A 221,674-nucleotide genomic window follows, 5' to 3' on the forward strand; every position below is an offset into this window, starting at 1 on the left:
TTTGGAGATGGAGGTTGTTCACCTATCGGGCATAGCGGATTAATGCAGCACGACGATAAGCCACTTACGGGATTAGGAATGCCAAAACGCCCACTAAGGCTGTCGTGCCGGCTCGGCGCCCTGATCCGCCGGCGGAGCCCCCACGGAGGGCGGCAAGGTGGAGCCGGGATAGAACCTCGAGAGGAGTGACAGCCCGCGGTCGACGCCGAGCCAGCAGGCAAACGAGAGGGCGGGAATTACGACGACGGCGAAAGGCTGGGCGGCTCCCCCGAGATGGGGAACCAGAAACCAAAGCATGGCGCCCGCTGACAGCACGGCTAGAACGGTCCGGACCCGATCGGAGTCGCGCACCGGCTCCGTTGGCAGACCGATGTCGGGCAGTAGGGCGGATGTGTGCCCGGCGGCGTACCGATCGGCGATGGTCGCGAGCGTCCCTGCCAGTTCGCCGAGGGCAGCCATCGGCTCGCTTCCAAGTCGTGTCTCCGCCTGCCACAGCTTCTTGGACACCTCGGATCCGTGGCGGCCCTGGGTGGTCCGATGGCGCGATCCGAAGGGCATCGAGCCGGCGTGGTAGCCGATGACGAGCAGTTGCCGACGAATCTCCTGACAACGCTTCGCCACCTGGCGGATCCTGAGAGGCCTCTGGGTCACCTCTGCGCGGTGTGCATTTCCACAGGCTGAGATCGCCCGTGCCATGTCCCGGACGATCCCGAAGTGTCCGCCGCGCAACTCGAGGAGGAGGAGTCCGGCGATTTCGGGCGCCAGGCATAGCAAGGTGATCAGGACCGTTCGAGGTGTCGCCGGGTGCTGGTTCGCTACTGTGCCAAGGCCCCAGCCGTACTGATGGACGACGGGGAAGAGCAAGAAGGTGCAGAGCATGCCGACGGCGAGGGCGACTCGTCCCTGGGTCTTGGTGCGATAGTGCGCGCGCAGGTAGAGCCCGGCGTTGGCGGTCGTGATGGTCACGCCGAGGTCTGTGAGCGCCCGGGCCATCTCGTTGACCGCTCGCTCCCCGCGCTGCGCTCCCAGGCTGTGCCACAGCTGTCGAAGGCGCGATGGACTGAGTTGCATCCCATTCCTCTGGTAGTGCTGGCAGTTGGACAATATCCCGTACCGCCGACACCGGAGTCTGGCGGGAACCTGGCTTCGCCAAGCCTTGGGGCCCTATGCGGCCTGCCGGAAGTGCTCTTGGCCACCCCCACGCGACGTTCACCTTCTCCATCACCGCGAACAACTACCGCACCAGAGAGTGGACATACACCCTCGCTCCCGGGACGAGTACGGCCGACTACTTCAACCAGACCGAGTCGGTCTTCGCATCGAGTCACGCGGGGACGAGCCGGTCGCTACCGATGGCCCGATTCGACCGGATGCTGGTGAGCTGCCGGGTGGTGGCGTAGGGTCGGACGGTATGGGTCTCGATCAGGCGCGGGTGAACCGGATCTTCCTCCCCGAGGCCTATGCCGAGGGCGTGCCGTACGACCTGTTCCGTGAGCTGCGGGCGGAGGCGCCGGCCTGCTGGGCGGAGGAGCCGGCCGTGGGGGAGTGGCCTGGCGGGCCGGGCTACTGGGCGGTGCTGCGGCACGCGGACGTGAAGCACGTGCTGCGCAGCCCGGAGGACTTCTCCTCGTACCTGGGTGCGACCCAGATCCGCGACCCCGACTCGGCGGCCGATCTTGAGTTCGCCCGGGCGATGATGCTCAACCAGGACCCGCCCGACCACTCCCGGCTGCGCCGGGCCGTCGCGGCCGCGTTCACGCCACGTGCGCTGCACGAGCTGACCGCGGCCATCGAGGAGCGCGCAGCCGAACTCGTCCAGGCGATCCGGCACTTGGGTGAGGTCGACTTCGTGCCGCTCGCCGCTGACCTGCCCGTGTGGACGCTGGCGCGAATTCTCGGCGTGCCGGAGCAGGACCGGCAGCTGCTGGTCGACTGGTCGAACCGCGTCATCGGCTACCAGGACCCCGACCACGCCCACTCCAGCACCGCCGACCCGTCCCGGCTCACCGACCTGGGGCGTGCCGCGCTGGCCCACCGCCCGGAGGCGCGCACCACCCCCGACGGCCGGCCCGTCAACCCGCGCTCGCGGGCCGCACTTGCGGACATGTTCGCCTACGCGCACGCGCTGGCCGAGCAGCCGCCGCCCGGCAGCATCGTGGCCCGGATGCGGGAAGCCGGGCTGAGTGTCGCAGAATTCGAGACGATGTTCTTTCTGTTCGGAGTTGCCGGTAATGAGACTCTGCGTAACGGTCTGCCGGGTGGGCTTCATTCCTTGCTCACTCACGCTGACCAATATCGCCTGCTGTGTCGACGGCCGGGTCTCATCGCTTCAGCGGTGGATGAGCTACTTCGATTCTGGCCGCCTGTATTGGAGTTCCGGCGCACGGCCACGCGAGACGTCGAGCTTGGTGGGAAGCTGATCCGCGGCGGTGACAAGGTGGTTGTGTACCACGCTTCTGCCAACCGCGATGAATCGGTCTTCTCCGATTCGGATCGCCTGGACATCGCCCGTACGCCGAACGATCACGTCAGCTTCGGTTTCGGCCCGCACTTCTGCATTGGGGCGCAACTAGCCAGGATCCAGATGTCGGCCTTGCTCCGGCGAATCGTCGCTGAGCTGCCCGACCTGGAGCTCACTTCGGGCGTGCCGCCGACCCGGCTCGTCTCCAACTTCCAGAACGGGCTGAAGGGCCTGAGCATCCGCTGGCGATAGGGCGGGTGTTCTGCGGGACGTACGTCGGTTGGACCGGTCTATACCGCACGACTTCGGCGGGGCCAAATCGGTAACGGTCGGGACAGTGGATTCTTCGCCCGCGAGTCCTGGAGAACCGCCATGCTGACCTGTTCACACCGTGCTGCCGCTGGGCCCCAAGGTGCCGACTGCGAGTTCGCGGGGCATCTTCGTATGCGGCAGCCAGCTAATTACGCAGCCGCCCCGTCATGGGAGCTCACCGTCCATGATCGATCGACTGCCACGGCTGTTTGCAAGGCATTCGATGGTTCCCTGGAAGCGGCTGACTTCAGCTCCGGAGTTGATGTAGTGGTGACAGCAGCCAGCCTCGATATTGTTATCGACGGGATGGAGTCGGTGTCCCTGACTCTGAGGCGACAGGTGTCGGGGCGGGTCGTCCATCACTGCGATAGTCGCCACGTCGTGGGCTCGATGAAGCCAGGTGCCAGGTGCGGCTGCCCGCCTTCCTGGGACGAGCGGCGAATGCGAGCCAGGTCTGGTCGAGGGCCTCGGCCGCACGCCAGGGTGTTGTTTCGTTTCCCGAATCTTCCAAATGCCGGAGCATTTGAGTTTGCCACATCGTCCTGGGATTTCGCCGAGTCACTGAACGGAGTAATGAAAGATCTCGGTTCGCTGAACGAGCGCCGTGCGGGGGTAATGGAAATTGATGCCGTCGAGTTCACCACCCCCAACAGGCTGGGCGTCAGTTATTGCCGACCTTTGCTGAAAATTCTGACAAGGTAAGGCGTTTTTCGTTCTGCCGGTTTCCTGGATCCGCTTGTTGTGGTGGAACTTCATCGGCTGATCCGGTGAGGAGATCGTACAGGCACGAACGAATTGGGAGAAGGGTTCCCGATTCGGTGAGGTGTACGGCTACGACGGAGCCCGCCTGCCTGCCCCGGCGCTGCCTGACATCCCACTGAAATCGCGCGGACGGGTGCGTTGACCTGGGGAAACGTGCGATCGACGGGCTGCTCTCCTGCTGGCGGCCGCCGTGCCAGGGCAGCCGATCTGCTGCCCGTGCGGTGCCCGTGACCCGGAGGGCTTGGCGTGCTCGGGGAGGGCCGGGCCGCTCGAACCGGCCCGGACCACGGGGCAGGTCCGGGCGCTGCCGATGACGTTGGACACGGGCGGCATGTGAGTGCTCATAGGCCAGCTCTCTGCCGGACCCCCGCGACTGTGGACGTCCCCAGGTCCCGCTCGGGGGGTGCGCCGGCGGGCATGGTGCGTTGAGCGGGTAGGTGGACGGCGTCGGTCAGTCGCAGGGCGGTGCCGACCAGGGCGAGGTGGCTGAAGGCTTGCGGGAAGTTGCCGACCTGGCGCTTGAGACGGGGGTCCCATTCCTCGGCGAGCAGGCCCAGGTCGTTGCGAAGGGTGAGGAGGCGGTCGAAGAGTTCGCGGGCTTCCTGGACGCGGCCGATCATGGCGAGGTCGTCGGCCAGCCAGAACGAGCAGGCGAGGAAGGCGCCCTCGTGGCCGGAGAGGCCGTCGACGTTGTTGCCGGACTCGTCGTGGGTCGGGTAGCGCAGCACGAAGCCGTCCGCGGTGGACAGTTCGCGCTGGATCGCCTCGATGGTGCCGATCACCCGCTTGTCGTCCGGGGGCAGGAAGCCGACCTGGGGGATCAGCAGCAGTGAGGCGTCCAGCTCCTTGCCGCCGTAGTACTGGGTGAAGGTGTTGCGCTCCGGGTCGTAGCCGCGCTCGCAGACCTCGGTGTGGATCTCGTGGAGCAGTCGCTCCCAGTGGGCGAGTTCCTTGGGGGCGGTGTCCGGCCGGCGGCGCAGCAGGGTGATGGTGCGGTCGACGGCGACCCAGGCGAGGACCTTGGAGTGGACGAAGTGCCGGCGCGGGCCGCGGATCTCCCAGATGCCCTCGTCGGGCTCGCGCCAGTGGTCCTCGGTGAAGCGGGCGAGTGCGCGCAGCATCGCGTCGGCGTTGCGCGAGGGCGGAAGGCTGGCGTCCTCGGCGGCGAGCAGGAAGTCGGCGATCTCACCGGGGACGTCAAGCTGGAGCTGTCCGGCGGCGCCGTTGCCGACTCGGACCGGCCGGGATCCCTCGTAGCCGGGGAGGTGGTTCAGCGTCCGTTCGGCAAGGTCGGTTTCACCGCTGAGGCCGTACATGATCTGCATGTTTTCGACGTCGCGGCCCAGGACGCAGAGGAGCCAGTCGCGAAGGGCCTCTGGCTCCTCGGTGTGGCCGAGGCGGGCGAGTTCGGTGGCGGTCAGGCAGGCGTCGCGCAGCCAGGTGTAGCGGTAGTCCCAGTTGCGCTCGCCTCCTATCTGTTCGGGCAGTGAGGTGGTCGGCGCGGCGACGATCCCGCCGCCCGGGTTGCACAGCGACTTGAGGACGAGCGTCGAGCGCACCACGGCGTCGCGGTCGGGCCCCTGGTAGGTGCCGCGGGAGGCCCACTCGCGCCAGAATTCCTCGGTACGTGCCAGTGCTGTGCGGGCGCTGCGGATGGTCGGCGTGGTGGGCAGGTGTGAGGGCTGCCAGGTGAGAGTGAAGGTGGTGTACGCGCCGTACGTGATGGTGAAGTCGGCGCGGGCACCGTCTTCGGTGACGGTGTGGTGCTGGCCGTCCAGCCAGTAGGTGTCGGGGTAGGTGGTGGCGCACAGCCGCGGGGCTCCGGTACGCGCGGTGCGGGTGATGAGCGGGCTGTTGGCGCCGTAGCCGGGACGGGGGCGGAACAGCGAGGTCATCGCCACCGTGCCCTTGAGTCCCTCGACGATCCGCACGATTTGGGGGACCTGGGGGCTGCAGGGCATGAAGTCGGTCACCCGGACGATGCCGTTCGGGGTGACCCATTCCTGCTCCAGGATCATGGTGTCGCCGCGGTACCGGCGCCGGTCGGACGGTCGCGGGATGCCGTCCGTGGCCGGGGCGATGCGCCAGAAGCCGTGTTCTTCGGTGCCGAGCAACTCGGTGAAGACGGCAGGGGAGTCGAAGCGGGGCAGACACAGCCAGTTGACAGCCCCGTCGCGGTGCACGAGGGCGCCGGTGGCGGTGTTGCCGATCAGGGCGAGGTCTTCGATGCGGGGGTGAGGGCGGAGGGCGGGGGTGTGCATGGTGTTCCTACGGGTGGGTGGTGGTACTCAGGGCCGGGTGGTGGCCTGGGCGTTGAGGTGGTCGAGGGTGGCGTGCACGGTGGCGGCGAGGCCGGCGGCGACGGCCAACCGGGGCCTGGTGGCGAGAAGTTCGGCACGGACGAACCGCTGGGCGCGGTCGTCCAGGTCGCAGCCGACGACCAGCGCGGTGCGCGAACGGCGGAGGAATCGCTGCTGGAAGTCGCGGACCTGCTGCGCGCCCTGCGGGCGCCACAGGAGGACGGCGTTGAAGCGCCGCAGGTTGTGCTCCTGCCAGCCGAACGCCGTTCCCGTCCCGGTGCCGGGCTGGGGAGTGAGGACGGTGCCGGTGAAGCCGGCCGAGTCCAGGATGGTGATGACGTCGTTCTGCCAGCCCGGGCGGCCGGTGCCACAGCATGCCAGGTACAGCGACGGGTTGCCGTCGGAGGCGTAGTGCTCCGGGTACTTGACCAGCCTCATCGGGCACCGCTGGAGGCGGTGCCCGAGACGGGTCGGCCGAGAAGAAGGACCATGACAACGGCGTGGGTGCGGGTCTTCGCCCCGATGGCGTTGGTGGCCCGGGTGATGACGCCCCCGATGTTGTTCTGGTTGATGCCGGTCATCCGTGCGACGGTGTGCACATCGTGGGTGGCGAGCAGGGTGAGCACTTGGTGGTCGCTCGGGGCGAGTTCCGGGAGCTTGTCGGGCAGCGCTGCGCGAAGCTCGGCGGTGTCGAGCAGCTTCGAGAGGATGAGGTCGGCGATGGCACGGGTGCGGTCGGCGAAGCCTCGGCGGCGCATCACCTGCGACATGGTGTTGGAGGCATTGCCGGCGGAACAGCCGAGCTGCTCGGCGACGCCGTCGTAGCTGTGCCCGAGGGCGAGCTGCACAGCAACGTCGTGCTCGTGCCTGCTGAGTCCGTTGCTGTTCTTCGCGGCCACTTTCAGGGATCCGGAGTGGCTGAGCAGTACCCGGCGTGCGCTGCTGGCCCGGGCCTCGTGCATCGTCTGGCCGGTCGCGATGATGAGGCAGGTCTCGACCGGCTGCCCGAGAGCGAGGGCTGCGGCCCGATAAGGGTTGGTCCCTTGTTCGCGGTGCTCCACCGTGCTCACGGACGCCGACCACACGTTGGTGACGCGCTGCGCAGCGAGCATGTCGGTCACCTGGAGGCCGAGCCGCTGGACGACCAGGGCACAGGGGATGGTCAGGGAGCCGGCGCGCATCAGCAGCCGCAGCAGCGGGGCGGGGTTGGTGGCCGGCGCCGGGGCACCCATGGCCAGGAGCCTGGGATCGGCCCCGGACAGACGGGTGGCAGGCAGCTGGACGAGCGCGCTGGCGTCAACGAGGACGCCCGAGCGGTTGATGAGGTGGCGGTCCAGATCGCGGGCCGAGATACCGTCGGCAGGTCGTAAGGTGCTCATCTTCTCTCTGGGGTTGTCGGGGTGCGGCCCTGGCCCGAAACGGCCGCCATGGGGTGGTGCGGTGGAGCAGGTGTTCAGTCGCCCGGCCGGGGCGGGTCTTCTTAGGGGGAGCCACCATCGCGCTGTGGCCCGGAGCGCGAGGCGACCAGGCGGTCGGCGACGGCCAGCGTGCCGAAGGCGACGAGCGCGAAGATCGCCAAGTAGAGCGGTTGGGTGAGCTGCGCGCGGTGCTGGACGAGGTAGAGGACGGCGGCCCCGACCTGGAGTCCGACGAGAAAGCAGACGAGGCCGATCGCGGCCCTGCCCCCGGTGCGCTGGGGGTTCATGCGGCCGGCCTGCGGGGCACGGCGCGGTGAAGCGGTTCGGCGGGCCACGTGGGGTCGATGTCGCTGAGGTAGACCAGGCCGGCCAGGACGGCAGCGATGCTCGCCTGCACCTGGGTGTGCACGCCCAGGCGAACGCGCAGGTCCCGGCCATAGCCACGCACAGTGGCGGTCGTGACATCGAGGTCGACCGTGAGTTCCGGGGAGGTGCGCCCGCTGACCCAGCCCACGAGGATCCGGTACAGGTGCGGGGGGAGGCAGATCGGGATGGTGAGCGCCGTGCAGGGCTGCGCGGTGTCGGTGATGACGCGGTGAGCGGTGCCCCAGGCGACGAGTTGGCACGCGGTGCGGGTGCCAGTGGCCATCAGCAGGTTCTTGACGGCGGCGTCGACTTCGGCGGGCTCCCAGGGGAGTTCGGGGTCGGCCGCGATCATGCGGACGGTGGACTCGATGGCGATGTGGCTGAGAAGACGAACCTGCTGCTCGGTCAGGGTGTGGGCGGGAAGAGCGATGGTCATGGTGACGTCTCCGGTGGTCGACGGGCGGTTCACGGGCAGTCGGCGCCCGGGGCACCGGTCTGCGCGAGGCGGTCCAGCAGCAGGGCTCCGAGCCGCTCGGCCTGGCCGGTTCCGACGACCAGGACGAGGTCGCCCTCGGCCGTCATCTCGAAGAGCCGCTGCTCGGGGCCGGATTCGCGCGGGCCGCAGCGGACGCGGTGAACTGCATCCGGGCCGAGGACCCGAACGGCGGCCCGCTCGACGGCGTCCAGCGGGTCGGGCCCGTCGTGTGTGGCCAGCGGGGTGCTGACCGGCAGGAGCAGCGCGTGGTCGGCGTCGCCGAGGGCGGAGCAGAGGCCGCCGGCATGGGCGCTGGTGCGGGCGATGCCGTCCGGCTCCAGGGCGACGATCACGTTCCCCTCGGTGAGCGTCCGGGCGGCCGTGACGTCCTGGGCGACTTCGCGGGGGTGCCGGGCGCGGGAGTCCACCACGGTGATGCCGCACTGCGTGCCGAGCACGGTGAGCAAGCGTTCGACGCCCCGGAAAGCGGCAAGGCGCTCCGCCACCGCCCCCGGGCTCGCGCCGGCAACGAGGGCGGTGGCGATCGCGGCGCACGCCGCCAGGGCCTGGTGACGGCCCGCGACCCGGACGGTGAACTGGTACTGCACGTCCTGGTAGTGAAGGGTGAGGAGGTGCTCACCGCCAAGCCACCGGGGCGGGAGAACCCACACATCGGCGCGCTCGTCGAGGCCGACGGTCACCACCACGGTGGGGCCGTTCGGGCCGGGCCGGTCGGTGAGTCTCTCGCGAAGGATCTTGGCGCTCTTGTCCCACAGCGGCAGGACCACGGTGCCGGAGCGGTGGGCGAGGCCGGTGAGCCAGTTCAGGGCCTCGACCGTGTCCTCGAAGTGCGGCACGTTCCCCGCGGCGGCGGTGATCAGCGTCACCTCCGGTCGAGGCCGCCGGTACGGGGACGCGGTGTTGGGGCGGTAACTCCAGGACCCCTTGGGTGCGGGCTCGTGGGTGGCGGTGTCCGGGCAGAGGTCCACCACCAGGCGGCGGTCGCCGCTGTGCCCCGGCGGGCGGTTGACGGTGGGGGCGTTGAGGATCCAGCCGGTGCATTCGTCGTCCAGCGCGGTGGCGAGCACCGCCGCCGCCGTCGCGGTGCCGTGGCTACCGCCGACGGCCACCAGCTGCCGGCCGAAGTCTGCGGTCAGCGAGGCGAGCGCGTGCGCCCGGGCGAGAACCGGCAGTCGCAGGTCCTGGCCGCGGTCGAGTTCAGGGTGCGGAGCGGCCAGCACCCCCGACCACACCACGCAGCTCCGGTCCTCCCGGACGTGCCCGGCGTCGAAGCCGACCGTGACGTCGACCCCGGCCTCGCGCAACCGGGCGGCAGCGGCACTGTCACGGTCGACGGGATCGATGCTGCCGGTGACCGCCAGGCTGCGGGAGGCCAGCCACAGCGCCAGGCCCTCCATGCCGGGCTTCGCGACATCGACCAGGTGCGCCCTTGTCAGCACGTCGGGCAGACCGGTGGCGGGGGGCGCGCCTTCGTGTTCGTGCGTGTGGCGTTGGACGACGGTGTCCATGAAGGTCCTCCAGCAGGTGAGGGCAGGGTGGGAGGTGGAACCGGGTCGGCCGCGGGCTCCGGGGGTGTGGCGCCGCGGCCGACCCGGGGCTCATGCCTGGGTGAGACCGCGCTCCAGCTCGGCGTCGGTGACGCGGGCGGCGTGGTGGTCCAGGTCCAGGCGGGCGACGCGGGCCAGGTGCGCGGTGACCAACTCGTCGAACAGGTCACCGGCCAGCTCGCTGGTTTCGAAGACAGCCAGGGCCTCGACGAGGGACTGCGGAGCGGGTGGGGCGTCGAGGTTCTGGTAGGCGTCGCCGCTGGTGGCGGGCGGGGGCTTGAGTCCGGCCTCGATGCCGTGCCGGATCCCGGCCAGGACGGCTGCCAGCGCCAGGTAAGGGCTGGCGTCCGCACCGGGCAGCCGTACCTCCAGCCGCAGGCTGCGGCCGTGGCCGACCACCCGCACCGCGCACGACCTGTTGTCCCGCCCCCAGGTGAAGCGGGAGGGGGCGAAGGAGTGGTCGGCGAAGCGCTTGTAGCTGTTCACGTACGGCGCCCACAACGGGCCGAGGACCGGCAGTACAGCCAGGAGCCCGGCCACGGCCTGCTCGCCCAGCCCCGACAGGGCGGTCCCGTCCTCGGGGGCGGAGGTCAGCGCAGGCCGGCCGTCGACGTCGTGCAGCGAGACGTGCAGGTGCATCCCGCTGCCGACCCCGGTGGCCGGCGCCGCCATGAACGACGCCGTCAGGCCCTGCTCGTCGGCCACTGTCCTCGCGGCGTGCTTGAACAGCAGATGCTGCTCGCACGCCGCCGTCACCGGCCCGTAGGGGAAGGTGACCTCCAGCTGGCCGTGGGCGCCTTCGGCCTTCACCGCCTCGACGGGCAGGCCCGCCTCGGCGAGCACCTGCCGCAGTCGCCTGGTGAACTCCCGCACCGGCGCTGGCAGGTCGAGCGCATAGTCGCGGTTGTCCCAGGTGACGGGACGAAGGCCGCGCCAGCCGACTGCCGCTGCATCCCGGGCCGAGCCCTCGTAGAGGACGAACTCCGTCTCGACGCCCACCTTCGCGGTCAGGCCGAGGCCGGCGAGGCGCTGCTGTTGTTCGGCCAGTACGGTGACCGGGGCGAGCGGGTGCGGCCACGTCTTGCTGACCGGATCGGCGAGCACCAGGGCGGTGGACGGCAGCCATGGCAGGATGCGGGCGTGCTGGGTGTCGGGCAGCAGCCCGATGTCACCGAACCCGGACTCCCAGGAGAACGACCCGGTCGCGGGTGCGGTCATCCCGAGATCGGTGCCGATCACGTACCCGCACATCTCCGGGGCCAGCCGCCCGGACTCAAGCCGCTTCACCAGCCCGGCCGCGTCGAACTCCTTGCCCTTGAGCCGGCCCTGCGCGTCCACGGCTGCCAGCAGTACCGTCTCGACGCCGAAGTCGTTCACCAGTTGGCACAGCGGCCCGGTCGGCGAGGCCGTCGCCGGGGCGCCAGCGGTGCGGTATCGGGCGGCTCGCAGCTTCACCGTTCGGCTGGTGCGTCGGCGGCTGGTCACACGACCTCCTCGGTCAGCTCGACCAGCTCGGCCGACCGCTGGACCGGCGGGGCGTACGAGCGCCCCGCGCGGATCCACCACGCCCACGCCAGCAGCAGCACCGCCAGGAGGGCGATCGGGGCGTAGTTGAAGGTGTCGACGGTCACCGGGTAGCTCTGCGGCAGGCATACCAGCACGCTCACCACGGCCACCCAGCCCACCGCGATCCACCCGATCACGGGTCCCCGGCTGCCCAGGTTCCACGGCCCGGGCCGGAACTTCCGACCCCGACGCAGCCGCAGGTAGATCGGAACCGCGTACGCCGGCGTCATCCCCACCACGTTGACCGCGGTCACCGCGCCGTACGCGGTCGTGCTGTACAGGGACGGCAGCGCGAGCACCAGCGCCGCCCCCACCGACAGCCACACCCCGGCCACCGGCGTACCTGTACGTTCCGACACCCGGCTCCACAACGCCGAACCGGGCAGCGCCCCGTCCCTTGAGAACGCGAACACCATCCGCGCCGACGCCGCCGTCTCCGCGTTCCCGCAGAACAGCTGGGCCACGATCACCACGACCAGGAGCACTTTTCCCCCGGTCGTCCCGAGCGCGTCGATGAAGATCTGTGCGGGCGGCATGCCGGTGGTGGTGCCGAGGACCGCGTCGTAGTCCTGGACGGCGAACAGCATGCCGGCGAGCAGGGCGGCGCCGGCGATCCAGCTCACCCAGATCGAACGGACGATCCCGCGGGGTGCCGACACCGCCGCGCGGGTCGTCTCCTCGGACATGTGCGCGCTCGCGTCGTAGCCTGAGAACGTGTACTGCGCCAGCAGCAGGCCGATCGCGCTCACGTAGACGGGGTTGCTCCAGCCGGTGTTGTTGACGAAGTGCCCGACGACCCAGCCGGCGTCCTGGTGTCGACCAGGCACGATCGCGAGCGCACCGACAATAAGGACGACGCCGCCGATGTGCCACCACACCGAGATGCTATTGAGCACGGAAACCCGCCGGACCTCCGGCAGGTTCAGCAGCGCGTGGAGCAGTAGGACCGCCGCGAAGATCGCGAACAGGCTGCCCGCGGTGGGCTCGTAGCCGAACTGGAGGTTGAGGAAGGCCCCGATGAAGCTGGCGGTGCCGTAGTCGATGCCGCAGATGCCGCCGATCAGGCCCAGCAGGTTGAGCCAGCCGGTCACCCAGCCCCACCGCGGCCCACCGAGCTGGTGCGCCATGAAGTACAACCCACCGGAAGTCGGGTAGGCGGACGTCACTTCGGCCAGCGCCAGGCCGACGAAGAGGACCATCGCCCCGACGCCGATCCAGCCCCAGAACATCACCGCCGGCCCGCCGGTGTTCAGGCCGAAGGCGAACATCGTCATGCAGCCGGACAGGATGCTGACGACGCTGAAGGCGACGGCGAAGTTGCCGAACTCGCCCATCCTTCGGGACAGACGCGGTTCGTAGCCGAGTTGGCGAAGCCGTTCCTCGTCGGTCGGCGGCGCGGCGTGAGCGGGGGACATCGAGGTAGACCTCCGTATGGGGAGAAGGCGGGTAACGGGCAGGGAGGGCGATCAGGCCAGGGCGGTCGCCCGGCCGGCGAGGGCCTGCTGCCGTGCGGTCAGCAGCAGCGCCTCGGCCCGATCCGGCGACTCGGCGACCAGGCTCCACGGCGCCCTGGACGCGAACTGGCCCAGCGCCCCGAAGACGTCGGTAGCGGCGGCCATCTGGGCCGACGCCCACAACGCATGGGCGAGTTAGCTGAGATCGACAACCGGCCAAGACCCGGGCTCCGACACGGCCCAACTCTCGTACGCGCGCTGCGCACGGGAGAAGTGCGGATCCCGAAGCCACTGCCGGAGCACGACCGCGTTGTGGCTCGGCTCGTTGCGGTAGTAGTCGACGGACAGGTACAGCGGCAGGGCGGTGAGCGGCGACCCGAACACAACCGTCGACATCACCACGTTCACGAAATCGGCCGCCGCCGGCCGGGAGACCCGGTGCCAGTAGCGCAGCATCCGATGGTGGGCCTCCCGGTTGCCGGGATCGCGCCGCAACGCCTCGTCGAGCAGCCCCCACGGCCCGGGCGGAAGCATCGGGTCCGAAGAGCGACGCTGGTGTTCCGGCCGCTGCTTAGCGCGGTCCAGGACGGCCAAGGCGAGAAGGCACACCCACGGCACCGGGTCCAAGGGCACCGCCTGAGCGGCGGCCCAGCACGACTCGCGGGCCTCCCGCTCCAGGCCGGCGGCCTTCGGCGAGCCGGCCTCGGCCGCGGCCAGAGCATGCTCGACCAACACCCGGGTCCGCAAGACGGCCAGCCCCGGATCGTCCGGGTTCTCGTGGGCCCAGTCGCTGAGCACTGTCGACCGCGCCGCGACCAGCGCCAGCACCTGCGTCCGAGAAGTCCGCAGGCCCATCTGCTGCGCCGTGTTGGCCAGCAGCCGCTGTGTCGAAAGCCAGCGTCCGGCCCTCAGGTCGTCCACCGCGGTCCGGAGCCCATCGTCGAACCCGGCAGGGTGGTAGACCGGAGGCCGAGTCAACGGCGCGGCGATCATGAAACGTCCTCCAAGCGTGAGCGTGCGAGGTGCGCGCGGCGGAGTCGCCGATCGAGTGCTCCTGTCCAGGAACTACTGGGAGTTGAGCCGGTCCGGAGTCGAGTGCGGACGCGACTCGGCCGGCTCATAGGAACTCTCGTGCGCCCGGCACGCGATGTGATCGCTTCCCCTATGGGCAACCGGCCGCCGCAGTAAGGTGCCTGAGTGTGTCGAAGACGACCATTCGAGTAGTCATATTCGCGAAGAAATATGATCTTGACGGTCGCCTACGGGAGGCCGGGGCTCCCGTTGACGGGAGGGGTGGGATGGCAAGTCGATGCGAGCGATGCGGGTGCACGCTCAGCCAGTACAACGACAGCGGCAGTGTGTGCGGACCTTGCGCACGCACGATCGCCGAGTCATCAACCGAGGCCATCCCCATGCGGGTCTGGAGAGATGCGGCGGTGCGCAACAGCCTCGCCGGACTGGACTTCGGCGGGTTGAGCAAACGCCTGCGGGAGATCATCCCGCTCCGTCAAGAGGAGTTGGCCGGGATCACGGGGCTGACCCAGGGCTACCTGTCGCGGCTGGAGGCCGACCGGGTACGGCTGACACACATCGAGCGGATCGTCGAGTTCCTCGACGCGGTGGGCGCCCCAGCCGACTTGGTGAAGCTGCCGCTACGGTCTGCCGTGACCTCACCCGCCCCAGGAGAGCACGTCAGTTCACCTCCTGCTCATGACGACATCGTCGGGCCGTGGACGGCCGACCGTATGGTGGCGGCACTGCACGATGCGATGCGAGGGGAGCCCGCCGCCATGCGTCCGAGTCGCCGTCACTTCCTACTCCTTGCCGGGACCGCCCTCTCCGCCTTCATCCATCAATGGGGCATCGCCGACGCCGAGCCCCTCGAACGCGCGCTCGGCGGAGCGCAGGTCACCCCTGCACTCGCCGACAGCTTCCAGGGGACGATCGACAGCCTGCGCACCATGGACGCCAGCTCCGGCAGCGGCATGGTCGCCGGCCTCGCCCGCGCTCATCTTGAGGTCATCCGCGAGACGTTGAAGTCAGCCAGCTACACCGAGGAGATGGGGCAGCGCCTGGCCGGCATCGCCGCCGACACTGCCACCCAGCTCGGCTGGTTCCATTTCGACGCCGGACACCACGTCGCGGCCCAACGAGCCCTTCTGGCGGCGCTACGAGCCGCCCACGCCTCCGGAGACCCCCGCTACGGCGCCGGTGCCCTGTCCTACCTGGCCATCCAGAGCTACTCGGTCGGCAACCCCCGTGACGCCGTGACCGCGATGCAGGCCGCCAGGGCGAAGATCCGTCCCCTCGGCTCCTCGTACCTGGAAGCCATGCTCCTGACCCGCCAAGCACGCGGGCATGCCAAGCTCCAGGAGCAGCAGGCGTGCCTGCGCGCGCTCGGTCAGGCCGCAGAGCTGGCCGAGCGCGGCCCGGCCGAACAGGACCCGGGCTGGCTCTACTGGATGAACCGGGGAGAGATCCTGGGCCAGACGGGCAGCTGCCACCTCGAACTCGGTGATCACAAGACCGCGGCAGACCACTTCGAACAGGCCGCCTCCACCCTGAACCCCGCCGACCTCCGGACACGGGCGCTTTTCGCCTCGCGCGCGGCCTCCGCCCACTTCCTCGCCGGCGATCGGGATGGCGGCTTCGCGGCCGCTGACTCCGCTCTCAACCTCGCGGCGAACATCCAGTCGGTCAGGCTGAACGAACACCTGGAGCGGGCCGTGGAGCACCTCCAGACCATCTCCGGGCACCGGTCGAACGAGCTGATAGAACGATCACGACAAGTGATGGCGGCCAAGGAGTCGTGACTGTGACCAGCACCGTGCTCGTTCTGTGGGATATCGACCGCACCCTCGTGTACGTCGGCGAGACCGACCGCGCTGTTTACCGCGAGGCGTTCCGCCAGGTCGTCGGCCGTGAGGCGACGAAGCTTCCTGAACGGGGAACCGGCCGCACGATGCCACTGGCGGTGCGGGAGCTCCTGGCGGCGAACGACGTCGACCGCGGAGACGCCGAGCGCTTCGCAGAGCAGATCGTCGAGTTGCTGCCCCAACTCCTTGCCGCCAAGACCGGGCAGCTGCGTTCCGACGGCCTGCTCATGCCCGGCGCGACTGCCGCGCTCGCAGCAGTCGATGCCCATCCGGCCCTCGTACCCACCGTGGTCACCGGCAACTTGCAGCGCAGTGCGGAGATCAAGCTCCGCGCCTTCGCCCTGGACCAGTACGTCGATCTGGCCGCGGGTGGCTTCGCCTCCGACGACTCCCACCGGCCGGCGCTGGTAGGCATCGCCCAACGGCGGGCTGCTGCCCGGCACGGAACCGCTTTCGACCGCTCGAACACGGTGATCATCGGGGATTCACTCGAAGACGTGCGGACCGGAGCGGAAGGCGGAGCCGCCGTGATCGCCGTCGCCTCCGGCACCACCACGGCCGACCAACTCGCCGAAGCCGGGGCAGACCGCGTCCTCGACAGTCTGTGCGAGCCGCAGTCCGTGCTGCAAGCTATCGCGGAGCTCACGAGCCGTCGCCTGTAGGAGCCTGCCTCGTCCGAGGCCCGTACGCACCCAGTCGCAGAGCTGCCGCGGAGAGGGAGCGACGCTGTCGGCACTGCTCAGGGGGACTCGCTCCGTGGAACCGAGAACTTGGGCACGGACGCCAGCAGGCTGGCCCGGGACGAGTTGTCCCGGGCCAGCCTGCTGGCGTCGCAGATCGGTTCTACAGCTGCTCGGGCGTTCCGATTCCGAGGAGGTCCATGCCTTGGCGGAGGGTCTGGCCGGTGAGCCGGCAGAACAGCAGCCGGGTCTCCATGACCTCGCGACTGGGTGCCTTGAGGACGGGGCAGTGCTCGTAGAAGGTGGTGTAGGCCGACGCCAGGCTGTGCAGGTAGGCGCAGAGGCGGTGGGGCTCGAACGTCTCCGTGACCAGGTTGATGGTGGCGCCGAACTCGTCGAGGAGGAGGCCGAGGGCGCGCTCGGCGGGCTCCAGGGCGAGGTCCTGGTGGGCGGTCGGGGTGACGCCCTCGGGGGCCTTACGCAGGATGGACTGGATGCGGGCGTACGCGTACTGGAGGTAGGTGCCGGTATCGCCGTTGAGGGAGACCATGCGGTCGGTGTCGAAGACGTAGTCGCGGGTGCGTGAGGTCGACAGATCGGCGTACTTGACCGCGCCGATGCCGACCTGCTTGGCTCGGTCTCCGAGTTCCTCGGCGGCGAGTTGAGGGCTCTTCTCCGAGACGACGGTACGGGCTCGGTCGACGGCTTCGTCGAGAAGGCCCATGAGGCGGACGGTCTCGCCCGAGCGGGTCTTGAACGGCTTGCCGTCCTTGCCGAGGACGGTGCCGAAGCCGAGGTGCAGAGCGCGAACCTCGTCGGGGAGCCAGCCGGCGCGGCGGGCGGTCTCGAAGACCATCTGGAAGTGGAGGGCCTGGCGGGCGTCAACGATGTAGAGGAGCTGGTTGGCTCCGAGCATGCCGACGCGGTCACGGATGGCGGCGAGGTCGGTGGTGGCGTAGCCGTAGCCTCCATCGCTCTTCTGGACGATCAGCGGGGTCGGTTCGCCGTCGGGCCCCTTGATGTCGTCGAAGAAGACGCACAGGGCGCCGTCGGAGCGGACGGCGACGCCGGAGGCTTCGAGGTCCGCGCACACGTCGGCGAGCATGGGGTTGTAGTAGCTTTCGCCGACCGCGTCGGCGTCTTCGAGGAGGACGCCGAGGCGGGCGTAGACGGCTTCGAAGTAGACCTTCGACTCGTCGACCATGCCTTGCCAGGATGCGATGGTGTCGGCGTCGCCGGCCTGCAACTCGACGACGCGCCGGCGGGAGCGGTCGGCGAAGTCGGGGTCGCTGTCGAACTTGGCTCGTGATGCCTTGTAGAGGCGGTTGAGGCGGGACATCGACGGGCCGGTCTCGGCAGTCTCGGTGTCGTCGCCGAGCTCGTCGGGGTGCTCGATGAGGTACTGGATGAGCATGCCGAACTGGGTTCCCCAGTCGCCGAGATGGTTGCGCCGGATGACCTTCTCGCCGGTGAACTCCAGTGCGCGCACGAGCGCATCACCGATGATCGTGGATCGGAGGTGGCCGACGTGCATTTCCTTGGCGATGTTCGGCTGGCTGTAGTCGATCACTGTGACACCGGGCTCGGCGGCACTCTGGACACCTAGCCGGGTGTCCACAGCACGAGCAGCCAAGCGCTCCAGGATCGCGCTGTCGGTGACGGTGACGTTGATGAAGCCCGGGCCGGAGATCTCCAGCTTCGCGATGATCTTGTCAACGGGCGCGTGTTCGAGGACGCGGGTGGCCACCTCGCGGGGGTTGGCCCGTAGAGGCTTGGCGAGGCTCATGATGCCGTTGGCCTGGAAGTCGGCGCGGTCGCTTCGTCGGAGCTGGGGGTCGCCTTCCGCGGCGTCGGGGAACGCAGTGGAGATCGCCTGAGCAAGGCGCTGCTGCAGCGCGTCGGCGATGGAGGTGACCGTAGCCATAGAACGAAGGACCACTTCTGTGAGAGGGCGGATCCGCGAACGAGCCGCGGGCGTCGCACAGCAGCCGCACCAGGTGAATGGTCGGCGCCGTGCGCTGATTATCCCATGCTCCCCGTGGACGAAGGCCGATTAAGTCCAGCCGGCGACCGCGCTGGTCGCCGCCAACAGGAGGAACAAGCAATGGGCTTGAATGATCATCACCATTTGACACTCGCCCTTCCGCTATGTGCGGTCCGCGTGCAAGCGGAAGTCGGCGATCCAGTCTGCAAATTCGATCGAACACACAGTGACGGAGCGGCTACGGTGGCAAGCCTGTGTGCGGCGCTCGGGAGGGGAGTGCGGTGAGCAGGGTCGTGAGGGGTGCGCGTGAATCGGGGAAGCTTGCGGCGTCTATTCGGCAGCTGTTCGACGGGGGAGACGAAGGGGTTGCCTTCGACGGCCTCGATCTCGTAGACGTCGGTGGGCAGGTGCGTCGTTTCCGGCACCGCGGGCGTGATCTTGTGGCGAAACTCCGGCCGCTTGAGGCCGCGCGCTCCGAGCGGGCCCTCGCTGCCGAGGCCGCGCACCGTCTGGGCCGATTGGTGGTCGACGGGTTCGGAACCGTCAAGGTCTGCGTCCCTGAGCTGGTTCCATTGCCCGGGCGGAGGGCTGCGCTGGTCTCCCCGTACCTGGGCACGCGCTTGTCCGTCGAAGACGACGGGGCGAGCGCCCTCTCCGCACCCGTCATCGCCGGCCTGCTGATGGCCTTGCTCGATCGAGGAGTCGAGGCGTCGGGGTGCGTGCCACGGAACATGTTCCGCCGAGGTGGCGAGACGGTGCTGATCGACTGGGAGGACGCGCTTCTGGTGCCGGCCGGTGCCGCTCCGGACGGGCTGACCCTGATGAAGTGGGACATCGCCTGGTCCGACCTGCTCGGGCGCGATCTCAAGTTGCGGGAGCACATCCCTGTTTCGGCGCCGGACCGGGAGGTGGAGCTGGACGGCTTCGAGACCGTCCTTGCGGGATGGCTGACCCCGGCCATGACGCGGCGGGACGTCCGCGGTTACGGGATCAGGGTGACGCTTGCGAGTGAACTCCCCTTGGAGATAGACGGATCGGCGAGCGCTGCCTCGCTGGGACACCTTGCCGAGGATGTCCTTCCTACGGGGCTCGGCGTCTTCCACAGCGTGCTGACCGCACGCCTGCGCGAGCAACGCGGCGAGGATGCCTACGCGTTCCTGCTCGGGCGGTTGGACGCCCTGGTGTCCGGCCAAAAGTCGGCCACTCCTTCACTGGAGTTGGAGGGGCTGAGGCGGGCCTGGGTGCTGGCGTTGTTCTCGGCTGCCGAGACATATCTCATGCCCGTGACGGGGTCGCCGTTGGAGCAACTGGCCGCGCGATTGGCCCGGTTGGCGTTCACGGGCGGTTGGGCGGCGGCATGCGAGAGGGCCGCGGCGGCTGCGGAGCTCACCGGCCGGCTTGCTGTCGTCATCCTTGTCGTCCTGCGGCTCGACGAGGAGCTGGACCTGCTGCTGCGGGGATCGTGCGCCCAAGGCGTGGTGACCCGTGGCAGCGATGTCGACTTCGAGTTGAGCTCGGCCGAACACCCCGACGGCCACCGGCCGCTGGAGGACTTGCTGATCGAAGCGCTCGCCTGCCTCGGGCTGGCGGCCGAGGGATCCGCCGCGCGCCCGGCCGAGCGCGACCTCGTCAGCGCGGACAACCGCGCGAGCCGCGACCTGCACGAATGGTTGGAGCTCCGGCGGCCCGGCTCTGAGCTCCAAGACCCGGGCTGGGTAACGGACTTGCTGCACCAGCCGTCCGCAGGTACTGTCGCTCGCCCGAGCCAGTACGAACAGCAGGGCCGCGAAAGCACTGCCAAGTACCTGTGGTTCGAGTCCCGGGCCGCGTTGGCGCGTCTTGCCTTCACCGCCTCGGACGTCTATCGGATGCCTGTGACCCTTGAGGGGCAGCTCGCCGTCATCCCGCAGGTGCTCGACGCAGAGGACGCGACCGAGCTGCGCGATCTCGTCCATGCCACGTTCGCCCTGCGGGAGAGGTCTGGCCTGGCGCGCCCGGGCGAGGACCAGCTCATGGGCGAGATCGCCCGGCTCGCCGACCGGCTGGACCGATTCCGCCAGCGCGTTGGACTGCCCGGCCCAAGAGACCTGTGATTCCGGTACCGCCCCGATCCACACCATTCCCGACCGAGAGGTCTACCGTGATCAGTGACGCGATCCCACTCTCCACCAGCGACGCAGCGCACATCTCCTTCGCGGACGGCTATGTCTTCCACGTCCGCGGGGGCCAGATCACCGCCCCGGGCGAGCCGTGCCCGTGCGCCGGCCTGGAAGCGGTCCACCAGGTCACGGCCTACCGGGAGGCGTACCCGCAGGCCCAGTTGTCCCTGACCGACCAGTGCAACATGGCCTGCACGTACTGCTCGTTCCGCGACCGGGTCCACGCCGACGGCAAGCCCGTGACGATCCCCCTGGAGACGGTGGTGCAGGGTCTCGCGACCCACCGCAAGCGGCTCGGCGAGGAGAACGCGCGGTACAGCCGGATCGACTTCGGGCTCGCCGGCGAGACGATGCTGGTGCGCCACATGCACGAGGAGGTCCAGGCCCTGGTGGAGGAGGGCCTGGCCACGTCGCCGGTCAGCGTGGTGTGGGCCGGGCCGATGGTCACCAACGCGACGCTGTCGATGACGGCCGAACTCGCCGACCGGCTCGGCCCGCCCCAGGACATCAGCCTCGACGGTCCCAAGGACGTCCACGACCGGGTCCGCTTCTACACGGGCGACCGGGGCGGCACCTACGACCACGTGCGGCCCGTCCTGGACCGGGTACTGGCCCGCCACCCCGGCATGGGCGTCTCCGCGGTGCTGACCGCGTACTGCACCGACTTCGTCGCGATCTTCCGCCACCTCTTCGAGGACGTCGGCGCCCGCAACATCTACATGAAGCCGGTCAACGCGACCCACGACAAGGACTACGCCCTCAACGCCGCCACGCTGCCGGCCTTCCGCCGGGGCTACGCAGACCTCGTCGAGCACATCCTCGGCCAGCCGCCGGAGGGCATCCTCGCCCGACTGCTCGCCCTGAACTCCGAGGACTTCTTCATGCGGTACTTCTACCGGGTGAAGGACCGCGCGGCGCAGGTCTACCGGTGCGGAGCAGGCAAGAGCGGCACGTACCTGGACACCAACGGCAACCTCTACCCCTGCGCGCACTTCATCGGGAAGTCCGGCTGGCACATCGGACACGCTTCCACCGGCGTCGAGGACAGCGAACGCAGCCGCTACCTCAACCTGGTCGTCGACGACCGCGACGGGTGCTCCACCTGCCCGTCGCGGTACGTCTGCGGCGGCGGCTGCTACTACCAGGCCGTGCTGGCGAACGGGGACATCACCAAGCCCGACGACGTCAAGTGCGACCTGATCCGGTTCCTCACCGACTTGGCGGTCCGTCTCGTCATCACGCTGCGCGAGAAGCACCCCGAGGTGCTGGACGCCCTCCCGGCCCCGTACGGGCTCACCGACGAGGCCCTTACCGCACCCCCCGAGGCCGACTACGTGCCGGCGGCCCGCCTGCACGCGACCTCGGGCAACGAAGACGCGGTGATCCCGCTGGTTGGGCCGGGTCGTCTCCGGGGAGGGTTGGTGAACCCGGAAGGCCTGCGCGCTCGGCTCTCGCTCGACGACGGTCACCTCGCGGTCCGTCTGGACTTCGGGGGCACGCCCAGCATCGTGCGTGCCGTCCGAGTCCGGCTGCAGCCGCTGGGATCGGGCACCTTCACCCTGCACGACCTCGCCGCCCAACAGTGGCCGGGCGAGCAGCAGCTGAGTTGCAGCCGCGACGGCGCCCGGTGGCTCCAGGCCCCGACCGCCCGCTTCCGCCGCGTTCCGCACCCCGACCCCATCTGGGAGGACGCCGTCGACGTCGACCTGTCCTGGGCACCCCAGCAGGTGCGGCTCACGGTGCCCCTGCCCGCACAGGAGCTGGTGGCCGAGCTGGGGGTGAACGTGTTCGTCGACTTCGAGGACGGCGGCTGGACCGCCCTGACCCTGCACGAGCCGTTCGCGCTCCTCGACCGCTCCCGCGCCGGAGTCCTGCGGTTGTCGGGACCGGAAGCACCCGTGCACCCGGAAGCGGCCAGTGTGAACGGGCGGATGCCCGCCGGGCTCACCCCGATCGGCCGCTGGGCCGGTCTCCAGGGCAACACCTGCTGAGGGGTGGAACGGTGCGCATCCTCTTGACGACCCACCGATTCGCGGACGACGCCGCCGGCGGCACGGAGATCCTGGCCGATGACCTGACCCAGGCGCTGAAAGCCCGTGGCCTGCACGTCAGTTGGCTCGCAGCGGGCGAACCGCCACCGCCGCACCGCCGCACGGCCGATGAGTACCTGAGCGTGCCCGCGGCCTTTGCCGACGACTACCCCGTCGGCTGGCTTGCCCAGGAGACGAAGCAGGCCCAACGCATCGCGCAGGTGCTCGCGACGCGCCCGGCCATCGATGTCGTTCACGTGCTGCACTTCAGCCGCATCGGCCTGGAGTTCCTGAACACTCCGTCCCTGCGAGGGGTGCCCGTCGTCGCGACGCTGACCGACTACACCGCGGTCTGCCCAGACCACCAGCTCGTCATCCGGTCCACCAGCACACAGTGCACCGCGACCGCGGCATCCCGGAACTGCCTCGGATGCCTCGACGCCCCCAAGAACGCTCTCGACGACGTGGAGCGATGGCGGGTACGGAACATCGCCTGGCTGAACGACCGAGTACAAGCCGTGTGGACTCAGACACCGCACCAAGCCGTGGAATTGGCAACAGCGGGCGTCGACATGGGCAAGATCGTCCGCGACCGGGCCCGCTACGGGCTGCCCGCCGGCTGGGCGCCGCTCACCGCCAGCGGACCCACTGGAGGCTACCTGCTGTTTCTGGGCAGATGCTCACCCGAGAAGGGCCTTCATCTCCTGCTCGACGCCTACCGCAGCAGCCGCACCGAACTCCCGCTGGTGATCGCGACCGTGCCGGACGACGGCAGCTACGAGGAACAGATGCGCGCCGACGCTGCCGGGAACCCCCGGGTGCGCTGGCTTCCCCCGCACTCGCGCACCGAGGTCGGCCCGCTACTGGCCGACGCGCAGGCCCTGCTCGTGCCCTCGCAGTGGTGGGAGAACCACCCGCTCGTGGCGCACGAGGCACGGGCCCTGGGCGTTCCCGTGTGGTCCTCGGCGGTCCCGTCCATGCGCCACCTCGCCGACGACCCCGGCATCCACCTCGTCGAGGACTACCAGGACCCGGCTGCCTGGACGCGGGCGATCGAGACGGCATCCGAGCACCCGGCCCCCTGGGCGCCGTCGTTCGGCCGCCGGGCGCAGAAGTTCGAGCTGTTCGCCGACGAGACCGTCTCCGTGTACCGGAAGGTGGTAGCCAGATGATGCCCGAGGACACGCCGATCACGGTGCCCGAACGGTTCCAGAAGTTCCTCGTCACCGACGACTTCGACCGCTACGGCCTCACTCCCGGCCGGCCCACCCTCACTCCGCAGTACCTACAGGTGGAACTCACCGACCTGTGCAACCTCGCCTGCGCCGGCTGCCTGCGCGCCGTCCACGAGAGCAACGGTGGCCACCTGTCGCTGGAAGTGTTCGTCGCGCTCCTCGACCAACTCCCCGACCTGGACCACGTCTCCTTCGTCGGCGGGGGAGAGGCACTGATCGTCGGTGACTTCGCCGCCTACGTCCAGTTGTGCACCGACCGCTCCGTCTTCACCTCGACGAACACCAATGGCCTGCTCGTACGCCGTCGGCTCCGGCCGGTCCTCGACGCCGGGCTCAGGCTGCTCGCCATCAGTGTCGACGGCGCGGACGACGTCACGCTCGGTCGGATGCGCTCAGGGTTGCGCCTCACCCAACTGAGCACGGCCCTGCGAGAAGCGGTCAGGCTGACCGAGGACCGGGCGACGGGGCTTTCCGCCGCGGTGACGCTCTCGACCGTGAACCTGGATCAGTTCCCGGCGATTGTCAACTTCGTCGCCGACCACGGTGTGAAGCGCGTGAGCGTGGAGAGCCTGCACCACTGGGGCGAGGACAAGACCCTCAACGCCGAGTCCCTGTTCGCCCTCCCACCACGGGACGTCGTGCCACACCTGGAGGTCGGGCTCGCACGGGCCGACGAACTCGGCCTGCAATTGTCGATCTTCGACTACTCCCGCCTCGCCTCCCCGGCCGCCGCAGATGCCGTGTGCCCCTGGCCGTGGGACGCCAGCTACATCACCAAGGACGGCGATGTCACGCCGTGCTGTGTCCACATGGAGTCCTCGCAGGGCAACGTGCTCGGCAACATCCACCAGACGCCGATGACCGAGATCTGGACCTCGCCGCCGTACCGGTCCCTACGGGACTCCTTCCTCCAGGGCCCCGCCTGGTCCTCGTGCGACGGCTGCGTGTATCGAATGGAGTTCGGACGTGCTTGACCCCCAACCGCCCGCCCTGCTGAGCAGCCGGCCCGTCGGCGAAAGCCGGAAGATGCTGCACCGCGCGGTCGACCTCGGACTCGACTTCGCCACCGGCAAGCTGCGCGACCACCGCGTACTGCGGCACGCGACGGTCCAGCAACTCATCGACCAACTCTCCGAGTCGATCCCCGTCACCGGGAGCAGCGACGACCAGCTGATGAGCTCCCTGGGTGAGATCGCCCGCTGGTCGATCGCCCAGGCCGACCCGCGCTACCTCGCCTTCCCGGACACGGGCGACAGCCTCGCCGCTCTCGCGGCTGACATCGTCGCCACCTTCCTCAACCAGAACCTCATCGCCTTCGACCGCAGCGCGCCCGCCGCCAGCGTGATCGAAGCCCAGCTGATCACCTGGTTGCGGGAACTCATCGGCTACCAGGTCACGCCGTTGGCCGAGTACCAGGGACTCGCCTCGCTCGGCGGGATGTGGACCTCCGGCGGCAACATGAGCAACCACGTCGCCATCGCCGCCGCCCTCGCGCACACGTACCCCCAGGTCCGCCAAGGCGGCCTGCGCGCCCTTCCCGAACAGCCGGTGATCCTCCTCGCCGGCGGCGTCGAGCACTTCTCCTACCTCGCCGCCGCCCAAGCCCTCGGCCTCGGCACGGACGGCCTGCTGTGGGCCGATGCCACCCCGGACTTCACCAGCGACCCCCGCTCCATCGGACACCTGCTTGCCGCCCCACCGCCCGGCAAGCGGATCTTCATGGTCGTCGGAGTCGCCGGGAACTGCCGCACCACCGGCATCGACGACCTGCAGGCACTCGCCGACCTCTGTCAGCTGCACGGCGTGTGGTTCCACGTCGACGCCTGCCACGGCGGAAGCCTGCTCTTCTCCGAGAAACTCAAGATCCAGCTCGCAGGCATCGAACGCGCTGACTCCGTCGCCCTCGACCCCCACAAGGGCCTGTTCGTCTCCTACCCCTCCAGCTACGCGCTCTTCCGCGACCCGGCCGCGCTCGGCAGCTTCGCCCGCTACCCGGACCGCGCCGACGACCCCGACTGCCTCGACCTCGGGCTGATCACCCCTTTCTACGGCTCCCGCGGCTTCGAGTCGCTCAAGCTCTGGGCCCTCATGAAGCACCAGGGCACCGACGGTATCGGCCGGCTCGTCGAAGCCCGGCAAGCCACCTACCAGAGGATGGTCGACCTGCTGGATCGCACCAACAGCTTCCGCATGCTCGGCACGTCCGACTTCTACCGGTGCGCGTTCGTCTACCTGCCCGACCAGGTCGCCCACGTCCTCCAGGAGACCTACAGCCGACCGGAACTCCACCCGGCGGCGCGCGAACTCGTCTCCCGCTACACCGCGGCCTTCGCCGACCGCCTCTACCGCAGCGGCACCGTGGTCTTCGACCTCTTCGCCCTCCAGGACCTCGCCGATCGCATCGGACTCGGCACCGCCGCCAAGTACCAGGTCATGGGCATGTGCGTCGGCCATCCCCACATCGCCGACGAGGTCGAGCACGAGATCGAGCAGACCATCCTCGACCTCGCCCAGGAGTTCACCGCCGCCATGCTGACCGATGCCCGCACGATCCTCACCGCCCCGACGCCGTCCGACAGCGGTGCTGTGGCGGACGTGACCGGACCGGCGGGTTGGTGAGTGCCGTGACCTACCCGCCCGCGTTCACCATCGCCTACCTCGTCCACAGCGACGTCGAACTCCTGCGCCGCACCATCCCCACCACCCTGGACGCCCTGACCCGCGGCACCCGCCACCCGTACGACCTGGTCCTCGTCGTGGACGGCGCCGAAACCGCGCCGGTCGACGAGATCACCGAACTCGTCTACTCCACCTGGGGCTTCGACGAAGTCCGGCTACGCTGGCGCACCCGTCACCGGGCCTCCGGCGACCAGGCCAACAACATCCACACCCACTTCGTCACCGACAAGAGCCGCTTCCTGATCACCATCGAGGGTGACGTCGTCGCCTTCCGTGACCCGGGTGCGACGGACGTCCTCGCCGAGATCGCCGACACCTTCGACCGCTGCCCCCAACTCGCCCTCGCCCAGCGCATCGACGATCACGACTGCTGGCAGTGGCGACTCGAAGAAGCCGGTCCCGCCCTCAGCGCGGATACGCGCTCGGTCAACCGGGTCTCCTCCCACTTCCTGATCTACGACACCCAGCGGGCGCGACCCGTCATGGCCGCAGCCGGCGGCATCCCCGGCGACCGGTTCCACGACGACGGCCAGAACTGGATGAACTACGAGGACTGGCTCTCCCACACCTTCGCCCACCCCGCCGGGCCCGGCATCGGCTACCTGCACCAACTCTCGCTTCGGGTCTTCCACTGCGACGAGAAAACCGCTCCCGGCTCAGCCCACTACCGCCGAGACCTCGCGACCCGCCTGCGCGTCTTCGCCGAACGCGAGCAGCAGGCGAAGGAGGAGTTCCGTGCCTGACGACCGCCTCGTCCCCGCACCCGTCTTCATCCTCTCCCCGATCCGCTCCGGATCGACCCTGCTGCGCTGCCTGCTCGGCTCCCACCCGGACGTCCATGCCCCGCACGAGCTCCACCTCGGAGGCCTCACCGTCACGGTCGACGACGAGTTCACCGACCTCGCCATGCGCACCCTCAACCACGAGCGCCAGGACCTCGAACACCTGCTGTGGGATCGACTGCTGCACAGCCAACTCACCGAATCCGGCAAGACCGTGTTCGCCGAGAAGTCCCCCGGCAACGTCTTCATCTGGCAGCGGCTCGTCGACTGCTGGCCCGACGCCCGTTACATCATCCTGCGCCGCCACCCGGTGGCCATCGCCGACTCCATCCGCCGCGCCGGCGACGCCACCGACCTCGCCGAAGCCGCCGTCACCGTCGACAAGTTCGCCACCGCCCTCGACGAAGCCGCCGCCAACGTCCCCACCTCCATCAGCGTCACCTACGAACAGCTGACCGCGGAGCCGGAAGCGACCTGCAAGGTGCTGTGCAAGTACATCGGCATCTCCTGGCAGCCGACCATGCTCGACTACGGGCGCCACGACCACGGCCCGTTCATCTACGGCATCGGCGACTGGTCCCCCCAGATCATCTCCGGACGCATCCAGGACGCCACCCCGCCCCCCTCCGTTGCGACGACCCCACCGCTGCTCAAGCACTGGTGCGAGAAGTGGGGCTACTCGGCGTGAACCAGTCACGCTCCGCTGCGGTCTTCTGGTTCATGGGCCTGCCGGCCTCCGGCAAGACCACCCTCGCCCGCCGACTCCGCACCCACCTCCAACCCGAGCACCACGATTGCGGTCTCTACGACGCCGATGAGCAACGGACCATCGGTGTCCTGCGCAACCTCGGCTGGTCCACAGAAGACCGCATCGCCACCATCGAGGCGCTCTCGCACGCTGCCGGCCGGCACTCCATCGGCATCGTCACGCTCGTGACCTCCACGCCGGCGGAACGACGGCTCGCCGCCGACCTCATCGGCCAACGACTCCACCTCATCCACGTCCGCGCACCCGAAGAACTCCGGTACGCCCGCGACGCCCTCCGCCCCTCACCCGCCTACCGTGCGAACCCTGCACCTTATGCACCAGAGCTCTCCTGGACGGAACCCGAGCACCCGGCGCTCACCTTGGACACCACGGGTTCGGTCGATGCCTCAGTGAAGGCCCTCTGCACCTTCGCCGACCGCGTCCTACGGGGCGGTACTTAGTAGCGGACGACCATCACGCCGCAGCGGGACGGCCCGGTGCGCAGTCACTGTCAGGCCCGGGCGGAACACCGTCCCGCACCGACGGATCGACGTCGTTGGTCAACAGCTCTTCACGAGGACGCTCGGCGACCGCGATGAAGGCCAGCTCCGAGAAGAAGAATCCGCCCAGGTGGTCTGCCTCACACACCGCCGCGTACCACTCCTCGACATCGGCCGCACTGACCGAACCCCGACCATGCCTGGCGGCGGACAGCATGGCCTTCCGGATCTGGCCAATCCGGTCCTCCGCGTGCCCCGACAATTCGGTCGACCACGTCAACAGCGGTTCGACGCTCACCAGCTTCAGTGGACTCCGCGCGAGCAGCAGCCCGAGCTTCCGTCCGACACGTCCGTCCGCGTGATCCATCCAGCTCTGGGCATCGTCCGCAAAGGTGTGGCAGAGCCGTCGATCAAGGTCTGCATCCGCGCCGGCGATCACCAAGGAGTCGAAGTCGACGTGTGCGAGGATCGCCCGTCCGCCCGGCCGCAGGATCCGCGCGACCTCGACCAGCATCCGCTCCGGGCGAGGCAGGCACTCGATGGTGTTGTACGAAACGACGATGTCTGCGCTCTCGTCCCCGCATGGAAGCGGGGTACGCAGGTCCGCTGCAAGCGTCACCACTGGACCGCGGTGCGCCTGGAGCTCCTGCCGCGCCTGCCTCAGGAAGGTGACAGACCTGTCGATCCCGATCAGCGTGGCCTCGGGAGCCATCCGGCTCAGCGCGAGAAGCGTCGGCCCGGAACCGCAGCCGAGATCGACGACCTGGCTGTGGGCCGTCGGTGCGATCAGCTCGGCAAGTCGGGAATGGATCGCCTCGGCACTGTCGGACACGACACGACCCCATCCTCATCGTGGCCCGCCTGCGTTCCGCGCGGCGGCCCATCTAAGACATGTACACACAATATGTGACAAATAAGACCACGTCCTTCTGTCGGCAGTCGCATTGGCGCGGGGCTGCGTGGCACGATCCCGGCGGATCAGGCGGGCGGGGCTGCTGCGTGCTGCCGCCCGGTTGGTGTACGGGCGGCAGCACGCGACTGGTCCGGCTGCCGTGGGTCACATCGCGGCGGCGAGCGGGCTCGTGGTCAGCTCGCTGATGCTCTCGGCCGCCTTACGGGTGTGGTAGATCAACGGGCGGAGGTCGGCGGGCATTTCGGTGGTTCGCCGAAGCAGGAGGACGGCGCCCATGATGGAGTCGTGCCACAGGACCGGGGCCGCGACGGAGTCCCAGCCGGGCATGCATTCCTGGCGGCCGACGCCGAAGCCGAGCCGACGGATCTCGTCCAGGGACGCGGAGAGGGCATCGTTGTCGCGGATCACGCCGGGGCCGGCGGTGGGCGGGACTTCCTCGGCGAGGACCAGGTCGCAGATGCTCTGGGGGAGGTGGGCGAGGATGACGCGTCCGGAGGCTCCGGTGCGGAGGGAACGGGAGACGGAGACGACGTCCTCGGCGGACATGCCGACCTCGGCGGGGTCGAGGTCGCCGATGACGTAGTCGGTGCACAGCCGCTTCGCGCCGCCGAAGGGGGAGAGGACGTAGAGCAGGGCGAGGCCGCCGGTGGTGGCGTGGAGGCCTTCGAGGATCGTGTGGGTCGAGGCGGCGCTGGGGGAGTGGGTCATCGCCTGGACGCCGGCGCGGGCGGTGCCGGCGCCGAGGCGGTAGCGGCCCCGGCCGACCTGTTCGAAGGTGCCGTCGGTGACGCCGGTCTTCAGGATGCGGTGGGTGGTGGCGTCGTCGAGTCCGGCGGCGCCGGCGATGGCGCGCAGGGAGTGGACCTCGCCAGGGAGTTGGGTGAAGGCGGCCTGGACGGCGAAGGCGCGGGCTGCGAGCGAGGACGGCGGCTTGCTCGACGATGCGTCCTGGTGCTGAGCGGGCACGGCGTCGGACGTGGTGGTGCTGGTGAGGGTCATGGGTGGCTTCCGGAGGTCGTCGCGCCGTCCGGCGACGGCGCGATGGGGGCGTGCCGGGGTAACCCGTCGGGTGCGGGTGTACGGGCAGCTCGACGGGCCGAGTGGTCAGCGGTCGAGGTCAAGCACGACCTTGCCGCTGGTGAGACGGGCGGCGAGGTCGTGGTGGGCCTGGCGGGCCTGGCCGAGCTTGTAGACCGGGCCGTTGAGTGGCTTGAGCCAGCCGTCGGCGACCGCCGCGAACAGCGCGGACATCGAGTCGTTGAGGTGGGTGCGGGAGGGATAGAGATTCGGCAGCCAGAAGCCGCTGACGGCCTTGGAGCCGGCTAGCAGGCTGGTGATCGGCACGAGCCCCTCCGCGCCGGTGACGGCGCCGAACACCGCGAGGCGCCCGCGGGGGGTGAGGGCGGCGAGGGTGGCGTGGAAGACGTCGCCGCCGGTCATCTCCATGGCGGCCGACACGGGACCGCCGGCGGCCTCCAGGATCCGGGCGGTGAGGCCCTCGGGGCTGGAGGAGTCGACGACGGCGTCCGCGCCCAGAGCGGTGGCGGTGCGGCGCTTTTCCTCGCTGGAGGCCATGGCGATGACCTTCGCACCCGCGTGCTTCGCGAGCTGGACGGCGAGCGAGCCGACCCCGCCGGCCGCGGCCGGGACGAGCACGGTGTCGTCGGCGGTGACCCGCAGGTCGGTGAAGAGCAGGTGCCACGCGGTGTTGCCCTGAAGGGTGAGGGCGATGGCGTCGTGGTCGGCGATGCCGTCCGGGACCTCGAAGGCGAGCTTGCGGTGGACGACGGCGGTCTCGGCGTAGCCGCCGCCGCGGCTGAGCGCGATGTAGCGGCGCCCGTCCTCGGCTGTGCCGAGGACCTCGTTGCCCGGGATGAACGGGGTGGGCATGGGGGCGGGGTACGAGCCTTCGCGCAGGTGGATGTCGGCGTAGTTCACGCCGGCCAGCCGGGTGCGGAGACGAAGGTGGCCGGGGCGGAGCTCCGGCTCGGGCATCTCGGTCGGCTCCAGAACTTCCGGGCCGCCGAACTCCCGCACAGCTATTGCGCGCATGTTGTTCAAACCTAAATATTGCACGGTGGATTCTCGCTGAAGCGCCCATCGGTGGTGCGCTCGGACAGCGAATATACCTGGCGTAGAAATGCGGAATCCGCTGCGCATATAGGGGAGGCGCGCACGAGGACGTGGCGAGTGGTATTCGTCACGTGACGCTCCGTGGCCGAATCCGAGTGGTTGCTCACTGTGAGAATGCAAGGTGGAGGCCTTGCTGTCGCTCACTGCTCCGCTTGCGGAGCGTTGCCGGGACGCCTGGTGGAGATCATTTCTCAGTCTCCGAAAATACCCTGCTCCTACTCGCGTAGATCCCCTTGATTTCTTGACCGTATCCGGGTCGCTACTTAATGTCTTCCCTGCGGCAAGGGCTTGCCGCGCATTATTGATGGGGAATCATGTTATGAGGCTTCAGCTGAATCCGGGCTCGGTCGCCACCTGCGCAGCCCATCGTCCTGAGATCTCGCGAATCGGGCGGAATCACCGCGAGTGAGAATGCCTGCGGCCTGGCGGCCACAGATGGTGACCGCGAGCCGGGAGGCCTACGAGAACGACACCGGCCGGTGGCCACAGGCCGTGACACAGAACTGTGTACGCCGCCGACGAGGCCGCACGGACAACACGCTGGATCTGTCGGGCGCGCTGCCCCTATGGTGCTGCTCCCGCCGCAAGCAGGCCGGCGGACCGGGACGCGAGCAACCGGCTCAGCGCCCCCTGAAATGAGACCGGCGTCCTGGAGCTACCAACTCCTGGACGCCGGGCCCGACGCCCCAAGAGGCGCCGATTCACTACCACGTGCACGCGGGACTTCTTCGCACGAGACCGCCGCGCACGTTCCTACGAAGCACGGAGTATCGCATGCCCGCCATACCCAGCGGAACCCCGACCTGCCCGGCCCCGGACACCCGGCCACGCCTGGCGGCCAAGCTCACCGACATGATCCCGGGCGCCGCTAAGGTCGCCGTCGGCTCCACGGACCCGGTGACACGGTGGCCCCACGCCTACGCCCGCGCCGCCGACGCCGCAGGACGCCCGGTCCGGCTGAGCCCCGTCGCCCGACGGGTCGTCGCACGCTGGGTCGTCCGGGCCCACCCGGACGCCGACTGGACGAGGCCGCACATCCTGGACCTCATCACCGGGCAGCTCACCGCCGCCGACCACACACCGGTCTGGGGCCGCTGACATGGCGCGAATACGCTCCATCAAGCCGGAGACCTGGGTGAGCGAGACGCTCGCCGAGGTGTCCATCCCCGCGGTGCTCACCTTCCTCGGCATGACCAACCATGCCGACGACCACGGCAGACACCGTGACAACGCGGCGGTCGTCTACGGCCTCATCTGGCCGCTGCGTGACGAGGTGAGCCGCACGGACGTCGAGGACCACCTCCGGCAGCTTGCCGCCGCCGACGCCATCTGCCGGTACACCGGCTGCGACGGCCGCCGGTACTTCCACTACCCGACCTGGCGCAACCACCAGAAGATCGACAAGCCCAGCCTGTCCCGGCTGCCCGCGTGCCCGCACTGCGAGCCGGAGCGGTGCGGCGTCTGCAAGGGCCCCTGCATCCAGCGGGCCGCCCTCGCCGATGCCCCGGGAACAGCTGCCGAGGGTGTCGCGAACGCTCCCCGAGTGTTCGCCGAAACCTCGGCGAACACTCCGGCAGCCCTCCAGCAGTCGCAGGAGCCCTTCCCGGTGTCTCCCGCCCAAACGGCTCCTGACACAGCCGAAGCGGTGAACCCGAGGGTCGACGCCGAGCACGTGCCGGTCCCGACCCCCAGGAAAATCGCAGGTCAGGCGGCATTCGGCGAAGCCTCCCCGAAGGCTCGCCGAACCCTCCCGGAGTCCTCGGCGCCTGGATCTAGGATCTTGGATCCTGGATCTTCTTTCCCTACGGGGCGCCAGGCGCCCGACGCGGACACCGTCTCGGCCGGTCAGCTGATCGGCGAGTACGTCGCCGCCTGCGCCGAGCGCCCGCCGGGCAACGTGCTCGGCCACCTCGGCAAGGTCGTCAAGACCCTGCTGGACGAAGGCATCGCCGCTGACCACGTCCGCGCCGGGCTGCGGCGGTTCGCCGAGATCCAGGGCCACCCGTCCCGGCTGCCGAGCCTGGTCAATGACGCCATGAACGCATGAGGCGCCGGTTTGGCCCGGCCGGGATTCCGCCCTAACGTGCCCGCCCACCAGGCGTGGACCAACCCGGTCGACGCCGTCGCCGCCTACGCCGAGGAGCTGTGATGCGTACCCACCGCGACCCGCAGACCCTCGCCGACGCCCCCTCGGTGCTCGACCGGATGGCCCGGATCCTCGCCGCCCGGGGCATCGACTGGGCCACGGTCGACGCCCTCCCGGACGAGCCCGAGCCGTTCTCGACGGAGGACGCGTTGTCCGCCGGGATGCCACCGCGCTACCGCTCCGCCGTCGCCGACCACCCGCTGATCCTCGCCTGGACCCGGCAGGTCGCCGCCCAGGCCGCCGCCCCCAGCACCGGAGCACGCCGCCAGGTCACCACCGGCCCCAGCCTGCTGATGGCCGGGGTGACCGGTGCGGGCAAGACCCACCAGGCGTACGGCGCGGTCCGAGTGCTGGTGCAGGCCGGCGTCGGCGTGCGCTGGCGCGCCACCACCGCGGCCGACCTCTATGCCGAACTCCGTCCCAGCTCGGACACCGACGCCGAGCGGGTCCTCAGCGCCTACAGCCGGGTGCCGCTGCTGATCCTCGACGACCTCGGTGCGGCCAAGACGTCCGAGTTCGTCGAAGAGCAGACGTACCGGCTCGTCAATCGCCGGTACAACGCCATGCTCCCGACCCTGATCACCACCAACCTGCGGATCAGCGACCTCAAGGCGCACCTCGGCGACCGTGTCACCTCCCGGCTCGCCGAGATGACCACCCGGGTCGAGTTCGAACCGGTCGACCGCAGACGCCTCCAGCGCGCCGCCTGAGCCGCCGCTACGCCCGGCCGCCCCACGGCGAGCCGCCCGACTTCACCGACCCAGCGCACCTCTCCGCCGACGCCGACCCAGCGCGCGGAGAGCGATCGGAGCAACCCCGCATGACCACCACTACCAGCCCTGCCCGCCACCGCACCCTCGGCGACCACACCTGGCAGGACCAGGCCGCCTGCACCCCGACCGAGTACAACCCCGTCGACCCCGAGACCTTCTTCCCCGGGCCGGAAGACGCCGACAGGATCGCCACCGCCAAGGCCCTTTGCGCCCAGTGCCCCGTCGCCCGCGCCTGCCTGGACACCGCCCTCGAAACCGGCGACACCCACGGCATCCGCGGCGGCCTCACCGAGGAGGAACGCGAACCCCTGCACACCAGGATCAACGACCGCCTCGACTACAGCCGCGTCAACGACACCCTCGCCGGACGCGACATCCACCTCACCCGCGCCGAACGCCGCGCCGTCGTCCTCGCCGGATACCGCCAGGACGTCCCGGTCGAACGCCTCGCCTGGCTCCTCAAGATCACCGACGAGCACGCCCTCAAGCTCTACCGCGAAACCCGCCGAGCCATCCGCCACCGCCAGATCGCCGAAGAGGCCGCCCGCACGGCCACGACCGACCACAGCGCCACCAACACCGACCAGCTGACCCGCGACGCCTTCGGGACGGCCGCATGAGCACCACCACCGCGACCACCCCGACCAGCGCCCACATCACCGGCTGGGACCGCACGGTCGTCATCGCCCTCGGCGCCGCCGGCTGCGCGCTCTCCTACGACGCGCTCCAGCAGATGGCCATCGCCATCCACGTCCGAGGCCTCCTCACCTACCTCTTCCCGATCATCGTCGACGGCTTCATCGCCTACGGGGTACGCGCCCTGCTGGTCCTGCGCGACGCACCGCTGAGGGCCCGCGCCTACGTGTGGACGCTCTTCGGCGCGGCCACCGGGACGAGCCTGTGGGCCAACGCCCTGCACGCCGTGCGGCTCAACGATCTGCACACCGCAACCGGTGGACTGCGGCTGGGCGACACGGTGGTCGCAGTGTTGTCCACCATCGCCCCGCTCGCCCTGGCCGGCGCCGTCCACCTCTACATCCTCATCGCCCGCGGACCGGTCAACCCCGGTGACCGGAACGGTCACAGTGACCGACCGGCTGAGGCGGACCGGGGCCAGGTCGCCCCTGGCCTCGGGCAGGCCACCTCGGAACGGGCAGGGCTGACCGAGCGGCCGGTGGCACTGACCGCCGGTCAGGACAGCGCCGGTCACCCCGCCTCCGGTCGGCCGGTCAGCCGTCCGGTCACCGCACCGACGGCGCAGCCGCAGCTGACCCCGGTCAGCACGGTCAGCCTGACCAAGCCTGCTGACCGGGGCGGTCACCCGGACATCGACCGGCGGGTCACCGACCGACCGGCGGACAAGCCGCCGGTCACCTCCAGGCCGGTCGCCCGCACCGAGGGCACCGGTCAGCCGGTCACCACCCCGCCCGCCGACCCGCCGGTCACCAGCGCCGGGCCGCCACGGACCACCCCCGGGGGACTCGATGCCTTCGCTGGTGAGCGCACGGGCGAGGGAACGCGCCGGGACGCACTCCCTTTCGCCGCGGGTGGTGCCGCCGGCCAGGTCGGTCACGATGCGTTCGACGACCGGCCACTTGTCGCCGTGCCGCAGCTTGCGGTCCTTGCCGGCCACGAGACCGTACGGCGCTCGGCCGGACCATCGGCCCGTCTCGCGCTGCCGCGCCTTCGTGCTCTTGATGTTGTAGCTCAGCCGCTGGGAGAACTCGCGGGCCTGCTCGGCGCGGTCGATGATCCACCGGCGGTCGCGCTCGATCGAACTGTCCAGGCCCTCATAGTCAAAGATGACCCGGGCCTTGCCCAGGACCGGCCCGATCTCGTCGATCCCCTTGCGGGTGAAGCGGTCCATGGCGAAGTTCCAGAGGCAGGGCACCTCGCCGTTCATGACGGCAGCGAGGGCCTTGTCGAACTCCGGGCGGACGACGTCCGACCAGGCGGACAGGTTGTCCACCCAGACCTTCCGTACCCGCAGGCCCTCGCGGGCTGCCCACTTACGGCCGGCGGCTTCCTGCGCTTCGACGGACAGCAGGTCGCGCGGATCGGTGTTGCGGACGACCTGGGACTTCCGGAGATAGAGATCGACTTCCTGCACGGCAAACGGCCCTCCTCGAACCGGCCCCGTCTGGGGTTGGGGGGACATGTTTGCGTGTTTTTCCGGCCGTCGCCGGGAACGAGACCGTCCGCAACGGCCTGCCCGGCGGCCTGTACACCCTGCTCAGCCACCCGGAGCAGTACCAACTGCTGTGCGCGAACCCTGGCTTGGTGCCCTCCGCCGTCGAGGAGATGCTGCGCCACTGGGCGCCGGTGACGGATTTCCGCCGCACGGCGACGCGGGACGTGGAGCTGGGCGGCCGGACGATCCGGCGGGGCGACAAGGTGGTGGTCTACCACGCCTCCGCCAACCGGGACGCGGAGGTGTTCCCCGAGCCGGACCGCTTCGACATCACCCGCAGCCCGAACGACCACGTGAGCTTCGGCCACGGCCCGCACTTCTGCCTCGGTGCCCAACTCGCCCGGCTCCAGCTGCGATCGATGCTGCGCCGGCTGATCGAGCGGCTCCCCGGGCTCGCGCCGGTCCCGGGCCGGCCGCCGCGGCACCTGGTCTCCAACTTCCAGAACGGCCTCAAGTCGCTGCCGGTCCGGTGGACTTAGGAGGGATGTGCCTCGTCGGCCGTTCGTCTAGGCGCGCCCTCCGGCCTGGTCGCCGTTCCCGGTGCGGGCGGTGACCAGGCCGGACTCGTAGGCCGCGATGACCGCCTGGGCGCGGTCCCGGACGTCGAGCTTGCCGAAGATGCTGGTGATGTAGTTCTTCACCGTCGACACGCTGATGTCCAGGGCCAGTGAGATCGCGGTGTTGTCGAGGCCGGTGGCGATCAGCCGCCACACCTCGACCTCCCGGGGCGTGAGGTCGCCCGTGCCGGTGGCGGCCGCCGGCGGCGCGGCGGTGGCGCCCGGCGTCCGGACGTAGGCGGAGATCAGCCGGGTGAGCAGCCTCGGAGCGACCACCGCCTCCCCGGCGTGCACGGTCCGGATCGCCGTGGCCAGCTCCTCCGGGGAGACGTCCTTGGGCAGGAACCCGTGGGCACCGGCGCGCAGCGCGGCCACCACGTACTCGTCCATGTCGAAGGTGCTGAGGGCGAGCACCCGGCAGCCGGGCAGGACGCGGGCCAGTTCCCCGGTCGCGCCGACGCCGTCCAGGACGGGCATCCGGATGTCCATCACCACGACGTCGGGGCGCAGCCGGAGGGCGGCGGCGACGGCCCGCTCCCCGTCCTCGGCCTCGCCGACCACCTCGAAGGACGGGTCGGGGAAGAGGATCAGGGACAGGCCGCGGCGGACCAGCGGCTGGTCGTCGACGATGAGCACCTTGATCGCCGGGGCGGGTCCGGCGCCGTTGCCGTCGGCGGTGCCGGTGCCGGTGCCGGTGCCGGTGTCGGTGTCGTCGGCGTTGCCGTCGGCACGGCTGGTCGGGTCGGTCATCGGCCCGCCCCGCCGTGCTGGACGGCCGCCTCGGACGATTCGGCGGAGCTCAGCGGCAGCTCGGCCACCACGGCGAAGCCGCCGCCCGGCCGCGGGCCGGTCTCCAGGGTGCCGCCGTGCAGGGCGACGCGCTCGCGCATGCCGATCAGGCCGTACCCCGCCCGGCCCGCACCCGGGGCGCACTCCGGCGGGGGCGCGCCGCCGCCGTCGTCCCGCACCTCGACGGTGACCCGGTCCGGGTGGTACGCCAGGCGGACGGAGGCCCGGGCGGGGCCGGCGTACTTGCGGGCGTTGGTGAGGCCCTCCTGGACGATCCGGAACACGGTCAGGCCGACGGTGGGCGGCAGCGGGCGCCGGGGCCCGTCGACGGTGAACTCGGTCGACAGCCCGGCCAGGCAGGACTCGTCCACCAGCCGGTCGAGTTCGTCCGCCCCGGGCTGGGGCAACGGCGGGGCGGTGTCCGGTTCGTCGCCGGTCCGCAGGACGTTCAGCAGCTGGCGCATCTCGCGCAGGGCCAGCCGTCCCGAGGACTCCAGGGTGACCAGGGCGTCCCGGACGACCTCCGGCCTGCCGAGGTTGGCCCGGGCACCGCCGGCCATCAGCTGCATGGTGGTGATGTGGTGGGCCACGATGTCGTGCAGCTCCCGGGCGATGCGGCGGCGCTCCTCGGCGACCGCGCGGTCTGCCAGCAGTTGGCGGTTGGCGGCCACCTCCCGCTGCCAGCGCGAGACCGCCAGACCGGCGCCGCCCACCAGGGCGGCGGAGAAGGGCGCGGCGATGACCCCCTCCCAGGTCAGGGAGTGGAAGTGGCCCTGGCTCAGCGGCGTGACCACCGCCGTCGCCGCGCCGGCGGCCACCGTGACCGGGACGGTGCAGTTGCGGCCGACCGAGTACAGGGCGACGGTCAGGACGGCGCCGAAGCGGGTGCCGGCCGGGGCGGTGGAGAGCTCGACGGCCGTCTGGAGCACCAGGACGGCGGCGAGCGCCGGCACCGGGCGGCTGCGCCGGGCGAGCAGCGGCAGGCCCGAGAGGGCGACCAGGACGAAGACCGGAACGGTGATGCCCTGGCCCTCGGCGATCCGACCGAGGAGCAGGTACCCGACCAGGTCGACCGTGCCGGCGCCGACGGCCACCAGGGCGTCGCCCTGGGTCCACGGCAGCCCGTCCCTCCACCGCCCCGGCCGCCCGTCGACGCCGTTCGCCGTCCGTTCCCCCGGCGGGCCGTCCGTACCCGCGGCCGCCCCGGCGTGCTGACGCCCGTCCATCTGGTCCTCCCGGCTGATCACTGACGCAGCCATTCTGGCACCGGCCCGCCGGCCCGGACGTGGTCCCCGCGGCCGACGCCGGGAGGGCGGACCAGGACCACGGTCCTGGTTCCGTCCCAGGTGGAGGACCGCGGGCCCCGGCGCGGATCGTCCGCTGCCCGGACGCCCGGGACCCCCTCGCCCTGATGGTCTGGAGACAGGCCGGGAACCCCCGGCGCCGACACCGACGTTCGCGTCCATCAGCCGGAGGAATCGTGATCCGCGCACTGACCGGATTCTCCACCAGACACGCGTGGAAGGTCATCGCCGTCTGGGCGGTGCTGGGCATGGGGCTGAGCCTCCTGGCACCGATGCTGATGTCCCGGGTGACCGGGTCCCAGAGCGGGGACTTCCTGCCGCGCAGCTACGACTCGGCCGCCGCGCTGCGCATCGCCGAGGACAACTTCGGCGTGAAGCCGGACGCCACCACGGTCACGGTGCTGGTCGCCCGGACCGACGGCGGGGCGCTCACCGCCGCCGACCAGCAGAAGGTCGAGGCCGAGGCGGCGAAGCTCGCCGAGCGCCGGGTCGTCATGCCGAGGAAGGAGGACGAGCCGAAGTTCCTCGTGCCCGACCACTCCCAGACGCCCCGGATCGCGCCCGCCATGGTGGCGCCCGACCGGACCTTCGAACTGCTCTCGGTCGAGCTGACCGGCAACGCGACGGAGGAGGGGGTGCAGGGCGTCTACAAGGCCTTCCGGGACGACGCCCGCGCGCGTTTCGCCGACCTCGGGATGCGCACCGGGTTCACCGGCGGCCTGGCCCAGGCCGCCGACAGCGCCGACGCCAACCGGACCGCCGCGATGATCGGCAGCGCCCTCGTCACGGTGCTGATCGTCCTGCTCAACGTGCTGGTGTTCCGCAGCGTGCTCGCGGCCGTGCTGCCGCTGCTCGCGGTCGCCGTGATCGGCGGCGTGGCCGGCGGAGCCGTGGCGGGCGCGGCGGCGCTCGCCGGCCTGAAGCTGGACGCCTCCACCCCGGGCCTGATCTCCGTGGTCCTGCTCGGCATCGGCGTCGACTACCTGCTGTTCCTGCTCTTCCGGTTCCGCGAGCACCTGCGGGCGCGGCCCGACCAGCCCGCCCGGGAGGCGGCCGCCGAGGTGGCGGGCCGGGTGGGCACCGCGATCACCTCCGCGGCGCTGACCATCGTCGCCGCCTTCGCCACCCTGGGCGTGGCGACCTTCGGCCAGTTCCGTTCGCTCGGCCCGGCCATCGCCGTCGCGGTGCTGGTCATGCTGCTGGGCAGCCTCACCCTGATGCCCGCCCTGCTCGCCGCCTGCGGCCGCGGGATGTTCTGGCCCTCGCGCGGTCTGCGGCGGGTTCCGCGTGAGGGCGTCGCCGCCCGTTTCGGCGGCCTCGTCGCCCGCCGGCCGCTGGCGCTGCTGGCGGCCTCCGTCGCCCTGCTCGGCGCGCTGGCCGCCGGCACGGCCGGGCTGCGGATGGACTACAGCCTGGCGGACGGCTCCACGACGGCGGCGGCGGCCACCGCCGCGGAGATCTCCCGCGCCCTGCCGGCCGGCGTCTCCGACCCGACGACCGTCTACCTCGTCGCCCAGGACGGCGGCACCCTCGACGCCGGCCGGTTCGACGGCCTCTCCCGGGCCCTGACCGGGGTCGAGGGCGTCGGCCAGGTGGGCCGGACCGTCCTCGACGAGGCCCACCGCGCCGCCCGGATCGAGGTCTACCTGAACGCCGACCCGCAGAGCCAGCGGGCCCGCGACCTGGCCTCCGGCCCGGTCCGTGCCGCGGTCGCCGCGCACACCCCGCCCGGAACCAGCGCCCACGTCGGCGGCACGGCGGCGGTCTTCGCCGACATCTCCACCGCCGTCGACCACGACCTGACCGTGGTCTTCCCGGTCGCGGCCGCCCTGATCGCCCTGATCCTGCTGCTGCTCCTGCGCAGCCTGCTGGCCCCGGTGGTCCTGATGCTCGCCGTCGGCCTCGGGTTCGCCGCCACCCTGGGTGCCGCCACGCTGCTGTTCCAGCACGGCCTGGGCGAGCCGGGCGTCGCCTTCACCCTCCCGCTGGTGCTGTTCCTGTTCGTCGTCGCCCTGGGCACCGACTACAACATCCTCGTCACCGACCGCATCCGTGAGGAGATGCGGCGGCCCGGTGCGCCCCGCGACGCCGTGGCCCGCGCCGTCCGGCACACCGCGCCGGCCGTCGCCACGGCCGGTCTCGTCCTGGCCGGTTCCTTCGCCACCCTGGCGACCACCCCGGGCAGCGAGCAGATCGCCTTCTCGCTGACCCTCGGCATCCTGCTCTCCGCCCTGGTCCTCTCGCTCGGCGTGGTCCCGGCCCTGGCCGCCCTCCTCGGCCGCTCCCTCTGGTGGCCTCTGCGCCCCACCCCGGCCGCTCCGACCACGACGGCACCGACCACGACGGCACCGACCACGACGGGGCCGGACACCGCCGCGGCCCCGGTGGCCGCCCCGCGCCCGGCCCCGGACCGCCTCGGCACCCGCTGAGCGAACCGGTCGCACCGGTCGCACCGGTCGCACCGGTCTCCACCGAGGCGTTCCCTCCCGGGGACCCTTCGGGCCCGGCCCCGAGCCGGCCCGAAGGGTCCCCGGCGTCATGGCCGCCGTGGTGCCCGGCCCCTCACTCGAAGCGCGCCGGGTCGCCGGCCCCGCGCCGGACGATCTCCGGCTCGCCGCTGGAGTAGTCGACGACCGTCGTCGGCACCGTGCCGCAGTCGCCCGAATCCAGCACGGCGTCCAGCACGTGGTCGAGCCGCTCCTTGATCTCCCATCCCTGGGTCATCGGCTCGTCCTCGCCGGGGAGGAGCAGGGTGCTGGAGACCAGGGGCTCACCGAGTTCGGCGAGCAGGGCCCGGGTGACGACGTGATCGGGGATCCGCACCCCGACCGTCTTCTTCTTCGGGTGCATCAGGCGGCGCGGCACCTCCTTGGTGGCGGGGAGGATGAAGGTGTAGCTGCCCGGCGTCGAGGCCTTGACGGCGCGGAAGACGTCGTTGTCGATGTGGACGAACTGGCCCAGCTGGGCGAAGTCCATGCACATCAGCGTGAAGTGGTGGCGGTCGTCGAGACGCCGGATCGACCGGATCCGTTCGAGGCCGTCGCGGTTCTCCAGGCGACAGCCCAGGGCGAAACAGGAGTCGGTCGGGTACGCGATGAGGTTCCCGGACCGGAGGCCGGCGGCCACGGTGCCGATGGTGCGCGGCTGGGGGGACTCTGGATGCACGTCGAAGTACTTCGCCATTGGCCGACCCTACGGGATCCCGGTCGTCGCCCGGTGCAGCCGCCGCGTCCCGCCCCCGGTGCCCGGGGCCGCGCCGCCGCTGCCCGGGGCCGCGCCGCCGGGCACCGTCCCGCGTCCGGCCGGCCGCCGGGGCGATCAGCCCGCGCAGTCCGGGCACAGTCCCCGGTAGGTGACCTCCGCCTGCACCACGGCGAATCCGAAGCGCTGCTCGGCCGGAAGGTCGGCGAGCGGATTGCCCCGCGGGTGGACGTCGCGGATGGCGCCGCAGCCGGTGCAGACCAGGTGCTGGTGAGGGTGGTGGGCGTTCGGGTCGTAGCGCTTGGCGCGCCCGTCGGTGGCCACCTCGACGACCTCGCCCAGGGTGACCAGTTCACCGAGCGTGTTGTAGACCGTCGCCCGGGAGATCTCCGGGAGGCGCTCCGCCGCCCGGGCGTGCACCTCGTCGGCGGTCAGGTGCACGTGCTCGCCGTCCAGGACCTCGGCCACGACACGCCGCTGGGAGGTGAGGCGCCAGCCGCGCCCGCGCAGCCGCTCCAGCAGGTCACTCATATCGGTTCACCTATTCAGGTCAAGGGGAGGACCGGAGTTTACCAATTCACCTCCGGTGCCTTCCGGTTCCCGATCGGATATGGCTTTGGTGTCTTTCTTGACTTGGAATCCGTCCATCGTAGGATCGGCTCCGGCGCTAGCCTGGGTGGCAGCAGCATGTGACTCCCGTCACTGCCGTGCGCAACGGCGGGCAGTGACAGCAGTGGCAACACGCGGCGCGCCAGGACCAGACAGCAGCAGTAGGTGCCGTAGGTAGCAGATGAAGACACCGTGATCCGCCTTGTGAGGGAAGGATTCCCATGTCTGACAACCACGATGCAACCGGCGTAGAGGCGAACGCGGAGGGCTGCCCGGTGAACCACGGGCGGGCGCCGCACCCCACCCAGGGCGGCGGGAACCGCCAGTGGTGGCCGGAACGGCTCAACCTGAAGATCCTCGCGAAGAACCCGGCGGTGGCCAATCCGCTCGGTGGCGGATTCGACTACGCCGAGGCCTTCAAGACCCTCGACCTCCCGGCCGTCAAGCGGGACATCCAGGAGGCCCTCTCCACCTCGAAGGACTGGTGGCCGGCCGACTTCGGCTACTACGGCCCCTTCATCATCCGGATGGCCTGGCACAGCGCCGGCACCTACCGGATCAGCGACGGCCGCGGCGGCGCCGGCGGCGGCCAGCAGCGCTTCGCCCCGCTGAACAGCTGGCCCGACAACGCCAGCCTCGACAAGGCCCGCCGCCTGCTGTGGCCGGTGAAGAAGAAGTACGGGCGCGCCCTGTCCTGGGCCGACCTGATCATCCTGTCCGGCAACGTGGCCCTGGAGGGCATGGGCTTCGCCACCTTCGGCTTCGGCGGCGGCCGGGTCGACGAGTGGGAGCCGGACGAGGACGTCTACTGGGGCCCGGAGACCACCTGGCTCGGCGACGAGCGCTACACCGGCGACCGCGAGCTGGAGAGCCCGCTGGCCGCCGTCCAGATGGGCCTGATCTACGTCAACCCCGAGGGCCCCAACGGCAACCCGGACCCGATCGCCGCCGCCCGCGACATCCGCGAGACCTTCTATCGGATGGCGATGAACGACGAGGAGACCGTCGCGCTGATCGCCGGCGGCCACACCTTCGGCAAGACCCACGGCGCCGGCCCGGCCGACAGCGTCGGCCCGGCCCCCGAGGACGCCCCGATCGAGCAGCAGGGCCTCGGCTGGAAGAGCACCTTCGGCACCGGCGTCGGCGGCGACGCGATCACCAGCGGTCTGGAGGGCACCTGGACGCCCACCCCGATCACCTGGGACAACAGCTTCTTCGAGACGCTGTTCGGCTACGAGTGGGAGCTCACCAAGAGCCCGGCCGGCGCGCACCAGTGGAAGCCCAAGGACGGCGGCGGCGAGGGCACCGTCCCGGACGCCCACGACCCGGCCAAGCGGCACGTGCCGATCATGCTCACCACGGACCTGTCGCTGCGCTTCGACCCGGTCTACGAGCCGATCTCCCGGCGCTTCCTGGAGAACCCGGAGGAGTTCGCCGACGCCTTCGCCCGTGCCTGGTACAAGCTGACCCACCGCGACATGGGCCCGGTGGTCCGCTACCTCGGCCCCGAGGTCCCGGGCGAGCACCTGCTCTGGCAGGACCCGCTGCCGGGGGTCACGTACCGGCCGATCGGCGCGGCCGACGTCGCCGACCTCAAGCGGCGGATCAACGCCACCGGCCTGTCGGTGTCCGAACTGGTCTCCACCGCCTGGGCGGCGGCCTCCTCCTTCCGCTCCAGCGACAAGCGCGGCGGGGCCAACGGCGGCCGCATCCGGCTCCAGCCGCAGATCGGCTGGGAGGTCAACGAGCCCGACCGGCTGGCCACGGTGCTGCGCGCCCTGGAAGGCGTGCAGCAGGAGTTCGACGCGCAGGCCGGCGACAAGCGGGTCTCGCTCGCGGACCTGGTGGTGCTGGCCGGCGGCGTCGGCATCGAGCAGGCCGCCAGGGCGGCCGGGCTGGCCGTCGAGGTGCCGTTCGCGCCCGGCCGGGTGGACGCGCCGCAGGAGCTGACCGACACCGAGTCCTTCGCCGCGATGGAGCCCAAGGCGGACGGCTTCCGCAACTGGGTCGGCAAGGGCAACCGGCTGCCGGCCGAGTACCTGCTGCTCGACAAGGCCAACCTGCTGGGCGTCAGCGCGCCCGAGCTGACCGTCCTGGTCGGTGGCCTGCGCGTGCTGGGCGCCAACCACGGCGGGTCCACGCACGGTGTGCTCACCGGGACCCCCGGCGTGCTGACGAACGACTACTTCGTCAACCTGCTGGACCTGGACACCGCGTGGAAGGCCACCTCGGAGGACGCCCACACCTTCGAGGGCCGGGACGGTTCGGGCCGGGTGCGCTGGACCGGCACCCGCGCCGACCTGGTCTTCGGCTCGAACGCCGAACTGCGGGCCGTCGCCGAGGTGTACGCGGCCGACGACGCCAAGGAGAAGTTCGTCGAGGACTTCGTCGCGGCCTGGGTCAAGGTCATGAACGCGGACCGCTTCGACCTCCGCTGATCCGCGGCGCCTGACGACGGGAGCCCGGGGCGGCGAGGCCCCGGGCTCCCGTCGCGCGTCACCGGCCCCGAGCCGGATCGGCGACGGACCCCACGCTGACCAGCCCGGTCTCGTACGCCGCGACCACCACCTGGGCCCGGTCCCGCAGGCCCAGCTTGCCGAGGATCCGGGCCACGTGCGTCTTCACCGTCGCCTCGGACAGCCCCAGTCGGGCGGCGAGTTCGGCGTTGCTGAGGCCGCGGGCGAGCAGCCCCGTCACCTCCAGCTCGCGCGGGGTGAGCGTGCCCAGCTCCCGGTGCGGGGCGGCGGGGCCTGCCGGGCTCTCCGGGCGGGCGAAGCGCTCGACCAGACGGCGGGTGATCGCCGGGGCGAGCAGCGCGTCCCCGGTGCGGACCAGCCGGACGGCGGCCGCCAGGTGCTCCGGGGTGACGTCCTTCAGCAGGAAGCCGCTGGCCCCGGCGGCCATCGCCGCGTAGACGTAGTGGTCGAGGTCGAAGGTGGTCAGCATGATGATCCGCGGCGGCTCCTGCGCGCCGTCCGCCAGGATCCGGCGGGCGGCCTCCAGCCCGTCCAGGCCGGGCATCCGGATGTCCATCAGCACCACGTCCGGCCGGCAGCGGCGGACGGCGGCGACGGCCTGCTCGCCGTTCTCGGCCTCGGCCACCACCTCGATGCCCTCCGACTCCAGGATCAGCCGGAACCCGGTGCGGACCAGGGCCTGGTCATCGGCGACCACCACCCGCAGCGGCTGCTCGGTCATGAACTCTCCAGGGGAATCAGGGCCTTGACGCGGTAGCCGCCGCGCGGCCGGGGGTCGGTGTGCAGGGTGCCGCCGTAGACGGCGAGGCGTTCGCGCAGGCCGAGCAGGCCGCGTCCGTTGCCGGTGGCGGCGGCGCCGGTGGGGCGTCCTCCGGTGTCGGTGACCTCCACCAGCAGCCGGTCGGGGGCGTACTCGACGGTCACCGCGGCGTGGGCGCCGCCCGCGTGCTTGACGGTGTTGGTGAGCGCCTCCTGGACGACCCGGTAGGCGGCCAGCTCGACCCCGGGCGGGACGGCGCGGCGCTCGCCGCGGACGGTCAGCTCGACCGGCAGCCCGGCCTGCCGGACGCCGTGGACCAGCGTCTCCAGCCGGCCGAGGCCCGGCTGCGGGCTGAGGCCGGCCCCGGCGGCCGGGTTGTCGGCGCTCTCCGAGTCGATGGTCAACAGGCCCATCACGTGCCGGAGTTCGGTCATCGCCGCGCGGCCGCCGGACTCCACCGCGAGCATCGCCTCGCGGGCCCTCTCCGGCGCGGTGTCCAGGATCTTGCGGGCCGCCCCGGCCTGGATCGTCATCATGCTCACGTTGTGGGTGACGACATCGTGCAACTCCCGGGCGATCCTGGCCCGTTCGAGCTCCACCGCGCGCTGCAGCGCGGCCAGCTGCTCGCGCTCCAGGGCGGAGAGCCGCTCCCGCCCCTCCTCCACCCGGCGGCGCCACATCCGCAGTTCGTACGCGACCGCGAACACCGGCACCAGGAGCAGGACGGCGATCACCCCGTTGGGGAAGTGCGGCAGTTTGGCCGCGGAGAAGAGCACCACCAGGGCGGCGGTGGCGGCCGGCAGGCCGAGCAGCAGGGCCCGGGGGCGGCGCCCGTACGCGGCGGCGCTGTACGCGGCGACGACCACCGCCACGCCCGCCGAGTACGCGATGTCCTGCGACTGGTGCCGGACCAGCAGCGCGGCCGGCAGCACCGTCCACAGCACCGCCAGCGGGTAGCGGCGGCGCAGGACCAGCGGCAGCGGGACGAGCGGCACCAGCAGCAGCAGCCAGGACAGCGCCGTTCCGTGCGGGCCGCCCGCGATGGTCGCGTAGCGCCCGCCGGTGAAGGCGAGGAAGAGGGCCAGGGCCACGTCGAAGGCCTGGCCGCGCCGGGTCGGCCGGGGCGGCGGCGCGGTGCCCGGGCCGTCGGCCGGGCGGACCGCCGCGCGCAGCCGGCGCACCGTCGGATGGTTGATCACCGGGACATTGTGGGGGCCACGGGCCCCGCGGGACAGCCCCTCGGCCGGGGGGTGGCCGGTACTCCCCACGACTACATCGGAGGGATGACGCCGGCGCCCGTCCACCCGACGCGGTACGGAACCTGCGGCGGTCGGCGGACGCGGACCCGCGCCGCCCGTCCGTACCTTCGTCGCGGCACCAGACGGGAAGCGACGAGGAGCGGAGACATGAGCAGCGATCCGGTGATCGAACTGAGCGGCGTGAGCCGCCACTACGAGGGCGCCCGGGCGGCCCTGGACGACGTCACGCTGAGCGTGCGGGCGGGGGAGTCGGTGGCCGTGCTCGGCCCGTCCGGCAGCGGGAAGTCCACCCTGCTGAACCTGGTCGCCGGGCTGGACCGGCCCAGCGCCGGGACGGTCACCGTGGCCGGGGTGCGGGTGGACCGGCTGGGCGAGGCGGCCTCGGCCCGCTACCGGCGCGGCACGATCGGCATGGTGTTCCAGTTCTTCAACCTGCTGGACGACCTCACCGTGGCCGACAACGTGGTGCTGGCCGGCGAACTGGCCGGCGTCCCGCGCGCCGAGGCCCGGCGCCGGGCGGCCGAACTGCTGGAGGCGCTCGGCATCGACCGGCACACCCGCGCCCACCCGGGCCGGCTCTCCGGCGGCGAGCGCCAACGCGTGGCAGTAGCGCGGGCGCTGATGAACCGGCCGGCCCTGCTGCTGGCGGACGAGCCGACCGGCGCGCTGGACTCGGCCGCCGGCGAGGACGTCAAGGAGCTGTTCCGCGACCTGCACGAGGACGGGCAGACCGTCCTGCTCGTCACCCACGACCTGGCCCTGGCCGAGGACTGCGCCACCCGGACGGTCCGGATGCGGGACGGCCGGGTCGAGGCGGACTCGGCTTCGGCTCCGGCGGTGGCGTCATGACCGCGCTCGGCAGGGTCGTCCGGGCCGGTGTGCGCAGGCGCCGGACGCAGTCCGTCGCCGTCGGACTGGCCGCGCTGGTGGCCACCACCTGCTCCGTCCTCGGCGGCTCGCTGCTGGTCGCCTCCCGGGCCCCCTTCGAGCAGGCCTTCGACGGCCAGCACGGCGCCCACCTCACCGCACGCTTCGACGGCGCCCGGGCGAGCGCCGACCAGCTCGCCGCCACCGCGCACGCCCCCGGGGTGACGGCCGCCGCCGGGCCGTACCGCACCGTCACCGTCGACCCCGAGCCCGGCTCCGGCACGGACCTGCCGCCCGGGATCACGATGGCGCCGATGACCGTCACCGGCCGCGCCGCGGCCACCGCAGGGGTCGACGACGTCACTCTGCTCCAAGGGAGTTGGCCGCAGCAACCGGGCGAGGTGGTGATCGAGGCCGGGTACGGCGACAAGCCCCGGCAACCGGGCGGCACCCTGCGGCTGCCCGGCCTGCCGGGCGCGCCCACCCTCAAGGTCGTCGGCTTCGCCCGTTCCGTCAGCCGGACCTCGGACGCCTGGGTGACCCCGGACGGCATCGCCGCCCTCACCGCACCCGGCAGCACCCCCGGCTACGAGATGCTCTACCGCTTCACGGACACCGGCAGCGCCGACGCCATGGCCGCCGACCGGGCCGCCGTGGCCGCGGCCGCCCCCGGCGGGGCGCTCACCGGTGCGCAGTCCTGGCTCACCGCCAAGCAGGGCTCGGACCGCAACACCGCCCTGTTCCTGCCCTTCATGGTCGCCTTCGGCCTGCTCGGGATGGCCATGTCGGTCCTGGTCGCGGGCAATGTGGTGGCCGGCGCCGTCGGCACCGCCACCCGGCGGATCGGCGTGCTCAAGGCGCTCGGCTGCACCCCCGCCCAGGTGGTGCGCGCGTACGTCGCCCAGGCGCTGATCCCGGCCGGCGCCGGCACCCTGCTCGGGGTGGTCGCGGGCAACGCACTGACCGTCCCGGTGCTCGCCACCACCGGATCGCTCTACGGCACCACCGCCTCGGGCCTCTCCCCCCGGGTGGACGCCGCCGTCGCGGGCGGCACCCTGGCCGCCGTCACCCTGGTCGCCTGGGCCGCCGCCGCCCGGGCCGGACGGCTGCGCACGGTGGACGCGCTCGCCGTCGGCCGTACGGCGGGCGGCACCCGGCGGGACGCGTTCGCCACCCGGGCCGCCGCACTGGCCGCCCGGCTGCCGCTGCCCCGCCCGCTGACCCTCGGCCTCGCCCAGCCCTTCGCCCGCCCGGCCCGCGCGGCCGGGATGCTCGCGGCGGTGCTGTTCGGCACGGCGGCGGCCGTCTTCGCGGTGGGCATGGGCGGGACGATGGGCTGGGTGCAGCAGGCGAAGACACGGGACGCCGGGGACCTCGTGGTGCACCCGACGCGCCCGGACGGCCCGCCCGGGGCGGGTCCGGCGGGCAGGCCGGTCCCGGCCGACCGGGCCGTCGTCACCGCGGCGCTGGACGCCCGGCCGGGCACCGCCGCGTACTTCGGCAACGGCACCGAGGACGTCACCGTCCCCGGGGTGGCCGGCACCACCACGGTGACCGCCTTCGACGGCGACTCCTCCTGGGCGGGCTACCGGATGGTCACCGGGCGCTGGTACCGGGGCCCGGGCGAGGCCGTCGCCCCGGCCACCTTCCTGACCGAGGCCTCCGTCGGGCTCGGCGACCGGGTGACCTTCACGAGCCACGGCCGGCCGGTCACCGTCCGGATCGTCGGCGAGGTCTTCGACCCGCACGTGCAGACCAACGAGCTGTTCACCGACGCCGCCGGCTACCCGTCCGGCACGGCCCCCAGGCCGGACTTCTGGGTCGTCAAACTGAAGCCCGGCACCGACCGGACCGCCTACGCCACCGCCCTCGGCGCCGCGCTCGCCCCGGAGCACATGACCGCCGACACCGGCGGACCGCACGGCTCCAGCGGCTCGATCGCCGCACTGAACTCGCTCACCGCCACCCTGACCGCGCTGCTGCTCGTGGTCGCCGGGCTCGGAGTGTTCAACACCGTCGTCCTGGAGATCCGCGAGCGCACCCGGGACACGGGCGTCACCAAGGCGCTCGGCATGACCCCGGTGCAGACCGTGGGCGTCGTCCTCGCCTCGGTGGTGCCGGTCGGGGCCGTCGGCGGCGCGGTCGGACTGCCGGCGGGCCTGCTGCTGCACGGCCTGACGGTGCCCGCGATGGGCCGCAGCGCCGGGCTGACCTTCCCGGCCTCCGCGCTGGACGTGTTCGGCACCCCGGTGCTGGTCCTGCTCGCCCTCGGCGGCGTGCTGATCGCCCTGCTCGGCGCCCTGCTCCCGGCCGTACGGGCGGCGCGGGCGCGCACGGTGGACGCGCTGCGGGCGGAGTGAGGGCGGGCGGAGTGAGGGCGGGCGGAGTGAGGGCGGGGGAGTGACGGCGAGGCCGGACGGGACCGGATGTCCGGTCCCGTCCGGTCCCGTCCGGCCCCGGCTCACGAGGCCGGTGTGCTCAGGAGGCCCCCGCGCCGTCCGCCTTCTGCCCGTCGGCCTTCTGCTCGGCCGCCCGGACCTGCTCGGCGAACTCGCGCGCGTCGATCCGCTCGACCGAGGCCCCGTGCCGGTCGGCCAGCTCGTCCGCCGGGGCGGGCGAGGACTCCCGGACCTCCAGCGCGAGCAGCGCCCCGCCGTCCGGCACCCGGGGCGAGAGCAGGATCAGCCCGGCGCCGCCCTCGCTCGCCTGGTGCTCCTCGGCCGCGTTGCCGATCGCCGCGCCGGCCGCGAAGCCCAGCAGCACACCGACCGGCCCGCCGAGCAGCCCGATCAGGCCGCCCAGCACGCCCGAGCCGACGGTGGCCACCCCCGCGCCCCGGGTGAAGGTGTCCGCGACCTCCAGCAGCCCGTCGGCGCTGCGCTCCATCGCCGCCACCATCCGCAGGCCCGGCAGGTGCTGCGCCTCGTCGAAGGCCGGGCGCCAGGCGGCGACGTCGGGGAAGGTCAGTAGGACGACGTTGTGCTGGTCGCTCATCGCGCTCCGATCGGGCCGGGGCCGCAGGTGGCCGGGCTTTCATCGTGACCCCCGGTGCGGGGCGCTGCCACCCCGGCGGCCTCAGCGCGGCCCGTCCGCCGGGTGGTTGAACACCGGCCCGAGGTCCGGCGGGAGGTGTTCGACCAGCAGCGCGACGGCCTCCTCCGGGGTGGCGGGCGTGCCGAGCACCTCGGAGCCGCCCGGGCCGTGGATCTGGTAGCCGCCGCCGTCCTGCGGCACGGCGAACGGCACGCCCGCGGCTGCCCACGGGAACGAGGTCGACAGGCTGAAGTGCAGGTTGTAGTGGCTGGTCCAGGGGAAGAGCCGGCGCAGCCGGGGCTCCGCGCGGGCGGCCTTCAGCAGGCGGACCAGGCCGTCGTTGCAGCTTCCGGGGCCGTGCCCGATGTCCTGCTGGAGCCATTCCCACGACAGGACGAGCCCCTCCCAGCGGGCCTCCGTGGCGGCCTCGGGGCCGATCGCGCGGGCGGCGGCGAGGTCCGGCAGGACGGGCTTGGGCAGGGCGCCTCTCTGATCATCTGATCGCATGGTGGGCAGTCTGCCCCAGCGCCCTCCGCAAAAGGGAAACGGTCGTCGGGCCCGTCCGCACGGCGGGCCCGGACCCGGCCCGGACCCGGCCCGGCGACGTCCGGCCGCCGGGCCGGGCCGGGTCGAACCTCGGGCGGCCCGACCACGCCTGACTGACAGTCGGATCATCGAGGTGGATTCCTGCACCGGGCGGTCGCCGTCGCCGCCGTGGGCTACTCGGCGGCGCCGCGCAGCCGGCGCCAGGTGCGGTCGACGGAGGCGAGTCCGGTGCGTCCGTCGGCGGGTGCGCCGGACTCCCAGGTGCGGGCGGCCGCAGCGAGGGTCTCCACGGTCTCGGTCGGCGCCGCCGGCGCCTGGGTGGTGCCGGTCCGGGCGGCGCGGGCGGCGCGCAGGAGGTCCGCCGGCCCGAGCGCGTCGAGCCTCGCCCGGGCGTGGTCGAGCAGGGCGGCGCAGGCGTCGGTGATCGCGGCCTCGCCGAGCGGACGGGCAGGCAGGCCGAGGCCCTCGGCCAACTGCCCTTCCAGGGCGGTGCGCAGGTCCTGCACGGAGAGGTCGCGGACGGTCAGCGACAGGTGGGCGGACAGCCCCCCGGCGCCGACCGCCCGGTGCGCGAAGCCGCGCGGGATGTAGAGCACGCCGCCGGGTTCGAGCACGCCGTGCAGGCGCAGCGGGGAGCGCTCGTCCTCCGGGAGCTCGCCGAGCCGCCAGTCCGCCGCCGTCGGCGCGTCGTGGACGTACCAGGTCTTGCGCCCGGCGGCCTGGAGGACGAACACGTCGGCGTCGTCGCGGTGCACCGCGAGGCCCTGGCCGCCGGCCGGGGTGACGAAGAAGAAGGCCTCCACCCGCCGGTCGAGCTCCTCGGACAGCCGCGCCACCAGCTCGCCGGTCGGGCGGTGCCACTGGTCGACGCAGCGCAGCAGCAGCGTCGCCCCGCGGTGCAGCTGGGCGAGCACCTTCGCGCGGTCCGCGAAGCCGTGGTGCGTCGTGCCGTTGACGGTGCGCGAGGTGGTGAAGGCCTCGGGCGGGATGGTCACCTTGTCGGAGCGGACCATCTCCAGGTAGGGCGTGCGCAGCAGTCCGCCGTCGAAGGCGGCGTCCAGTTCGTCGAGGTCGAACGGCGCGGCCGGCGCCTCCGGGGCCTTCCGGGGGAAGAGCGCGGGCTCGCGCTGCCACTGGCGGGCGGTGAAGCCGTCGACGTCGCCGACCCAGTCGGCCAGTGTGGGCGATTCCATGGTGTGTCCCGTGGTGTCAGGGGTGTTCGGTGGCGCCGGGATGCCGGGATGCCGGGATGCCGGGGCGTCAGGCTTCGACCCGCGCCTCGAACCGTACGGAGAGCAGGGAGCGCAGCGGCACCTGCGCGTCCTGCTGCGGGCTGCGGACGACCAGCCGGTTGTCCAGGGCCGTGGTCAGCAGCTGCTCGGCCAGCGGCACGATCAGGTGCTTGGCCCAGCAGCGGGCGCCCTCGAAGCCGAAGGGCATGAACCCGGGCGTCTTCTCCGGGTCCGTGACGCCGTCCCAGCGCTCGGGGCGGAACTCCAGCGGGTCGGACCAGTAGTCCGGGTGGCGGTGCATCAGCAGCGGGAAGAGTGCGACGTCGTCCTCGGGCCGGATCTCGGGGTGGAGTTCGGTGTACGCCGCGCCGCCGTTGCGGTACAGCATCCAGGCGGGCGGCAGCAGGCGCAGCGTCTCCCAGAGGACATTGGTGAGGTCGGCGCGGTGCTCCGGCCGTCCCCGTTCCGGTCCCATCAGCCACAGGGCGTTGCCGGTCAGCGCGGCCACGCCGTCGCAGAGGGTGGCCGTCGCCCGCCGGTACATCGCGACGGCCTGCTTGCGCTCCAGCGGGTCGTCGGCGTCGCGGATCAGCCCGGCGAGTGCGGTGCGGCCGTCCTGGTCGGCGGAGCCGGGCCAGCGGGTCACGGCGCGGTCGACGAGCCGGGAGAGGGTGTCGGAGCGGGTGACGCCGCGCTTCCACAGCAGCGAGACCGGCAGCGGGTCGGCGGAGAACAGCCAGCGACGCAGGTAGGAGGTGCCGGCGTAGGGCCAGGAGCCGGACATGCCGCGCGCCGGCGGCGGGGGCTTGCGGATGCCCGCCATGGCGTCCTGCCCCAGTGCGCGGATGGTGCGCGTCGCGCTGTCGTGGGGGATGTCGGAGCCGGCGGCGGGCTTGTAGACCGAGCGCTCGTTGGAAAGGACGGGGCGGGCCGCGACGATTTCGGCCATCAGTCGGGAGTCCGAGACGCCGACCTTCGCCGGGTCGATCCGGAACACCTTCTCGTCCCTGGCCAGTAGCTCCTGAATCCTCGGGGCGAACACGATGGAATGGCTGCGCGCGGTTGCCGTCGCCATTTCTTCCACGGGAATCCGGCCTCCAATGCGAAATGGCTGGTCAGTGCGTTCGGTACGGCGCGCGGGGGAATCCCGGACGCGCCGTGGCGCCGGCGGGGGCACGGCCGACCCGGGCCCCCGCCAGCGGCTGGCCACGTTAGATAACGTGCAGCACCCACGCGTGGTTCGCGAGGTCGTCGTTCTTCTTGAACTTCTTGACGAGCGCCTTGACCATCTTCATGACTAACTCTCCATTCCGGGGATTGGTGGGTGCGGCGATAATGCCGAACCCGAGCCATCAGAACTATTCGACATTCCGTTGCCGGAGGCCGAACCGGTTGATCTGTTCATGGACACTAACCGAAACTTCGCCGTCCGGACACCCCCTCGACAGAGGAATATGCGATCTCTTACGGGGTGTTGACGATCTATTCGATGGTCGAATCGTTATAACCCGTGGATATTCGCGGCGGGGGAGGGGGACGGGAACGCGGAAGGGCCCCGCGAAGCCGCGGGGCCCTTCCGTGCGTACGGTGCGCGCGTACGGTGCGTACGGCGCCTGTGACGCGGTCGGTCAGTTGTAGGTCGTGGTGACGGTCACGCCGCCGAAGCCCTGCTGGGCGTAGAGGCTGAAGAAGACGTAACCGGCCGGCGGGTTGGTGATGGTCAGGGTCTCACCGTTGCCACTGGTGGTGGACTTGGCCGTGTAGGAGCCGGTGGTGGCCCAGGAGCCGGCGTTGTAGTAGAGGTCGGCGTTGCCGGTGCCCCCGCTGGTGGTGATGGTCAGCTGCTTCACGCCGGCCGGCAGGGTCAGGAAGCTGTAGCTGTAGTTCCCGGTGGTGGCGGCCACGTTGTCGCGGCGGCAGTTCTTGTCGAACTGCCGGGCGTCGGCGGCGGTGCACAGGGGGGCCTGGTTGGTGGGCAGCGATCCGCAGTTGTCGGCGCCGCACTGCTTGAGCCAGGTGGCGAAGTCGGCGTCGTACGAGGTGCCGATGGTGCTCTTCAGCAGGGTGCGGGCGCCGTTCCAGTCGCCGGCGCGGTACTTGGCGAGCAGCGCGTCGACGTCCTGCGGGTGCGACTGGAGCATGTAGCGGACGGCCAGGTAGCCCCAGTTGTAGACGCGGGTGGAGTCCGCGTTGTCGTAGGTGGTGTCGAACAGGGTGCTCAGGGTGTAGGTGCCCTTGGCGGCCTGGGCGACCGCGGCGTCGTAGTGCTCGCCGCGGTAGCTGTAGGAGACGTACTCGGCGAGGCCCTCGACCCACCAGATGGTCGGGGTGGTCATGCCGGCCTCGAAGTCGCCGTACATGTCGTAGCGGCCGTCGAGGTAGTGGGTGTACTCGTGGTTGAGGTTCCAGATCTGGAACTGGGGGCGCAGCCAGGAGGCCTCGTGGGCGATGAAGCGGGCCTGGTTGCCGGCCTTGGCCGGGTCGCCCTCCTCGTACATGCCGCCGTTGTCGACCTCGATCTTGTACATCTCCCACGCGTACAGGCTGTAGTTGTAGTAGTCGTCGAAGGCGACGACCTCAAGGCTGGTGTTGTTGTCGTTGGCGACCGGGCCGCCGTCCTTGACGATCTTGTGGAAGAACGCGTCCTGGTTGATCAGGCTGGCGCAGGTGTCGGCGAGCTGCTGCGCGGTCATGTCCTGGGCGCGGATGCGCAGGTTGGCGTTGCAGGTGTGGTCGACGGTGAGGACCAGCGGGACCAGCTTGGCCGGGATGTCACAGGTGCCGTAGAGGGAACAGTTGCCCACGTCCTTCTTCTCCGCGAACCAGAGCAGGTTCATGGTGAGCGGACCGGTGTTGCCGACCAGCGGGTAGCGGTTGATCAGATCCTTGAGGATCGGCCGGCCCTGGGCGCGCAGCGCGTCGTTGGCCACCAGGTTGCCGAGCTGGATGCCGATCTTGGTGACCAGGTCGCCGCCGTTGATCAGGTTGCTGTTGCGGGTGACGAAGGACGCCGCGGTGGTGGCGAAGGACGGGTCGGCCTGGAGGGCGGCGACGAACTCCGGCAGGTCGAAGCCGCGCTCGATGACGGTCTCGGTGTTGGCGACGGCGGTGGTCATCGCCGCGGGCCAGCTGCCGGTGTAGTCGTTCAGCAGCCGCTTGACGACGCCGGTGTAGCGGGCGTTCTCCTGGGCGCTGTCGATCAGGGTGACGGCCTCGGCGAGGGTGTCGCCGTTGGCGTCGGTGACGTCCTTGCTGTGCGGGGCGGCGTAGAAGGCGTCGAGCGCGCCGCGGATGGCGCTCTTGAGACCGTCGCCGTACGGGCCCACGACGTCCTTGTTGTTCCACTGCACGTAGTAGCCGGCGCGCAGGAAGAGCACCAGCTGCCCGGCGGAGGTGGAGTTGTCACCGGGGTAGGTGGCGGCGGTGTCGCGCAGGGCGTTGGCCACCGTGACCATCTGGGCCTCGTTGAAGGCGCCCTTGGCGTCGTTGCCGGCCAGCTGGAACAGCGTGTTGACGCAGTCGAGGCCGGACGACTTGACCTGCTGGACCAGCGCGGCACCGGACTTGCCGGTGAAGGCGGAGACGTCGCAGGCGGCCGCGGCCGAGAACTGCCGGGCCGACTTGCCGGCGCCGACGGAGCTGCCCGCCGTCGGGGCGGTGGCCTTGGCCCGCGGGTCCGAGGCGAGCGGGCGGGCGTCCTCGGGGGTGTCCGGGGACTTGGGCACGGGGATCGTGCGCGGCGCGGCCTTCCCGGCCGAGGAGGCGGGTGCGGCCGGGCTCCCGGCCGGCGCGGAGCCGGGGGTGCCGGCGGCCTGGGCGGCCGGCGCGAACAGGCCGAGCGAGAGGAGAAGGGCGGTGCCGAGCGCGGGCAGTCTGCGCGCGGCGTCCTTCGCTATCGAGGAGGGACGCATCTGTGGGGGCCTCCGGGGCCGTTGAGGGTGGGGGAGCCGTGCTGCGTGGGGCGCACGGGCCTTGCTGTGTGACATGTAAAATGGCACAACGGAGAACGCGGAGGGAAGCCCCGGGAAAGGATTACCGGGCGGCGAGACCGAAACGTTGTCAGGTCCGCCCCGGGTGCCGGGTCCGTGGAGGTTCCGGACCCGACCGGGAGTCGCGCGCGGGCCGGGGGCCGTACGGGCGTCAGGTCCGCATCACCCGTCGGGGGCCCGGTGTCGCCGCCGCCCCGCCGCAGTCACCCACCCTCTCGGCCGGCGCGCGAACGGCGGCCATTGTGCCCGACGGGGTGTGAGGAATAAGCAGGAGCCCATGCTTCGTTCTTGCAACTGATACGCAATAGTGTTGTCCCGGCACGATCACCACCGTTCAACCCGCCGAAAGGGGCCGTGTCCTGATGGGCACCTACACGCTTCCCGACCTGCCGTACGACTACTCCGCGCTGGAGCGGGCGATGTCGGCCGAGATCCTGGAGCTGCACCACTCCAAGCACCACGCCGCGTACGTCAAGGGCGCCAACGACACCCTCGACCAGCTGGCCGAGGCCCGCGACAAGGAGCAGTTCGGCGGCCTGGTCGGCCTGCAGAAGACCTTCGCGTTCCACCTGTCGGGCCACGTGCTGCACTCGCTGTTCTGGCAGAACCTCTCGCCCGAGGGCGGCGACCGCCCCGAGGGCGAACTGGCCGACGCCATCACCGAGCACTTCGGCAGCTTCGAGGCCTTCAAGAAGCAGCTCACCACCGCCACCACCGGCGTGCAGGGCTCCGGCTGGGGCATCCTGTCCTGGGAGCCGCTCGGTCAGCGCCTGATCGTCGAGCAGGTCTACGACCACCACGGCAACGTCGGCCAGAACACCACCCCGCTGCTCGCCTTCGACGCCTGGGAGCACGCCTACTACCTGCAGTACCGCAACGTCCGCCCGGACTACGTCACCCGCCTGTGGGACGTCGTCAACTGGCAGGACGTCTCGGACCGCTTCGCGGCCGTCAAGAGCGCCTGACCCGCATCAGGTGACGCAGGGCCCCGGACCGGTCGGGCGGTCCGGGGCCCTACCTCTAACGGGTGCTCATGTAAAGGGAGTTGACGGCGGCGGCGCTGCTACACTCCGCCGCAGGCTGGACGCCACCCGCCGTTCGCCTGCCGGTCGCGTGCGCTCCCTACGCTCGCTCGGACCACTGCCGGTGACCGGCCGGCAACGGCCTCCCGGCCCGTCCGCTGCTGCTGCCGCCGCTGAGCGAAAGGGCGCCCGATGGCCCCGCGTCTCTCCCTCGTCGTCCCGATCTACAACGTCGAGCGCTACCTCCAGGAGTGCCTGGACTCGATCGCGGCGCAGACCTTCGAGGACTTCGAGTGCGTCATGGTCGACGACGGCTCGACCGACGACGGCCCGGCCATCGCCAGGACGTACGCCGAGCGGGACCCGCGCTTCCGGCTGGTCCGCCAGGACAACCAGGGCCTCGGCGCCGCCCGCAACACCGGCTGGCGCCACCTCGCCCCGGGTACCGAGTACCTGGCCTTCGTCGACAGCGACGACACCCTGCCGCCGCACGCCTACCAGCTGATGATCGACACCCTGGACGGGACCGGCTCCGACTTCGCCGCCGGCAACGCCATGCGGCTGCGCACCACCGGCCTCAGCCCCTCCCACGCACACCGCCGCCCGTTCCACGAGACCCGGCTGCGCACCCACGTCAGCGAACTGCCCGCCCTGGTCACCGACCGCACCGCCTGGAACAAGGTCTACCGGCGCTCCTTCTTCGACGGCGCGGGCATCCTGTACCCCGAGGGCATCCTGTACGAGGACGCCCCGGTCAGCGTGCCCCACCACTTCCTCGCCGAACGCGTCGACGTCCTCACCGACCCGATCTACCACTGGCGCGTGCGCGAGGACGGCGACCTCTCCATCACCCAGAAGAAGACCGACCCGCGAGGCGTCGTCGACCGGGTCCGCTCGATGGAACTCGTCCGCGAGTGGCTCGTCGCCCGCCCCGAACCCGTCTTCGCCGACCACCTGCGCGCCTACGACCGCAACTGCCTGGTCGAGGAGATCCCGATGTTCTTCTGGACCGTCCCCGACGGCGACCGCGCCTACCGCGCCGCCTACCAGCAGCACGTCACCCGCCTCCTCCGGGCCATCGGCCCCGAGGCCCAGGCCGGCCTCAGCCCCCAGCTCCGCCTCAAGTACCGCCTCACCCAGGCCGACTCCATGCCCGCCTTCGTCGCCCTCCAACGCGCCCACCGCCTCGCCCGCCGCACCCGCCAGGCCGTCCGCCGGGGCTGAGCGGGACTTGTCTGCGACACGACGGCACGGCCTCCTTCGCGTTGCTCATTCGCGCAGTGTTGACGGGCGCGTACTCCTGACAGCCGGGCCGCTCGGCCCGGACCGAGCCTCCGGGCCGAGCCCGGACTCTCCGGAGAACGCGGAGCGCGGTGCCCCACGGACAGGTGGGGCACCGCGCTCCGGCGTCACGAGGGCCTTCCCAAGGGCCACCCGTTCGCCGGGTGGTCGAGCCAGGCGGTGTGCCCCTCGGGCGTGACGGTCAAGCCGAGCCGGTCCGGCCCGGGGCGGTCGTTGTCGAGCCACCACCGGTGAGCGGCTTCGACCTCTTCCCAGAGCCGGCGCGGGCCGTGCTGCCACACGGTGTAGTGCGCGGTGTTCTCGGCGCCGTCCCAGTCGACGGCCGCCCAGGAGTCGCCGTCGGTCGTGGCCACCCAGAGGCGGGTCGCCACGCCCTCGACCTCCGGGTCGTGGTGCCAGGCGTACCAGAGGTCGCCGAGGCGGTGGCCGAGGGCGAACTGCGTTTCGAAGGCGGAATCGGCGACGGCCCACGGGTCGAGGGTGGTCGTGGACTCCGTCGGTACGTGCTCGTCCAGGACGACGTCGCGGAAGAGGCGGAGGTCAAGGCGCTGGGTGCGCATCAGCATGAAAGCGCTGTCGGGGGAGTAGCGGCCGGTGGCCGTCCCGTCGTCGGCGACGGTCAGGCGGAGCAGCCCACCGTGACTCCAGTCGTCGCACCAGGGAGTGAGGACGACTCCGCCGGGCCTGCACTGGTTGATCCAGGAATAGGGAACCTCTCGCACCGAACAGGTGGCCATCACACGGTCGTACGGCGCGCCGGCGTCCCAGCCCTGGCTCCCGTCGCCACAGATCAAGGTCGGCGCGTAGCCGTTGGCCGTGAGGTTGGCACGGGCGAGTTCTGCGACATCCGGGTCGATCTCGATCGTGGTCACGTTGACGTCGCCCAGCCGGTGGGAGAGGAGCGCCGCGTTGAACCCCGTGCCGGTGCCGATTTCGAGGATTCTCATTCCTGGTTCGAGGCCGAGGAGTTCGAGCATCTGGAAGACGATCGACGGAGCAGAGGCCGAGGAGGACGGAAGGGCGTCGGACAGGTCGTCCACCTCCTGCCCGTCGTTGATCTGCGTCACCACGGGGCCGTCCGCGTAGGCGGCGGCGAACCACCGTTCGGGATCGTGCCCGCGATCGCAGAGCGCGAACTCGTCGCCGTCGCTGCTCAGCCAGATCCGGTCGGGAAGGAAACGGTGGCGCGGAGTCGCTTCGGCGGCTTTGCGCCACTCGGGGGCCATGTCATGGCCCAGGTGGTGGGAGACGGCCTGGAGCAGGCCGGCGGTGCCGACCTGCTCCAGGTTGTTCCGGCTGTCGGTCACTTGCGGTCGTCGTCCTTGCCCTTGCCGTGCTTGCTGTCGGACTTTCCGGACTGGTGGTCCTGGTTCTGCGGGGTGGTGTTGAAGTCCTTGTTGCCCGCGTGCTTGCCCTGACCGCCGTCGTTGGCACCGGTACCGCCGCCGGAGCTGCCGTCCTTACCGAGGCCCCATCCCATGGGATTCTCCTACCTGGTCGTGATGGTCGTCGTGGTGCTGCTGTCGGCCGGTCCGCTCACCGGCATGTCCGGCCCGGGCCCCGGCGGCGCGGGGGGACGCGGGGGCTTGGGAAACGGAGTGGTCATGCGCCTGATCCTGTCGTTCGTGGGGCTGGTGTGCCATGACCGTTGTGGGACAGCGGAGTTCGCCTCAGTGCCACTGGGGGCTCCTTGGCAGGTCACACATGAAGGATCGTGTCACTGAACGTGAGTGCCGATACCCAAGCGGTAATCTCACTGTGGGATGGATCGACTGACGAGAGGTTCGCCTCATGGGCACAGCACTCGAACCGATCAGGCTCGCTGACCTTGCCTGGCAGAACGAGCAGGTTCGGTGTGCCTTGGGGGATCGCGACGTGGCCGCCCTGTTCCGCTACGTGCAGCACCACAGCGGTGCGAGTCAGGCCCGATTGGCGGTCCAGGTGGGGATGACGCAAGGCCGGGTGAATGAGATCCTCAACGGCCGTCGGCTGGTGACGAAGTTGGACGTCTTCGAGCGAATCGCCGACGGGCTCAACCTTCCCGATGATGCGCGGCGACTCCTCGGGCTGGCGCCACGCTCGGACGGCCGACGTACACCCGGATCTGCCTTCGACCTGGCAGCCTTTCCCGAGATCGTCCGTGTGTACAGCGACCAGGCATCGGCGTCCGCCGAGATCCAACGGGCGGCGAGATCGGCAGCCGAACTGGACGTCCTGGCCGTACGCGGTCTTGGTCTCCTTGCCTTGCGGGACTCCTTGCTCCGCCAGCATCTGGACCGCGATGGTGGCCCGGCCCCCCGTCTACGGGTGCTGCTCCTTGATCCGGAATCGCCGGCCGCTGAGCGCCGAGCTGCCGAGATCGGAGAATCCACCGCCTCGCTCGCCGGGGGCATCCGACTCGCGGAAGCTCGACTTCGGGAGCTTTCCGACTGCGCGCGGGTCGAGGTGTACCTGTACCGGACGGTGCCGGTGTGGCGGGTCATCAGGCTGGATCGCACGCTCTTCGTGGGATCCTTCGACGCGGATTGGGAAGGACACCAGTCGGCAACCTACAAGGTGCTGCCCGCTCCGCACGGTCCCTTGTACCGGGGCTGGTGCCGGCAGTTCGATGCCATGGTGGACAGCGGTGAGCGTGTGATCTGACGGAGGGAGCTGGGATGGCGATCGAAGCGGAGCTCAAGGCGGTCGTGCGGGATCCGGAAGGCGTGCTCAAGCAGTTGGAGGAGCGGTACGGCATCGGCCGTGCCGAGGTCTACCGGGACACGTACTACGACGCGCCGGACGGCAGCCTGATGGGCGCCGACCGTGAGCTGCGGATCCGTACCGTGCACGGCCAGGACGACACCCGCACCGTGCTGACGTACAAGGGCGCCCGGGTGGACGAGGAGTCCGGGTCGAAGCCGGAGGCCGAGACCAGGGTCGAGGATGCCGCTGCGTTGCACGAGATCGTCCGGGGGCTGGGCTTCGTGCCGCGCATCGCGTTCGAGAAGCGTTGCCGCAACTACGAGTTCGGCCGTGGGGGCCGGCGGCTGCTCGCGACGCTCGTGCGCGTGCCCGAGCTGGGGGACGCCACGTTCATCGAGGTGGAGACCGCAGCCGTGGGCGAGGCCGATCTCGGATCGGCGCTCGCCGCGGTCCGTGCGGTGCTGGAGGAACTCGGCGTGGAGGAGGGGGACTTGACCACCGGGTTGTACACCGACGCCGTAGCGGCGGTCCGTCCCGCCTGACCGCCGCTACCGGTGCGCGCCCTTCGGCCAGAGCACCTCGACCGGCACGCCGCGCCGGCGAGCGTGTGCGACCACGTCCGCCGTGCCGCCCTGGCCGCGGGCCGGTAGGCCGTCCCAGACGGCGACGAGCTTGTCGATGTGGTCGATGAGGAGTTCACCGCCGGCCAGGTGGGCGGTCTCGTCGGACTCCAGGTGGCCGGTGCGGTGTACGGCGGTGGCAGAGTTGAACAGGCGGTCGTAGACGGGGTGATGCCGCGCCGGAAGCCCGTCCCGGTACTGGTCCGCCGGGACGATGACCTCCAGCCGTCCTCCGCGCTTGAGTGCGAGCTCCGCCAACCACGAGTCCGGCCCGTCCGCGATGCAGGACACGACGGTGAGGGTGGAGGGGTCCTCGCTCGGGAGGGCGTCTTCGAGGAGTTGCCGGACCTGCGCCTCCAGTTCGGCCGTCAGCCCTCGGTGCCCCGTGATCCCGATTCGCATAGCTGTCCTTTCCTAGAGGTAGACGCCGTGGAGACGGTCATCGAACTCCCTCACGACCTTGGGTAGCGAGGAGGTGCTGAGCGACCGTCGAAGTGCGCGGCTCCGCTCGATGATTCGCCCTGAACGGTACTGGAGGCCGGTCTTCAGAGCTTCTGCCGCGAGCGCAAATGCTGCTTCGATCTGCCCTGCGGCAAGCCGTCCTGCCGCGAGGTCCAGCATCAGGAGCGCACGCTGCTTCGCGTGACCAGTGGCGAGGGCAGGTCCAGCGCTGTCCGAGACCCACCTGGGGAGTCCGAGACTGGCGCCACATGCCACCCTGAAGCCGGCGACCTTGGCCTCATCGAACGTGAATACCCATGGCCAAGGCGGAGGTTGTCCGTGATTGCTGGCATTGGCACCAGCTCGGCTGAGCGTCAGTGCGCGGTCGCAACTGCGCTGATCGCCTGAGGCTGCGTGTCCGAGCGCCTCCACAGCTGACAGCCATGCGTCGGCAAGGGTGGGGGACTCGGGATCCAGGAATCCGCGGGCTCGCTTTGTGAGGCCGAGTGCTATGGCTCCATTGCCGGCGTGGGCCTCGAATTGCGCAAGGCTCCCCATCTGATAAGCGGCAAGGAGGGGATTCGCTCCCGACCGAGCGGCCTTGATGGCCGCTCCGTAGAACGAGCGTGCTGATCCGTTGTCTCCTGTGTCCCAGGCCAGCCAAGCAGCCAGGCTCGCTGCCTCGCTCGCGACGGCGGCGAGCCTGATCCGATGAGCATCGGTCGGGGCTGCACCAATGAGGCCCTGGATCAGCCGTAGATGTGGTCGGACAGCCTCCGCGAGCTCGCGGGAGAGCGTCGATCCGTCCAAGCGACGGTAGGACGTCGTGACAAGCCGAAGCGAGGAGGCCTGCTGCTCGGCCTTGTCTGCACAGTCGATGGCGGTGGCCAGCGCGGGCGATACGGCAACTGCTGCGGCCGCTCCGAAGAATTGACGCCTATCCACGCTCTCAGTTCCGATTCGTACTCGGGCCGGGGATTCGGCGAGTCCGAGGAGGGCTGCTGGGATTCCCAGGTGCTGCGAGACCCTCAGCAGGATGTCCATGGCGTAGGGGTGGGCGCCTCGTTTCTCCAGTCGGGAGATAGCCGACTGCGACATCCCGCACGTCCGGCCCAGCTGCGCCTGCGTCATGCGCTGGTGGGTTCGAGTCAGCTCGATGATCTTGCCGTAGTCCCTCGCCCGAGATGCTTCCCGGATGACCTCTGAATTCCAGTTCAACACTCCACCCAAGGCTACGAGCAATACCGCACCAACTGAAGAGGCCTGATGCGGTGCTCGCATATCCATATGCGAACACCGCATGATCGATGGTCTCATGATTGTGATGGATCGTTTACTGAACGTGAGGAATTGGCTGTGTGTCGGTGTCTCGGCGACTGTTGAGACACCGACGAGTGGCCATTCGCTGGCAGTTGTACGCCTGGCTGGCTTGGAGTGTGCACGTGGTGATCAGTCCATTGAGCAATGCCCGGTTTCCTGTCCCGATGGAGTGGGGGGAGCCGCCGGGGCCCGGCGCCGTGCCGGGGGCGCGGCGGTTGGTGGTGGCGATCGTGCGGGAGTGGGGCGTGTCGCTCTCCGAAGTCGCCCTTGAGGAACTTGAGTTGTGCGCGAGTGAGGTGATCGCCAACGCGTTGGTGCACACGGAGGACCGATGTGTCGTCACCGTCCTCCGGCGCGGCGGGCGGGTGCGGGTGGAGGTGGCCGACCGGGGTGTGGGGTTGCCGGGCCGGGAGTGCTCCGGGGAGGAGGCGACGAACGGGCGGGGTCTGCTGCTCGTGGAGGCGCTGGCGGCCGCGTGGGGGTGGCACCCGACGGCGACGGGCAAGGTGGTGTGGTTCGAGTACCCCGCAACGGACGAAGCGCCGTGCCCCACGCAGGGGTGGGGCACGGCGCTCGACTTGCACGCTCTGAGTCAGCCGAAGAAGGCGTCCAGGATCCGCTGCGCCGCCAGTCCCGCCGGAAGGGTGCCGGCGCGGACCTGAGTCTCCAACTCGGGGGTCAGGCGCCGCACTTCCGAATTCTCGTGCAACCGGGCGTAGAGCTGGTCGTGGACCATCGCCCAGACCCACTCGACCTGCTGTTCCCTGCGCTTCGCCGCCAGAGCCCCCGTCGCGTCCAGCACCTTGCGGTGCTGCTGCAGCCGCTCCCACAGGACGTCCAGGCCGGCGCCGTCGCGGCCGCTGCAGGTCAGTACGGGCGGCGTCCAGGCGGCGTCCGGCGGCTGCAGCAGCCGCAACGCGCCCGCGAGTTCGCGGGCGGCCGCCTTGGCGTCGGTCTCGTGCGGGCCGTCCGCCTTGTTGACGGCGATGACGTCCGCGAGCTCCAGCACGCCCTTCTTGATGCCCTGCAGCTGGTCGCCGGTCCGCGCGAGGCTGAGGAGGAGGAAGGTGTCGACCATACCCGCGACGGCGGTCTCGGACTGGCCCACGCCCACCGTCTCGATGAGCACCACGTCGTAGCCCGCCGCCTCCATCACCACCATGGACTCCCGGGTGGCCTTGGCGACCCCGCCGAGCGTCCCGGAGGTCGGGGACGGTCGGACGAATGCGGCAGGGTCGACGGCGAGGCGCTCCATCCGGGTCTTGTCGCCGAGGATGGAGCCGCCGGTCCGGCTGGACGTCGGGTCGACGGCGAGGACCGCGACCCGGTGGCCCTGACCCGTGAGCATGGTGCCGAAGGAGTCGATGAAGGTCGACTTGCCGACGCCGGGCACCCCGGTGATGCCCACCCGGACGGCGCCGCCCGCGTGCGGCAGCAGCCGCTGGAGCAGCTGCTGCGCGAGCACGCGGTGGTCGGGTCGGGAGGACTCGACGAGGGTGACGGCGCGCGCGATCCAGGCGCGCGAGCCGTCCAGGACACCCGTCACGTAGCTGTCGAGGTCGATCGTCCGCGGAGGCATGGGATCAGGCGATCACAGCTCGTGGCCGAGATCGGCCGCCAGGGACTTCAGCAGGTCGTACGCCGCGTCCGGGATGACCGTTCCCGGCGGGAAGACCGCCGCCGCGCCGGCCTCGTACAGGGCGTCGAAGTCCTGCGGCGGGATGACCCCGCCCACCACGATGGTGATGTCCTCCCGTCCCGCCGCCGCGAGTTCGGCGCGCAGCGCGGGCACCAGGGTCAGGTGCCCGGCGGCCAGCGACGACACGCCGACGATGTGGACGTCCGCCTCGACGGCCTGGCGGGCGACCTCGGCCGGGGTCTGGAACAGCGGGCCGACGTCCACCGTGAAGCCGAGGTCGGCGAAGGCGGTGGCGATCACCTTCTGGCCGCGGTCGTGGCCGTCCTGCCCCATCTTGGCGACCAGGATGCGCGGTCGGCGGCCCTCGGCCCGCTCGAACCGCTCGACCAGGTCGCGGGTGCGCTGGAGGGAGGCCGACGGGCCCGCTTCGTCTCGGTACACACCCGAGATGGTACGGATCTGGCCGGAGTGGCGGCCGTACACCTTCTCCAGGGCGTCCGAGATCTCGCCGACGGTGGCCTTGGCCCGGGCCGCGTTGACGGCCAGGTGCAGCAGGTTGCCGTCCAGCGAGCCGCCGCGCCGCGGACCGGCCTCGGCGGCCGCCGTCAGCGCGCGCAGCGCATCCTGGCACGCGGTCTCGTCGCGCTCCTCGCGCAGCCGGCGCAGCTTCTCGATCTGGCGGGCGCGCACCGAGGAGTTGTCGACCTTGAGCACGTCGATCTGCTCGTCGTTCTCCACCCGGTACTTGTTGACGCCGATCACCGGCTGGCGGCCGGAGTCGATCCGCGCCTGGGTGCGGGCGGCGGCCTCCTCGACGCGCAGCTTGGGGATGCCCGCGTCGATGGCCTTGGCCATGCCGCCGGCCGCCTCGACCTCCTGGATGTGCTCCCAGGCTCTCGCGGCGAGGTCGTGGGTCAGCTTCTCGACGTACGCGGAGCCTCCCCACGGGTCGATCACCCGGCAGGTGCCCGACTCCTGCTGGAGCAGCAGCTGGGTGTTGCGGGCGATGCGGGCGGAGAAGTCGGTGGGCAGGGCGAGTGCCTCGTCCAGGGCGTTGGTGTGCAGCGACTGGGTGTGGCCCTGGGTCGCCGCCATCGCCTCCACGCAGGTGCGGGTGACGTTGTTGAACACGTCCTGGGCGGTGAGCGACCAGCCCGAGGTCTGCGAATGGGTGCGCAGTGAAAGGGACTTGGGGTTCTTCGGGTCGAACTGCTTGACCAGCTTGGCCCACAGCAGCCGGGCCGCGCGCAGCTTGGCGACCTCCATGAAGAAGTTCATGCCGATCGCCCAGAAGAACGACAGCCGCGGCGCGAAGGCGTCCACGTCCAGGCCCACGTCCAGGCCCGCGCGCAGGTACTCCACGCCGTCGGCGAGGGTGTAGGCGAGCTCCAGGTCGGCCGTCGCACCGGCCTCCTGGATGTGGTAGCCGGAGATGGAGATCGAGTTGTACCGGGGCATCTTCTGCGAGGTGTACGCGAAGATGTCCGAGATGATCCGCATCGACGGCTGCGGCGGGTAGATGTAGGTGTTGCGGACCATGAACTCCTTGAGGATGTCGTTCTGGATGGTCCCCGCGAGCTTCTCGGGCGGTACGCCCTGCTCCTCGGCCGCGACGATGTACAGCGCGAGGACCGGCAGCACGGCGCCGTTCATGGTCATCGACACGGACATCTTGTCCAGCGGGATGCCGTCGAACAGCTGGCGCATGTCGTAGATCGAGTCGATGGCGACGCCCGCCATGCCGACGTCGCCGGTGACGCGCGGGTGGTCGCTGTCGTAGCCGCGGTGGGTCGGCAGGTCGAAGGCGACCGACAGGCCCTTCTGGCCGGCCGCGAGGTTGCGGCGGTAGAAGGCGTTGGACTCCTCGGCGGTGGAGAAGCCCGCGTACTGGCGGACGGTCCAGGGCTGGTTGACGTACATGGTCGGGTAGGGCCCGCGCAGGTACGGGGCGATGCCCGGGTAGGTCTCCAGGAAGTCCAGGCCGGCCAGGTCGGCGCCGGTGTACAACGGCTTGACGCCGATGCCCTCGGGGGTGTCCCAGAGCAGCTCGTCGACGTCCTTGCCGGTGGACTGCCGCCAGGCGGCCTGCCACTGGTCGTCACTGACGGCGCCGTCGGCGGTGCCCGCGCCGCCGTCCAGCCCGATGCCGGTGAAGTCGGGGATCATCGGGCCGCCACCTTGGTCTCGTCGGTGCCGTCCGCACCGGTGATCTGGTCGAGGAGGGAGGTCAGGACGGCAATCGCGTCGCCCCCCGCGAAGATGAACTCGTCCACTCCGGAGGGGAGTTCGCCGAGCCGTCCGGCGAGCAGCACCCGCCTGGCGCCGGCCGCCTTGAGCGCCTCGGCCACGGGCGAGGCGTGCTCGGCGTACAGCGCGTCGCTGGAGCAGAGGCAGGCGACGGTGGCGCCGGAGGCCCGGAACGCCTCGGCGAAGGCCGCCGGGTCGACGGACTCGGCCGAGGCCGTCGCGATGCCGCCCGCCTGGAACAGGTTGGCGGCGAAGGTGGTGCGCGCGGTGTGCGCGGAGGCGTTGCCGATCGAGGCGAGGAAGAGGGCCGGGCGGGCGCCGTCGACGGCGACCCGGGCGTCCGAGCGGTCCCGCAGCGCCTCGTAGGCCTCGGCGCGGCGCACCCGCGGCAGCCCGCCGCCGGGCGCGGCCGGGGCCGGTTCGCGGACCAGCGGCTGCTCGTCCAGGTGCGGGAACTCGCTGACGCCGGTGATCGGTTCGCGCCGCTTGGCGAGCCGCACGGACCGCTCCGCCCAGGTCGCGGCGATCCGCTCGCCGATGAGGCCGGCCTCCAGGGCGGCGCGCAGGCCGCCGGCCCGCTCGATCTCCTGGAACCAGGCCCAGGCGGCCCGCGCGAGCTCCTCGGTCAGCTGCTCGACGTACCAGGAGCCGCCGGCCGGGTCGATCACCCGGGCCAGGTGGGACTCCTCCAGCAGGATCGCCTGGGTGTTGCGGGCGATCCGGCGGGCGAAGGCGTCCGGCAGGCCGAGCGCGCTGTCGAAGGGCAGCACGGTGACGGAGTCGGCGCCGCCGACCCCGGCGGCCAGGCAGGCGATGGTGGTGCGCAGCATGTTCACCCACGGGTCGCGGGCGGTCATCATCACCCGGGAGGTGACGGCGTGCTGACGCTGCGCCGAGGCCGCCGCGCCGGCCCCCGAGACCTCGGCGACCCGGGCCCAGAGGCGGCGCGCGGCACGGAACTTGGCGATGCCGAGGAACTGGTCGCCGTCCGCGGCGTAGCGGAATTCCAGCTGGCCGAGCGCGTCGTCCACGGAGAGCCCGGCGGCGGTCAGCGCGCGCAGGTAGGCGACGCCGGTGGCCAGGGAGCAGCCCAGCTCCTGGGCGGGGGAGGCGCCGGCCTCGTGGTACGGGAGGGCGTCCACGGTGAGCGCGCGCAGGCCGGGGTACCCGGCGGCGCAGCGGGCGGCCAGCGTCGTGGCCTCGGCGAGCAGCGTCCCGGTGCGGGCGCTCTGACCGGTGCGCGCCTGGAGGCCGAGCGGGTCGGCGCCGAGGTTGCCGGCGGCGGCGCCGGGGGAGACCTCGCGCTCCTCGTACAGCCGGAACAACTGCTCGGCGGCGTCGGTGAATTCGGGTCCGGCGTCGAGCGCCACGGCGGCCAGGTCCAGGTACACCCCGGTCAGTGCCTCGGGCAGGGCGTCCACCGGGAGGCCCGCGCCGCCGAGTTCCAGCCAGAGCGAGCTCACGCCGTGCTCCAGGTCGGCCAGCACGGCCTCGTTGGTGCGCCGGCGGTCCGGGTCGGCGTGCCGCTGGCGGACGCCCCACCCGGCCACGGCGGAGCCCTGCGGCCGGCTGCCGCGCACGAACGGCGGGAAGCCCGGGTAGCCCGGGGCGGCGGCGGTGTCCTCGGCGGTGTACAGCGGGTGGGCGCTCAGCCCGTCCTGGAGCCGGGTGGTGAGCGCCTGCTCGGCGGCGGGGCCGTCCTCGGGCTCGGCACCGGACTTGCGCAGCACGCCCTGGACGAGCTGCTGCCACTGCTCACGGTGCGCGGCCGGGAACTCGGCTGCGAGGGGGAGCCCTTCGGGCGGGACCTTCATGTGCGCAGGTTAGCGCCCGTTCGCAGGGCCGCAGGAGGGGGATTCCGTGTGACCTTTCCCTCGATCGGGCCGATTTCGGGCACTCGCCGGGACGGGGAGTGTCATGGGGTGTCGGCGCAGGTGACACCAGGGGCGGGAGGGGGTGTCGTGACGGGGAGCAACCGGGGAGCAACCGGGGAACGGCCGGGGAACGGCCGGGGAGCGGAGGGGCGGGGAGGGGTGGCGGCGGCGGTCGGTGGCCGCGGCGGGCGGGGTGGTCCCGGGCCGTCGTCGGCGAGCGGCGGCGTCCGAGGTCAACGCCGATGGCACGGAACGCGATCGATGTCCCGTCATGCCGTCAAATCGTCATGATCAGGGGGATTGCGGAACCCGGGCCCTCATCTATTAAGTTACTTCGAAGAAGGTGGGCGGGGCAGCACCCCCCCGTTGCTCGCCCTGCCCGCCTTCGCTGTCCCCGGTCCCGGCCGAGCCGTCCCCCGCCCCGTCCGGACCGTCCCCAGATTCCCCCGAAGGAGGGCGACCGTCATGGGAAAGCGTCGCAAGCCCAACCCGCCGAGCCGGGCCCGCATGGCGGTCCTCACCACGGCCATGGCGGCCGGCGGCGCGGTCCTCGCCTCCGGCACCGCCCACGCCGAGCCGACCCCGAGCCTCGCCTCCGTCAAGGAACAGGTCGACCAGCTCAACGAGGACGCCGAGCAGGCGATCGAGAAGTTCAACGGCTTCCAGGAGAAGCAGCAGAAGCTCCAGGGCGAGGCCAACCTGATCCAGGAGAAGGTCGCCCGCGGCCAGGAGGCGATGAACGAGCTGCGGACCCGGCTCGGCGCGGTCGCCGCCGACCAGTACCGTACCAACGGCATCGACGCGTCGGTCCAGCTGATGCTCGACTCCGACCCGTCCGCCTACCTGGAGCGCGCCGCGGTGCAGAGCCAGGTCTCCGAATCCCAGGCGAACCTGCTCAAGCAGGCCCAGGACGAGCAGCGCAAGCTCGACCAGGACCGCGCCGAGGCCACCGCCACCCTGGCCGCGCTCGACTCGGTGGGCACGCAGCTGGCGGAGCAGAAGAAGGACATCCAGGGCAAGCTGGCCCAGGCCCAGGCGATGCTGAACAAGCTCAGTGCCGAGGACCGCGCCAAGATCAACGCCCAGCAGAACGCCGAGAAGGCCAAGGCCGAGGCCCAGCAGGCCGCCACCGCGGCCGCCAAGGACCGCGCCTCCCGCTCCGCCGACCGCCCGGACATGAACGCCCCGGTGCCGGCGGCCAGCGGCCGGGCCGCGACCATCATCGCCTTCGCCCAGGCCCAGCTCGGCAAGCCCTACGGCTGGAGCATGACCGGCCCCAACAGCTTCGACTGCTCCGGCCTCACCGGCGCCGCCTACCGCGCGGCGGGTGTCAAGCTCTCCCGGATCTCCCAGGACCAGTGGAACGACGGCCCGCACGTCGACCGGGCCAACCTCCAGCCCGGCGACCTGGTCTTCTTCTACGACGACATCCACCACGTCGGCCTGTACATCGGCGACGGCAAGATGATCCACGCCCCGCGCACGGGCAAGAACATCGAGGTCCTGCCGATCTCCGCGATGCCGTACAAGGGCGCCGTCCGCCCGGCCTGACCGCGCGCCACCACCGGCCCGTTCCCGCTTCGGCGGGGGCGGGCCGTCGTCGTTGCGCGGGCATCGGCCGGGACGGGCCGCCGCCGTCGTGGCGGCGCCGGTCGGGGGACGGGCCGGTCAGAGCGCGGCGAGCCGCTGCAGCAGGTGCGCCGGGTCGGTGAGGCCGCAGGCCCGGCGGACGGCGGCGTCATGGGCGGCGGCGAGGGCGTCGAGGCGGGTCAGCCGGGTGCGGCCCTGGCGGGAGAGGTGGGCGGTGATCCGGCGGCGGTCCTGGTCGTCCTGGCGCCGGTAGACCCAGCCGGAGTCGCACAGCGAGTCCACCAGCCGGCTCAGGCTCGCCTGCGGGATCAGCAGGGCCTGGGCCAGCTCTCCCATCGCGTGCCCCCGGCCGTCCGCGAGGGCGCGCAGCAGCCGCCACTGGTCGACGGTGCAGTCCTCCTCGGCCAGGGCGGCGGCGAGGCCGCCGGAGAGCCGGCGGTGGGCCAGCGTCACCAGCTCGACCAGCAGCGGCTCGGGGGCGGCGGGACGGTCGCCCGGGGACTCACTCGTGGACGCGCCCGCGGACTCACCCGGGGACCGGTTCGCGGCCGGGCCGACGGGATCACCAGGACGGGCGTCGATCCCCGGCGCGGCACCAGCTGCGGTCATCGGACGCTCCCTCTCCGGCCTTTCCCGATATCGGCGGTACGACGATACTCGCACCGTGAGCGTCGAGGTGAGCTTGATCGATCCGCTCGACGCGCTGCACTCGGTACGGGAGGGGGCGGCGCTTCGGGTGGGCCTCGTCGTGCCGCAGTCCGGCCCGCTCGGTCTCACCGGCCCGTCCGCGCTGGACGGGGCGCTGCTCGCCGCGCACGAGGTCAACGCGGCCGGCGGTGTCCGGGGCCGCCCGCTGGAGCTGGTGCTGGTGGACGGCGGCGGAGCGCCGGGCCGGGTCGCCGGCGAGGTACGGCGGCTGCTGGACGCCGGGGCGCTGGACGCGCTCGCCGGGTGCCACACCAGCGATGTGCACCGGGCGGTGGAGAGTGTCGCCGCGGGCCGCATCGCGTACCTCTTCACCCCGCCGCACGAGGGCGGCTCCCGGCTGCCCGGCGTGCTCTGCACCGGCATCGACCCGTACCGTCAACTCGGGTCAGCAGTACGCGAGGTGACGATTCGTCACAGAATTCGCCGCTGGGCGCTGATCGGCAACGACTACATCTGGCCGCGCGCCGTCCACCGGGCCGCCGAGGGTCTCGCGGCGCGGGCCGGTGCCCGGGTGGTGCTGGAGCGGCGGGTCCCGTTCGGGGCGGTCGAGGAGATGCTCGACCCGCTGCTGGACGCGCTGCGCGCCGCCCGCGCGGACGCCCTGCTGCTCAGCCTGATCGGGCGTGACCTGGTGCACTTCAACCGGGCGCTGCGGCGCAGCGGGCTGGACCGCACGCTGGTGCGGCTCTCCGGCGCCCTGGAGGAGAACGGCCTGCTCGCGCTCGGCGGCGACGACACCGGGACGCTCTATGCCGCGATGCCCTCCTTCGCGACGCTGGTGGAGGAGTGCCGGCAGAGCCTCGCCGAGCGGCACCGGGCGCTGTGCGGCCCGTGGGCGCCGGTCCTGGACGCCTACGCGGTGGGGCTGTACGAGGGTCTGCACCTGCTCGCCGACCTGGCGGCCCGCGGGGCGCTGGCCCCGGACGGTCTGCTGGCGGCGGCCGGCCGGCTGCTGCGCCGCGAGGGTGCGGGCCGGGCGCGGATCCACCTCGCCCGGGCCGAGGGCCTCGGCTTCGCGGTGCTGCCGCACTGACTGCGGGTGCCTCCTTCCCGTCAGGTGGAATGCCGCGGCAAAACCCTTCCATCTGGAAATAGTTGCCTCTACAGTCTCCCCACACACCCGCAGGGTCGTCACGGAGAGAGAGCACCATGGCCGACACACCCGCGCCCCAGGGCATCGAGAGCTACGGCTACCAGCAGGAACTGCGCCGATCGCTCGGCTTCACCGACCTGCTCGTCTACGGGCTGGTGTTCATGGTGCCGATCGCACCGTTCGGCATCTTCGGCGGCGTCTTCCAGGGCTCCGGCGGCATGGTCGCCCTGGCCTACGTCCTCGGCATGGCGGCGATGATGTTCACCGCCCTGTCGTACGCCCAGATGTCCCGGGCCTTCCCGATGGCCGGCTCGGTCTACACCTACGCGGGCCGCGGCATCGCCGCCCCGGTCGGCTTCCTGTCCGGCTGGATGATCCTGCTCGACTACGTGCTGGTGCCCGGACTGCTCTACCTGATCGCCGGCGTGGCCATGAACTCGCTGGTGCCGTCCATCCCGGTCTGGCTCTGGCTGATCGGCTTCGTGCTGCTCAACACCGTGGTCAACTACCTCGGCATCGAGACCACCAACCGGGTCAACAAGGCGATGCTGATCGGCGAACTCGTCGTGCTGGCCCTGTTCGTGGTGGTCGGGGTCATCGCCCTGGCCAACGGCAAGGGCCGGGGCTTCGACTTCACCCCGCTGTACGACCCGCACACCTTCTCGTGGAGCCTGGCCTTCGGGGCGGTCTCGATCGCGGTGCTCAGCTTCCTGGGCTTCGACGGCATCTCCACCCTCTCGGAGGAGAACCGCGACTCCGCCAAGGCCATCGGCCGGTCCATGGTCGCCGCACTGCTGCTCGCGGGCACACTGTTCATCGTGCAGACCTGGGTCGCCTCGCTGCTGGTCGCCGACCCCGACGCGCTGATCCGGGACGGCGACCCGAACGGCACCGCCTTCTACGACGCGGCCCGCACCGCCGCCGGCGGCTGGCTCGCCACGCTGACCGCCGCCTCCACCGCCGTGGCCTGGGGCTTCGCCAACTCGCTGGTCGCCCAGGCGGCCACCTCCCGGCTGCTGTACGCGATGGCCCGCGACCGCCAGCTGCCCGCCTTCCTGGCCCGGATCCACCCCACCCGCCGGGTGCCGGTCAACGCGACCCTGCTGACCGCCGGGATCTCGCTGGTGCTCGGCCTCTTCACGGCCTCGCGCGAGGACGGCATCACCCTGCTCAGCACCCTGGTCAACTTCGGGGCGCTGACCACCTTCCTGGTCCTGCACGTCGCCGTGGTCGTCCACTACCTCGTCCGCAGGCGCAGCAAGGACTACTGGCGGCACCTGATCGCCCCGGCGCTCGGCTTCGCGATCCTCGCGTACGTGGTCGTCAACGCCAACATCGCGGCCCAGCGGCTCGGTTTCGTCTGGCTGCTCGTCGGCGGGATCGTGCTCGCCGGGCTGACGGCGACCGGGCGCAAGCCCCGGCTGGCCGTCGCCGAGGCCGAGTCCACCACCGACGGTGCCGCCGCCCGCACCGAGGCCGCCACGAACGACGCCGCCACCGACGGTGCCGCCGCCACCGCCGCCGCCCCGAACACCGCCAAGGAGAAGCAGTGAGCCTGCCCGAGATCGTCCAGCTGAACCCGACCCCGGAGGACTACGCCTACACCTTCGGCGGCCGAGCCCCGCTGGTCACCGTCCGGCCCGGCACCGTCATCGAGCTGACCACCGAGGACTGCTTCGGCGGCAAGGTGCGCGGCACCGGCGACCTGCCCAGCCAGGTGTGCGTCTTCCCCTACCTCAATCCGGTCGCCGGCCCGATCGCGGTGGCCGGCGCCGAGCCCGGGGACGTCCTCGCGGTGCACTTCGTGGAGATCACCCCGGCCCGGGAGTACGGCATCTCCAGCACCTTCCCGCACTTCGGCGCGCTGACCGCGACCCACTCCACCGCGATGCTCCACCCGCCCCTGGAGGAGCGGGTCTGGGTCTACGACCTGGACGTCAAGTCGGGCGTCTGCCGGTTCCGGGCCCGCACCGGCGACTTCACGGTGGACCTGCCGCTCGACCCCATGCACGGCACGGTCGGCGTCGCCCCGGCGGCCGGCGAGGTGCTGGCCTCCATCACCCCGGGCGCGCACGGCGGCAACCTGGACACCCCCGAGATGCGGGCCGGCACCACCGCCTACTTCCGGGTCAACGCCGAGGGCGGCCTGCTCGCCCTCGGCGACGGCCACGCCCGCCAGGGCGAGGGCGAGGTCTGCGGCACGGCGGTGGAGGCGGCGATGCGCACCACCGTGATCGTCGACCTGATCAAGGGCGGCGGCCCGGCCTGGCCCCGGCTGGAGAACGACGACTTCCTGATCAGCACCGGCTCGGCCCGTCCGCTGGAGGACGCGTTCCGGATCAGCCAGCACGACCTGGTCGGCTGGACCGGCGAACTGCTCGGCCTCGACCAGCTCGACGCCTACCAGCTGGTCAGTCAGGCCGGGCTGGCTCCGGCGGCGAACGTCTGCGACACCAACTACACGATGGTCGCCAAGCTGCCGAAGAACCTGCTCGGCCGGGCCCGCGCCTACCACGGGCTGCACGACCGCCTGCGCGAGACCGCCGGGGCGTACCTGCGGCACCGGTAGCGGCGCCCCGCCGGTCCGGGTCCGCGGATCCGGACGCATCGGCCCGGACGTGCCGGTCCGGACGTGCGGGCCCGGACGCACGACGTCGACCCGTGGGTTCGCCCGCGTGGGTCAAAGTCCCGGCAAATCCCGCGGACCCCCACCCCGCCCCCACCCGGGGCCCGTCGGCACCCCCACGCCGACGGGCCCGCGGGGGCGCCCCGGGGTGTCTCAGGGGTGCGGCGCGCAGACCAGCAGGTACGGGAGCAGCGGCAGCACCGGCACCCCGAACCGCCAGACCGGCCGGCGCCGTCCGATCCCCGGCCGGGCCAGCCGCCGGACTCGGGCGAGCACCCCGGTGGACGCCACCCCCAGGGCCCCGCCGGACTCGGCCCCGGCCCCGGACTCGGCCCCGGACTCGGCCGCGGCGGCCGGAGCCGGGCCGCTGGTCGCCAACGCGCACAGGGCGGACGCCAGTTCGTCGCGCGACGCCCGCTCCAGCGCCGCGTCGTCCGCCGCCATCTCCAGCAGCAGCGCCACCTCGGAGCGCCCCAGCCGGGCCAGCGGCAGCGGCCCGAGCAGCAGCGCGAAGGTGTCGGCCGGCAGCCGGAACAGGTGGTGGCGGCCGCGGATGTGCCCGTGCTCGTGGGCGACGGCCGCCGCGAGCTGCCGCTCGTCCAGCAGCCGCAGCGCCCCGCGCGACAGCACCACCCGGGAGCGGCGCCCGGGCAGGCAGTAGACGGTCGGCCGGCCGTGCTCCAGCACCAGCGCGTCCCAGCGCCGGTCCGGTACGCCGACCACGTCCAGTACCGCCCGATGCCGTCGCCGGTCCCGTCCGGTGCGCAGACCGACGGCCGTCACCAGGGCGGCGAACAGGGCCGCGCCGACGGTGAGCAGCCACCAGTCGTGGGTGTGCGGCAGGCCGGGCCCGGCCGGTTCGCCGTGCGGGGGGCGCCCGAACAGGCCGAACAGGCCGAGCAGGCCGGCCGGCCGGTGGGCGAAGGGCTCCACCGCGTGGTGCGCGGTGAGCAGCAGGGCCACCGTGAACGAGGCCATCAGGGCGAGCCAGAGCGCCGCGCCCGTCGCCGGACGGGCCTGGAGCCGGACGGAGCCGGCCAGCCGGCGGGGCAGCAGGACGCCGGTCACCAGCAGCTGGAGGCAGAGCACCGCGAGGGTCACTCAGGGCCCCGGGACTTCACCTGTTCGAGGGCGGCGAGCAGGGCCGAGGCCTCGTCCCCGCTGATCCGGTCGACGAAGTGGAGCAGGGCGCCCGCCCGGTCGGGGGTGGTCTCCAGCGCCTGGTGCATCAGCCGGGCGGTGTACTCCTCGCGGGTGCAGGTCGGTTCGTACACCCAGGCGCGGCCGACCTTGTCGCGGCGCAGCCAGCCCTTGGTGTGCAGGATGTCCGCGACCGTGGTGACGGTGGTGTAGGCGACCGCCCGCTCCCGCTGGAGGTCGTCCACCACCTCGCGCACCGTGGCGGGCCGGCCCCAGGACCAGAACCGGTCCATGATCTCGGCCTCCAGATCGCCGAAGCCCCGTAGCACCGCCCTCTTCTCCCTCGCCGAGCCGACCACCGGCGCCTTTCGCCCGCCGGAACGCGGCCCATGGTACGGCGAGCGCCGGGCGCCCGCCCCCGGGTGAAGGGGACGGGCGCCCGGCGTGCCGCGGGTGGTGCCCAGGTGGTGGTCGGCGGGTGTGCAAGCCGTGTCGGAAGCCGCCCGCCGGGGCTGGGGGCGGGCGGCCGCGGTCAGGACGGCCGCCCGCCCGGGACTCAGGACAGCCGCCGCCCGAGCGGGATGCGGGAGCGGGTAAACAGCGCCGCGAGCAGCCCCGCGACCACCGGCAGCAGCAGCACGATCAGCAGCAGCTCGCCCCAGGGAGCGGTGATCAGTGCCGGCTTGGCCCCGAACCCGCCGGCCCGGGACTTCAGCAGCCCCACCGCCGGTACGAAGCCGTTGACCGCGCCGAGCAGTGCGCCCAGCAGGGCGATCAGCGTGCACTGGAGGCCCGCCATGCTCCGCCGGATCCGCGGTGGCGCGCCGACCGCGGCCAGGGTGGCCTGGTCCTGCCGGGAGTCGGCGGCCGCCAGACCGGTGGCGATCCCGGCCGCGCCGAGCACGACCAGTCCGGCGAAGCCGGTGAGCGCCAGGGTGAGCGCGTCGCTCTTCGGCTGGTAGCCGCGTTCCACCTCCAGCGTGGAGAAGCGGTCCAGCCGGGCGGCGGCCGCCTCGGCCCGTTGCTGCGCCTTGCGGTCGGGCGGGGTGGCGGGCAGCCAGACCGAGCCGGTCGGCCGGGCGGCGAGCCCGAGTCCGGGCAGCGCGGAGGGCAGTGCCAGGCCCTGGGCGAAGTCGGCGGCGGCCGGGTTGTCCACCAGCACCGCGTCGACCGGGACCTCCTGCAGGTCCGGCTTGGGTATCTCGCCGGGCTGCAGCGGAGCGCCGCCCCCGCCTCGCAGGATCATCACGGCCTTGCCGTCGGCGCCCACCAGGGCCCGGTCGAAGACCAGCAGCTTCCCTGCGGCCAGTGCCTGTTCGGCGGCCGGGTCATGGATGCCGAACAGGTTGTGCAGCACGGTCGCGTCACCGGCGGCGAGGTGCGGCGGTGCGCCCAGGCCGCGCCGCTCCGGCGGGCCCTTGAGCTGGACGGTGCTGGCGCAGTTGTCGCAGAAGCGGTACTCCACCTGGCCGAGGTCGCCGCGCGGGCCGAGCCCGGACAGCTGCTTCTCCAGCTCGGCGCGCTCCTCGGCGAGCCGGGGCCCGTCGACGTGGCTGGTCAACTGGACGGCGCCGTAGGGGGCCTGGGGCCGGTAGTCGCGCCGGTTCTCGGCGTCGGTGCTGGTGGTGTAGACGCCGATAGCGACGGCCCCGGCCACCGCGGCCATCACCGCGGCCACCGCCGGAGCGGTGCGCGAGCGGTGCCGGGCGGAGTCGCGCAGGGCCAGCCGGGGGCCGAGCGGCAGCCGGCCGGCGGCCCGGCCGATCAGCGCGATCAGCATCGGGGTGCACAGCAGCAAGCCGAGTTCGGCGATCACCGAGCCGCCGAGCACGGTGAGGGTACGGGTGTCGTAGCCGCCGACGCCCGGCCGGTCGCGCTGCACCGAGGCCGCGCCGTACATCGCGAGCACCGCGCCGAGGGCGAGCAGCGCGACGCCGGACACGGTGACCAGGCGGTTGGGTCCGCGGACGGTGTCCCGGCCGGTCAGCCCGGCGGTGACGCTGCGCCGGGCGGCCTGCAGCGCGGGCAGCGCGGCCGCGAGCAGCGCGGTGGCCAGGCCGATCCCGGCGATGGCGATCAGGTCCACCGGCGGTACGGCGAAGTGGCCGAAGCGCGCGCCGCCGATCTGCTCGATCCACGGCCGCAGCACGGCGACCACCGCGGTGCCGAGCACCACGCCGACCACCGCCCCGGCCGCGCCGAGGACCAGGCCGCCGCCGAGCACCACCGCACCGACGTGGGCACGGCTCCCGCCGGCCGCGCCGAGCAGGGCGAGCTGGCGGCGCGAGCGGCGGGCGCCGACGGCGAACGCGGGCCCGGCGAGCAGGGCGACCTCCAGCAGCGCCAGGCCGGTGACGGTGGCGACGACCATCCTGGTGTTGGTGGCGGCCGTCGGGTCGCTGTAGCGGCGGGCGTCCCGGTAGTAGGGCACGGCCTGCTCCGGCGGCGGGGCGAGCGCCACCGAGCGTGCCGTGAGGGTGTAGCCGTGGGCGTTGAACCGCTGGACCTCGGCCCAGCCGAGCGGGGCGCCGGACGGCAGCCGGACCAGCCAGGCGGACCGGGCGGCCGAGGGCTTCTGCGCGGTGGGTCCGGCGCCGGCCAGCGCGGTGCTCAGCGGGGCGACCAACTCACCGGGCCGGGCGACGAGTTCGACCCGTCCCAGCTCGCCCGGGTGCTCCACGACACCGGTGATGGTGTAGGTGGTGCCCTCCAGGCCCTGGACGGTGGTGGTGGCGCCGGGCCGGAGCCCGGAGTGGTCCAGGAAGGCCCGGGTGACGGCCACCTCGTGCGGGGCGCCCGGGGCGCGGCCCTCGACCAGGTCGAGCCGGCCGCGCCAGACCGGGTCGCCGAGATCGGCCTCGGTGGTGAGGGTGCGGACCAGGCCCTCGGGCGAGGTCGCGCCGGCCTCCGGACCGGGCCGGGCCGGGGTGAGCACGCTGCCGGGCGGCAGCAGGGAGGCGACCAGGGCGGCCGGGTCGGTGCTCGCGCCCTTCTCCTGCTCGGCCGTCGGCTGCTCCCCGGAGCGGGGTTGGACGGAGAAGGCGCCGTCCTCGGCGATCGGGGCCTGCTCGACCGTCTGGCCCGGGTCGAGCGAGGTGACCAGGGCGTCCGCGCCGCCCACCACCCGCTCGACCCGTTCGGCCGGGGTCAGCTGCCCGCTGCGGTGGACCACGTCGGCGCCGGTGACGCCGAGGACGGGCAGTGCGATCATGGCGGCGATCAGCGCGCTGCGGCCCTTGGCCCGCAGGGCGTCGCGGCGGGCGATGCGCAGGGCGACCCGCCAGGCTCCGATCCTCACGGTGCCACCTCGCCGAGCACGCCGGTCGGGTGCACCGCGGCGAGGCGGGCGGAGGACCGGCGGCCGGGGGTCTCCGAGGCGACCGCGCCGTCCCGCAGGTGGACCACCCGGTCCGCCCAACTGGCATGGGCCGCTTCGTGGGTGACCATCATGGCGGCGGCGCCGGCGTCGCAGCGGGCGCGCAGGACGGCGAGGACGGCCTCGCCGGTGGTGGAGTCGAGGGCGCCGGTGGGTTCGTCGGCGAGGACCAGGCGGCGGTCGCCGATCAGGGCGCGGGCGATGGCGACGCGCTGCTGCTGGCCGCCGGACATGTCGTCGGGGAAGCGGTCGGCGAGTTCCCCGATGCCCAGCTCCTCCAGCGCGGCCAGCGCCTCCCGGCGGGCCCGGCGTCCCGGGACGCCGTCGAGTTCGCGCGGCAGGGCGATGTTCTCGGCGGCGGTCAGGGCCGGGATCAGGTTGTAGTCCTGGAAGACGTACCCGATCGAGCGCCGCCGCAGGTCGGCGAGCCTGCCGCGGCCGAGGCCGCCGAGCGCGACCCCCTCCACCAGCACTTCGCCGTCGCTGGGCTGGTCCAGCCCGCCGGCCAGGGTCAGCAGGGTCGACTTCCCGGAGCCGGACGGGCCCATCACGGCGACGAACTCGCCCGGGTGGACGGCCAGGTCGATGCCGCGCAGGGCGTGCACCTCGGCGGCGCCCCGCCCGTGCACGCGGGTGACGCCCGCCAGGCGCAGGACGGGTGCGGGCCGGGTCGGATCGGTGTGGGACACACTTCCCCCTCGTGAGCTGCTCAACTGCATATGTCGGTGAACTATATATGCCGGAGGACGTGCTGCGCGGCGGGATGGTTCCCGAATGGTTTCCGGAGGGTTCTCCGGTGGGGGTGATCGGATTCGGTCAAACTTCTACAAAGCTGTCGAGGATGTGGGCGGAAACCCGGTCCGGGTCGTTCGGGGGCGGTCTATGCTCGGGGCGGTTCGCGGCTCGCGGTTCACCGCTCGGGGGGTCCGTGCCGTGCCGCGTCGCCGAGCGCGTCACCCGACGCGCGGTCAGCCCCGTGTGCGGCAACCGGCGGGGGGTCGGTACGACCACCCTGCGCGCCTACCCGTCGGCCGCGGGGGCGATGGCCATCATCGAGGTCGTCAAGACCGCGCGCCGAACCGTCGGCCGTGCCGACCGCACGTCACCGCCCGCCCCGCACGGACGGTCGGTGGGCGGCGGCTCGCCACCCGTCCGTACCCTCCTCCCGTGAAGGAGGTGCCGTCGTGCACACCCTGACCACCGTCGACTTCCTCGTCCGGCTCGCCACCGGCGTCGCCTGCGGCGCGCTGATCGGCGTCGAGCGCCAGTGGCGGGCCCGGATGGCCGGCCTGCGCACCAACGCCCTGGTCGCCGCCGGCGCCACCCTCTTCGTGCTCTACAGCGAGGCCGTCGGCGACACCGGCAGTCCCACCAGGGTCGCGTCGTACGTCGTCTCCGGCATCGGCTTCCTCGGCGGTGGCGTCATCCTGCGCGACGGCGCCGGCGTGCGCGGCCTCAACACCGCGGCCACGCTGTGGTGTTCGGCCGCCGTCGGGGTGCTGGCCGCCGCCGGCGAACTGCAGCTGGCCGTCCTCGGCACGCTCGCCGTGCTCGCCGTCCACCTGGTGCTGCGCCCGGCCGGCCGACTGCTCGACCGGGCCCCGCAGTCCGGCAGCGACCCGGACTCCACCAGCCGCGCCACCATCCACCTGGAGTGCGACCGCAAGTCCGAGACCCACATCCGGGCCCTGCTGCTCCAGGCCCTCGCCGCCTCCGGGCTCGCCCCGACCGGTCTGCGGGCCCGCCGCACCGACAGCGGGGACGCCACCAGCCTGCGGGCCACCGTCGCGATCACCGGGTCGGTCGCCCCGGCGCTCGAACAGGTCGTCACCCGGCTGTCGTTGGAGCCGGGCGTGCGCGACCTGCACTGGCACCTGGAGGACGAACCGGAGGACCCCGGCAACCCGGCGCTCGCCTGAGGCCGTAGCACCGTCGCGCCGTCGCCGTCGCCGTCGCCGTCGCCGTCGCCGTCGCCGTCGCCGTCGCCGTGCCGCCGCGCCGCCGTGCCACCGCAGGCCCCGCACGCCCCGGAACCGCCGCCCGACCCCGCCCGAACCGACTGGAGGCCCGATGCCGACCCCCGAACCCGAGCACGGGCCGCTGGTGCCGATGCTGCTGGTGCTGACCGTGGTCACCGGAGTGGTGGACGCGGTCAGCTACCTCGAACTCGGCCACGTCTTCGTCGCCAACATGACCGGCAACGTGGTGTTCCTCGGCTTCGCCCTGGCCGGCGCCGCCAACCTCTCCGCCACCGCCTCGCTGGCCGCCCTCGCCGCCTTCCTGCTCGGCGCGCTGGCCGGCGGTCACCTCGCCCGTCGTCTGCCCGGCCACCGCGGTCACCTGCTGACCGCCGCCGTCGCCGTCCAGTCGGCGCTGGTCGCGGCGGCCACCGTGCTGGCGGCCGTGGCCGGCCACACCGGCGACCCGGCCCGCTACGTCCTGATCGGGCTGCTCGGCTTCGCCATGGGCGGCCAGAACGCGGTGGTCCGCGCCCTGAAGGTGCCCGACCTCACCACCACCGTGCTCACCATGACCATCACCGCCCTGGCCGCCGACCGCACCGGCCCCCGCCGTCTCGCCTCCGCCGTCTGGATGTTCGCCGGTGCCCTCCTCGGCGCCGTCCTCGTCCTCCGCGCGAACGTCCCCCTCGCCCTCGCCCTGGCCCTCGTGCTGCTCCTCGCCGTCGCCGCCCTCACCCACCGCGCGGCCAGGCCCACCCCCGCCCCGGCCTGGACCCGCCCCCGCTGACCCGGCGACGACGGCCCCGGAGCCGCGGTCCGCCCGATGCGCTACCGTCCCGGCAGGCCGCGGCCTACGGATCGTCGTGAGGGACAGGTGAGTTGCATGGGCGCCGGCGCCTGGTCGTACGCGGTTCCCCATCGGGAGGACCTTCAGGCCGCCCTGGACGCGCTGAGGGAGAAGGTCTTCGCGGAGGACGGGTACGACCTGCGGGAGGAGCTCGGATCGCTCGCGGAGCTCATGGACTCCGGCCGGCTCGACGAGCAGGGCGCGCACTCCGTGCTGGACGTGGTCACCGTGGTCCACTGCGCCGTCGACGAGGAGGACCACGGCGATGTCCGGGTGGTGGAGGGGGCCGAGGTCGTGGAGCTGTTCGGCACCGACCGGCCTTCGCTGGACGTCGTCCGCGCCGCCGAGGAGAAGGGCGCGGGCGACATCGACTTCCCGCCCTCCTTCCGGGGCTCGGGCTGTTGCACGGTCACCTACGGGCCGGACGGCGCTCCTGACGGCCTCTACTTCTGGGGCGTCACCGGCGACTGACGGGCCGGGGTCGGGCCCCGGCCCCGGTCAGTCCTCGCTGCGGTGGCCGGCGCGGCCGCTCCAGCGGGGTTCGAGGCGGGCCCAGCCGGTGCTCCAGGCGGTCTCGGCACGGCGGTCGAGGGCGTGGAGGCGCAGCCGGAGGGCGAGCGCGAGCAGGGCCAGGAGGGCGAGGAGGGCCCCGGCGCCCGTGCAGGCGGCGGAGACCGCGAGGGCCACGCGGTCGGCCGGGGGAGCGGAGACGGCGCCGGCCGGATCGACCCAGACGGGGACGTGGCTGCCGGTGACGGCGGAGTGCGGGGCCTGGACGGTGCCGACGTGCCGGGTGCCGTCGGGGGCGGTCCAGGCCGCGTCGGCGTCGATCCGGTTGCTGTAGCCGCCGGCGAAGCGGCTGCCGACGGCGGTGGCGCGGTCCGGGACGCCGCGGACCACGGCGTCGACCTGCTGCAGCCGTGCGCGGTCGGTGTCGGCCAGGTGGGCGGTGGAGCGGTAGAGGAGCAGGGAGCCGCCCGTGGCGAGGGCGAGCGCGAGCACCGCGCCGAGCAGGGCGGACAGCCAGGCGCGGGCCCGGGAGCGGTCGAGGGGGCGGACGAGCGGCTCGTGCCGGGCACCGAGGGCCCGCCGCAGCTGTCGGCCGGCGCGTCGGGGGAGCGACGCGGGCCGGGCCGGGCGGGGTGTGCTGGACACGGTGAGGGCTCCTCAGGGACGCGGGGGCGCAGGGTGGTTCCCGCCCCAATCTCCCCCCGGCGGGCCTCCGCGCACAAGACTCGTGCGCGCCCGGAGGACCGCCAGGGCCGCTCGGCCCCGCAGTCGGGACGTTCGGCCCTCGGCATCCGCCGGGCGGTCCGGGCAGGCTGGGGAGCGGCGGCGCCCTCCCGGTGCTTGGGCGCGGCCGTGGCCCGGTTCGGCCGTGGGGGCGCCGGGTCGAGGTATGGGGCAGGGGGTGGTCGTGGGGTCACCCCCTGCCTGTGCCGTGCCCGGCACCTGGCCGCTCTCCGCCCCTGCCCCGCAGGGAAGCTGACGACGTCCCAGGTCATGGCCTTATTCTGCCCGGATATACACTCGGAGTATACGCCGGGTGTATGTTTCCCTCCATGAGTGTTCCTTTGACCCTCCTGGGGCTGCTGGAGCGTGAGCCCAGCCACGGCTACGACCTCAAGCGCGACTACGACGCCCTCTTCGGCCGCGGCAAGCCCCTTCCGTACGGTCAGGTCTACGCGACCCTCGGCCGACTGGCCCGCGACGGCAAGGTGATGGCCGGCGAGGCGGAGCCCGGCGACGGGCCCGAGCGCAAGCGGTACGTCATCACCGAGACCGGGGCGACCGAGTTCGAGACCTGGCTGCGGGAACCGGTCGCACCCGAGCCCAACCTCCAGTCCGTGCTGTTCACCAAGGTGGTGCTGGCCCTGATGCTGGGCCGCGACGCCGAGCACTACCTGGACACCCAGCGCGCCGCCCACCTGCGCCGGATGCGCGAACTCACCGAACTGCGCCGCACCGGCGCCCTGGTGGACGCCCTGCTCGCCGACCACGGCCTGTTCCACCTGGAGGCCGACCTGCGCTGGATCGACCTCACCGCCGCCCGCCTGGACGCGCTCGCCGCGGAGGTGAACGCATGACCGCGGTCATCGAGGCCCGGGACGTCGCCCTCGCCTTCGGCGAGACGCCGGCGCTGCGCGGGGCGAGCCTGTCCGTGGAGGCCGGCGAGGTGCTCGCCGTCATGGGCCCCAGCGGCTCGGGCAAGTCGACGTTGCTCCACTGCCTGGCCGGCATCCTGGTGCCCGACGCGGGCGAGGTGCTGTTCGGCGGGAAGCGACTGGACGCGATGCCGGAGGCGCAGCGCAGTGCCCTGCGCCGCGACAGGTTCGGCTTCGTGTTCCAGTTCGGCCAGCTGGTGCCGGAGTTGACGGCCGAGGAGAACGTCGCCCTGCCGCTGCTGCTGAACGGCGTGCGCCGTTCCGCCGCGCTGGCGGAGGCCCGGCCGTGGTTCGCCCGGCTCGGCCTGGACGGCCTGGAGAAGCGCCGCTCCGGCGAGCTGTCGGGCGGTCAGGCGCAACGGGTCGCGCTGGCCCGCGGGTTGGTGGCCCGCCCGCAGGTGCTGTTCGCCGACGAGCCGACCGGCGCCCTGGACTCGCTGACCGGCGAGCAGGTGATGGACCTGATGGTCGCCTCGGCCCGCGAGCAGGGCACCACCGTCGTCCTGGTGACCCACGAGCCCCGGGTCGCCGCCTTCGCCGACCGCGAGGCGATCGTCCGCGACGGCAAGGCCCGTGCGCTCTCGGCCGGAGCCGGAACGGTGGCCCCGTGATCGCCTTCTCGCTCCGCCTGGCCGTCAGCGGCGGCCGGGAGGCGGTGGCCCGGCTGCTGATGATCGCGGCGGCGGTCGCGATCGGCGTCGGGCTGCTGCTGTCCACGCTCGCCAGCATGAACGCGATCGAGCGGGCCAACCAGCGCCAGGTCTGGCTCGATACGGGCGCCGCGAGCCGGACCGGGGCCGCGCCGGTCGACCCGCTCTGGTGGCGGCCGCACCTGGACTACTACGACGGCTCGGACATCCGCGAGGTCGACCTCGCCGCCACCGGGGCGACCTCGCCCGTCCCGCCGGGGCTCGACCGCCTGCCGGCCCCCGGGGAGTACTACGCCTCCCCGGCCCTGGCCGAGCTGCTGCGCAAGGTCCCGGCCGTCGAACTCGGTGACCGCATCCCCGGCCGGATGGTCGGCACGCTGAACGACTCGGCGATGCCGTCCCCGGACACCCTGGCCGTGCTCGTGGGCCGGACGGTCGACGAGGTCAAGGGCGCGCACGGGGCCGTCGCCGTCACCACCATCGCCACGACCCGACCCGAGTGCGGGAACGGTGACTGCCTGAGCCGGGGCATCCGGGGCGATGCGATGACGCTCATCCTGTCCGTCGTGGGCGGTGCGATGATCTTCCCGGTGCTGATCTTCATCGGCACCGCGACCCGCCTGTCCGCCGCCACCCGGGAGCAGCGGTTCGCCGCGATGCGGCTGGTCGGCGCCACCCCGCGGCAGATCGCGCTGATCGCCGCGGTCGAGTCCACCGTCGCCGCGGTGGCCGGTACGGTCGCCGGCTTCGGCCTCTACCGCGCGCTGCGCTCGCCGGCGGCCGAGGTGCCCTTCACCGGCGGCCGCTTCCACCTCGACGACCTGACCCTGACCGGGCTCCAGATACTGGGCACCGCCCTGGCCGTGCCGTTGGCCGCAGCGGTCGCGGCCCGGTTCGCGCTGCGCCGGGTCGCCATCTCCCCCCTGGGCGTCAGCCGGCGGGTCACCCCGCAGCCGCCCCGGGCCTGGCGGCTGATCCCGCTGCTGGCCGGGCTCGCGGAGCTGGTGTACTTCGTCGGCCGCCGCCCGGCCACCGGCAACGGGCAGGCCGCGGCCTACCTGCCCGGGTTCCTGCTGGTGATGCTGGGCCTGGTGATCGCCGGGCCGTGGCTGACCATGGTCGCCGCCCGTACGGTCGCCCGCCGCACCGGCCGCCCGGCCACGCTGATCGCGGTGCGCCGGCTCGCGGACGACCCGAAGACCGGGTTCCGCGCGGTCAGCGGCCTGATCCTGGCACTGTTCGTCACCACGTCGACGGTTTGCATCATCGGCACGATCAACGCCAACCGCGGTTCGCTGGGCGGCGATCCGATGTCCCGGGCGTCCGTGGTGCAGGGCGAGTTCCGGGACGGCCGGCCGCCGTTGGCGGGCTCGACGCCGGAGCGGGTGCTGGCCGAGGTGCGGGCGGTGCCGGGCTTCAAGGGCCTCGCGGTGGTCCACAGCAATCCGGACGGGCTCGCGAAGTACCCCGTGAACCCGCGCCCGGACGCCCCGCTCATGACCCCCGGCCTGGTGTCCTGCGCGGACCTCGCCCGGATCCCCGTGGTCGGCCACTGCGCGGCCGGGGCGAGCGTCGCCGCCGTCCCTCTGCGCGACTTCCTCAACCTCACGTCGCACCCCGACACCGAGTGGCCCGCCGCCCCGATCTCCGCGGAGGAGGTCGCCGGGCTCCCGGTCCAGGCGCTCTACGCCACGACCGACGGATCGGCGGCGGCGAAGGAACGGGTCCGGACGGTCTTCACCGCGGCATGGCCGGACCACGACGCGCACACGGTCGGCGACTGGGCCACCGAAGGTCAGCAACAGCTCGCCGGATGGCGGCAGTTGGCGAACGTCGTGCTGCTGACCACGCTTCCGATCGCCGGGTGCAGCCTCGCGGTCAGCGTGGTGGCCGGGCTCTCCGACCGCAGGCGGCCGTTCGCGATGCTGCGGCTCACGGGGTCGCCGCTGCGCCTGCTGCAGCGGGTGATCGCGCTGGAGAGCGTGCTGCCGCTGCTGGCGGTGGCGGTGATCTCGCTCGGCGCGGCCTTCGCCGCCGCGGCCCTGTTCCTCTCGTCCCAGATGGACTACGGCCTGGTGTCGCCCGGGGCGGTGTACTTCGGCGTCGTCGCCCTCGGCATCGTCGCCTCGGTCGGGATCATCGCCTCCACCCTGCCGCTGCTGAAGCGGATCACCGGGCCGGAGGCGGCCCGCAACGGCTGACCACCCCGGCCCGGAGGCTGCCCCGCCGCCCGCCCTCAGCGGGCGACGGGGTAGCCGTGCGTCCCGGCCCGCACCTGCGGGGACAGCCCCGGCAGCCAGCTGCCGAGGACCAGCGCGGACGGGTAGAACATCGGCTCCGGCAGCGCGTCCACCGGGAGGCGCTCCCAGCCGGCGCAGGCGTGCGGCTCGGTGACCACGGCCTCGGCCAGGCTGGGCGGCGCCAGCACGGCGGCGGTCAGCCTGGGCCGGCCGAGCTCGTGGTCGAGGTGGACGGCGAGCACCCGCATCTCCTCGGCGGGCAGCACGATGCCGGTCTCCTCGGCGAGTTCGCGGGCCGCGGTCCGCTCGAAGGACTCGCCGAGGTCGACCTTGCCGCCGGGCAGGCTCCAGGTGGGCGGCTCGCCGGCGGTGGTCCGGCGGCCGATCAGCACCCGGCCGTCCCCGGTGGGCACGATGATCCCCGCGCCGAGCAGCGGTGCGGTCGGTGCTGTGCTCAACTCGCCATCTCCTTCAGCAGGTCACCAGTTGGCGCGGTCGTAGTCCTTGAGGAAGCAGCCGTACAGGTCCTCGCCGGCCTCGCCGCGCACGATCGGGTCGTACACCCGCGCCGCGCCGTCGACCAGGTCGAGCGGGGCGTGGAAGCCCTCGTCGGCGAGCCGCATCTTGTCCGGGTGCGGGCGCTCGTCGGTGATCCAGCCGGTGTCCACGGCGGTCATCAGGATGCCGTCGGACTGGAACATCTCCTCCGCGCTGGTGCGGGTGAGCATGTTGAGCGCGGCCTTGGCCATGTTGGTGTGCGGGTGGCCGGCGCCCTTGTAGCCGCGCGCGAACACGCCCTCCATCGCGGAGACGTTGACCACGTACTTGCGGCGGGACGAGGAGGCGGCCATCGCCGGGCGCAGCCGGCTGATCAGGATGAACGGCGCGGTGGAGTTGCAGAGCTGGACCTCCAGCAGCTCCATCGGGCCGACCTCCGAGACGGTCTGCACCCAGCTGTTGGTGTCCGCGAGGTCGGGCACCAGGCCGCCGGCGTCGATCGCGGTGCCGGCCGCGATCCGGGCGGGCGTGGCGGAGCCGGTGACCAGGGCCAGCGAGGTGACGTCCTCGGCGGTGATCCGCTGCACGTCGCCGCCCGCCTGGTGGGGGAGTGCGGGCAGGTCGACGCTGCCGCTGCCGAAGCGGCCGATGGTGGTGGCCTGCGGCAGCTCGCCGGCCGGCAGCGGCGCGGACTCGGCGTTCACCAGCTCGCGGTAGGACTCCGGCGGGCGGCGCACGGTCTGCGCGGCGTTGTTGATCAGGATGTCCAGCGGGCCGTCGGCGGCGACCTCGTCGGCCAGCGCCAGCACCTGGGCCGGGTCGCGCAGGTCGATGCCGACGATCTTGAGGCGGTGGATCCACTCGGCGCTGTCCGGCATCGCCTTGAAGCGGCGGATCGCGTCGTTGGGGAAGCGGGTGGTGATGGTGGTGTGGGCGCCGTCGCGCAGCAGCATCAGCGCGATGTACATCCCGATCTTGGCGCGGCCGCCGGTGAGCAGCGCGCGCTTGCCGGTGAGGTCGGCGCGGGCGTCCCGGCGGGCGCGGTTCTTGACCGCGCAGTTCTGGCAGAGGTTGTGGTAGAAGGCGTCGACCTCGACGTACCGCTGCTTGCAGGTGTAGCAGGAGCGCGGGCGCTCCAGGATGCCGGCGATCTCGGTGGTGGTGACGGTGGTCAGGCCGAAGGCGCCGGCCGTCTCGTCGTCGATCCGGCTCGGCGCACCGGTGGCGGTGCGGGCGGTGACCTCACGGTCGTTGGCGGTCTTGCGGGCCCGGGTCTCCTGGCGGCGACGCTGCTTCAGGGTGCGGAATATGCCGCCGACGGCCTGGCGGACGGTGATCGCGTCCGGGTGGTCCACGTGCAGCTCGTCGAGCTCGGCGATCACCTCCAGGCAGAGCCTCAGCCGCTCGGGGTCGAGGCCGGGACCGTAGTCGATCTCCTCGGCGTCCCCGATCCGGTCCGGCGCGATGTCCGGCCGCGCGATGTCCGTCTGTTCGATGTCCGTCTGCCCGATGCTCACGCCTGCTGCCGCTTTCCCGTTCGCCACGCCCACACGCGTGAAGCCATGCCCGTTACCGCGTGAATGCTACGGGAGCGGTCCGGACCGGGGCGAAAACCGGACGTCGGAGGGGGTCTTTGGATGATCCTCCATGTCTACGCGCGGAGCATTGATCACGGTTTGTGGACAGCCCCAGCAAAGCTCCTCGAACTGGCTTTTGGCCCCGCCCTCACGGAGAATCGAATGCTGGGTGCCGGGCGCCCGAGTGCGCTCCGGCGGCATCGCCGCAACCGCACCCGAGGTGTATCCCCCAGCCAGAGAGCCCTTCTTCATGCGCTTCCTGAACGACCTCAAGCCCTCGTACGACCTGACGTACGACGACGTCTTCATGGTCCCCAGCCGTTCCGCCGTGGGCTCCCGGCAGGGCGTGGACCTCTCCTCGAACGACGGCACCGGCACCACCATCCCGCTGGTCGTGGCCAACATGACCGCCATCGCCGGCCGCCGGATGGCCGAGACCGTCGCCCGCCGCGGCGGCCTGGTCGCCATCCCGCAGGACATCCCCACCGAGGTCATCGCCGAGGTCGTCTCCTGGGTCAAGCAGCGCCACCTGGTCTTCGACACCCCCATCACGCTCGCCCCGGGCGCCACCGTGGCCGAGGCCGTCTCGCTGCTGCCCAAGCGCGCCCACGGCGCCCTCGTGGTGGTCGAGGACGGCAGGCCGGTCGGCGTGGTCACCGAGTCCGACTGCCAGGGCGTGGACCGCTTCACCAGCCTGGCCGACATCATGTCCCGCGAGCTGCTGGTGCTGGACGAGGGCATCGACCCGCGGACCGCCTTCGACAAGCTCACCGAGGCGCACCGCAAGCTCGCCCCGGTCGTGGACGGCGAGGGCCGGCTGGTCGGCCTCCTCACCCGCAAGGGCGCGCTGCGCGCCACCCTCTACACCCCGGCCCTGGACGCGGCCGGCAAGCTGCGGATCGCCGCCACCGTCGGCATCAACGGCGACGTCGCGGGCAAGGCCGAGGCGCTGATCGAGGCCGGCGCCGACGTGCTGGTGGTCGACACCGCGCACGGCCACCAGGAGTCCATGATCAGCGCGCTGCGCGCGGTGCGCGGACTGGACCCGCAGGTCCCGATCGTGGCCGGCAACGTGGTCTCCGCCGTCGGTGTCCGCGACCTGGTCGAGGCGGGCGCCGACATCCTCAAGGTCGGCGTCGGCCCCGGCGCCATGTGCACCACCCGGATGATGACCGGCGTCGGCCGGCCGCAGTTCTCCGCCGTCCTGGAGTGCGCCGCCGAGGCGCGCCGGCTCGGCAAGCACGTCTGGGCGGACGGCGGCGTGCGCCACCCGCGCGACGTCGCGATGGCGCTGGCCGCCGGCGCCTCCAACGTGATGATCGGCTCCTGGTTCGCCGGTACCTACGAGTCCCCGGGCGACCTCCAGACCGCCGCCGACGGCCGCCAGTACAAGGAGAGCTTCGGCATGGCCTCGGCCCGTGCGGTGAGCAACCGCACCGCCCAGGACTCCTCGTACGACCGGGCCCGCAAGGCGCTGTTCGAGGAGGGCATCTCGCACTCCCGGATGTTCCTCGACCCGGCCCGCCCGGGCGTCGAGGACCTGATCGACTCGATCATCGCGGGCGTCCGCAGCTCCTGCACCTACGCGGGCGCTGCCAGTCTGGAGGAGTTCCACGAGAAGGCGATCGTGGGCATCCAGAGCGCGGCCGGCTACGCCGAGGGCAAGCCGCTGCACTCCAGCTGGGCCTGATCGCCGCCGGCGCCCGCGGCGCCCGCGTCCGTACCGCCGGCCGGCCGGTTCCTCGCCTCGGGGAGCCGGGCGGCCGCGGCCGTCACGGAGGCCTGCCGCCCGGTGCCCGGCACCCCGTCCGGTCCGGTGCCCGGTACGCCGTCCGGACCGGCGCCCGGCACCCCGTCCGGCCGGGGTGGGAGCAGTGCTCCGAGCGGGAGCAGCAGGGCGCGGCCGAGCAGTCCGACCGAACCGTCCAGCGCGGCGGCGAAGGCCCGGGCCGCGCCCGGCAGGTACCGCAGCTCCCACAGCGCCTCCACGGCGTTCCAGGCGCCCTCCCGGGCGGCCCCGACCGACCAGACGCCGAGCAGGTGGGGGAGCGGCTCGGCGAGCTCCAGCAGGTCGGGGCCGGGCATCAGCTGCTCCCGGACGGCCGTCTCCACCTCGGCCAGCACCCGGTTGATCCGGTGGTAGTCCTCCTCGACGGCGGCGGGCTCGCAGCCCCGGCGGCGGCAGGTGTCCACGACGGCCAGCGGCAGGTCGTGCTGGATGTGGGCGTTCATCCCGGCCAGTGCGAACTGCAGCGGGTGCACTCCCGGGTGGGCGCGCAGCGCGAACAGCGGCCGCCAGCAGGCGGGCGGCTCCCGTCCGGCCGCGTCGGCGGCCACGGCCCGCAGGTAGTGCCCGGCGAACACCACGTCCAGCTCGGCCGTCGCCCGCGGGTCGACGAAGCACCCGTGGTCCAGCCGGTCGCGCACCGCCTGCGTCACGGTGAGGTAGATCCGGTTGAAGACCGCCACGCCGTCGGCCGGGGGCAGCCCCGCCCCGATCCGCCGCAGCCGGTCGATCACCCGCCCGACCGCGGCCGTCCTCGTGGCCGCCCGCGCCCCCGCTGCCGTCGTACGATCCACCGCCGTGCCGGGCATGCGCCACCCTCCGATGCCGATCGTGCACTGATCGCATCATCGTGACAGCGTGGGCGGGTGCCCGGTGGACGCAGCACGAGCCCGTCGAGCCGGTGTCACACGATCAGGCTGATTCCGTCCGTGGCATGGCACGTATTCGGTCATGACGTTGCAGGGGCTTTGCCGATCCCCCACCTCCTGCCATCATCCCTGCCGTGATCAACCGACGAACCCTCATCGCCGCGTTCGCCGCGGCCCCGGCCCTCGGCACCCTCGGTGCCGTCGTGGGAAGCACCCCCGCGAGCGCCGCCGCCGACCTGTACCCCTCCAACACGGCCCTCTACGCCAGCACGACCGTGGTCGAGGGCGTGGACTACGGCCGCCGCTACCGCCGGCACCTGATGGACGACCAGAGCCTGCAGGGCCGCACGTCCGTCGTCCGGACGACCGTCATCGCCCCGCACGGCGGCGGCATCGAGGTCGGCACCTCCGAACTCTGCCTGGCCGTCGCCGGCTACCACCCGGCCGACCTCGCGCCGACCCCGGCCGCCGGGCCGACGCACGACTACTGGATGTTCGAGGGCCTGCGCTCCTCCAACAACAGCGAGCTGCACGTCACCTCGACCCACTGCGACGACGGCGTGGCCCGGGCGATGTGCGGCGGCAGCCTCAACGTGGTGTCGCTGCACGGTTGCACCGCCGCCCAGGCCGGCCTGGAGGCCGGTGCCCAGGCCGTGCTGGTCGGCGGCCTGAACGCCACCCTCCGCCAGTACCTGATGGAGGAGTTCGCGGCGGCGGGCATCCGGGCGGTGACCGCCTCCGGCGAGGAGGAGATCGCGGGCATCTCCCCGGAGAACATCTGCAACCGCAGCCTGCTCGGGATGGGCGCCCAGCTGGAGATGACCACCGAGCTGCGGGCCGCGATGTTCGCCCCGGGCAAGAACACCCGCGCCGACCGGGCGACCAACACCCTGCCGCTGTTCTGGAGCTGTGCGACCGCGGTCCGGGCCGCGATCCGGCGGCTGGAAGCGGGCCAGCCCGTCCTCTGACGGGCCGGACAGCCGGGCAGCCGGACAGCCGGCCGCGGCGCGCGGGGCCGGCGTCAGCCCAGCTCGTACTCCAGGACGTAGGTGTGGGCGCCGGACTCGTCGACGGTCAGCCGGAACTCCCCGGTGATCCCGGCCAGCTCGCCCGCGCCCGTGCCCGGCACCACGCGTATCGTCGTGCCGGCGGTGTCCCAGGCCGTGTGCTGGAGCACGAACGAGCCCGCGCGCCCGTCCAGTTCACCCGTCACGTGCTCCACCGCGACGTACGAGGCCGGGCTGCCGGAGGGGCCCGTGACGGAGAGCATCCGCACCTCGCTCGCCCCGCTCAGCCCGCCCGTGAAGGTCTTGGCGATCCGGACCCGCCCGAAGGCCGCACCCTCCCGCTCCTCCGTCTCCACCGGCTCGAACGCGGTGAGCTCGAACGACCCGCTCGCCCTGTTCCCCATGGCACCGTCCCCTCGTCGACCGTCCACTGCTGGTCGGCCGGCTCCCCGCCGACCGCGAACCGAGCCTTGCACACCCCACTGACAATCGCGTCCGGGCCGCTCGGCGGAGCCGCCGGAGCCGGCGGCGCGGCCCGGTCACGGCTCCCAGCGGATCGCCAGCACCGCCGCGTCGTCGGCCAGCCCGGTGGCCCCGACCCAGTCGCCGACGTCCTCCAGCACGGCGTCCAGCAGGTCCGCCGGCGAGCCGCCGTGCAGGCCGGGCAGCCGCTCCGCGATGGGGTAGAACCGGCCCCCGGCGTCCCGGGCCTCCGACACCCCGTCGGTGTGCAGGAGCAGGACGTCACCCGGCTCCGGCTCGAAGCGCCGGTCCGGGTACCCGCCGCCGGTGAGCCCGAGCAGCCCCAGCGGCGGCGCCGGGAACGGCGGCTCCAGCTCGCTCACCCGGCCCGCCCGGCGCAGCAGCGGGGGCGGGTGGCCGCAGTTCACCAGCCGCACCGGCCCCCGGTCCGCCGCCACGTCGAGCAGCAGCGCGGTGGCGAACCGCCCCTCGTCCGACGGCCGGGCGGCGAGCGCCGCGTCCAGCCGTTCGGCGAGCCGGCCGGGATCGGGTTCGGTCCGGGCGGCCTCCCGGAACACCCCGAGGACGTCCGCCGCCGTCTCCACCGCCGGCAGTCCGTGCCCCTGGACGTCGCCGAGCAGGATGCGCACCCCGAAACGGGTCTCCACCACGGCGTACAGGTCCCCGCCGATCCGCGCCTCGGCGGCCGCCGCCACGTACCGCACCGCCACGCGCAACGGCCCGATCCGCTCCGGCGGCGGGCGCAGCAGGGCCCGCTGCGCCGCCTCGGCCACCGTCCGGACCTGGAACAGCTCCCGCTCGCGGGCCGCCACCAGGACGACACTGGCGGCGCTGGCCAGGGTCGAGGCCAGGACGGTGACCGGCACGCTGATCCGGACCGAGAGCGGCAGCTGCGCGTTGGCCGACTCCAGCAGCCCGACGGTGAGCAGCGCCACCGCACCGACCAGCAGCGGCACCCGGGCCCGCCGGGTGGTCGCGCCGGCGAGCACCGGGGCCACCGCGAGCAGCGGGGCCAGGGTGGTTCCGGGCCCGATCGCCAGTGCGGCCACGACGGCGGCGACCAGCAGCAGGAGCGCGCCGTAGAGCAGCAGCCGGGTCCGCCTCGGCAGGTGCAGCGGCGGCACCCCGTCCGGGCCGTCGGCGGTCACGCGTCCTCCAGTGGTGCCGGTCGGTCGCTCCGGCGGGTCGATCCCGGGGGTGGTCCGGCCGGTCGGTGTGCAGATCGGTCGGCCGGGGCGGGTCGGGTCCGGCCGCACCCCGGTCCGCCGGCCGCCCGGCCCGGCGTACGGTCGGAGGCCCCCGGCGGAACGAGGGCCTCCGGTCCACTGTCCCTGCCCGGCCCCGGGTCAGCACCTCGGCCGCGGGTCGCGCGCCGGCGCGCACTACGCTGGGCCGGGAGATGAGACGCAAGAGCCGCCGACCGGCCTCCCCCCTCCCGCAGCGCCACGGCGTGGACCCGGTGCACCTCCGGCTGCCGCTCGAAGGCCCCTGGTCGACGGTGCGGGACCACCTGGTGGACCGGCTGCCCGCCGTCCCGGCCGAGCGGATCGACGCGGCCCTGCGGGACGGCGAGATCGTCGGCGAGCACGGCCCCGTCGCCCCGGCGGAGCCGTTCCGGCCCGGCGCCCACCTCTGGTTCCACCGGGACCGGCCCGAGGAGGTGCGCGTCCCCTTCGAGCTGGTCGTGCTGCACCGCGACGAGCACCTGGTGGTCGTCGACAAACCGCACTTCCTGGCCACCACCCCGCGCGGCCGGCACGTGGCCGAGACGGCGCTGTCCCGGCTGCGGCACAGCCTCGACCTGCCCGCGCTCAGCCCCGCCCACCGCCTGGACCGGCTCACCGCGGGCCTGGCCATGTTCGTCGTCCGCCCGGAGGACCGCGGCGCCTACCAGACGCTGTTCCGGGACCGCCTGGTGCGCAAGGAGTACCGGGCGATCGCCGCGTACGACCCGGAGCTGAGCCTGCCGCGCACCGTGCGCAGCCACATCGTCAAGGAGCGCGGGGTGATCGCCGCGCGGGAGATCGACGCCCCGCCGAACAGCGAGAGCCGGATCGACCTGCTGGAGCGCCGCGACGGCCTGGCCCGCTACCGGCTGCGGCCGCTGAGCGGGCGCACCCACCAGCTGCGGCTGCACATGTGCGGCCTCGGACTGCCGATCCTCGGCGACCCGGTCTATCCGGTGGTGCTGACCGAGCCGGCCCCGGACGACTTCCGCGGCCCGCTGCAGCTGCTCGCCTCGACCGTCGAGTTCACCGACCCGCTGACCGGCCGCGAGCGCCGTTTCGAGACCCGCCGCACGCTGGCGGCCTGGACCGACCCCCAGGGCTGGGCCGACGGCGCTGCGACCGGGTCCCAGGACGTTCACAGGCCCTGAGGGGCGGGCCGCGCGGAGCGGGCCGTGGTCAGGCCAGCAGCGTCCGGGCCACGTGGTCGGTGTCCAGGTACTCGCGGACGGCGGTGATCAGGCCGTCCGTCACGGTGAACACCCCCAGGCAGCGGTTCTCGTACGCGGCGCCGTTGGCGGCCGTGCCGACGGTGGTCCACTCGGCCACCGCCTGCGGGCCGTCGGCGAGGACGTGGGTGAGGGTGATGACCGGCAGGCCGTCGGCGGCGAACAGGGCACCGACCCGGCCGAGGAAGTCACCGAAGATCTCCTGCTTGCCGTGCCAGGTGCGGGAGAGCGGGAGGCCGCCCGGGTAGCTCCAGGTGGCGTCCTCGGCGAACAGGGCGATCGCGGCCTCGCGGTCGCCCGCCGCGAGGAGGGTGACGTAGTCGGTGACGACGGTGCGGGCGTCGGGGTGCTGCACGGTGGGCTCCTGCGGTTCGTCCGGGCGGGGCCGTCCCGCTCGTGGCACCAGACAACCGCCGGGGCGGCCCGCCGGGCCAACAACCGCGGCGGTGGCCCGACAACCGTCCGTTGTCCACGCGGGTGGGGCGGCCGCTCGGGCGGGTGGGGCGGCCGTTCAGGCGGGTGGGTCGGTCCCCGGGGGCAGCTCCAGCTCGAACCAGACCACCTTGCCGTCCTTGGTCCGGCGGCTGCCCCAGCGGTGCGCGAGCTCGTTGACCAGGTGGATGCCCCGGCCGCCCTCGTCCTCGCTGCGGGCACGGCGGATCCGCGGCACCTCGGACTCCTGGTCGGCGACCTCGACGGTGAGCACCCGGTTGCAGTACAGCCGCAGCTGGGTGGGCGATCCGGCGTGCACCAGGGCGTTGGTGATCAGCTCGCTGGTGAGCAGTTCGGCCCAGTCGGCGAGCGCGTCGAGCCCCCAGGCGGTCAGCGTCTCGCGGGTGAAGCGGCGCGAGTGGGCGACCATGGCGTGGTCCCCGGTGAGCGGGAGGGTGGCGATCCGGTCGGCTCCCCGCGGGCGGACCTGCGCCATGATGACGGCGATGTCGTCCTCGCCGGTGGTCTCGGTGAGCCGGCTCAGGACGGCCTCGCAGGTCTGCTCCAGCGAGTCGCGCCGGTCGGCGACGGTCCGGCAGAGCAGCTCCAGCCCCTCGTCCAGGTCCTGGCCCCGGCGCTCGACCAGGCCGTCCGTGTAGAGCGTGAGGATGCCCTCCTCGGGGAGGGTGAACTCGGCGTTCTCGAAGGCGACTCCGCCCACCCCGAGCGGAATGCCGGACGGCAGCTCGACCAGGTGCGCCCGCCCCTCGGTGTCGGCGACCACGGGCGGCAGGTGCCCGGCGCTGGCCGCGGTGCAGTGGCGGTCCACCGGGTCGTACACCACGCAGACGCAGGTGGCGAACTGGCCCTCGCCGACCGTCGCGGTCGCCTCGTCCAGCCGGTACAGCACCCGCGCCGGGTCCAGGTCCAGGGTGATCAACGTCCTTGCCACCGTGCGGAGCTGGCCCATCGTGGCGGCGGCCCGGATGCCGTGGCCCATCACGTCGCCGACGATCAGCGCGACCCGTCCGGAGGACAGCGGCACCACGTCGAACCAGTCGCCGCCGACCTCGCTGACCACGCTGCTCGGCAGGTAGCGGTAGGCGAGGTCCAGGCCGAGGGTGCGGTGCACCTCCTGCGGCAGCAGGCTGCGCTGGAGGGTGAGCGCGGTGTCCCGCTCGCGGCGGTAGAGCCGGGCGTTGTCGATCGCCAGCGCGGTGCGGGCGGCCAGCTCCTCGGCCAGCGAGCGGTCCTCCGGGCCGAACGGTGCCGGGTTGCGGGTGCGGACGAACTCCGCGCCGCCCAGCACGTGTCCGCGCGCCACCAGCGGCACCATCAGGTACGAGTGCACCCCGGCGTCCAGGCCCGGCTGCACCCGGTCGGGCGAGGCGACGATCCGGCGCAGCTCCTCCTCGGTCACCTCGGCGACCAGGATCGAGCGCCGGGTGCGCAGGCTCTGCGCGTACAGGCCGGCCGACTGCGAGGTCTCGCCCACCCCGTCGGCGGCCTCGTGCATGGCGCCGTCCGAGCCGGTGTCGCCGACCGCGACCGCCCGCATCAGCACCGGGCCCTCCGCCGGGACGGCCCCGGGCTCCTCGCCGCTGAGCACCGCCTCGCGCAGGTCCACGGTGACGAAGTCGGCGAAGCGCGGGATCACCACCTCCACCAACTCCCGGGCCGTGCGGTACAGATCGAGCGTGGTGCCGATCCGGTTGCTGGCCTCGTTCAGCAGCGACAGCCGCTGCTGGGCGGCCCACGCCTCGTCCAGCGCCCGCTGCCGGGCGGCGGCCGCGTCGCGCTCGCGGGTGAACAGCAGCGCGTTGTCGATCGAGACGGCCGCCCGCAGCGCCAACTCCCCGGCCAGCGCCACGTCGGCCTCCTCGTACGGGCGCTCGACCAGGGTGCGGTAGAAGCCCGCCACGCCGACCGGCGTGCCGCGCGCGATCAGCGGGACCGCCATGAACGACTGCACGTTCTGCTCCCGGACGGCGGCCCGGCGCACCGGGTCCTCGGCGAACCAGGCCATGCCCTCCTCGTCCATCCGCGGCACCAGCACCGGCTTGCGGTGCGCCAGGCACCACGCGTACGGCGAACCGGGCAGGAAGCGGTGCAGGTTGCCGGTGCGGTCGATCGGGGCCAGGGTCGAGCCGCGCACCGAGTGGAAGGCCATCCGCCGCAGCAGTGCCGAACCGTCCACCGGGGCGGTCGCCTCGCGCTCGCCGCGGACCAGCTCCTCCAGCACCTCCACCACCACCGTGTCGGCCAGCCTCGGCGTCGCCACCTCGGCCAGCTCCTGGGCGGTCTGGGCGAGATCGAGCGTGGTGCCGATCCGGGTGGAGGCCACGTTGACCAGCGCCAGGCGCTCCTGCGCGGCCTTGGCCTCGCGCAGCGCCTGCTGCCGGGCCAGCACCGTCCGGTGCTGGCGCAGGTACAGCCGGGCGTTGTCGATCGCGACGGCGGCGCGCGAGGCCAGCTCGTCGCCGAGCGTGATGTCGGCCGCCGCGAAGGACTCCCGCGAGCCGCGCCGCGAGTACACCACCATGCCGAGCGTCGTGCCGCGCGCCACCAGGGGGGTGATCCGCACCGAGCGCGGGCGGTCGCCGATGAAGGCCTGGCGGCGGCTCTCGTTGAGGCGCTCGCTCAGCGCCGGCAGCTCCCAGGACGGCACCACCACCGTGCGCCCGCCGGTCAGCGCCCGGGCGTACGGGGAGTCCGGCGGCAGCTCGTACACGGCGTCCAGCGGCAGCGCCTCGGCCGGGTACTGGTTGTCGGCGGAGGCGATCGCCAGGCGCCGTACCAGCAAGGGGGCGTCCGGTGGGGACGGCTCGACGTTCCGGCCGGCCACCAGCTCCTCCAGCCCGAACACCGCGCTGATGTCGGCGACCCTGGGCACCATCGCGTCGACCAGTTCCCGGGCGGTCTGCCGCAGGTCCAGCGTGGTGCCGATCGAGGCGGTCGCGTCGACCAGCAGGGACAGCCGCTCCTGGGCGCGGGCGGCCCGGGCGTCGGCGTGGAACCGCTCGGTGATGTCGATGACGGTCGCGCACACCCCGAGCACCCGGCCGCCGCGGTCCCTCAGCCGGAAGTAGGAGGCCGACCAGGCGTGGTCGTGGCCCGGGTCGCCCGGGGTGCGGCCGTGCGCGAGGTCGTCCACCACCGGCTCGCCGCTCTCCAGCACCCGGCGCATCACCGCCTCGGACTCGGGGCCGTTGATCCTGGGCAGCACCTCGGTGAGCCGTCGGCCCAGCGGGCGTTCGACGCTCAGGCCGTTGGCGTCCGCCAGCGCCTCGTTCAGCCGGACGAAGCGCAGGTCGGTGTCGAACACCGCCATGCCCACCGGGGACTGGGTGAAGAACCCGTCGAGGAGGGCCAGGTCGGCCTGGAGCCGGTGCAGCGTGGTCACCTCGGAGGCGACCGCCAGCACCATCGGGGCGCCGCCGGGGCCGAGGATCGGATGGGTGCGGAACTCCAGGTCCACCAGGTGCCCGTCCCGGTGCCGGACCGGGAAGACCCCGGACCAGGGCCGGCCCGCCAGGATCTGCCGGAACAGCTGGAGCACCTCCGGCCGGTGCTCGTCGGAGGTCAGCAGGGTCGCGGCCCGGGCACCCACCGCCTCCTGCGCCGGGTGTCCGAGCAGCGCCTCCGCGTCACTGCTCCAGTGCAGGATGCGTCCGTCGGCGTCGATCAGCGCAGTGGCGATCGGCACCATCAGCAGGGCGTCCTGCCGGGGCTGCCCCGCGCGCTGCGCGTAGTGGTCCACCATGGCCAGAGAACCGTCCCAGAAACCGTCCGGAGATCGTTCCCACCAGCAACTGCCATCTTCGCACGCGCTCCCGGGCGGCCGCTCACCGTGGCAGCGGGCGCTCGGGACGTCCTCCCGGGCCGACGTCCGGTGCGTCACCGCAGGGCCGTGGGCCGGCGGGCCGGCCGTGCGGCGTCCGTCTCCGCGCCCGAGCGGGCTTCGGCGGCGCGGGCGGCGAGGGCGATCAGCGCGCCGACCAGGCAGAGCGCGGCCGCGACCAGGACGGCCCGGTCGGCGCCCGCCGCCAGGGCGCGGGCCGCCGCCCCGGGGCCGGGCGAGCCGGGCCGGGCGGATCCGGCGACGGCGACCGTGACCGCCACGCCGAGGGCCGAACCCAGGTAGCGGGAGGTGTTGTTGGCGCCGGAGCCCATCGCCGCCCGGTGCGCCGGGACGCTGCCGATCGCCAGCCGGGCCAGGGCCGCGTTGAGCACCCCGCTGCCGACGCCCGCGACCGCGAGCCCCGGCACCAGCCGCAGCCAGGACGAGCCGGGCGCGAGCCCGTACAGTCCCAGCTCGCCCGCGCCGCAGACCAGCAGGCCGAGGGAGACCTGGGTGGTGGCGGACAGCCGGGCGGCCAGGCGGCGGGCCTGGAGTGCGGAGACCACCGACAGGCCCGACCAGAGGGCCAGCACGCCGGCCGCGGCCGGACCGGACAGGCCGAGCACGCCCTGGAGCAGGGTGGGCAGGTAGCTCATGAAGCCGACCAGCGACAGCCCGGTGAACAGCGCCCCGCCGGTGGCCGCGACGAAGCCGGGCTCGCGGAACAGGGCGAGGTCCAGCATCGGCTCCCGGGCCCTCGCCTCGACCACCGCGAACGCCGCCAGCAGCAGCACCCCGCCGGTCAGCAGTGCCACCGCGGTGGGCCGCCCCCAGCCGTCGCGGCCCTCGGCCAGCCCGGCGATCAGGCAGGAGGTGCCGGCGGCGAGGGTGAGCACCCCGTACGGGTCGAGCGCTCGCGGCCGCTCGGCCCGCGACTCGGTGAGGACGGCGACGGCGAAGCCGGCCACCACGGCCGAGCCCGCCGCGATGCCGCCGCCGACCGCGCGCCACCCGGCCCACTGCTGGACCAGCGCGCCGTACACCGGCCCGACCGCGATGCCGAGGCCGACCGCCGCGCCCCAGACGCCGAGTGCCCGGATCCGGTCGGGCCCGGGCGGGTGGGCGTGGCCGATCAGGCCGAGCGCGGGTGCCAGGACGGCCGCCGAGGCGACACCGAGGAGCACCCGGGAGGCCAGGTAGACGGCGCCGCCGGGGGCGAGTGCGGCCAGCGCCTCGGCGGCCGTGAACAGCAGCACGCCGAAGGTGAAGACCCGCTTGCGGCCGTGGTCGTCGGCGGCGCTTCCGGCGGTGAGCAGCAGTGCGGAGATGCCGACCAGGGTGCCGGTGAGGATCCAGGTGCGGCCGGCGGCGCCCAGGTGGGCGGCCTGGGCGGTGGCGGCGAGCGAGGCGGTGGGGGCGGTGTACGCGACGGTGGTCAGGGCGGTCGCCGCCGCGGTGGTCGCCAGCGTGGCGGCGGGCCGGAGGCGCGGGCCCGGGGCGGTGGGTGAGGCGGGTGAGGAGCCAGGTGGTGCGGGGGACATGGGCGTTCCCTCCGGGGGCCGGACCCTTTGGTCTGGTGAATGAACCTTCATCTCGGGCGGCACGCTACCACCGTCAGTCTGTTCATTGAACCCTCAAGGGGGGTGGACTAGGCTGACGCCCATGGCCCTGGGAACCGACTACGAACTGCAGGAGTGCGCACTGGCCCGCGCCCTGGAGGTGGTCGGCGAGCGCTGGAGCCTGCTGATCGTGCGCGACGCGTTCTACGGGGTGCAGCGTTTCAACGACTTCCTCGCCCACCTCGGCATCCCGCGCGCCGTCCTCACCTCGCGCCTCAACGCCCTGGTCGCGGCCGGGGTGCTGCGCAAGGAGCCGTACCAGCGGGCGCCGCTGCGCCACGGCTACCTGCTCACCGGGACCGGCCTCGAACTCTGGGGCCCGCTCTACCAGCTGAGCCGCTGGGGTGGCCGGCACGCCACCGACGGCGGCTCGTACCACCTCTTCGCGCACGCCGACTGCGGCACCGACCTCGACCTGGTCGGCGTCTGTCCCGCCTGCGGCGGCGGGCCCGTCCCGCCGACCGCGGTCGTCATGCGCCCCAACCCCGCCCGCGCCGGCTCCCACCGGGAGGACCCGGTTTCCCGCGCCCTGGTCCGCCCCCACCCGCTGCTCGAACCGATCGCCTCGGCGGCGCCCCCGGCCGGCTGACCGCCGGCCCGCACGCCGACGGGGCCGCACGCCGACGGGGCCGCCGGCGTCGTGCCGACGGCCCCGCCCGGGACCGCTGTCACCCGGGAGCGGCGACCGGGGACAGCCCTCAGGGGGTGAAGCGCACCTCCGGGTTGGCGGCGCTCGGCCCGTCGAGCAGCGGTTGCGGGACGCCCTTCAGCTGGAGGTCGAAGAAGGCCCCGACGTACTGCCGGGTGAGCGCGAGGGCGCGCCCGCTCCCGAGGGTGGTGTACGGGCCCTTGGGGAGGCCGAGTCCCTCGATGAAGACCGGGAGGTCGGTGAAGCTGCCGTGGTCGGAGCCGTCGACGGTCAGCAGGCGCTTCCAGCCGTCCAGCCGGGCCCAGCTCGTGACCCAGGACGGGTCCTCGGTGCCGTCGGACAGCGGGTGGCCGATCATCATGAACGGCTTGCCGCCGAGGCCGGACTCGGGCACCAGGTCGTGCATGGTGCCGTCCATGTTCACCCCGGCCCGGATCCGGTCGTCGGTGAGCAGGGCGGGGACGGTGGAGGCGCCACCGGCGGAGTGCCCGGCCATGCCGATCCGGTCGCGGTCGATCAGCCGGGCGTAGCGCCAGGCCGGGTGCGGGCGGTCGGTCAGCCGGTCGATGACGAAGGAGACGTCCTTCGCCCGGCCCGCCTCCAGGCGTGCCGCGGCTTCGTCGCCGACGACCGTGCCGCACGCCGCGCAGGGGAGCGTCCGCCCGTCGGGGAAGGTGGTCCCGGTGTTCTCGTAGGTGTGGTCGATCACCGCGACGACGTAGCCGTGGCTGGTCAGGTCCTCGGCGAGGCCGCTGAGCGTGGCGCGCGGCATGGTGAAGCCGGGCGACAGGACCACCAGCGGGTAGTGGCCGCCCTGCGGGCGCGCCCCGGACTCCGACCACGTCCGGGTTCCGGACACCGCCTCGGTCGGAATGGTGTTGCCCGCGACCTTTCCGTCCAGCAGTGCCCGGGCGGCCGCGGGCGTCATGTACGGGGCGGGGGTGCCCGTCCCGGCCTGCGCGGGGTAGTACATCGAGACCATCAGCTGACGCGGACCGGAGGCGGGCACCCACGGGTCCGGACGGTTCCGGTCCACCAGGTGCAGGACCTCCTGCCCGACCGCGTACGGCCCGGTCGGGCGGGGGAGTTCGATCCGGGCGGCGGCCCGGTCGGCCGGGCCGGCGGCAGTGAAGACGGCAGTGTCGGCGGCTGCGGTGCCGGAGTTGACGGGCGGCGCGGCCAGGGCCGGCGCGGCGGCGGCGACGGACAGCGGAAGTGCGAGCAGCAGGGCCGCCGCGGCGGCGGTCGTACGGAGTCGGCTCATGCCAGCGACGGTAGGTCGCGGGCAAGGGAACTGACGTCCGCTCAGCGGCGTACTGATCCCTTCCGGGAAGGGCTGCCGGCGCCCCTTAGGGGTGGGCGTCGGCAGGGCGGGCGGGTGCCCGCCCGACGGCGGTCAACCGACGGGGGTCAACCGGCGGCGGCCGCCCGGAGGTCCTCCAGGAAGTCCGCGGCCGCACGGGCGTTGGGCACCGCGAGGGCCAGCGGGAGACCGGCCGAGTGGGTCCGGATCTCCAACTCGCCGAGACCGGACGCCCGGGCCGAGCGCACCTCGGCCCACCGGTGGGCCTCCGTCGCGGCGAGCGGGTGCGGTGGCCGGTGCACCAGCCCGCCGGCCGTCACCGTCAGCCGCCCCCGGACGAAGCGCACGCTCCCCTCGGTGCGCAGCGTCTCGTGCAGCGCGGCCCGGAGCCCGGGGGAGAGGCGCTCCTCCAACTCCCGGAACAACGCGCCCAGGCCGCGCAGGTGCGCCAGCTCCAGCGGCTCGTCCGCGCCCGCCGGCCATATTCGCCCGTGCTCGGGCACCCCGCGCGGCCCGCCCGGGGAGTACTCGGTGGCCTCCACGGCGCCCCAGGGCAGCGACCTCTCCCCGCCCTCGGCCGGGACCAGCACCAGCCCGCCCTCGTGGACCCGGACGGAGCGCAGCCCGGGCGCGGGGCGCAGCCGCTCGTACCCGCTCACCGCCACCACCGCGGCGGCGGCCAGCACGGGCGAGGGCCACCACCCGCCGAGTGCCACGCAGACCGCCACGGAGACGACCACCCCGCAGGAGTGCAGCCACACCCGCGCCGGCCAGGACAGCGGCCGGCACCTCCGGTGCACCCGCACCACCGGGCCGAGCCGACCGGCACCACCGCTCGTCCCGGTGGTGGTGCGGGAAGCGCCGGTCGCACCGGCCGAACCGGAAGCGCCGGCCGACCGCACGCGCGTCGGCGACCACGTCACCGCCATGGCGACCCCCTCTCACTCGGCGGAATCCCCCGTCGGAACCGCGACCGCCGGATCCCAGCATCAACCGCTCGTCGCCGCTGGCGACAGTGCCAATCGGCACCTTTTGGCCCGAATCGGCCCCGCCATCATCGCGCCCCGGCCGGGGCCGCCCACCGGCGGGGGTGCGAACAGGGCGGGCCCGCCCTCACCCCGCCGTCGCGAACCCGTTCTGCAGCCCGCGCAGCAGCGCCGTCCCCGCCGGATCGGCCGACCGGCGGGTGTTGACCAGCACCACCACGCCCACCTGCTTCTCCGGGTCGAAGGCGACGAAGGAGCGGAAGCCGCCCGTGCCCCCGTTGTGCCAGATCTGGAGGTGCCCGCCCTGCTGGGCGCGCAGCCGGTGCCCGAGCCAGCCCAGGTGCGTCCAGGCGAACGGGTTGACCCGGTGGCGGGTCTCCCGGGTGAGGGCGATCGCCGGCGACAGCGGGGCGTCCGGCTCGCGCGCGGCGGCCAGTTGGGCCCGCAGGAACACCGTCAGGTCGGCGGCGGTCGAGCGGAGCCCGCCCATGCCGGGCACGGCCGCGAAGGTCCAGGGCGGCACCGGCCGGCCGCCCGGCGTGTGACCGTGCGCCAGGCGCGCGGACCGTTCCCCGTCCGGCCGCACACCGGTGTCCGCCAGGCCCAGCGGCGCACCGACCTCGCGCGCCACCAACTCCTGGTACCCGAGGCCGGACCGCTGCGCGAGGGCCAGGCCGAGCAGGCCCGCGCCGAGGTTGGAGTAGCGGAATCCACGCCCGGGCGCGGACCGCAGTCGCGTCCGCGCGAGCCCGTCGAGCACCCGCTCGGCGGTGCAACCGGCGTACGGATCGGGCATGTTGGGGGACAGCAGCGACTGCAGCGCCATGCCCCGGGGCAGTCGGGGGAGCCCCGAGGTGTGGGTGGCGAGGTGCCGCAGGGTGATCGGTTCCCGGCCCTTGGCCGGGACGACGGCACGACCGCCCGAGGGCCCGGTGAGCACCTCGGCGAGCGGGTCGTCCAGCCGGACCGCACCGTCGAGGGCCAGCCGCGCGAGCACGAGCGAGGTGAACACCTTGGTGACGGAACCTATCTCGAACAGGGTGCGGGGCCCGGGCACGCCACCACCCGGACCGGTCCGCCCGGCGCCGCGGATCTCCACGTCACCGCCGGCCAGCCCGGCGACCACCGCGCCGACGTGGCGGCCCGCGAGCCGGTCGGCCGTCTGCTGCACGAGGCAGGCGAGTTCGTTCATGATCGCGAGCCTAGACACCCTCACCGGCCGGATCGTCCGCCCGGAAAACGATATCGACCCCCGCCGGTGCTCCCGCAGACGTACGCCCGCCGGTGCTCCCGCAGACGTACGCCCGGCAGTGGCCCGCACGCCGGCGACGTCCTCGACCGGCCGCGCCGCTCAGTCCTCCAGCGCCTCCCGCAGCCGGCCCGCGACCTCCGCCGCCCCCGCCTCGTCCGGATAGCGCCGCCGGGGCCAGAAGAACCCGCGCAGCCCGTCCTTCGGATTGCGCGGCACCACGTGGACGTGCAGGTGCGGCACCGACTGGCTGATCCGGTTGTTCGCCGCGACGAAGCTGCCCGCCGCGCCCAGCCCGCGCTCGACGGCCGTCGCCACCCGCTGCACCCGCAGGAAGAACGGTCCCACCTCCGCGGCCGGCAGGTCGGCCAGGGTCGGGTGGTGGGCGCGCGGCACGACCAGTACGTGCCCGGGGAACAGCGGCCGGCGGTCCAGGAAGGCCACCGCGGCCTCGTCGTCCAGCACCCGGTGCGCCGGCTCCTCGCCCGCCACCACCGCACAGAAGACGCAGTCCATCCGTCCATTCAAACCACCGGCGGCCGTCCCGGCACTCCCGCCAATCCCCGCGGATCCGGCTTCACCCGTCCGGCTCCCGCCCGGGTGCGGGCGCCCCGGCGCCGGGCGCACGGTGGCGCCGGGGGCAGGACGGCGGGCGCATCGAGCGTTCCGCGAGGAGGCCCCGCGAGGAGGTGGCCCGGATGTCGGGCACGTTCGAGGTCTATCAGGACGCCGGCGGCAAGTACCGGTTCCGGCTCAAGGCGGGCAACGGCGAGATCGTCGCCACCGGCCAGGGCTACGCCAGCAAGGACGCCGCCCACAAGGGCGTCGAGGCGGTCCGGCGGGCCGCCGACGGCGCGGCCGTGGAGGACCTTCCCAGGGCGGCCTGAGCGCGCGCCGCCCGGCGACCGGTCCGCCCCGGGGCCGGTCGCCGGGCGTCCCGCGCGGAGCGGGGTCCGTACGGAGCGGGGTCCGCGCGGCCCCGGAACCTCACTCGTACCGGTACAGCAGCGCCTCCCGCTCGTACTGCTCGATCATCTCCACGGTCAGCGACCCGTCCCGCAGGTGCGAGAGCGTGACCTCCGCCGAACTCGGCTGCGCGTCCTTGGCGAGCCAGTTCTCCGGCTTCCACGCCGAGGAGCGCAGGAAGGCCTTCGGGCAGTGCCCGTACACCTCCTCGACGGCGACCACGATCGCGCTGCGCGGCGGCTTGCCGACGGCGGTCAGCTGCCGCAGCAGCTCCGGGTCGGTCGAGACGCAGGCCCGCCCGTTGACCCGCAGCGTGGCGTCCCGGCCCGGGACGACGAAGAGCAGCCCGACCCGGCCGGTCTCCAGGATGTTGTGCAGGGTGTCCAGGCGCTTGTTGCCGGTGGCGTCCGGAATGGCCAGGGTGTACGGGTCGAGCACCGAGACCAGCCCGGCCGGCCCGCCGCGCGGGGAGACGTCGCAGCGTCCGGCGGCGTCGGTGCTGGCCACGAACACCAGCGGGGAGCAGGCGATCAGGCGCTGGGCGACCTCGTGCAGGCGGTCGACCTGCTTGCGGCGGGCCTGGTCGCCGGGCTGCTCGTAGATCTCCCGCAGCTGGGCGGGATCGCTGAGCGCGCCCGCGTGGAGGGCGTCGAACAGGCCGCCCGGCCGGTCCGGCGCGGAGGTTGACGAAACGGCAGATTCCGGTGTGGTCGTCATACCGGGAATGTAGCCGAGGCCGCTCGGCGCACCCCGCCCCCCGCACTGCCGCTGCCCTCCGTGAAATTCCGCCCTCACCCCTCCCCACCAGCGGTTCCACGCTCATAATGGGGGCCAGGGAGCACTGGGACAAGGCCCGCCGGGCAGCCGGAGGTGGTGGTCGTGATCGTCAGAATCTGGGCCGGGCAGGTCCTCGCCGATCGACTCGATGAGTTCTGCGCGCACCTGGCCGCCCAGGTGATCCCGGAACTCGGGCGGACCGACGGCTGCCTCGGCGGTGAGCTGCTGCGCTCGGTGTCCGAGGACCGGCACCGGGTGCTGGTGCTGAGCCGCTGGCGCGACGAGGAGGCCCTGCGCGGGTACGCGGGGCCGATGTGGCGGATCCGGCCGGTCTGGTCGGAGGGTGAGCTGAGCTACCTCGCCCACCCGCCGGAGGTCACCCACTTCTTGCAGATTGCCGCACCGGCCACGCTCTGAGCCGGGCTCTCACACCGACAGCGGCACCGAATGGATCTCGTCCGCCGGGTGCCCGGAGCGGTCGTGGACCCGCTGCACGGCTTCCTTGGACGGTGCGTCGGAGAGGCAGTACACCGTGCCCGATTCCGGGTCCGCCCAGGCCTGCTGGAAGTGGACGCCCTCCTCGCCCTGGATCGCCAGGTCGGCCGCGTGTGCCTGCTTGAGCTGCTCGGCCGTGATTCCGGCCATCCCGTGGTGGACGTCCATGAACTTCGCCATCGCCCTCGCCTCCGTAGCTTCGATGTGTCATCGGCAGGGCCCCGACTACCAGCCTCGCCCCGGCCGTCCGCCTGCGCCACCAGACCGCCGGGCCCGCGCCCGCGGACCGGATCGCGCGAGCGGCGGACGGCACCCCGCCGCGCATTCCCCGCACGCCCGTGAAACAGACCACAGGCACGGGGCCTCCCTGCCGTTGCGCCGACCGTGGCACAATGACGGCATCAAGCAGTGACGTTCAGCGCACTCCGGGGTCGGTGAAAATCCGAACCGGCGGTTACAGTCCGCGACCCGTCCGCAGCCAGCGGCCGGTTGACCAGGTGAAATTCCTGGACCGACGGTTAAAGTCCGGATGGGAGGCGTGCGCGGGCGGACGAAGAGCAGTACCCGTGGGTCCAGTGGCGGAGAACCGTCCTCCGGGCCCCGGTCAGGTGAACGACGGGAGCGGTGTCTCCCGTGCCGGGCGAGCGATCTCCCGGCGGCCTCGGCATCCCCGGCGACGGGTGGTGTCCCGGGTCCGTACGCCGGTGCCCGTCCGTGTCATCTCCCATGCCGCCCCGGAGTCCGCGCCCCAAGCGCGAGGAGAACCCGGGTGTTCACCGGCATCATCGAAGAGCTCGGCGAGGTCGTGTCGATCCAGGAGATCGGCGACTCCTCGCGGATCCGCCTGCGCGGCCCGGTGGTCTGTACGGGTGCCCGGCACGGCGACTCCATCGCGGTCAACGGCGTGTGCCTGACCGTCGTCGACGGCCCGGCGGAACTGGCCGCCGGAACCGGTGAGTTCAGCGCCGACGTGATGGCCGAGACGCTGCACCGCTCCAGTCTCGGCGAACTGGCGCCCGGCTCCCGGGTCAACCTGGAGCGCGCCATGGCGCTCGGCGACCGGCTGGGCGGTCACCTCGTCCAGGGCCATGTCGACGCCACCGGGCGGCTGTTGAGCCGCGAGCCCGGCGAGCGCGACGCGGCGGGCGACCTGCGCTGGGAGGTGCTGCGGTTCTCGCTGCCCGGGACCATCTCCCGCTACCTGGTGGAGAAGGGCTCGATCACGGTCGACGGCGTCAGCCTCACCGTGGTGGAGGCCGCGCAGGACAGCTTCACCGTCAGCCTCATCCCGGCCACCCTCGCGCTCACCACGCTCGGCGCCAAGGGCGTCGGGGAGAGCGTCAACCTGGAGGTGGACGTGCTGGCGAAGTACGTCGAGCGGCTCCTGGAGTCCCGCACCCTCCCGAACCTGCCGAACCTCTCCGGCCCGTCGGGCCTGTCCGACCCGTCCGAGCTGTCGTATCTGTCCAACCCGTCCGGCCGGCCGGTCGACGGAACCCCGGGGGAGTCCGAGTGAGCTGGCTCAGCGGCGAGGCGTTCACCGTCCTCGGCGAACACGTCAAGTGGGCCGACATGTTCGGCAACATCCTCGGCCTCGGCGGGCTCGCGCTCGGCTGGCGCCGCTCGGTCTGGAGCTGGCCGGTCCAGCTGCTGTCCGGCGCCGTGCTGATCGCGGCCTACTTCGGCGGCCACGTTCCCGGCCTGATCGGCAAGCAGCTGATCGTGATCGCCACCGCCGCCTGGGGCTGGGCGCAGTGGCGGCGGGGCCGCCGCGACAGCGGCACGATCGCCGTACGGTTCGCGAGTTGGCCCGAGCGGCTCGTGCTGGCGGCGGGCACCGCGGCCGGCACCGTCGCGCTCGCCCTGCTCTTCACGTCCTTCCCCAGCCTGTCCTGGAGCCCCTGGTCGGACGCCTACATCTTCGTCGGCACGCTGGCCGCGATGGTCGCCCAGGCCCGCGGCTGGGTGGAGTTCTGGTTCGCCTGGATCGCGGTCGACGCGGTCGGCGTGCCGTTCGCCTTCAACAGCGGCTACACCTTCTCCGGCCTCACCTACTCCGTCTACTTCGTCCTGGTGCTGCTCGGCCTGCGTTCCTGGTGGCTGAGCACCCGTGAGCCGCGCGCCAAGTCCGCCACCGTCCCGCAGGGAGCCACGGTATGACCGAGATGACCGAGAACCAGTCCAGCAACGGCGCCACCGGGTCCGGGCCCGAACTCGTCCTCGACCCGGTCGAGCGGGCGATCGCCGACATCGCCCTCGGCCGCGCCGTGATCGTGGTCGACGACGAGGACCGCGAGAACGAGGGCGACATCGTCTTCGCCGCGTCCGCCGCGACCCCCGAGCTGATGGCTTTCACCGTTCGCTACAGCTCCGGCGTGATCTGCGCCCCGATGACCGGCGAGGAGCTGGACCGCCTCAAGCTCCCGCCGATGACCCAGGTCAACGAGGACCGCAAGGGCACCGCGTACACCGTCTCGGTGGACGCCCGCGAGGGGGTCGACACCGGCATCTCCGCCGCCGACCGCGCCCGCACCGTACGGCTGCTCTCCTCGTCCGGCACCCAGCCCGGCGACCTCACCCGTCCCGGGCACGTCTTCCCGCTGCGCGCCGTCGAGGGCGGCGTGCTGGTCCGCCCCGGGCACACCGAGGCCGCCGTCGACCTGGCCCGGCTGGCCGGGCTGCCGCCGGCCGGCGCGATCGCCGAGGTGGTCAACGACGACGGCAGCATGGCCCGGCTGCCCGAGCTGGTCGCCTTCGCCCGCGAGCACGGCCTCGCGATCATCTCCATCGAGGACCTGATCGCCTACCGCCGCCGTACCGAGCTGCACGTCGACCGGGCCGCCGTCACCGCCCTGCCCACCGCGTACGGGGAGTTCACCGCCGTCGGCTACAGGGGCACCATCGACGGCGTCGAGCACCTCGCGCTGGTGGCCGGCGGTCTGGACGCGCAGGGCCGGCTGCCGGACGACGAGGACGTCCTGGTGCGGGTCCACTCCGAGTGCCTGACCGGTGACGTCTTCGGCTCGCTGCGCTGCGACTGCGGCCCGCAGCTGCAGGCCTCGCTGCAGCGGGTCGCCGCGGCCGGGCGCGGCGTGGTGCTGTACCTGCGCGGTCACGAGGGGCGGGGGATCGGCCTGGCCCACAAGCTGCGCGCGTACGAGCTGCAGGAGCGGGGGCGGGACACCGTCGACGCCAACCTGGACCTCGGCCTGCCCGCCGACGCCCGGGACTACAGCATCGCGGCCCAGATGCTGGTGGACCTCGGCGTCCGCTCGCTCACCCTGCTCACCAACAACCCGCAGAAGCTGACCGCGCTCACCGAGCACGGGCTCAAGGTCAAGGGGCGCGAAGCGGTCGAGATCGCGCCCGGCGAGCACAACCTGCGCTACCTGCGCACCAAGCGCGACCGGATGGGCCACGAGCTGCCCGGCCTCGATTCCTGACCCCGGCCCCGGGCCCTGACCACCCGCACCCGCACGACAGCCACCCGCACGACAGCCACCCGCACCCGCACGACAGACAGAACGGACGAAGAGACATGAGCGGCCACGGAGCCCCCGAGCTGACCATCGACGGCGCCGCCGACCTCAAGGTCGCCGTCGTCGCCGCCCAGTGGCACGACACGGTGATGAACGGCCTCCTGGACGGCGCCCACCGCGCGCTCAAGGAGCTGGGCGTCACCGAGCCGACCGTGCTGCGGGTGCCCGGCACCTTCGAGCTGCCGGTCGCCGCCAAGCGCCTCGCCGAGCGCGGCTACGACGCCGTGGTGGCCCTCGGCGTGGTGATCCGCGGTGGCACCCCGCACTTCGACTACGTCTGCCAGGCGGCCACCGCCGGCCTCACCCAGGTCAGCGTCGACACCGGCGTCCCGGTCGGCTTCGGTGTGCTGACCTGCGACAACGAGGAGCAGGCGATCGACCGCGCGGGCCTGCCCGGCTCCGCCGAGGACAAGGGCCACGAGGCCGTCACCGCCGCCGTCGCCACCGCCGCGGTCCTGCGCGCGGCGCTCTGACGACGAACCGCCCGGTCCCGGAGCACGGACGTCCACTGGACTGTCCACGCTCCGGGACCGTTTACCGTCCGTCCGCCCGCACGCCGTAAGGTGGCCCCATCATGGCTTCGAAGACATTCGAGGAGCTCTTCGCCGAGCTCCAGCAGAAGGCCGCCACCGGCGACCCCTCGTCCTCCCGTACCGCGCAGCTCGTCCAGCAGGGCGTCCATGCGATCGGCAAGAAGGTCGTCGAGGAGGCCGCCGAGGTCTGGATGGCCGCCGAGTTCCAGTCGGACGAGCAGACGGCGGAGGAGGTCTCGCAGCTCCTCTACCACGTTCAGGTGATGATGATCGCCCGCGGACTGACGCTCGACGACGTCTACAAGTACCTCTAGACACCCCGCTCCCCAGAGCACACCCATCCTCCCAACAGGTAAGGAAGCAACCTCCCATGCTGCGCATCGCCGTCCCCAACAAGGGTTCTCTCTCGGGTCCCGCGGCGGAGATGCTCCATGAGGCCGGCTACCGCCAGCGGAAGGACCCCAAGGAGCTCGTCCTCGTCGACCCGAACAACGAGGTGGAGTTCTTCTTCCTCCGCCCGCGGGACATCGCCGTCTACGTCGGCTCCGGCCGCCTCGACGTCGGCATCACCGGCCGCGACCTGCTGCTGGACTCGCACTCCAACGCGGAGGAGGTGCTCGCCCTCGGCTTCTCCGGGTCGACCTTCCGCTTCGCCCGCCCCGAGGGCGTGGACGTCGAGGACGTCAAGGGCCTGGAGGGCCTGCGGATCGCCACCTCCTACACCGGCCTGGTCGAGCAGCACCTCGCCGACCACGGCGTGAAGGCGACGGTCACCAAGCTGGACGGCGCGGTCGAGACCGCGGTGCAGCTGGGCGTCGCCGACGTGATCGCCGACGTGGTGGAGACCGGCACCAGCCTGCGCAACGCCGGCCTGGAGGTGTTCGGCGAGCCGATCCTGATCTCCGACGCCGTGGTGATCCGGCCCAAGGGCGCGGGCGAGGACACGCGGGTGGAGCAGTTCCTGCGCCGCCTCCAGGGTGTGCTGGTGGCCCGCCGCTACGTGCTGATGGACTACGACATCCGCGCCGAGAACGTCGGCTCCGCCGTCGCGCTCACCCCGGGCCTGGAGTCGCCGACCGTCTCCCCGCTGCACACCGAGGGCTGGGTCGCGGTGCGTTCGATGGTGCTCCGCAAGGAGGCCCAGCAGATCATGGACGACCTGTGGGGCATCGGCGCCCGGGCCATCCTGGTCACCAACATCCACGCCTGCCGCCTCTGACCCGGGGGCCCGCCGCCCTCGAACCGCGCGTCCGGGTGACCTGCCCGTCGGCCCGCGGGTAAAGAACGGTTCAATGGGGCGGGGACGCCGACCGCGTCCCCGCCCCTCGTGCTGCCGCAACCAGAACCACCCCGGAGACCCCACGTGTCCACGCCGCCCGTCCAGTTCCCCGTCACCTGGGCGCCGCGCCGCACCCGCGCCGTGCTGCTGCCGGTCTGCGTGCTGCTGGTGGCGCTGTTCTCCGCGATGGCCGTGCTGCTCCCGGAGAACTGGCAGCTCAACGACCGGATCATGATGATGGCCAGCGGCGTCCTGTTCGCCGGCGTCGGCCTGATGCTGGCCCGCCCCCGGGTGAGCGCCGACGCGGAGGGCGTGACGGTGGTCAACTTCGTCCGCCGCCGCCGGCTCGCCTGGGCCGAGATCGTCCGGGTCAACTTCCGCCAGGGCGACCCGTGGGCCACCCTCGACCTCGCCGACGGCACCTCGCTCGCCGCGGTCGGCATCCAGTCCGGCGTCGGCAAGGACCGGGCGATCGCGGACGCCCGTGCGCTGCGCGACCTGGTCGAGCAGCACGCCCGGGTCTGATTCCGGACCCGCCCCCACCAGGGGTTCTCCGTTCCCGGCGGGCCGAACAGGCTCCTTACCCCCATCCGGGTATGGTCTACGCTGGTAAAAGTAGGGCAAACTTCGCCCTGCCCGAAATCGAGTGCCCGAACCCGACCAGAGGAGTGACACTCCCCCTCGATGGACGATCCGTCCGGTAGTACCTGCGCCGCCTCGCTTCCCGACCCCGGAAGGCAGGCGGCACTGTGATCACCGCTTGGCTGCTGTTGCTCGCGGCCGTTCTCCTGATCCTCGCCAACGGCCTCTTCGTGGCCGCCGAGTTCGCCTTCGTGACCGTGGAGCGCGGGGAGGTCGACCGGTCCGCCGAGGCGGGCGACGCCAAGTCCCGCCGTGTCGCCGGGGCCCTGCGGCACCTCTCGTTCGAACTCTCCGGTGCCCAGCTCGGCATCACCGTCACCTCGCTGGTGGTCGGCATGCTCGCCGAGCCGGCGCTGTCCACCCTGCTCGCACCCGTGATGTCCGCCATCGGCGTGCCCGACTCGGCCGCCCGCGGCGTCTCCGTGATCGTCGGCATGGTGCTGGCCACCGTCGTGCAGATGGTGATCGGCGAGCTGGTGCCGAAGAACTGGGCGATCTCCCGCCCGCTCCAGGTGGCCCGCGCGGTCGCCGCCCCGCACATGGCCTTCTCCTTCGCCTGCCGCCCGCTGATCAGCTTCCTGAACGGCGCCGCCGACCGCACCGTCCGGGCCTTCGGCATCGAGCCGCAGGAGGAGCTGGCGCACGCCCGCACCCCGGACGAGCTGGTCTCGCTGGCCCGCCACTCGGCCAGGGCCGGCGCCATAGACGAGGAGTCGGCGACCCTGTTCGTCCGGACCCTGGGCCTGCGCGAGCTGACCGCGGAGTCCGTGATGACCCCGCGCGTCGACGTGGCCGCGCTCCAGCGCGACGCCACCGCCTCCGACGTCATCAACCTGACCCGGGCCACCGGCCTGTCCCGCTTCCCGGTCTACACCGACAGCCTGGACGAGGTCACCGGCACCGTCACGCTCAAGGACGCCCTGGCCGTCCCGGCCGCCCGGCGCGGCCTGGTGCGGGTCGGCGAGCTGGCCTCGCCGCCGCTGCTGGTGCCCGAGACGCTGCCCGCCGAGCGGCTGCTCGACCAGCTGCGCCGCCTCCAGCCGATGGCCATCGTGGTCGACGAGTACGGCGGCACCGCCGGCGTCGTCACCGTCGAGGACATCGTCGAGGAGATCGTCGGCGAGGTGCAGGACGAGCACGACCCGGACGACCACCCCGAGCTGCTCCCGCTGCCGCCGGTCAACGGCCTGCCGGTCTGGGAGGCCGACGGCCGCGCCCGGATCGACCAGCTGGAGCGGATCGGCCTGAACGCCCCGGACGGCCCGTACGAGACCCTGGCCGGTCTGGTCTCCGACCTGCTCGGCAAGCTCCCCGAGGTGGGCGAGCAGGCCGAGCTGCCCGGCTGGCGCTTCACCGTCACCGGTGTCGACCGCCACCGCACCACCGAGGTCCGGGTGGAGCGCACCACCGCGCCCGCGCAGTTCGACGAGGACCGGGAGGAGGGCCGATGACCGCCCTGCAACTGGCCGTCGCGCTGCTGCTCCTGCTCGGCAACGCCTTCTTCGTCGGCGCCGAGTTCGCCGTGGTGTCGGTGCGCCGCAGCCAGATCGAACCGCTCGCCGAGGCCGGGCACAAGCGCGCCCGCACCGTGCTGCACGCGCTGTCCAACGTCTCCGCGATGCTGGCCGCCGCCCAGCTCGGCATCACCGTCTGCTCGCTGGGCCTCGGCGCCCTCGCCGAGCCGACCATCGCCTCCCTGCTGGAGGGCCCGTTCCACGCGATCGGCGTCCCGTCCACGCTGATGCACCCGCTCTCGTACGGGATCTCGCTCGCCGTGGTGGTCTTCCTGCACATGGTGATGGGCGAGATGGTGCCGAAGAACATGGCCATGGCCGGCCCGGAGCGGGCCGCGCTCTGGCTCGGCCCGCCGCTGGACCGGCTGGCCCGCTGGCTCGCCCCGGTGATCCGGGTGCTGAACGCCCTCGCCAACGGCATCCTCAAGCTGTTCCGGGTGGACGCCAAGGACGAGGTCGAGTCGGTCTTCACCACCGAGCAGCTGATGTACCTGCTGGCGGACTCCCGGGACGCCGGGCTGCTCGACGAGGGCCGCCAGGAGCGCCTGGAGGACGCGCTGGAGCTGGGCCACCGCCCGGTCACCGAGGTGCTGCTCAAGCCCGAGCAGCTGGTCACCGTGGACACCAAGGCGACCGCCGCCGAGGTCGAGGAGCTGGCGCTGCGCACCGGCTTCTCGCGCTTCCCGGTCACCGACGGCGACCCGGCCGGCCACGGCTACCTCGGCTACATCCACCTCAAGGACGTCCTCGACGTGGAGGACGCCTCGGCGCCCGTCCCGGCCCGCCTGTGGCGGCCGATCACGGTGCTGCGCGGCAGCCTCCCGCTGGACGACGCCCTCGGCGCGATGCGCCGGGCCACCTGCCACCTGGCCGCCGTGCTGGACCAGGACGGGCGCACGCTCGGCGTGGTCATGCTGGAGGACGTGCTGGAGGAGCTGGTCGGCGAGGTGCACGACCCGGACCACCGCGCCACGGCCTGACGCCGGCCCGGCAGGTCCGGGCCCCGCTGACGGCGTGTTCGCTCCCGGCGATTTCGCCCAGAGCATGCAGCCGTTCCATGCCGGCCACCCTGGGAGCAGGGTGGTCGGCATGAGACTTCTCCTGCTGGGTGGAACCGAGTTCGTCGGACGGGTCGTCGCCGAAGAGGCGCTGGCCAGGGGATGGGAGGTGACGGCCCTCAACCGCGGCACGCGGCCGGCGCCCGAAGGCGTCCGGACACTGCTGGGCGACCGCACCGCCGAGGGCGGCCTCGCGGCGCTCGGCACCGGGGAGTGGGACGCCGTGGTGGACACCTGGTCCTGGGCCCCCGCGGCGGTGCGCGACAGCGCCCGCCTGCTGAACGGCCGGGTCGGCCACTACGTGTACGTCTCCAGCCGGTCGGTGTACGGCTACCCGCTGCGGGCCGGGGCCGGCGAGGCCGCGCCGGTGGTCGCCTCCTCCCCGGACCTCACCGGCGAGGTGCCCTACGCCGAGGCCAAGCGCGGCGCCGAACTGGCGCTGGAGGCGGAGTTCGGCGGGCGGGCGCTGCTGGCCCGGGCCGGGCTGATCCTCGGCCCGCACGAGAACATCGGCCGGCTGCCGTGGTGGCTCAACCGGATCGCCGAGGGCGGCCCGGTGCTCGCCCCGGGGCCGCGCGGGCTGGCCCTGCAGTACATCGACGTCCGCGACCTCGCGGCCTGGACCCTGGACGCCGCGGCGGCCCGCCTCGCCGGCCCGTACAACCTGGTCGGCCCGTCCGGCCACGCCACCATGGGCGAGCTGCTGGAGGCCTGCGTACGGGCCACCGGCTCGGACGCCGAGCTGTGCTGGACGGACCCGGAGCGGATCCTCGCGGCGGGCGTCGAGCCGTGGACCGAGCTGCCGATCTGGCTGGCGCCCGGCGAGCTGTACGACTTCCTGCACACCGGCTCTGTCGAGCGCGCGCTCGGCGCGGGGCTGCGCTGCCGCCCGGTCGCCGAGACCGTGGCGGACACCTGGGCCTGGCTGCGGTCGATCGGCGGCAGTGCGCCGCGGCGGTCCGACCGGGTCACGGTGGGGCTGGACCGGGAGCGGGAGGCGGCGCTCCTCAACGGCTGAACGGGTGGGCGGGCCGGTCCCCGGGCGGGCGGGTGCCGGCTTCCGCCCGCCGGTCGGCTCCGGCCGTCGCCCGCCGGTCAGCTCCGGCCGTCGATCAGCTCCCCGTACGCCTGGACCAGGTCCGGCAGCCGCAGGGTGGCCAGGTCCTCCCGGCCCGGCGGCTCGCGCAGCAGCGACAGCCGCAGGTCCCGGTAGGCGCAGGACTTCTCGTACAGGGTGCGGATGAACCGGCCGTTGCCCAGCTCGTCGATCCAGCCCTCGCGGACCACGTGGGTGCAGATGCTGGCCAGCTCCTCGGCGGCGTCCTCGTCCCAGCCGTCGCCGTCCCGGCCGGCCAGCGAGGCGCCGATCGCGGTCAGTTCGCTGGGGCGGTAGCTGGGGAAGTCGACCCGGGTGGTGAAACGGGAGTTGAGGCCGGGGTTGGTGGCGAGCAGCCGGTTCATGCCCTCGGGGTAGCCGGCCAGGATCACCACCAGCCGGTCGCGGTTGTCCTCGGCACGCTTGAGCAGTACCTGGAGCGCCTCGTCGCCGTACGCGTCGCCCTTGGTGTAGCCGGAGTTGGAGAGGCTGTACGCCTCGTCGATGAAGAGCACGCCGTCCAGCGCGGAGTCGATCAGCTCGTTCGCCTTCACGGCGGTCTGGCCGAGGAACTCGCCCACCAGGTCGGCGCGTTGGGCCTCCACCAGGTGGTCCCCTGAGAGCAGGCCGAGGGCGTGGAAGACCCGGCCGAGGATGCGGGCCACGGTGGTCTTCCCGGTGCCCGAGGGGCCGGAGAAGACGAAGTGGCGCTTCGGCGGCTGGACGGGCAGGCCCTGCTCGGCCCGCAGCCGGGACATTCTCAACTGCGCGGACAGCGCCCGCACCTGGCGCTTGACCGGCTCCAGGCCGACCATCAGCGAGAGTTCGGCCAGGGCCGCGTCCAGCTCCCGCTCGTCGCCGGCGGACCGGGGCTCGGGCACGGCGGCGGTCCGGGGCTGCGCCCGGCCGAGGGCGGGCAGCGGCGGGGGTGCGGCGGAGGCCGGCGGGGCGCCGGAGCCGGAGCGTTCCCCGGCGGCCTGCGCGGCGCCGTCGGCCGCACCGCCGTCCAGCAGGGCGCCGCCGGCGGTCAGGGCGCCGTCCGCCGGGGGCACGTCCACCAGCCCGGCGTCCACCAGCCCGGCGTCCACCGAGGGCCCGCCGCCCGACGGGAAGCCGCCGGACAGGGCGCCGGTCGACACCCCGTCGCCGGAGACGGTCGGCCCGCTCGGCCCGCCCGCGTCCCCGAACTCCTCGCCGTACCCGGGTAATCCCGCGTAACCGGCCTCGTCCGGGTACTCGGCGTCGAAGCCGGGAGCACCCGGTAGGGCGGCGTCGGCCGCTCCCCGGCGCCCGCCGGCCGGCAGTCCGTCCGCGAGTCCGTCCGCGAATCCGTCCGTGAGTCCGTCCGCGAGCGCGTCGTCGGCCGCGATGGCCGTCAGCCGGGTCGCGGTGTCCATGAACGCCGGGTCCGCCCGGTGCACCGCCCGGTAGAGCGGCAGCGCCGCGGCGCTGCGTCCGGCGCCCTCGTACGCCCGGGCCAGCCAGTACCGCAGCTCTTTGCGCTGGGGCTGTTCGGAGCGGCAGCGGGCCAGCGAGACGGCCAGCGGCGCCTGCGCCTGGGCGCACATGTCGAGGCGCACCCGCGCCATGCCGGCGAACAGTCCGGCCTCGATGCCGAGCAGCGGGTCGTCCAGCAGGCGGTCGGTGTCCCTGATCAGTTGCTCCCAATCCTTGAGCAGGTAGGACCGGCAGGCGTACAGGAAGCGGGCGCAGGGGTCCTCGCCGGGCGCCGGGCACTGTTCCAGCGCCCGGTCCAGCTCGGCCAGGTGGCGGCCGTCCAGCCAGTGCGAGGCGTGCGCCAGCGCGAGGTCGCGGGCGTCCTCCAGTACCGGCTGCACCCACCAGCCCAGCCAGTACCAGGAACTGAGCGGCCGTCGGTGCAGCCGCCGCTGTTCGCCGAACCGTTTCTGGTGGCGGTACATGGCCAGCAGCGCGGCCGAGGTGTCGCTGCGCAGCGCGTGCAGTCCGAGCCAGGCGTCGGCCATGCCCGGGTCCAGTCGGACGGCGGCCCGGAACTCCTCCTCGGCCCGGGTGTACGCACCGGCCGTGTAGGCGTCCATGGCGCGCAGCCAGGCGCGGTCGGCGAGCCGGTCGGGCCCGCCCGCCGTGCTGTCGGAACTGTCCACCGTCGTCACTCACGCCCCCCGCGGTGCGGCCCGGGGCTCGGCCGGCGGGTTGCCTGCGCCTAGCCTGGCCGGTGGTCGTCGACCCCCTTGCGGCGCATCTGCGCCTGCCAGGAATCGTACCGGCGCGGCGCTGATCCGGAAGGGTGCCGAACGGGGTCAAATGCGATCGCGCGAGCGGCCGTTGAGCGGCCGGGCGAAGAAACGGGCTGCCGGGGAGCGAGTTTCGGAAGGGGACCGGACGGCGTCCCCGGCTCACGGGGGAACAAGCCGGGGGCGCCGGGTCCGAGGCAACCGGAAGCTTTCGTTCCGGCGGCTGAGGAGAACCTAGATCCTGGCGATGTCGCAGGTCAAGGCGATGGTTGAAGTTTCACCGACGGTGCCCGGGGCGATCCGGCCGGTCACCCCGTCGACCCGCGTCGCGGCGTACGGACGGCTCGGATCGGCGGCGAAATGCGCCGATTCGGCCCGGGCCCAGCCCGCCCAGAACTCGGCCAGTTCCGGACCGTCCCGCTCCTCCCCGCGCCGCCGGGCCGAAGCGGCGTCCAGCTCCATCCAGATCACCCGGGCCAGCCACGGCCGCACCGCCCGCCGGCCCGCGCCGACCCCCTCGACCAGCACCACCGGGGCGGCCGGCACCGCGGCCGTGCCGGCGAAGCGGCGCAGCGTCCAGTCGTACACCCGGTACTCGGCGTCCCGCCCGGCCGCCAGCGGCTCCAGCACCTGCCCGCGCAGCCGTCCGGTCCACCCGAACGGCTCGCGGTGGGTGGCCAGGTCGTCGAGGTGGACCACCGGGGCCCCGCCGAGCGCCGCCGCCAGCCGGCCGGCGAAGGTGGTCTTGCCGGACCCCGCGTGCCCGTCCACCGCGACCAGCCGCACCGGCCCGCAGGAGGGCGGCAGTGCGCGCAGCTCCGCCGCGAGCGCGGCCGGCAGGTCGTCCGGAGCGGGCCGGAGCGGGGGCGGGAAGGGTTCGGATGCAGCCACAACGTCAACCCTACGGTGCCGTAGCCCGCCACTGCGGACAGTTCATCTGTGCAGGTCGTGACGGCAGCGCGGGTTTCGGGCATACTCGCCTTCGCCACGACTGTGAACGGCCGTTCACCGCAACCCGGTGCCGGTCGGTCCGACAAGCCGCACCCCGCCGGGTCAGCCGACACCTCGGTCCGGCGCCCGATCGAGGAGGCGACCACCGCCATGACCCCCTCCCCTGTGAAAGCCGTGGAGCGCCAGCTGCCGAGCGAGGAGGCCCGCGAGCTGCTGAGCCTCACCCGTGACCTGGTCCAGCGCGAGCTCCAGCCGCGTGCGGCGGAGGACGAGGCCGCCGACCGCTTCCCGCGCGACGTCTTCCGCACCCTCGGCGAGGCCGGCCTGCTCTCCCTCCCGTACGACGAGAAGTACGGCGGCGGCGAACAGCCCTACGAGGTGTACCTGCAGGTGCTGGAGGAGCTCGCGGCCGGCTGGCTGGCCATCGGCCTCGGCGTCAGCGTGCACACCCTCTCCTGCCACGCGCTGGCCACCTTCGGCACCGACGAGCAGCGCGACGCGTGGCTGCCCGCCATGCTCTCCGGCGAGCAGCTCGGCGCCTACTGCCTCTCCGAGCCGCAGTCCGGCTCGGACGCGGCCGCGCTGCGCACCCGCGCCGACCTCGACGGCGAGGCGTACGTGGTGAACGGCACCAAGGCCTGGATCACCCACGGCGGCCAGGCCGACTTCTACAGCGCCCTGGTGCGCACCGGCGTCGACGGACCCAAGGGCATCAGCTGCCTGCTGGTCCCCGGCACCCAGCAGGGCCTGTCCGCGGCCCCGCCGGAGCACAAGATGGGCATGCGCTCCTCGCCGACCGCGCAGCTGCACTTCGACGGCGCGCGCGTCCCGCGCGAGCGGCTGATCGGCGAGGAGGGGCAGGGCTTCCAGATCGCGCTCGCCGCGCTGGACTCCGGCCGCCTCGGCATCGCCGCCTGCGCGATAGGCGTGGCCCAGGCCGCGCTCGACCTCGCGGTCGACTACGCCCGCACCCGGCGCCAGTTCGGCCGCCCGATCGCCGAGTTCCAGGGCCTGTCCTTCATGCTCGCCGACATGGCCACCCAGATCGAGGCCGGGCGTTCGCTCTACCTGTCCGCCGCCCGGCTGCGGGACGCCGGCCGGCCGTTCTCCAAGGAGGCGGCGATGGCGAAACTGTTCTGCACCGACGCGGTGATGCGGGTGACCACCGACGCCGTCCAGGTGCTCGGCGGCTACGGCTACACCCAGGACTTCCCGGCCGAGCGCTACATGCGCGAGGCCAAGGTGCTGCAGATCGTCGAGGGCACCAACCAGATCCAGCGCCTGGTGATCGGCCGCCACCTCACCAAGGGCTGACGCCCGGGGGCCGTCCGGCGGGGGAGCCGCCGGACCGCCCCGATCCCCCCGTACGGCCTCCGGCCGTCACTCCAGGGTGCGGAGTGGCGGCCGGAGGCGTTCCCGGCGGAGCGTCAGCTCGCCTTGGCGGTGCGGCCGGTCAGCGCCGGACGACGGCGGCGCTGCTCCGGGATGGCGGCCCGCAGCGCCGCGACGGCCGGGACGGCGGGCGCCACCGGGGCGGCCTCGGGGACCGCGGCGAGCCGTACCGGGCAGTGCGCGACGGCGTGCGAGAACGGCTGGGTGCGCCAGTCCAGCCCGCTCGGAAGCTTGAACAGCGCGTCGAAGCCGGCCGGTTCGGCGTCCTCCTGGGCCTCGACCTCGACCAGGTCGTCCGTCGGCGTGCCCGAACCCGGGCAGATCGCGGGGGAGAAGGGGTTCCAGGCGGTCGGCAGCAGCGCGTGTTGCGGCAGCCGCTCCTCGTCCGCCACCAGGGCGATCGGGCGGCGGCACTCGGGGCAGTCGACCCGGAAGATGTCCCAGGTCTCCGCCTCGCCGGGGTCGGTGCCCGGCAGGTGGCCGACCGCGAGGTCCTCGCGGTCGGCCATATCGTCGGTCTCGTCGGAGCCCAGCACACGCTGGTCGGTAGCAGGCATGAGGATCCCCCTAGGATCGGGCCCGGCGTGGTCGTCCAGGGCCACAACCAGCACTTCCCTGTGATCCGGACTCATAATCCTGCGGTCCCGTGCACCGTGATGCACCGGGTGTGTCCTTGGCCACACCGGATGCCACATTCGCCCGGCATGTGCCCGCCCGGCACCTGCGAACCCGTCCTGTGCCACCGCGTGCGCCCCCCGTGCTCCCGACCGGGTAGGTTTGCGCACTGTGGAGGATCTCGACCAACGCATCGTCCAGCTGCTCCTCGAAGACGGCCGGATGAGCTACACGGACCTGGGCAAGGCCACCGGCCTGTCCACCTCGGCGGTGCACCAGCGGGTGCGCCGCCTCGAACAGCGCGGGGTGATCCGCGGCTACACCGCGATCATCGACCCCGACTCCGTCGACCTGGCGCTGACCGCGTTCATCTCGGTCAAACCCTTCGACCCGAGCGCCCCGGACGACACCCCCGAGCGGCTGGCCGGCCTGCCCGAGATCGAGGCCTGCCACAGCGTCGCCGGCGACGAGAACTACATCCTCAAGGTCCGCGTCGGCGCCCCCGGCGACCTGGAGGACCTGCTCGCGCGCATCCGCAGCGCCGCCGGTGTCTCCACCCGCACCACCGTCGTCCTGTCCACCCCGTACGAGGCACGCCCCCCGAAGCTCTGACCGCGAACCGGCGGGGTGCAGACTTGGCGGCATGACCGAACGCACCTCCCGGACCGTCCTGCTGCGCGGCGGCGCCGTCTACAGCCCCGCCGACCCCTTCGCCACCGCGATGCTCGTGGAAGGCGGGCACGTCGCCTGGGTCGGCAGCGACGGCGCCGCCGAGGCGTACGCCGCGACCGTCGACGAGATCGTCGAGCTGGACGGCGCCCTGGTCACCCCCGCCTTCGTGGACGCCCACGTGCACGCCACCGCCACCGGCCTGGCGCTCACCGGCCTCGACCTCACCGGCAGCCCCTCGCTGGCCGCCGCCCTGGCCGCCGTCACCGCCTTCGTCGACGCCCGGCCCGAGCCCGGCGGGGTGCTGATCGGCCACGGCTGGGACGAGACCGGCTGGCCCGAGGGCCGCCCGCCCACGCTCGCCGAACTCGACGCCGCCGCCCGTGGCGCCGCGCTCTACCTCTCCCGCACCGACGTGCACTCCGCGCTCGCCACCACCGCGCTGCGCACCCTCACCGAGGGCCTGGCCGAGGCGCCCGGGTTCGACCCCGAGGGCCCGCTCACCAAGAACGCCCACCACGCCGTGCGGCAGACCGCGCTGGCCCGCCTCACCCCCGAGCAGCGCCGCCGGGCCCAGCGCGCCACCCTGGCCCGCGCCGCCGAACTCGGCATCGGCGCCCTGCACGAGTGCGCCGGCCCGGAGATCTCCTCGGAGGCCGACCTGGCCGCCCTGCTGGCCCTGGCCGCCGAGGGCGAGGGGCCCGAAGTCTTCGGCTACTGGGGCGAGTTGGGCGGTGTCGAGACCGCTCGCAGGCTCGGTGCGGTGGGCGCCGGAGGCGACCTCTTCGTGGACGGCGCGCTCGGCTCGCACACCGCCTGCCTGCACGCCCCGTATGACGACGCGGAGCACACCGGCACCGCCTACCTGACCGCCGAGCAGGTCGCCGACCACGTCGCCGCCTGCACCGAGGCCGGGATCCAGGCCGGGTTCCACGCCATCGGCGACGCGGCGATCACGGCGGTCCTCGACGGCGTCCGGGAGGCCGGTGCCCGGGTCGGCGCCGCCCGGGTCAAGGCCCTGCGCCACCGCGTCGAGCACGCCGAGGCCCTGGACGACAAGGCCGTCGCCGCCTTCGCCGAACTCGGCCTGACCGCCTCCGTCCAGCCCGCCTTCGACGCCGCCTGGGGCGGCCCGGAGGGCATGTACGTGCAGCGCCTGGGCGCCGAGCGGGCGGCCGCCCTCAACCCCTTCGCCGCGCTGCTGCGGGCCGGTGTCCCGCTGGCCTTCGGCTCGGACGCCCCGGTCACCCCGCTCGACCCCTGGGGCACCGTCCGCGCGGCCGCCTTCCACCGGACCCCGGAGCACCGGATCTCGGTCCGCGCGGCCTTCACCGCCCACACCCGCGGCGGCTGGCGCGCGATCGGCCGCGACCAGGACGGCGTGCTCGTCCCCGGCGCCGTCGCCAGCTACGCGATCTGGGCGGCCGGCGAGCTGGTCGTCCAGGCCCCCGACTCCCGGGTGGCGGGCTGGTCCACCGACCCGCGCTCCGGCACCCCCGGGCTGCCCGACCTCACCCCGGGCCACCCGCTGCCGACCTGCCTGCGCACCGTGGTCCGCGGCCGCACGGTGCACCAGCGGTAAACCCCGTGGAACGTCGGGCGGGCACCGCCTAGGTTGAGCGGCATGATCGAACCGGTGCCCGCCGACTTCACCGTCCCGCGCGAGCTGCTCGCCCCGGAGTTCCGACTGGAGCCCCTGGGCGAGCGGCACAACGCCTCCGACCACGCCGCCTGGACGAGCAGCATCGACCACATCCGCGCCACCCCCGGCTGGGCCGGCCGCGGCTGGCCGCCCGCCGACGGAATGCCCCCGGAGCGCAACCTCGACGACCTGCGCCGCCACGCCGCCGACTTCGAGGCCCGCACCGGCTTCACCTACACCGTCCTGGAGCCGGACCGCGACGAGGTGATCGGCTGCGTCTACATCTACCCGGACCGCGAGGACCCCTCGGTGGTCTCGGTCAGCTCCTGGGTCCGGGCCGACCGCGCCCACCTGGACGAGCCGCTGCACCGCGCCGTCTCCGACTGGCTCACCGGGCACTGGCCGTTGCGGGATTTCCGCTACGCCCCGCGCTGACCCCGCCGTCACCCTCACCTCACGGGCCACCGACGTTCCGGGGTACCTTCTTCGCACAGCGTCCGAACAGCAAGCCCCAGGAAGATGGTGCGCCGGTGGCCACTCCCGTCACCCAGGAACGGCCCGAGGCCGTACCCGAGCCGCAGGAGCCGGCGCCCCGACCGAGCCGCGGAGCCCGCGCGCTCGCCAGGATCCGCGCCGGGCTCCCCCGCACCGGCCTCGCCGTCCTGGCCGGCCTGCTGCTGGCCCTCGCCTTCCCGCCGTACGACCTGTGGCCGCTGTCGCTGCTCGGCGTCGCCGCGCTCTCGCCGCTGACCCGGGGCCGCACCTTCCGCCAGGGCCTGTGGACCGGCTTCGCGTTCGGCCTGCCGTTCTTCCTGATGCTGCTCAGCTGGCTGCGGGTGGTCGGCTGGGACGCCACGATCGGCCTGTCCGTCGTGGAGGCGCTGTTCCTGGCCCTGCTGGGCGGCGCCCTGGCCGTCACCTCCCGGCTGCCGGGGTGGCCGCTCTGGGCGGCCTGCCTGTGGGTCACCCAGGAGTGGGCCCGCGACCGGCTGCCGCTCGGCGGCTTCCCCTGGGGCCGGCTCGCCTTCGCCAACACCGCCAGCCCGTTCACCCCGCTGGCCGCGCTGGGCGGCGCACCGCTGGTGACCTTCGCGGTCGCCCTCTGCGGCGCCCTGCTGGGCTGGGCCGCGCTGCGGGTGCGCGGGCCCGGCAGGGCCCCGAGGGCGGCCGCGCTGGCGGCGCTCGGCGCGGTGGCCGCGCTGCTGGCCGGCTACCTCGTCCCGGTGCCCACGGTCGCCGACGACACCGTCAAGGTCGCCATCGTCCAGGGCAACGTGCCCAACCCGGGCATGGACTTCCTGGGCCGCCCGATGATGGTCCTCAACAACCACGCCTCGGCCACCGAGCGGCTCGCCGCCGACATCAGGGCCGGCAAGGTCGAGCGCCCCGACATCGTGATCTGGCCGGAGAACTCCTCCGACCTCGACCCGTTCAGCGATCCGCTGGCCCGCCAGCGGATCGACCAGGCGGTCAAGGCGGTCGGGGTGCCGACCCTGGTCGGCACCCTGGTGGACGGCCCGGACGCGCAGCACGTCCAGAACGAGGGCATCGTCTGGGACCCGGTCACCGGCCCCGGCGCTTCCTACACCAAGCAGCACCCCGTCCCGTTCGGCGAGTACGTGCCCTTCCGCGCCCAGCTGATGACGGTGATCACCCGCCTCCAGCGGGTCGCCCGGGACTTCTACCCCGGCGACCACAACGGCGTGATGCAGCTCGGCCCGGCCAGGATCGGCGACGTGATCTGCTTCGAGGTCGCGTACGACGAGATCGTCCGCGACACCGTGGACAGCGGCGCCCGGGTCCTGGTCGTCCAGACCAACAACGCGACCTACGCGAAGACCGGGCAGCCCGAGCAGCAGCTGGCGATGAGCCGGCTGCGGGCCGTCGAGCACGGCCGGGCGGTGCTGATCGCCGCCACCAGCGGCATCAGCGCGGTGATCGCCCCGGACGGCAGCGTCCAGCAGCGCACCGAGGAGCTCACCGCGGCCGAGCTGTCGGCGACCGTCCCGCTGCGCGACGGCACCACCGTCGCCGACCGGGTCGGCGCCGCCCCGGAGTGGACGCTGGCCGTCGGCGGCCTGCTGGCCTGCGGCGCGGCCCTGCTGGTCGGACGGCGCCGGAAGGCGTAGGGCGCGGCACCCGAGCCCGGCCGCCGGAACACCGGCGGCGCGGGAGTCGTTGGAGCAGGTGGTGCCGTAGCCGGCCCGGACCTCCCGTGCGGCGCGCAGAGCACCGCTTGGAGTGGATTCGTACCGTGACCCAGCAAGCTACCCCCACCCGTCCGGCCCCGCGCAGCAGGCTCCGCCGGGTGCTGCCGCTGCTGATCACCGCCTGGCTGGTGCTGGAGATCTGGCTGCTGGTCCAGGTCGGCTCCTGGCTGGGCGGCTTCACCGTCGTGCTGCTGCTCGTCGCGGGCGCCCTGATCGGCGGCTCGCTGATCAAGCGGGCCGGGCTGAAGGCGCTGTCGGCGGCGATCGAGCAGAGCAAGAACCCGCAGTCCCAGCAGCCGCAGACCGGCACCAGCATGACCGTGCTGGGCGGCCTGCTGCTGATCGTCCCCGGCTTCCTGTCCGACCTGCTGGCCCTGACCCTGCTCCTCCCGCCCACCCGGGCCCTGTGGCGGGTGCTGGGCCGCCGGGTCGCGGACAAGGCGCTGCGCAGCGCCTCCGTGGCCGGCGCCGACCCGTTCGCGGACGCGATGCGGCTGCAGGAGCAGCTGCGCATCCACCGCCCGGACGGCAAGGTGATCCAGGGCGAGGTCGTGGACCCGGAGGCCGGCCCACAGGGCCCGGACACCACCTACCGCCCGCCGATCGCCGGCTGACCCGCCCGTTCCGACGGGAGCCCCCGGGGGCGCGGAGAACCCGCCCCCGGGGGCTCCTCGCGCGCACGGCACGGTCCAGCGGACGGTGCGGGGAAGGCGGGCGCGGCGCCGGACAACGCGAAAGGGACCCTGGTGACCAGGGTCCCTTTTCGCGTCCTCCCGCTCGGGGCGGGAGCGAGGTGTCAGGCGCTCTTACGGGTGTCTCGCGGGTGCACCGCGAGGTTCATCCCACCGGAGCGGAGCACGGCCAGCCGTTCGGCCAGCACCTCCTCCAACTCCTCGCGCGTCCGGCGCTCCATCAGCATGTCCCAATGGGTGCGCGTCGGCTTGATCTTCTTCTCCTCCGGCTCGTCGCCGTCGAGAAGTGCTGCCTCCTGGCCACAGAAGCGGCATTCCCAGGTCGCGGGGATCTCCGCCTCGACCGAGAAAGGAACCTCGAAACGGTGTCCGTTCTGACATGCGTACTCGACGGTCTGGCGGGGAGCCAGATCGATACCACGGTCGGTCTCGTAGCTAGTGGCCCCGAGTCGCGTGCCGCGGAGAGCTCGCTCGCTCATGAATCGTGCCTCCCGGGCTTATGGCCCACAGGACTAGTGGTCGCTGTTCTTCGTCGTTCGGTCAACGCTCGGCTTCCGACGAAGATTCCCGTCCCGGGACATGCGTCGTCTTGTAGTGCCGCCCCTGTTTGTACCCACCCGCGCCCGATTTGTCACATCTGGCCGGTGATATCACCCCAGGTGTCACCTATTTCACATCTGGTGATCGTGCGGACTTTCTGTGACGAGCGTACCGGGAGGGGATTCGGCGCCGGGCGCCGACCCCTGCCGGGAGCCGGGAACCGGCCGGGGGAGGCGGCCCGGCCGGGCCGTCAGGAGATCGGCCGTGAACGGATCATCGGCTCGCCCTTGGCCAGGTCGACCGGACGGGCCGGATCGGCCGCGGGTACCACCGGCGGGCGATCCGGGCGGGGCGGCTCGGCGGCGGCCGCCTCGGTGCGGGTGTCCCGGTGCGGCAACAGGGCGATCACCGCGTCCCGCAGCGCGGCCGGGGCCTCGTCGTCCAGCGGATCGACGGTGGCGGGCACCTGGAGCCGGAGCGGGGCGCCGTTGCCGATCCGGGCGTAGCCGCGCCCGATCGGGGCGTGGGCGGCGGGCACGATGTCCAGCGGCGCGCCGAGCGCTTCGCGCCCCTCGTCCGGGCCGGCCGGGCCGAGCACGACACGGGCCCGGGTGGTGGCGCGGACGGTGGCGGTGATCCGGTCCCGGGCCTCCAGGTCGTCGGCGACCACCACGGTGACCCGGGCGGCCCGGCCGTGCCGCAGCGGGAGCTCCAGGAGGTCCTGCGGGTCGGGGCGGCCCTCGGCCCGGGCGAGCTCGCTCAGCTCGGTCGGGTGGTCCAGCAGCAGCCACAGCGGCCGGGTGACGTCCTCGGGCGGGGCGGTTCCGGCGTGCCGGGCGGCGTTGAGCGCGGCGAGCCTGCGCTCGGTCTCGCCGACGGCCCAGTCCAGGGCGGCCAGCGCGCCGTGCAGGCTGGTCTCCACGGTGTGCACGCCGGGCCGGTTCACCAGGCAGGCGTGCTCGCCGGTGCCCGCACCGTCGACCACCACCAGGTCGCCGTACGGGAGGGCCTGGAGCGCCACCGAGCGCAGCAGGCTGGAGGTGCCGTAGCCGGTGACGCCGAGCACCAGCAGGTGCGGCTCGGCGGAACGCGGGCCGGTGCGCCAGACCACCGGCGGCTGCTGGACGGTGGTGCCGCCCCGGACGACCGGGATGGTCCGGGCGGTGCCGTCCTCGTCGGTGAAGCCCAGCACGATCTCGCCGGGGGCCGCCACGAAGCGCTGGGCGGCGATGTCGGCGGCCAGCGGGGCGAGGGCGGTGATCCGCAGCCGGTTGGACTCCTCGTCCCAGTCGAAGCGGTACTCGCGGGCCCGGCCGGCCTTGCCCTGGACGACCTGCTCGATCCGGGCCCGGGCGGCGGGCTCGGTGTCGGTGAAGTAGGCGGGGTAGGTCATCTCCAGCCGGGAGAGCCGGCCCTCGCCGTCGAAGTCCCACGCGCTGAAGGCGTTCTTGTGGCTGCCCTCGAAGTGGTACAGCGGGTTGGCGTCCTCGGGTCCGCACAGGTACGGGGTGAGCGCCGCGTAGAGGGCCGCGAGCTTGACGTCGGCGACGTCCGGGGCGGGCGGTGCGGGCGCCGCCCTGGGGGTCCGGCCGGCCCAGGCGGCGCTGGCCATCAGGGTGATCAGGGCGAACAGCAGGCCGTGCGGCAGCAGGTAGACGCCGATCAGCAGGGCGGCGGTCAGGAACAGCGTCGGCCCGCGGCGGTCCTTGGGGGTGGCCTGCCAGCGGGACTTGGCCCAGTCCGCGTGGTGGCGCAGGCCGCGGCCGATCACGGAGAGCGGGGCGAACATGTCGGAGGCGTGGTCCCCGGCGGTCCGGGCGATCGCGCGGCCCTTGGTGAGGTGGCGGTGGAGCGGCATTCCTTGACTCCCCAAACGGTGGGACGGGTGGGGTGGCGCGGGTGGGCAACGACGGGGCCCGGGGCGGTGGGATCCGCGCCCGGGCCGGTACGGAGGAGATCTGGACGCGGTCAGAACTTGATGCCGCTGAGCAGGCTGGCGAGGCTCGCGCCGCCCGCGGTGATGCTCGGTGCGATCGAGGAGCCCGCGATGTAGAAGCCGAAGAGGGCGCAGACGATGGCGTGGGAGACCTTTAGTCCGTCCCGGCGGAAGAAGAGAAAGGCGATGGTGCCGAACAGGACGATGCCGGAAATCGAGAGGATCACGTTCCGCTCCTCAGGAAGGGGGGACAAGCGGGGGTGTTACGGAAAGTGCACCAATCGTGACAAAAAGTAATAGATGATGGAACGGTGCAAATGGGTGGTTCTGCCGTCCAATACCGTTCCGGTGACCGGGTGGCGGTATGCGACCCGGCCGGGGTGGGGCCGGGTGCCGAGGGGATTCGATGTGCCGAGGCATTCCCGGGCGGAGGGCGGGAAGTTTCCGGGGGGTCCGGGAAGTTCGCTCGAATGGCTGCGCAACGCGCGCGGCCGTGTGTCGTGGCGGGCGCGGGCCGTCATCCGGATTCCGGACACCCGCTGGCCCGTTCCGGCGCCGGCCGCTACCGTGCCCTGGGCGCAGCCCCGAGACCGCCCGACGACCCGACCGGAAAGGCCGCCCGCCATGACCGACGCCGCCAGCCAGCAGCCCGCCGACGCCCCCGACGCCGAGGTGATCGCGCTCGCCGGGAAGCTCTTCGACGCCGCCCGGGCCGGGGAGACCGAGACCCTGTCCGCCTACCTGGACGCCGGTGCCCCGGCCGACCTCACCAACGGCCGCGGCGACACCCTGGTGATGCTCGCCGCCTACCACGGCCACGCCGCGACGGTGGCGGAGCTGCTCCGGTACGGCGCCGACCCGAACCGCGCCAACGACCACGGACAGACCCCGCTGGCCGGGGCCGTCTTCAAGGGCGCCACGGACGTGCTCGACGTCCTGCTGGCCGGCGGCGCCGACCCGCAGGCAGGCGCCCCGAGCGCCGTGGACACCGCCCGGATGTTCGGCAAGGACGACCTGGTCGCCCGGTTCGAGGCCCGCTGAGCGGGGATCGTAGGCTTTTCGGCATGAGCACCAGCACCGCCCGGGACACCGGCACCGTCGAGTTCCGCATCACCGGCTACGCCCACCCCGACGCCCAGGCCCTGTCGGCCGAGGTGCAGCAGGAGTACGTGCGCCGCTACGGCGACCCGGACGAGACCGTCATGCGCCCCGAGGACTTCGAGGCGCCGGCCGGCCTGTTCATGATCGCCTACCTGGACGGCCGTCCGGTCGCCTGCGGCGGCTGGCGGGCCAAGCAGGCTGGCCCGGACGGCCTGCGCGACGGCGACGCGGAGCTGAAGCGGATGTTCGTGATCCCCGCGGCCCGCGGCCGCGGCCTGGCCCGCGCGGTGCTGGACCGCCTGGAGCGGACCGCGATCGAGGCCGGGCGGACCCGCTTCATCCTGGAGACCGGCACCGAGCAGCCCGAGGCCGTCGCGCTGTACCGGTCCGAGGGCTACGACGCGATCCGGAAGTTCGGCATCTACAAGGAGCACGCGCAGAGCATCTGCCTCGGCAAGGAGCTGGCCGCGGCGGTCTGAGCGACCGCTGCGCGGGGAAGGCTCCCGTCGGCCCGAAGGGGGAGACGGATGAGTCACCGAGTACCCGGAGCCGACCGGTTCCCCGACCGGGCCGCGCCCGGCGGGGAGCTGGACCGGCTGGTCGGGGACGGCGCGCGCACCGTCGGGGCGGGAGCCGTCTGGGCCGTCGGCGACGCCGGCGGCACACTCGGCGGCGGCAGCCACGGTGTGCTCGGGCAGGGGCCGTACGCGCGGCTGCGGCCCGGGCCCGACACGCTGTACGACCTCGCCAGCCTCACCAAGGTCGTCGCGCTCTGGCCCTGTGCGGGGGTGCTGCGGCAATCCGGGCGGCTCCCGCTGGACGAGCCGCTCGGCCGCTGGTGGCCACCGGCCGCCGGGCACCCCACCGGCGAGGTGACGGTCCGTCAACTCCTCGCCCACACCGCGGGGATGCTCCCGTACACCCGCTTCGAGCAGCTCTACGGACGCGACCCCGCGGCGATCCGGGCCGGGGTGCTCGCCGCCCCGCTGCACCGCCCTCCGGGCACGGCCGTCGAGTACACCGACCGCGCCGCCGTCCTGCTCGCCCACCTGGTCGAGGACCTCGGCGGCGCGCCGCTGGACGAGCTCGCCGCACGCTGGGTCTGGGGGCCGCGCGGCATGACCGACACCCGGTACGGCCCGCTCGACGGCGCGCTCGCCGCCCGCACCGCGCCCACCGAGTACGAGGCGGGCGCCGGCACCCACCTGTGCGGCGTCGTCCACGACCCCTCCGCCCGGCTGCTCGGCGGGGTCTCCGGCAACGCCGGGGCCTTCTCCACCGCCCGCGACCTGGCCCGCTTCCTCACCGCGCTGCTCGCCCCGCCGCCCGGGGCGCCCTGGGGCGAGCCGTGGATCGACGAATCGCTGCGCGAGCACACCGGCGGCCTCGCCCCCGCCCGCGGCCTGTCCTGGCTGCACGCTCCCGGCACCGACCCGGCCGAGGGCACCTTCGTCCACTACGGCTTCACCGGCACCGGCTTCTGGGTCTCCCGCAGGCTCGGCCGCTGGGCCCTGCTGCTCACCAACAAGGTGCACTACGACCGGGGGATCCAGCAGCTCACCGACCTGCGCAACGCCTTCCGGCGGGCCGTGTTCGGGCAGGCGTCCCCACCGGCACTCATTCGGGTGGATTAGGGGCCGACCGGCTTTCCCGGGGCCGCGATCGCGGCAGAGTGGCCGCGAGGACGGAACCCGCCGGAGGAGGCGCGATGACGGACACCTGGGCACTCTCGGAGGAGGAGTGGCTCGCCGGGATGGTGCGCGCCTACGTCGGCTGCAGCGTCCTGCTCACCGACGGAGCGGGCCGGGTCCTGCTGCTGAAGGCCAGCTACCGCGACCAGTGGCAGTTCCCCGGCGGCGGGATGGACCGGGGGGAGGGGCCCGCCGAGTGCGCGGCCCGCGAACTGTACGAGGAGACCGGGCTGTTGGCCGGGCCGCTGCGGCTGCTCGTCGTGGAGTGGCGCGACTCGATCCCCGACCAGGGCGAACACGCCCACCCCGCCGTGCAGTTCATGTTCGACGGCGGGACGGTCGCGGACGGCGCGGTGGTCCGGGCGCAGGCCGAGGAGGTCGCCGACCACGGCTGGTTCACCCCGGCCCGGGCGGCCGTCCTGCTGCAGCCCGGTGCGGCGCGCCGGCTCACCGCGGCCCTGGAGGCCCGGCGGACCGGCGCCGCCGCACTGCTGCACTCGGACGGGTACGTGGGGTGACGGACGGTCAGAGCAGCGTGCTCCAGTAGGACCAGAACCGGTTGAGGACCAGCAGCGCGATCACCGCCGCCCACAGCACCGGCAGCGCCCAGTGGTAGCGCGCCGCCTCCCGGACGACCACCCCCGACCGCGGGCCCGCCGGAATCACGCCCGTGCGCAGGTTGTGCAGCGTCGTGTACCAGAACAGCACCACCACCGTGGCCCACACCACCATGCAGTACGGGCACAGCGCGCCGATGTCGTACAGCGCCTGGAAGATCAGCCAGTGCGCGAACACCACGCCCAGCGCGGTGCCCGCGTTCAGGCCCAGCCAGAACCAGCGCCGGTACCCGGCACCGGCGAGCAGCCCCGCGCCGATCGCCGTCAGCGCGCCGAAGGCGGCCAGCCCGAGCAGCGGGTTCGGGAAGCCGAAGACCTCCGCCTGCTCGGTGCGCATCACCGAACCGCAGCTGATGATCGGGTTGATGTTGCAGCTGGGGACGTAGGAGGGGTTCTCCAGGATGCGGAGCTTGTCGAAGGTCAGGACGGCCGAGGCGGCCAGCCCGACCAGCCCGCCCAGGAACAGCAGGAGGGCGTAGGCCCGGCTCGCGCCGATCGGGGCCCGGGCGGCGGCGTCGGGGGCGGAGCGGGACGGGTGCACGGTGGTAGCGGCGGTCATGACAGCACACTCCGGTGGCTGGCTGGGAGGAGCCGGCCCGGCCGGGAGTTCGGCCGGGCCGGGTGGTGCCGTACGGTGCGGGGAGGGTGCGGCCTACTGGAGGCCGGCGGCCTGCTTCACCTGCGCGGCGAACTGCTCGGCCGGGACCACGGCGTTGCCGGCGAACAGGGTGATCTGCTTGCCGTCCACCTTGACGGTCGGAGTGCCGGTCACCCCGCTGCCGTTGAACGCGTCGGAGACCTTGGCCGCCCACGGGGCGTAGGTCTTGTCGGTCACCGCCTTCACGAAGGCGTCCGTCTTCAGCCCGGGCACCTGGCCGGCCAGGTTCAGGATGTGGTCGACGTCGCCGAAGCCGTCCTCGCGCTCGTCCGGCTGGTTGGCGTACAGCACGTCGTGGAACGCCTTGAACTGGTCCACGCCCTCGTTCAGCGCGGCGCCGGCCGCGGCCAGCGCGGTGCGCGAGCCCTTGCCGCCGAGGTTCTTGTCCAGGAACGCCGCCAGGTGGAACTCCACCTTGATCCGGCCGTCCTCGGTGAGCTTCTTGATGGTCTCGCCGTTGGCCGCCTCGAAGTGCTTGCAGACCGGGCAGCGGAAGTCCTCGTAGATCTCCATGGTGTGCGGGGCGTCGGCCTTGCCGTAGGTGATCACCGTGCCGTCCGGGCCGGAGGCGTTGGCGGGCACGACCAGCGGCGCCGACGCGGCGGCGGAGGACTTGTCGTTCTTGTCCGAGGCCGAGTTGATCGCGACGGCGACACCGCCCGCGAGGGCCAGCACGACGACCGCGGAGACCGTCACGACGATCCGCTGACGGCGCTTGGCGGCCTGCTGCTCGCGGCGCTGCGCCTCCTGGATCCGCTCACGGGCACTGATGCGCTTGGCCTGCTGCTTGCTGGGGGCCTGAGCCATGGGGAAGTCAACTCCTGTACGCGGCGCGCGGGTGCGCGCGGGAAGCCGCAGCTGCTGCGGCGGGGTCGGTGAACGCGGGAGTCGTGCGCACTGCCTGCGGGCGTACCGGGGCCGTCCGGCCGGGTACGGGGGTGATCAGGTCGGGACGGTGATCAGCAGGCAGGCGCGAAGGCGGGCGGGCCGCGCCGGGGCGCCGGGCTCAGCACCACGTCCTCGCGGCGCGGCCGGGCACGGTCCGACACCGGCAGCGGCACCCGCAGCACCGGACGCACCGGCGCGGGGAGCAGCAGGACGACCAGGGCGCGCAGCGGGCCGGCCAGCGACTGGCGCAGCGCGCACAGCGCCCGGGCCAGGCCGGACAGGGCGGCGTCGCCCATCCGCAGCCAGGCCGAGGCGGCGAGGGCGATCACCACGTGCACCAGCAGGAGCAGCAGCTGGGTCGCGGCGGGGGCCAACTGCCCGGCGTGGCCCAGCGGGCCGCTCAGCAGCGAGCCGTCGACCGACCCGCCGCCGCAGACCAGCAGGTTCACCCCGCGGGCGGGCACCTGACCGGCCAGCACCGGCGAACAGCCGGCCTGGCCCAGGTTGAACGTGGTGTTGAGCAGCAGCTCGACCGGCACCATCACGCCGGAGATGTGCAGCATCCGCCGTTCCCCGCCGGCCAGGACGGCCGCGACCAGGAAGACGACGGCACCGGCCGAGGCCACCAGCGACAGCGGCAGCGGGCGGCCCGTGATGACGACCTGGCCCAACGCGGCCATCGGCACGGCGAGCGCGGTGAACACCGCGGCCCGCAGGGCCCTGGTCGCACGGGAGGAGGTCGTCACGCTCCGGAGTATGTCATGGCGCTCGCATCCGGCACGAGGGCCCGTAGGTCCCTGTTCCGGCTGACGCGCGATCAGTAGCCTGCGGGGTTCGACAGCGGGCTCGACAGCGGGCCCGGCCGCCCGCGGGGTCGCCCGCCCGGCTGCCGCGCGGTCGACAGCGGCCCGACGCGGATTAGCCTGGAAGGCGTTCCCGCTGACCCGACGAGGGGGCGAGCGTCCATGGCGAGACCCGACACCACGGTGGGGCAGGTGCTGCTGGCCCGCCTGGAGACGCAGGCGGCAGTGCTGGCCGGCCTGGACGACGCCGTCCGGGCGGACGAGCCGGACGCCGTGCACCGGATGCGGGTCGCCTGCCGGCGGCTGCGCAGCGCCCTGCAGACCTTCCGGCGGCTGGTCGCCCCCGGAGCGGCCGACGAGCTGGTCGCGGAGCTGCGCTGGCTCGGCGGCGTCCTGGGCAGGGCGCGGGACCGCGAGGTGCTGGCCGAACGGCTGGCCGCCGAGGCCCGCGAGCTGCCCGCCGGGTGCGGCCCGCAGCGGGTCGCCGCAGCGCTGGACCGGTGGGGCGAGGCCGAGTACCGGGCCATCTGGCCCGAGGTGGTCGCCGCCCTGGACAGCCCCCGTCGCCGGGCGCTCGGCGAGGCTCTCGCCGGCTTCCTCGCGGACCCGCCGCTGCGCCGGCGTGCCGCCCGCAGCGCCGTCCCGGAGCTCTCCCGCATCGCCGCCCGCGAGCAGCGGCGTACGGCCGGGCGGGTCGGGGCGGCCCTTGCCGCCGCCCCCGACGAGCGGACCCGCGCGCTCCACGAGGCCCGCAAGGCGGCCAAGCGCGCCCGCTACGCCGGTGAGGCCGCCGCCCCGGCGGCCGGCGCCCGGGCCGAGCGCTACGCGAAGCGGATGAAGGCCGTCCAGGAGGTGCTGGGCGAGCACCAGGACGCCGTGGTGGCCGCGACCGCTCTCGCGACCCATGCGGTCACCGGTGGCGAGCCGTTCGGGTACGGCGCCCTGTACGGGCGTCAGCTGGCGTCGGCCGAGGCCGCCCGGCGGCGGCTGCCGGACGTCTGGCGGCGGGCGGGCAAGCGGAAGCTGGCCCGGTTCGGGTAGGGCGTGTCCCGCGGATCTCCGCCGGGTGCGCGAAGACCCGCAGGACGCGCCCCGGGGCCGCCGACCGCGCGCCACCGACCGGGCCGCGGTCGCCTGCGGTGCGCGCGGCGGCTACCCCGGGGCGGTGGCGGTCCGGGGCCGGTCCCCGCCGGCCGCCGCGAAGGCGTGCCGGGTGGGGCTGTCGGGCGGGGCGAGGAAGGCGAAGAGGTGGCGGCCGTCCTCGGGGAGGGGCAGGACGGTGTAGTCGAGGACGGTGGCGGCGAGGGCCGGGTGGCGGACGTGGAGGCGGCCGGGGCGGGGCGGGGCGGCGCGGTGGTGGTCCCAGAGCTCGGCGAAGACGGGGCTGTCGGCCGACAGCCGGTGGACCAGGGCGAGCAGGGCGCGGTCGCGGGGACGGTCGGCGTGCTGGGCGCGCAGTGAGGCGACCAGGTCGGCGCCGATCGAGCCCTCGGCGGCCGTGTTGCCCTGCGAGCGGTCCCGGTACGGGCAGCAGAACACCTGCCAGAGCAGGTTGCGTTCACGGGCCGGTCGTCGTTCCGGCCCGGCCAGCAGCAGGGCGGCGGGCCGGTTCCAGGCCAGCAGGTCGAAGGTGGGGCCGGTGACGAAGGCGGGCGCGGCGTCCAGGGTGTCCAGCAGGGCGAGGGTGGTCGGAGGGAGCGCCGGGGCTTCGGCGGGCGGCGGGGCCGGGCGGTGCGGGCGGGCGGCCAGCCGGTGCAGGTAGCCGCGCTCGGCGGCGGTCAGTTGCAGGGCCTCGGCGAGGCCGTCGAGGACCGGGCCGGTGGGCACCCGTTGGCGGCCCTGTTCCAGGCGGGCGTAGTAGTCGGCCGAGATCCCGGCGCGGGCGGCGACCTCCTCGCGGCGCAGACCGGGGGTACGGCGGCGTCCGGAGGCGGGCAGGCCGGCGTCGGCGGGCGCGAGTCGGGCGCGGCGGGCGCGGAGGAAGGCGCCCAGCGGGGTCTCGGGCATGCGCGTCAGGCTGTCACAGCTCGCCCGGGACAGCCAGGACCTGGCTGTCCCAGGAAGCCGGTTCCCGGGGAGCGTCCGGCCGCTGGTGGGCCGGCGGGCACGGCGGCAGGCTCGCCGCATGGGACTTCTCGACGACAAGGTCACGATCGTCACCGGCGCCGGGCGGGGCATCGGCGCGGCCGCCGCCCGGCTGTTCGCCCGGGAGGGCGCGCTGCTGGTGCTCGCCGCCCGCTCCGGCACCGAGGTGGAGGAGCTGGCCACCGAGCTGCGCGCCACCGGGGCCGAGGCGGTGGCGGTCGCCGCCGATCTGACCACGGCCGCCGGTGCGCAGCGGACGGTGGACACCGCGCTGGAGGCCTTCGGCCGGCTGGACGCGGCCTTCGACAACGCGGGCAACGGCCTGCCGCCGGCCCCGCTCACCGAGCGTTCGGAGTCGGAGTGGGACGACACCCACGCGCTCAACCTGCGCGGCACCTGGCTCTGTCTGCGGGCCCAGCTGCGGGCGATGACGGAGGCCGGGCGCGGTGGCGCGGTGGTGATCAACTCCGGTGTGGGGGCGCTGGTCGGGGGCTTCGGCGACGGCGCCCAGCAGGCCGCCAAGCACGGCCTGAGCGGTCTGGTGAAGGCGGCCACCGCCGATCACGCCCGGCACGGCATCAGGGTCAACGCCGTTGCGCCCGGGGTGGTGCGCACGCCGGGCACCGAGCCGTTCTTCGGGTCCGGGCCGGAGTTCGCCGCGCTGGTGGAGCGCTCCACGCCGCTGGGCCGGCCGGGTACGGACGAGGAGGTGGCGCAGGCGGCCGCCTGGCTGCTGAGCGACCGGGCCTCGTACGTCGCGGGCGTGACGCTGCCGGTGGACGGCGGGATCATGGCCACCCGGCGGTTCGACTGACCGGCCCGCGCCGGGAGCGGTTGCCCGCGGGCCGTGCCGGCGGGGCCGTGCGAGCGAGGCCGCCGGCGGGCGGGGGTCGAGCTACCGGGGGTCGAGCCCCGCCGAGCGGGCCGCCTCGCGCAGCAGGTCCCGGAGCATCGCGGTGGTCAGCCGGCCGGTGTTCGTGTTGCGCGGGCTCACGTGGTAGCAGCCGTACATCCGCAGGTCCGGGCCGCCGTCGCGGGCCGGGAAGACGGCCAGGGCGGCGTGGCCGAAGGCCGGGCGGGGGCGGGGGACCCGCCAGCCGGCGTCCGCGATCACCGGCAGCATCGCCTGCCAGGCGAAGCCGCCGAGGGCGACGACGGTGCGCACGGTGGGGCGCATCAGCTCCAGCTCCCGGGTGATCCAGGGCCGGCAGGTGTCGCGTTCGGCCGTGCTGGGCTTGTTGTCCGGCGGGGCGCAGCGGACCGGGTCGGTGATCCGGACGCCGGACAGCTCCAGGCCGTCGCCGTGGCGGACGGACTCGGGGCGGTTGGCGAGCCCGAGTTCGTACAGGGTGGCGTAGAGCAGGTCGCCGGAGGGGTCGCCGGTGAAGATCCGGCCGGTGCGGTTGGCGCCGTGGGCGGCGGGGGCGAGGCCGACCAGGACGAGCGGGGCGTCCGGCGGCCCGAAGCCCGGGACGGGGCGGGCCCAGTAGTCCCAGTCCCGGTAGGCGCGGCGCTTGGTCCGGGCGGCCTCCTCGCGCCACCGGACCAGGCGCGGGCAGGCCCGGCAGCCGGTGACGACGCGGTCCAGCGCGGCGAGCCCGCCGGCCCGGCCGGCCGCCTCGGCGGGATGGCGGGGGTCGTCGGGGTCGCCGGCGGGGTCGTCGGCGGGCGAGGAGGACGCGGCCACGGTCGGCATGGCCAGGATCCTAGAGGCTCCGGGACGTTCGCTCCGGCGTGGACCGGGCAGGCGTAGCGTGGAATCAGTTGCTCCCGGCGGTCCCCGGCCGGTTATGGCCGGCGGAGGCCGGACACGCCGGTGCGCGCGCAGGCCGCGAGGAGGCCGCCATGATCGTCGATGCGGTGCTGGGGGCCCTCGGAGCACTGGCCGGGCTGGGGGCGATCTGGGCGAGCCTGAGCATCAGGGTCGTCCAGCAGTTCCAGAAGGGCGTGGTGTTCCGCTTCGGGAAGGTGCGCGACGAGGTGCGCGATCCCGGGCTGGTGGCGCTGATGCCGATCGCGGACCGGCTGCGCAAGGTGAACGTGCAGATCGTGACGATGCCGATCCCGGCGCAGGAGGGCATCACCCGGGACAACGTGACCGTGCGGGTGGACGCGGTGGTCTACTTCCGGGTGGAGGACCCGGTGAAGGCCACCGTCAACGTGCAGGACTACAACTTCGCGATCTCCCAGGTCGCGCAGACCTCGCTGCGCTCGATCATCGGCAAGAGCGAGCTGGACGACCTGCTGGCCAACCGGGAACCGATCAACCAGGGGCTGGAGTTGATGATCGACAGTCCGGCCCTGGGCTGGGGCATCGAGATCGATCGGGTGGAGATCAAGGACGTCGCGCTGCCGGAGTCGATGAAGCGCTCGATCGCCCGGCAGGCGGAGGCCGAGCGGGAGCGGCGGGCCCGGATCATCACGGCGGACGGCGAGTACCAGGCCTCGGAGCGGCTGTCGGACGCCGCGGCGGTGATGAGCAAGACCCCGGCCGCGCTCCAACTGCGGCTGTTGCAGACCGTGGTGGAGGTGGCCGCGGAGAAGAACTCGACGCTGGTGCTGCCCTTCCCGGTGGAGCTGCTGCGCTTCCTGGACAGCGCGACGGAGGTCCAGCAGCGGAACCTGCTGACGGCTGCCGCGGTCGCGGCCGGGGCGAAGGCCGTGGAGGAGGCGGTGGAGAGCGGCGAGGTGTCGGAGGAGGAGCTCGAACCGGAGCAGCCCCGGCACGAACCCCCGCCCCTGGAGGAGGTGCTGGAGAAGTCGCCGCTGGTCGGTCCGGAGTCGCCGGACGGCCGGGCCGGGCAGGGCGACGGGGCCGGGCAGGGCGGCCATACGGGCCCGGCCGGGGACGGCTGAGCGCGCCGGCCCCGGTGGCGTCGGCCACCGGCCCGGACCACGATGGACGGGGGAAGGGAAGCCAGGCCAGGAGGCGGACCATGACCATAGCCAGCGACATCATGCACCCGGGCGCCGAGTGCATCGGCGAGCACGAGACGCTCGCGGCCGCCGCCCGGATCATGCGGGAACGCCATGTGGGCGCCCTGCCCATCTGCGGGCCGGGCGACAAGCTGCTGGGGATCGTGACCGACCGCGACATCGTGCTGCGCTGCGTCGCCGAGGGCCGTGACCCGGCGTCGGTGACGGCGGGCGAGCTGGCGCAGGGGCGCCCGATGACGGTGGAGGCGGACGAGGACTGCGAACAGGTGCTGCGGGTGATGGAGCAGTACCAGGTGCGTCGGCTGCCGGTGATCAACCACCCCGAGCACAAGCTGGTCGGCATGATCAGCGAGGCGGACATCGCGCGCGGTCTGCCGCGGGCGCGGGTCGCCGAGTTCGTCTCGGCGGTCTGCGCGGAGCAGGAGCCCGTGGGGGCCGCCCAGGGCTGACACCGCCGAGCGCCTGCGGGCGCTCGGCGGTGTCAGCCCCCGTGAACGCCGGTGAGGGGCGGGGCCGCGGTCGGGCCGGTCAGACGGCCGGGGCGGTGGGGCCGTGCGCCTCCACCGAGAGCCGGGCCCATGCGTCCCAGGTGGTGAGCCGGTCGGCGTAGGCCTGCCGCACCATGGGGTGGCCCTGGGTGCCGAAGAACACCCGCAGCGGCGGCTGATCGGCGTCGACGAGCCGCAGCAGGGCCCGGCCGGCCGCGGCCGGGTCGCCGACGTCGAGCGCCGCGGCCTGACCGGCGAAGGCGGCGCGCAGTCCGTCGTACCGGGGGTCGGCCTCGGCGCGCACGGCGGAGGCGATCGCGTCGGTGGCGTAGCTGCCGGGCTCGACGACGGTCACCGTGACGCCGAACCCGGCGACCTCCTGGGCGAGCGCCTCGCTCAGGCCCTCCAGGGCCCACTTGGAGGCGCAGTACCCGCCGCCGAGCGGGAACGCGGCGACGCCGGCGACCGAGGAGATCTGGACGATGTGCCCGGAGCCCTGGGCGCGCAGCAGCGGCAGCACGGCTTGGACGACCCGCAGCGGGCCGAACAGATTGGTGTCCAGCTGGTCGCGCAGCTGCCGCTCGGAGAGTTCCTCGACGGCTCCGGACAGGCCGTAGCCGGCGTTGTTGACGACGACGTCGAGCCGGCCGAAGTGCTGGTGGGCCCGCAGGACGGCGCGGTGCACGGCCGCCCGGTCGGTGACGTCCAGCGGGAGCGGGAGCACCGCGTCCCCGAGGGCGGCGACCACTTCGGCGAGCCGGCCGGTGTCCCGGGCGGTCGCGGCCACCCGGTCGCCGCGGGACAGGGCCGCCTCGACGAAGGCGCGGCCGAGGCCGCGGGACGAACCGGTGACGAACCAGACCTTGCTCATGACTTCCGCTCCACTCTGTCCGAGGACCTGGTGACATCAAGACACCGTTGGGCGGGCCGGTGTGACATCCGGGTGCGGAATCCTGGTGCCGGTCGGTCGGCCCAGGGCGTGGACGGCGGTGGCGTGGGCGGCGCGATCACGCAGGCCGTGTCGGCGGCGGCCATCAGACCGGGCCGGACAGCGCGCCCCCCTCGCGGGCGAGCCGGTCGGACCAGGGCAGCCGCAGGACGGCGTGCCGCTCGCCGGCCTCGACGGTCGACATTGTGCCGGGGGTGTTGGCGCGGTGTCAGGAGGCCGGAGCGGCCAGGGTGTCGAGGTGGCGGCGCAGCACCGCGCGCAGCTCGTCCGGGCCGACCAGGTCGGGGTGCTGGACGGCCTGGAGGGTGAGGCCGTCCAGCAGGGCGGAGAGCCGGCGGGTCTCGACGCCGAGGTCGAGGCCGGGGGCCAGGCCGCCGGAGCGCTCGGACTCGGTGAGGACGCGGCGGACCAGGTCGTCGAGTCCGGCCCGCATCTCGGCGGCGCGGGGTCGCAGGTCGGGCCGGGTCCGGGCGGCGGTGACGAAGGAGAGCCAGAGCGCGGACTCCTCCCGGCGTCCGGCGTCCAGCGGGAGGGTCTCGGCGAGCAGCCGGACGGTCCGTTCGCGCCGGTCGGTGCCGGCGGTGGCCGGGTCGAGCAGGACGGCGGCGTGGGTCCGGATGCGGGCCTCGATCCGGTGGGCCAGCTCGCCCATCGCGAAGATCATCAGCTCCGAGCCGCCGGCGAAGTAGTGCCGTACCGAGCCGATGGCCAGGCCGGCCTCCTCGGCGACGTTGCGCAGGGAGGCGTGCTCCAGCCCTTCCCGGGCCGCGACGCGCAGGACGGCGTCGGCGACGGCCTGGCGGCGCTCGGCGGGGTCGACGATCTTCGGCATGTTGCCGTTATAGCACGGGCGAGCTAAATTGCTGATTTAGCACGGTCGAGCTACAAAACTTCGGGGGAGTGGAAATGGACAACTGGGTGTACGTGGGGCTGGTCGCCGCCGTGGTCGTGGTGGTGGTGATCAGGCGGCTGCGCGGCGAGCCGCTCAACGCCCGGGACCTCTTCGCGGCGCCGGTGATCCTCACCGGCCTCGGCGCTTGGGCGCTCGCCCAGCGGCACGGCCTCGGCGCGGCCGACTACGGGTGGATCGCGGCGGGTGCCGCGCTCGGCCTCGCGCTGGGGGCGGTGCGCGGCGCCACCATCCAGGTCTACGAGCGGGAGGGCGTGCTGTGGCAACGCTACACCGGGCGGACCTTCCTGGTCGCGGCGCTCTCGCTCGCGGTGATGGCCTGTTTCGCCGCGCTCGCCGGGTACGTCGGCCTGGCCCCGGACGCCAGGCCGGTCCAGCTGTCGATCGGCGTGGGCTTCCTGGGGGAGGCCCTGGTGGTGGGCTGGCGCGGGGTCTCCTCGGGCACTCCGTTCGCGCCCGAGCAGCGGGGTTCGGGTCCCCTCGATCGGCTCCGCCGGTAACTTTGGTTGTCAGGGCGGGATTCGGTAACTAAGGTTGTCGGCATGACGATCGCGGAGATCACCCATGAGGAACAGACCGAGCTGGCCAAGGCCCTTCTCGACGCCCTCGGCCCCCTTGCTGCCGCCGTGCGCGCCCGCGCGACCGGCCTGCCCGCGGAGCGGATGTGGGACGCCGAGCCGGTCGAGGCCGCCCTCTCGGTGCTGTCCGCCTGGAAGCTGGTGGACGCCGAGGTCAAGCGGCTCACCGCGGGCGCGGCCGCCACCGCGGGCTCCTACGGCGCCGGGTACGAACAGCTCGGCGCCGCCTGGGGCATCACCCGGCAGGGTGCCCGGAAGAAGTGGCCGGAGGCCGTCGGTCGTCCGGTGGCGCGCCCGGGATCGCTTCGACTGTTCGGCGGAACAGTCGAGTTGATCGAGGACGCGGCCGCCGGCGGCTGGCGCTGGACGGCCACCGGCGCCGACGGCACGACCGGCGGGGCCGCCGTCGGCCACCGGACCCGGGAGGAGGCCGCGGCGCACGGCGGGGCCTTCCTCGCGGCGCACGCACCCGGCAAGGAGCCGCAGGACGCGCCGGGGCGTGTCTGACGACGCCCTCGTCACCTCGCGGACCGCAGCTCCCGGGCGATCAGCTCCGCCAGGTGCAGGGCCTGCCGCCCGTCGGCGAGTTGGGCGATCTGGGTGCGGCAGCTGAAGCCGTCCGCGAGGACCACCGTCCGGGGCCCGGCGGCCCGCACCTCGGGCAGCAGCACCCGCTCCGCGATGGCCTCGGACACCTTGAAGTGGCCCCGCGTGAAGCCGAAGTCGCCCGCCAGGCCGCAGCAGCCGGAGTCCAGGACCCGGTTGTTCAGGCCGAGCCGGGCCTCCACCCGGCGGTCGGCGGTGCTGCCGAGCACCGCGTGCTGGTGGCAGTGCGTCTGGGTGAGGGCGTCCAGCGGGATCCGGGGGAGCGGGGCTTCCGGGGCGTACTCGTCGAGGAACTCGGCGAAGGTGCGGGTGCGGTCGGCGAGCGGGCGGCCCGGTGCGCCGAGCAGCCGGGGCAGGTCCTCGCGCAGCGTCGCGGTGCAGCTGGGGTCCAGGCCGACCACGGGGGTGTCGGCCTGGATCCCGGCTCCCGTCAGCGCCCGCAGACTGCGCCGCAACACCCGGCGGGCGGTTCCGAGTTGGCCGGTGGAGTACCAGGTGAGGCCGCAGCAGACCGGTCCTGCGGGCAGTCGGACGTCGAAGCCCAGGTGCTCCAGCACCTCGACGGCCGAGCGCGGCACGTTCGGCTGGAGGTGGTCGGAGAAGGTGTCCGGCCACAGCAGCACCGGCCGGGCGCCCGCCGGGGCCGGGTGGGCGGCGCGGTGCCGCCGGTACCAGGCGGTGAAGGTCTCCGGCGGGAGGACGGGCAGCACCCGGCGCGGGTCGATCCCGCCGAGCCGCTTGATCAGCCCGCCGGCCCGGGAGCGGGCGAGCGTGTTGGCGGCCCCGGGCGCGAGCGCGGCGGCCCGCAGCCAGAGCGGCAGCCAGCCCATCGAGTAGTGCGCGAGCGGGCGCGGCCGGTGCCGGTAGTGCTGGTACAGGAACTCGGACTTGTAGGTCGCCATGTCGACGTGGACCGGGCAGTCGCTCGCGCAGCCCTTGCAGCTCAGGCAGAGGTCCAGCGCCTCCCGGACCTCCTCCGAACGCCAGCCGTCCGGGACGGCGTCCCCGCGCAGCATCTCGGCGAGCAGCCGGGCCCGCCCCCGGGTGGAGTGCCGCTCCTCGCCGGTGGCCAGGTAGCTCGGGCACATCACCCCGCTGCCCGGGGCCACGCACTTGGCGACGCCCACGCAGCGGTGCACCGCCTTGACCAGGCTGCCGCCGTCCTGTTCGTACGGGAGGGCCAGCGGCAGCGTGCGGCGCGGGGCCGTGACGAAGCGCAGGTCGGCGTCGAGCGGGCGGGGATCGACCAGGGCGCCCGGGTTGAGCAGGTTCTCCGGGTCCCAGATCCGCTTGAACTCGCCGAAGAGGCCGATGATTTCGGGCGGGTACATGCGCGGCAGCAGCTCCGAGCGGGCCTGGCCGTCGCCGTGCTCGCCGGAGAGCGAACCACCGTACGAGACCGCCAGATCGGCCGCCTGCTCCAGGAACTCCCGGAAGACCAGCACCCCTTGGGGTTCGTCCAGCGGGAAGTCGATCCGCAGGTGCACGCAGCCGTCGCCGAAGTGCCCGTACGGGACGCCGCGCAGGCTGTGCCGGCGCAGCAGGGCGCGCAGGTCCCGCAGGTAGTCGCCGAGCCGCTCGGGCGGGACGGCGGAGTCCTCCCAGCCGGGCCAGGCCTCGCCGCCCCCGGGCAGCCGGGTGACGATTCCCGCACCGGCCTCCCGGACGGCCCACAGCTGGCGCTGCTCGACCGGGTCGGTGACCAGGGCGACGGAGGCCGAGCGCTCGCGGCGCACCGCGTCGCCCAGCCGGCGGGCGGCCTGGTAGGCGGCCAACGGGGTGTCGCCGCCGGTCTCCAGGAACAGCCAGCACTCGCCGGCGGGCAGCCGGTCCAGTGCGGGCGGGCGCGGGCCGGCGGCGAGCAGCGCGGCGATCAGGTCGGCCGCCATGCCCTCGGCGGTCAGCGGACCGTACGGGAGCAGTGCCGGGACGGCGTCGGCGGCGGCGCCCTCGTCGGGGTAGCCGGCCACCACCAGGGCCCGCGCGGGCGGGTCCTCGACCAGGCGGACGGTGGCGCCGAGCAGCAGTGCGCAGGTGCCCTCGGTGCCGGTGAGCGCCCGGGCCAGGTCGTGGCCGTGCTCGGGCAGCAGCGCGTCCAGCGGGTAGCCGGAGGTGCGGCGGGGCAGTTGCGGCATGCCCTGCCGGATGACGGCGAGGTTGCGGTCGGTGAACTCCTGCAGCTCGGTGTGGAGTTCGCCGACCCGCCCGGGCCGTGCGGCGAGCGCGGCGCGCTCCGCGGCGGTGAGCCGCCCGCCGACGGTCAGCTCGGTGCCGTCCGCGAGCAGCAGCTCCAGCCGTTCGACGTTGTCGGCGGTGCGCCCCCAGGCCAGCGAGTGCGAGCCGCAGGAGTCGTTGCCGATCATGCCGCCGAGGGTGCAGCGGCTGTGCGTGGACGGGTCGGGGCCGAAGCGCAGCCCGTGGGGCCGGGCGGCGCGCTGGAGGTCGTCCAGCACGGTGCCGGGCTGGACGCGCGCGGTGCGGGCCCGCGGGTCGAGCTCCAGCACCGCGCCGAGGTGGCGGCGGAAGTCCAGCACCACCGCCCCCGGGCCGATCGCCTGCCCGCCGATGCTGGTCCCGGCCCCGCGCGCCACCACCGGCACCCGGTGCTCGCGGCAGAGCGCCAGCGCGGTGCGCACGTCGTCGAGGTCGGCGGGCTTGACCACGCCGAGCGGCAACTGCCGGTAGTTGGAGGCGTCCTGACTGTAGACGGTGCGTTCGGCGGCGCCGAAGCGGACCTCGCCGCGCAGCACGGCGGACAGCGCGCGGGCCAGCTCGGCCCCGGGGGCGGCGGACGGACGGCTCACCAGGGACCTCCCAGGAGTACGGCTCCGCCGATGATCGCAGCCGTACCGCCGCACCGGTACCGGGCACGACGGGGGTACCGCCGACAGGGTGTCCTGTGGCACGCTCGGCGGTCATGATCGAAGAATCCGCGGCCGCGGACCCGGCCGGCCCCGACGCCTACCTCGCCCGCCTCCCGATCGGCGAGCCGCTGCCCTTCCCGGCGGACGGCGCGCCCTCCTGGGAGATCTTCCCGTACGAGGGCGAGCTGACCGTCCGGGAACTCCGGGCGCCGGAGCTGCCCGAACCGCCCCGGAACGGCGAGGACGGCCCGGAGAGCTGCCCGGACTGCGCCCGGCCGGACACCGACTTCCTGTGGACGGACGAGCACTGGCGGCTCGGCACCACCGAGGAGCCGGACGGACTGCCCGCCACGCTGCTCCTGTGGCCGCGCGCCCACCATGACCTGCTGGACCTGCCGGCCGAACTCTCCGCGGGGCTGGGCCCGATGCTCCAGCGGGTGGAGCGGGCCGTACGGTCGCTCGGCGGCATCGGCCGGGTCCATGTGAACCGCTGGGGCGACGGTTCCGCGCACCTGCACCTGTGGCTGCTCGCCCGGCCCGAGGGGATGTCGCAGCTGCGCGGCTCGACCCTGCCGCTGTGGATGGACGTGCTGCCGCCGATGCCCGCCGGGGTCCGGGCCGAGCGGGCCCGCCGGATCGCCGCCGCGATGGCCGCCGAGGGCGGCGTGGCCCACGTCTGAGCGGGGTCACTTCCGCCCGGTGAGCGTGCCCCGCGCGATGTGGGAGAGCTTGGCCACCTCGAAGGCCGGGTAGGCGCCGCCCGCCAGCAGCGAGAACTTGATCCCCTCGCGGCCGCCCGGCCGGCGGTGGCCGGGCGGCTGGAAGCGGCGGTGGTGCTCGGCGGCGCGGTGGAAGAACTGGGGCCGCTCGGCACGGGTGACGCAGCCGGCCAGGTCGAAGACGAACAGGTAGTGCCGGATCATCCGGACGAACAGCGCGTCGCGCACCGCGTACAGGTGCGGCTGCTCCTCCAGCAGGGCGAAGCTGCGCTCGTACTGCTCGAACAGGTCGAAGACGCTGCTGCCCGGGCCGCCCGCCGGGTGGACGGTCTCCCGGCGGCGCAGCTGCACGCACTCGCGTGCCAGCACGGCGGCCTTCCGGGCGCCGAGCAGCGCGGCGTGCGCGACCGGGACCTCCTCGTAGCGGCCGGGCGGGAAGGCCAGGCCCAGTTCGGCCCAGTGGCCGCGGCGGATCAGCCGGTCCCAGATCAGCGGTGGCGCGCCGAACAGGGCGGGCCGGTCGAAGGGGGCGAACGGTTCGGGGCCGGCCTCGGCGAGCAGGGCCTCGGCCCCGCCCGGCCAGTCCCGGTCCTGGTGCCGGCGGGAGTGGCCGAACAGCAGCACGTCCACCGGGCCGGTCTGCCGGAGCCGGTCGGCGAGCGTCCGGAGCGCGTCCCGGGGCAGCAGGTGGTCGGCGTCCAGGAACAGCAGGTACTCGCCGCTCGCCCGTGCCGCGCCCGCGTTCCGGGCGGCCCCGACCCCGACCGCCGCGGTCAGGTGCAGCACCGACACCCGCGGGTGTCGGGCCGCGTACGCGTCGGCGAGCCCGCCGGCCGTCCCGGGGGACCGGTCGGCGACGACGATCACCTCGACGTCGGCCAGGGACTGTGCGAGCAGCGAGTCCAGGCAGTCGGCGAGCTGTTCGTGCTGGTCGTAGGCGGGGAGCACGACGCTGATCAGGGGTGAGGGCATGACGCCGGAGCGTAAGAGGGCCTGCGGACCGTGGCAAAGGTCTGACGGTCCGTAATTCCGATCAATCAGTGGCAAATCGTACGAGTGCGCGCCATATCTTCACGCCGCCTTCCGGACGCGTCCACGCCCGTACCGGCTCCCGGCCTGCGGGAACGTGCGCCGGGGGCCCGCGGCGCGGGGTGCGTCACGGGCCCGGGGGAGCCGAACCGGTGGTCCGGCCTAGTACCAGTGGTGGGCCTGCCAGAACGACCAGGCGGCGCAGGGGCTGCCGTAGCGGGTGTTCATGTAGTTCAGGCCCCACTTGATCTGGGTGGCCGGGTTGGTGCGCCAGTCGGCGCCCGCGGAGGCCATCTTGGAGCCGGGCAGGGCCTGGACCAGGCCGTAGGCGCCGGAGGAGGCGTTGACCGCGAGCGGGTTCCAGCTGCTCTCGCGGAACACGATGTTGCTGAAGCACTGGAGCTGGCCGGCGGGGACGATCTGCGCGGCGATCTGCTGCGGGGTGCCGGAGTAGGCGGCCGGGGCGCTGGTGAGGTTCTGTCGCTCCTGGGAGCGGGAGGCGGCGGCCTCGGCGTCGGCCTTGGCCTTGGCGTCCGCCTGGGCCTGCGCCTCGGCCTGGGTCTGGGCCTGGGCGGCGGCGTCCGCCGCGGCCTTGGCCTGGGCCTCCTGGGCCTCCTGGGCGGCCTGGGCGGCCTGTTCGGCGGCAGCAGCAGTGGCGGCGGCGTCGGCCCGGCCCTGGTCGGCGACCGGCTCGCTGTCCACCGAGACGGCGGCCACGGGGGCGGCCTCGGTCGCGTTCCCGGCCTGCGGGATGGCGAGGGCGGCGGTGGCGGCGCTCGCGACCACGAGGGTGGCGACACCGGTGATCAGGGAGTTGCGGCGGGCATGGCTGAGCTGCATGGGGCGGGCGATCCTTCTCCGTCGGGGGCCGTGCCGGTGGCACCGGGGGCGGGGCGTCGCACGGGCTCCGGGCGGGCGGGGCTCGTGCGGCCGCCCTGGGCGGCCGTGGCGCCCCGGCGGGGGCGGGCGGGCCGTGCGGCGGCGGCGGTGGTCGGCTGCGCTGCCTGGCGACGGGCCATTCTTGGCAGGGTCGAGGACGGGTGGCAAAGGCGTTCGCTACTACGCGGCATCGTGGTTGCGGGGCGGCCGCGACAGGCTTCAATGATGGCTTTGGTGGTATTTGTCCGAATTGCACACCTGAGGTGGAGGCCGGGTCGGCGGCGACGGATCGCAGGGGCGGCAGCCGTGGTGGCCTGTGTTCTTCAGGCGGGGCGGGGTCGTGGGCGGCCCGGTCCGGGTGCCTCGGCGGCGCCGGGCGGGGCGTTCGAGGGGGCCCGTCCACTATCGGGGATCGTGGATGGCGATCCCCCTGTGGGCGGGCTCACGCGCGGGCGGGGACGAGGTCGGCGCAGCGTGACCGGCCGGTGACGGCCTCAGGGGGTCGCGTACGGGTTGCCCGGAACGGGCCGCGCGGTGGTGGTGGGGAAGTCGGGGGCCGGGTCCGGCCGCTCCTCCTCCTCCTCCTCCGGTGCGGTCGGGACGAGGTCGCGGGCCAGCAGGGTGGCCCCGGCGACGGCCCCCGGCATGGCGAACACCGTGACCAGCGGCACCAGGAAGGCCAGCACCAGCGGCGTGCCGAAGCCCAGTGCCAGCCCGAGCCGGGCGCGCAGCAGTCGGATCCGCTCCGGCTGCGGCACCCGGCGCCGCTGCAGGGCGACGGCCGTCAGCTCGACGGTCAGGAAGAAGCCGGACACCAGGAAGCCGAGCGCCGGGACCACCGTCTGCCCGACCAGCGGGATGAATCCGCAGGCGAACAGCGCCACGCCGAACGCGGCCACCCGCACCAGCACGTACACGCTGTCGCGCACCGCGATCAGCAGCTCCCGCCAGAGCGCGGTGTCCGGCGGGGTGGGCGCGCCGCCCTCGGTCTCGTCGACCGCGGCGCAGAGCGCCTCGTAGAAGGGCTGTCCGACCAGCAGGGTGACGGCGGTGAAGGTGAGCAGGGAGAACAGCAGGCCGCCGCCGAAGACGACCGCCGCGAGCGCGTCGCGCAGCAGGCCCCGCCAGGGAGTGCCCCAGTGGTCGGCGAACGGGGTGGCCCAGTCCGCGAGGTCCCGGGACCAGGCGCCGAGGAAGGCGAGCGCGACGACGTAGCCGACCAGCGCGAGCAGGGCCGGCAGCATGCCGAAGCCCCACCAGCGGCCGTGCCGGCCCACCCACTTCTGGCCCTCGACCAGGTACTTCATCCCCGCCGCAAGATCTCGCATGGGCGATCACCTTAGGGCTTCCGCACCCGGAACCGCGCATTGCCGTGTTCCTGCCAGTTCTGACCGGCAAGGGTCGCCCCCTCCTGCCGCGCCGCCCGCCGGGCCACTCTCGGTCTTCCCCCACCTGCAAGGAGGATCTGATGAAGCGTCAATTCGGCAGAGTCGTCGGCCTGCTGGCCGGCCTGGTGCTCGGCGCCGGCATGCTCGTGCTGCCCGCCGCCGCCTCGCCCGCGCCGTCGCCGAGCGTGGTCGGCGGCACGCGGGCGACGCAGGGCGAGTTCCCGTTCATGGTGCGGCTCTCGATGGGCTGCGGCGGCGCGCTGTACACCTCGCAGATCGTGCTCACCGCCGCCCACTGCGTCGACGGCACCGGTGCCGACAGCAGCATCACCGTCACCGCGGGAGCGGTCGACCTGAACAGCGGCAGCGCGATCAAGGTCCGCTCCTCGTACGTGTACCAGTCGCCCTCCTTCACCGGCGCCGAGAACGGCGACGACTGGGCGCTGATCAAGCTGGCCTCGCCGATGAACAGCAGCCTGGTCAGCACCCTGCCGATCGCCACCTCCACCGCCTACGACACGGGCACCTTCACCATCATGGGGTGGGGTGCCGCGCGCGAGGGCGGCGGCCAGCAGCGGTACCTGCTCAAGGCCACCGTGCCGTTCGTCGACGACGCCACCTGCGCCCGCGCCTATCCGGGGCTGAACGCCGCCGGCTCGCTCTGCGCGGGCTACGTCGCCCAGGGCGGCGTCGACACCTGCCAGGGTGACTCCGGCGGGCCGATGGTCCGCAAGGACGCGGCGGGCCGCTGGGTCCAGGTCGGCATCGTCAGCTGGGGCAACGGCTGCGCCCGCGCGGGCTACCCGGGCGTCTACAGCCAGGTGAGCACGTACGCGGCCGACATCGCCGCGGCGGCGGCCGGCCTCTGAGCCCACCCGCCGGGCCCGGTCCGACCGGTGCGGCAGGGCCGGCCACCACTCCCGCAGGTGGTGGCCGGTCCTGCTGTTCCATGGCGGACCGGGCGCCGCCGCGCTCGGGCAGGCGCCGCCGTGTCCCGGCAGGGGCCGCCGCGTCCGGGCCGGGGGGCTCGGCCCGGGCGTTCACCGGCGCAGCCATTCCCCGGCCCGCCGCTGCTCGCGGGCGATGCGGCCGGTGGTGGCCGGAGGCAGCCGGGCGAGCAGGGTGACGGCGGCATCGGCGTGACCGGCGAGGGCGTGGGCGCCGGCGAGGCGGGCGGTGACCAGGGCGTGGTCGCGCGGGTGGGCGGCCCGGTCGAGGAGCCGCAGGGCCCCCTCCAGCCGGGCCGCCGCGGTGCGGGCGTGGGCGGTGCGGCCGGTGCGGAGCGCGAGGTCCCGGTGGCAGGTGCCGTGGGCGACGGCCAGGACCAGCTCGGCGCGCACCGTCCAGGGCGTCGGCACGCCGGTGAGCAGTGCGGCGTCGGTCAGCCGCCGGGCGTCGGCCAGCGTCCGGTCGGCCTGCGCCGCCCGGCCGGCCAGTGCGTGGGCGTGGGCCTGGACGAGGGCGGCCCAGGCCCACAGCCCCGGCAGGGGAGGGGCGGTGGTCCGGGCGGCCTCGGCCAGGGTGAGTGCGGTGGCCGGGTCGCCGAGCCACCAGTACAGGGCGCTCTGGCGGACGAGCAGGGAGGCCGCGGTGGCCCGGTCGCCGGTCGCGCGGGCCCACTCCAGCCCGGTGGCGTACCAGCCGAGCGCGCGGGCGGGGCGGTCGCCCTCGAAGTGGGCCCAGCCGGCGAGCTCGGCGTACTGGGCGGCGAGCGAACGGTCGGCGCCGGGGGCCTCGCGGGGGCCGGGGTGCCGCCCGCCGAGCAGGGTGTGGGCGTGGTGCTCCAGGGCGGCGGCCAGCTCCTCGCCGCCGATCCGGCCCGCGGCGGCGCGGTAGGCGGCGAGCAGGTGGGCGAGCACCTCGACGGTGGCGGCGTCCGGTGGTGCGGCGCGGGCGGCGGGCGGTGTCCGGGCGGCGGCGCGTTCGCCGAGGCGTTCGCGCTCCTGCCGGACGGTCTGCCAGAGTTCGGCCAGCTCGCCGTCGGCGAGCAGGAGTTCGTCGGCCCGGGCGGGCATCCCCGGCGGCGGCCAGCGGCGGGCGTTCTCCACCCGGCTGATCAGCGAGTCGTGGTAGCCGAGCAGCCGGCCGAACTCGGCCTGGCTGAGGCCGCGGGCCTCGCGCCAGTGCCGCAGCCGGCGGCCGAAGCGCAGGCGGGCGGACTCGGGTTCCGTACGCGGCGGCGGCGGCGGCGGGGGTGGCGGGGCCGGGGGCGGTGGGGGCGGCGTGGGAGTGGGCGAGGGCGGCACGGGGTCTCCCGGAGGGGGCGGGGGAGCGCTCGTGGGGGAGCGTCATGCCCTGGTATCCCCGTTGACGTGCCTTGGTCAAACGAGAGGGATGGGTGGCGGGCCGGGAACGGCGCCGGGCCCGGGAGCCTTCGCAACGGCTCCCGGGCCCGGCGTTCCCGCGCGGGGCGGGCGGGTCAGGAGCCCGCCGCCACCGCGGCCCGCCGCCGTCGGCCCACCACGGCCGAGGCCGCCAGCACGATGGCTGCGGCGACCAGCGACAGGTACATCTGCTTGCGCCCGTCGGCGTCGGTGAACATGTACGCCATGACGAACCCGATCATGCCCATGGCCGTCCAGGTCAGGTACGGGTACAGCCACATCCGGACGGTGTGCCGCTCGGGCATCTCGCGCTCGATGATCTTCCGCATCCGCAGCTGGGTGGCGCAGATCACCAGCCAGACGAAGAGCGCCACGGCGCCGGAGGAGTTGAGCAGGAAGGCGAACACGGTGTCCGGCGAGGTGTAGTTGAAGAAGACCGCGACGAAGCCGAAGACCACCGAGGAGAGGATGGCCACCCGCGGCACGCCGCGCGAGGTCACGGTGGCGAAGGCCTTGGGCGCGTCCCCGCGCTGGCCGAGCGAGAAGGCCATCCGGGAGGCGGTGTACATCCCGGAGTTGAGGCAGGACAGCACCGCCGTCAGCACGATCACGTCCATCACCTGGCCGGCGCCCGAGATGCCGATGTGGTCCAGCACCGCCACGTACGGGCTGGCCTTCACGTCGGCGGAGTCCCACGGGAGCAGGGTGACCACGAGCAGGATCGAGCCCAGGTAGAAGATCCCGATGCGCCAGATGACGCTGTTGGTGGCCTTGCTGACCGCCTTCTCCGGGTCCTCCGACTCGCCGGCGGCCAGGGTGACGATCTCGCTGCCCATGAAGGCGAAGACCACGGTGAGCATACCGGTGAACACCGCGCCCACCCCGTGCGGCAGGAAGCCGCCGTGACCGGTGAGGTTGCTGGCGCCGACCGCGTGGGTGCCCGGCAGCAGACCGAAGGCGGCGAGGGTGCCGATCACCAGGAACGCGGCGATCGCGACCACCTTGATCCCGGCGAACCAGAACTCGAACTCGCCGTAGGAGGCGACCGAGAAGAGGTTGGTGGCGGTCAGCACCGCCATCACTATCAGCGCCCAGCCCCACTGCGGCACGCCGGGCACCCAGTTGTTGAGGATCTTCGCGCCGGCGGTCGCCTCGACCGCGAGCACCACGACCCAGAAGAACCAGTACAGCCAGCCGATGGAGAAGCCGGCCCAGCGGCCGAGCGCGCGGTCCGCGTACGCCGAGAAGGAGCCGCTCTGCGGGTCGGCCGCGGCCATCTCGCCGAGCATCCGCATCACGAGCACGACCAGCGCGCCGGCCAGCGCGTACGAGAGCAGGATGCCCGGGCCGGTGGTCGCGATGCCCGCGCCGGAGCCGACGAAGAGGCCGGCGCCGATCACGCCGCCGATGGCGATCATCGACAGGTGGCGGTTCTTGAGTCCGGCCTTCAGGTGGCCGTCGCCGCCCTCTCCGGTCGGACTCGGCTGGTGGGGGAGCCTGGTGGCCGTCGTGGGCTTGGTGGTGTCCGCACTCATCAAGGTGCCCTGTGCCTTTCCAGCGCGGTGTGACCCTCGACTCGTCGCGCCGGAGGGTGGGGGACTTGCCCGCGCATTGCGTCGCAACCTAACTTCTACGCCCGAGTATCGGAACAATGCTTTGATAACTGTTCGCTTACCGGACGTAAAAAGCCTGGTCAGGGTGGGTGGAAAGGTGGCATGGAAACCTCAGATCTGACGCATGGTCAGTATTCGAAAAGGTTGCCAAGCTCTGTTGGGGCTCAAATCGCCCGCACCTGCGCGGTCAGATCGGCCGCGCGTCGAGGACGGTGATCGCGGCCCCGTCCGCCGGTCGCCCGGTCAGCCGGGCGGCCAGGATCCGGGGGATGTCCTCCTCCTGCGAGTATCCGGGCAGGACGGTCACCTCCGCGCGCCGTGTGCCGGGCTCGCCCCGCACCGCGTACGTCACCAGGTAGTCGTACCGCTCCGGCGGCGGCGCCTGGTCCCGGTCCTGCCGGTCCTGCCGGCTCCGGACGGTCATCCGCATCGACCTCCTCGGCCCATTGTCGGCGCGGTGTGGACGATCCGCGCGAATCCGGGCAGAGTGGGACTCTCGGGGCATGCCGTAGGAGCATCCCGAGCGTGCTCGGCGCCGGCCGGTTCCCGGCGCCGGTCAGGAGCGACCCCATGCAGACCACCTGGAAGGGGACGATCAGCTTCGGGCTGGTCAGCATCCCCGTCCACTTGTACTCCGCGACCCAGGAGCACGACGTCCCGCTGCACCAGGTGCACGCCAAGGACGGCGGCCGGGTGCGGATGAAGCGGTACTGCGAGCAGGAGGAGAAGGAGGTCCCGTACGCGGAGATCGCCAAGGGGTACGAGTCCCCCGACGGGCGGACCGTGACGCTCTCCGACGAGGACCTCGCCGACCTGCCGCTGCCCAGCAAGAAGATCATCGACGTGCTGGCCTTCGTGGACGAGGGCGAGATCGATCCGCTGATGTTCTCCAAGGCCTACTACGTGGGCGTCGCCGACAAGGCCGCCGCCAAGCCGTACGCGCTGCTGCGCGACGCGCTCACCGAGTCCGGGCAGATCGCCGTCACCAAGATCGCGCTGCGCACCCGGGAGTCGCCCGCGGTGCTGCGGGTGCACGACAACACCCTGGTGCTCCAGACCTGCATCTGGCCCGACGAGGTCCGCCCGGTGGCCGGCATCGCGCCCGAGGGGGACGTCACCGTCCGGCCGCAGGAGCTCAAGATGGCGCGGTCGCTGATGGACACCCTCTCCGAGGACTTCGACCTGGCCCAGCTCCACGACGACTACCAGCAGGCGCTGCAGCAGGTGATCACCGCGCGGCTGGAGGGCGTGGAGGTCCCGCACGAGGAGGAGCCGGGCGAGGCGCCGGACAACGTGATCGACCTGATGGAGGCGCTGCGCAGCAGCCTCAAGCAGGCCAAGGGCGGGCGGGGCGCCGGAGCCGAGGGTGCCGGAGCCGGGGATGTCGACGCCGGGGAGGAGCCCGCGCCGCGCAAGCGCGCCCCGGCGAGGACGACCGCCCCGAAGGCGGGCCCGAAGTCCGCCGAGAAGTCCGCCGAGAAGACCTCCGCGAAGGCCTCCGCGAAGACCTCCGGGACAGGCGCCACGAGGAGTCCGGCGGCGAAGAGGACCGCCACCCGGAAGTCCTCGGCCCCCCGCAAGGCCTCCTGACCCTCCCGGGTCAGGCGTTCCTCCCATCCAGCCGTCCAGCCTTGGAGGCGATCCCGATGGACCTGCTGACGTACCAGGAAGTCGAAGCCCAGGCCGACGCCGCCGCGGGTCCCGAAGCCCGCAGGGCCCAGGGTTTCGGGCACCGCGTCTGGCACTGGCTGCTCAGTCTGAGCCCCACCGTGGTGACGTTCATGATCGCGCTCTCGATCGGCCTCTGCATGGTCGCCGTCCAGGTGAGCCTGCTGCCGGTGCTGATACCGATGGCGATCTTCTGGGGCCTGACGCTCATCGCGATGGGCGGCGTGATCGCCCGCTGGATGACCCCCGGGCCGGGCCGGCACCGCATGGCGTCCTGACCCGGCCGGGACGGGCACGGGGCCGGGAGGTCCGGCTCAGCCGATCCACACCGTGGTGACGTTGCAGAACTCCCGGATCCCGTGCCCGGACAGTTCCCGCCCGAACCCGGAGCGCTTGACGCCGCCGAACGGCAGCGCCGGGTGGGAGGCCGTCATGCCGTTGAAGAACACCCCGCCGGCCTGGATGTCCCGGACGAAGCGCTCCCGCTCGGCCTCGTCGGTGGTCCAGACGTTGGAGCTGAGCCCGAACGGCGAGTCGTTGGCGGCCGCCACCGCCTCGTCCAGGTCGGCCACCCGGTGGACGGTGGCGACCGGGCCGAAGGTCTCCTCCTGGTGGATCCGCATCGCCGGGGTGATGCCGGTCAGCACGGTGGGCTCGAAGAACCAGCCGGTGTCCCAGCCCTCCGGGCGTCCGCCGCCGCACTCCACCCGGGCGCCGCGGGTGCGGGCGTCCTCGACCAGTTCCTCCAGGTCGTCCCGGCCCTGGCGGCTGGCCAGCGGGCCGACGTCGGTGTCCTCGTCCATCGGGTCGCCGACCTTCAGCGCCCGCATCGCCTCGGTGAAGGCGGCGGTGAAGCGCTCGTACACGTCGGTGTGCACGATGAAGCGCTTGGCGGCGATGCAGGACTGGCCGTTGTTCTGCACCCGGGCCCGGACGGCGGTGCGCACCGCGGCGTCCAGGTCGGCGCTCGGCAGCACGACGAACGGGTCGCTGCCGCCCAGCTCCAGGACGGCCTTCTTGACCTCGTCCGCCGCGGTGGCCGCGACCGCCCGCCCGGCCGGCTCGCTGCCGGTGAGGGTGACGGCGGTGACCCTGCGGTCCCGGATCACGCCCTCGACCGCGCCCGAGCCGATCAGCAGCGTCTGGAAGCAGCCCTCCGGGAAGCCGGCCCGCCGGAACAGCTCCTCGATCGCCAGCGCGGTGCGCGGCACGTTGGACGCGTGCTTGAGCAGGCCGACGTTGCCCGCCATCAGGGCCGGCGCGGCGAACCGGACGACCTGCCAGAGCGGGAAGTTCCACGGCATCACGGCCAGCACCGGGCCGAGGGGGCGGTAGCGGACGTAGGCGCGGCTGGCGCCGGAGTCGGCGACGTCGGCCGGGGCCGGGTGCTCGTCGGCGAGCAGCGCCTCGGCGTTGTCCGCGTACCAGCGCATCGCCTTGGCGCACTTGGCGGCCTCGGCGCGGGAGGCGGCGAGCGGCTTGCCCATCTCCTCGGTCATGGTGCGGGCGACCGCCTCCTGCTCCCGGTCCAGCAGGTCGGCGGCGCGGTGCATCAGTTCGGCGCGGGCGGCGAAGGTGGTGCCGCGGTAGCCGTGGAAGGCGGCCTCGGCGCGGGCCAGCCGCCGCTCGATGCCGGCCGCGTCGAGCGGTTCGAAGGTCTGGAGGGTCTCGCCGGTCGCGGGGTTGACGCTGGCGATGGGCATGCGGGGCTCCCAGGTGGGTCGGGGTCCGGTGCGTCTGCCCTCACACCCTCCCTGACCGCCCGGCTCCGGGCACGCCTCGGCGCGCCCGGCGTGTCCCGGCGGGCGGGCGATCCGCTCCGCTCACTCCGGCAGCGACTCCACCCGGGCCGCCGCCTCCCGGGCCCTGGCCCCGGCCCTGGTCCGGGCCGCGGTGACCTGCCGGCCGGGGAAGCGGTGCAGGAACTCGGCCTCCAGCTCCCCGGTGCGCAGCGTGTGCCGCTTCAGCGCCTCCTCCGAGCCGTACAGGAAGGTCTCGTGGCGCGTGCGGTGGAGCTGTTCCAGCTCGTGCAGGAGCGTGTCGTTGCCCAGGGCGTGCGGGGAGATGCCCGCGGGCCGGATGTGCGGGTCGTCGGCGTGCCGCATCTCGGTGCCTCCTCGGCGGAAGTCCCCTCCTCCAGGGTGCCCGGGGACCGTCGCGGCTGCACCCGGCCGGTGGGCACGGATCGTAGGATGAATCTTTCCGCGTTCCTCAGAAACCATCCCGCCGACGCTCGGACAGATCGCCCATGCCGCTTCCCAAGGCCGAACTCCACCTGCACATCGAAGGCACCCTGGAGCCCGAACTCGCCTTCGAACTCGCCGCCCGCAACGGCGTAGAGCTGCCGTACGCCGACACCGAGGCGCTGCGCGAGGCGTACTCCTTCAGCGACCTCCAGTCCTTCCTGGACCTCTACTACGCGCTGATGGCCGTGCTGCGCACCGAGGACGACTTCGCCGACCTGGCCGACGCCTACCTGGCCCGGGCCGCCGAGCAGGGCGTCCGCCACGCGGAGATCTTCTTCGACCCGCAGGCGCACACCGCGCGCGGGGTCCCGCTGGGCGCGGTGGTGGACGGACTGACCCGGGCGCTGGAGCGCGGCGAGGAGCGGTACGGCATCAGCGCCCAGCTGATCATGTGCTTCCTGCGGGACGAGTCCGCCGAGTCCGCGCTGGAGACCTTCGAGGCCGCCCGCCCGTACTTCGACCGGATCACCGGCATCGGCCTGGACTCCGCCGAGGTCGGCCACCCGCCGGTGAAGTTCCGCGAGGTGTACCGCCGGGCCGCCGAGGCCGGGCTGCGGAGGGTCGCCCACGCGGGCGAGGAGGGCCCGGCCGCGTACATCACCGAGGCGCTGGACGTCCTCGGCGTCGAGCGGATCGACCACGGGCTGCGCTGCCTGGAGGACGGCGAGCTGGTCGCCCGCCTGGTGCGCGAGCAGATCCCGCTGACCCTCTGCCCGCTCTCCAACGTCCGGCTGCGCTGCATCGACACCCTCGCCGACCACCCGCTGGACGAGATGCTGGAGGCCGGGCTGCTGGTCACCGTCAACTCCGACGACCCGGCGTACTTCGGCGGCTACGTGGAGGACAACTTCCGCGCCGTGCGCGAGGCCCTCGCCCTCGACCAGGAGGCCCTGCGCCGGCTGGCGGCCAACTCCTTCCGCGCCTCCTTCATCAGCGAGCGGCGCCGGGCCGAGCTGCTCGCCGAGGTCGAGGCGTACGTCTTCTGACCCGCCCGTCCGTCGCGCCGGCCCGTCACCCGTCCAGGGGCGACGGGCCGACGCGCTCGTAGCGCAGCAGCGTCACGCCGTTGGTGAAGCGGTGGGTCTCGGCCAGGGCGAGCGGGGTGGGGTGGCCGGTCGGGCGGAAGAAGAGCGTGCCGCGGCCGAGCACGACGGGGTGGACGTAGAGCCGGAACTCGTCGATCAGGTCGAGGGCGAGGAAGGACTCGGCCAGGTTCGCGCCGCTGAGGCAGAGGTCGCCGCCGGGGCCGGCGGTGAGGGCGGCGACCGACTCCGGGGTGACCTCGTGGACGACGGTGGTGTTCCAGTCGGCGTGGTCGAGGGTGCGGGAGAAGACGGTCTTCGGCATCGCGCGCCAGATGCCCGCGAACTCGGCCGTCGGACCGTCGGCGGCCGGGTCCTGGTCGGCGGTGGGCCAGACGGAGGCCATCAGCTCGTGCGTCACCCGGCCGGAGACGAAACCACCCATTCGGGCGAGCTCGCGATTGAAGTGGGTGTGCACCTCGTCGTCGACGAGGTTCCAGCCGAGGTCGTGGTCCGGGCCCTCGAAGTAGCCGTCCACGGACAGGGAGACGAAGAGGACGATCCTGCGGCGCATCGGCGGCCTCACCGGGAGACGGTCCGCCGCCCCTGCCGCGGGGGAAGGGGCGGCGGACGGGATCAGATCAGGGTGCTCCAGTAGTACCAGAACCGGTCGAGGATCAGCAGCGCGATCACCGCGTACCAGAGGGCCGGGACGACCCAGTGGTAGCGGGCCGCCTCCCGGACGGCCGTCCGCAGCCGCGGGCCCACCGGGATCACGCCCGAGCGCAGGTTGTGCAGCGTGGTGTACCAGAACAGCGGGATCACCGCGGTCCACACCACCATGCAGTACGGGCAGAGCGCACCGATCCGGTACAGCGCCTGGTACATCAGCCAGGTCACGAAGCCGACCCCGAACACCGTCCCGGCCTGCAGGCCGAGCCAGAACCAGCGCCGGAACGCCGCCCCCGAGAGCAGCCCGGCACCGACCGCGACGACCACCCCGAAGGCGACCAGCCCGATCAGCGAGTTGGGGAAGCCGAAGGCCTCCGCCTGCGCGCTGCGCATGATCGAACCGCAACTGATGATCGGGTTGATGTTGCAGTTGGGGACGTAGGACGGGTCCTCCAGCAGCCGGATCTTGTCCAGGGTGAGGACCGCCGAGGCGAACAGGCCGACGGCGCCGCCGATCAGCAGCAGCCAGGCGAACGGGCGGCTCGCGCCGTACGTGGGCCGTACGTCGGGCGCGCCGGCCGTCATCCGGTCACCTGCTTGACCATCGCGGTGAACTGCTCGGGGGAGACGGCCTTGCCGTTGGAGAGGACGTCCAGCTTCCGGCCGTCCAGCTTGACGGTCGGGGTGCCGGTGACGTCGCTCTTGTTGAACTCCTCGTTGACCTTGGCCGCCCACGGCGCGTAGGTGCCGTCCTGGACGGCCTTCACGAAGGCGTCCGTCTTCAGGCCGGGCACCTGGCCGGCCAGGTCCAGGACGTGGTTGACGTCGCCGAAGGCGTCGCTGCGCTCGTCCGGCTGGTTGGCGTACAGCACGTCGTGGAAGGCCTTGAACTTGTCCACGCCCTCGTTCAGCGCGGCGCCGGCCGCGGCCAGCGCGGTGCGCGAGCCCTTGCCGCCGAGGTTGTTGTCCAGGAACGTCGCCAGGTGGTACTGGACCTTGTACGTGCCGTCGTCCGCGAGCTGCTGGATCGCCGTGCCCGTGGTGGTCTCCAACTGCTCGCAGAACGGGCAGCGGAAGTCCTCGTAGACGTCCAGGGTGTGCGGGGCGTCGGCCTTGCCGTAGGTGATCACGGTGCCGTCGGTGCCGCTCGCGTTGGCCGGCACGACCAGCGGGCCGTTCGCGGCGCTCGAACCGGAGCCGGAGGAGCCGCCGACGGCGAAGGCCACGCCCGCCGCGAGGGCGAGGACGGCGACCGAGGCGCCGCCGACCACCACCCGGCGGCGGATGCGCTCGGAGCGCTCGGCCTGGGCGCGGGCGACGCGCATGCGGTCGGTGGCGGAGGCCTTCTTGGCGGTCTTGCGGGTGTTGCTCATGGGGTGTCGTCCTGTGCTCTCGGGCGTACGGGGCGGCGCGGCCGGTCGGGGCCTGCGCGGGGGAGAGAACAGCCGACTGAGCGGGCGGGGAGGCCCGCGGCTCAGACGGCCAGGGCGAACACCGGCGGACCGCGCCGGACGGCCGGGCGGACGACGACGTCCTCGGCGGGGACCAGCGCACGGCTGGCCCGGGGGAACGGCACCCGCGCCGGCGGACGGGCCGGCAGCGGGGCGGCCAGCAGCCGCAGCCAGCGGGCGGCGGCCGGCAGATGGCGGTGCAGGAACTCGCCCACCATCCGGACGGCGCCGGCCAGGCAGCACAGCGCGGCGTCCGCACGGCGCAGCCAGTAGGCGCCGGCCAGCGCGATCACCGTGTGCAGCAGCAGGAGCAGCAGCACACCGGTCCGGGCGGAGACGCCGTGACCGAGCAGGAAACCGCCGAGCGAACCGCCACCGCACAGCAGCGGCTGGAGGCCGTGCCCGGCGCCGGGCGGCAGCGAGGGACACGTGCTCTGCGCGAGGTCGAACAGCGCGCCGGCGCCCAGCTCCAGGGGCAGGAACACCGCCGCGATCGCCGGGAAGCCGCGCTCGCGGCCGGCCAGCGAGAAGGCCACCGCGAAGACGGCGGCCGAGGCCAGCAGCATCGGGCCGACCGGCAGCGTACGGCCGGTGACCAGCACCTGGCCGAGCCCGGCGAGCAGCACGACCAGCGCGGCGAAGACCGCCGCGCGGAGCGTCCTGGTGACCGGCCCGATGTCCATGGCACCCGAGTCTGCCACAGGTTGAAACCGAAACGGTCTGCCGGACGGTGCGCTGTGAAGAGCCTCACCGACCGCGCTGAGCTGGGCTTATCCGATGCTTACGGGTGGCGCCGGGAGCCTGCGCCCGGGTGTCCGACGGTTCCGGGCCGGCCCCGACGGCGTTCACCCGCGCCTCGACCAGCTCCCGGAAATGGTCCAGATCCTCCCGCACCGCCCGCTCGATCGCCCCGGCCTGGGCGAAACCGCGCGGCCCGCCGAACTCGCGCCGCACCGCCTCCGCGTCGTACTCCACCCGGATCTGCAACCGGGTGTGCCGGGCATCGAGCGGCAGCAGCGCGAAGGCGCCGCGCAGCGGGAGCGGATCCAGGGTCCGCCAGGCCATCACCCGGCCCCGGCCGCGGTCGGTGATCTCGGCATCGACCGAGCGCCGCGCGCCGTCGACCTCCACCCCGAGGTGCGCGAGGTTCCGGCCGTGCGGCTGGGCGCTGCTGACGCCGTCGACGAACCGGGGGTACTCGTGCACCCGGTGCAGTTGCTCCCAGGCGGCGAGGACGGGGGCGGCGATGTCGATCTGTTCCTCAAGGGTGCTCATTGTGCGCGGCACCTCCCTGGGTCCAGCGTGCGCCTTGGGGTGGGGGTGGGCAAAGGGGGGGGCGGGAGGGGGCGCTCTCGGGCGCGCGGGGGGTGGTGGGGTGGGGGAGACTGGGCGCATGCCGGAGCTGCCCGAGGTCGAGGCGTTGAGTGTCTTTTTGTCCGAGCGGTTGATCGGGCGGGTGATCGCTCGGGTGCAGCCGGTGGCGATCAGTGCGCTGAAGACGTACGACCCGCCGGTGACGGCGTTGGAGGGGCGGACGGTCGGGGCGGTGGGCAGGCGCGGGAAGTTCCTGGACGTCGAGGCCGAGGGGCTGCACCTGGTGGTTCACCTGGCCCGGGCCGGTTGGCTGCGGTGGAAGGAGGGCCTGCCCGTCGAGCCGCCGCGGCCGGGGCCGCGCAACCCGTTGGCGTTGCGGGTGCGGCTGGCGGGTGAGGCCGGGGACGGGTTCGACCTCACCGAGGCGGGGTCGAAGAAGGGGCTGGCGGTGTACGTGGTGCGGGATCCGGCGGAGGTGCCGGGGGTGGCCCGGCTCGGGCCGGACCCGCTGGACCCGGCGTTCACCCTGGCGGACTTCGCGGTGCTGTTGCACGGCGAGCGGCGGCGGCTCAAGGGTGTGCTGCGGGACCAGGGTGTGCTGGCGGGGGTGGGCAACGCCTACTCGGACGAGGTGCTGCACGCGGCCCGGATGTCGCCGTACAAGCTCGCCGGGAGCCTGACGGAGGACGAGGTGGCCCGGCTGTACGAGGCGCTGGGCGGCACGCTGCGCGAGGCGGTGGAGCGTTCGCGCGGGCTGGCGGCGGGGGAGCTGAAGGCGGAGAAGAAGCTCGGGCTGCGGGTGCACGGCCGGACCGGTCAGCCCTGCCCGGTCTGCGGGGACACGATTCGTGAGGTGTCCTTCGCGGACTCCTCGTTCCAGTACTGCCCGACCTGCCAGACCGGGGGCAAGCCGCTGGCGGACCGGCGGCTGTCGCGGCTGCTGAAGTGACGGCCGCGGTGGGTGGGACGGTTCGCGGCCGTCCCACCCGGCGTTCGTCGGTCAGCGCTTGATGGCGACGCCGCCCCAGTAGTACGCGGCCTTCGGGTCGGCCGGGGGCTCGCCGTCCGGGCGCCAGGCCAGCACCGGGGCGACGCCCGGCTCGACCAGATCCCAGCCGTCGAAGAAGCGGACCACGTCGTCGTAGCCGCGCGGCACCAGGGTCATCCCGCCGGCCCGGGCGGCTTCGGCGACCTTGCCGACGGCCTCCGGGTCGAAGTCCGGGGTCGGGGTGGTCAGGGCGATGCAGCTGCCGGCCGGAAGGGCGTCGCGCAGCGCGGCCACCCGGCCCCACGGGTCGTCCTCGTCGGCGATCAGCATCAGGACGGCGATCATCAGCAGGCCGACCGGCTGGGTGAGGTCGAGGGTGGCGGTGAGCGCCGGGTCGGCGAACAGCTCCTCGGGCTTGCGCAGGTCGGCGTGGATGTAGGTGGTGCGGCTGGCCGGGCTGGAGACCATCAGCGCGCGGGCGTGGGCGAGCACGATCGGGTCGTTGTCGACGTAGACCACCCGGGTCCCGGGGCTGACCGCCTCGGCGATCTCGTGGGTGTTCGGCGAGGTCGGGATGCCGGTGCCGAGGTCGAGGAACTGGCGGATGCCGTGCTCCCGGGCCAGGTAGCGCACGGCCCGGCCCTGGAACGCCCGGTTGGCCTTGGCCATCGCCTTGACGCTGGGAACGGCCTGCTCGATGGCCTGCCCCATGGCGCGGTCCGGCGGGAAGTTGGTCTTCCCGCCCAGCCAGTAGTCGTACACGCGCGCAGAGTGCGGGGCGGTGGTGTCGACGCCGAAACGTTCCCACTGGCTGAGCTCGGGGGAGTCGTCGTCCTGCGGGCCCGGGCGGGGGGAGTCCTGACTTGTCGTCATGGCCACGTCCTCTGATGGCAGATCATCACACTGGGGAAGGCACAGCGTAGCGGTCCGGACAGGAGGTGGAGCGTCCGGTCGGGGAAGATCCGTGGAAGATCTTCGGGGGCGGGGTGGACGGCCGATGGCCCTGGGCCGTCGGAGTGGTGATCGGGGCCGTCGGAGTTGCCCCCGGGAGGGGCGGCGACGGCCGGGGCATGCATCCACAATGCTGTCAGATCGTCAGATTACTTCGCGCAGATTGCTACTGGTTGCGGCGGGAATGTCCCTCCTGGGCACGGCTGCCGGATGTCGGAGCTACGTGGGCGGCGGGGAGGGCGGAGCCGCGGACGGGGCGGGCGGCGCCGCCGCCCCGTCCGCCCCGGTGGGGCCCGAGGGGGCGCCGGGAGGGCCGGGTGCCGCACCGGCCGCGGCCGCCGCGCCGTCGGTGACCCCGGGGGGCACGCCGTCCGCGGCGTCCTCGTCGGCGCCGCCGTCCGCCGCGCCGAGTGCGGCGCCCGTACGCCGGGTGCTCACCGAGGCGGAGGCCAAGCCGGTGTACGACCTGGACCCGGAGCGGCGGGTGGTGGCGCTCACCATCGACGACGGCCCGGACCCCCGCCACACGCCGACCGTGCTGACGCTGTTGGAGCAGTACGGGATCAGGGCGACGTTCTTCCTGATCGGCGAGAACGCGGTCGAGCACCCCGCCCTGGTGCGGGAGATCGCGGACCGCGGCCACCACATCGCCAACCACACCTGGACCCACCCGGACCTGCGGCACCTGTCCGAGGCCAAGGTGCGGGACGAGCTGGAGCGCACCTCCGACCTGCTGCACCGCACCACCGGCCGGCAGCCCACCTGGTTCCGCGCGCCGGGCGGGGACTGGTCCGCGGCCTCGCTCAAGGTGGCCGCCGACCTCGGGATGCGGAACATGGCCTGGTCGGTGGACCCGAGGGACTGGGCCCGGCCCGGCACCTCGGCGATCATCGACCGGATCCTCAAGAACGTCCGGCCCGGGTCGATCGTGCTCAACCACGACGGCGGCGGGGACCGCTCGCAGACGGTGGCGGCGCTGAAGGCGTACCTGCCGGTGCTCGTCGACTCGGGGTACTACTTCACCGCTCCGCCGAACTGACGGGGGTTTCCGGTGGACCTCCGCAGGGTGACGGGTAGCGGTTTCAACCTTTAAACCACTCGAATAGGTGGATTAGAAGAACCGTTTTTGCGGATTTTGGGCCTCTAGGGTGATCTCGCACCGATGAATCCGGGTACCGCCGGGTACCACCTGAAAGGCCCTCACCCATGCGTCTCCGCAACGCCGTGCTCGCCGCCGCCAGCGCCGTCGCCCTCGTCCTCGCCGTTCCCTTCTCCGCCAACGCCGCGGAGGGCGATTTCCTCTACAAGGTCGGCCCCGGGGTCCTCACCGGCCTCGCCGACCCGCGGAGCGGCGAGTGCATCGACCTGCCGTGGACGACCGAGGACGCTCCGGGCTTCGCGCCGGAGAACCTCACCCGCTCCACGGCCACGGTCTTCCTGGACTCCGGCTGCGCGGGTGACGTGTTCTACGTCATGAACCCCGGCAAGAAGCTCGGCGACCGGCTGAAGCTGCGCTCCGTCGTCTTCTCCTGAGCGGACCGTCACCGCTGATCCGAACGGTCCGGCGCCGCGTCGGGAGCCGCCGGACCATCCGCCGAACGGCCCCACCGCCTGTGCCGTGGGGCCGTTCGGGTGGACGCGATCGTGCCGCTGGCGCCCGCGCTCTACACCTTCTCGACCTTCCACTGCATGACGATCTCGCTCGGTGAGGGCGGGGAGGGCCTCGGGACGGTCTGGGGCGAGCAGACGGCCCGGCGGATGCCGGCGGTGGCCGGGTTCCGCTCGGTCGAGGCGAAGCGGGTCGAGGGGGACGTGCTGAACCTGTACTGCGTGGCGCGGCTCGACGGCGCGGCGCAGGGCTGACGGCGCACGGGCGGGCTTCCCGGGCGGGGGTGACCGGGCGGATCTCCCGGCCGGGTGGCCGGGGCCGCACGGGCGGCGTAGGTTCGAACTGTCCGGCCCGGTCGCCGGCGCCTTGCCGTGCCCGTACGCCCTGCCGTCCTCGTGCGGCCCACCGTGCCCCGTCGGGCGCAGCAACCTGGGCAGAGCGAAGGAGGGCCTGGGATGACCGGCAACGGCTACGCGCACCCCGAGACGTTGGTCCGCACCGAATGGCTGGCCCACCACCTGGACGACGGGACGATCCGGGTCGTCGAGGTGGACGAGGACACCGAGGCCTACGACCGGGACCACATCCCCGGCGCGGTCGGCTGGAACTGGACCACCGACCTGCACAGCCAGGTCGGCCGGGACTACGTCGACCGCGACGGCGTCCAGCACCTGCTGCGGGCGGCCGGGGTCGAGGACGACACCACCGTCGTGCTCTACGGCGGCAACAACAACTGGTTCGCCGCCTACGCCTACTGGCTGCTGCGGCTGCGCGGCTACGGGCCGGTGCGGCTGCTGGACGGCGGGCGCAAGAAGTGGGAGCTGGAGGGGCGGGAGCTCACCCCCGAGGTGATGGACTACCAGCACACCGGCTACCGGATCGGCGGGCCCGAACGGCCGGAGCTGCGGGCGCTGCGGGACGAAGTCCTGGCCAAGGCGGAGGTGTTCGCCAAGCCCGGGGCGGACGCGGTGCTGGTGGACGTCCGCTCGCCGGCCGAGTTCCGGGGCGAGCTGATCGCACCCCCGCACCTTCCGCAGGAGCAGGCGCAGGTGCCCGGGCACATCCCGGGCGCGGTCAACGTCCCCTGGTCGCAGGCGGCCAACGACGACGGGTCGTTCCGCTCGGCGGAGGAACTGCGGGAGCTGTACGCGGGGAAGGGCGTGGAAGCGGAGCGCGAGGTGATCGCGTACTGCCGGATCGGCGAGCGCTCCGCGCACACCTGGTTCGCGCTCACCGAGCTGCTCGGGTACCCGCACGTGAAGAACTACGACGGCTCGTGGACGGAGTACGGCTCGCTGGTGCGGGCACCGGTGACGCTCGGAGCGTGAGTGGCGGGTGGGGCGGGGGTGACGGGTGGGATGCGGGCGCCGGGTGGGGCCCGCGGGAGGGTGTGACGGCTTCGCGGCAGCGCTGCGAAGCCGTCATGTCGGCGGGTTTCTTTTCATGAACATCTCACAATTTGGGAGTGGACGGGGCGCACCCGGGACAAGGATCGATCCAACCCCATCGTTCCGGTGATCCCTGGAGGACCACGTGCGCAAGAGGCTGATCGTCTCTGCTGCCAGTGCCCTGAGCCTGTTCCTGGCCGTTCCCGCCTCGGCTTCCGACTTCCAACCCGGCGCGGCCGGGGTCGGCGACCCGTACTACCCGACCTACGGAAACGGCGGCTACCGCGTCTCCCACTACGACATCCGGCTGAAGTACCAGCCCGCCACCGACGAACTGGAGGGCACCACGACGATCCTCGCCACGGCGACCCAGAACCTCTCCCGGTTCAACCTCGACTTCGCGCTGAACGTCTCCGAGGTCCGGGTCAACGGGCGGCCCGCGACCTTCGCCACCAGCGGCGAGCAGGAGCTGGAGATCACCCCCGCCCGGCCGCTCGCCAAGGGCGCCCAGGCCACCGTGGTGGTGCGCTACAAGGGCGTGCCGTCCACCGTGAAGCGGTACGGCTTCACCAGCTGGCACCGCACGCCGGACGGCGGGATCGCGGCGAACGAGCCCGAGGCGGCCTGGTGGTGGTTCCCGAGCAACGACCACCCGACCGACAAGGCCACCTACGACGTCTCGGTCCTCGTGCCGGACGGCACCCAGGCGATCAGCAACGGCGTGCTGACCGGCACCACCTCCCAGGCGGGCTGGACCCGGTACAGCTGGCGCGAGAACAAGCCGCAGGCGACGTACCTGGCCACGCTGGCGATCGGCAAGTTCGACGTCACCCGGGACACCACGGCCAGCGGGCTGCCGGTCTACAACGCGTACAGCAAGGACCTCGGGGAGAACGCCGACGCGGCCCGGGCGAGCGTCGAGCGCACCGGCGAGCTGGTGGACTGGCTGAGCGGCTACTTCGGCGAGTACCCGTTCAGCTCCGTCGGCGGCTACGTCCCCAATGTGCCGACCGGCTACGCCCTGGAGACCCAGACCCGGATCTTCTACAGCCCCCGGCAGTTCGCCAAGGGCTCCAACACCTCCGTGGTCGTGCACGAGCTGGCCCACCAGTGGTACGGCGACAGCGTCTCGCTCTCCCGCTGGAGCGACATCTGGCTGAACGAGGGCTTCGCCCGGTACGCGCAGTTCCTCTGGTCGGAGCACGAGAACGAGGGCACCGCGCAGGAACTGGCCGACTACGTCTACGCCTCGCACCCGGCCGACGACCCGTTCTGGAAGATCAAGCCGGGCGACCCGGGCCCGGACGACCAGTTCTCCGGTGCGGTCTACGAGCGCGGTGCGGTGGCCGTCCAGGCGCTGCGCAACGCCGTCGGGGACGAGAAGTTCTTCCGGATCCTGAAGGGCTGGCCCACCGAGCGCCGCTACGGCAACGCCACGATTCCGGAGTTCCAGGCCTACGCCGAGCAGGTCTCCGGGAAGAAGCTCGGCGACGTGCTGAACACCTGGCTGTTCACCCCGAGCAAGCCCGCCGTCGGACCGGTGCCGCCGGGCACCGCTGCCTCGGCCTCGCTGGCGCCGGGCGCGAACACCGGCCGGGACGCGGGGCAGCCCCCGGCCGAGCCGAAGTCCTGGAAGAAGATCCAGGAGACCAACTCGGTGCACGAAGCCCATAACTGACGACATGCCGGACCAGCCGACGTGACGGCTCCGCGGTACCGCTCCGGAGCCGTCATGTCGGCGCGTTTCTTTTCATGAAGATCTCACGATCGGGGAGTGGGCGAGGGGTTGACGGGAGAAGGATCGATTCGACCCCGTCGTTCCGGTGATTCCTGGAGGACCATGTGCGCAAGAGGCTGATCGTCTCCGCCGCCAGTGCCCTGAGCCTGTTCCTGGCCGTTCCCGCTTCCGCTTCCGACTTCCAACCCGGCGCGGACGGGGTCGGGGACCCGTACTACCCGACCCTCGGCAACGGCGGGTACAGCGTGTCGCACTACGACATCCGGCTGAAGTACCAGCCCGCCACCGACGAGCTGGAGGGCACCACGACGATCCTGGCCACGGCGACCCAGGACCTCTCCCGGTTCAACCTCGACTTCGCGCTGAAGGTCTCCGAGGTCCGGGTCAACGGGCGGCCCGCGACCTTCGCCACCAGCGGCGATCAGGAACTGGAGATCACCCCTGCCCGGCCGCTGGCCAAGGGCGCCCAGGCCACCGTGGTGGTGCGGTACAAGGATGTGCCGTCCACCGTGGAGAAGTACGGCGGCTACACCGCCTGGCGCCGCACCCCGGACGGTGCGGTGGTGGCCGGCGAGCCCGTGTCGGCCGGCTGGTGGTTCCCGAGCAATGATCACCCGAGCGACAAGGCGACCTTCGACGTCTCGGTGCTGGTGCCGGACGGCAACCAGGTGATCAGCAACGGCGTGCTGACCGGCACCAGCTCGCAGGCGGGCTGGACCCGGTACAGCTGGCGGGAGAACAAGCCGCAGGCGACCTATCTGGCCACGCTGGCGATCGGCAGGTTCGACGTCACCCGGGACACCACGGCGAGCGGGCTGCCGGTCTACAACGCGTACAGCAAGGATCTGGGTGACAACGCCGCCGCGGCGCGGGCGAGTATCGAGCGCACCGGCGAGTTGGTGGACTGGCTGAGCGGCTACTTCGGCGAGTACCCGTTCAGCTCCGTCGGCGGCTACGTCGCCAACACCCCGTCCAGTGGCGCCCTGGAGACCCAGACCCGGGTCTCCTACGGCCCCGGGCTGTTCGCCAGGGGCACCAATACGTCGGTGGTCGTGCACGAGCTGGCCCACCAGTGGTACGGCGACAGCGTCTCGCTCTCCCGCTGGTCCGACATCTGGCTGAACGAGGGCTTCGCCGAGTATGCGCAGTTCCTCTGGTCCGAGCACGAGAACGAGGGCACCGCACAGGAACTGGCCGACTACATCTACGCCTCACGCCCGGCCGACGACCCGTTCTGGACCGTCAAGCCGGGCGACCCGGGCGAGGACAACCAGTTCTCCCTCGCGGTGTACTACCGCGGCGCGCTGGCCATCCAGGCGCTGCGCAACGCCGTCGGGGACGAGAAGTTCTTCCGGATCCTGAAGGGCTGGCCCACCGAGCGCCGCTACGGCAACGCCACCATTCCGGAGTTCCAGGCCTACGCCGAGCAGGTCTCCGGGAAGAAGCTCGGGGACCTGCTGAACACCTGGCTGTTCACCCCGAGCAAGCCCGCCGTCGGACCGGTGCCGCCGGGCACCGCTGCCGCGGCCTCAGCCTCGGCCTCGCTGGCGCCGGGCGCGGACGCCGGCCGGGACGCGGGGCAGCCCCCGGTCGAGCCGAAGTCCTGGAAGAAGATCCAGGAGACCAGCTCGGTGCACGAGGGACGTCACTGACGGCAGGGCGGCACAGGAGGATCGGGCCGGCGGTTCCGCGCGTACGGCGGGGACCGTCGGCCCGGCCTATGCCGCTCCGGGGCCGTCGGCCGCCAGCAGTTCGGTGAGGCGGCGGACGGCGAAGGGTATGAGCTCGCGGACCGGGACCAGGCGGCAGGCCGCCTCGCCGACCAGCACCTCGCGGATGCCCGCCCGCTCCTCGAACTCCCGCCCCACGACAGGGAAGTGGGTGTCGTTGTCGTCCGCCACGTCCGGTGCCTCGATCCAGACCCGCTCGCCCTGGATCGCCATCGGGAAGCGGCGGAGCTTGAGCCGGCGGTTGGGCGCGAAGGTCTCCGCGTAGTGCAGGAAGGTGTTGCGGTTGTGGCCGACGCCGACCAGCAGCACGTACCCGCCGAGGTCGTGCAGCGCGCCGAAGGGCGACTCCCGGCCGACGGCGAAGCCGAGCGAGCGCCGGGCGGTGACCTCCCGGGCGTGTGCGCCCACGGCGGCGACCGAGACCTGCGGGTGGGTGCTGCGCAGGCTCTCCGGCAGGGTGCGCAGTGCCTCCGCCACCGCGCCCGTGGCGGAGGACATCTCGGAGTGGAACATCGGTACGGCGGACCGGAGTTCGGCCACTTCGGGCCCGGGGGCGCCGCTGTGCCCGGGAGCCGGGTCACGGACCGTGTCGGAGGTGAAGGTGGGCGCGGCGACGGTGCCGCCGGGCCCGACCGCCGCGCGCAGGCTGGCCACCACGGCCGCCGCGCCGCCCTCGACCCGGCCGAGGCTGGAGAGCGAGGAGTGCACGATCAGCGCCATGCCCTCGCGGACGCCCGCCCGGTGCCAGCCCTCCACGAGGTCGGCGGTGGTGAGCGGGCCGGTGCCCGGTGTGGTCATGGTGCCCCCTGCGGTGCTGTTCGTGCTGGGATCGTTCGGGGCCGACCATAGCGGGTGGCACTGACAGTCGGTCAGGACGGGGGTGCCGTCGGCCGGTCCGCGGGCCGGAGCCCGGGTCGGAACCCGGTCCGGATCGCGGGTCGGTGCGCGATCCGGCTCACGATCCGGCTCACGGTCGGGCGGCCGGTCGCAGGCGCGGGTAGTCGGTGTAGCCGGTGGCCTCCTGGCCGTAGAGGTGGGTGGGGTCGACGGGGGCGAGCGGACCGTCCGCGGCGAACCGTTCCGGCAGATCGGGGTTGGCGATGAAGGCGCGGCCGTAGGAGACCAGGTCGGCCAGGCCGGCGGCGAGCACCGCCTCGCCGCGCTCGCGGTCGGTGGCGGCGCGGTTCTCGCCGACGTTGCCGATCAGCGGGCCGGACCAGCGCGGTCGCAGGTCGGCCAGGGCCGGGTAGTCGTCGTTGTCGGTGAGGTGGAGGTAGGCCAGGCCGAGGGCGTCGAGTTCGCCGAGCAGCGCGCGGTAGACCGGCGCGGGGTCGGCCTCGTGCATGCCGAACTGCGGGTTGCCGGGGGACAGTCGCAGGCCGAGGCGGTCGGGGCCGACGGCCTCGGCGACGGCGGTGACCAGCTCGATCGGGAAGCGCAGCCGGTCGGCGAGGGTGCGCGGGCCGTACTCGTCGGTGCGCAGGTTGGTGTTGTCGGCCAGGAACTGGTGGATCAGGTAGGAGTTGGCGCCGTGGAGTTCGACGGCGTCGAAGCCGGCGTCGAGGGCCAGGCGGGCGGAGCCGACGTGGTCGGCGACGGTGCGGTGGATCTCCTCGCGGGTCATGGCGCGCGGGGTGACGGCCTCGGCCTTGCCGCCGTCCTTGACGTGCACCGGGCCCGGGGCGGGGACGGCGGAGGGGCCGGCCGGGACGTCGCCGAGCAGCCGGTTGAGCGGGTGGCCCTGGCGTCCGCCGTGCATCAGCTGGGCGACGATCCGGCCGCCGGCGGCGTGCACGGCCTCGGTCACCGCGCGCCAGCCGGCCACGTGCGCGGGCGTCTCCAGGCCGGGCAGGCGCCAGCCGGACTGGCCCTGCCGGCTGGGCCAGATGCCCTCGGTGACGATCAGGCCGGCGCTCGCGCGCTGGGCGTAGTGCTCGGCGACGACGGGCAGGGGCGTACCGTCCTCGGCGGCCCGGTACCGCGTCATCGGGGCCATGACGACGCGGTTCGGCAGGTCGAGCCGGCCGAGGCGGTACGGGGTGAGCAGGGTCGCGGTGGCGGTGGTGGTCATGCCGGTACGGTAAAACCTGACATCAGTGTCAGGTTCAAGCGCGCTCGGCGGCCTCGGTGAGGATCAACTCCTCGATGCCGTAGAGGAATCGTTCCATCGCGGCGCGCGGGAGCAGGGACGGGTCCGCCGTCATGGCCAGGCTCAGCGCCTCGGCGGACTGCAGGACGTCCAGGGCGTAGGTCAGGCCGGGGCGCGGTTCGAACTCCACCGGCCAGGTGAGCGTGGTCCGGTCCTCGCCGGGGTCGGCCGCCACCGGGAGGAGCTCCCGGGTGTCGTTGAACACGCAGGAGCGGTCCGCGAGTCGGACGCCCTCCGCGGTCAGTCGCGCGACCTCGGCGGCCAGGGCCGACCTGTCGTAGTACGCGTGCCGGTAGGTGCCGATCGCCGCGGCGTGGGTCCGGCGCACCACCTCGCCGAACTCGGCCGTGGCGTCCGGAAGACGGAACAGGCCGTCGCCCGCGACCACGCTCACCGCGTCGGCCAGTTCGGGCAGGAAGCGGTTGTTGACCACGACGTTCAGCACGGCCTCGGTCGAGCCGGCGAGCCGGGCGGTCATCGCCGCCGTCGCGGCGAGCAGCACCGAGCCCGTGCTGACCCGGTGCCTGGCCGCCACCCGCTCGACGGCTCGGGGCAGGGCGGGGGAGCGGAGCACCGCGTTCGGGAACCGGGCGGGCTGCTCGGCGGCCGGCGGGAAGAGCCGGTCCGGGCCCAGTCGGAGCTTGCGCACGAACTGCTTGCGGGCCGCCGCATCGCGCCGCAGGCCCCGGTCGGAGGTCTGGAACTCGGCCTCCTCCAGCGGCTGTCGGGTGGATCGGCGCAGCTCGGCCAGCTCCTCGGGCGAGCCGCCGAGGCAGAGCGCGGCCAGGTCGGCGACCAGCCGGCTCATTCCGGAGCCGTCCACCGCGGTGTGCGAGAGCACCAGGCTGACGTGCCGGACCAGCCCGTCCGCCGTCACCGCGCCGATCCGCAGCGGCCACTGGACGGCGGTGTCGAAGGCCTGGGCCGCCAGTTCCTCGTGCAGCCGGGCGCCCGGCCCGGCCGGGTCCTGGCCTTCCCCGGCGGTCAGCAGGTGGACGGCCAGGGTGCCTTCGCCGTCCACGGTCTGGCGGAGGTCGCCGGCCTCGTCCGGGAGCAGGCGGGTGTGCAGCGAGTCGTGCAGGTGCAGCAGCTGTTCCAGCGCGGTCAGCAGGACCGGCAGCGGCAGCCCCGGGTCCAGCGGCGCCGCGGTGGCGATGTTGTAGCGCGGCGCATCGGCCGGCGGCAGCTGTCGTACGGCGTCCCAGATGGCCCGTTGGCCCCAGGTGGCCGGGCCGGATCCGGTCCGGCCGGACGAGAAGGGGATCTCCAGCAGTTGACGAGTGGTCACCGATCGGCTCTCCGTGGTGCGGTGGTCGTTGAGTCGTGCCGGTGCGTTGGGAGCGCGGGTGCTGCTGGGGAGAGTGTGGCGCACCGCCCGCCGCGCGTCGAGGGCTGCGCCGGTGGCGCCGGTCGAGTGCGCGGGTCCGTCGAGGCGGGCCGGGTGGAGCCTGCCCGCTCGTCGCCACGGGTGGTCCTTGGGGTTCCAAAGGTCTCTTGATGTGAAGTATCTTGATATCGAGATTGATGTCGATCACGCGACGGGGGACCGCCATGCGGGGAAACGGACTGATGGCGCAGCTGCGGCGGCCGCCGGGCGGGCGGGACGCGCGGATCATGCTGCTGGCGCAGTGCGTCGACCGGACCGGCACGGGGGTGTGGGCGGCGGCCTCGGTGCTCTACTTCACCTATGCGTGCGGAATGGACGCGCGCCGGCTGGGGCTGCTGCTCGGGGTGGGGGCGGTGGCGGGGATCGTCGGGTCCCCGCTGGCCGGGCGGGCGGCCGAACGGTTCCCGGTGCGGTGGCTGCTGATCGGCTGCCACCTGCTGCGGCTGGGGGCGATGGGACTGCTCCTGGTGGTCGACGACTTCGCCGCGCTGCTGCCCGTGGTGGCCCTGATCTGCCTGGCCGAGCGGGCCGCCAAGACGCTGGAGATGCTGTTCGCGACCCGGGTGGCGGGCGAGCGGCGGGCCACCTACCAGGCGCTGTTCCGCAGTGTGGCCAACGCCGGGTACGCGCTCGGCGCGGGCGTCGCCGCGATCGGACTGGCGGTGGGGACCGCGGGCGCCTACCGGGTGCTGATCGCGGCCAACGGGCTGTCCTACCTGCTGGCCGCCGTACTGGTCCGGCGCACCCGGGAGCCGTCCGGGCACGGCCTGGTCGCGGCGAAGGCCGGCGACCGGCCCGGCGACCGGCCCGGCGGCGAGCCCGCCGGGACGCCGTCCGCCGTGCCGAGCCCCTGGCGCGACCGCGGCTACCTGCGGTTCGTCCTGCTGGACATCCCGCTGAACCTGGACGACTCGATCCTCAACGTCGGGCTGCCGCTCTGGCTGGTCCACCACACCGGCGCGCCGCACGCCGTCGTCCCGGTCTTCCTGGTGCTCAACACGGTGCTCGTGGTGCTGCTGCAACTGCGGGTCTCGGCCTGGGCGGAGGGCGCGCTCGGGGCGGCCGCCGCGCTGCGCTGGTACGGGGTGACGGTGCTGGGCGGCTGTCTGCTGATCGTGCTCGCCACCGGCGCCGGGCCGGTCGTGGCCTCGGTCGCGCTGCTGGGCGCGGCGGTCCTGATCACCCTGGCGGAGCTGCTGCGCTCGGTGAGCTCCTGGGAGCTGGCGGTGGTGCTGGCCCCGCCGGGCGCCCGGGCCTCGTACCTGGGGGTCGCCGGGATGTCCCAGTCGGTGCAGAAGTCGGTGGGGCCGCTGCTGCTGACCGGCGTGGTGATGGCGGCCGGACCGCTCGGCTGGCTCGGTCTCGGCGCGGCCACCGTCGGTCTCGGCGCGCTCCAGCGCCGGGCCGGCCTGCGGCGGCTGGCGACGCTGGGCGGGGCGGCCGACGGCACCGTGGCCGAGCCGGCGCGTCCGGCCCCGGCGTCGGCCACGGTGGGCTGAGCCGATTGGAGGCCCGCGCCGGCCCAAGGAGCGGGCGTGCCGCTCAGCGGGCGGCGGCCGCCACCGGGCGATGGCGGAGCATCCAGCCGGCGGCCGGGGCGGCGCACAGGGCGGCGAGGACCACCGCCCCGGCCGCCACCAGCCCGACCGGCCGCCACGGCAGCGCCCACGGCCCCGGCACGCCGAGGACGCCCAGCGCGGCGTGCATGGCGCCGAGTTGGGCGCCGGCCACGGCGCAGCCCAGCACCACGCCGACCGCCGCCACCAGCACCGCCTCGGCGGTCACCAGGCGCACCACCTGGCCCCGGGTGGCGCCGGCCAGCCGGAGCAGGGCGAGTTCGCGAAGGCGGTCCCCGGTGGTGGTGAGCAGGGTGTTGGCGAGCGCGATCGCGGTGTAGAGGAGCGCGAGGCCGAGCACCAGGACGGTCCGCAGCCAGGAGATCCGGGCGTTCGCGGGCGAGGTGGCGGCGAACCAGCCGGCCCGGTCGAGGACCGTCGCCCCGTACGGGCGGAGGGCGGCCCGGGCGCGGTCGAGGGCGGCCGGGCCGTCCGTGCCGGGGGCGAGCCGGACCTCGATCCGGTCCACCCGGGCGCCCGGGGCGTTGGCGGCGGTGACGTACAGCCCGTTGTCGCCCAGGCCGTCGCGCAGCACGGCGACGGCCCGCAGAACGGTCCGGCTGCCGTCGGCCCGGACCACCGGGACCGGCTCGCCGACCGCCCGGCCCCACTCGGCGGGCAGGATCAGCGAGTCGTCGTCGAGACCGGCCGGGGAACCGGCCAGCAGGGGGAGCCGGGCGAGGGCGGCCAGGCCGGCCGGGTCGGCGGTGCGGGCCTCGGAGCGGACGGTGACGCCGTCCGGCTCGACCAGGGCCAGCGGGGTGGGCGCGGTCGCCGAGACGGCGCTCACGCCGGGGACGGGCCGCAGGGCGGCCACCAGCGGGGCCGCCGGACCGGCGGGGCGGACGACCAGGTCGGCGGCGGTCCGGGCACGGGCCTCGGCGGCCCGGGCGGCGCCCACCGTGTCCAGCGCGCCGCTCAGGGAGCCGGTCAGCGCCACCGCCACCAGCACCGGCGCGGCCACCGCGCCGGTGCGGCGCAACGCGGCGGCGGCGTTGGCGGGCACCAGCCGGCCCGCGTACCCGGTGAGCCGGACGGGCAGCAGCAGGCCGAGCACCCGGACCAGCGGCGGCGCCAGGAGCGGGGAGAGCAGGCCGGCCGCGCAGATCAGCCACATCGGCCGGGTGGTGTACGTCTTGCGGTGCAGCAGGTCGGCCGGGTCCCTGACGAGTGCGCTGCCGGCCAGCGCGGCGGCGGTGAAGACCAGACCGAGGCCGAGCAGCAGCCGGCCGCGGGTCAGCACCCCGGTGTCGAGGTCGGCCGCGCGCAGGGCGTCCAGCGGGCCGACCCGGCCCGCGCGCAGAGCGGCCACCGCGACCCCGCCCAGGGCGACCAGCAGCCCGGTCCAGAACGCGGCGTGCAGCGGCCAGGCCGAACCGCTCGGGGCGAACCCGGGCGGGGCCATGCCGACCCCGGACAGCCACCGCAGGAGCGCGGGCGCGCCGAGCCGGCCGAGCAGGCAGCCGGTGGCGGACGCGGCCGCGCCGAGCAGCAGCGCCTCGGCGAGCACCGTGCGCCGGACCTGGGCCCGGGTGGCCCCGGCCAGCCGGAGCAGGCCCAACTCGCGTCGGCGCCGGACGACCGCGTACGAGTAGGTGGAGGCGACGACGAACGCCGAGACGAACACGCTCACCCCGCCGGCGGTGCCGAGCGCGGCGACCAGCGAGACCAGCTCCCCGCCCCCGGGCGGCGCGTCGAGCGCGGCGGCGAGGCCGAGCAGCATCACGGCGGTCATCGCGACGCCGAGCGCGAGGGCGAGGAAGGCGCCGAGCAGGGAGGGCCGGCGTGTGGTGAGGGAGGTCAGGGCGATCCGCAGCATTCTCATGGCGTCCAGCGAACCGGCCGGGGGCGGGGGCGGTCAGCGGGCCGGGGCCTACTCCGGGAGGTAGGGGCGGCCCTACCCGTAGGGGGGATCCCCCGGTGGCGGGCCCCCGGGGCCGGGGGAGGACCCGGGAAAAGGTAGGCCGGGCTCTACCGCGGGCGCGTCCGCCCGGTGCCTAGGGTGTGCGGACGGGATTCCCGTGCCGAGGGGGCAAGGTGAGCGGCAGTACGGCGACCGGACAGGTCGGACAGGTCGGACAGGTCGGAGCGGACGGAGCGGACGGAGCGGATGGAGCGACCGGGCCGGGTGCGCGGGGCCGCTGGGCGCCGCCGGCCCGGGCCGGGTTCCTGCGCTCCGCCGCCCCCTGGCGGGCGGCCGGGTACCTGCTGGCGACCGGCCTGAGCGGGCTGCTGCTCTGCTTCGGGCTGTTGCTGTCGGGGCTGGTCGCCGGGGTCCTGACGGTGGTGCTGGTCGGGTTGCCGCTGGCGGCCGCACTGGTCCTGGCCGGGGTGCCGATCGCCGCCTGGGAGCGGCGGCTGGTCCGCTTCCTGGACGGCGGGCGGGTGCCGGACCCGCACCTCGTCCCCCACCAGCCGGGCCTGGCCGCCTGGTTGCGGCTGCGCTACCGCGAGCAGGCGACCTGGCGGGAGCTGGGCTTCGCGCTGCTGGCCGCCTTCGTGCTCTGGCCGATCGACCTGGCGGTGGCGGGCTGCGTCCTCGCCGTGCCCGGGTACCTGATCGCGGCGCTGCCGCTGCTCCTGCGGGACGGCGAGCAGGTGAACGTGCTCAAGGTGGTCGTGGTGCACTCGCCGGTGACGGCCGCCCTGCTCGGGCTGGCCGGACTGTTGCTGCTCCCGCTGCTCGCCTACCCGCTGGCCGTCCTGGCGGCGGCCCGGGCGGCGCTGGTCCGGCTGGTGCTGGCGCCGGGCGGGCAGGAGCAGCGGATCGGTGAACTGGTGCGCTCACGGGCCCGGTTGGTGGACGCCTTCGAGGCGGAGCGGCGCCGGATCGAGCGCGATCTGCATGACGGCGCGCAACAGCGGCTGGTGGCGCTGACCGTGGCGCTCGGGCTGGCCCGGCTGGACGCGCCGGCGGACGGGCCGTTGGCCGCCCGGCTGGCCGAGGCGCACCGGGAGGCAAGTGAAGTCCTCGCCGAACTGCGGGAGTTGATCAACGGCATTCATCCGCAGGTGCTCACCGACCACGGCCTGCCGGAGGCCTGCGCGGACGCCGCCGACCGCTCGCCCGTCCCCGTCGACACCCGCTTCGAGCTGCCCGGGCGGCTGCCGGCCCCGGTCGAGTCGGCGGGCTACTTCGCCGTCACCGAGGCGCTCGCCAACCTCGCCAAGCACAGTGGTGCGAGCGGCGCGACGGTCGAAGGCCGGTTCACGGACGGCCGGTTGACGATCGAGGTGACGGACGACGGCCGCGGCGGCGCCGACCCGGCGCGCGGCACCGGACTGACCGGGCTGGCCGACCGGGTCGCGGTGGTGCACGGCACACTGACCGTCAGCAGTCCGCCCGGCGGACCGACCCTGGTGCGGGTGGAGATCCCCTGCGCCCCGATCGACCGAGGAGCGGCGTGATGACGAGTGGACCGACGGCGGACGGCCTGCGGGTGGTGCTGGCCGAGGACGGCGTCCTGCTGCGCGAGGGCCTGGTCGGCCTGCTGGCCCGGTTCGGGCACCGGGTGGTGGCGGCCGTCGGGGACGCCGAGGCGCTGCGGACGGCGGTCGGGGAGTACCGGCCGGACCTCGTGGTCACGGACGTCCGGATGCCGCCGGGCCAGAGCGACGAGGGGCTCCGGGCGGCGCTCGCGCTGCGCGAACGCTTCCCCGGGCTGCCCGTCCTGGTGCTCAGCCAGTACGTGCAGCACTCGTACGCGGCCCGGCTGCTGGAGGCGGGGGACGGCCGCGGGGTCGGCTACCTGCTGAAGGACCGGATCGGGCAGATCGAGGAGTTCGTCGCGGCCGTCGGCACGGTGGCCGCCGGGGGCACGGTGGTGGACCCGGAGGTGGTGCGGCACCTGCTGCGCCGCCGCCGCAGTCCGCTGGAGCGGCTCACCCCGCGCGAGCGGGAGGTGCTGGGGCTGATGGCGCAGGGGCGGTCGAACGCGGCGATCTGCCGGGAGCTGACGGTCTCGGAGGCGGCGGTGAGCAAGCACATCGGCAACATCCTGATGAAGCTGGACCTGCCGCCGGCCGAGGAGGCCCACCGGCGGGTGCTGGCGGTGCTGGAGTTCCTCCGGGCGTGAGGGCGCCCTCGGCGGTGCCCGTTCGCCGTCGGCGCGGTCGGTGCGGTCGGCGCGCCCTCGTTCGGGTGAGGTTGCCGGGTCGGCCCGGGGCGCCGGACCCTGATGATCCACGGACCGCATCGCCCGACCGTAGAGGTGGTGCGGGCAAGGACCGTCCCCTACCCGAGACGTACACGGATCAGCCGGGTGGCCGAGGAAGGGTCGTCCCGAGGGGGGATGACCGGCCGGGCGCCACGGCGTCAGCGTGGGGCCCATGACGGGAACGGAAGACTTGAGAGAGCGTCAGTTCAGCGCGATCCGAAGGCGTTTCACCTCGGCGGCCGTGGCGGTCGGACTGACGTCCGCGCTGCTGGCGGCCCTGGTGCCCACCGCGGCGCGGGCCGCGGACGGCGACCCCGGGGCCGGCCAGGACATCGACCGGGGCGGCTGGACCGCGAAGATCAGCCGGACCGAGTACGGCGTCCCGCACGTCGTCGCCCGCGACTTCGGCGGCCTCGGCTACGGCTACGGGTACGCCTTCGCCCAGGACAACCTGTGCCAGCTCGCCGACCAGGTGGTCACCGTGCGCGGCGAGCGCTCGCGCCACTTCGGTCCGGACGGCCGCTCCGTCGACCTGGTGACCAACCTGGTGAGCGACACCTACCAGCGGGGCGTGCTGGGCACCGGGACGGTGCGGCGGCTGCTGGCCGCCCCCGCGCCGCTCGGCCCGACCGACGAGGCGCGGCAGCTGGTGGACGGCTACGTCGCCGGGTACAACCGCTACCTGGGCGACACCGGCGCCGACCACCTCCCCGACCCGTCCTGCCGGGGGAAGGCCTGGGTCGGGCCGATCACCGCGGACGATCTGTGGAACATCCTCTACGACGTCAACACCGAAGCGGGCAGCTCCGCCGCCAAGCAGCAGATCGCCACGGCCGTCCCGGGCGCCGGGGCCGGACTCGCCCCCGGCGCGAGCGCTGCGGGGGCGACCGCGGAGGGGACGTCCGGAGCCGGGGCGGCCCCGGCCCGGATCGCCGCTCCGGGCCGCTCCGCCGACAACCCCGAACTCGGCAGCAACGCCTGGGCGATCGGGCGCGACGCCAGCCGCAACGGCAACGGCCTGCTGCTGGCCAACCCCCACCTCCAGTGGGCCGGTTCGCAGCGCTTCTACCAGGCCCAGCTGACCATCCCCGGCGTCCTGGACGTCGCCGGCGCCGGACTGTACGGCATCCCGTTCCTCCAGATCGGCCACACCCGCGGCCTCGCCTGGAGCCACACCACCAGCTACGCGGACCACTACACCCTCCACCGGCTCACGCTGGTGCCCGGCGACCCGACCGCGTACCTGGTGGACGGCAAGGTCGAACGGATGGCCCAGGAGGCCGTCAGGATCACCGTCCGGGCCGCCGACGGGACGCTCTCCACCGTCGACCGGACCGTCTACCGCTCCCGCCTCGGCTACGTCCTCTCCGAGGGCTGGACCGGGCAGTACGCCTACACCCTCGGCGACGCCAACGCCGAGAACCTCCGCTCCCTGAACCAGTGGCTGGCGGTCGGCCGGGCCCAGAACCTCGACCAGCTGCGCCAGGCCCAGCGCACCTACCAGGGCCTCCCCTGGGTGTACACCACGGCCGTCGACTCCAGCGGCACCACCTGGTTCACCGACGCCTCCGCCGTCCCCCACCTCCCCGACGAGCAGCTCGGCCGCTGCCTGGCCGCGGTCACCGCCATCGGGCCGGTACTGGACGGTTCGACCACCGCCTGCGACCCGGGCCGCGACCCGGACGCGCTCGTGCCCGGCGTCTTCGGCCCCGCCAACCACCCGGCACTGACCCGCACCGACTACGTCGCCAACGCCAACAACGGCCCGTACCTGACCAACGCGGACGCGCCGATCACCGGCCTGCCCACCGTCTACCGGGGCGCCTCCGAGCGGATGCTGCGCACCCAGCTCAGCCTGCGGATGATCGCCGACCGCAGGGCCGGCACCGACGGCCTCGGCGCCCCCGGATTCACCCTCGGCTCGCTCCAGGCGACGATGTTCGGCAACCGGGTGCAGAGCGCCGAACTCGACCGCGACGACGCCGTGGCCCTGTGCCGCGCCCACCCGGAGATCGCCGCGTCCGACGGCACCCGGGTGGACGTGCGCCCGGCGTGCGGCGCGCTCGCGGCCTGGGACACGAGGGCCGACGCCGACAGCCGGGGCACCGTGCTCTGGCAGGCGTACCGGGACGCGCTGGCGAAGACCGGCACGACCGCCTGGCAGACGGTCCCGGCCGACCCGGCCCGGCCGCTGACCACCCCGCGCGGCATCGACGCCGCCAACCCCGTCGCCCAGCGTGCGCTGGCCGACGCGGTGAAGGACCTGGCGAGCCGCGGCCTCCCGGTGGACGCCCCGATCGGCCGCGTCCAGCGCTGGGCGGGCATCCCGCTGCACGGCTGCTCCCACCAGCTGGGCTGCTTCAACGTCGTCACGGCCGGACCGGACTCGGGCGCCGGCGGCGGCACCTACCCGACGGACGTCCGCAGCGTCCCGCACGGCGCCACCTTCGTGATGGCGACCGAGCTGACCGACCGGGGCCCGCGCACCCGGACGCTGCTCACCTACGGCGAGTCCGCCGACCCGACGTCCTCCCACTTCACCGACCAGACCCGCGCCTACGCCCGCAAGCAGTGGGTGACGGAGCGCTTCACCGAGGCCGAGATCCGCTCCGCCCCGGGCCTCACCGTCACCACCCTGCGACGCTGACCCGTTCCCGCCCCGAGCCCCGGGCGGCCGCCGTTGCCATGACGGCGGCCGCCCGGCGTGCGGTCACGGGTTTCCCACGAGATCTCCCACGGGCTCTCCCACGCGGTCGGAGCCGGGTACGGACTCATCCGGTCGTCCGGGGGCGGACGGTTTCCGGCGGTGCCCCGGCGGCGCGGGCCGGCGCGGGCCGTTCCGGGAGGTTGCGCCGGCCGCGGACCGTCAGGGTGATCAGGCCGCCGCGCGGTAGTGCAGGGCCTGCGCGTTGAGCAGCGGCACCGGACCCGGACGGTCGCCCAGCAGGCCGGCGGCGGCCATCCCGAGGCCGCCGACGATTCCGCCGATGCTCCGGACGCTGCGCGGCGGGATCCGGCGGATCAGATGCGGATGGCGGTGACGACGTGGTAGTCGACGAGGCCGTCGCGCCAGGCGGTGAGGAAGTTGCGGGACCAGTGGGCGGTGGGGACGACGTCGACGAGGTAGCGGTCGAAGCCGGGCCAGACCTCGGCGCCGATGGACTCCGTGGTGATGTCGGTGAAGCCGGAGCGGGTGAGGGCGGCGGTGAAGTCGTCGAGGGGGTGGGCGACGTCGAGGCCGTCGGCGAAGCTGGCGAGGAGGATCTTGAGGCGCTCGGCGATGTCGGCGCCCGGGGCGGTGAAGAAGGTGGTCACGACGAGCCGGCCGCCGGGGCGCAGCACGCGGGCCGACTCACGGGCGAAGCCGGTCAGCTCACGGAAGTGCTGGGCCGCCTCGACGGAGAAGACGCCGTCCAGATAGCCGTCGGAGAAGGGGAGTTCGTCCGCCGATCCTAGGGTGTACGCCAGCCGATCGGGGTACGTCGCCAGGGCTCTCGCGTTGACGGCACGGGCCCGCTCGATCTGGTCCGGGTGGATGTCCACCCCCGTCACCCCCGCGAAGCGGAACTCCCGCAGTGCCAGCGCCGAGCCCAGCCCGCGCCCGCAGCCCACCTCCGCCAGCCGCAGCCGTTCGCGCGGCTCGGGGAACTCCCGCAACGCCCGCCGGTAGAGCTGCTCCTGGCTGCGTACCCGGTCCTCGGTGGTCGGGGCGGCGAGGTCGATCCCTTGCCAGTAACCGAAATTGATGAAGCCTCCGGCGAAACTGGCGACTTTGGCCAGATCATCGGTGCCGTAGGTCTTGCGCACGGTCGGGGGGATGCGGTTGTGATCCATGGGCCGCTGGGTCTCCTGCTCGGTGGGCGCCCGGCCGTCGGGCGCGCCGAGGTACGTACCCAAACCTGTGGTGGTCCGAACACGGTACGTGATGGGTGAGGGCCCCGGGGACAGTGGGGGCGTGGTGGTGCTCCGAGGGGCTCGGGGCACCACCACGCGACCGGGGGCGGTCACCGGGTGAGGTCGGCCGGTGCGTCGATCCGGGTCAGCTTCCGCGGGTTGCGCACGATGTAGACCCGGGTGATCCGGCCGTCCTCCACCGCGAGGCTCACCACCGAGGGCTCGCCGCCGATGTCGATCCGCCCGGCCGGCGCGCCGTTGAGCCACACCGTGGTGGTCTCGAAGGCGACCGGCAGCCGCCCGGTGCGCGCGAGCAGCGCCGCCACCGCCCCGGCCCCGTGCACCGGGGCCGTCACGGCCGCCGCGATCCCGCCGCCGTCGGCGATCAGGACGACGTCCGGCGCCAGCACCTCCATCAGGTCCTGCAGCCGCCCGGTGCGCAGGGTCGCCAGGAACCGTTCCACCACCCGCTGCTGCTCGTCGCGGCTCACCCGCACCCGGGGCCGGCGGGCGGCCACGTGCCCGCGGGCCCGCCGGGCGACCTGCCGTACGGCGGCCGAGGTCTTGCCGAGGGCCTCGGCGATCTCCCCGTACGGCAGCTCGAAGACCTCGCGGAGCACGAACACCGCCCGTTCCGTCGGCCCGAGGGTCTCCAGGACGGTCAGCATCGCGAACGAGACGCTCTCCGCGAGTTCCACGTCCTCGGCGACGTCGGGGCTGGTGAGCAGCGGCTCCGGCAGCCACTCGCCGACGTACTGCTCGCGTCGGCGGGACACCGTCCGCAGCCGGTTGAGGCCCTGTCGGGTGACGATCCGGACGAGGTACGAACGCGGGTCGTGCACCTGCCCGCGGTCGACCTCGGCCCACCGCAGCCAGGACTCCTGCAGCACGTCCTCGGCGTCGGCGGCGGAGCCGAGCAGCTCGTAGGCGACGGTGAAGAGCAGGCCGCGGTGGGTGACGAAGGGGTCCTCGGTCATGCCGGCGACGCCCCGGCCGGGTCGTCGACGACGGCGGTGCGCCGGGCCAGCGGGATCCCGCAGGCGTCGGAGAAGCCCTGGGAGCGGACGCCGTTCGCGGTGTTGTTCCTGGTGGCCATGTTGACGAAGGCGACGTAGGCGGTGAGTTCGACCATGGCCGCCGCACCGAGCCGGTCCAGCAGGCGGTCGTACAGTTCGTCGGTGACGGCCGGCGGGGTCACGGTCATGGCCTCGGCGTACTCCATCACCTCGCGCTCCAGTGCCGTGAACACCTCTGCGGCCCGCCAGTTCGGCACCTGGCTCGCCTTGGCGAGGTCCAGGCCCCGGTTCTGCGCCTGGAAGTAGCCGACGTCCAGGCACCAGCCGCAGCCGACCTGCGCGGCCACCGCCATGTGGGCGAAGGACTTGAGGCTCTCGTCGAGCGCGTCCCACTCGGCGATCCGGCGGGAGAAGTCCAGGTTCGCGGTGGCGACGCCGGGGTTGTGCCAGATCGCCTCGACCGGTTCGAGGGCGGCCCCGAAACCCTTGATCATGTTCTCGTTCAGCTCGGCGGGCAGCTGGGCCTTCGGCAGTCGCAGTGCCATGGTGTCCTCCCGGGTCTGTGGTTCGGCGGGGTGCCGTGTCGTGGTGTTGCCGTGTTGCCGGGCATGAAGACACCGCAGGGCGCACGGATGTGACAGCCGGGAGCGGGGCACGGAAAAAAAATCACCTTCGGAGGGGCCGGACGGTTCGCTACAGTCCGCGAGGACTTCCGACCACCGCGAGGAGAACGACACCGTGAACGTCCCCGACGACCGCCCCGCCCCGCCGCTGACCGGCGGCGAGCGCGAGATGCTGCGCGGCTTCCTCGACTTCCACCGGGCGACCCTCGCCCTGAAGTGCGAGGGCCTGACCGACGAGCAGCTGCGCCTGCGCTCCAGCCCGCCCTCCACGCTCAGCCTGCTCGGGCTGGTCCGGCACATGGCGGAGGTCGAGCGCGCCTGGTTCCGCCGGGTGATCGACGGCGAGGACCTGCCGCTGGTCTGGTCCGGGGACGGCGACTACCAGGCCGCGTACGACCCCGCCGGCGCCACCCGCGCCGAGGCCTTCGCCGCCTGGCAGGCCGAGGTCGAGCACTCCCGCCGCATCGAGCTCGCCGCCGACTCCCTCGACGTCACCGGCTATCAGGCCCGGTGGGACGCCGAGGTGTCGCTGCGGCTGGTGATGCTCCACCTGATCCACGAGTACGCCCGGCACAACGGGCACGCCGACTTCCTGCGCGAGGCGATCGACGGCGTGGTGGGGGCGTAGGGCGGGGCGGCCACCGACGGCCCCGGGCACCTGTCGAGGCCTACCAGCCGAGGAGGTGGGTGCGGCGGGTGAGGGCGGTGAGGACGGAGTCGGCAGTGGCCTCGGGGGTGAGGGCGGTGGTGTCGAGGCTGTGGGCGCCGTCCTCGGGCGCCGGGCCGGGCTGGAGGACGACGTAGTGGAGGGCGGCGCCGGTGGCGCGGCTCTCGCGGCGGAAGGTGTCGAGGGTGGCCGGGACGGCGGGGGCCTCCACCACGACCTGGTAGCCGCGGGTGGCGTAGGCGAAGGCGGCCTGGGCGGCCGCGGCCAGGGCGGTGGCGTTCTGGCGCCCGGCCTCGGGCAGGTGGGGCGGGAGCCGGCCGCTGCGGATGACCCGCAGGAAGTCGTCCGTCCGCAGGTGGACGCTCGGGTTCAGCTCCCGGGCGAGCAGCTCCGCGACCGGGCTGTCTCCGGCCCCGGCCGGGTCGACGAGGACGAGGACGCCCCCGGCGCCCAGGCCGCCCCCGAGCTCCGGCCCACCTACGGTCGTACGGTTCACAGCTGCTGATCCCTTCGCGGGCCGGGGACGGGCGGGTAGCCGGGGCGGGGCGGTCGGAGTGCGAAGGAGCTGGTCGGCCCATATCCGGACAACCGACCGCCTCGTCCCTACGACTGATGCGTTTCGGGGATCAACCTAGTCCAAACGGGTGGCCCGAGTCGTCCCCCATCCGGTTCCTGGGCGGGTCGGAGGGGTGCTCGCCGATCGATCGGGGACCGGTGGGCGAGTGCTCGGCGGCCGGTGGGCGAGCGGGCGGTGGCGGGGCGGTGGTCGGTCGGTGACGGTTCGGCGGGCGGTCGGGGCGCCCGCCGCGGGCCCCTACCGGTCCCCGGTCCGCAGCACGATCGGGTTGGTGAGCGCCGCCATCGGGCCCCAGGGCAGGTCCGGGCCCATCGCGTTGCCCCTGCCCGGGGTGCCGTCCGCCTTCGGGTGGCGCACCTCGGCCCGGACGTAGGCGGCGAGCGAGGCGGTGGTGCGCCAGACCACGGTGCCGGCGCCGTCGGCGGGCAGCGACTCCTGGTGCATCTGCCCCTCGTCGGTGAGGAGGCGCACCGTCCCGCCGGGCACGCCGGAGACGGTGAGCCGGACGTCCAGCGGGGCGTCGGCCGGGACGGTCAGCTCCTCGCCGATGCCCACCCGGCGGCCGTGCCCGGTCACGGTGAAGTCCACCTCGACGGCCGAGGATTCGGCCAGCCAGCTGCGCCCGGCGCGCAGCCCGTCGAGGATCGCGTCCCGGGTGAGGTCCTCGGCCAGCACCACGGTGTGGGGGGAGCCGATGACCTGCGGTTCGCTGTGGGCGTCGCTGTTGCCCAGGGCGGGCAGCCAGGAGCGGCCCTCGCGCAGGGCGACGGCGAGCCGGCCGTCCCAGGTGTCCACCGCCGACTCGTCGTCGTACGTCCAGGGGCCGTTCCACACCTCGACGGCGTCGGCCTCCTCGTAGCCGAACTTCCACTGGCAGGCGACGTACGGGCAGTACGGGTGCGCGGGCACGACCAGGCCGCCGGCCCGGTGGACCTGGCGGACGAAGCGGGGGTACTCCTCGTCGCGCGAGCGGTAGCGCCAGTCGACGAACTGGCCGGGCTCCAGGCCGAGGGCCAGCCAGTGGCCGTTGCGGGTGGTGATCTCCTCGCCCGGCAGGATCAGCAGGTCGGGGCCGGCCAGCGGGCCCCAGACGGCGTGTGAGGCGCTGGTGTTGTGGTCGGTCGAGACGATGAAGTCCAGGCCGGCCGCGCGCGCCCCGGCCGCCACCTCCTCGGGCTTGCGCCGCCCGTCGGAGTGGACGGTGTGCAGGTGGCAGTCGCCCCGGTACCAGGCCCGGCCGCGGCCGCGGGCCCGCTCCGCCGGGTAGTGCGGGGTGAACCGCGGCCCGGGCGGGCCGAACCGGAGGGTGACCTCGACGTGGTACTCCAGGCCCTGCGGGGCGACCTGGTAGGGGCCGAGGACCACGTGCCAGGTGCCGGGGTTGATCGGGCCGGGGAGGTAGCCGGGGGTCGCGGCGCCGCGGGAGAGGCTGAACGCGGTGCGGAAGCCGCCGGACCAGCCGCGGAAGCCGGGGCCGCCGAGGTCGGTGCCGCGCTCGTCGAAGAGGCCGATGTCGCAGGAGTTGCCGGGGGTGCCGGCCGGGACCGGGGGCTTGTCGTAGCCGTAGGAGACGGCCAGCTCGCGGACGCCCTCGGGGACCTCGACCGGGAGGTACACGAAGTCGGGGGCGCCGGTGGGCAGGTGGCCGGTGAGGGTGAGGGTGCGGTCGGGGGGAGTGGCGCCGGGGCCGTCGGCGGGGGCGGCGTCCGCCCGGCCGGTGGCGGCGGCGAGGCCGAGGGCGGTGGCGGCGCCGGTGGCCAGTCCGGTGCGGAGCAGGTCACGGCGGGCGGGCCCGGCGGTCGGCTGCGGGGTCGGCGGGTCGGTGGGCCGGGAGGTCGGCTGGTCGGGGCGCGGGGTGCTGGGGTCGGTCGGCATCGAGGCCTCCGGATCGGGGCGGGCGGGTCGCTCGCGTGCCTACCCCGGCGAGTGAACCGGGGGTGAGCCGGGGCCCACGGGGGCGGGGCGGCTCGGTGAAGAGGGGCCGGGCGGGGGCGGGGGCGAGTTGCGGGGAGTGACGATTGGTCGGTTCATAGTCATGTCATCGGTTTATATGAGAAATCGCGCGGATGGGAGACGGGCATGACGGTGAGCCGGCGGGCGCTGCTCATGGTGGTGGCCGGAGGCGCGTTGGCGGGGTGCGGTGGCCGGACGTCGAGCACCGGCTCGCCCTCGGCGATACCGCCCGCCGGGCCCGCCGAGGCCGCCGCCGCGTCGACGCCCGGGCCGGATCCGACGCCGGCGCCGACACCCGCGCCGACCTCCGCATCGGAACCCGTGAAGCAGCCCCCGCACGAGCCGACCCGGGCCGAGACGGTCGAGCGGTACGGCGCGCTGGCCCCGAGCGAGTGGGGCCTGGAGGTGTCCGGGGTGATCACCGAGCTGCCGGAGGGCGAGAGCGCCACGGCGCTCACCTTCGACGCCTGTGGCGGCCCCCGCGGCAACGGCTACGACGCCGACCTGATCGACGTCCTGCGGGCGCACGGCGTGCCGGCCACGCTCTTCCTGAACGCCCGCTGGATCGACGCCAACCCGGACGAGTTCGAGCAGCTCGCCGTCGACCCGCTGTTCGAGATCGGCAACCACGGCACCGTCCACCGCCCGCTCTCGGTCACCGGCCGCTCCGCCTACGGCATCGCCGGCACGGGCGACGTCGGCGAGGTGTACGACGAGGTGGCGGGCAACGCCCGGAAGCTCACGGAGCTGCTCGGGCACCCGCCCCGGTTCTTCCGCTCCGGCACCGCGCACTACGACGACGTCGCCACCCGGGTGGTCGCCGACCTGGGCCAGCGCGTGGCGGGCTTCACCGTGAACGGGGACGGCGGGGCGACGCTGCCGGCCGCCGAGGTGCGGCAGGAGGTCGCCTCCGCCCCGCCCGGCGCGATCGTGATCGGTCACCTGAACCACCCGGGCGGCGGCACGGCCCCCGGGGTGGCGGCGGCGCTGCCGGGACTGCTGGCGGCGGGGCGGCGCTTCGTCCGGCTCTCGGACGCGCTGTAGCCGGGCGGGCCGGGGTACGCACCGCGGGCCGTGCGCCTCGGGGCGGGCGCCTCGGGGCGGGCGGCTCAGACCAGGCGCAGGCCGCCCGGGTGCTCCTCCTCGATGATCCGGACCAGCCAGTCGAAGACCGTCGGCCCCCGGCCCGCCCGGGCGGCTTCCAGCTCGGCGGTGATGCGCGCCCGGTTGGTGGGGTGGGCGTGGGCCAGCCGCAGCTCCAGCCGGCGGACCGTCTCCGGGTAGCCGAGGTTGCGGCGGGAGACCTCGTGACGGCGCCACTCGATGACCCAGTCGCCGTCCTCGGGCGTGCCGTAACCGCCGCGCAGGCAGTCGGCGAAGGCGTCGAGGTTGCGGCCGAAGTAGCCGTCCTCGCCGATGGTCCGCCCGACCACGTCCCAGAAGTCGTCCAGGGTCTTGATCTCGTTGCCGTCGATCACATAGGTCACCGTCACGGGGTCGAGGATATGCCGCGCCGACGGCGGTTCAGGAGGCCGCCCGGGGCCGCCCGGGAGACGCCCGGGAGACGCCCGGGCGACCGCGGCGTCTCCCGGGCGCGACCCCGGCGCGACGTCAGGGGGAGACGGCGATCGCGGTGGCGAGCAGCCCGTCCCGGACCGCCCAGCGCCCGTCGAAGCCGTCGATCCGGCGGCCGCCGACCACCGGGCCCGGGACCAGCAGCCGGGCGGTGAAGGTGCCGTCGGGGGAGAGGTCCAGCTCGGCCTCGTCGAAGTCCAGGAACAGCAGGGTCAGCGGGAACCAGGCCTTGTAGACCGACTCCTTGGCGCTGAACAGGATGCGGTCCCACGGGACGCCCGGGTGCTCGGCCGCCAGTTTGGCGAGCCGCTGCCGCTCGACCGGCAGCGCGACGGTCTCCTCGACGCCCTCCGGCAGCGGCAACGCGGGCTCGGCGTCGATGCCGACGGAGGCGAGGGTGCCGGCCCGGGCGACGGCCGCCGCGCGGAACCCGTCGCAGTGGGTGAGGCTGCCGACCACGCCGTCCGGCCAGCTCGGTGCGCCGCGCAGGCCCGGGACCAGCGGCCGGTACGGGACGCCGAGCCGGGCGAGGGCGGTCCGGGCGCAGTGCCGGACGGTGGTGAACTCGCGGCGCCGCTTGTCGACGGCCCGGGCGACGGACGGCTCCTCCTCGGGCTCCAGCCGGGCCTCCGGCGGGTCGTCGTAGGCCACCTCGGTCACCACGACGTCCGGCAGCAGGTCCCCGATCATCCGTTCCCCCCTCGGTCGGCTGCGCGGCCGGGCCGCCGCGCGGGACGAGGGTAACCCGGGTGGGGGGATCTTGGTGGAGGAACGGGGACCATCGCCGGGCGGCCCGGCTACTCGAAGGCGGCAGCCGCCTCGCGCAGCGCCCGGGCGACCGTCTCCGGGTCGTGCGGCGCGGGCCCGCCGGGCAGGTAGGTGACGGAGTGCGGGGCGCCGGTGCAGCGGAAGGAGCGGTGCCGCTCGTGCAGCGGCCAGGAGACCGGGGACTTGCGGTCGATGCCGACGCTGATGCCCTGGAACGGCGCCATGCCGATCAGCTGGTGGACCGGGCCGAGCCGGCCGCCGCCCCGGCCGCCGTCGGCGGGGGCGCCGTCCACGAGCGGGCCGTCGGCGGGAACGGCCTCCAGGAGCGGGCCGTCGGCGGGGGCGCCGTCCACGAGCAGCCGGATCTTCCACCTGAGGTCGGCGACGGCGGTCGCCTCCCGGGTTGCTACTGCCCGAGCAGGCGGGCGAAGTCCAGCCCGAGGCTGCCGAGGACGGGCAGCGCGCCGAGGTCGGTCACGCCGGCGACGGGGATGCTGTAGCCCTGGTTCACCTCGCGGGGCGCCGCACCGGCGGCGACGGGTGCGGTGGTCGGGAGCAGGACGGTGCCGAGGAGCAGGGCGACGAGCGAGGTGCGCATCTGAGGGGCCTCCGAGGGACGCGGGTGACGTTCTGTCAACACCGTCCGTGGCGGGGCGGTCACGCATCTTCGCCCCTTCGGCCGTATGGGTAAAGATGCTTGCCTTGTGTTCATGCCGACATCGTGGAGGTCTGGACCACCTTGCGGGCGGGCGCATACGTTTCCTCCACAAGGGCGGACATTCGGTTGACGAACTGTCGTGCGAATGTGTCGAGTTCCGCATGTCATGCCCATGCCTGCCCATGCCCTGCACCGCAACCGGAGGGAACGAACCATGCGCGCCATCGGCAAGAACCTCAGGATCCTCGCGGGCGCCCCGCTCGCCGCAGCCGCCCTGATCGCCCTCGCCGCGGGCTCCGCCAGCGCCGCGATACCGATCAACAAGCCCATGACCGGCAAGGCCACCTACTACAACGACGCCGGCTACGGCGCCTGCGGCACCCAGATCAACGCCGCCACCCAGATGCTGGTCGCCGTCTCGCACACCTGGTGGACCACCGCCAACCCCAACAACGACCCGGTCTGCAAGGGCATTTCGGTCAAGGTCAGCTACCAGGGCAAGACCATCACCGTCCCGGTGAAGGACCAGTGTCCCTCCTGCGACTCCACCCACATCGACCTCAGCCAGCCCGCCTTCGCCAAGCTGGCCCCGCTGGACAAGGGTGTCATCACCGGCCTGAGCTGGCAGTTCGTCAAGACCGGCCTGAACGGCAAGACCGTCGAGCTCTCCGCCCCGATCACCGGCTCCACCATCGGCTGAACCGGCCCTCGGGCGACGGTGCCCGCCCCCGCTCGGTCCACGGGGGCGGGCACCGGAGCCGCCAGGAGTCGACGATTCGTCAAATCTTATGCCGCCAGTACTGATTGGCCTGGCTCCCGCAGTCCCAGAGCTGGACCACCGGGCCGCGCCCCCAGTTGTAGATGTCCAGGCACTGGCCGGCGGCCTCGGGGCTGGAGCTGGTGATCGTGGAGGCCTGGTCGAGCTGCGCGGCGGGCTGCGCGTTCGCGGCCGCGGGACCGGCGAGCAGGGCCGGTGCCGCGGCGTCGGCCCCGAGGATCGAGCCGACTCGTGTGGACACGTTCATTCCTGGACTCCCGTGGTCGGACTGTGTCGGACCACCGACGCCGGGGCCGTGACGGCGACGGGGCCAGGGAGGTACCGGCCGTTCGGGATCACGGCCGTTCGGGTGTTCCTCCCGGCGTCGGACGGGAGGGGGCCATCGCGAGCAGCAGCTGGACGGCCGGCGGCGCCGTCCGGGGATCGTGGGCCAGCCCCAGGGTGACCGTCGGCACCGGGGCGGTGAGCCGGCGCAGGCAGACGCCGGGAATCCGGAACACCCGGGCCCGGCCCTCCGGAATGGGCGCGATGCCGTACCCCGCCGCCACCGCCAGCAGCAACTGCTCGTCGTCCGGCTCCTCCCGCACGATCCGGGGCGAGCGGCCCGGCCACAGCTGCTCGGTGATCAACGCGTGCATCCCTGGCCCGTTCTCCCTCGGCCACAGCACCACCGGCTCGTCCGCGATCCGGTGCCGGTCGATCCGGGCTCGGGTGCGGGCGAGCGGATGGCCCGCCGGCACGGCGAGCAGCAGCTCCTCCTCGGCGATGATCCGGCAGTCGAGCCCTGGGACGTCCAAGGGGGGCCGGACGAACGCCGCGTCCAGCCGCCCGGCCAGCAGCTCGGCCACGTTGTGCGAGGTCCAGCCGGTCTGCAGGGCGACGTCCAGCCGGGGGTAGCGGTTGCGGAACTCCGTCACCAGGGCGTCGCAGACCCCGCCCCGGGCGGAGCGGGTGTACGCCACCCGCAGCCGCCCCGCCCGCCCCTGGACCACCGCCGCCAGCCGCTCCTCGGCCGCCGCCACCTCCCGCAGCACCCGCCGGGCCTCCTCCGCGACCGCCCGCCCGACCGGGGTCAGCGCGCAGCCCTTGCCGGTGCGCTCCACCAGCTCCACGCCCAGCTGCCGCTCCAGCGCCTTGACCTGCTGGCTCAGCGCCGGCTGCGCGATCCGCAGCCGGCCGGCGGCCCGGGTGAAGTTCAACTCCTCGGCCAGTACGGAGAAGTAGCGCATCCGGCGCAGATCCATCCGGAGCTCCGTCCGCAGATCCGTCCGCCTGTCCATCCGGCGATGATAAGCGCGCCTTATCGCCCGGGACAGAACCGGTCTTGGACGGGACCGGGCGCGACCGGCTTACCTGGACACGGCCGCCGACATCGGGTCGGCGGCCCTCGGACGGAGGGGTTCGCGATGGACGTCGTCGTGGTCGGAAGCGGAATCATCGGGCTCACCACAGCGATCCGCCTGCAGGAGAAGGGACTTCGGGTCGTCGTGGTGACGGCCGACGGCCTGCTGTCGACGACCTCGGCGGTGGCCGCGGCCGTCTGGTTCCCCGTCGCCACGGGCACCGACAGTCGGGTGGCGGACTGGTCCGCGACCGCCTTCGCCGAGTTCGCCCGCCAGGCCGCGGACGGCGTACCCGGCGTCTCGATGCGCAGCACCCGGATGCTGGAGCACGAGCGGCAGTCGGAAGGCCTGCCCTGGTGGGGCGACGCCGTCCCCGACCTGCGCCGGCTGACGGCCGCCGAACGCGGACCGGAGTGCACGGACGGCTGGTCGTTCACCGCCCCCGCCGTCGAGATGCCGCTCTACCTGCCCTGGCTGTTCGGCCGGTTCACCGACAACGGCGGCGAGCTCGTCCACCGCCGCCTCGACGCCCTCGACCAGGCCCTGGACTGGGCCCCCGTGGTGGTCAACGCCACCGGACTCGGCGCCCGGAAGCTCTGCGACGACCGGGCCGTGCACCCGGTGCGCGGCCAGCTCGTCCTGGTCCACAACCCCGGACTGCCCAGCTCGACCCGCATCCAGGACGACCCGGCCGGCTACACCTACATCCACCCCCGCAGCACCGACGTCGTCCTCGGCGGCACCTTCCAGCCGGACGACTGGAACACCGCACCCGACCCGGCCACCGCCGAGGCCATCCTCGCCCGCTGCACGGCCCGCATCCCGCAGCTCCGCGACGCCCGCGTCCTCGCCCACGCCGTCGGCCTGCGCCCCGCCCGCCACGGCGGCCCCCGCCTCGAAGCCGACCCCGGCGGCCGGGTCGTCCACACCTACGGCCACGGCGGCGCCGGCGTCACCCTCAGCTGGGGCTGTGCCGACGCCGTGGCGGCCCTGGTGGAGCCGCACTGAGGCGAGTCGGGTCTTGGGGGCGGAGCAGCATCTGATGGTTCGTCAACGACTGTGGGCTCGAACGCATTTGCGGACGTTCCGTCGCCCTGTTCGGTCCTGACCGACGGGTAGGTCCCGGACCGGTCACAGACCCATCACACGGTCCGCACCGAACAGTGCGGGCTCGCTACGGTCGCTCCCACTGCCCGCACCACGCCCCAGAGGAACCAATGCGTCGCACCGCCCTCACCCTGCTTGCCGCCGGCACCACCGTTCTCGGCCTGGCGGCCTGCGATCCCAGCCTCAGCACCAGCAGCAGCAAGAGCACCGCTCCCGCCGTCGCCGCGACCACGGCGGGAGCCCCCGCCCCGGCGGCACCCGCGGCAAGCGACACCGCCCCCGCGGCCGCCCCGCCGGCCGCGGCCCCGGTCGGCGGTGGTGACGCCGCGAAGGACGCCGAGATCACCAAGTGCACGATCAACGACGTGCTGAAGATGCCCGAGGCCGAGGTCAGGATCACCAACCACAGCGGCAAGAGCAGCAACTACATCGTGCAACTGGAGTTCACCGACACCTCCGGCACGCGCGTCGCCGAGGGTGCCGCCGCGACCAACAACCTCGCCCCGAACCAGGCCGCCGTGCAGAAGGCCCCGGGAACGGCGCAGGTTTCGGGCAAGGTCGGCTGCCGGATCACCAACGTCACCCGCTACGCCGCGCCCTGAGTCGAAGACACGGCCTTCCCGCCCGCCGGGAGACGGGTGGGGACGCTGCCTCACCCCGTTCCCGAGGGCGTGAGGTCCGGCCAGGGGCGGCCCGCCCGGTCGGAGGCGGCGGACCGCAGGAGGTCGAGGACCGTGGAGCCCGGATAGGTCCGGAAGTCGCGGTGGGTACTGCGGTGGTAGCAGCTCCAGTAGCTCACCACCCGCTGTTGCGTGCGGGCGAAGAAGGCGGGGTTGTCGACGAGGAACCGCCCGTAGGCCAGGCGTCCGGGGGAGTCCGGCACGGCGAGCGAGCGCAGCTCGTCCCGGATGTCGACCAGGATCTCCAGGACGTACTCGCCGACCAGCTGCACGACGAACGGGACGACCCACGGGTCGGTCGAGCCGACGATCTCCGCCAGGTGCCGCTGCCGGACCGTCCCGTCGTGGTGCCGCGAGTACAGGCAGTGCAGGGCCGAGCATACGGGCGGGTCCGGCCGGGTGTCCGGTCATTACGTGCACGTAGCGGGGGACCCCGGCGCGGGGTTTTCGCCACGGTTGCGCGCCGGGATCGCTCCGCTCCCGCCTCCGCTCACCAATTCCGTTCCTCCGGAGGAGCCTTGGCCTCGATCACGCTCGACGCCGAACGCCGTGTCCACGCCGACACCGGGCGTGTCCACGCCGACACCGGGCGTGTCCGGGTCGCCGCCGTGGACGCGCTGCGCTCGCTCGGCTTCCAGATCACCTCGGAGATGGCCACCGTGGTGGAGGCCCGGCGCGGCTCCGCCGTCCGCTCGGCGATGCTCCTGCCCGACCAGGTGCCGGTGACGGCCCGCCTCCACCTCGCGCCCGCCGACGGCGACCGCACCGCGGTGTCCCTGCACCTCGCGGACCGGGCGGTCTCGGTGATCGCCCTGGGTGTCCAGGACCCGTACGTGGCTGCCCTTCCGGACCACGCTGGGCGCCCTCGACCGGGCCCTCACCGGCCGCTCACCGTCTGCGCCACCACGCCCCGGTGCTCCCCGCCCTCCATCGCCCCGCCCGTCCGGATCCTGGTGTGAGGCTCACGGGGACGGGCCCGCCTCCGCGATCGCGCGGGTGCGGGACCGGTGCGGACCGGTGCGGACATGGCGTGCGGCGGCTGCGGGAGGCCCGTGGCCGCTACCGCCCCGTGAGGAGGTCGGCGAGGGCGGTCAGCGAGTCGACCGTCCAGTCCGCCTCGGGGGCCCGGGTCGTGAGGCCGATGTGGCCTCGGCGGAGGTGGGCGGTTCGCAGGCCCGCCGCCCGGGCCGGGGTGATGTCGTTGGCGGGGTGGTCGCCGACGTAGAGGATCTCGTGCGGGTCGCCGGGGGCCCAGGCGAGCAGGCGGTCGAAGAACTCCGGGGAGGGCTTGGCGGTGCCCCAGTCCGCCGAGGTGGCGATGGCGTCCGCCGGGAGCGCGAGCCCGGTCAGCAGGCCGGTGACCGGCGCGTTCTGGTTGCCCGCGATGCCGACCCAGAGGCCGGCGTCGCGCAAGCGGTGGAGGGCGGGCCGCACGTCGGGGTAGAGGTCCGTCTCGTCGAGGTGCTCGCCGTGGCCGGCGGCCTCCCGGGCGCGCCACTCGGCGGCGATGTCGGCACCGGGGCGCAGGACGCGGACGGCGTCGGAGTTGTCCCGGCCCCGGGCCACCACCGCGCCGACGAGGGCGGACATCGTGTGGGTCGGCACGCCGAGCCAGCGGGCCCAGCCGGCCCAGTAGCGGGTGTCGGAGACCAGGGTTTCGCCGATGTCGAACACCACGGAGCGGACCATGCGGGCAGCTTACTGTTCTGGGGTCCGCAGGTGGGTCGAGCGTGGGGATTCCGAGGGTGTCCGAGGACAGGAAGCCGGTGCTGTACGTCGTGGTGTGCGCGGCGGGGGTCGCGGGCGGGGTGGGGGAGCTGATCTCCGCCGCGCAGGAGCGGAACTGGGACGTCGGGGTGGTGGCGACCCCGAACGCCATGGCGCTCATCGACGCCGACGCGATCGTCGCGCGGACGGGGCGTCCGATCCGTTCGGCCTGGCGCAGGCCGGGGGAGCCGCGGCCGCTGCCGGACCCGGACGCGATCGTCGTCGCCCCGGCCACCTTCAATTCGATCAACAAGTGGGCCCTGGGCATCTCGGACACCCTCGCCCTCGGCATCCTCTGCGAGTCGTACGGCTGGGGCGTCCCGGTCGCCGTGCAGCCCTGCCTGAGCGCGGCGCAGGCGGCGCACCCGGCCTACCGGGAGAGCCTGGCGAAGCTGCGGCGGATGGGGGTGCGGATCGCGGACTTCACGCCGGGTTCGTACAGCTGGACGCGGGCCCTGGACCTGCTCCGGGACTGACAGGGTGGCTGATCGGCGGCGGCGATCCTTGCACTGTGAGGGGTGGCCCGCGGCGGACCCGCGGAGGTAGCGTCCGGGCAGGTCGGCGAGGGTGTGGGAGGTTTCCGGTGGCGGCGGTCAACGGCGAGGTGTCGTTCTGGTACGCGGCGGACGGAGTGCCCGAGGCGGGTCCCGGGCTGCCGGGGGACCGGGACGTCGACGTGTGCGTCGTCGGCGGCGGGTACACCGGGCTGTGGACCGCCTACTACCTGAAGAAGGCCGACCCCGGCCTGCGGATCGCCGTCCTCGAACGGCGCTTCTGCGGCTACGGCGCCTCCGGGCGCAACGGCGGCTGGCTGTACAACGGCTTCGCGGGCCGCGGCGCGTTCGCCAGGAAGTACGGGCAGCAGCGCGCGGCGGCGATGCAGCGGGTGATGGACGAGGCGGTCGGGGAGGTCGTCGGTGTAGCGGAGACCGAGGGGATCGAGGCGGACATCGTCCGCGGAGGAGTCCTCGAAGTCGCCCGGAGCAAGCCGCAGTTGGAGCGCCTCCGCGCCCATGTCGAGGGCGAGCGGGCCTACGGCGAGGGGCGCGTCGAGCTGCTCGGCGAGAAGGAGGCGAGGGAGCGGATCGACGTCGCCGGCACCCTCGGCGGCTGCTGGACCCGGTACGGCGCCCGCATCCAGCCCGCCCGACTCGCCCGCGGACTCGCGCGCACCGTGCGGGAGTTGGGCGTCGAGGTGTACGAGGGTACGGCGGTCACCGCGATCCTGCCCGGCTCCGGCTACCGCAAGCCCCGCGCCGTCACCCCGCGCGGGACCGTCACCGCCGACCATGTGCTGCGCGCCACCGAGGGGTTCACCGCCGGGCTGCGCGGCGAGAAGCGCACCTGGCTGCCGATGAACTCCGCGATGGTCGCCACCGAGCCGCTGCCGGACGGGTTCTGGGCGGAGGCCGGCTGGCAGGGCCGGGAGCTGCTGGGCGACTTCGCGCACGCGTACATGTACGCCCAGCGCACCGCCGACGACCGGATCGCGCTCGGCGGGCGGGGAGTGCCGTACCGGTTCGGCTCGCGGACGGATTCGGACGGCAGCACCCAGGTGGAGACGGTGCGCCAGCTCCGCCGGATCCTCGACCGGTTCTTCCCGGCCGCCGCGCAGGCCCGGATCGACCACGCCTGGGCGGGCGTGCTCGGCGTGCCCCGGGACTGGTGCGCCACCGTCGAGCTGGACCGGGTGAGCGGGCTCGGCTGGGCGGGCGGGTACGTCGGCAGCGGGGTGACCACCACCAACCTGGCCGGCCGCACCCTGCGGGACCTGGTGCTCGGCCGGGACACCGAGCTGACCCGGCTGCCGTGGGTCGGCCACACCGTACGGCGTTGGGAGCCGGAGCCGCTGCGCTGGCTGGGCGTGCACGCGATGTACGCCGCGTACCACGCCGCCGACCGGCAGGAGGCGGACGGGCGGGCCACCACCTCGCCGATCGCCCGGGTCGCGGACGTGGTCGCCGGGCGCTGAGCCGCCGGACGACGAGCCGCCGGACGTCGGGACCCCGGGCGCTGAGCCGCCGAACACCGGGTCGCCGCCGCACGGGCCGCCGAACACCGGCCCGTCGACCGGGCGCTGGAGGAGTGCGGTCAGCGCCCGGTTGACGGCCCGGCCTGCCGGACCGTGTGGCGGCGGCCGCCGGTGCCGTCGCCCGGCCAGGATGTGCGGATGACAGTGAACGAGCCGGATCCGCCGACGGCGTCGCCCGGTCCGCGGCCGCCGCGTCGATGGTCCGTTCGGACGTGCCGCCGAGCGGAGTCGGCCCGCAGCACCGACGGTGAAGGCGTGCTGAGGAGAACCCTGCCGGCCCTTGCGGTCGCCCTGCTGCTCTGCGTGCCCGGGAGCGGCGCGTGGGCCAGGTCGCCGGGCCGACAGGTGGCGGTCGTCGACCAGGCCTCGCGGAGCGTGCTGGTGCTGCAGAGCGCCGAGGAGCTGATGGCCTACCGCGGGCCGGGCCGGCTGCCGGTGGTCTGGGGCTGGAGTGCCGACCGGGCACCGGAGTTGGCGGATCTGACGCCCGCGCGCAGCTGGACGAACCCGGACGAGGCGAAGTCCCGTATCCGGCAGGGGCGCCGCTACCTGCTGACGACGGCCTCCGGCGGGTTGGCCGCCGTCGTGGAGACGACCGTGGGCCGCGTCCACTGGGCGGCGGACCTGGGGACGTCCGTCAACCCGCACAGCATCGAGCTGCTGCCGGACGGCAACGTGGCCGTGGCGGCGAGCGCGGGCGGCTGGGTGCGGCTGTACGCGGCCTCGCAGGGTCCGCGGGCCGCCGCGTACGCGGAGTTCCCGCTGCCCGGCGCGCACGGGGTGCACTGGGACGGGCGGAGCGGCCTGCTCTGGGTGCTCGGCGACACGTCGCTGAGCGCGCTGAGGGTGGGCGGTACCCCGGCCGCGCCCACCCTCACCGTGGTGCGCAGCAGCCCGTTGCCGGGGCGCGGCGGGCACGACCTGGCGGGTGTCCTGGCGGCTCCGGGGCAGTTCTGGGTGACCTCGCTGGCCGGCCTGTGGCGCTTCGACCCGGCCACCGACCGCTTCACCGCCGTGCACCTGGCCGATCCGGCCGCCGAGCGGGACGTCAAGAGCGTCGGTGACGAGCCCGGCACCGGCCGGCTGCTCACGGTGGCGCCCGAGCACGCCGCTCCGTGCGACTGGTGCACCTCGGTGATCACCCTGCACCGGCCCGATGGGGCGCGGTCGCTGCGCGGCACGCATCTGTACAAGGCGAGGTGGTGGAGTGGCTGGTAGCAGACTTTGGACTGCGGGGCGCCGATCTCGGGGCGCGCGTCGGAGATACCACCCGAAATGCGGACGGCATTCGGCTGATGGGGCATATTGTGTACACCGACAAACTACTCCGATGGGGGTCAGTTTCCCGTCGCGGTCCGCAAACCATCCGTCGCCCCCGGTCGGCTGGGATAGCGTCTTGGGGTCGGGGGGTCGACACCGATCCGGTGCAATCGAACGCTAGCTACTGGGCCGTAACGGCCGAATGAGTCATGGAGAAAAACATGCGGAATTTCCCTGCGGAAAACCGGCCGGACGGAGTGGACGATCTCCAGCTCGCGATGGAATCACTGGCCGCCTTCCCGTCCCGGAACGCCGGAAGCGGGGCCGATGTGACCGAGCGGCTCGCCGCCGTTCACGATCTGTGCCGCGCGGTCGACGCGGTACTGGACAGCCTCGTCGTCCAGGCCGCCGCCGAGGCCGCCGAAGAGGGGTGGACCGCGGCCCGGATGGCGGCCGAACACTCCGGCTACTACGCCAGGTTGCAGCGTGCGCTGCTCCCCGCCGGTGCCGGGCTGACCCGGCCGTGAACGCGGTGCAGCCGGGCGTGCACGTGCTGTCCTGCCCGACCCGGTGGAGCGACGTCGACGAGAACGGGCACATCAACAACGCCCGTCTGGTCGGCTACGTCCAGGAGGGGATTTACGACCTGTTCCGTCACCACGAAACCGCGGTGAGGGAATCGCTGTTCTCCTCCGGATTCATTATCGCGAGGCACGAGATCGACTACCTGGAGCAGTTGCACCACCGGCCCGAGCCGCTGTCGGTGCGACTCGCCGTGGAACGGCTGGGGCGCAGTTCGGTGCAGGTCGAGGTGAATGTCTGCCGGGATCGGCTCACCTTTATGCGGGCGCGGACCGTGGTGGTCGCGCGGGACCGCGAATCCGGCCGCTCGCGGGCGCTGAGCCCGGCCGAGCGGATCTTTCTCTCGGCGTTTATGGCGGACGCGGCCCGCGCCCAGGCGGTCCTGGCGGCCACGACGGTGACCGCGGCGACCACGGTGACGGCCCCGGCGACGGTGACGGCCCCGGCCCCGGCGGTGGTGGGTGCCGCCACGACGGTGGCCGCGGCGGCGGTGACCGCGACGACCCCGGCGCAGCGCGTACCGGGCGGCGCGGCCGCCGGTGCGATGGCGCCCTCCCGGCGGCCGCGCAGGCGGTGCCACGCCTCGGCGGGGTGAGCCCCCGCCGCGGGCCGGCGGCGTGATCGACGACGGCGCCGATCCGCCGGGGCCGGCCTTCCCCACCGCACGGCGTCCCGGGTTCTCCCCGCGTCCCAGGCCCTCCCCCGCACCCCCGGCCCTCCCCTGCGCCCCCGAGCGTTCCGGAGCCCCGGCGGCCGGTGTTTCCCGGCCGTCCGCAGGCACGGTTCCGCGGGTCCACGGCGGAAGGCCGGTTCCGAAGGCGCCGGGGCGAGTTACGCTGAGCAGCACGGGCACCGGTACGTCCCACGGTGGTCACGGGCTGCGATCCCCCTCCTGGCCCGGGGTGAGCAGGCCACCGGTCCGGCCGGAGCCCGCCGACCGGAAGGAGGACGCGATGACCATCTCCTGGGAGGACTTCCTCGCCCGCGTCGTGGAGCGCGGCGAGTACCGGGGCGAGGCCGAGGCGGATCACGCCGCCCGGGTCGTACTGGCCCTGCTCGGTGAGCACCTGGTGGGGTCCGCGCGGGTCGAACTCGCCGATGCGCTGCCCGTCGGCTACGCCTCGCTGCTGCGCGACGCCGTGCCCGCGGCCGAGCCGCTGACCGCCGAACGCTTCGTGCAGGCCGTGGTGGGGTGGATCGACGGGGCGACCCCGGCGACGGTGCAGTGGGACATCGGGGCCGTGCTCAGCGCGGTCGCCGACCTGGTCCCCGGGGAGTTGCTGGACCAGGTGATCGAGCAACTCCCGGACGGCTACGACCTGCTGTTCGGCCACCCGGCACCGGCCTGAGGCGTGTCTCTCGGGCTCCCTGCCGGGCGGCCGTCGGGTGCCGCTACCCCGTGGTGGCCCGGAACAGCTCCGCGCCCGGGCCGGTCAGTTCGATCGGCCCGGCGCCCGGGCGCAGGTAGGCCGACGCGCCCGCCGGAAGGGTGAGTTCGGCACCGCCGGGCGTTCGCAGCAGGGCCTGCCCGGAGACGCAGAGCAGGATCTGCGGGGTGGGGAGGTCGACCCGGGCGGCGGCCGGGCCGGGGCGCAGACGGGAGAGCCTGAACTCCGCGGCGGGGGAGGGGAAGACCTCCTCGACGCCGGTTCCGGTGGCTGTTCCACCACCCGTGCCGGAGCCGGAGCCCGGGTCGTCCCCGAGCCGGCGCGGCGCCAGCACCTCCGGCTCCCCGGGCCGGAAGGACGTGACCGCCAGCAGACCGTCCACGTCGACGTGCTTGGGGGTGAGCCCGCAGCGCAGTACGTTGTCCGAGTTGGCCATCAACTCCACGCCCACGCCCCGCAGGTAGGCGTGCGGAACCCCGGCGTCCAGGAACAGCGCCTGCCCGGCCGCGAGCCGGACGTGGTTGAGCAGCAGCGCGGAGAGCAGTCCCCGGTCACCGGGGTACTCCTCGGCGAGGCGGGCGTACGCGGCGCAGCTCGCGCCGTACGGTCCACCGGCGGCCGCCGTGCGGCGCAGGGCCTCGGTGACGGCGGCGAGTTCGCCGCCGGAGGCGTGCGGCCCGGAGCGCAGCAGCTCGGGCAGCACGGCCTCGGCGGGCCGGGCGCGCAGGGCGGCGGCCCAGGGGGACAGCACACCGAGCGCGTCCAGCAGCCGGGCGGTGGCGGCGGTGGGCCGGAAGCCGCAGAGGGCCTCGAAGTCGCCGAGTGCGCAGATGAGTTCGGGCTTGTGCCCGCGGTCCTTGAACACCCGCTCCGGCGCGTCCGCCGGGATGCCCCGGGCCTGCTCCGCCGCGTACCCGGCCTCGGCCTGGGCGCGGGTGGGGTGGACCTGGAGGGAGAGCGCCCGGTCGGCGGCCAGCACCTTGAACAGGAACGGCAGCGCGGGGCCGAACCGCCGTACGGTGTCCGGTCCGAGCAGGCCTTCCGGGTCGGCCTCGATCAGCCGGTCCAGCGGCTGCTGTCCGACACCGACACCGGCGCTGTCGCCGCCGAGGCCGGACAGCAGGGAGGGCGCCGACGGGTGGGCGCCCAGCCAGAGTTCGGCCTGCGGGCCGCCGTCGGGCGCGACGCCGGTGAGCGCGGGGATCGCGGTGGGCGAGCCCCAGGCGTAGCGGCGGACGGGGTTCCGCAGGAGGGCGAACGGCGGGAGAGCGGGCCGCGGCGAAGCGGGTGGCGGAAGGGCGGTCGGCGGCATGCGGGCGGCTCCGGGGAGGCTCAGCGGCAGAGCGCGGCCGCGCCGATCAGCCCGGCGTCGGTGCCGAGTTCGGCGCGGCGCACGTCCAGGCCGCGAATGTACGAGAGGGCGGCGTAGCGGTCCAGGTGGCGGGCGAGCGGGGTGAACAGCACGTCCCCGGCGCCGGCCACGCCGCCGCCGACGACGACCCGGGAGAGGTCCACCAGGGCGGCCGTGGCGGCGATCCCGGCGGCCAGCGCCTGGGCGGCGCGGTCGAAGGACGCGAGCGCGAGCGGATCGCCCGCGGCGGCGGAGGCGGCGACGGCGCGGGCCGTCCGGTCGCCGTTCACCGGCTGCCAGCCCTGGGCGAGCGCCCGGCGGGCGATGGCGGTGCCGCTGGCGAGGCCCTCCAGACAACCGCGCGAGCCGCACGGGCAGGGTTCGCCGTCCAGGTCGACGGTGATGTGCCCGAGGTGGCCGGCGTTGCCGCTGGGGCCGGGGCGGACCGCGCCGTCGAGGACCAGTCCGGCGCCGACCCCGGTCGACACCACCAGGCAGAGCGCGTTGCCGGCGCCTCGGGCCGCGCCCTGCCAGTGCTCGGCGGCGGCCATCGCGACGCCGTCCCCGGCGAGGCGGACGGGCAGTGTGCGCGCTGCCACCGCGGGGTGCGCGGCGACCTCGGCGACCAGCGGGAAACCGCGCCAGCCGGGGATGTTGACCGGGCTGACGGTGCCGTCGGCGAGGTCGACCGGGCCGGCGCTGCCGATTCCGACGGCCGTCACGGCGGCCCAGTCGGCCGTGCCGGAGAGTTCGTCCAGCACCCGGTGCACCACGGCGAGCACGGCCGCGCCCGGCTCGGCGGCCGGGGTGGGCAGCTGGAGCCGGTGCCGCAGCCGTCCGTCGGCGTCGACCAGTGCCCCGGCGATCTTGGTGCCGCCGATGTCGAGGGCGGCGAACAGCGGGGTGAGCGGCACGGTGGGCTCCAGGAAGTAGGGGGGCGGCGCCCCGGCCGCGGGGCCGGGGCGCCGAACAGCGTAGACGTCAGGCCGCGGCCCGCAGGCGCAGGGTGACCAGCTCGAACGGGCGCAGCGCGAGGCGCACCGCGCCGTCCTCGACGGACACCTCGCCGCGGGTGCCGTCCCAGGGCCGCTCCAGCAGGTCGCAGGGGACGGCGCCGGCCAGCGGGAAGGAGGTGGTCAGCCGGCCCCGGGCGCGGCCGCCGCCGGCCTCGTAGACCCGGACGATCAGGTCCCCGCTGCGGTCGTCGGCGAGCTTGACGGCGCTCACCACCAAGGCGTCGTTGTCCAGTTCCACCAGCGGGGCGACCTGCTCGGCGCTGCCGGTGACCCGCCGCTCGGGCAGGCCGATCCGGTAACCCTCGCGGACGGCGTCGCCGATCGCCGCGCCGGGCACCAGGGCGTGCCGGAAGCGGTGCAGGCCCTGGTCGGTCCTCGGGTCGGGGAAGCGCGGGGCGCGCAGCAGCGAGAAGCGGACCGTGGTGGTGGTGCCGCCGTCGTCGGGGCGCACGGTGCGGGTGACGTCGTGGCCGTAGGTGGAGGCGGTGACCAGGGCGACGCCCCAGCCGGGCTCGTCGAAGTGGACGAAGCGGTGGTTGCAGGCCTCGAACTTGGCGGCGTCCCAGCTGGTGTTGGTGTGGGTGGGCCGGTAGAGGTGGCCGAACTGGGTCTCGGCGGCGTAGCGCTCGGTGTGGACGTCGAGCGGGAAGGCGGCCTTGAGGAACTTCTCGGTCTCGTGCCAGTCGACCTCGGTGTCGATGTCCACGCGCTGTTCGCCGGCCGGCAGGGTGAGGGTCTGGACGACGGTGGAGGAGCCGAAGGAGCGGGTGATCCGCGCCGAGGCCGCGGCGGGGGACGCGGTGGCGGTGAGCGAGTCCACGCCGGTCAGGTCGGTGACGGTGTTGCGGTAGAACTGGTCCACGTCCCAGGCGTCCCACATGTTGGGGAAGTCGGGGTGCAGCTGGAGCAGGTTGGCCCGGCCGCCGGGGGCGACGGTCTCCCGGCCGGTCGCGAGCTCGACCACCGAGGCGATCAGCCCGTCCGCGTCCACGACGACCTCCAGCAGGCCGTTGCGCAGCGTGAAGCCGCCCTCGGCGCGCTCGACGGCCTCGCAGGTTCCGCTCGGCGGGGCGGTGGTGCCGGCCCCGCCGCCCGGCACCGCCGAGCGGGTGTGCGGCGCCGCGTTGAACACCAGCTCGCGCCCGCCCGAGGGCGCCCCGGCCAGTGCCTGCTGGGCCGCGCCGATCAGCCCCTCCAGCTCGTCGGCCAGCGCCGCGTACGTCGCCTCGGCCTCGCGGTGCACCCAGGCGATGGACGAGCCGGGCAGGATGTCGTGGAACTGGTGCAGCAGCACCGTCTTCCAGATCCGGTCCAGCTGTTCGTACGGGTAGTCCGCGCCGGTGCGCAAGGTGGCGGTGGCGCACCAGAGTTCGGCCTCGCGCAGCAGGTTCTCGCTGCGCCGGTTGCCCTGCTTGGTCTTCGCCTGGCTGGTCAGGGTGGCCCGGTGCAGCTCCAGGTAGAGCTCGCCGACCCAGACCGGCGGGTTCGGGTACTCGGCCTCGGCCTTGGCGAAGAACTCGGCGGGGTTCTCCCAGCGGACGACGGCCGAGCCCTCCAGGTCGTTCATCCGGGCCGCCTTGGCGACCATCTCGCGCGTCGTGCCGCCGCCGCCGTCGCCCCAGCCGGTCGGCGCGAGCGAGTGCCGGGCGACGCCCTTGTCCTTGAAGTTCTTCGCCGCGTGGGCGATCTCGCTGCCCTTCATCGAGCAGTTGTAGGTGTCCACCGGCGGGAAGTGGGTGAAGATCCTGGTCCCGTCGATGCCCTCCCAGAGGAAGGTGTGGTGCGGGAACTTGTTGATCTGGCTCCACGAGATCTTCTGCGTCAGCAGCCACTTGGAACCGGCGTTGCGGATGATCTGCGGCAGGCCGCCGGTGAAGCCGAAGGTGTCCGGCAGCCAGGCCTCGTGGTTCTCCACCCCGAACTCGTCCAGGAAGAACCGCTTGCCGTGCACGAACTGCCGGGCCATCGCCTCCGAGCTCGGCATGTTGGTGTCGGACTCCACCCACATGCCGCCCGCCGGGACGAACCGGCCCTCGGCGACGGCCTTCCGTACCCGCGCGTACACCTCGGGGCGGTGCTCCTTGATCCAGGCGAACTGCTGGGCCTGGGACATGGTGTAGCGGAAGTCCGGCTCGTCCTCCAGCAGCGCCGTCATGTTGGCGGTGGTGCGGGCCACCTTGCGGACGGTCTCGCGCAGCGGCCAGAGCCAGGCCGAGTCGATGTGCGCGTGGCCGATCGCGCTGATCCGGTGCGCCGAGGGCACGGCGGGCGCGGCCAGCACCCCTTCGAGCTGCGAACGGGCGGCCGCGGCAGTGCCGTTGACGTCCTGGAGGTCGACGGCGTCGAGCGCCCGCTCGACCGCGCGCAGGATGTCCCAGCGGCGGGCGCCCTCCACCGGCAGCTCGGCCATCAGCTCGCCGAGCACCTCCAGGTCCAGCACCAGCTGCCAGACCGTTTCGTCGAAGACGGCCAGGTCCATCCGGGCCAGCTTGTACTGCGGCTGGTCGCCGGACGTCTCCTTGTCACCCAACTCGGTGGGCAGGAACGGGTGATAGTCCAGGATGACCGGGTTGGAGGCGGCCTCGACGTGCAGCAGCACCTGCTCGCCGCCGGCCGCCGGGGCGGCGATCCGCACCCACTGGTTCTGCGGGTTGAGGCCCTTCACCGGGGAGCCGTCCGGGCGGTAGACCAGGCCCTCGCACTGGAAACCGGGCATGTTGGCGTCGAAGCCGAGGTCGATCAGCGCCTCGACGGTGCGCCCGGCCCACGCCTCGGGGACGGTACCGGTCACGGTGATCCAGCTGGTGCCCCAGGGCGCGCCCCAGGCGTCGCCCACCGCGATCGGGGTGCGCGGAGCGGCCAGGCCCTCGGCGACCGGGACGGGCTCGCCGGGGGCCGTCCAGATGCCGACCTCCAGTGGGACGGACTCGGGGTACACGGCCGGGCGAATGCGCTCGTCCAGGACGCGCTTGAGGCGGGACTCGACCAGGGTGCGGTCATCGTGCATGTCAGCGGGCTCCGTTGCGGGCTGGGTTGCGGGCTGGGTCGCGGTCAGAGAGAACGTACGTCGCAGGGGTGGACCACCTCGGTGATGCCGCGCGCGGCGAGGTGGACGCGGTCCTCGGCGCGCTCGGCGAGGACCGCGGTCGGGCGGGCGCCCGCCTCGGCGAGGCGCATGAACGCCTCGTACGCCGAACCGCCGGGGCCGCAGACCGAGCGGCCGGGCGAGGTGACCTCGTCGCCGGTGGCGACCACCACGGCGGTGCTGCGCGGCTTCGGCGGCTGCCAGGAGCGGCGGGCCTCGGCGGCGGCCTCGGCGAGCCGGGCACCGGCCGGTTTGACCGTCCGGTCGGTGGTCAACAGGCCGAGGCTGTACTCCAGTTCGGGGAAGTCGGCGAGCGAGCGGTCCACGTCGTGCGAGCACCACCAGGTGACGCCCCACAGGTCCGGGCAGTCCAGGACGGCCTCCACGGTGGCGCCGGTGAAGCGCGCGGCGTCCTCGGCCGTGATGTGCGGGGCGGGCGCGCCGACCTCCTGCAGCCAGACCGGGCGGGCCGGGTCGTCCGCCCAGGCCTTGGACAGCTCGACCAGGTACGCGGCGTGCTGCGCGGTGGCGGTGGAGTGCGCGCCGTAGCGCTGGGCGGTGCCGTTGAACACCCAGGAGTGCACGGCGGTCGCGGCGCCGATCCGGGCCGAGTGCCAGGGCGTGAACGGGTGCTCGTCCAGGTACCAGGCCGCGTCGTACGAGGCGTGCAGGTGCAGCCGGCCGGGGGCGCCCTGCTCGCAGGCGTCGAGCATCCGGCGCAGCCAGGCCTCCGCCTCGGCGGGGGTGGCCCGGTCCGGGTCGGGGTGCGGGGCGCCGGAGAACTGGTTGATCTCGTTGCCGAGCGTCATTCCGAGGAAGTTGGGCCGCTCGTGCAGCGCCCCGGCGAGGGTGCGCAGGTAGGCGGCCTGGCCGTCGAGCACCTCGGGGTCGGTGAAGATGTTGCGCCGGTGCCAGGTCCGCGTCCAGGACGGGAGGAAGTCGAAGCTGGACAGGTGGCCCTGCAGGCCGTCCACGGCGACGTCCAGTCCGCGCTCGCCGGCCGCGTCCACCAGGGCCGTCAGCTGCTCGACGGCGCGCGGACGGATCAGGGTGCGGTTGGGCTGGAAGACCGGCCAGAGCGGGAAGACCCGGACGTGGTCCAGGCCGAGGGCGGCGATGGAGTCGAAGTCGGCGCGCACGGCGTCGAGGTCGAAGTCGAGCCAGTGGTGGAACCAGCCGGCGCTGGGGGTGTAGTTGACGCCGAAGCGGGGGGCGGTGGCCATCGGAGAGCTTCCTCAACGGGTTCGGGGCGTACGGATGGTGGGCCATCCCTGGGGCGGGCTATCCCTTGACGGCTCCCTCCTCGACGCCCTTGAAGAAGAAGCGCTGGCAGACGCCGAACACCACGACGATCGGCAGGAAGGCGATCATGGTGCCGGCCGCGATCAGCCGGGGGTTGGCGGAGAAGGTGCCGTTGAGGTACTGGAGCCCGACGGTGAGGGTGTACTTCTGCGGGTCGTTGAGCACGATCAGCGGCCACAGGAAGTCGTCCCACGCGCCGATGAAGGTGAAGATCACGATCACGCTGAGCATCCCGCGCACGTTCGGCAGACCGATGTGCCACAGCCGCTGCCAGACGTTGGCGCCGTCCACCAGCGCGGCCTGGTCGAGTTCGGCCGGGACGGCGGCGAAGGCGGTGCGCATCAGCAGCACGTTGAGCATCGCGATCGAGCCGGGCAGCGCGACCCCGGCCAGGCTGTCGGCCAGGCCGAGACCGCGCACCAGCACGTACTGGGAGACGATGGTGACCTCGCCGGGCAGGATCAGGGTGGCGAGGAAGAGGCCGAGGACGAGCTTCGCCCCGCGGAAGCGCAGCCGGGCGAGCGCGTAGCCGGCCAGGGTGCAGCCGACCACGTTGCCGGTGATGCAGACCACGGCGACGATCACCGAGTTGAGCGCGTAGGTCCACACCGGGATGACGTCGGCGACCTTGCCGTAGTTGCCCAGGGTGGGCTGGTCGGGCAGGAAGCTCGGGGTGCGGGTGTAGACGTCCTCGGCGGGGCCCTTGAGGGAGGTGGACAGTTGCCACAGGAAGGGGCCGATGACCAGCAGCAGGACCAGCACCAGGAGCAGGTAGCGGGCGGCGGTCTGCGCGGTGGAGGGGGTGTTGAAGCCCCGGGAGCGCCTGGCGGGCCCGGCGGGGCCGGCGGGGCCGGCAGGCTCGGTGGTCGCGTCGTGGGACCGGGGCGTACGGACGGTGGTCATGGGGGGGTCAGGCCGCCTTCCGGTTCAGCCGCATCAGGAACAGCATCGGGCCGAGGGTGACGACGAACAGCAGCAGGCTGAGCGCCGAGGCGTAGCCCAGGTGCCCGTTGAAGCCACGGCTGTACATCTGGATCAGCATCACCACCGACATGTCCCGGCCGCCGGGGCCGCCCAGACCGTTGGAGAGCACGTACAGCTCGGAGAAGACGCGCAGCGAGCTCACCGAGATCAGCGCCGAGATCAGGATCATGGTCGGGCGCACCCCGGGCAGGGTGACGTGCCAGAACCGGTGCAGCGGGCCGGCGCCGTCCACGGCCGCGGCCTCGTGCAGCTCGCGCGGGACGTTGGCGAGCGCGGACAGGTAGATGACCATGTAGTAGCCGAGGCCCTTCCAGACGGTCAGGGCGATCGCGCTGAACAGCAGCAGCCAGCGATCGGTCAGGAAGGCGACCGGGGAGCCGGCCAGCCCGGCCTGCTGCAGCAGACCGTTGGCCAGGCCCCGTTCGTCCAGCACCCAGCCCCAGATCAGCGCCACCACGACGGCGGAGGCGATCACCGGGGTGTAGAAGGCGGTGCGGAAGAACGTGATGCCGGGAATCCTGCGCTGCACCAGCAGGGCGAGCAGCAGCGGCAGGACGGTCAGCAGGGGCAGGCAGACCAGCATGAACACGATGCTGTTGAGCAGGGCGTCGGCGAGCTGCTCGTCGTCCAGCAGCCGGCCGAAGTTCTCCAGTCCGGTGAACCGCCCGCCGCCCAGGGGCTTGGCGTTGGTGAAGGACAGGATCACCGTGTTGACGGCCGGCCAGAGGTTGAAGACGGCCAGCCAGACTATCGCGGGCCCGGCGAGCAGCCAGGGGGTGAACCAACGCCGGTGGGTCATGCCGTGCCTTCCTGGGGCCTGGGGGTGGTGCGGGCGGTTCCCGGGAGCGGCGGGCGCGGGGGAGCCCGCCGCTGGTCGCCGGTACGAGGGGTGGGGCGCCGCAGGGAGGGTGTGCCGGCGCGGGAGGTCGCGCCGGTGCGGGGAGGTGGTGCCGGTGCGGCGCCGCGGGCCCGGTGGGGTCAGCCCTTGAGCAGCTTGTTGCACTGCTCGACGGCGGTGTCCAGCGCCTGCTTGGAGCTGGTGTCGCCGCTGATGGCCAGCGCGAACTGCTGCTTGATGACGGTGCCCATCGCGTCGTCCACCTCGACGGGCTGGATCAGCTTGGCCTTGGCGAGCGAGGTGAAGGCGATCACCTTGGCGTCGCCCGCGTTGGTGCCGTCGCTCCTGCTGAAGAACGGGTCGTTCGCGGAGGCCTTGGTGGAGGGGAACACGCTGGTCAGGTGGGCGAAGGCGGCCTGGTTCTCGGGGCTGGTCACCCAGCGGGCGAGGGCCACGGCGGCGGCCGGGTTCTTGGTGTTCTTCGGGATGGACAGGCCCTGGACGTACAGCGGCGGGGTGGCCATCGCGGGGGAGGAGACGACCTTCGGGGCGAGGGTCGGGTTGTCGGTGGCGAGGCTGGTGATGTAGTTGCCGCCGCCGGTGGTCCAGGCCACCGTGCCGGAGCTGAAGAGCTTGGAGTTGCCGGCGTAGGTGTCGGTCAGCACTCCGTTCGGCATCAGGCCCTCCTTGAAGGCGTCGCGGTACTTGTCGAGCAGTGCGGCGGCCTCGGGGGTGTTGAAGGTGAAGGACTTGCCGTCGTCGGACATGATCTTCACGCCGATGTTGTACAGGTCCCCGATGCCCGGCTTGCGGCTCATCAGATAGGTCTGGCCGCCGGACTTCTCCTTCATCGTCCGGGCCTGGGCGATCAGCTCGTCCAGACTGGCCGGGGGCTTCTGCGGGTCCAGGCCGTTCTTCGTCAGGAGCTCCGAACTCCAGTAGTTCACATCGGTGTTGAGGTACCAGGGGTAGCCGAAGGTGCCCTGGTACCCGTTGAACCGGTAGGCGTCGACGCCGCCGGGGACGTACTCCTCGGCGAGCTTCGGGTCGGCCTTGGCGACGTCCAGCAGGACGTCCTTCTTCGCCAGCGGGAAGGCGAAGTCCGGCGGGAGGTTGACCACGTCGGGCAGGCTGCCGGCGGCGGCCTGGCTGAGCACCTTGTCGGAGTAGCCCTCGCCGGGCTGGTCCAGCCAGTCGACCTCGACGCCGGGGTACTTCTTCTTGAAGCCGTCGATCACGCCCTGCATGTAGTCGGTGAACTTCGGCTTGAGCGCCCAGGTCTGGAGCGAGACCTTGCCCTTGACCTCGCCGGTGGCGGCCGCACTCGCCACCGCGTCGCTGTCCTTGGTGTCGCCGGAGCCGAGTCCGCAGCCGGTGAGCGCGGCGGTGGCGAGCGCGGTCGTGGTCAGTGCCGCCCAGATTCTTCGCATGAGGGTCTCCCGGTCCTGGGGGTGGGTGGGGGATCGTGCCGAGCTCGGGGGTTGTGCCGGATTCCGCAACCTGACTAACTAAACCGGTCTAGCTATGCCAGGGACTATGCTCCCGCCTAAACTTGGATGTCAAGAGAAGGAGTCGGGTTCAGTGGGCAGACCGACGATCGCCGACATCGCCCGCCGGGCCGGTGTCTCCAAGGGCGCGGTGTCCTTCGCGCTCAACGGCCGCCCCGGCGTCAGCGAGGCGACCAGGGCCCGGATCCTGGGAGTCGCCGAGGAGATGAACTGGCGCCCGCACAGCGCCGCGCGCGCCCTCGGCGGAGCCCGGGCCGACGCCGTCGGCCTGGTGATCGCCCGGCCGGCCCGCACCATCGGCGTCGAGCCGTTCTTCAGCCAACTGCTGTCCGGGCTCCAGGCGGTGCTCTCGGCCAGGGCGGTCGCGCTGCACCTGATGGTGGTCGAGGACACCGCCGCCGAGATCGAGGTCTACCGGGGCTGGGCCTCCGAGCACCGGGTGGACGGCTTCATCGTGGTCGACCTGCAGGTCAAGGACCCGCGGCTGCCGGTCCTCGACGAACTCGGGCTGCCCGCGGTGGTGCTGGGCGGACCCGGCAAGGGCGGCAACCAGCTGCGGGTCTGGGCCGACGACCGGGAGGCGATGCTCTCGATCGTCGACTACCTGGCCGCCATCGGGCACCGCCGGATCGCCCACCTCGCCGGGCTGCCGCACTTCCAGCACACCCAGCGGCGGATCCGCGCACTGCGCGACGCCTCGCGCCGGCTCGGGCTGGAGGAGGCGGTGTCGGTCCCCACCGACTTCAGCGACGCCGAGGGCGCGGCCGCCACCCGGACCCTGCTGTCCCGGGCCAGGCGGCCCACCGCGATCGTCTACGACAGCGACGTGATGGCCGTCGCCGGGCTCGGCGTGGCGGGGGAGATGGGCGTCGCGGTGCCCGGCGAGCTGTCCATCGTCTCCTTCGACGACTCGGTGCTCGCCCGGATCGTCCACCCGCCGCTGACCGCGCTCAGCCGGGACACCTTCGCGCTCGGGGAGCAGGTCGCGCGCAGCCTGCTGGCGGCGCTGGACGAGGCCGGGCCGGGGCGGGACCTCCAGATGCCCACGCCGCGGCTGACCGTGCGGGAGTCCACCTCGCCGCCGGGCGGCGCGGCCGCCGGCTCCCCGGAGGCCTCCTCCGGCGCTTCGCCCGCCGGGCCGCCCGCCGGGCCGCCTTCCGGTTCCGCGGCCGGTTCGCCCTCCGGTTCCGTCGCGGATTCCCCCGGCCGGGTGGATGCTGCGCGCATCGTTGACAGCGGTTCTGAACCGGTTTAGCCTCGCAGCGCCGAGCGGCTCCGCTCGGCGCGCTCCGCCGCACTCCGTCCGGCTTCCGCCGCCCGTCCCGCTCTCCGCCGCGCCCGTACGTTCCCGTACCTTCCCGTGCGCTCCCGTGCGCCGAGGAAGCCCGGCGGCGGCGCGACCCCCACTCGATCCAGCACCGGCACGCCCGCATGCAGTCGGGCCCGTCCGCGACGGCGGGCCCGCCCCCACCCTCCTCCGCTCGATCGGAGCCACCGCATGTCACGACGCCTCCCCCTGCTGCTCGGCGCCGCCCTCGCGACGGCCGCGCTGACCGCCGTCCCCGCGGCCCGGGCCGACCCGATACCCGCAGCGGCGCCCGCCGTCACCGCCGGCTCGGGCACCCAGCCCTTCGCCTCGTACTGGTACCCCAACAGCATCCTGACCTGGGACCCGGCCACCGACCCGGACGCCCGCTTCAACCGCTCCCGCGTCCCGCTCCAGCCGCGCACCGGCGACCCGGCACTGCGGGCCAACCCCAACGCCCGTGCCGGCGAGGGGAAGATCGCCTCCCTGGTCTCCTTCGGTCCCACCTCCAACAACCCCTCGCAGGGTTCCGCCGATCCCAACTACTACGCCTTCGGCTACTGGCAGTACGTCGACAAGCTGGTGTTCTGGGGCGGTTCGGCCGGCGAGGGCCTGATCCTCGCCCCCAACCCGACCGTGATCGACGCCGCCCACCGCAACGGCGTCAAGGTGTACGGCACGGTCTTCTTCCCGCCCGGCGCGTACGGCGGCCAGCTCCAGTGGGTGCGCGACTTCGTCCAGAAGTCCGGCGGCCGCTACCCGGTCGCCGACAAGCTCGTCCAGGCCGCGCAGTACTACGGCTTCGACGGCTGGTTCATCAACCAGGAGACCGGCGGCGGCGATTCGGCGCTGGCGGGCGAAGTGCGCAACCTGATGCAGTACACCAAGGCGCAGAGCGGCACCGAGTTCATGTGGTACGACGCGATGACCACCTCCGGCTCCGTCAACTGGCAGAACGCTCTCACCTCCGCCAACTCGCCCTTCCTGCAAGAGGGTTCCAAGCGGACCTCGGACTCGATGTTCCTGAACTTCGGCTGGTCGGCCAGCGGCCTGAACTCCTCCCGGGCGCTGGCCCGGCAGCTCGGCCGCAGCGAGTACGACCTCTACTCCGGCATCGACACCGAGGCCAACGGCTACAACACCGGCGTGGACTGGTCCGCCCTCTTCCCGTCCGGGCAGCCGCACACCACCTCGCTCGGCCTCTACCGCCCGGAGTGGACCTGGAAGTCCGCCACCGACCGCGCCGACTTCTACGCCAAGGACGCCCGCTACTGGGTCGGTGCCAACAGCGACCCGTCCCGGATCGACCTCTCGGCGGGCTGGCCCGGCCTGGCCGGCTACGTGGCCGAGTCCTCGCCGATCACCGCCAAGCCCTTCGTCACCAACTTCGACACGGGGCAGGGTGACTTCTACAACGCGGCCGGTACTCGGGTCGCCACCGGTGGCTGGAACAACCTCTCGCTCCAGGACGTCCCGCCCACCTACCGCTGGATGGTGGAGTCGACCGGCAGCAGGCTCACCCCGTCCGTCGACTTCACCGACGCCTACCAGGGCGGCTCCTCGCTGCGGTTGAGCGGAAAGCTCGACGCCGCCAACACCGTACGGCTGTACCAGACCAAGCTGCCGGTCGCCGCGAACACCAGGCTGGACCTGGTGGTCAAGACCCCGGCCGCCGGGCCCACGAAGCTCAAGGCCGCCGTGTCGTTCACGGACTCGCCGAGCAGCTTCACCACGGTCGACGTCGGCGCCAACACCGGCAGCGGCTGGGAACGGCACACCCTCGACCTCTCCCCGTACGCGGGCCGCACCGTCGCCCAGATCGCCCTGCGGGTCGAGGGCAGCGACCCGGCGTACGACCTCCGGGTCGGACAGATCGCCCTTTACGACGGTGCGGTGGAGACCCCGGCGGCCCCGGCCGGCCTCACCGTGCTCGGCGCGAGCGACGTGACGGCCGGTACCAGCCAGTCCCTGCGGCTGTCCTGGACGGCGGCGCCCGGCGGCAACGTGCACCACTACGAGGTCTACCGGCGCAACGCGGACGGCAGCCGCAGCTTCCTCGGCGCTACGCCCAACGACGCGTACTTCGTCGGGCGGCTCGACCGGGCCGGCAACGAGAACGCCACCACGCTGGACGTCGAGGCGGTGTCCACCACCTACGGGCGCTCCACTGCCGCCTCCACGACTGTCCGTTGGAACGGCACCCCGCCGACCTCCGTCAACCTGGCGCTCAACCGCCCGGCCACCGCCTCCGGCCAGTGCAACGCCAACGAGGGCCCGGCCAAGGCCGTCAACGGCAGCGTCAGCGGCGGGACCGGCGACAAGTGGTGCGCGCTGACCTACGCCAAGTGGCTGGAGGCGGACCTCGGTTCGGCGAAGCAACTGTCGAAGTTCGTGGTCAAGCACGCGGCGGCGGGCGGCGAGAGCGCCTCGTACAACACCCGTGACTTCGCCATCCAGGTCCGGTCCGGCGCGAACGACCCCTGGACGACCGTCGCCGACGTCACCGGGAACACGGCCGGCACCACCACCCACCCGGTGAACATCACCGCCCGGTACGTCCGGCTGGTGGTCAACACGCCGACCCAGACCGGCGACCCGGCCGCCCGCATCTACGAGTTCGAGGCCTGGGGCGCGTAGCCCCGCCGCCCCGCGCTGCCCTGTCCGAGGAAAGGAAGCACCCCCGTGCCGGTCACCATCACCGCCGTCGAGAGCACCGATCTGTTCGTCGGCCCCGAGGACGCCCCGCGCCAAGTGCTGCGGGTGACGCTGGAGGGCCCGGCCGCCCGGATCACGGTCAGCGGCCCGGGCGTCCGCGGCGAGGCGACCGGCACGGGGTCGGTCGAGGTCCCGCTGGAGATCAGCGGGGCCTCGCCCGGCGACCGGCTGCCCGTCACCGTGCGGGCCTCGGACGCCGTCGCGGAGGCGAGCGTGGACGTCGCCGAGCCCGGCTGGACGATGTTCCTGGTCTCGCACTTCCACTACGACCCGGTCTGGTGGAACACCCAGGCCGCCTACACCTCCCCGTGGGAACTGCTCTCCGCCGACGCCACCACCCGGCCGCTGTGGGAGCGCAACGGCTTCGCCCTCGTCGACGCGCACCTGGACCTCGCCCTGCGGGACCCGGTGTACAAGTTCGTGCTCGCCGAAGTCGACTACCTGAAGCCGTACTTCGACCAGCACCCGGAGCGCCGCGAGACCCTGCGGCTGCTGCTGGAACGCGGCCAGATCGAACTCGTCGGCGGCACCTACAACGAGCCGAACACCAACCTCACCGGCGCGGAGACCACCATCCGCAACATCGTCCACGGCATCGGCTACCAGCGTGACATCCTCGGCGGCGACCCCCGGACCGCCTGGCAGCTCGACGTGTTCGGACACGACCCGCAGTTCCCCGGCCACCTCGCCGCGGCCGGCCTCACCGGCAGCGCCTGGGCGCGCGGCCCCTTCCACCAGTGGGGCCCGATCCAGAAGAACTTCCGGGAGGCCAAGGACGACGCCCGGGTGATGCAGTTCCCGAGCGAGTTCGAGTGGATCGCCCCCAGCGGGGACGGCGTGCTCACCCACTACATGCCGCACCACTACTCGGCCGGCTGGTGGATGGACTCCTCCCCGGACCTCGCCACCGCCGAACAGGCCGTCTACGAGCTGTACCGCAAGCTCAAGCCCGTCGGGGCGACGAAGAACCTGCTGCTGCCGGTCGGGACGGACTACACCCCGCCGAACAAGTGGGTCACCGAGATCCACCGCTCCTGGGCCGCCAAGTACCTCTGGCCCCGGTTCGTCTGCGCCGTCCCGCGCGACTTCCTCGACGCCGTCCGCGCCGAACTCGCCGCCACCGGAAGGCGGCCCAGCCCGCAGACCCGCGACATGAACCCGGTGTACACCGGCAAGGACGTCTCGTACATCGACACCAAGCAGGCCCAACGAGCCGGCGAGGTCGCGGCCGTGGACGCGGAGAAGCTCGCCACGCTCGCCTCCGTGCACGGCCTCGGCCGCTACCCGGCCGCCGCGCTCGACAAGGTCTGGCGCCAACTCGCCTACGGCGCCCACCACGACGCGATCACCGGTTCCGAGTCCGACCAGGTGTACCTGGACCTGCTCGGTGGCTGGCGGGAGGCGTACGACCTGGCGTCCGGCGTACGCGACGCGGCTCTGGACGCTCTCGCGGGGCGGATCTCCACGGCGGGGGCGGGACCCACGGCGGGGG

Annotated in this window: 203 protein-coding genes, 6 pseudogenes and 1 riboswitch (1 of these 210 cut by a window edge); of the genes and pseudogenes, 101 read left to right on the forward strand and 108 right to left on the reverse strand. The window is 73.3% G+C overall.

The annotated features are described in order from the left end of the window. Positions 1-93: 93 nt before the first annotated feature. Positions 94-966 (reverse strand): hypothetical protein, encoded by an 873-nt coding sequence (locus tag ACZ6EM_RS16695; RefSeq protein ID WP_465772620.1) that lies wholly within the window; start codon positions 964-966, stop codon positions 94-96. Positions 967-1,411: 445 nt separating this feature from the next. Between ACZ6EM_RS16695 and ACZ6EM_RS16700 the strand changes: the two genes are divergently transcribed. From ACZ6EM_RS16700 to ACZ6EM_RS16710, 3 genes and pseudogenes are all read left to right on the forward strand, one after another. Further along, on the forward strand, positions 1,412-2,713 hold the full coding sequence (locus ACZ6EM_RS16700; protein ID WP_465772621.1) for a cytochrome P450: 1,302 nt from the start codon (positions 1,412-1,414) through the stop codon (positions 2,711-2,713). A gap of 450 nt (positions 2,714-3,163) precedes the next feature. Next, positions 3,164-3,475: a recombination directionality factor gene (locus tag ACZ6EM_RS16705; protein ID WP_465772714.1), complete on the forward strand. Its 312-nt coding sequence runs from the start codon at positions 3,164-3,166 to the stop codon at positions 3,473-3,475. A 34-nt stretch (positions 3,476-3,509) separates the two neighbouring features. Then, positions 3,510-3,677, forward strand: a pseudogene (locus ACZ6EM_RS16710) (pirin family protein); the annotation flags it as partial. A 199-nt stretch (positions 3,678-3,876) separates the two neighbouring features. Here ACZ6EM_RS16710 and ACZ6EM_RS16715 read toward each other — a convergent pair. The 10 genes from ACZ6EM_RS16715 to ACZ6EM_RS16760 form a co-directional block, all read right to left on the reverse strand. After that, complete coding sequence (locus ACZ6EM_RS16715) at positions 3,877-5,796, reverse strand: glycoside hydrolase family 15 protein (RefSeq protein WP_465772622.1); 1,920 nt, start codon at positions 5,794-5,796, stop codon at positions 3,877-3,879. Positions 5,797-5,823: 27 nt separating this feature from the next. Further along, complete coding sequence (locus ACZ6EM_RS16720; RefSeq protein WP_465772623.1) at positions 5,824-6,273, reverse strand: hypothetical protein; 450 nt, start codon at positions 6,271-6,273, stop codon at positions 5,824-5,826. Next, a complete protein-coding gene (locus tag ACZ6EM_RS16725; protein WP_465772624.1) occupies positions 6,270-7,214 on the reverse strand; it encodes a hypothetical protein in 945 nt (314 codons plus the stop codon). Before ACZ6EM_RS16725 ends, ACZ6EM_RS16720 begins: the two co-directional genes overlap by 4 nt. 101 nt (positions 7,215-7,315) lie before the next feature. Beyond that, positions 7,316-7,540 (reverse strand): hypothetical protein, encoded by a 225-nt coding sequence (locus tag ACZ6EM_RS16730; protein WP_465772625.1) that lies wholly within the window; start codon positions 7,538-7,540, stop codon positions 7,316-7,318. Continuing rightward, positions 7,537-8,055 carry a hypothetical protein gene (locus tag ACZ6EM_RS16735; RefSeq protein WP_465772626.1) on the reverse strand — a complete coding sequence of 173 codons (519 nt, stop codon included), beginning with the start codon at positions 8,053-8,055 and terminating at the stop codon, positions 7,537-7,539. Before ACZ6EM_RS16735 ends, ACZ6EM_RS16730 begins: the two co-directional genes overlap by 4 nt. Positions 8,056-8,084: 29 nt before the next feature. Continuing rightward, the gene (locus tag ACZ6EM_RS16740; RefSeq protein ID WP_465772627.1) at positions 8,085-9,623 is read right to left on the reverse strand and encodes a glutamate ligase domain-containing protein; all 1,539 of its coding nucleotides are present in this window, start codon (positions 9,621-9,623) and stop codon (positions 8,085-8,087) included. A gap of 90 nt (positions 9,624-9,713) precedes the next feature. Beyond that, positions 9,714-11,147: a glutamine synthetase family protein gene (locus ACZ6EM_RS16745; RefSeq protein ID WP_465772628.1), complete on the reverse strand. Its 1,434-nt coding sequence runs from the start codon at positions 11,145-11,147 to the stop codon at positions 9,714-9,716. Continuing rightward, positions 11,144-12,643: an amino acid permease gene (locus ACZ6EM_RS16750; protein WP_465772629.1), complete on the reverse strand. Its 1,500-nt coding sequence runs from the start codon at positions 12,641-12,643 to the stop codon at positions 11,144-11,146. Before ACZ6EM_RS16750 ends, ACZ6EM_RS16745 begins: the two co-directional genes overlap by 4 nt. 51 nt (positions 12,644-12,694) lie before the next feature. Further along, entirely contained in the window at positions 12,695-12,847 is a 153-nt protein-coding gene (locus tag ACZ6EM_RS16755) for a hypothetical protein (RefSeq protein WP_465772630.1), read from the reverse strand. Between the two features lie 30 nt (positions 12,848-12,877). Next, a complete protein-coding gene (locus ACZ6EM_RS16760) occupies positions 12,878-13,675 on the reverse strand; it encodes a hypothetical protein (protein WP_465772631.1) in 798 nt (265 codons plus the stop codon). 443 nt (positions 13,676-14,118) lie between these two features. Here ACZ6EM_RS16760 and ACZ6EM_RS16765 point away from each other — a divergent pair, with 443 nt between their 5' ends. Continuing rightward, positions 14,119-15,495 (forward strand): helix-turn-helix domain-containing protein, encoded by a 1,377-nt coding sequence (locus tag ACZ6EM_RS16765; protein ID WP_465772632.1) that lies wholly within the window; start codon positions 14,119-14,121, stop codon positions 15,493-15,495. Positions 15,496-15,497: 2 nt separating this feature from the next. Continuing rightward, complete coding sequence (locus tag ACZ6EM_RS16770; protein WP_465772633.1) at positions 15,498-16,220, forward strand: haloacid dehalogenase-like hydrolase; 723 nt, start codon at positions 15,498-15,500, stop codon at positions 16,218-16,220. A 181-nt stretch (positions 16,221-16,401) separates the two neighbouring features. Here ACZ6EM_RS16770 and argS read toward each other — a convergent pair whose 3' ends face one another. Next, positions 16,402-18,162, reverse strand: coding sequence for an arginine--tRNA ligase (gene argS, locus ACZ6EM_RS16775; RefSeq protein ID WP_465772634.1), 1,761 nt, complete (start codon positions 18,160-18,162; stop codon positions 16,402-16,404). Positions 18,163-18,503: 341 nt separating this feature from the next. Between argS and ACZ6EM_RS16780 the strand changes: the two genes are divergently transcribed. From ACZ6EM_RS16780 to ACZ6EM_RS16815, 8 genes are read left to right on the forward strand one after another with little or no spacing between them, the layout of a single operon-like run. Further along, positions 18,504-20,315 (forward strand): hypothetical protein, encoded by a 1,812-nt coding sequence (locus tag ACZ6EM_RS16780; protein WP_465772635.1) that lies wholly within the window; start codon positions 18,504-18,506, stop codon positions 20,313-20,315. Between the two features lie 47 nt (positions 20,316-20,362). After that, a complete protein-coding gene (locus ACZ6EM_RS16785; protein ID WP_465772636.1) occupies positions 20,363-22,372 on the forward strand; it encodes a radical SAM protein in 2,010 nt (669 codons plus the stop codon). Positions 22,373-22,383: 11 nt separating this feature from the next. Next, positions 22,384-23,583: a glycosyltransferase gene (locus tag ACZ6EM_RS16790; protein ID WP_465772637.1), complete on the forward strand. Its 1,200-nt coding sequence runs from the start codon at positions 22,384-22,386 to the stop codon at positions 23,581-23,583. Continuing rightward, positions 23,580-24,620 (forward strand): radical SAM/SPASM domain-containing protein, encoded by a 1,041-nt coding sequence (locus ACZ6EM_RS16795; RefSeq protein ID WP_465772638.1) that lies wholly within the window; start codon positions 23,580-23,582, stop codon positions 24,618-24,620. The genes ACZ6EM_RS16790 and ACZ6EM_RS16795 overlap by 4 nt, the downstream gene beginning before the upstream one ends. Then, on the forward strand, positions 24,613-26,265 hold the full coding sequence (locus ACZ6EM_RS16800; protein ID WP_465772639.1) for a pyridoxal phosphate-dependent decarboxylase family protein: 1,653 nt from the start codon (positions 24,613-24,615) through the stop codon (positions 26,263-26,265). Before ACZ6EM_RS16795 ends, ACZ6EM_RS16800 begins: the two co-directional genes overlap by 8 nt. Positions 26,266-26,270: 5 nt before the next feature. Then, a complete protein-coding gene (locus ACZ6EM_RS16805; protein WP_465772640.1) occupies positions 26,271-27,068 on the forward strand; it encodes a hypothetical protein in 798 nt (265 codons plus the stop codon). Next, positions 27,061-27,795: a sulfotransferase family protein gene (locus ACZ6EM_RS16810; protein WP_465772641.1), complete on the forward strand. Its 735-nt coding sequence runs from the start codon at positions 27,061-27,063 to the stop codon at positions 27,793-27,795. The genes ACZ6EM_RS16805 and ACZ6EM_RS16810 overlap by 8 nt, the downstream gene beginning before the upstream one ends. Beyond that, on the forward strand, positions 27,792-28,316 hold the full coding sequence (locus ACZ6EM_RS16815; protein ID WP_465772642.1) for an adenylyl-sulfate kinase: 525 nt from the start codon (positions 27,792-27,794) through the stop codon (positions 28,314-28,316). The genes ACZ6EM_RS16810 and ACZ6EM_RS16815 overlap by 4 nt, the downstream gene beginning before the upstream one ends. Before the next feature lie 13 nt (positions 28,317-28,329). On the opposite strand, the gene ACZ6EM_RS16820 is transcribed toward ACZ6EM_RS16815, so the two are convergent. The 3 genes from ACZ6EM_RS16820 to ACZ6EM_RS16830 all read right to left on the reverse strand — a co-directional run bounded on the left by ACZ6EM_RS16820 (position 28,330) and on the right by ACZ6EM_RS16830 (position 31,320). Next, positions 28,330-29,187: a methyltransferase domain-containing protein gene (locus ACZ6EM_RS16820; protein WP_465772643.1), complete on the reverse strand. Its 858-nt coding sequence runs from the start codon at positions 29,185-29,187 to the stop codon at positions 28,330-28,332. Between the two features lie 225 nt (positions 29,188-29,412). After that, complete coding sequence (locus ACZ6EM_RS16825; protein ID WP_465772644.1) at positions 29,413-30,267, reverse strand: IclR family transcriptional regulator domain-containing protein; 855 nt, start codon at positions 30,265-30,267, stop codon at positions 29,413-29,415. A 105-nt stretch (positions 30,268-30,372) separates the two neighbouring features. Next, complete coding sequence (locus ACZ6EM_RS16830) at positions 30,373-31,320, reverse strand: quinone oxidoreductase family protein (protein WP_465772645.1); 948 nt, start codon at positions 31,318-31,320, stop codon at positions 30,373-30,375. 855 nt (positions 31,321-32,175) lie between these two features. Between ACZ6EM_RS16830 and ACZ6EM_RS16835 the strand changes: the two genes are divergently transcribed. The 5 genes and pseudogenes from ACZ6EM_RS16835 to ACZ6EM_RS16855 form a co-directional block, all read left to right on the forward strand. Beyond that, on the forward strand, positions 32,176-32,499 hold the full coding sequence (locus ACZ6EM_RS16835; protein ID WP_465772646.1) for a transcriptional regulator: 324 nt from the start codon (positions 32,176-32,178) through the stop codon (positions 32,497-32,499). A 1-nt stretch (position 32,500) separates the two neighbouring features. After that, entirely contained in the window at positions 32,501-33,448 is a 948-nt protein-coding gene (locus ACZ6EM_RS16840; protein ID WP_465772647.1) for a hypothetical protein, read from the forward strand. Positions 33,449-33,549: 101 nt separating this feature from the next. Further along, positions 33,550-34,257 (forward strand): ATP-binding protein, encoded by a 708-nt coding sequence (locus tag ACZ6EM_RS16845; protein ID WP_465772648.1) that lies wholly within the window; start codon positions 33,550-33,552, stop codon positions 34,255-34,257. A 110-nt stretch (positions 34,258-34,367) separates the two neighbouring features. Next, a complete protein-coding gene (locus tag ACZ6EM_RS16850) occupies positions 34,368-34,940 on the forward strand; it encodes a WhiB family transcriptional regulator (RefSeq protein WP_465772649.1) in 573 nt (190 codons plus the stop codon). Then, a pseudogene (locus ACZ6EM_RS16855) lies at positions 34,937-35,375 on the forward strand (DUF2637 domain-containing protein); the annotation flags it as partial. The gene ACZ6EM_RS16850 and the pseudogene ACZ6EM_RS16855, both read left to right, overlap by 4 nt. Positions 35,376-36,214: 839 nt before the next feature. Here the strand turns inward: ACZ6EM_RS16855 and ACZ6EM_RS16860 are convergent. After that, positions 36,215-36,478, reverse strand: a pseudogene (locus ACZ6EM_RS16860) (recombinase family protein); the annotation flags it as partial. Between the two features lie 122 nt (positions 36,479-36,600). Here ACZ6EM_RS16860 and ACZ6EM_RS16865 point away from each other — a divergent pair. Further along, positions 36,601-36,990: a cytochrome P450 gene (locus ACZ6EM_RS16865; protein WP_465772715.1), complete on the forward strand. Its 390-nt coding sequence runs from the start codon at positions 36,601-36,603 to the stop codon at positions 36,988-36,990. A gap of 27 nt (positions 36,991-37,017) precedes the next feature. Here the strand turns inward: ACZ6EM_RS16865 and ACZ6EM_RS16870 are convergent, their stop codons facing one another. Further along, on the reverse strand, positions 37,018-37,818 hold the full coding sequence (locus ACZ6EM_RS16870) for a response regulator transcription factor (protein WP_465772650.1): 801 nt from the start codon (positions 37,816-37,818) through the stop codon (positions 37,018-37,020). Next, positions 37,815-39,116 (reverse strand): sensor histidine kinase, encoded by a 1,302-nt coding sequence (locus ACZ6EM_RS16875; RefSeq protein WP_465772651.1) that lies wholly within the window; start codon positions 39,114-39,116, stop codon positions 37,815-37,817. Before ACZ6EM_RS16875 ends, ACZ6EM_RS16870 begins: the two co-directional genes overlap by 4 nt. Before the next feature lie 221 nt (positions 39,117-39,337). On the opposite strand from ACZ6EM_RS16875, the gene ACZ6EM_RS16880 reads away from it, so the two are divergent. Beyond that, positions 39,338-41,590 carry an MMPL family transporter gene (locus tag ACZ6EM_RS16880; protein WP_465772652.1) on the forward strand — a complete coding sequence of 751 codons (2,253 nt, stop codon included), beginning with the start codon at positions 39,338-39,340 and terminating at the stop codon, positions 41,588-41,590. Positions 41,591-41,723: 133 nt separating this feature from the next. Here the strand turns inward: ACZ6EM_RS16880 and ACZ6EM_RS16885 are convergent, their stop codons facing one another. Both ACZ6EM_RS16885 and ACZ6EM_RS16890 read right to left on the reverse strand, forming a co-directional pair. Beyond that, positions 41,724-42,344, reverse strand: a complete 621-nt coding sequence (locus ACZ6EM_RS16885; protein WP_359898790.1) for an L-threonylcarbamoyladenylate synthase — start codon at positions 42,342-42,344, stop codon at positions 41,724-41,726. Positions 42,345-42,479: 135 nt separating this feature from the next. After that, the gene (locus ACZ6EM_RS16890) at positions 42,480-42,893 is read right to left on the reverse strand and encodes a Fur family transcriptional regulator (RefSeq protein ID WP_401052692.1); all 414 of its coding nucleotides are present in this window, start codon (positions 42,891-42,893) and stop codon (positions 42,480-42,482) included. A gap of 299 nt (positions 42,894-43,192) precedes the next feature. Between ACZ6EM_RS16890 and katG the strand changes: the two genes are divergently transcribed. Next, a complete protein-coding gene (gene katG / locus ACZ6EM_RS16895; RefSeq protein WP_401052689.1) occupies positions 43,193-45,409 on the forward strand; it encodes a catalase/peroxidase HPI in 2,217 nt (738 codons plus the stop codon). A gap of 58 nt (positions 45,410-45,467) precedes the next feature. Here katG and ACZ6EM_RS16900 read toward each other — a convergent pair whose 3' ends face one another. After that, positions 45,468-46,169 (reverse strand): response regulator, encoded by a 702-nt coding sequence (locus ACZ6EM_RS16900; RefSeq protein ID WP_465772653.1) that lies wholly within the window; start codon positions 46,167-46,169, stop codon positions 45,468-45,470. Further along, on the reverse strand, positions 46,166-47,404 hold the full coding sequence (locus ACZ6EM_RS16905; protein WP_401052695.1) for a sensor histidine kinase: 1,239 nt from the start codon (positions 47,402-47,404) through the stop codon (positions 46,166-46,168). Before ACZ6EM_RS16905 ends, ACZ6EM_RS16900 begins: the two co-directional genes overlap by 4 nt. A gap of 210 nt (positions 47,405-47,614) precedes the next feature. On the opposite strand from ACZ6EM_RS16905, the gene ACZ6EM_RS16910 reads away from it, so the two are divergent. After that, on the forward strand, positions 47,615-48,316 hold the full coding sequence (locus tag ACZ6EM_RS16910; protein ID WP_401049801.1) for an ABC transporter ATP-binding protein: 702 nt from the start codon (positions 47,615-47,617) through the stop codon (positions 48,314-48,316). Then, positions 48,313-50,694, forward strand: a complete 2,382-nt coding sequence (locus ACZ6EM_RS16915) for an FtsX-like permease family protein (RefSeq protein WP_465772654.1) — start codon at positions 48,313-48,315, stop codon at positions 50,692-50,694. Before ACZ6EM_RS16910 ends, ACZ6EM_RS16915 begins: the two co-directional genes overlap by 4 nt. Before the next feature lie 118 nt (positions 50,695-50,812). Here the strand turns inward: ACZ6EM_RS16915 and ACZ6EM_RS16920 are convergent, their stop codons facing one another. The 5 genes from ACZ6EM_RS16920 to ACZ6EM_RS16940 form a co-directional block, all read right to left on the reverse strand. Further along, complete coding sequence (locus ACZ6EM_RS16920; protein WP_465772655.1) at positions 50,813-51,328, reverse strand: histidine kinase; 516 nt, start codon at positions 51,326-51,328, stop codon at positions 50,813-50,815. A gap of 81 nt (positions 51,329-51,409) precedes the next feature. Continuing rightward, positions 51,410-51,874: a DUF6193 family natural product biosynthesis protein gene (locus ACZ6EM_RS16925; protein WP_465772656.1), complete on the reverse strand. Its 465-nt coding sequence runs from the start codon at positions 51,872-51,874 to the stop codon at positions 51,410-51,412. 212 nt (positions 51,875-52,086) lie between these two features. After that, a complete protein-coding gene (locus tag ACZ6EM_RS16930) occupies positions 52,087-53,106 on the reverse strand; it encodes a JmjC domain-containing protein (RefSeq protein WP_465772657.1) in 1,020 nt (339 codons plus the stop codon). A 67-nt stretch (positions 53,107-53,173) separates the two neighbouring features. Next, the gene (locus tag ACZ6EM_RS16935; RefSeq protein WP_401049790.1) at positions 53,174-54,220 is read right to left on the reverse strand and encodes a cytochrome P450; all 1,047 of its coding nucleotides are present in this window, start codon (positions 54,218-54,220) and stop codon (positions 53,174-53,176) included. Between the two features lie 553 nt (positions 54,221-54,773). Continuing rightward, the gene (locus ACZ6EM_RS16940; protein ID WP_465772658.1) at positions 54,774-57,056 is read right to left on the reverse strand and encodes a M9 family metallopeptidase; all 2,283 of its coding nucleotides are present in this window, start codon (positions 57,054-57,056) and stop codon (positions 54,774-54,776) included. Positions 57,057-57,496: 440 nt separating this feature from the next. Here ACZ6EM_RS16940 and ACZ6EM_RS16945 point away from each other — a divergent pair, with 440 nt between their 5' ends. Then, on the forward strand, positions 57,497-58,099 hold the full coding sequence (locus ACZ6EM_RS16945; RefSeq protein WP_387751659.1) for a superoxide dismutase: 603 nt from the start codon (positions 57,497-57,499) through the stop codon (positions 58,097-58,099). Positions 58,100-58,348: 249 nt separating this feature from the next. After that, positions 58,349-59,380 (forward strand): glycosyltransferase family 2 protein, encoded by a 1,032-nt coding sequence (locus tag ACZ6EM_RS16950; RefSeq protein WP_465772659.1) that lies wholly within the window; start codon positions 58,349-58,351, stop codon positions 59,378-59,380. Between the two features lie 185 nt (positions 59,381-59,565). On the opposite strand, the gene ACZ6EM_RS16955 is transcribed toward ACZ6EM_RS16950, so the two are convergent. Further along, on the reverse strand, positions 59,566-60,765 hold the full coding sequence (locus ACZ6EM_RS16955; protein ID WP_452178976.1) for a methyltransferase domain-containing protein: 1,200 nt from the start codon (positions 60,763-60,765) through the stop codon (positions 59,566-59,568). Next, positions 60,762-60,938: a hypothetical protein gene (locus ACZ6EM_RS16960; protein WP_465772660.1), complete on the reverse strand. Its 177-nt coding sequence runs from the start codon at positions 60,936-60,938 to the stop codon at positions 60,762-60,764. Before ACZ6EM_RS16960 ends, ACZ6EM_RS16955 begins: the two co-directional genes overlap by 4 nt. 311 nt (positions 60,939-61,249) lie before the next feature. Between ACZ6EM_RS16960 and ACZ6EM_RS16965 the strand changes: the two genes are divergently transcribed. Beyond that, a complete protein-coding gene (locus ACZ6EM_RS16965; protein ID WP_401046203.1) occupies positions 61,250-62,101 on the forward strand; it encodes a helix-turn-helix domain-containing protein in 852 nt (283 codons plus the stop codon). 14 nt (positions 62,102-62,115) lie between these two features. Next, positions 62,116-62,685 (forward strand): class IV adenylate cyclase, encoded by a 570-nt coding sequence (cyaB, locus tag ACZ6EM_RS16970; protein WP_401046205.1) that lies wholly within the window; start codon positions 62,116-62,118, stop codon positions 62,683-62,685. A gap of 6 nt (positions 62,686-62,691) precedes the next feature. Here the strand turns inward: cyaB and ACZ6EM_RS16975 are convergent, their stop codons facing one another. Together ACZ6EM_RS16975 and ACZ6EM_RS16980 are read right to left on the reverse strand one after the other, a co-directional pair. Further along, on the reverse strand, positions 62,692-63,165 hold the full coding sequence (locus tag ACZ6EM_RS16975; protein WP_452178977.1) for a hypothetical protein: 474 nt from the start codon (positions 63,163-63,165) through the stop codon (positions 62,692-62,694). A 12-nt stretch (positions 63,166-63,177) separates the two neighbouring features. Further along, positions 63,178-64,425, reverse strand: coding sequence for a helix-turn-helix domain-containing protein (locus tag ACZ6EM_RS16980; RefSeq protein ID WP_465772662.1), 1,248 nt, complete (start codon positions 64,423-64,425; stop codon positions 63,178-63,180). A 173-nt stretch (positions 64,426-64,598) separates the two neighbouring features. Between ACZ6EM_RS16980 and ACZ6EM_RS16985 the strand changes: the two genes are divergently transcribed. Continuing rightward, positions 64,599-65,186 carry an ATP-binding protein gene (locus ACZ6EM_RS16985; protein WP_452178979.1) on the forward strand — a complete coding sequence of 196 codons (588 nt, stop codon included), beginning with the start codon at positions 64,599-64,601 and terminating at the stop codon, positions 65,184-65,186. On the opposite strand, the gene meaB is transcribed toward ACZ6EM_RS16985, so the two are convergent. The 3 genes from meaB to ACZ6EM_RS17000 are packed head-to-tail and all read right to left on the reverse strand — an operon-like array spanning position 65,117 to position 70,224. Further along, positions 65,117-66,103: a methylmalonyl Co-A mutase-associated GTPase MeaB gene (gene meaB / locus ACZ6EM_RS16990; RefSeq protein ID WP_401046216.1), complete on the reverse strand. Its 987-nt coding sequence runs from the start codon at positions 66,101-66,103 to the stop codon at positions 65,117-65,119. The two genes, ACZ6EM_RS16985 and meaB, sit on opposite strands and share 70 nt — an antisense overlap. A gap of 12 nt (positions 66,104-66,115) precedes the next feature. Continuing rightward, entirely contained in the window at positions 66,116-68,329 is a 2,214-nt protein-coding gene (scpA, locus tag ACZ6EM_RS16995) for a methylmalonyl-CoA mutase (protein WP_465772663.1), read from the reverse strand. Further along, complete coding sequence (locus ACZ6EM_RS17000; protein ID WP_465772664.1) at positions 68,326-70,224, reverse strand: methylmalonyl-CoA mutase family protein; 1,899 nt, start codon at positions 70,222-70,224, stop codon at positions 68,326-68,328. The genes scpA and ACZ6EM_RS17000 overlap by 4 nt, the downstream gene beginning before the upstream one ends. Before the next feature lie 525 nt (positions 70,225-70,749). Here ACZ6EM_RS17000 and ACZ6EM_RS17005 point away from each other — a divergent pair. Beyond that, a complete protein-coding gene (locus ACZ6EM_RS17005; protein WP_401051701.1) occupies positions 70,750-71,835 on the forward strand; it encodes a C40 family peptidase in 1,086 nt (361 codons plus the stop codon). A gap of 117 nt (positions 71,836-71,952) precedes the next feature. Here ACZ6EM_RS17005 and ACZ6EM_RS17010 read toward each other — a convergent pair whose 3' ends face one another. Then, positions 71,953-72,483, reverse strand: a complete 531-nt coding sequence (locus ACZ6EM_RS17010) for a MarR family winged helix-turn-helix transcriptional regulator (protein ID WP_401051704.1) — start codon at positions 72,481-72,483, stop codon at positions 71,953-71,955. Between the two features lie 55 nt (positions 72,484-72,538). Here ACZ6EM_RS17010 and ACZ6EM_RS17015 point away from each other — a divergent pair, with 55 nt between their 5' ends. From ACZ6EM_RS17015 to ACZ6EM_RS17025, 3 genes are all read left to right on the forward strand, one after another. Further along, positions 72,539-73,615, forward strand: coding sequence for an ABC transporter substrate-binding protein (locus tag ACZ6EM_RS17015; protein ID WP_465772665.1), 1,077 nt, complete (start codon positions 72,539-72,541; stop codon positions 73,613-73,615). 116 nt (positions 73,616-73,731) lie between these two features. Continuing rightward, positions 73,732-75,228, forward strand: a complete 1,497-nt coding sequence (locus ACZ6EM_RS17020) for an APC family permease (protein WP_465772666.1) — start codon at positions 73,732-73,734, stop codon at positions 75,226-75,228. Next, entirely contained in the window at positions 75,225-76,244 is a 1,020-nt protein-coding gene (locus ACZ6EM_RS17025) for an acetamidase/formamidase family protein (RefSeq protein ID WP_401051710.1), read from the forward strand. Before ACZ6EM_RS17020 ends, ACZ6EM_RS17025 begins: the two co-directional genes overlap by 4 nt. Before the next feature lie 210 nt (positions 76,245-76,454). Here the strand turns inward: ACZ6EM_RS17025 and ACZ6EM_RS17030 are convergent, their stop codons facing one another. The 4 genes from ACZ6EM_RS17030 to ACZ6EM_RS17045 form a co-directional block, all read right to left on the reverse strand. Next, positions 76,455-77,402: a M56 family metallopeptidase gene (locus tag ACZ6EM_RS17030; RefSeq protein ID WP_452178984.1), complete on the reverse strand. Its 948-nt coding sequence runs from the start codon at positions 77,400-77,402 to the stop codon at positions 76,455-76,457. Then, on the reverse strand, positions 77,399-77,770 hold the full coding sequence (locus ACZ6EM_RS17035) for a BlaI/MecI/CopY family transcriptional regulator (RefSeq protein WP_359898734.1): 372 nt from the start codon (positions 77,768-77,770) through the stop codon (positions 77,399-77,401). Before ACZ6EM_RS17035 ends, ACZ6EM_RS17030 begins: the two co-directional genes overlap by 4 nt. Positions 77,771-77,997: 227 nt before the next feature. Beyond that, positions 77,998-80,739 carry an FtsX-like permease family protein gene (locus ACZ6EM_RS17040; RefSeq protein WP_465772667.1) on the reverse strand — a complete coding sequence of 914 codons (2,742 nt, stop codon included), beginning with the start codon at positions 80,737-80,739 and terminating at the stop codon, positions 77,998-78,000. Beyond that, positions 80,736-81,536 carry an ABC transporter ATP-binding protein gene (locus ACZ6EM_RS17045; RefSeq protein ID WP_401052381.1) on the reverse strand — a complete coding sequence of 267 codons (801 nt, stop codon included), beginning with the start codon at positions 81,534-81,536 and terminating at the stop codon, positions 80,736-80,738. Before ACZ6EM_RS17045 ends, ACZ6EM_RS17040 begins: the two co-directional genes overlap by 4 nt. A gap of 465 nt (positions 81,537-82,001) precedes the next feature. Here ACZ6EM_RS17045 and ACZ6EM_RS17050 point away from each other — a divergent pair, with 465 nt between their 5' ends. The 3 genes from ACZ6EM_RS17050 to ACZ6EM_RS17060 all read left to right on the forward strand — a co-directional run bounded on the left by ACZ6EM_RS17050 (position 82,002) and on the right by ACZ6EM_RS17060 (position 84,096). Continuing rightward, positions 82,002-82,736 (forward strand): MgtC/SapB family protein, encoded by a 735-nt coding sequence (locus ACZ6EM_RS17050; RefSeq protein WP_401054864.1) that lies wholly within the window; start codon positions 82,002-82,004, stop codon positions 82,734-82,736. Between the two features lie 151 nt (positions 82,737-82,887). Then, complete coding sequence (locus ACZ6EM_RS17055) at positions 82,888-83,565, forward strand: YoaK family protein (RefSeq protein ID WP_401054863.1); 678 nt, start codon at positions 82,888-82,890, stop codon at positions 83,563-83,565. Between the two features lie 96 nt (positions 83,566-83,661). Then, complete coding sequence (locus ACZ6EM_RS17060) at positions 83,662-84,096, forward strand: hypothetical protein (RefSeq protein ID WP_465772668.1); 435 nt, start codon at positions 83,662-83,664, stop codon at positions 84,094-84,096. A 27-nt stretch (positions 84,097-84,123) separates the two neighbouring features. On the opposite strand, the gene ACZ6EM_RS17065 is transcribed toward ACZ6EM_RS17060, so the two are convergent. Then, complete coding sequence (locus tag ACZ6EM_RS17065) at positions 84,124-84,780, reverse strand: Rv1733c family protein (RefSeq protein ID WP_401054861.1); 657 nt, start codon at positions 84,778-84,780, stop codon at positions 84,124-84,126. Positions 84,781-85,187: 407 nt separating this feature from the next. On the opposite strand from ACZ6EM_RS17065, the gene ACZ6EM_RS17070 reads away from it, so the two are divergent. From ACZ6EM_RS17070 to ACZ6EM_RS17080, 3 genes are read left to right on the forward strand one after another with little or no spacing between them, the layout of a single operon-like run. Continuing rightward, positions 85,188-85,712: a PadR family transcriptional regulator gene (locus tag ACZ6EM_RS17070; protein ID WP_401049507.1), complete on the forward strand. Its 525-nt coding sequence runs from the start codon at positions 85,188-85,190 to the stop codon at positions 85,710-85,712. After that, the gene (locus ACZ6EM_RS17075) at positions 85,709-86,401 is read left to right on the forward strand and encodes an ABC transporter ATP-binding protein (protein ID WP_401049509.1); all 693 of its coding nucleotides are present in this window, start codon (positions 85,709-85,711) and stop codon (positions 86,399-86,401) included. Before ACZ6EM_RS17070 ends, ACZ6EM_RS17075 begins: the two co-directional genes overlap by 4 nt. Then, entirely contained in the window at positions 86,398-88,641 is a 2,244-nt protein-coding gene (locus tag ACZ6EM_RS17080; RefSeq protein ID WP_465772669.1) for an FtsX-like permease family protein, read from the forward strand. Before ACZ6EM_RS17075 ends, ACZ6EM_RS17080 begins: the two co-directional genes overlap by 4 nt. A gap of 35 nt (positions 88,642-88,676) precedes the next feature. Here ACZ6EM_RS17080 and ACZ6EM_RS17085 read toward each other — a convergent pair whose 3' ends face one another. Continuing rightward, positions 88,677-89,138, reverse strand: a complete 462-nt coding sequence (locus ACZ6EM_RS17085; RefSeq protein ID WP_465772670.1) for a nucleotide triphosphate diphosphatase NUDT15 — start codon at positions 89,136-89,138, stop codon at positions 88,677-88,679. 21 nt (positions 89,139-89,159) lie between these two features. Then, a complete protein-coding gene (locus ACZ6EM_RS17090) occupies positions 89,160-90,644 on the reverse strand; it encodes an SDR family NAD(P)-dependent oxidoreductase (RefSeq protein WP_452178997.1) in 1,485 nt (494 codons plus the stop codon). A gap of 361 nt (positions 90,645-91,005) precedes the next feature. Here ACZ6EM_RS17090 and ACZ6EM_RS17095 point away from each other — a divergent pair, with 361 nt between their 5' ends. Continuing rightward, a complete protein-coding gene (locus ACZ6EM_RS17095) occupies positions 91,006-92,445 on the forward strand; it encodes a GuaB1 family IMP dehydrogenase-related protein (protein ID WP_401049512.1) in 1,440 nt (479 codons plus the stop codon). A 191-nt stretch (positions 92,446-92,636) separates the two neighbouring features. Here the strand turns inward: ACZ6EM_RS17095 and ACZ6EM_RS17100 are convergent. Beyond that, a pseudogene (locus ACZ6EM_RS17100) lies at positions 92,637-93,350 on the reverse strand (DUF5995 family protein); the annotation flags it as partial. Positions 93,351-93,547: 197 nt separating this feature from the next. On the opposite strand from ACZ6EM_RS17100, the gene ACZ6EM_RS17105 reads away from it, so the two are divergent. Further along, positions 93,548-94,378 carry a poly-gamma-glutamate hydrolase family protein gene (locus ACZ6EM_RS17105; protein ID WP_452178998.1) on the forward strand — a complete coding sequence of 277 codons (831 nt, stop codon included), beginning with the start codon at positions 93,548-93,550 and terminating at the stop codon, positions 94,376-94,378. A gap of 53 nt (positions 94,379-94,431) precedes the next feature. On the opposite strand, the gene ACZ6EM_RS17110 is transcribed toward ACZ6EM_RS17105, so the two are convergent. After that, positions 94,432-94,821, reverse strand: coding sequence for a DUF3224 domain-containing protein (locus ACZ6EM_RS17110; RefSeq protein WP_452178989.1), 390 nt, complete (start codon positions 94,819-94,821; stop codon positions 94,432-94,434). Between the two features lie 135 nt (positions 94,822-94,956). Next, on the reverse strand, positions 94,957-96,048 hold the full coding sequence (locus tag ACZ6EM_RS17115) for a PP2C family protein-serine/threonine phosphatase (RefSeq protein WP_452178990.1): 1,092 nt from the start codon (positions 96,046-96,048) through the stop codon (positions 94,957-94,959). A 251-nt stretch (positions 96,049-96,299) separates the two neighbouring features. Here ACZ6EM_RS17115 and ACZ6EM_RS17120 point away from each other — a divergent pair, with 251 nt between their 5' ends. After that, on the forward strand, positions 96,300-97,277 hold the full coding sequence (locus ACZ6EM_RS17120; protein WP_452178991.1) for a pseudouridine synthase: 978 nt from the start codon (positions 96,300-96,302) through the stop codon (positions 97,275-97,277). A gap of 28 nt (positions 97,278-97,305) precedes the next feature. Here ACZ6EM_RS17120 and ACZ6EM_RS17125 read toward each other — a convergent pair whose 3' ends face one another. The 3 genes from ACZ6EM_RS17125 to ACZ6EM_RS17135 form a co-directional block, all read right to left on the reverse strand. Next, on the reverse strand, positions 97,306-97,710 hold the full coding sequence (locus tag ACZ6EM_RS17125) for a nuclear transport factor 2 family protein (protein ID WP_380543927.1): 405 nt from the start codon (positions 97,708-97,710) through the stop codon (positions 97,306-97,308). Positions 97,711-97,866: 156 nt separating this feature from the next. Beyond that, positions 97,867-101,550, reverse strand: coding sequence for a SpoIIE family protein phosphatase (locus ACZ6EM_RS17130; RefSeq protein ID WP_452178992.1), 3,684 nt, complete (start codon positions 101,548-101,550; stop codon positions 97,867-97,869). A gap of 134 nt (positions 101,551-101,684) precedes the next feature. After that, entirely contained in the window at positions 101,685-103,169 is a 1,485-nt protein-coding gene (locus tag ACZ6EM_RS17135) for an MFS transporter (RefSeq protein WP_465772671.1), read from the reverse strand. 121 nt (positions 103,170-103,290) lie between these two features. Here ACZ6EM_RS17135 and ACZ6EM_RS17140 point away from each other — a divergent pair, with 121 nt between their 5' ends. Continuing rightward, entirely contained in the window at positions 103,291-103,836 is a 546-nt protein-coding gene (locus tag ACZ6EM_RS17140; protein WP_465772672.1) for a winged helix-turn-helix transcriptional regulator, read from the forward strand. Positions 103,837-103,945: 109 nt separating this feature from the next. Here the strand turns inward: ACZ6EM_RS17140 and ACZ6EM_RS17145 are convergent, their stop codons facing one another. From ACZ6EM_RS17145 to ACZ6EM_RS17160, 4 genes are all read right to left on the reverse strand, one after another. Beyond that, positions 103,946-105,160, reverse strand: a complete 1,215-nt coding sequence (locus ACZ6EM_RS17145; protein WP_465772673.1) for an alpha/beta hydrolase family protein — start codon at positions 105,158-105,160, stop codon at positions 103,946-103,948. 146 nt (positions 105,161-105,306) lie between these two features. After that, entirely contained in the window at positions 105,307-106,128 is an 822-nt protein-coding gene (locus tag ACZ6EM_RS17150) for a hypothetical protein (protein WP_465772674.1), read from the reverse strand. Positions 106,129-106,312: 184 nt separating this feature from the next. Beyond that, on the reverse strand, positions 106,313-107,377 hold the full coding sequence (locus ACZ6EM_RS17155; protein WP_465772675.1) for a serine hydrolase domain-containing protein: 1,065 nt from the start codon (positions 107,375-107,377) through the stop codon (positions 106,313-106,315). 159 nt (positions 107,378-107,536) lie between these two features. Continuing rightward, on the reverse strand, positions 107,537-107,950 hold the full coding sequence (locus ACZ6EM_RS17160) for an HIT family protein (protein WP_401055398.1): 414 nt from the start codon (positions 107,948-107,950) through the stop codon (positions 107,537-107,539). 182 nt (positions 107,951-108,132) lie between these two features. On the opposite strand from ACZ6EM_RS17160, the gene ACZ6EM_RS17165 reads away from it, so the two are divergent. Beyond that, positions 108,133-108,321, forward strand: coding sequence for a YegP family protein (locus ACZ6EM_RS17165; RefSeq protein WP_401055399.1), 189 nt, complete (start codon positions 108,133-108,135; stop codon positions 108,319-108,321). Positions 108,322-108,421: 100 nt separating this feature from the next. On the opposite strand, the gene ACZ6EM_RS17170 is transcribed toward ACZ6EM_RS17165, so the two are convergent. Further along, positions 108,422-109,117 carry an MSMEG_1061 family FMN-dependent PPOX-type flavoprotein gene (locus ACZ6EM_RS17170; protein WP_401055401.1) on the reverse strand — a complete coding sequence of 232 codons (696 nt, stop codon included), beginning with the start codon at positions 109,115-109,117 and terminating at the stop codon, positions 108,422-108,424. Positions 109,118-109,279: 162 nt separating this feature from the next. Here ACZ6EM_RS17170 and ACZ6EM_RS17175 point away from each other — a divergent pair, with 162 nt between their 5' ends. Then, positions 109,280-109,594 (forward strand): antibiotic biosynthesis monooxygenase family protein, encoded by a 315-nt coding sequence (locus tag ACZ6EM_RS17175; protein ID WP_401050838.1) that lies wholly within the window; start codon positions 109,280-109,282, stop codon positions 109,592-109,594. A 9-nt stretch (positions 109,595-109,603) separates the two neighbouring features. On the opposite strand, the gene ACZ6EM_RS17180 is transcribed toward ACZ6EM_RS17175, so the two are convergent. Beyond that, a complete protein-coding gene (locus ACZ6EM_RS17180) occupies positions 109,604-109,852 on the reverse strand; it encodes an SCO4226 family nickel-binding protein (protein ID WP_380543954.1) in 249 nt (82 codons plus the stop codon). Positions 109,853-110,089: 237 nt separating this feature from the next. Further along, a riboswitch (FMN riboswitch) is annotated at positions 110,090-110,217 on the forward strand. 224 nt (positions 110,218-110,441) lie between these two features. Here ACZ6EM_RS17180 and ACZ6EM_RS17185 point away from each other — a divergent pair. From ACZ6EM_RS17185 to ACZ6EM_RS17230, 10 genes are all read left to right on the forward strand, one after another. Beyond that, on the forward strand, positions 110,442-111,188 hold the full coding sequence (locus tag ACZ6EM_RS17185; RefSeq protein WP_401050834.1) for a riboflavin synthase: 747 nt from the start codon (positions 110,442-110,444) through the stop codon (positions 111,186-111,188). A gap of 56 nt (positions 111,189-111,244) precedes the next feature. Beyond that, on the forward strand, positions 111,245-111,832 hold the full coding sequence (locus ACZ6EM_RS17190) for a nicotinamide mononucleotide transporter family protein (RefSeq protein WP_401050842.1): 588 nt from the start codon (positions 111,245-111,247) through the stop codon (positions 111,830-111,832). Positions 111,833-111,837: 5 nt separating this feature from the next. Further along, the gene (locus tag ACZ6EM_RS17195; protein WP_401050841.1) at positions 111,838-113,115 is read left to right on the forward strand and encodes a bifunctional 3,4-dihydroxy-2-butanone-4-phosphate synthase/GTP cyclohydrolase II; all 1,278 of its coding nucleotides are present in this window, start codon (positions 111,838-111,840) and stop codon (positions 113,113-113,115) included. Positions 113,116-113,210: 95 nt separating this feature from the next. Beyond that, positions 113,211-113,684 (forward strand): 6,7-dimethyl-8-ribityllumazine synthase, encoded by a 474-nt coding sequence (gene ribH / locus ACZ6EM_RS17200; protein ID WP_452180828.1) that lies wholly within the window; start codon positions 113,211-113,213, stop codon positions 113,682-113,684. Between the two features lie 101 nt (positions 113,685-113,785). Then, positions 113,786-114,058 (forward strand): phosphoribosyl-ATP diphosphatase, encoded by a 273-nt coding sequence (locus ACZ6EM_RS17205; protein ID WP_280685086.1) that lies wholly within the window; start codon positions 113,786-113,788, stop codon positions 114,056-114,058. A 56-nt stretch (positions 114,059-114,114) separates the two neighbouring features. Next, positions 114,115-114,963 (forward strand): ATP phosphoribosyltransferase, encoded by an 849-nt coding sequence (hisG, locus tag ACZ6EM_RS17210; protein WP_380543962.1) that lies wholly within the window; start codon positions 114,115-114,117, stop codon positions 114,961-114,963. A 144-nt stretch (positions 114,964-115,107) separates the two neighbouring features. Beyond that, positions 115,108-115,548, forward strand: coding sequence for a PH domain-containing protein (locus tag ACZ6EM_RS17215; RefSeq protein ID WP_359898675.1), 441 nt, complete (start codon positions 115,108-115,110; stop codon positions 115,546-115,548). A 224-nt stretch (positions 115,549-115,772) separates the two neighbouring features. Further along, positions 115,773-117,116, forward strand: coding sequence for a hemolysin family protein (locus ACZ6EM_RS17220; protein WP_401043282.1), 1,344 nt, complete (start codon positions 115,773-115,775; stop codon positions 117,114-117,116). After that, positions 117,113-118,159, forward strand: coding sequence for a hemolysin family protein (locus ACZ6EM_RS17225; RefSeq protein ID WP_380543968.1), 1,047 nt, complete (start codon positions 117,113-117,115; stop codon positions 118,157-118,159). Before ACZ6EM_RS17220 ends, ACZ6EM_RS17225 begins: the two co-directional genes overlap by 4 nt. A 109-nt stretch (positions 118,160-118,268) precedes the next feature. Then, positions 118,269-119,255: an NAD-dependent epimerase/dehydratase family protein gene (locus tag ACZ6EM_RS17230; RefSeq protein WP_465772676.1), complete on the forward strand. Its 987-nt coding sequence runs from the start codon at positions 118,269-118,271 to the stop codon at positions 119,253-119,255. Between the two features lie 77 nt (positions 119,256-119,332). Here the strand turns inward: ACZ6EM_RS17230 and ACZ6EM_RS17235 are convergent, their stop codons facing one another. Both ACZ6EM_RS17235 and ACZ6EM_RS17240 read right to left on the reverse strand, forming a co-directional pair. After that, on the reverse strand, positions 119,333-121,393 hold the full coding sequence (locus ACZ6EM_RS17235) for an AAA family ATPase (protein WP_452191580.1): 2,061 nt from the start codon (positions 121,391-121,393) through the stop codon (positions 119,333-119,335). A gap of 390 nt (positions 121,394-121,783) precedes the next feature. Next, the gene (locus ACZ6EM_RS17240) at positions 121,784-122,440 is read right to left on the reverse strand and encodes a uridine kinase family protein (protein ID WP_380630899.1); all 657 of its coding nucleotides are present in this window, start codon (positions 122,438-122,440) and stop codon (positions 121,784-121,786) included. Between the two features lie 210 nt (positions 122,441-122,650). Between ACZ6EM_RS17240 and ACZ6EM_RS17245 the strand changes: the two genes are divergently transcribed. After that, on the forward strand, positions 122,651-123,814 hold the full coding sequence (locus ACZ6EM_RS17245; protein WP_452179713.1) for an acyl-CoA dehydrogenase family protein: 1,164 nt from the start codon (positions 122,651-122,653) through the stop codon (positions 123,812-123,814). A 113-nt stretch (positions 123,815-123,927) separates the two neighbouring features. Here the strand turns inward: ACZ6EM_RS17245 and ACZ6EM_RS17250 are convergent, their stop codons facing one another. Continuing rightward, positions 123,928-124,449, reverse strand: a complete 522-nt coding sequence (locus tag ACZ6EM_RS17250) for a hypothetical protein (protein ID WP_401043293.1) — start codon at positions 124,447-124,449, stop codon at positions 123,928-123,930. 229 nt (positions 124,450-124,678) lie between these two features. On the opposite strand from ACZ6EM_RS17250, the gene ACZ6EM_RS17255 reads away from it, so the two are divergent. From ACZ6EM_RS17255 to fxsA, 5 genes are all read left to right on the forward strand, one after another. Then, positions 124,679-125,119, forward strand: coding sequence for an Lrp/AsnC family transcriptional regulator (locus tag ACZ6EM_RS17255; protein ID WP_030243361.1), 441 nt, complete (start codon positions 124,679-124,681; stop codon positions 125,117-125,119). 31 nt (positions 125,120-125,150) lie between these two features. Further along, the gene (locus tag ACZ6EM_RS17260) at positions 125,151-126,758 is read left to right on the forward strand and encodes an amidohydrolase (protein ID WP_401043296.1); all 1,608 of its coding nucleotides are present in this window, start codon (positions 125,151-125,153) and stop codon (positions 126,756-126,758) included. A 42-nt stretch (positions 126,759-126,800) separates the two neighbouring features. Next, complete coding sequence (locus ACZ6EM_RS17265) at positions 126,801-127,253, forward strand: N-acetyltransferase (protein ID WP_380543980.1); 453 nt, start codon at positions 126,801-126,803, stop codon at positions 127,251-127,253. A 95-nt stretch (positions 127,254-127,348) separates the two neighbouring features. Beyond that, a complete protein-coding gene (gene lnt, locus ACZ6EM_RS17270; RefSeq protein WP_401043299.1) occupies positions 127,349-128,947 on the forward strand; it encodes an apolipoprotein N-acyltransferase in 1,599 nt (532 codons plus the stop codon). Between the two features lie 125 nt (positions 128,948-129,072). After that, on the forward strand, positions 129,073-129,642 hold the full coding sequence (gene fxsA / locus ACZ6EM_RS17275; protein WP_401043301.1) for an FxsA family membrane protein: 570 nt from the start codon (positions 129,073-129,075) through the stop codon (positions 129,640-129,642). 182 nt (positions 129,643-129,824) lie between these two features. On the opposite strand, the gene ACZ6EM_RS17280 is transcribed toward fxsA, so the two are convergent. The 3 genes from ACZ6EM_RS17280 to ACZ6EM_RS17290 form a co-directional block, all read right to left on the reverse strand. Then, positions 129,825-130,199 (reverse strand): RNA polymerase-binding protein RbpA, encoded by a 375-nt coding sequence (locus ACZ6EM_RS17280; protein WP_049655293.1) that lies wholly within the window; start codon positions 130,197-130,199, stop codon positions 129,825-129,827. Positions 130,200-130,510: 311 nt separating this feature from the next. Then, the gene (locus ACZ6EM_RS17285; protein ID WP_465772677.1) at positions 130,511-132,118 is read right to left on the reverse strand and encodes an nSTAND1 domain-containing NTPase; all 1,608 of its coding nucleotides are present in this window, start codon (positions 132,116-132,118) and stop codon (positions 130,511-130,513) included. Between the two features lie 110 nt (positions 132,119-132,228). Beyond that, positions 132,229-132,423: a hypothetical protein gene (locus ACZ6EM_RS17290; RefSeq protein ID WP_359827363.1), complete on the reverse strand. Its 195-nt coding sequence runs from the start codon at positions 132,421-132,423 to the stop codon at positions 132,229-132,231. Positions 132,424-132,820: 397 nt separating this feature from the next. On the opposite strand from ACZ6EM_RS17290, the gene ACZ6EM_RS17295 reads away from it, so the two are divergent. The 4 genes from ACZ6EM_RS17295 to ACZ6EM_RS17310 all read left to right on the forward strand — a co-directional run bounded on the left by ACZ6EM_RS17295 (position 132,821) and on the right by ACZ6EM_RS17310 (position 135,506). Continuing rightward, positions 132,821-133,237, forward strand: coding sequence for an ankyrin repeat domain-containing protein (locus tag ACZ6EM_RS17295; protein ID WP_401043307.1), 417 nt, complete (start codon positions 132,821-132,823; stop codon positions 133,235-133,237). 23 nt (positions 133,238-133,260) lie between these two features. Continuing rightward, the gene (locus ACZ6EM_RS17300; protein ID WP_401043310.1) at positions 133,261-133,776 is read left to right on the forward strand and encodes a GNAT family N-acetyltransferase; all 516 of its coding nucleotides are present in this window, start codon (positions 133,261-133,263) and stop codon (positions 133,774-133,776) included. 48 nt (positions 133,777-133,824) lie between these two features. Next, the gene (locus ACZ6EM_RS17305; protein WP_465772678.1) at positions 133,825-134,931 is read left to right on the forward strand and encodes a serine hydrolase domain-containing protein; all 1,107 of its coding nucleotides are present in this window, start codon (positions 133,825-133,827) and stop codon (positions 134,929-134,931) included. Between the two features lie 74 nt (positions 134,932-135,005). Next, positions 135,006-135,506, forward strand: a complete 501-nt coding sequence (locus ACZ6EM_RS17310) for an NUDIX domain-containing protein (protein WP_401043316.1) — start codon at positions 135,006-135,008, stop codon at positions 135,504-135,506. A gap of 7 nt (positions 135,507-135,513) precedes the next feature. On the opposite strand, the gene ACZ6EM_RS17315 is transcribed toward ACZ6EM_RS17310, so the two are convergent. The 3 genes from ACZ6EM_RS17315 to ACZ6EM_RS17325 all read right to left on the reverse strand — a co-directional run bounded on the left by ACZ6EM_RS17315 (position 135,514) and on the right by ACZ6EM_RS17325 (position 137,897). Continuing rightward, positions 135,514-136,164 carry a vitamin K epoxide reductase family protein gene (locus ACZ6EM_RS17315; protein ID WP_401043318.1) on the reverse strand — a complete coding sequence of 217 codons (651 nt, stop codon included), beginning with the start codon at positions 136,162-136,164 and terminating at the stop codon, positions 135,514-135,516. 93 nt (positions 136,165-136,257) lie between these two features. Beyond that, positions 136,258-137,070 carry a DsbA family protein gene (locus ACZ6EM_RS17320; RefSeq protein WP_401043321.1) on the reverse strand — a complete coding sequence of 271 codons (813 nt, stop codon included), beginning with the start codon at positions 137,068-137,070 and terminating at the stop codon, positions 136,258-136,260. A gap of 152 nt (positions 137,071-137,222) precedes the next feature. Then, positions 137,223-137,897 carry a hypothetical protein gene (locus tag ACZ6EM_RS17325; RefSeq protein ID WP_359909048.1) on the reverse strand — a complete coding sequence of 225 codons (675 nt, stop codon included), beginning with the start codon at positions 137,895-137,897 and terminating at the stop codon, positions 137,223-137,225. Positions 137,898-138,116: 219 nt separating this feature from the next. Here ACZ6EM_RS17325 and ACZ6EM_RS17330 point away from each other — a divergent pair, with 219 nt between their 5' ends. Further along, complete coding sequence (locus ACZ6EM_RS17330) at positions 138,117-138,995, forward strand: CHAD domain-containing protein (RefSeq protein ID WP_401043324.1); 879 nt, start codon at positions 138,117-138,119, stop codon at positions 138,993-138,995. A 111-nt stretch (positions 138,996-139,106) separates the two neighbouring features. On the opposite strand, the gene ACZ6EM_RS17335 is transcribed toward ACZ6EM_RS17330, so the two are convergent. Next, positions 139,107-139,961 carry a helix-turn-helix domain-containing protein gene (locus ACZ6EM_RS17335; protein ID WP_465772679.1) on the reverse strand — a complete coding sequence of 285 codons (855 nt, stop codon included), beginning with the start codon at positions 139,959-139,961 and terminating at the stop codon, positions 139,107-139,109. A 118-nt stretch (positions 139,962-140,079) separates the two neighbouring features. Between ACZ6EM_RS17335 and ACZ6EM_RS17340 the strand changes: the two genes are divergently transcribed. After that, on the forward strand, positions 140,080-140,853 hold the full coding sequence (locus ACZ6EM_RS17340; RefSeq protein WP_465772680.1) for an SDR family NAD(P)-dependent oxidoreductase: 774 nt from the start codon (positions 140,080-140,082) through the stop codon (positions 140,851-140,853). An 81-nt stretch (positions 140,854-140,934) separates the two neighbouring features. On the opposite strand, the gene ACZ6EM_RS17345 is transcribed toward ACZ6EM_RS17340, so the two are convergent. Then, positions 140,935-141,735, reverse strand: a complete 801-nt coding sequence (locus ACZ6EM_RS17345) for a uracil-DNA glycosylase (protein WP_465772681.1) — start codon at positions 141,733-141,735, stop codon at positions 140,935-140,937. 152 nt (positions 141,736-141,887) lie between these two features. On the opposite strand from ACZ6EM_RS17345, the gene ACZ6EM_RS17350 reads away from it, so the two are divergent. Both ACZ6EM_RS17350 and ACZ6EM_RS17355 read left to right on the forward strand, forming a co-directional pair. Further along, positions 141,888-142,895 (forward strand): slipin family protein, encoded by a 1,008-nt coding sequence (locus tag ACZ6EM_RS17350; protein WP_465772716.1) that lies wholly within the window; start codon positions 141,888-141,890, stop codon positions 142,893-142,895. Between the two features lie 80 nt (positions 142,896-142,975). After that, on the forward strand, positions 142,976-143,425 hold the full coding sequence (locus ACZ6EM_RS17355) for a CBS domain-containing protein (RefSeq protein ID WP_380544022.1): 450 nt from the start codon (positions 142,976-142,978) through the stop codon (positions 143,423-143,425). A gap of 79 nt (positions 143,426-143,504) precedes the next feature. Here ACZ6EM_RS17355 and ACZ6EM_RS17360 read toward each other — a convergent pair whose 3' ends face one another. The 3 genes and pseudogenes from ACZ6EM_RS17360 to ACZ6EM_RS17370 form a co-directional block, all read right to left on the reverse strand. Then, positions 143,505-144,335, reverse strand: a complete 831-nt coding sequence (locus ACZ6EM_RS17360; protein WP_465772682.1) for an SDR family NAD(P)-dependent oxidoreductase — start codon at positions 144,333-144,335, stop codon at positions 143,505-143,507. Between the two features lie 131 nt (positions 144,336-144,466). Continuing rightward, positions 144,467-144,591, reverse strand: a pseudogene (locus ACZ6EM_RS17365) (thioesterase); the annotation flags it as partial. Between the two features lie 30 nt (positions 144,592-144,621). Continuing rightward, entirely contained in the window at positions 144,622-145,245 is a 624-nt protein-coding gene (locus tag ACZ6EM_RS17370; protein WP_465772683.1) for a TetR/AcrR family transcriptional regulator, read from the reverse strand. A 74-nt stretch (positions 145,246-145,319) separates the two neighbouring features. On the opposite strand from ACZ6EM_RS17370, the gene ACZ6EM_RS17375 reads away from it, so the two are divergent. Both ACZ6EM_RS17375 and ACZ6EM_RS17380 read left to right on the forward strand, forming a co-directional pair. Further along, the gene (locus tag ACZ6EM_RS17375) at positions 145,320-145,823 is read left to right on the forward strand and encodes a DUF1453 domain-containing protein (protein WP_465772684.1); all 504 of its coding nucleotides are present in this window, start codon (positions 145,320-145,322) and stop codon (positions 145,821-145,823) included. A 42-nt stretch (positions 145,824-145,865) separates the two neighbouring features. Then, a complete protein-coding gene (locus ACZ6EM_RS17380) occupies positions 145,866-146,408 on the forward strand; it encodes a hypothetical protein (protein ID WP_401044249.1) in 543 nt (180 codons plus the stop codon). Positions 146,409-146,419: 11 nt separating this feature from the next. Here the strand turns inward: ACZ6EM_RS17380 and ACZ6EM_RS17385 are convergent, their stop codons facing one another. Then, on the reverse strand, positions 146,420-149,311 hold the full coding sequence (locus ACZ6EM_RS17385) for an FAD-binding and (Fe-S)-binding domain-containing protein (protein WP_465772685.1): 2,892 nt from the start codon (positions 149,309-149,311) through the stop codon (positions 146,420-146,422). Positions 149,312-149,424: 113 nt separating this feature from the next. Between ACZ6EM_RS17385 and ACZ6EM_RS17390 the strand changes: the two genes are divergently transcribed. Beyond that, the gene (locus ACZ6EM_RS17390; RefSeq protein WP_465772686.1) at positions 149,425-150,051 is read left to right on the forward strand and encodes a hypothetical protein; all 627 of its coding nucleotides are present in this window, start codon (positions 149,425-149,427) and stop codon (positions 150,049-150,051) included. A gap of 6 nt (positions 150,052-150,057) precedes the next feature. Here the strand turns inward: ACZ6EM_RS17390 and ACZ6EM_RS17395 are convergent, their stop codons facing one another. The 3 genes from ACZ6EM_RS17395 to ACZ6EM_RS17405 form a co-directional block, all read right to left on the reverse strand. Next, the gene (locus ACZ6EM_RS17395; RefSeq protein ID WP_465772687.1) at positions 150,058-151,062 is read right to left on the reverse strand and encodes a glycosyltransferase family 2 protein; all 1,005 of its coding nucleotides are present in this window, start codon (positions 151,060-151,062) and stop codon (positions 150,058-150,060) included. A gap of 219 nt (positions 151,063-151,281) precedes the next feature. After that, positions 151,282-151,959, reverse strand: a complete 678-nt coding sequence (locus tag ACZ6EM_RS17400) for an aggregation-promoting factor C-terminal-like domain-containing protein (RefSeq protein ID WP_465772688.1) — start codon at positions 151,957-151,959, stop codon at positions 151,282-151,284. A gap of 533 nt (positions 151,960-152,492) precedes the next feature. Beyond that, positions 152,493-153,326 carry an EI24 domain-containing protein gene (locus tag ACZ6EM_RS17405; RefSeq protein ID WP_465772689.1) on the reverse strand — a complete coding sequence of 278 codons (834 nt, stop codon included), beginning with the start codon at positions 153,324-153,326 and terminating at the stop codon, positions 152,493-152,495. Between the two features lie 140 nt (positions 153,327-153,466). Between ACZ6EM_RS17405 and ACZ6EM_RS17410 the strand changes: the two genes are divergently transcribed. After that, a complete protein-coding gene (locus ACZ6EM_RS17410) occupies positions 153,467-154,255 on the forward strand; it encodes a S1 family peptidase (protein WP_401055338.1) in 789 nt (262 codons plus the stop codon). Between the two features lie 171 nt (positions 154,256-154,426). Here the strand turns inward: ACZ6EM_RS17410 and ACZ6EM_RS17415 are convergent, their stop codons facing one another. From ACZ6EM_RS17415 to ACZ6EM_RS17425, 3 genes are all read right to left on the reverse strand, one after another. Beyond that, positions 154,427-155,632 carry a helix-turn-helix domain-containing protein gene (locus ACZ6EM_RS17415; protein ID WP_465772690.1) on the reverse strand — a complete coding sequence of 402 codons (1,206 nt, stop codon included), beginning with the start codon at positions 155,630-155,632 and terminating at the stop codon, positions 154,427-154,429. Positions 155,633-155,805: 173 nt separating this feature from the next. Beyond that, a complete protein-coding gene (locus ACZ6EM_RS17420) occupies positions 155,806-157,245 on the reverse strand; it encodes an amino acid permease (RefSeq protein WP_401054350.1) in 1,440 nt (479 codons plus the stop codon). 265 nt (positions 157,246-157,510) lie between these two features. After that, on the reverse strand, positions 157,511-157,747 hold the full coding sequence (locus ACZ6EM_RS17425) for a hypothetical protein (protein WP_465772691.1): 237 nt from the start codon (positions 157,745-157,747) through the stop codon (positions 157,511-157,513). A gap of 146 nt (positions 157,748-157,893) precedes the next feature. Between ACZ6EM_RS17425 and ku the strand changes: the two genes are divergently transcribed. Continuing rightward, complete coding sequence (ku, locus tag ACZ6EM_RS17430; protein ID WP_465772692.1) at positions 157,894-158,913, forward strand: non-homologous end joining protein Ku; 1,020 nt, start codon at positions 157,894-157,896, stop codon at positions 158,911-158,913. Between the two features lie 56 nt (positions 158,914-158,969). Next, a complete protein-coding gene (locus ACZ6EM_RS17435) occupies positions 158,970-159,269 on the forward strand; it encodes a hypothetical protein (protein ID WP_452178016.1) in 300 nt (99 codons plus the stop codon). Positions 159,270-159,305: 36 nt separating this feature from the next. Here the strand turns inward: ACZ6EM_RS17435 and ACZ6EM_RS17440 are convergent, their stop codons facing one another. Both ACZ6EM_RS17440 and ACZ6EM_RS17445 read right to left on the reverse strand, forming a co-directional pair. After that, entirely contained in the window at positions 159,306-160,694 is a 1,389-nt protein-coding gene (locus tag ACZ6EM_RS17440; protein WP_401051112.1) for an NADP-dependent succinic semialdehyde dehydrogenase, read from the reverse strand. Between the two features lie 120 nt (positions 160,695-160,814). Next, positions 160,815-161,096 (reverse strand): DUF6158 family protein, encoded by a 282-nt coding sequence (locus tag ACZ6EM_RS17445; RefSeq protein WP_359909119.1) that lies wholly within the window; start codon positions 161,094-161,096, stop codon positions 160,815-160,817. 143 nt (positions 161,097-161,239) lie between these two features. Between ACZ6EM_RS17445 and ACZ6EM_RS17450 the strand changes: the two genes are divergently transcribed. Next, on the forward strand, positions 161,240-162,223 hold the full coding sequence (locus tag ACZ6EM_RS17450; RefSeq protein ID WP_359909122.1) for an adenosine deaminase: 984 nt from the start codon (positions 161,240-161,242) through the stop codon (positions 162,221-162,223). A gap of 25 nt (positions 162,224-162,248) precedes the next feature. Here the strand turns inward: ACZ6EM_RS17450 and ACZ6EM_RS17455 are convergent, their stop codons facing one another. The 5 genes from ACZ6EM_RS17455 to ACZ6EM_RS17475 form a co-directional block, all read right to left on the reverse strand. Continuing rightward, complete coding sequence (locus ACZ6EM_RS17455) at positions 162,249-162,833, reverse strand: dihydrofolate reductase family protein (protein ID WP_401051110.1); 585 nt, start codon at positions 162,831-162,833, stop codon at positions 162,249-162,251. A 62-nt stretch (positions 162,834-162,895) separates the two neighbouring features. Further along, positions 162,896-163,516, reverse strand: a complete 621-nt coding sequence (locus ACZ6EM_RS17460) for a vitamin K epoxide reductase family protein (RefSeq protein WP_465772693.1) — start codon at positions 163,514-163,516, stop codon at positions 162,896-162,898. After that, complete coding sequence (locus ACZ6EM_RS17465; protein ID WP_452178018.1) at positions 163,513-164,304, reverse strand: DsbA family protein; 792 nt, start codon at positions 164,302-164,304, stop codon at positions 163,513-163,515. Before ACZ6EM_RS17465 ends, ACZ6EM_RS17460 begins: the two co-directional genes overlap by 4 nt. A 101-nt stretch (positions 164,305-164,405) precedes the next feature. Then, a complete protein-coding gene (locus tag ACZ6EM_RS17470) occupies positions 164,406-165,065 on the reverse strand; it encodes a hypothetical protein (protein ID WP_359909133.1) in 660 nt (219 codons plus the stop codon). A gap of 64 nt (positions 165,066-165,129) precedes the next feature. Further along, positions 165,130-165,657: an SRPBCC family protein gene (locus tag ACZ6EM_RS17475; RefSeq protein ID WP_465772694.1), complete on the reverse strand. Its 528-nt coding sequence runs from the start codon at positions 165,655-165,657 to the stop codon at positions 165,130-165,132. A gap of 118 nt (positions 165,658-165,775) precedes the next feature. Here ACZ6EM_RS17475 and ACZ6EM_RS17480 point away from each other — a divergent pair, with 118 nt between their 5' ends. Beyond that, entirely contained in the window at positions 165,776-166,645 is an 870-nt protein-coding gene (locus tag ACZ6EM_RS17480; protein ID WP_452178020.1) for an Fpg/Nei family DNA glycosylase, read from the forward strand. 51 nt (positions 166,646-166,696) lie between these two features. Here the strand turns inward: ACZ6EM_RS17480 and ACZ6EM_RS17485 are convergent, their stop codons facing one another. Beyond that, positions 166,697-167,557: an SAM-dependent methyltransferase gene (locus ACZ6EM_RS17485; RefSeq protein WP_387686810.1), complete on the reverse strand. Its 861-nt coding sequence runs from the start codon at positions 167,555-167,557 to the stop codon at positions 166,697-166,699. A 297-nt stretch (positions 167,558-167,854) separates the two neighbouring features. Further along, positions 167,855-168,073, reverse strand: coding sequence for a hypothetical protein (locus ACZ6EM_RS17490; protein ID WP_452178021.1), 219 nt, complete (start codon positions 168,071-168,073; stop codon positions 167,855-167,857). Between ACZ6EM_RS17490 and ACZ6EM_RS17495 the strand changes: the two genes are divergently transcribed. From ACZ6EM_RS17495 to ACZ6EM_RS17520, 6 genes are all read left to right on the forward strand, one after another. After that, positions 168,066-168,674: a polysaccharide deacetylase family protein gene (locus ACZ6EM_RS17495; RefSeq protein ID WP_359904878.1), complete on the forward strand. Its 609-nt coding sequence runs from the start codon at positions 168,066-168,068 to the stop codon at positions 168,672-168,674. The two genes, ACZ6EM_RS17490 and ACZ6EM_RS17495, sit on opposite strands and share 8 nt — an antisense overlap. A 167-nt stretch (positions 168,675-168,841) precedes the next feature. Beyond that, the gene (locus ACZ6EM_RS17500) at positions 168,842-169,168 is read left to right on the forward strand and encodes a hypothetical protein (RefSeq protein ID WP_401052292.1); all 327 of its coding nucleotides are present in this window, start codon (positions 168,842-168,844) and stop codon (positions 169,166-169,168) included. A 99-nt stretch (positions 169,169-169,267) separates the two neighbouring features. Further along, positions 169,268-169,498 carry a hypothetical protein gene (locus tag ACZ6EM_RS17505; protein WP_401052290.1) on the forward strand — a complete coding sequence of 77 codons (231 nt, stop codon included), beginning with the start codon at positions 169,268-169,270 and terminating at the stop codon, positions 169,496-169,498. A 201-nt stretch (positions 169,499-169,699) separates the two neighbouring features. Beyond that, on the forward strand, positions 169,700-170,572 hold the full coding sequence (locus ACZ6EM_RS17510; protein WP_401052288.1) for a sulfurtransferase: 873 nt from the start codon (positions 169,700-169,702) through the stop codon (positions 170,570-170,572). Positions 170,573-170,777: 205 nt separating this feature from the next. Then, positions 170,778-172,310, forward strand: coding sequence for a M1 family metallopeptidase (locus tag ACZ6EM_RS17515; protein ID WP_465772695.1), 1,533 nt, complete (start codon positions 170,778-170,780; stop codon positions 172,308-172,310). Between the two features lie 164 nt (positions 172,311-172,474). Further along, a complete protein-coding gene (locus ACZ6EM_RS17520; RefSeq protein ID WP_465772696.1) occupies positions 172,475-174,022 on the forward strand; it encodes a M1 family metallopeptidase in 1,548 nt (515 codons plus the stop codon). Positions 174,023-174,088: 66 nt separating this feature from the next. Here ACZ6EM_RS17520 and ACZ6EM_RS17525 read toward each other — a convergent pair whose 3' ends face one another. From ACZ6EM_RS17525 to ACZ6EM_RS17535, 3 genes are all read right to left on the reverse strand, one after another. Next, positions 174,089-174,898 carry an AAC(3) family N-acetyltransferase gene (locus ACZ6EM_RS17525; RefSeq protein ID WP_465772697.1) on the reverse strand — a complete coding sequence of 270 codons (810 nt, stop codon included), beginning with the start codon at positions 174,896-174,898 and terminating at the stop codon, positions 174,089-174,091. A gap of 169 nt (positions 174,899-175,067) precedes the next feature. Further along, positions 175,068-176,171 (reverse strand): alkene reductase, encoded by a 1,104-nt coding sequence (locus ACZ6EM_RS17530; protein WP_465772698.1) that lies wholly within the window; start codon positions 176,169-176,171, stop codon positions 175,068-175,070. A gap of 34 nt (positions 176,172-176,205) precedes the next feature. Continuing rightward, positions 176,206-177,537 carry a condensation domain-containing protein gene (locus tag ACZ6EM_RS17535; protein WP_401049470.1) on the reverse strand — a complete coding sequence of 444 codons (1,332 nt, stop codon included), beginning with the start codon at positions 177,535-177,537 and terminating at the stop codon, positions 176,206-176,208. A 281-nt stretch (positions 177,538-177,818) separates the two neighbouring features. Here ACZ6EM_RS17535 and ACZ6EM_RS17540 point away from each other — a divergent pair, with 281 nt between their 5' ends. Further along, on the forward strand, positions 177,819-179,135 hold the full coding sequence (locus ACZ6EM_RS17540) for an MFS transporter (RefSeq protein ID WP_452178026.1): 1,317 nt from the start codon (positions 177,819-177,821) through the stop codon (positions 179,133-179,135). Positions 179,136-179,178: 43 nt separating this feature from the next. Here the strand turns inward: ACZ6EM_RS17540 and ACZ6EM_RS17545 are convergent, their stop codons facing one another. Further along, entirely contained in the window at positions 179,179-181,077 is a 1,899-nt protein-coding gene (locus ACZ6EM_RS17545; RefSeq protein ID WP_465772699.1) for an FtsX-like permease family protein, read from the reverse strand. A 212-nt stretch (positions 181,078-181,289) separates the two neighbouring features. On the opposite strand from ACZ6EM_RS17545, the gene ACZ6EM_RS17550 reads away from it, so the two are divergent. From ACZ6EM_RS17550 to ACZ6EM_RS17560, 3 genes are all read left to right on the forward strand, one after another. Beyond that, positions 181,290-182,660, forward strand: coding sequence for a sensor histidine kinase (locus ACZ6EM_RS17550; protein WP_465772700.1), 1,371 nt, complete (start codon positions 181,290-181,292; stop codon positions 182,658-182,660). Then, entirely contained in the window at positions 182,660-183,328 is a 669-nt protein-coding gene (locus ACZ6EM_RS17555; RefSeq protein WP_401051736.1) for a LuxR C-terminal-related transcriptional regulator, read from the forward strand. The genes ACZ6EM_RS17550 and ACZ6EM_RS17555 overlap by 1 nt, the downstream gene beginning before the upstream one ends. 271 nt (positions 183,329-183,599) lie before the next feature. Beyond that, the gene (locus ACZ6EM_RS17560; protein WP_401051734.1) at positions 183,600-186,056 is read left to right on the forward strand and encodes a penicillin acylase family protein; all 2,457 of its coding nucleotides are present in this window, start codon (positions 183,600-183,602) and stop codon (positions 186,054-186,056) included. Between the two features lie 374 nt (positions 186,057-186,430). Here the strand turns inward: ACZ6EM_RS17560 and ACZ6EM_RS17565 are convergent, their stop codons facing one another. The 3 genes from ACZ6EM_RS17565 to ACZ6EM_RS17575 form a co-directional block, all read right to left on the reverse strand. Then, positions 186,431-187,243 (reverse strand): class I SAM-dependent methyltransferase, encoded by an 813-nt coding sequence (locus ACZ6EM_RS17565; RefSeq protein WP_359904843.1) that lies wholly within the window; start codon positions 187,241-187,243, stop codon positions 186,431-186,433. A gap of 170 nt (positions 187,244-187,413) precedes the next feature. Continuing rightward, positions 187,414-188,280, reverse strand: a complete 867-nt coding sequence (locus ACZ6EM_RS17570; protein WP_465772701.1) for an RNA polymerase sigma-70 factor — start codon at positions 188,278-188,280, stop codon at positions 187,414-187,416. Beyond that, positions 188,277-188,864, reverse strand: a complete 588-nt coding sequence (locus ACZ6EM_RS17575; protein ID WP_401054878.1) for a carboxymuconolactone decarboxylase family protein — start codon at positions 188,862-188,864, stop codon at positions 188,277-188,279. Before ACZ6EM_RS17575 ends, ACZ6EM_RS17570 begins: the two co-directional genes overlap by 4 nt. Before the next feature lie 247 nt (positions 188,865-189,111). Here ACZ6EM_RS17575 and ACZ6EM_RS17580 point away from each other — a divergent pair, with 247 nt between their 5' ends. Continuing rightward, entirely contained in the window at positions 189,112-189,570 is a 459-nt protein-coding gene (locus tag ACZ6EM_RS17580; RefSeq protein WP_380353898.1) for a DinB family protein, read from the forward strand. A 40-nt stretch (positions 189,571-189,610) separates the two neighbouring features. On the opposite strand, the gene ACZ6EM_RS17585 is transcribed toward ACZ6EM_RS17580, so the two are convergent. Next, on the reverse strand, positions 189,611-190,105 hold the full coding sequence (locus tag ACZ6EM_RS17585) for an ATP-binding protein (RefSeq protein WP_401054879.1): 495 nt from the start codon (positions 190,103-190,105) through the stop codon (positions 189,611-189,613). A gap of 318 nt (positions 190,106-190,423) precedes the next feature. Beyond that, entirely contained in the window at positions 190,424-192,061 is a 1,638-nt protein-coding gene (locus tag ACZ6EM_RS17590; RefSeq protein WP_465772702.1) for a CehA/McbA family metallohydrolase, read from the reverse strand. Between the two features lie 399 nt (positions 192,062-192,460). Between ACZ6EM_RS17590 and ACZ6EM_RS17595 the strand changes: the two genes are divergently transcribed. Further along, positions 192,461-193,183: a polysaccharide deacetylase family protein gene (locus ACZ6EM_RS17595; protein ID WP_465772703.1), complete on the forward strand. Its 723-nt coding sequence runs from the start codon at positions 192,461-192,463 to the stop codon at positions 193,181-193,183. Between the two features lie 65 nt (positions 193,184-193,248). Here the strand turns inward: ACZ6EM_RS17595 and ACZ6EM_RS17600 are convergent, their stop codons facing one another. From ACZ6EM_RS17600 to ACZ6EM_RS17615, 4 genes and pseudogenes are all read right to left on the reverse strand, one after another. Continuing rightward, the gene (locus tag ACZ6EM_RS17600) at positions 193,249-193,632 is read right to left on the reverse strand and encodes a barstar family protein (RefSeq protein WP_359904826.1); all 384 of its coding nucleotides are present in this window, start codon (positions 193,630-193,632) and stop codon (positions 193,249-193,251) included. A 118-nt stretch (positions 193,633-193,750) separates the two neighbouring features. Next, positions 193,751-194,404 carry a 4'-phosphopantetheinyl transferase family protein gene (locus ACZ6EM_RS17605; protein WP_401053843.1) on the reverse strand — a complete coding sequence of 218 codons (654 nt, stop codon included), beginning with the start codon at positions 194,402-194,404 and terminating at the stop codon, positions 193,751-193,753. A 107-nt stretch (positions 194,405-194,511) separates the two neighbouring features. Next, positions 194,512-194,727 (reverse strand): annotated as a pseudogene (locus ACZ6EM_RS17610) (hypothetical protein); the annotation flags it as partial. Positions 194,728-194,888: 161 nt separating this feature from the next. Further along, positions 194,889-195,080, reverse strand: coding sequence for a hypothetical protein (locus tag ACZ6EM_RS17615; protein ID WP_359904821.1), 192 nt, complete (start codon positions 195,078-195,080; stop codon positions 194,889-194,891). 274 nt (positions 195,081-195,354) lie between these two features. On the opposite strand from ACZ6EM_RS17615, the gene ACZ6EM_RS17620 reads away from it, so the two are divergent. Next, positions 195,355-195,840: a cysteine/serine endopeptidase inhibitor gene (locus ACZ6EM_RS17620; RefSeq protein ID WP_380353832.1), complete on the forward strand. Its 486-nt coding sequence runs from the start codon at positions 195,355-195,357 to the stop codon at positions 195,838-195,840. Between the two features lie 79 nt (positions 195,841-195,919). Here the strand turns inward: ACZ6EM_RS17620 and ACZ6EM_RS17625 are convergent, their stop codons facing one another. After that, positions 195,920-196,165: a hypothetical protein gene (locus tag ACZ6EM_RS17625; protein ID WP_465772704.1), complete on the reverse strand. Its 246-nt coding sequence runs from the start codon at positions 196,163-196,165 to the stop codon at positions 195,920-195,922. 88 nt (positions 196,166-196,253) lie between these two features. Continuing rightward, the gene (locus ACZ6EM_RS17630; protein ID WP_465772705.1) at positions 196,254-197,198 is read right to left on the reverse strand and encodes a LysR family transcriptional regulator; all 945 of its coding nucleotides are present in this window, start codon (positions 197,196-197,198) and stop codon (positions 196,254-196,256) included. A 126-nt stretch (positions 197,199-197,324) separates the two neighbouring features. On the opposite strand from ACZ6EM_RS17630, the gene ACZ6EM_RS17635 reads away from it, so the two are divergent. After that, positions 197,325-198,269 (forward strand): FAD-dependent oxidoreductase, encoded by a 945-nt coding sequence (locus ACZ6EM_RS17635; protein ID WP_401046688.1) that lies wholly within the window; start codon positions 197,325-197,327, stop codon positions 198,267-198,269. A 209-nt stretch (positions 198,270-198,478) separates the two neighbouring features. After that, the gene (locus ACZ6EM_RS17640; RefSeq protein WP_401046687.1) at positions 198,479-198,970 is read left to right on the forward strand and encodes a hypothetical protein; all 492 of its coding nucleotides are present in this window, start codon (positions 198,479-198,481) and stop codon (positions 198,968-198,970) included. 50 nt (positions 198,971-199,020) lie between these two features. Here the strand turns inward: ACZ6EM_RS17640 and ACZ6EM_RS17645 are convergent, their stop codons facing one another. Beyond that, positions 199,021-199,320, reverse strand: a complete 300-nt coding sequence (locus tag ACZ6EM_RS17645; protein WP_401046684.1) for a hypothetical protein — start codon at positions 199,318-199,320, stop codon at positions 199,021-199,023. A gap of 246 nt (positions 199,321-199,566) precedes the next feature. Here ACZ6EM_RS17645 and ACZ6EM_RS17650 point away from each other — a divergent pair, with 246 nt between their 5' ends. Continuing rightward, positions 199,567-200,007: a hypothetical protein gene (locus tag ACZ6EM_RS17650; RefSeq protein ID WP_401046681.1), complete on the forward strand. Its 441-nt coding sequence runs from the start codon at positions 199,567-199,569 to the stop codon at positions 200,005-200,007. 100 nt (positions 200,008-200,107) lie between these two features. Here the strand turns inward: ACZ6EM_RS17650 and ACZ6EM_RS17655 are convergent, their stop codons facing one another. Beyond that, entirely contained in the window at positions 200,108-200,737 is a 630-nt protein-coding gene (locus ACZ6EM_RS17655) for an HAD family hydrolase (protein WP_401046679.1), read from the reverse strand. A gap of 56 nt (positions 200,738-200,793) precedes the next feature. Here ACZ6EM_RS17655 and ACZ6EM_RS17660 point away from each other — a divergent pair, with 56 nt between their 5' ends. From ACZ6EM_RS17660 to ACZ6EM_RS17685, 6 genes are all read left to right on the forward strand, one after another. Then, the gene (locus tag ACZ6EM_RS17660) at positions 200,794-201,291 is read left to right on the forward strand and encodes a flavoprotein (RefSeq protein WP_401046677.1); all 498 of its coding nucleotides are present in this window, start codon (positions 200,794-200,796) and stop codon (positions 201,289-201,291) included. Positions 201,292-201,398: 107 nt separating this feature from the next. After that, the gene (locus tag ACZ6EM_RS17665) at positions 201,399-202,787 is read left to right on the forward strand and encodes an NAD(P)/FAD-dependent oxidoreductase (RefSeq protein WP_401046674.1); all 1,389 of its coding nucleotides are present in this window, start codon (positions 201,399-201,401) and stop codon (positions 202,785-202,787) included. 315 nt (positions 202,788-203,102) lie between these two features. Next, positions 203,103-204,065, forward strand: coding sequence for a DUF6528 family protein (locus ACZ6EM_RS17670; protein ID WP_465772706.1), 963 nt, complete (start codon positions 203,103-203,105; stop codon positions 204,063-204,065). Positions 204,066-204,316: 251 nt separating this feature from the next. After that, the gene (locus ACZ6EM_RS17675; protein WP_380544493.1) at positions 204,317-204,634 is read left to right on the forward strand and encodes a hypothetical protein; all 318 of its coding nucleotides are present in this window, start codon (positions 204,317-204,319) and stop codon (positions 204,632-204,634) included. Further along, on the forward strand, positions 204,631-205,284 hold the full coding sequence (locus ACZ6EM_RS17680) for an acyl-CoA thioesterase (RefSeq protein ID WP_401046669.1): 654 nt from the start codon (positions 204,631-204,633) through the stop codon (positions 205,282-205,284). The genes ACZ6EM_RS17675 and ACZ6EM_RS17680 overlap by 4 nt, the downstream gene beginning before the upstream one ends. Before the next feature lie 358 nt (positions 205,285-205,642). Then, positions 205,643-206,038: a DUF2267 domain-containing protein gene (locus ACZ6EM_RS17685; protein ID WP_401046666.1), complete on the forward strand. Its 396-nt coding sequence runs from the start codon at positions 205,643-205,645 to the stop codon at positions 206,036-206,038. A 43-nt stretch (positions 206,039-206,081) separates the two neighbouring features. Here ACZ6EM_RS17685 and manA read toward each other — a convergent pair whose 3' ends face one another. The 7 genes from manA to ACZ6EM_RS17720 form a co-directional block, all read right to left on the reverse strand. After that, complete coding sequence (gene manA, locus ACZ6EM_RS17690; RefSeq protein ID WP_401046663.1) at positions 206,082-207,389, reverse strand: mannose-6-phosphate isomerase, class I; 1,308 nt, start codon at positions 207,387-207,389, stop codon at positions 206,082-206,084. 20 nt (positions 207,390-207,409) lie between these two features. After that, complete coding sequence (locus tag ACZ6EM_RS17695) at positions 207,410-208,342, reverse strand: ROK family protein (RefSeq protein WP_401046692.1); 933 nt, start codon at positions 208,340-208,342, stop codon at positions 207,410-207,412. A 67-nt stretch (positions 208,343-208,409) separates the two neighbouring features. Next, positions 208,410-211,451, reverse strand: a complete 3,042-nt coding sequence (locus ACZ6EM_RS17700; protein ID WP_401052435.1) for an alpha-mannosidase — start codon at positions 211,449-211,451, stop codon at positions 208,410-208,412. 44 nt (positions 211,452-211,495) lie between these two features. Next, the gene (locus tag ACZ6EM_RS17705) at positions 211,496-212,752 is read right to left on the reverse strand and encodes a glycoside hydrolase 5 family protein (protein ID WP_401052437.1); all 1,257 of its coding nucleotides are present in this window, start codon (positions 212,750-212,752) and stop codon (positions 211,496-211,498) included. Positions 212,753-212,810: 58 nt separating this feature from the next. Next, positions 212,811-213,734, reverse strand: a complete 924-nt coding sequence (locus ACZ6EM_RS17710) for a carbohydrate ABC transporter permease (protein ID WP_452178042.1) — start codon at positions 213,732-213,734, stop codon at positions 212,811-212,813. 7 nt (positions 213,735-213,741) lie between these two features. Continuing rightward, positions 213,742-214,614, reverse strand: a complete 873-nt coding sequence (locus ACZ6EM_RS17715; protein ID WP_359904771.1) for a carbohydrate ABC transporter permease — start codon at positions 214,612-214,614, stop codon at positions 213,742-213,744. 179 nt (positions 214,615-214,793) lie between these two features. After that, the gene (locus tag ACZ6EM_RS17720; RefSeq protein WP_359904768.1) at positions 214,794-216,083 is read right to left on the reverse strand and encodes an ABC transporter substrate-binding protein; all 1,290 of its coding nucleotides are present in this window, start codon (positions 216,081-216,083) and stop codon (positions 214,794-214,796) included. 151 nt (positions 216,084-216,234) lie between these two features. Between ACZ6EM_RS17720 and ACZ6EM_RS17725 the strand changes: the two genes are divergently transcribed. The 3 genes from ACZ6EM_RS17725 to ACZ6EM_RS17735 all read left to right on the forward strand — a co-directional run. After that, a complete protein-coding gene (locus tag ACZ6EM_RS17725) occupies positions 216,235-217,416 on the forward strand; it encodes a LacI family DNA-binding transcriptional regulator (protein WP_465772707.1) in 1,182 nt (393 codons plus the stop codon). 243 nt (positions 217,417-217,659) lie between these two features. Then, on the forward strand, positions 217,660-220,104 hold the full coding sequence (locus ACZ6EM_RS17730) for an endo-beta-N-acetylglucosaminidase (RefSeq protein WP_465772708.1): 2,445 nt from the start codon (positions 217,660-217,662) through the stop codon (positions 220,102-220,104). 45 nt (positions 220,105-220,149) lie between these two features. Next, positions 220,150-221,674, forward strand: partial view of a glycoside hydrolase family 38 N-terminal domain-containing protein gene (locus ACZ6EM_RS17735; RefSeq protein WP_465772709.1) — the start only. Its footprint extends 2,693 nt past the window's final position; 1,525 of the gene's 4,218 nt are visible here — the first part of the coding sequence; the start codon lies at positions 220,150-220,152; its stop codon lies off the right edge, out of view.

It is taken from the genome of Kitasatospora sp. NPDC041917 (assembly GCF_055589745.1).

What these genes read in the sequence shown, in the direction of transcription:
- ACZ6EM_RS16700 (WP_465772621.1), top strand. Translation starts at nt 1,412, where the DNA reads ATGGGTCTCGATCAGGCGCGGGTGAACCGGATCTTCCTCCCCGAGGCC.
- ACZ6EM_RS16705 (WP_465772714.1), top strand. Translation starts at nt 3,164, where the DNA reads ATGAAGCCAGGTGCCAGGTGCGGCTGCCCGCCTTCCTGGGACGAGCGG.
- ACZ6EM_RS16715 (WP_465772622.1), bottom strand. Translation starts at nt 5,796, where the DNA reads ATGCACACCCCCGCCCTCCGCCCTCACCCCCGCATCGAAGACCTCGCC.
- ACZ6EM_RS16720 (WP_465772623.1), bottom strand. Translation starts at nt 6,273, where the DNA reads ATGAGGCTGGTCAAGTACCCGGAGCACTACGCCTCCGACGGCAACCCG.
- ACZ6EM_RS16725 (WP_465772624.1), bottom strand. Translation starts at nt 7,214, where the DNA reads ATGAGCACCTTACGACCTGCCGACGGTATCTCGGCCCGCGATCTGGAC.
- ACZ6EM_RS16730 (WP_465772625.1), bottom strand. Translation starts at nt 7,540, where the DNA reads ATGAACCCCCAGCGCACCGGGGGCAGGGCCGCGATCGGCCTCGTCTGC.
- ACZ6EM_RS16735 (WP_465772626.1), bottom strand. Translation starts at nt 8,055, where the DNA reads ATGACCATCGCTCTTCCCGCCCACACCCTGACCGAGCAGCAGGTTCGT.
- ACZ6EM_RS16740 (WP_465772627.1), bottom strand. Translation starts at nt 9,623, where the DNA reads ATGGACACCGTCGTCCAACGCCACACGCACGAACACGAAGGCGCGCCC.
- ACZ6EM_RS16750 (WP_465772629.1), bottom strand. Translation starts at nt 12,643, where the DNA reads ATGTCCCCCGCTCACGCCGCGCCGCCGACCGACGAGGAACGGCTTCGC.
- ACZ6EM_RS16755 (WP_465772630.1), bottom strand. Translation starts at nt 12,847, where the DNA reads ATGGCCGCCGCTACCGACGTCTTCGGGGCGCTGGGCCAGTTCGCGTCC.
- ACZ6EM_RS16760 (WP_465772631.1), bottom strand. Translation starts at nt 13,675, where the DNA reads ATGATCGCCGCGCCGTTGACTCGGCCTCCGGTCTACCACCCTGCCGGG.
- argS (WP_465772634.1), bottom strand. Translation starts at nt 18,162, where the DNA reads ATGGCTACGGTCACCTCCATCGCCGACGCGCTGCAGCAGCGCCTTGCT.
- ACZ6EM_RS16795 (WP_465772638.1), top strand. Translation starts at nt 23,580, where the DNA reads ATGATGCCCGAGGACACGCCGATCACGGTGCCCGAACGGTTCCAGAAG.
- ACZ6EM_RS16825 (WP_465772644.1), bottom strand. Translation starts at nt 30,267, where the DNA reads ATGACCCTCACCAGCACCACCACGTCCGACGCCGTGCCCGCTCAGCAC.
- ACZ6EM_RS16830 (WP_465772645.1), bottom strand. Translation starts at nt 31,320, where the DNA reads ATGCGCGCAATAGCTGTGCGGGAGTTCGGCGGCCCGGAAGTTCTGGAG.
- ACZ6EM_RS16835 (WP_465772646.1), top strand. Translation starts at nt 32,176, where the DNA reads ATGCCCGCCATACCCAGCGGAACCCCGACCTGCCCGGCCCCGGACACC.
- ACZ6EM_RS16840 (WP_465772647.1), top strand. Translation starts at nt 32,501, where the DNA reads ATGGCGCGAATACGCTCCATCAAGCCGGAGACCTGGGTGAGCGAGACG.
- ACZ6EM_RS16845 (WP_465772648.1), top strand. Translation starts at nt 33,550, where the DNA reads ATGCGTACCCACCGCGACCCGCAGACCCTCGCCGACGCCCCCTCGGTG.
- ACZ6EM_RS16850 (WP_465772649.1), top strand. Translation starts at nt 34,368, where the DNA reads ATGACCACCACTACCAGCCCTGCCCGCCACCGCACCCTCGGCGACCAC.
- ACZ6EM_RS16870 (WP_465772650.1), bottom strand. Translation starts at nt 37,818, where the DNA reads ATGACCGACCCGACCAGCCGTGCCGACGGCAACGCCGACGACACCGAC.
- ACZ6EM_RS16875 (WP_465772651.1), bottom strand. Translation starts at nt 39,116, where the DNA reads ATGGCTGCGTCAGTGATCAGCCGGGAGGACCAGATGGACGGGCGTCAG.
- ACZ6EM_RS16885 (WP_359898790.1), bottom strand. Translation starts at nt 42,344, where the DNA reads ATGGCGAAGTACTTCGACGTGCATCCAGAGTCCCCCCAGCCGCGCACC.
- ACZ6EM_RS16890 (WP_401052692.1), bottom strand. Translation starts at nt 42,893, where the DNA reads ATGAGTGACCTGCTGGAGCGGCTGCGCGGGCGCGGCTGGCGCCTCACC.
- katG (WP_401052689.1), top strand. Translation starts at nt 43,193, where the DNA reads ATGTCTGACAACCACGATGCAACCGGCGTAGAGGCGAACGCGGAGGGC.
- ACZ6EM_RS16900 (WP_465772653.1), bottom strand. Translation starts at nt 46,169, where the DNA reads ATGACCGAGCAGCCGCTGCGGGTGGTGGTCGCCGATGACCAGGCCCTG.
- ACZ6EM_RS16910 (WP_401049801.1), top strand. Translation starts at nt 47,615, where the DNA reads ATGAGCAGCGATCCGGTGATCGAACTGAGCGGCGTGAGCCGCCACTAC.
- ACZ6EM_RS16915 (WP_465772654.1), top strand. Translation starts at nt 48,313, where the DNA reads ATGACCGCGCTCGGCAGGGTCGTCCGGGCCGGTGTGCGCAGGCGCCGG.
- ACZ6EM_RS16920 (WP_465772655.1), bottom strand. Translation starts at nt 51,328, where the DNA reads ATGAGCGACCAGCACAACGTCGTCCTACTGACCTTCCCCGACGTCGCC.
- ACZ6EM_RS16925 (WP_465772656.1), bottom strand. Translation starts at nt 51,874, where the DNA reads ATGCGATCAGATGATCAGAGAGGCGCCCTGCCCAAGCCCGTCCTGCCG.
- ACZ6EM_RS16930 (WP_465772657.1), bottom strand. Translation starts at nt 53,106, where the DNA reads ATGGAATCGCCCACACTGGCCGACTGGGTCGGCGACGTCGACGGCTTC.
- ACZ6EM_RS16935 (WP_401049790.1), bottom strand. Translation starts at nt 54,220, where the DNA reads ATGGCGACGGCAACCGCGCGCAGCCATTCCATCGTGTTCGCCCCGAGG.
- ACZ6EM_RS16940 (WP_465772658.1), bottom strand. Translation starts at nt 57,056, where the DNA reads ATGCGTCCCTCCTCGATAGCGAAGGACGCCGCGCGCAGACTGCCCGCG.
- ACZ6EM_RS16945 (WP_387751659.1), top strand. Translation starts at nt 57,497, where the DNA reads ATGGGCACCTACACGCTTCCCGACCTGCCGTACGACTACTCCGCGCTG.
- ACZ6EM_RS16950 (WP_465772659.1), top strand. Translation starts at nt 58,349, where the DNA reads ATGGCCCCGCGTCTCTCCCTCGTCGTCCCGATCTACAACGTCGAGCGC.
- ACZ6EM_RS16960 (WP_465772660.1), bottom strand. Translation starts at nt 60,938, where the DNA reads ATGGGATGGGGCCTCGGTAAGGACGGCAGCTCCGGCGGCGGTACCGGT.
- ACZ6EM_RS16965 (WP_401046203.1), top strand. Translation starts at nt 61,250, where the DNA reads ATGGGCACAGCACTCGAACCGATCAGGCTCGCTGACCTTGCCTGGCAG.
- cyaB (WP_401046205.1), top strand. Translation starts at nt 62,116, where the DNA reads ATGGCGATCGAAGCGGAGCTCAAGGCGGTCGTGCGGGATCCGGAAGGC.
- ACZ6EM_RS16975 (WP_452178977.1), bottom strand. Translation starts at nt 63,165, where the DNA reads ATGCGAATCGGGATCACGGGGCACCGAGGGCTGACGGCCGAACTGGAG.
- meaB (WP_401046216.1), bottom strand. Translation starts at nt 66,103, where the DNA reads ATGCCTCCGCGGACGATCGACCTCGACAGCTACGTGACGGGTGTCCTG.
- scpA (WP_465772663.1), bottom strand. Translation starts at nt 68,329, where the DNA reads ATGATCCCCGACTTCACCGGCATCGGGCTGGACGGCGGCGCGGGCACC.
- ACZ6EM_RS17000 (WP_465772664.1), bottom strand. Translation starts at nt 70,224, where the DNA reads ATGAAGGTCCCGCCCGAAGGGCTCCCCCTCGCAGCCGAGTTCCCGGCC.
- ACZ6EM_RS17005 (WP_401051701.1), top strand. Translation starts at nt 70,750, where the DNA reads ATGGGAAAGCGTCGCAAGCCCAACCCGCCGAGCCGGGCCCGCATGGCG.
- ACZ6EM_RS17010 (WP_401051704.1), bottom strand. Translation starts at nt 72,483, where the DNA reads ATGACCGCAGCTGGTGCCGCGCCGGGGATCGACGCCCGTCCTGGTGAT.
- ACZ6EM_RS17020 (WP_465772666.1), top strand. Translation starts at nt 73,732, where the DNA reads ATGGCCGACACACCCGCGCCCCAGGGCATCGAGAGCTACGGCTACCAG.
- ACZ6EM_RS17045 (WP_401052381.1), bottom strand. Translation starts at nt 81,536, where the DNA reads ATGCAGTTGAGCAGCTCACGAGGGGGAAGTGTGTCCCACACCGATCCG.
- ACZ6EM_RS17055 (WP_401054863.1), top strand. Translation starts at nt 82,888, where the DNA reads ATGCCGACCCCCGAACCCGAGCACGGGCCGCTGGTGCCGATGCTGCTG.
- ACZ6EM_RS17060 (WP_465772668.1), top strand. Translation starts at nt 83,662, where the DNA reads ATGGGCGCCGGCGCCTGGTCGTACGCGGTTCCCCATCGGGAGGACCTT.
- ACZ6EM_RS17070 (WP_401049507.1), top strand. Translation starts at nt 85,188, where the DNA reads ATGAGTGTTCCTTTGACCCTCCTGGGGCTGCTGGAGCGTGAGCCCAGC.
- ACZ6EM_RS17075 (WP_401049509.1), top strand. Translation starts at nt 85,709, where the DNA reads ATGACCGCGGTCATCGAGGCCCGGGACGTCGCCCTCGCCTTCGGCGAG.
- ACZ6EM_RS17095 (WP_401049512.1), top strand. Translation starts at nt 91,006, where the DNA reads ATGCGCTTCCTGAACGACCTCAAGCCCTCGTACGACCTGACGTACGAC.
- ACZ6EM_RS17110 (WP_452178989.1), bottom strand. Translation starts at nt 94,821, where the DNA reads ATGGGGAACAGGGCGAGCGGGTCGTTCGAGCTCACCGCGTTCGAGCCG.
- ACZ6EM_RS17120 (WP_452178991.1), top strand. Translation starts at nt 96,300, where the DNA reads ATGAGACGCAAGAGCCGCCGACCGGCCTCCCCCCTCCCGCAGCGCCAC.
- ACZ6EM_RS17130 (WP_452178992.1), bottom strand. Translation starts at nt 101,550, where the DNA reads ATGGTGGACCACTACGCGCAGCGCGCGGGGCAGCCCCGGCAGGACGCC.
- ACZ6EM_RS17135 (WP_465772671.1), bottom strand. Translation starts at nt 103,169, where the DNA reads ATGTCCCCCGCACCACCTGGCTCCTCACCCGCCTCACCCACCGCCCCG.
- ACZ6EM_RS17140 (WP_465772672.1), top strand. Translation starts at nt 103,291, where the DNA reads ATGGCCCTGGGAACCGACTACGAACTGCAGGAGTGCGCACTGGCCCGC.
- ACZ6EM_RS17145 (WP_465772673.1), bottom strand. Translation starts at nt 105,160, where the DNA reads ATGAGCCGACTCCGTACGACCGCCGCCGCGGCGGCCCTGCTGCTCGCA.
- ACZ6EM_RS17150 (WP_465772674.1), bottom strand. Translation starts at nt 106,128, where the DNA reads ATGGCGGTGACGTGGTCGCCGACGCGCGTGCGGTCGGCCGGCGCTTCC.
- ACZ6EM_RS17155 (WP_465772675.1), bottom strand. Translation starts at nt 107,377, where the DNA reads ATGAACGAACTCGCCTGCCTCGTGCAGCAGACGGCCGACCGGCTCGCG.
- ACZ6EM_RS17160 (WP_401055398.1), bottom strand. Translation starts at nt 107,950, where the DNA reads ATGGACTGCGTCTTCTGTGCGGTGGTGGCGGGCGAGGAGCCGGCGCAC.
- ACZ6EM_RS17165 (WP_401055399.1), top strand. Translation starts at nt 108,133, where the DNA reads ATGTCGGGCACGTTCGAGGTCTATCAGGACGCCGGCGGCAAGTACCGG.
- ACZ6EM_RS17170 (WP_401055401.1), bottom strand. Translation starts at nt 109,117, where the DNA reads ATGACGACCACACCGGAATCTGCCGTTTCGTCAACCTCCGCGCCGGAC.
- ACZ6EM_RS17180 (WP_380543954.1), bottom strand. Translation starts at nt 109,852, where the DNA reads ATGGCGAAGTTCATGGACGTCCACCACGGGATGGCCGGAATCACGGCC.
- ACZ6EM_RS17190 (WP_401050842.1), top strand. Translation starts at nt 111,245, where the DNA reads ATGTTCGGCAACATCCTCGGCCTCGGCGGGCTCGCGCTCGGCTGGCGC.
- ACZ6EM_RS17195 (WP_401050841.1), top strand. Translation starts at nt 111,838, where the DNA reads ATGACCGAGAACCAGTCCAGCAACGGCGCCACCGGGTCCGGGCCCGAA.
- ribH (WP_452180828.1), top strand. Translation starts at nt 113,211, where the DNA reads ATGAGCGGCCACGGAGCCCCCGAGCTGACCATCGACGGCGCCGCCGAC.
- ACZ6EM_RS17205 (WP_280685086.1), top strand. Translation starts at nt 113,786, where the DNA reads ATGGCTTCGAAGACATTCGAGGAGCTCTTCGCCGAGCTCCAGCAGAAG.
- hisG (WP_380543962.1), top strand. Translation starts at nt 114,115, where the DNA reads ATGCTGCGCATCGCCGTCCCCAACAAGGGTTCTCTCTCGGGTCCCGCG.
- ACZ6EM_RS17225 (WP_380543968.1), top strand. Translation starts at nt 117,113, where the DNA reads ATGACCGCCCTGCAACTGGCCGTCGCGCTGCTGCTCCTGCTCGGCAAC.
- ACZ6EM_RS17230 (WP_465772676.1), top strand. Translation starts at nt 118,269, where the DNA reads ATGAGACTTCTCCTGCTGGGTGGAACCGAGTTCGTCGGACGGGTCGTC.
- ACZ6EM_RS17235 (WP_452191580.1), bottom strand. Translation starts at nt 121,393, where the DNA reads ATGGACGCCTACACGGCCGGTGCGTACACCCGGGCCGAGGAGGAGTTC.
- ACZ6EM_RS17245 (WP_452179713.1), top strand. Translation starts at nt 122,651, where the DNA reads ATGACCCCCTCCCCTGTGAAAGCCGTGGAGCGCCAGCTGCCGAGCGAG.
- ACZ6EM_RS17250 (WP_401043293.1), bottom strand. Translation starts at nt 124,449, where the DNA reads ATGCCTGCTACCGACCAGCGTGTGCTGGGCTCCGACGAGACCGACGAT.
- ACZ6EM_RS17260 (WP_401043296.1), top strand. Translation starts at nt 125,151, where the DNA reads ATGACCGAACGCACCTCCCGGACCGTCCTGCTGCGCGGCGGCGCCGTC.
- ACZ6EM_RS17265 (WP_380543980.1), top strand. Translation starts at nt 126,801, where the DNA reads ATGATCGAACCGGTGCCCGCCGACTTCACCGTCCCGCGCGAGCTGCTC.
- ACZ6EM_RS17280 (WP_049655293.1), bottom strand. Translation starts at nt 130,199, where the DNA reads ATGAGCGAGCGAGCTCTCCGCGGCACGCGACTCGGGGCCACTAGCTAC.
- ACZ6EM_RS17285 (WP_465772677.1), bottom strand. Translation starts at nt 132,118, where the DNA reads ATGCCGCTCCACCGCCACCTCACCAAGGGCCGCGCGATCGCCCGGACC.
- ACZ6EM_RS17295 (WP_401043307.1), top strand. Translation starts at nt 132,821, where the DNA reads ATGACCGACGCCGCCAGCCAGCAGCCCGCCGACGCCCCCGACGCCGAG.
- ACZ6EM_RS17300 (WP_401043310.1), top strand. Translation starts at nt 133,261, where the DNA reads ATGAGCACCAGCACCGCCCGGGACACCGGCACCGTCGAGTTCCGCATC.
- ACZ6EM_RS17305 (WP_465772678.1), top strand. Translation starts at nt 133,825, where the DNA reads ATGAGTCACCGAGTACCCGGAGCCGACCGGTTCCCCGACCGGGCCGCG.
- ACZ6EM_RS17310 (WP_401043316.1), top strand. Translation starts at nt 135,006, where the DNA reads ATGACGGACACCTGGGCACTCTCGGAGGAGGAGTGGCTCGCCGGGATG.
- ACZ6EM_RS17315 (WP_401043318.1), bottom strand. Translation starts at nt 136,164, where the DNA reads ATGACCGCCGCTACCACCGTGCACCCGTCCCGCTCCGCCCCCGACGCC.
- ACZ6EM_RS17320 (WP_401043321.1), bottom strand. Translation starts at nt 137,070, where the DNA reads ATGGCTCAGGCCCCCAGCAAGCAGCAGGCCAAGCGCATCAGTGCCCGT.
- ACZ6EM_RS17330 (WP_401043324.1), top strand. Translation starts at nt 138,117, where the DNA reads ATGGCGAGACCCGACACCACGGTGGGGCAGGTGCTGCTGGCCCGCCTG.
- ACZ6EM_RS17335 (WP_465772679.1), bottom strand. Translation starts at nt 139,961, where the DNA reads ATGCCCGAGACCCCGCTGGGCGCCTTCCTCCGCGCCCGCCGCGCCCGA.
- ACZ6EM_RS17340 (WP_465772680.1), top strand. Translation starts at nt 140,080, where the DNA reads ATGGGACTTCTCGACGACAAGGTCACGATCGTCACCGGCGCCGGGCGG.
- ACZ6EM_RS17345 (WP_465772681.1), bottom strand. Translation starts at nt 141,735, where the DNA reads ATGCCGACCGTGGCCGCGTCCTCCTCGCCCGCCGACGACCCCGCCGGC.
- ACZ6EM_RS17355 (WP_380544022.1), top strand. Translation starts at nt 142,976, where the DNA reads ATGACCATAGCCAGCGACATCATGCACCCGGGCGCCGAGTGCATCGGC.
- ACZ6EM_RS17360 (WP_465772682.1), bottom strand. Translation starts at nt 144,335, where the DNA reads ATGAGCAAGGTCTGGTTCGTCACCGGTTCGTCCCGCGGCCTCGGCCGC.
- ACZ6EM_RS17370 (WP_465772683.1), bottom strand. Translation starts at nt 145,245, where the DNA reads ATGCCGAAGATCGTCGACCCCGCCGAGCGCCGCCAGGCCGTCGCCGAC.
- ACZ6EM_RS17375 (WP_465772684.1), top strand. Translation starts at nt 145,320, where the DNA reads ATGGACAACTGGGTGTACGTGGGGCTGGTCGCCGCCGTGGTCGTGGTG.
- ACZ6EM_RS17380 (WP_401044249.1), top strand. Translation starts at nt 145,866, where the DNA reads ATGACGATCGCGGAGATCACCCATGAGGAACAGACCGAGCTGGCCAAG.
- ACZ6EM_RS17390 (WP_465772686.1), top strand. Translation starts at nt 149,425, where the DNA reads ATGATCGAAGAATCCGCGGCCGCGGACCCGGCCGGCCCCGACGCCTAC.
- ACZ6EM_RS17395 (WP_465772687.1), bottom strand. Translation starts at nt 151,062, where the DNA reads ATGCCCTCACCCCTGATCAGCGTCGTGCTCCCCGCCTACGACCAGCAC.
- ACZ6EM_RS17400 (WP_465772688.1), bottom strand. Translation starts at nt 151,959, where the DNA reads ATGCAGCTCAGCCATGCCCGCCGCAACTCCCTGATCACCGGTGTCGCC.
- ACZ6EM_RS17405 (WP_465772689.1), bottom strand. Translation starts at nt 153,326, where the DNA reads ATGCGAGATCTTGCGGCGGGGATGAAGTACCTGGTCGAGGGCCAGAAG.
- ACZ6EM_RS17410 (WP_401055338.1), top strand. Translation starts at nt 153,467, where the DNA reads ATGAAGCGTCAATTCGGCAGAGTCGTCGGCCTGCTGGCCGGCCTGGTG.
- ACZ6EM_RS17420 (WP_401054350.1), bottom strand. Translation starts at nt 157,245, where the DNA reads ATGAGTGCGGACACCACCAAGCCCACGACGGCCACCAGGCTCCCCCAC.
- ACZ6EM_RS17425 (WP_465772691.1), bottom strand. Translation starts at nt 157,747, where the DNA reads ATGACCGTCCGGAGCCGGCAGGACCGGCAGGACCGGGACCAGGCGCCG.
- ku (WP_465772692.1), top strand. Translation starts at nt 157,894, where the DNA reads ATGCAGACCACCTGGAAGGGGACGATCAGCTTCGGGCTGGTCAGCATC.
- ACZ6EM_RS17435 (WP_452178016.1), top strand. Translation starts at nt 158,970, where the DNA reads ATGGACCTGCTGACGTACCAGGAAGTCGAAGCCCAGGCCGACGCCGCC.
- ACZ6EM_RS17440 (WP_401051112.1), bottom strand. Translation starts at nt 160,694, where the DNA reads ATGCCCATCGCCAGCGTCAACCCCGCGACCGGCGAGACCCTCCAGACC.
- ACZ6EM_RS17445 (WP_359909119.1), bottom strand. Translation starts at nt 161,096, where the DNA reads ATGCGGCACGCCGACGACCCGCACATCCGGCCCGCGGGCATCTCCCCG.
- ACZ6EM_RS17450 (WP_359909122.1), top strand. Translation starts at nt 161,240, where the DNA reads ATGCCGCTTCCCAAGGCCGAACTCCACCTGCACATCGAAGGCACCCTG.
- ACZ6EM_RS17455 (WP_401051110.1), bottom strand. Translation starts at nt 162,833, where the DNA reads ATGCGCCGCAGGATCGTCCTCTTCGTCTCCCTGTCCGTGGACGGCTAC.
- ACZ6EM_RS17460 (WP_465772693.1), bottom strand. Translation starts at nt 163,516, where the DNA reads ATGACGGCCGGCGCGCCCGACGTACGGCCCACGTACGGCGCGAGCCGC.
- ACZ6EM_RS17465 (WP_452178018.1), bottom strand. Translation starts at nt 164,304, where the DNA reads ATGAGCAACACCCGCAAGACCGCCAAGAAGGCCTCCGCCACCGACCGC.
- ACZ6EM_RS17470 (WP_359909133.1), bottom strand. Translation starts at nt 165,065, where the DNA reads ATGGACATCGGGCCGGTCACCAGGACGCTCCGCGCGGCGGTCTTCGCC.
- ACZ6EM_RS17475 (WP_465772694.1), bottom strand. Translation starts at nt 165,657, where the DNA reads ATGAGCACCCTTGAGGAACAGATCGACATCGCCGCCCCCGTCCTCGCC.
- ACZ6EM_RS17480 (WP_452178020.1), top strand. Translation starts at nt 165,776, where the DNA reads ATGCCGGAGCTGCCCGAGGTCGAGGCGTTGAGTGTCTTTTTGTCCGAG.
- ACZ6EM_RS17485 (WP_387686810.1), bottom strand. Translation starts at nt 167,557, where the DNA reads ATGACGACAAGTCAGGACTCCCCCCGCCCGGGCCCGCAGGACGACGAC.
- ACZ6EM_RS17500 (WP_401052292.1), top strand. Translation starts at nt 168,842, where the DNA reads ATGCGTCTCCGCAACGCCGTGCTCGCCGCCGCCAGCGCCGTCGCCCTC.
- ACZ6EM_RS17510 (WP_401052288.1), top strand. Translation starts at nt 169,700, where the DNA reads ATGACCGGCAACGGCTACGCGCACCCCGAGACGTTGGTCCGCACCGAA.
- ACZ6EM_RS17525 (WP_465772697.1), bottom strand. Translation starts at nt 174,898, where the DNA reads ATGACCACACCGGGCACCGGCCCGCTCACCACCGCCGACCTCGTGGAG.
- ACZ6EM_RS17530 (WP_465772698.1), bottom strand. Translation starts at nt 176,171, where the DNA reads ATGACCACCACCGCCACCGCGACCCTGCTCACCCCGTACCGCCTCGGC.
- ACZ6EM_RS17540 (WP_452178026.1), top strand. Translation starts at nt 177,819, where the DNA reads ATGGCGCAGCTGCGGCGGCCGCCGGGCGGGCGGGACGCGCGGATCATG.
- ACZ6EM_RS17545 (WP_465772699.1), bottom strand. Translation starts at nt 181,077, where the DNA reads ATGAGAATGCTGCGGATCGCCCTGACCTCCCTCACCACACGCCGGCCC.
- ACZ6EM_RS17555 (WP_401051736.1), top strand. Translation starts at nt 182,660, where the DNA reads ATGACGAGTGGACCGACGGCGGACGGCCTGCGGGTGGTGCTGGCCGAG.
- ACZ6EM_RS17565 (WP_359904843.1), bottom strand. Translation starts at nt 187,243, where the DNA reads ATGGATCACAACCGCATCCCCCCGACCGTGCGCAAGACCTACGGCACC.
- ACZ6EM_RS17570 (WP_465772701.1), bottom strand. Translation starts at nt 188,280, where the DNA reads ATGACCGAGGACCCCTTCGTCACCCACCGCGGCCTGCTCTTCACCGTC.
- ACZ6EM_RS17575 (WP_401054878.1), bottom strand. Translation starts at nt 188,864, where the DNA reads ATGGCACTGCGACTGCCGAAGGCCCAGCTGCCCGCCGAGCTGAACGAG.
- ACZ6EM_RS17580 (WP_380353898.1), top strand. Translation starts at nt 189,112, where the DNA reads ATGCTGCGCGGCTTCCTCGACTTCCACCGGGCGACCCTCGCCCTGAAG.
- ACZ6EM_RS17590 (WP_465772702.1), bottom strand. Translation starts at nt 192,061, where the DNA reads ATGCCGACCGACCCCAGCACCCCGCGCCCCGACCAGCCGACCTCCCGG.
- ACZ6EM_RS17605 (WP_401053843.1), bottom strand. Translation starts at nt 194,404, where the DNA reads ATGATCGGGGACCTGCTGCCGGACGTCGTGGTGACCGAGGTGGCCTAC.
- ACZ6EM_RS17615 (WP_359904821.1), bottom strand. Translation starts at nt 195,080, where the DNA reads ATGCGCACCTCGCTCGTCGCCCTGCTCCTCGGCACCGTCCTGCTCCCG.
- ACZ6EM_RS17620 (WP_380353832.1), top strand. Translation starts at nt 195,355, where the DNA reads ATGCGCGCCATCGGCAAGAACCTCAGGATCCTCGCGGGCGCCCCGCTC.
- ACZ6EM_RS17625 (WP_465772704.1), bottom strand. Translation starts at nt 196,165, where the DNA reads ATGAACGTGTCCACACGAGTCGGCTCGATCCTCGGGGCCGACGCCGCG.
- ACZ6EM_RS17630 (WP_465772705.1), bottom strand. Translation starts at nt 197,198, where the DNA reads ATGGACAGGCGGACGGATCTGCGGACGGAGCTCCGGATGGATCTGCGC.
- ACZ6EM_RS17635 (WP_401046688.1), top strand. Translation starts at nt 197,325, where the DNA reads ATGGACGTCGTCGTGGTCGGAAGCGGAATCATCGGGCTCACCACAGCG.
- ACZ6EM_RS17640 (WP_401046687.1), top strand. Translation starts at nt 198,479, where the DNA reads ATGCGTCGCACCGCCCTCACCCTGCTTGCCGCCGGCACCACCGTTCTC.
- ACZ6EM_RS17655 (WP_401046679.1), bottom strand. Translation starts at nt 200,737, where the DNA reads ATGGTCCGCTCCGTGGTGTTCGACATCGGCGAAACCCTGGTCTCCGAC.
- ACZ6EM_RS17675 (WP_380544493.1), top strand. Translation starts at nt 204,317, where the DNA reads ATGGAGAAAAACATGCGGAATTTCCCTGCGGAAAACCGGCCGGACGGA.
- ACZ6EM_RS17685 (WP_401046666.1), top strand. Translation starts at nt 205,643, where the DNA reads ATGACCATCTCCTGGGAGGACTTCCTCGCCCGCGTCGTGGAGCGCGGC.
- manA (WP_401046663.1), bottom strand. Translation starts at nt 207,389, where the DNA reads ATGCCGCCGACCGCCCTTCCGCCACCCGCTTCGCCGCGGCCCGCTCTC.
- ACZ6EM_RS17700 (WP_401052435.1), bottom strand. Translation starts at nt 211,451, where the DNA reads ATGCACGATGACCGCACCCTGGTCGAGTCCCGCCTCAAGCGCGTCCTG.
- ACZ6EM_RS17705 (WP_401052437.1), bottom strand. Translation starts at nt 212,752, where the DNA reads ATGGCCACCGCCCCCCGCTTCGGCGTCAACTACACCCCCAGCGCCGGC.
- ACZ6EM_RS17710 (WP_452178042.1), bottom strand. Translation starts at nt 213,734, where the DNA reads ATGACCACCGTCCGTACGCCCCGGTCCCACGACGCGACCACCGAGCCT.
- ACZ6EM_RS17715 (WP_359904771.1), bottom strand. Translation starts at nt 214,614, where the DNA reads ATGACCCACCGGCGTTGGTTCACCCCCTGGCTGCTCGCCGGGCCCGCG.
- ACZ6EM_RS17720 (WP_359904768.1), bottom strand. Translation starts at nt 216,083, where the DNA reads ATGCGAAGAATCTGGGCGGCACTGACCACGACCGCGCTCGCCACCGCC.
- ACZ6EM_RS17730 (WP_465772708.1), top strand. Translation starts at nt 217,660, where the DNA reads ATGTCACGACGCCTCCCCCTGCTGCTCGGCGCCGCCCTCGCGACGGCC.